The organism is Streptomyces roseofulvus, from assembly GCF_039534915.1.
GTDB classification, from domain to species: domain Bacteria; phylum Actinomycetota; class Actinomycetes; order Streptomycetales; family Streptomycetaceae; genus Streptomyces; species Streptomyces roseofulvus.
In genome coordinates this window covers 4,011,901-4,238,976 of the sequence record NZ_BAAAWE010000001.1, presented here as the reverse complement: position 1 = coordinate 4,238,976, position 227,076 = coordinate 4,011,901, and the positions used below count along the sequence as shown (strand labels likewise).

Here is a 227,076-nt window from a genome sequence, read left to right as displayed (position 1 = left end):
CGGTGCCTCGCCGGCCTCGCGGGCCACCATCGCCTCGATGCCCGCGATCAGGAGGTCCAGGGCGAAGGCGAAGTCGCGGTCCCAGATCTCGCGCACGGAGCCGTGCGTGGCCCGCTCGTCCAGGAGGTCCACCATCGGCTCCAGCGTCTCCATGAAGGCGGGGTCGTCCCGGAACGCCTTGATCGACTCGCCGTAGAAGTCGTCCGCGTCCATCCCGGCCTCGTCGGCCCGCCGCCCGAACTGCGACTCGATCGTGCCGTAGCCGTACACGAACTGGAAGACCGCCGACATCGCGCTCGGCACCCGGCCGACCGGCAGCCCGGTGTCGCGGATCGTCTCCTGGATCCTGCCGCCGACGGCGATCGCGTGCGGCCCGATGTTCAGGTACTGGCCCGCGCACGGCGACATCCACGGGTGACGGGTCAGCATCCGGCGGTACTGGAGGGCGAGCGACCGGAGCCGCTCCCGCCAGTCGGCCCCCGCGTCGACCGCGTCCAGGTCGATCTCCCCGTACACGGTGTCGATCGCGTACTCGATGATGTCGTCCTTGGTGTCCACGTACCAGTACAGGGACATCGCGGTGACCCCGAGCTCGGCCGCGAGCCGGCGCATCGACAGCTTGGCGAGCCCGTCCCGGTCGAGCATCCGGACCGAGGCGGCGACGATCCGGTCCCGGTCGAGTCCGGCCGGGCCGCCGCCGCTGCGCGGGGCCCGCCGCTCCAGCCAGACGCTGGAGCCCGCCGGGTTCCTGTCCCGGTCCGCGGCCTTGACCATGCTCGTCCTCCGTCCGTCGGCGCTGGTGACCATGCTAGGCAGCGACGACGGGCTCGACCGCCGCGGACTGCTCCGCCCGCTCGGCCCGCTTCAGCAGGAAGGCGGCGAGCAGACCGCCGGCGAGGACCGCGACCGCCCCGACCAGCTGGCTGGTCTGGAGCCCGGAGGCGAAGGCGTCGGAGATCCGGGCCCGCTCGGCGTCGTCGCCGGCCGCCGCCAGCGCCGCCGGGAGCGAGGTGGCGGTGACGGTGACGAGGGCGGCGAAGCGGGCGTTGAGCACCGCGCCGAGGACCGCCACGCCGAGGCCGTTGCCGAACTCGGCGAGGGTGCCGTTGACGCCCGCGCCGACGCCCGCCTTCTCCGGCGGGATCGCGCTCATGATCGCGTTCGCCATCGCCGGGTTGGAGACCGCGAGGCCGGTGCCCATGAGGACCAGGCCGAGCAGCATGCCCCAGTAGGTGCCGTCCGCGCCGCCGCCGAGCAGGGCGATCGAGGCGAGACCGGCCGCGACCAGCGTCATGCCGACCGTCACCGTGAGCGGGGTGCCGAGCTTCATCACGATCCGCGGGCCGATGCCGCTGAGGTTCAGGACGACGACCGTCAGCGCCAGCGGCGCCATCCGCAGCCCGGCCTCCAGCGGCTCGTACCCGAGCACGAACTGGAGGTGCTGGGTGAGCAGGAACATCGAGCCGCCCATCCCGAACATCACCAGGATCGCGCCGGCCACCGCGCCCACGAACTTCTGGTTGCGGAAGAAGTGCATGTCGAGCATCGGGTACGGGGTCCGCAGTTCCCACAGCGCGAAGGCGGCGAGCACCACGACCCCGATCGCGGCCGGGACCAGCACCTCGGTGGAGGTCCAGCCGTGCTCCGGGCCGGTGATGATCGCGTACACGGCGGCGGTCATGCCGACGGTGGAGAGCAGCGCGCCGAGCAGGTCGGGGCGGTCGCCCTGGGGGTTCTTCGACTCGGGGACCAGCTTGAGGACCGCGACCAGGCCGATCACGGCCACCGGGATGTTGATCAGGAAGATCATCCCCCACCAGTAGTGGTCGAGGATGACGCCGCCGATCAGCGGTCCGGCGGCGAAGCCGAGCGAGCTGACGGTGGCCCAGAGCGCGATGGCCTTCACGCGCTCGGAGTCGTCGAAGATCTGCATGACCACGGCGAGCGTGGTGGTCATCAGGAGCGCCCCGCCGACGCCCATGCCCGCGCGGGCGGCGATCAGCTGCCCGGCGGAGCCGGCGAGTCCGGCGGCGAGCGAGCCGAGCCCGAAGAGCGCGAGACCGACGGCGAGCAGCTTCTTGCGGCCGTAGCGGTCGGCCGCGTTGCCGGCGGTCAGCAGCAGGCCGGACTGGACGAGCGAGTAGGCGTTGATCATCCACTGGATGTCGCTGGTGGAGGCGCCCAGCTCCGTCGTCAGCGAGGGGATGGCGACGCTGAGGACGGTGTTGTCGAGGAGCACGGTGAGCTGGGCGAGACAGATGACGCCCAGGATCAGCCAGCGCTGCGGATGGCCGCCTGTCGCCATGGGCGTGGCCGTGGGCATGGCCGTCATGAACACTCCTATACGGTGTACGAGGCTTGGGTCTCGTACACCGTATAGGAGGTCTCGTACGCTGTATAGGGCTTTTATTTCGGGCTGGTCAGGTCGTAGAAGGTGGCGTCGCCGACGGTGGTGGAGGAGAAGTTCTCCTGGACCCAGGCGCTGATCCGGGAGCCGCTGCTGGCGCCGGCGCCCGGCCCGGCCATGCCCGAACCGCCGCCGATGAAGTAGTGGATCCTCCCCTCGGCGACGTACCGCTGGAACTGGGCGAGGGTGGGGGACGGGTCGCTGCCGTTGAAGCCGCCGACCGCCATCACGGGCTTCTCGGTGGCGAGCTGGTAGCCGGCCGCGTTCTGGGCGCCGATCGTGGCCGCGGCCCAGGTGTACGCGTCGGCGTCCTGGAGCAGCTTCGCCTTGGCCTCGGCACCGACGACGGCGCCGCCGAGAAGACCGGCGAGGCCGCCGCCGCCCATGCCGCCGCGCTCGCCGGGGCCCGGGGGCGGACCGCCGTCCTGGGGACGGCCGCCGCCGGGGAAGCCGTCGGGGGGCTGCATGCCGTCGGGGGGCTGCGCACCGTCGGGGTTCTGCGTGCCGCCCGGCCGGCCGGCGCCGTCCGGGGCCTGGCCGCCGTCCGTCCGCGGCGTCCCGGCCGGGAGTTCGCCGCCGCCCGGGAAACCGCGACCGCCGCCGCCCGGTCCGCGGCCGCCGAAGCCGGCGCCCGCCGGACCCGCCGTGACGATGGAGCCCTGGTGGCCGGTGGAGAGCGTCTCCAGGGTGTACGCGAACGGCCCCGCGAGTCCCGCCGCCAGGCCGAGGCCCGCCACGGCGAGGCCGAACCGCCGGTCCGTCCGGCCCGCGGCGAGCAGTCCGAGCGCGGCCGCCGCGCCCGCGCCGAGCACGGTCCAGCGCAGCCAGGGCACGTAGTCCGGCGTACGGCCGAGCAGCACCCAGCCCCACCAGGCCGTCACGCCGGCCGCGACCGCGAGGCCGGCGGAGGCGGGCAGCCGGGTCCGCTCCTCCCACAGCACGCCGGCGCCCATGCCGATCAGGGCGGCGAGGTACGGGGCCAGGGCCACCGTGTAGTACTCGTGGAAGATGCCGGCCATGAAGCTGAAGACGGCCAGCGTCATCAGGAGCGACCCGCCCCACGCCAGGAACGCGGCCCGGGCCGGGTCCGTGCGCGGCGCCTTCCAGGTGACGGCGAGTCCGGCGAGGAGCAGCACCAGCGCGGCCGGCAGCAGCCACGAGATCTGCCCGCCGATCGAGTCGCCGAACATCCGCAGCAGGCCGGTCTCGCCCCAGCCGCCGCCCTGCCCGCCGCCGCGGCCGCCGCCGACGCTGCCGACCTCGTTGCCGTTGATCCGGCCGAGGCCGTTGTAGCCGAAGGTCAGCTCCAGGAAGCTGTCGGTCTGCGAGCCGCCGACGTACGGGCGCGAGGCCGCCGGCCAGAGCTCGACGAGCGCCACCCACCAGCCGCCGGAGACGACCAGGGCGAGCCCGGCGAGCCCCAGCTGGCCGCACCGCTTCAGCGGCCGGGCCGGGGCGCACACCGCGTACACGAGCGCGAGCGGCGGCAGGACCAGGAACGCCTGGAGGGTCTTCGTCAGAAACCCGAAGCCGAACGCGACTCCCGCCGCGACCAGCCACTGCGTGGAGCCCTCGGCCCGCTCCAGGGCCCGCAGCACCGCGTACACGGCCACGGTCATGAGCAGCGCGAGCAGCGCGTCCGGGTTGTTGAAGCGGAACATCAGCGCGGCGACCGGGGTCAGCGCGAGCACCGTGCCGGCGATCAGGCCGGCGCCCGCGCCGAAGCGGCGGCGGACGGCCGCGTACAGCACGGCGACCGTGGCCACGCCCATCAGCACCTCGGGCAGCAGGATCTGCCAGGAGCCGAGGCCGAAGAGGCGGACGGAGAGCGCCATCGGCCAGAGCGCGGCCGGCGGCTTGTCGACGGTGATGGCGTTGGCCGCGTCGAGCGAGCCGAAGAAGAACGCCTTCCAGCTCTCGCTCCCGGCCTGGACGGCCGCCGAGTAGAAGGAGTTGGCGTAGCCGGAGGCGCTCAGGTTCCACAGGTAGAGCGCGGTGGTGACGGCGAGCAGGCCGAGGAAGACCGGGCGCACCCAGGGGGCGTCGTCGGGCCGGCCGCGCCACAGCCGGGCGAGCCGGCCGGGCCGGGCGGAGGGCGCGGCGTGCGCCGCCGCCGCGGGCGGGGGCGGGGGCGGGGTCGGTGTGGTCATCGGGGGTCCCCCGTGGGGTGTCGGCGGTCCGGGAAGACCCAGAGCCGGAAGAGCAGGAAGCGCAGCACGGTCGCGGCGAGGTTGGCGACGACGAGCACGGCGAGCTCGGTGGAGTGCGCCGGGTCGCCGGTCGCCGCGCCGAGCGCGGCGAGCGAGCCGCTGGTGAGGGCGAGGCCGATGGCGAAGACCACGAGCCCCTGCGCCTGGTGGCGGACGGCCCGGTCGCGGCCGCGGACGCCGAAGGTGAGCCGGCGGTTGGCGGCGGTGTTGGCGACGGCGGAGACGAGCAGCGCGGCGGCGTTGGCGAGCTGGGCGCCGGCGCCCAGCCGGAAGAGCGAGTAGAGCGCGAGGTAGAAGAGGGTGGAGAGCACGCCGACCACGCAGAAGCCGACCAGCTGGCGGGCGAGCCCGCCGGGGACCCCGGTCAGGTCGCGGTCGCGCGGATCGTCGCCGAAGGGCCGGGCGAGCCGGTCCAGCGGCAGCGAACCGGTCGCGAGGGCCCGGCCCACCCGCCAGACGCCCTTCAGGTCGTCGGTGGCGGTCCTCACGAGGTGCACGGTCGAGTCGGGGTCGTCGACCCAGTCGACCGGCACCTCGTGGATCCGCAGCCCGGCCCGCTCGGCGAGCACCAGCATCTCGGTGTCGAAGAACCAGCCGGTGTCCTCGACCATCGGCAGCAGCCGCTCGGCGACATCGCGCCGGATCGCCTTGAAGCCGCACTGGGCGTCGGAGAAGCGGGCGGCGAGCGAGCCGCGCAGGATCAGGTTGTACGCCCGGGAGATGAACTCCCGCTTGGGCCCGCGCACCACCCGCGAGGAGCGGGCGAGCCGGGAGCCTATGGCGAGGTCGGAGTGGCCGGAGATGAGCGGCGCGACGAGCGGCAGGAGTGCGTTGAGGTCGGTGGACAGGTCCACGTCCATGTAGGCCAGGACGGGTGCGTCGGAGGCCGACCACACGGTCCGCAGCGCCCGGCCGCGGCCCTTCTGTTCCAGCCGTACGGACCGCACCTCGGGCACCTCGGCGGCGAGGGCGGCGGCGATGGCGGGCGTGGCGTCCGTGGAGGCGTTGTCGGCGACGGTGACGCGGAAGCCGTACGGGAAGGTGCGCTTCAGGTGCGCGTGGAGCCGGCGGACGCACGGCTCCAGGTCCTTCTCCTCGTTGAAGACGGGGATCACCACGTCCAGAACGGCCCGGCCCGCTTCGCTCACCGGCAGGTGCTCCCGGGCGGGGAGGGTGCCGGGGGTCCGCGTCGCGGGCCCCGCGAGGGTGTGAGTTCGCATGTCCAGGACCCTCGCCGGGCCCGCTGTCACGCCGGTGTGATCAGCCTGTGGTCAGCCTGTGAGTCTGCGTCCGTGGGGTTCCTCTCCGCCGGCAGGGTCACCGAGAAGACGGTGCGGCCGGGGACCGACGCGACGGTCACCCCGCCGCCGTGGGCGGTGACGACGGCCCGCACGATGGCGAGGCCGAGGCCGGTGGACCCGGCGTGCCGGGAGCGGGAGGCGTCGCCGCGCGCGAACCGTTCGAAGACGGCGGGCAGCAGCTCGGGCGGGATGCCGGGCCCGTCGTCCTGGATCTCGACGACGACGGTCGTGCCCTCGCCCCGGACGCGGGCGGTGACGGTGGTCCCGGGCGGGGTGTGGGTGCGGGCGTTGGCGAGCAGGTTGAGGAGCACCTGCTGGAGCCGGGCGGGGTCGCCGCGGACGGCCGCCGGTCCGCCGTCGCCGGGCAGTTCGAGGCGCCAGTGGTGGTCGGGTCCGGCGGCGCGGGCGTCGCCGAGGGCGTCCACGACCAGCGGGACGAGGTCGGTGGTCTCGTCCGCGAGGGGGCGCCCGGCGTCGAGCCGGGCGAGCAGCAGCAGGTCCTCGACCAGGCCCGTCATCCGGGTGGCCTCGGACTCGATCCGGCCGAGCGCGTGCCGGGTGTCGGGCCCGCACTCCTCGCGTCCGCGCCGGGTCAGTTCGGCGTAGCCGCGGATGGAGGCGAGCGGGGTGCGCAGTTCGTGGCTGGCGTCGGCGACGAACCGCCGGACCCGGGTCTCGCTCTGCTGGCGGGCGTCGAGGGCCGCGTGGACGTGGTCGAGCATCCGGTTGAGGGCGGCGCCGACCTGTCCGACCTCGGTGCGTGGATCGGCCTCGGCCTCCGGGACCCGCTGGTGGAGCGCCACCTCGCCGCTGTGCAGCGGCAGCCGGGCGACCTGGGCGGCGGTGGCGGCTACCCGGCGCAGCGGCCGCAGCGCGATCCGTACGAGCACCGTCCCGGCGAGGGAGGCGGCGGCGAGGGAGGCCGCGGTGAGGCTGAGTTCGACGAGGACGAGGGTGGAGAGGGCGTTCTCGACCTCGGCGAGCGGGATGCCGGTGAGGACGGCGTCGCGGTAGCCCTCGGCGTAGACGACCCGGTACGCGCCGAGCCCGCCGGGCAGTTCCACGGTGTGCGCCCGCCCGTCGCGGGGAACGGCGGCGAGCGCGTTCGTCTGCGCCGCGTCCAGCTTCTCGACCGGGAAGAGGGGCCGCTCGCCGGTGGCGCCGCCGGCCGTCTCCGTCTCCGTCGAGTAGCCGGCCTCGGTGACCTCGCCGCCCTCACCGCCCTCGACGACGGCGACGAGGGCACCGATCGGGGAGCCCGGGTCGCCGAGGACGGAGAGCGGTGAGCGTTCCCGGAGCGGGCCGCCGGGCGGCGGCACCGGCGGCCCGGCGGCCCGCTGGCCGAGCGCGGTCAGCTGCTCGTCGGCCCGGTCGTAGAGGTAGGAGCGGTACGCGATGGTGGTGACCGTGCCGATGACGGTGGCGACGACCGCGATCAGCGCGACGGCGGAGACCACCAGGCGCGTCCGCAGCGACCACGGCCGCCGGGAACGGAGGCGCATGGGGGCTACTCCCCCGGCTTGATGAGGTAGCCGGCCCCCCGGCGGGTGTGGATCATCGGCGAGCGGCCGGCGTCGATCTTCCGCCGCAGGTAGGAGATGTACAGCTCGACCACGTTGGCCTGGCCGCCGAAGTCGTACGACCACACGCGGTCGAGGATCTGCGCCTTGCTGAGCACCCGGCGCGGGTTGCGCATGAGGTACCGCAGGAGCTCGAACTCGGTCGCGGTGAGGTGGAGGGAGTCGCCGCCCCGGGTGACCTCGTGGCTGTCCTCGTCGAGGGTGAGGTCGCCGACCGTCAGCAGCGACTCGCTGCGGGCCTGGGCGGCCCCGGAGCGCCGGATCAGGCCGCGCAGCCGGGCGACGACCTCCTCCAGGCTGAACGGCTTGGTGACGTAGTCGTCGCCGCCGGCGGTGAGCCCGGCGATCCGGTCCTCGACGGCGTCCTTCGCCGTGAGGAAGAGAACCGGCACCTCGGGCAGCTCGCGCCGGATCGAGCCGAGCAGGCTGAGCCCGTCGACGTCCGGGAGCATGATGTCCAGGATGACGACGTCGGGCCGGAACTCGCGCACGGCCCGCAGGGCACCGGCCCCGTCGCCGGCGCTGCGGACCTGCCAGCCCTCGTAGCGCAGGGCCATCGAGAGCAGTTCGGAGAGGGACGCCTCGTCGTCGACGACGAGGACGCGGACGGCGCTGCCGTCGGCACGGAGCAGATCGGCGCGGGTGCCGCGGCGGGCTGAAGTGCTGCGAGTGGTGACGGTCATGGCCCCACGCTCGCCGTCGCCGCTGAGATCCCCCTTGCGCTTTCCTGTGAATTCCCTGAGAAACCGGGGGAGCCGGTCCGGTCGGGGATCCCTCCGGTCAGGGTTTCACGTGAAACATCGCGGCCCCGTTGTCGTGCAGGACCGCCCGGAGCCAGTCGTCGCCGAGCCCGAGCCGTTCGAGGGCGTGGAGCTGGTGGACGTAGGGGTACGGGATGTTCGGGAAGTCGGAGCCGAGCAGGATCCGGTCCTGGAGGTCGGCCAGCCGCTTGAGCGCGTCGCGCGGGAAGGGCGCGAGCCGCTCGCTGAAGTCGGTGAACGCCATGGTGGTGTCCAGGTGCACGCCCGCGTACCGCTCCGCGAGCCCGAGGAAGTCCACGTACTCCGGCATCCCCATGTGCGCCACGACCATCCGCAGCCGCGGGTGCCGGGCGAGCAGCTCCCCCGCCGGTCCCGGCCCGGTGAAGGCACCGGGCGCGGGCCCGGAGCCGCAGTGGACGACGACCGGCGTACCGCTCTCGGCGAGCAGCCCCCACACCGCGTCGAGCAGCGGATCGTTCGGATCGAAGCCGCCGACCTGGACGTGCACCTTGAAGACCCGGGCCCCGTCGTCGAGGGCCCGCCGGACGTATCCGGCGGCCCCGGGCTCGGGGAAGAAGGTCGCCGTGTGCAGACAGCCGGGCGTCCGCGCGGCGAACTCGGCGGCCCAGGCGTTGAGCCAGGCGCCCATCCCGGGCTTGTGCGGATAGAGCATCGAGGTGAAGGCGAGCACACCGAAGCCACGCAGCAGCTCGACCCGCCGGTCCTCCTCCTCGCGGTAGGTGATGGGCCAGGGCTGTCCGGTGAGCGGCCCGACGGCGTCGAAGTACGCCCAGACCTTGTCGAGGACGTTCTTCGGCATGAAGTGGGTGTGCACGTCGACGAGCCCGGGCAGTCCGAGCCGCGCGGTCAGGCCGCGGACGGCCGCGCTCTCGTCACTCCCGCTCAAAGCCGTAGCTCCGCTCGACCTTCCCGATGTGGCAGCTGTACGCCTCGTACCAGTGCGCGCGCCCGTGCTCCTTCGCCGCCATGTGCGTGGCGTCGAGGCGCCAGGCGTCGAGGGCCTCCAGGTCGCGGAAGTAGGCGACGGTGATGCCGAGGCCACCGGGGGTGCGGGCGGACTCGTAGCCGAGGAAGCCGGGGACGGAGCCGACCCGCTCGCGCAGCTCGGCGGCGGTCTCGGCGTACCCCTCGGGGGCGTCGGGCCGCAGGGAGGTGAAGACAGCGGTGTAGTAAGGGGGTTCGAGCCCGGAGATCGGTTTCTGGGTCATGTGATCACCCTCGCCGGGGCGGGCCGCCGGTGTCCACAGCCACCGGCCGAAGGGATCCAAGACTTTACGAAGCGGCGCCCCGGGTCAGAACAGCCCCTCCTGGCCGCCGGTCGCGGGCGCGCCGCCGACGGGCACGCTCCAGGCGTCGTCCGGCCCGCACCGCTCCAGCCCCCAGCCGCCGAGCAGCCGCCCGTCGAGCACGAGGTGGCGTCCGCCGGGGTCGCGCAGGTGCAGGTCGGGGCCGGCGGCGGCGAGCACCCGCCCGGTGACGACCCCGCCCTCGACGAGCTCGGTGACGGTCCCGTCGAGCGGCGGCAGCGCGCCCAGGCCGAAGAGCTCCCCGTGGTCGTACGCGGTGCAGGGCAGCGCCTCCAGGGTGTCGCCCCAGCCGCCGACGCCGAGGGCCCGCCCGTACAGCTCCTCGATCTCCGCGGCCCGGGCCCCGGCGTCCGGCAGCCCGACCCGCAGCGCCCGCTTCCGCTCGTACGACACCCGGTCGGGCACGCCGAGCGCCTGCCGCAGCACCTCCTCGGTACGCCGGGCGGCCATCAGCGGCCCGCGCCCGAGCCAGCAGAAGGCGACGGCGCCCTGCTCCCGCAGCCGCGCGTCCCCCCGGTGCTCCCCGGTGATGCCGACCTTGACCGTGCCGGCCCCGAACCAGGCGAGGTAGACCCGGTAGGGCCGGGGGTCGTCGGCGAAGGTGTCGGCGGCGACGGAGTGGGCCCGGTCGAGGCGCGCGCAGTCGGGGCAGAGTCCGCCGGTCGACCGGGCCGGCACCGCGGCGCCGACGGGGCAGGCGTTGCTCCGCGCCCCGGCGCAGGCCCGGCCCCCGACGGCCCGGAAGGCGAGCGGCAGCCCGTAACCGACCGGGCTCACCCGCCCGCCCCACCAGCGCAGCCCGGCCGAGCCCCCGCTCCACCCGACGCCACCACTCCGCCACACGGCCGGACCGCCTCCCACGTCCTTGTCCTTCCCCCATCCTCCCCCTCAGGGCAGCACGTAGATCCGGGTCCCGTCCGGCCGGGGGTCCCCGACCTCGCGCATGCAGCCCCGCTCAATGAGCAGCCGGACGCAGTCGCGGACGCGCTCGCCGGAGAGCCCGGTGCGCCGGGTGACGTCCTGCGGGCGGCAGCGGACGCCGCCGCGGACGAGGGCGGGGGCGAGGAAGCTGGCGACGGCCCGCATGTCGCCGCTGATCTCCCAGGACTCGACGAGTTCCTGCGCGCTGAGCCGGGGCCGGTCCTCGCCGCCGCGCTGGCGGGGGACGGCGAACGTGCGCTCAAGGGAGTCGGCGACCCTTGAGAGGCTGAGCCGGGTCTCCCGCAGCAGTTCCGCGTACCCGGCGTGCCCCGTGAGGCCCACGGCGGTCTCGTCGAAGCGGCTCTCCAGCCGGACGAGGACGTCGACGAGTTCGGGCGGCAGCACGAACCCGCCGTGCGCCGGCGCCGGTTCGAGCCCGTAGCCGCCGTGCCGCTGCACCTCGGCCACCAGCTCCCCGACCCAGGCCCGGAAGGGCTGGGCCTCGGGCGAGCGGCAGGCGGTGACGAGCTGCACGAGTCCGGCGAGGCTGACCATCCGCGCGGTGCCGCGGATGCCGCTGCGGACGAGTATGTCCCGGCTGGGCGCCAGCTCCCGGGCGGGCGCCAGGCACCAGGCGGGCAGGGCCACGCTCCGCAGCGCCTCGCGCGGCCCCGGGTACCCGAGCCGCCGGGCCACGTCCACGACGGGGAACCAGTGCGCCCCGTCGATCGCCGTCAGCCGCCTCAACCGGCCCCCGGCGGCGGCCCGTACGAAGTCATCGATGTCGATCGCGTCCAACGATCATCACCTCCACCCGCACGTTAGGCCGAAGGCATATTCAACTGACATGCAAATCAGATGGGTTCACCCAAAAGGGGAAGGCCCCGGGCAAACCCGGGGCCTTCGTAGTAATCTCCGCGCCCGCCGTCGGACGGGCCGTCGGCGTGCGTCAGCGGGCGACGAACTGCGTGAGGATCGCCTGCACCTCGTAGATGTCCACACCCTTGGTGAACGTCTTGGTGACCGGCAGGGCCTGGCCCGAGATCCAGATCTTCAGCTCGGCGTCGAGGTCGAAGGTGCCGGCCGTCTCGACGGCGAAGTGCGTGATGCTCCGGTACGGGATCGAGTGGTACTCGACCTTCTTGCCGGTGATGCCCTGCTTGTCGACGAGCACGAGCCGCCGGTCGGTGAAGAAGATGACGTCGCGGATCAGCAGGTACGCGGCGTGCACCTGCTCCCCCTGGCCGAGCAGCCGCGCGTAGTCCTGCTGCGCCTGCGCCGGATCGATGGCGTGCGCGTTCCCGAAGAGCGCCATGGCCCCCACCCCCACTTTTCAGTCAAAAAATAAGATCAACCGAACCTAACCCCACGCCCCCCGCTCCTGGCAACGCCCTTCCGCCCCGACAAACGCAAGAGGCCCGGACTCTCGTCCGGGCCTCTTCGCTGTGCACTCGGCAGGATTCGAACCTGCAACCTTCTGATCCGTAGTCAGATGCTCTATCCGTTAAGCTACGAGTGCTTGTTCTTTTGTTCTTGTCTCCGTTTCCCGGCCCTTTCGGCCCGCTGTCCCGGCGACAGGAAGAACATTACATGACTGCCGCCGTCCTGTGAAATCCGATTGACCCACCCCCTCTGACCTGCGGAAACACGCTCGGGAGGAGCGGCGGCCGGTCGGGTGGACCGTGGCGTTCCGGGGGTGGGAACGGGGCTGAAGGGGCCGAAAGAGACCGGGGTCACACGCGGGCGGGCCTGAGGGGCGCACGGATCGGGGCGCGGGGCAAGAGGCGGTGCGCGAGCACGTCGCGGAAGGGCGGCGCCGGGGCCGGGAACGGCGGAAGCCCCGGCCGTGGGGCCGGGGCTTCCTGAGCGCGGAGGCGGAGGGATTTGAACCCTCGATGGACGATAAAGCCCAAACCGCATTAGCAGTGCGGCGCCATAGACCGGACTAGGCGACGCCTCCTCGCTCCCCGCGCATGCGCGGGGTGCGTGCAGATGATGACACAGGCGAGCCTCGTGTCACCAATCGCTTTCACCGTACTAGGCGGGCGGGGCCCAGGGCAAAGCCCTCGGCGCGTCCGCGCACCGCGCACGCCCCCCGCCGGGCGTCCCGCCTGCCGGCACCACCGACCGGCACCGCCGTGCGCACCCGCCCGGCGCACCCCGGTTGCGCAACGCCCGGCGGGCCGGAGCGTTGAAGAGGGCGGGGGCGCGCCGACCCGGCCCACGCCCCGACCCCTGTCCGATCACCGCCCGCCCCGCCCCCTCCTTCCCCGGAGTCGCTCGATGCTGCTGCGCCGTCTCGTTCTCGCCACCGCCCTCGCCACCGGCCTCGCCGGCGCCTCCGTGGGCGCCTCCTCCGCCGTGCCGCTGCCGGAGCTGCCGCCGCTGCCGCTGCTCTCGCCGCCGGACTCGCTGACGGTGACCGTCTCCGGGAGCGGCATCCCGGAGGCCGACGGCAGCTGGAAGCTCACCTGCGACGGGCGGGTGGGCGGCGACCATCCGGCGGCCGAGCGGGCCTGCGAGCGCCTGGAGGGCTTCGCGCGCGCCGGGGAGAACCCCTTCGCGCCGGTCCCGGCGGACCGAATGTGCACCCAGTTGTACGGCGGACCGGTCACCGCACAGGTGATTGGCACCTGGCAGGGGCGCCGGATCGACGCCCGTTTCTCCCGGTCGAACGGCTGCGAGATCGACCGCTGGGAGAACGCGGAACCCCTCCTTCCGAGCGTCCGGGCCTGACGGACGGGGGCGCCGTTAGACTCCCTCAGTGACAGGGCCGCCGCCCGCGGGGCAAGATGGGGCCGGCCCGCCGTCACGGCACATGCCGGGCGGCGCACACCGCGGGCACGGCTCGCGGGCAATTGCAGGGCGTCAGGGAGGAAGCGTCGTCGTGAGCAGCAGGCCATCCCGAGGCGCTGCTCGCCTCGCAGCCATACTCGACGCCCTCCCCGACGGTCTCGTGCTCGTCAACTGCAACGGCACGGTCGTCAACGCCAACACCATCGCCCTCGGCATGTTCGAGACCCCCGGCACCGCGCTCGTCGGGCGCGGGCTGCTCGACCTGCTGCCGGAGTTCGACTCCCGGCTGATCCCCGGCTCGATGCGCCGCCCCGACCCGGCCGACGAGCGGGGCCGCACCAAGCCGATGCGGATGGTCGCCCGCCGTACCGACGGCAGCGAGTTCCCCGTCGAGGTGACCAGCGCCAGCCTGGAGGACGGGCGCGAGGCGTACGACTCGTACAGCGGCTACACCGGCGACGAGCTGCTGATGCTGGTCGTCCGCGACCTCACCGGCACCCTCGACACCGAGGCCGAGCTGGCCCGCTCGCAGCGGCAGACCGAGATGATCCTGCGGGCCGCCGCCGAGGGCGTCGTCGGTACGGACACCGACGGCCGGGTCGTGCTCGTGAACCCCGCCTTCGCGCAGATCCTCGGCTACCGGGCCGGCGAGCTGGGCGGCGCCGAGCTGCACCCGCTGATCCTTCCCAAGCGCGCCGACGGCACCCCGTTCCCGTACGAGGAGTCCCCGCTCGCCGACACCCTCAAGTCCGGCCGCAAGCACCGGGTGCGCGGCCAGGTGCTGTGGTCGAAGAGCGGCGAGCGCGTGCCCGTCGACCTGACGACGGCGCCGGTGCGCGACGGCGACCAGCTGGTCGGCGCCGTGATGACCTTCACCGACCGCAGGCCGTACGAGGAGCTGGTCGAGAAGCACGCCGTGGAGCTGGCCGACCGGGCCGAGCGGCACGCGGCCGAGCGCGAGGCGCAGGCGGAGAAGTACGCGGCCCTCGCCTCCCGGCACGCCCAGCTGACCGCCGTCCTCGCCGAGTCGCTGCGCGGCCCCCTGGAGGAGCTGCGCGCCGAGCTGGGTTCGCTCGCCGCCGACGACGGCGTGCAGCTGTGGCCCGAGGCCAACCAGGTCCTGCACCACCTGGTCGCCGGGTACGCCCGGATGACCGCGCTCGTCGACAACGTCCTCGGCTACCAGCGCCTGGACGCCGGCGAGGAGGAGCTGGACCGGAAGGTCGCGCTGCTCGACGGGATCGTGACCAGCGGCATCGACGCGGCCGTGGAGCTGATCGGCCCGGGCCGCGCGCAGTTCGCCGTGCACGCGCCGCCGATCGAGGCCGAGGTCGACGCAGGCCGGCTGAGGACCGCGCTCGCCCATCTCGTCGCGGACGTGGCCGGCGTGGACGCCACCGGCAAGACCCGCGCCTCGGCGCAGGGCGCCCCGGCCGACTCGACGATCGTGGTGGCCGCGGCGCAGCGCGGCGAGGTCGTCCGCATCGAGGTCCGCGGCCCGTACGCGGGCGGCGACCCGGTCCACGGGCCCATCGTGCGCGGGATCGTGGCGGCGCACGGCGGTGTCGTGCAGACCCACGAGGTGCCGGGGACGAGCGGCGGCGCGTACGTCCTGGAGGTGCCGATCGGCGCGGGCCGGGGAACCGTTCCCGCCGCCGAGCCCAGGCCCGCGCGGGAGCGGTCCGGCTCCGGCGCGAAGGAGCTGGAGTCCCCGAAGGCGGTCGCGGAGGCCGCGGAGCGGGGCGGGGTGGCCCCGGAGCAGGACGGGGTACCCGCGCTGCCCGCGCAGGCGTCCGGTCCGGCGGACGGCGGGACCTCGGGCGGTTCCGGCCGGCGCCGGGCCCGGCGCGCTTCCACCGACGCCTTCCTGGAGAGCGCGACGGCCCCGGAGGGCGGTGCCGGGGCGGTGGCCCTGCCGGCCACCGGTGGCGGGCGCCGCCGCGCCCGTACGGAGGAGGCCGCCGGCCCCGCCGAGCTCATCCCCGCCCAGCAGTCCACCGGCGTCGAGCCGACCGGCCGTCGCCGGGGCCGCCCGGCCGAGGGCTCCGTGGTGACCGCCGCGGAAGGCGCCCAGGAGCGGGCCGCGCTCGGGGCCGCCGTGCCGCCGCAGGGCGTCGCCGTCGAGCAGGCCTCTCCTGCCCCCGCTCCGGCCCCCGCCCTGCCGGCCGCGCCGCAGGGCACGGTCGCCCTGCACGGCGAGCCGACCGGGGGCGACCGGCCGACCGGGCGCCGCCGGCGTGCGCTGGCCGCCGCTCAGGAGCGCGCCGCCGCGGCCGAGGCGGGCCCGCGGACCCCGTTCGCGCTGCCGCCGGCCGACGCCGACCGCGAGGACGGCCCGGAGGCCGTCGCCGAGGAGCACGTCCACGGGCACGCGGCGGTACGGGACGTGCCCGCCGGCTCCGACCACACGCCGCCGCAGCCGCACCCCCTTCCGGGCGCGCCGGTCGCGGCCGCCGGTCTCGCGCCGGCCGCCGCCCCCGTGGCCGTACCGCCGACGCCGCCGATGCCCCCGGCGCCGCCCGCCGCGACGGCGACGGCGACGGCGACGCCTGCGAACGGCACCGGCACCGGCTCCGTACCGCTGCCCCCCGAGCTGCCGATGCCGACCCCGGCGCCCGCTCCGGCACCCGCACCCGCGCCGGCTCCGGCTCCGGCTCCGGTGGCGTCTCCCGTTCCGGTACCGGCTCCGGCTCCGGTGCCGAAGGACTCCACGCAGGGGCGGGCGTTCAGCGTGCGCACGCTCGGGCAGGGCGTGCCCTTCGCGCCGCCGGCGCAGGCCGGGACGCCCGTCGCCGCGCCCTCGGGCGGTTCGGGCCGGCGCCGCAAGCTCGCGACCCCGCCGGAGATCGACCCGCCGGCCCCGGCACCGGCCGCCGTCCCCGCCCCGCCCGTACCGGCGTCCGTGTCCGGGCCGATGCCCCTGCCCGTGCCCGCCGCGGCCCCCGCCGTCCCGCCCGCCGCCGAGTCCGAGGGACGCGGGCGCGCGTACGCGATAGGGGCGCCCGCCGAGGGTTCCGCCGAGGGGCCCGAGCCGCTCGACGGACCCGGGGGCGCGGTCGAGGTCGTCAACCGGCCCACCCCGCTCCCCGTCGACGACGAACTCCCCCCGGAGCCGCTCGACAACCCGCGCCGGCTGCTCGTCTGGCCCGCGCCGGACGTCACCACCCAGCAGGCGCTGAGCGACCGCGGCTACCGTCCGGTGATCGTGCACTCCCGCGAGGAGGTCGACGCGCAGATCGCCGCCTTCCCGGCCGCGCTCTTCGTCGACCCGCTGACCGGGCCCATCACCCGGACCGCGCTCCAGTCGCTGCGCCAGGCGGCCGTCGCCGCCGAGGTGCCGGTGCTGCTCGCGGCCGGACTCGGGCAGGCGGGCCGGGAGGAGGCGTACGGCGCCGATCCCGCCGTCCTGCTCAAGGCGCTCGCGCCGCGCGACAGCGAGCAGCACCCCTCGCGGGTGCTGGTCATCGAGGAGAACGAGCACATCGCCGACGCGCTCGCCGCCACCCTGGAGCGGCGCGGGATGCAGGTGGTGCGGGCGGCCACGGACACCGAGGCGGTGGCGCTGGCCGGCGAGACCCGGCCGAACCTGGTGGTCATGGACCTCATGCAGGTGCGCCGCCGGCGGGCCGGGATCATCGACTGGCTGCGGGCGAACGGGCAGCTCAACCGCACCCCGCTGGTCGTCTACACCTCGACCGGCCTCGACCGGGAGAGGCTGCCGGAGCTGTCCTCCGGCGAGACGGTCCTCTTCCTGGCCGAGCGCTCCAACAGCGCCGAGGTGCAGGCCCGGATCGTCGACCTGCTGGCGAAGATCGGCACCAACTGACCGGAGGGGGAGGGCCGCCGTGGCCCTCCCCCTCCGCTCGTCGCCCTCAGAGCCGGGTGACGTCCAGCTCGCCCTCCGCGTACTGCTTGCGGATGACCTTCTTGTCGAACTTGCCGACGCTGGTCTTCGGGACCGCCGGCACGATCGCCCAGCGCTCCGGCAGCTGCCACTTGGCGATGCCGCCCTCGGTGGCGAGGAAGTCCCGCAGGGTCGTGTAGTCGGCGGTCTCGCCCTCCTTGAGGACGACGGTGGCGAGCGGGCGCTCGCCCCACTTCTCGTCCGGGACGGCGACGACGGCGGCCTCGGCGACGGCCGGGTGGGCCATGATCGCGTTCTCCAGCTCGACGCTGGAGATCCACTCGCCGCCGGACTTGATGACGTCCTTGGCCCGGTCGGTGAGGGTGAGGAAGCCGTCGGGGCTGATCACGCCGACGTCGCCGGTCTTCAGCCAGCCGTCCTCGCTGAACTTGTCCTCGGGCCGGATCGGTTCGGCACCGATGCCGCCGAAGTACGCGCCCGCGATCCAGGTGCCGCGCACCTCCAGCTCGCCGGCGGACTCGCCGTCCCACGGCAGGTGCTCACCGGAGGGCCCGACGAGCCGGGCCTCGACGCCGGCCGGGAAGCGGCCCTGCGTGACGCGGTACGGCCACTCCTCCTCGGCCGTCAGCCCGGCCGGCGGGTGCGCCATCGTGCCGAGCGGGGAGGTCTCCGTCATGCCCCAGGCGTGGCACAGGCGGACGCCGAGCCGGTCGTACGCCTCCATGAGGGAGGGCGGGCAGGCGGCGCCGCCGATGGTGACCTGCCGCATGGAGGAGAGGTCGCGCGGGCGGGCGGTCACCTCGGCGAGCAGGCCCTGCCAGATGGTGGGGACGGCGGCGGCGTGGCTCGGCTTCTCGCTCTCGATCATCTCGGCGAGCGGGGCCGGCTGGAGGAAGCGGTCCGGCATGAGCATGTTGATGCCGGTCATGAAGGTGGCGTGCGGCAGGCCCCAGGCGTTGACGTGGAACTGCGGGACGACGACCAGGGTCGTGTCGCTGTCGGTGAGGCCCATCGACTCGGCCATGTTCACCTGCATGGAGTGCAGGTAGATGGAGCGGTGGGAGTAGACGACGCCCTTCGGGTCGCCGGTGGTGCCGGAGGTGTAGCACATGGCGGCGGCCGCGCGCTCGTCCAGCTCGGGCCAGTCGTACGTGGTCGGGCGGCCGGCGATCAGCTCCTCGTACTCGTGGACGCGCGGGGCGGCGCCCTCCAGGAGCGAGCGGTCGCCGGGGCCGGCGACGACGACGTGCTCGACGGTCGGCAGGTGCGGCAGGAGCGGCGCGAGCAGGGGGAGCAGCGAGCCGTTGACGAGGACGACCCGGTCGGCGGCGTGGTTGACGATGAAGATCAGCTGCTCGGGGGGAAGCCGCAGGTTGAGGGTGTGCAGGACGGCGCCCATGGAGGGCAGCGCGAAGTACGCCTCGACGTGCTCGGCGTTGTTCCACATCAGCGTCGCCGTCGGCTCGCCCGGCTGGACTCCGAGCTCGTCGCGGAGCGCGTGGGCGAGCTGGGCGGCGCGGTCGCCGATCTCGGCGTAGGTGCGGCGCTGCGGCTCCGGCTCACCCGTCCAGGTCGTGACGGTGGACCCGCCGTGGACCCGCCGGCCGTGCTCGAGGATGCGGCTGATGGTGAGCTGTACGTCCTGCATGGTGCTGTACACGGGGCGTCCTCCCGGTGGGCGCTACGTGGCAGTAAGGATGTGCAGATTCTGCGCACGTACCGCGCGGTATGTCACTACCCGGGAGTACCGAAATTGCCAGTGATCACTGGCGGATGTCAATGAACGGCCGGTCCGACGGCCGACGGCGAGGCGAACGGCTTGCCGCCGCGGCCGGGTCGCGCGGTCGGGCCCGCGCCCGGGCCTGCGGCCGGGTCCTGCGGTCGGTCTCGTGGTCAGGCCCGCGACCAGGTCCTGCGGTCGGTCCCTGGGTCAGGCCCGCGACCAGGCCCTGCGGTCGGTCCCGAGGTCAGGCCCGCGACCAGGCCCGCAGTCGGGCCGCTGACAGTCCGCGGCCAGGGCCGGCTGTCGGTCCGCGGTCAGGCCCGCGGTCGGGCCCGCGTCCGCCTCGCGGTCAGGCGTGGACGCCCGCGGTGAGTTCCGGGTCCTCGCGGAGCCGGCCGAGGGCGCGGGAGACCGCGCTCTTCACCGTGCCCACGGAGACGCCGAGCAGCTCGGCCGTCTGCGCCTCGCTGAGGTCCTCGTAGTACCGCAGGACGACCATCTGCCGCTGCCGCTCGGGGAGCTTCATCACGGCGCGCCACATGGCGTCGTGCAGCACCTGGCGCTCGGCCGGGTCCGGCTCGGGCAGCCCGGCGGGCTCGGGCAGCTCGTCGCAGGCGAACTCCTCGACCTTGCGCTTGCGCCACTGCGAGGTGCGGGTGTTCACCAGCGCCCGGCGCACGTAGCCGTCGAGGGCCCGGTGGTCCTCGATCCGCTCCCAGGCCACGAAGGTCTTGGTGAGGGCGGTCTGGAGCAGGTCCTCGGCGTCGCTCGGGTTCGCGGTGAGCGAGCGGGCGGTCCGCAGGAGCAGCGGCCCGCGCGCCCTGACGAACGAGGAGAACGAGGGGTACGCGAACGGGCGCGGGCCCGTGCGCGGCGAGGTGCGCGGGGCCGTGCGCTCGACGGACCGGGTGGCGGCCGTGGAGGCGCCGGCGCAGACGGGGCCAGTGGGTGGCGGAGTCATGGCTCCACGCTAGGAGCGGAGGGGTGCCGCAGGGATCGGCCCCAGGTCCCGAACCGGGCTCCCTCTCAGGTCGGAGTCGTCGGGGTGCCCTCACCTCCTCTGGGTGGAGCCGCCGTCACCCCCGGGTCAGGGTCGCCCCGAGGAACCACTCCCTCCGCATCCCGTCCCGCCGCCGGGTGGCGGGGGCCTGTCACGCGTCCGCGCCCAGGACCAGGCCCGAGGTCGGTACGCCCGTGCCGGCCGTGACCAGCACCCGGGCCGCGCCGGGTATCTGGTTCACCGAGCTGCCCCGCACCTGCCGCACCGCCTCCGCGATGCCGTTCATGCCGTGGAGGTACGCCTCGCCGAGCTGCCCGCCGTGGGTGTTGAGCGGCAGCGCGTCCGCCGCGACGAAGTCGCCGCCCTCGCCCGGCGCGCAGAAACCGAACTCCTCCAGCTGCATGAGCACGAACGGCGTGAAGTGGTCGTAGAGGATGCCCACGTCGATGTCGGACGGCCGCAGTCCCGAGGTCTGCCACAGCTGCCGGGCCACCACCCCCATCTCGGGCAGACCGGTCAGCCCGTCCCGGTAGAAGCTGGTCATGGCCTCCTGCCGGCGGCCCGCGCCCTGGGCGGCGGCGAGGACGACGGCGGGCGCGTGCCGCAGGTCGCGGGCGCGCTCGGGGGTGGTGACGACGATCGCCTGGCCGCCGTCGGTCTCCTGGCAGCAGTCGAGGAGGCGGAGCGGTTCCGCGATCCAGCGGGAGGCCGCGTGGTCGGCGAGGGTGATCGGCTTGCCGTGGAAGTAGGCGGCGGGGTTGTTCGCCGCGTGGCGGCGGTCGGTGACGGCGACGTGTCCGAAGACCTCGGGGGTGAGCCCGTAGGCGTACAGATAGCGCTGGGCGGCCATCGCGACCCAGGAGGCGGGGGTCAGCAGCCCGAACGGCAGCTGCCAGCCGAGCGCCGCCCCCTCGGCGGACGGCTCGCGCTGCTGCACCCCGGAGCCGAAGCGTCGCCCGGAGCGCTCGTTGAAGGCCCGGTAGCAGACGACGACCTCGGCGACGCCGACGGCGACGGCGAGCGCGGCCTGCTGGACGGTGGCGCAGGCGGCGCCGCCGCCGTAGTGGACCCGGGAGAAGAAGGAGAGCTCGCCGATGCCGGCCGCCTGGGCGACGGTGATCTCGGGGTTGGTGTCCATGGTGAAGGTGACGAGCCCGTCCACGTCCCCGGGGGTGAGCCCGGCGTCGTCGAGGGCGGCCCGCACCGCCTCGACGGCGAGGGAGAGTTCGCTGCGGCCGGAGTCCTTGGAGAACTCGGTCGCGCCGATGCCGGCGACGGCGGCCCGGCCGCCGAGGCCGTCGGGGTGGCGCAGGCTCATCGGGGCACCTCCACGGTGACCGTGCCGGTGACGTGGTGGCCGAGGCCGTTGGCCCCGGCGATCCGGACGAGCGCGGTGGCGGTGCCGTCGGAGCCGTCCGTCACCTCGGCGACGGTGCCGGTCAACACCATCGTGTCGCCCGGGTAGTTGGGGGCGCCGAGCCGGATGGCGACCTTGCGGAGCACCGCGTGCGGGCCGAAGTGGTCGGTGACGTACCGGCCGACCAGGCCGTTGGTCGTGAGGATGTTCATGAAGACGTCCGGGGAGCCCTTGGCGCGGGCGGCCTCGGCGTCGTGGTGCACGTCCTGGTAGTCGCGGGAGGCGACGGCCCCGGCGACGACCAGGGTGCGGGTCACCGGGATCTCCAGCGGCGGCAGCGTGTCTCCGGCCCTCATGCCGTCTCCCCCTTCGCGAGCAGGTCGCCGAGTTCGGCGAGGAGTTCGGTGCCGGCGCCCAGATAGGCGTCGAGCTGCCGCCCCCACAGGAAGTGCCGGTGGACGGGGTGGTCGAGGTCGGCACCCATGCCGCCGTGCAGGTGCTGGCCGCTGTGCACGACCCGCTTCCCCGCCTCGGACGCCCACCAGGCGGCCGTCAGGGCCGCCCCGGCGCAGTCGAGTCCCGCGTCGGACCGCCAGGCCGCCTCGTAGGCGGTGACCCGGATGGCCTCGGTGTCCATGTGGGCGTCGGCGGCCCGCAGTTGCACCGCCTGCCGGGTGGCCAGCGGCCGCCCGAACTGCTGGCGTACGGAGGTGTACGCGACGGCCCGGGCCAGCGACCCGGCGCAGACGCCCGCCTGGAGCCCCGCGAAGGCGGTCCGGGCGGCGGCGAGCACGTCCTCGTACGCACCCACCCCGCTCCCGTCCCGGTACGCGCTCTCCCCGGCCGCGTCCCCGAGCCGCTCGGCCGGCGTCCCGTCGAGCACCAGCCGCCCCGCCGACCAGGGCGCGGTCAGCTCGACGGCCTCGACGACGGCGTCCTCGGCCCGCACCAGCCACAGGGCCCGGTCCGCGTCCGGTACGAGGACGTGGGCGGCGTCCCGCAGCCAGGGCACCCAGGTGACCGTCCCGGTGAGCCGCCCGTCCCGCGCCGTGACCGCGCCGGTCGCCGGGAAGGCCCCGGTGGCGACGGCCGTCCCGTCGCGCAGCCCCGGCAGGAGGCGGGCGCGCTGCTCGTCGGTGCCGTGCCGGGCGACGGCGAGGATCCCGTACACCCCGGTCGCGGCGAGCGGCACCTGGGCCGTCACCCGGCCTTGCTCCTCCAGGAGGAGGACGAGGCCGAGCAGGCCGATCTCCTCGACGGCGGCGGGCAGTCCGGCGGCGCACAGCGCCTTCCACAGCTCGGCGTCGGTGCCGCCGCCCGTGGCGGCGAGCCGCTCGTGCGTGGAGAGGTCGCCGAGGATCCGGGCGGCCAGCTCCCGCGCGGCCTCCTGCTCCTCGGTGGGCGTGAAGTCCATGTCAGCGCTCCCCTCCCGCGGTCTCCGGCCCGTCCACGGCGCGGAAGACGGGCAGCTCCTGCTCCTCGTCGACCCGCTGGAACTCCAGCCGGACCGGCATCCCGATCCGGACCTTGTCGTACGGCACCCCCACCACGTTGCCGATCATCCGGACCCCCTCGGCGAGTTCGATCAGGCCCACCGCGTACGGCGGGTCGAAGGCGGGGAACGGCGGGTGGTGCATGACCACGTACGAGAAGACCGTGCCCTCCCCGGTCGCCTCGACGGTCTCCCACCCGGGCGACCCGCATCCGTTGCACCCCGGCAGCCAGGGGAAGCGCAGCGTCCCGCAGGCGGTGCACCGCTGGATCAGCAGCCGGTGGGCGGCGACGCCCTCCCAGAACCCGGCGTTGTCCCGGTTGATCACCGGGCGGGGCCGCCGGGGCCGCTCCGGCGGCGGCGCCGGGCGGGCGGCGGGGGCGTACTTGAGGATCCGGAAGCGGTGGGTGCCGGCGAGCTCGCCGCCGGCCCGCACGTCCATCCGCGTGGTCACGAAGTGCCCGGTGCCCAGCTTGGTGGTCTTGCGCGGCGAGACGGACTCGACGACGGCGTCGAAGGTGATCTCGTCGCCGGGCCTGAGCGGGCGCAGGTACTCCTGCTCGCAGTCGGTGGCGACCACCGAGGTGTACCCGGCGCCGTCGAGGAGGCCGAGCAGCTCCCCGTACGCCTCCGATCGGTCCTCGTGCCCGGAGAGCCCGCCCATCGTCCACGCCTGGAGCATGGTGGGCGGCGCGACCGCCTCCGGTCCCCGGTACGCCGGGTGCGCGTCCCCCATGGCCTCGCACCAGTGCCGGATCATCGGCAGGTTCACCGGGTCCTTGCCGCGCCCGCCGGTGGCCGCCGGGCGCCCCTCGTACGTCTTCAGCCGCTCGTACAGCCGGTCCTGTCCCTCCCCGCTCATCGCCGTCCCCTTCCCCTCATGCCGAGCCGTGCCCGCGCGACGATCTCCCGCTGCACCTCGCTCACCCCTCCCCCGAAGGTGTTGATCTGGGCGGCGCGGTTCATGCGCTCCAGCTCGCCGCCGTCCCGCTCCCCCGGCGACCCCGCTCGGACCGTCCCCGCGTCACCCGTGATCTCCTGACATATCCGATACACCTCCACCGCCGATTCGGTTCCCGCGAACTTCACGCCGCTCGCGTCCCCGGGGGCCAGCCGGCCGGCCCCCACGTCCCCCACCAGACGCCAGTTGAGCAGGCGTGTCGCCGCCAGCCGGGCATGCGCCTCGGCCGCCCGGATCCGCACCCACGGCTCGTCAATCCGGCGCCGCCCGGTCACCGGATCGGGCGTACGGGCGCGGTCGAGGGCGGCGGCGAAGAAGTCCTCGGCCTGCATGCCGATCGCGGCCAGCGCGACCCGCTCGTGGTTGAGCTGGTCGGTGATGAGCCCCCAGCCGCCGTTCTCCTCGCCGACGAGGTTCCCGGCCGGGACCCTGATCCCGTCGTAGTAGGTCGCGGTGGTGGTGAGGCCGCCGACGGTCTCGATGGGGGTCCAGGAGAAGCCGGGGGCCTCGGTGGGGACGAGGAGGATGGAGATGCCCCGGTGCGGGGGCGCCTCGGGGTCGGTGCGGCAGGCGAGCCAGATCCAGTCGGCGTTCTGCGCGTTGGAGGTGAAGATCTTCTGCCCGTCGACGACCCAGGAGTCGCCGTCGCGCACCGCCCGGGTCCGGAGCGACGCCAGGTCCGTCCCGGCCTCCGGCTCGCTGTAGCCGATCGCGAAGACGCACTCGCCGCGCAGGATCCGGGGCAGGAAGGCGGCCTTCTGCTCCTCGGTGCCGTGCCGCATGAGGGTGGGGCCGACGGTGTTGAGGGTGACCATCGAGACGGGCGCACCGGCCCGGTACGCCTCGTCGAAGAAGACGAACTGCTCGTCGGGGCCGCGCCCCTGGCCGCCGTACTCCTCCGGCCAGCCGAGGCCCAGGAGTCCGTCGGCGCCGATCCGCCGCAGCAGCCGGCGCTGCGCGGCGCCGTCGCCCGCCGACGGCGGACCGTCGGGCATCGTCTCGCGGAAGTACGCGCGGAGTTCGGCGCGCAGCCGGAGCTGCCGCTCGGTCGGGGCGAGGTGCACGGCGCGGCCTCCCGGGGTGACGGCGAAGGTTTCTGACTGTCCGTCAGATATAGTCGCCGTGTCAAGGACACGGCGGTCCCCGCCCGGGAAACGCCGAGGCGGCCCGCGCGGCCGGTACCGAAGTACCGCCGCACGGGCCGCCGTTCACACCGCGGTCACGCCCCCTCGGGCCGGCCCCGTGGGGTCGTCACCACCACGGGAGGAAGTTGACCGTGTTGTTCGCCTGCGAGATGTGGGTGAACGCGGAGCCGTTCACGCTCGCCGTGTTGTTCTGGTTGGAGGCACCGGAGCCGGTCGCCACCTGCTGCGTGGTGGTCGAGTTGCCGTTGTTGTCGCCGCCCACGCCGCTGCCGATGATGGTGGCGACGCTGGTGTTCGATCCGTCGTCCGCGAAGCCGCCGTTGTCGGCCTGCGCCACTCCGCCGAAGAGGGCGGCGGCGAGCGGCAGGGCGGCGACGGCGGCGACGATGCGGGCGGTACGGATGCTTGCCATGTCTGTTCCTCCGGGAACTGAAGCCAGTCTGCTGTGCACGGAATGATCGATCTCTGAAGGAAGGCCGTGAACTCCGGCCCTGACCAGGGAGGTTGGCCGACCGCCCCGGTCGTTTTCTGCTCGACGTCGCGAATCCAGAGTTGCCCACCGAATCCCCGGCGAACCACCCCGGAGCGGCTGATTCCCCCGCAAGCGTGAGGACAAGCCGATAAACCCTTCGTAGCCGAGAAACCCCCAGCTCACGGTGGACGGCGTCCGTGAAACCGCCCCGGATGCGTGATGCCGCAAGGGAGGAAGCGTTCCGCCAGAACCCCCGACAAACCGGACGGGAGGTGGCACCACCCGGTCACTCGTCCTCGAACGAGGACACGAAGGAGCGAAGGAATGATCGAACCGAGACGTCAGAGCCCAGGGCAGAGCGCTCCGGCGACCCCGTCCCGGTGCGGACGCGCCCTATGCGTCGTCGGCGGCGACCGCCGCCTCGAATGCGGCGTACGCGGTCGCGTCGAAGAGCACGAACCGCACCTCCTCGACCTCCGTCCCCGCCGCCTCGGCCGCCCGGACCGCCGCGACCGCGATCCGCGCGCCGTCGTCGATCGGCCACCCGTAGACGCCCGTGGAGATGGCGGGAAAGGCGACCGTACGGTCCCCCAGCCCGTCGGCCACCGCGAGGGACTCCCGGTAGCAGGAGGCCAGCAGGTCGGAGCGGTTCTCGTCGGCCGACCAGACCGGGCCCACCGTGTGGATCACGTGCCGCGCCGGCAGCCGCCCGGCCGTGGTCGCGACCGCCCGCCCGGTCGGCAGGCCCTTGCCGTAGTGCGAGCGGCGGAGGTCCTGGCAGGCGGCGAGGATCTCCGGGCCGCCCTTCCGGTGGATGGCCCCGTCGACCCCACCGCCGCCGAGCAGCGAGGAGTTCGCCGCGTTGACCACCGCGTCCGCCGCCTCGGCGGTGATGTCACCCCGGACGAGCACGATCCTGACCACGACACCCTCCTCCGCACCCGGTTCCGGCCCATCATCCCGCCACGCGGCTCCGGAGTCGCGCGCAATACGCGCCCTACGCGCGCGCCTACGCGCCCGGCGGCTCCTCGGCCGCCACGACCACCTGATAGGCGTCCTCGTACAGGATCCGGCCGGGATCCGACGACTCCAGCCGCCGGCACTCGACGCCGTGCGCGGCCAGCAGCTCCAGATACCCGTCCACGCGCGCGATGAGCTCCCGCGCCGACGCCTTGAACCAGGCCACGGCGCCGGGATGCACGGCCGGGTCGTAGACGGAGGGGTCGACCCGGGAGGGATTCGGGTAGTGGGCGTCGTACCAGTCGTTCGCGGCCCGCCAGAACCGGTACTGCTCCTCGCTCAGCCTGCCCTGGGCCGCGAGTTCGTTGGTGAGGACGAAGACCCCGGGGAAGTGCCCCCGCGGGTGCCTGACCACGCCCTGGAACCTGACGAACGCCCCGCGCTCCCCGGCCACACACCCTCCCCGCCGCTCGCCACCGCCCCGGAACGGACCGAGAGCCCCCGCCCGGTCTCACCGGACGAAGGCTCTCGCACACCGCGGTGGGTGTGGGATTTGAACCCACGGAGACATCGCTGCCTCGACGGTTTTCAAGACCGTTCCCTTAGGCCGCTCGGGCAACCCACCCACGCCCCGCCTCACCTGCTGCGGAGCGGCTACAGCCTACCGGCTGGGCGCCTCCCGCAGGGAAGTTTGCCCCCGGGCGGTCGGAGCCGGACACGGAGGCCGCTCCCGAGAGTCTGACAGGGAGGGCGCCAAGAGGTCCCTCTCGGGGTGCCGCTGCCGCAAGGTCCGTGCTGGAAAAGGGCGTTGTCGCCATGGATTCCCTCGGCGGCGGGTCCGGCGGGCTGCGTCGGCAGTTCGGCCACACCCATGCGGCAACGCCGGACGACGTGCTGAGCGTGTCGTTCGCGTTCATGAAGAAGCGGCTTCGTTAGCCGCGGGGGAGAGGGGCTGCCGACCAGATCGGCAGCCCCTCTCCCCCGCGGTCCCGCGCGCGCGTGCGTCAGCTGTCGCCGGTGCGCTCGCCGAGGACGACCGTGGTCTTCGCCTCCTTGCCGTCGCGCTCGTAGGTGATCTCCACCGAGTCGCCCGGCTTGTGGGTCCAGATCTCGCTGATGAGGGACGGGCCGCTGTCGATCGGGTGGTCCCCGAAGCCCGTGATCACGTCACCGGCCCGCAGCCCCGCCTTGGCCGCGGGGCCGTCCGGCGTCACCGACGCCGTGCCGCCCGCGCCCTGCTGGGCGATGGTCGCGCCCTCGCCCTTCTCGTTCATGTTCACGGTCGCGCCGATCACCGGGTAGACCGGCTTGCCGGTCTTGATCAGCTGCTCGGCCACGGCCTTCGCCTGGTTGACCGGGATCGCGAAGCCGAGGCCGATCGAGCCCGCCTGCGACTGGCCGAAGCCGCCGCCGGTGGACTGGATCGCCGAGTTGATGCCGATCACCGCGCCGCTCGCGTCCAGCAGCGGACCGCCCGAGTTGCCCGGGTTGATCGACGCGTCCGTCTGCAGGGCGCTCATGTACGAGTTGCTGCCGCCGCCGTCGCCCGAGGCCACCGGGCGGTTCTTGGCGCTGATGATGCCGGTCGTCACCGTGTTGGAGAGGCCGAAGGGCGCTCCGATCGCGATCGTCGAGTCGCCGACCGCCACCTTGTCGGAGTCGCCGAGCGGCAGCGGCTTCAGCCCCTTCGGTGCCTCCTTCAGCTTGAGCACCGCCACGTCGTAGCCCTCGGCCCGGCCGACGACCTCGGCGTCGTACGTCCTGCCGTCCGAGAAGGTCGCGGAGAGCGTGCCGCCCTCCGCCGCCGACGCCACCACGTGGTTGTTGGTGACGATGTGGCCCTCCTGGTCGTAGACGAACCCGGTGCCGGTGCCGCCGTCGCCCTGCGCGTCGCCCGACTTCGCCTGGATGGTGACCACGCTGGGCAGCGCCTTCGCGGCGACCGCGGCGACCGTGCCCGGCTCCCTCTTGAAGGACGCCGGGGCCTCGCCCGAGGAGACCGTCGTCGACGCCGGTCCGTCGTCCTCGCGCTGGGCGGCCCAGTAGCCGATGCCCCCGCCGATGCCGCCCGCCACGAGCGCCGCCACCAGGACGGCGGCGACGAGACCGCCGGAGCGCTTGCGCGGGGCGGGGTCCACGGGAGCGGCCGGGACGGGCTCGCCCCAGGCCGGGACGGCCGGCGGGGCCGGCGGCCAGCCACCGCCGCCTGCGGCCGCCACCGCGGGCTCGGGCGCCGGGGCCGCGGCGGCCGGCGTCGGGGGGACGGGCGGCAGCGGCGGCTGGACCTGGGTCGGTGCCTCCGGTGCGGGCGCCACCGGCGGCTGCGGAGCCGGCGCGGCCGGCTGCGCGGCGGGCGGCGCGGCGGGGGCGGGAGGCGTGGCGGGGGCGGACGGGGCAGTCGGGTCCGCCGGAACCTCGGTGCCCTCGTTCTCGGTGCTCACAGCTCGCTCTCCTCGTTCACGGCGCGGGGACGGTGACAGTCGCTCCAGGGTGCTGGACCCAGCTTTTCCCACATGGCGTCAGGCCAGGGTAAGGCGGAGCTGTGCGTCCGCACCTCTTTCTTTATAACCGGGCAGAACGGACAGGTTCCGGGTGCCCCGGCCGCCCCGCCAATGGCACCATGACGCGGTGACCCACGCACGGCAGCAACCACACCCCGGCACCGTCCAGGTCGTCGCCCACCGAGGGGCCTCGGAGGACGCGCCGGAACACACCCTGGCCGCCTATGTGAAGGCCATCGAGGACGGCGCCGACGCCCTGGAGTGCGACGTACGGCTCACCGCCGACGGACACCTGGTCTGCGTCCACGACCGCCGGGTCGACCGTACCTCGAACGGCCGCGGCGCCGTCTCGACGCTGGAACTCGCCGACCTCGCCGCGCTGGACTTCGGCGCCTGGAAGGCGTTCAAGGAGGACCAGGAGGCCGGCGGACCGGCCGAGAGCCCCGACTGGGGCGATCCCGAGTACACCTCCGTCCTCACCCTGGAGCGGCTCCTGGAGCTGGTCTCCGACGCGGGGCGGAAGGTCGAGCTCGCCATCGAGACCAAGCACCCCACCCGCTGGGCCGGCCAGGTCGAGGACCGGCTCCTCGCGCTCCTGAAGCGTTTCGGCCTGCACGCGCCCGTGGCGCCCGAGGAGTCTCCGGTACGGATCATGAGCTTCTCGGCCCGTTCCCTGCACCGGATCGCCGCCGCCGCCCCTACCCTGCCGACCGTCTCCCTGGCCCAGTTCGTCACTCCCCGGCTGCGCGACGGGCGCCTGCCCGCGGGCGCGCGCGTGGCGGGTCCGTCCATCCGGATCGTCCGTCATCACCCCGCCGTCATCCTGCGCCTGCAGAAGGCTGGCCACCAGGTCCACGTCTGGACGGTGGACGATCCGGAGGACGTCGAACTCTGCCTGCGGCTCGGGGTCGACGCGATCATCACCAACCGCCCCAAGCAGGTCCTCGCGCACCTCGGGCGCGCCTGAGTCACGACCCCCGCGGCCGTCCCGGGTCGGTCGCCGGGTCGGTCGCCGGGTCGGTCGCCGGGTCGGTCGCGGGGTGTGCACCGGCGCGTTCGGCGTGTACGCGATCGTCACTTGTGCTCCACCCCACGCGGAACAGGCGGTTTCCGGTCGCGGTCGCCGGGGCATCCACACGGTGGCGTGGGGCGAAGGAGGTCTCGGGGGTGGCGTTGGTGGTGGCACAGAAGGTGCCCACGTCGTCGAGCATGGCCGTACCCCATGGCCCTGCGGGCGTGGGGGAAGCGCGACACCGGATGCGGGACGAGCTGTACCGCGGCGGGGTGTCGGAATCGGTCGTGGACGACGCGGTCCTGATCCTGTCCGAACTGCTCAGCAACGCCTACCGGCACGGTAGGCCGCTGGGCCGGGGCGACCGGGGAGAGGGCGACGTGCTGGCGACCTGGCGGCTGGATCCGTCGGGCGGACTGACGGTCGAGGTGACGGACGGAGGCGGTCCCACGAGACCCGTCCCGTCGACGCCGTCGGTCACGGCGCGGGGCGGACGCGGGCTGAACATCATCGGTGCCCTGGCCCAGGACTGGGGCGTGCGCGACAGCGCGACGGGCGAGGTGACGGTCTGGGTGGTCGTCACGGAGGGCCATCGCCGCGAGGACTTCGCGGCCAGGGTCGGCGCCGGCGGCTCCGGCCTCGACCTCCTCGACGCCTACGACGACCTGGACTGAGCCGGGGCGGTACGCGCCGGCACGGGGCCTCGTCCGGGCTCCCTGCGCGCGTCGCGGTACGGGGCCGTGTACGGCGCCGGGCGCGCGTCGTCGGTACGTGGCCGTGCGGCGCCGGACGCGTCCGGTAGCGGTCGGATACGGCTCCGAAGCCGGCGCCCGCGCCGTACCGAACCCGCCCCCGGCGCCGTACCCGCCGCCGTACCCCCGCGCTTCCCATGCGCCTCCCGCGCGCGTGCGGCGCGTGGGCGACCCGTTCCGGACGGGCGCACGGCTGAGCGTCCCGCGGCGCCCGGGCGGCTAGGCTCGCGCCCGACACAGCACCGCGATCGGGAGAAAGCCACACCATGGCCAAGAAGCGCCCCCAGACGAAGGCCGGCAAGAGCGGCCAGGCACAGGTCACGAACGGGGAGATCCCGGTCGTCGGCGCGCGCGAGCCGTGCCCGTGCGGTTCGGGCCGCCGCTACAAGGCGTGCCACGGCCGAGCCGCCGCGCACGCCGCGACCGAGCACGTCCAGCGCCCCTTCGAGGGCCTGCCCGGCGAGTGCGACCTGGTCGCGCTGCGCGAGCTGGTGCCCGCCGCCACCGTGCCGCTCACCCTCAAGGGCGGGCTGCCCGAGGGCGTGCCGTCGGTGACGCTCGCGACGGTCCTGCCGATGGCCTGGCCGGCGCTCCGCCGCGACGACGGCTCCGTCCTGCTCGCCCTGCAGAACGACGGCACCTCCGGCGACCTGTCCCGCGACCTCGCCGACACCCTCCAGCGCGCGCTGGAGACCGCGCCCGGCAACCCGGTGCCGCCGCGCCGCGTCGAGCCCGAGGGCCCGCGCCTGCAGGACCTGCTCGACACGGACGCCCCGTTCGTGCCCGAGGTCCACACCGGCTTCGAGTTCTGGATCCCGCAGTCGGCGGACGGCGCCGACCCGGAGGTCGCCGCTTCGCTGGAGCGCGCCAACGCGGCCGCGATCCCCACCGTGAAGCTGGACTCGGTCGACGCCGCCTACTGGTGCGAGACCCCGGACAAGAACCACCTGCGCTGGGTCATGCCGTACCCGGAGGAGAAGCTCCTCGACGCGCTCGCCCGCCTCCAGGCCGCCGGCGGCACCTCGCTCGGCGCCGACACCCGGCTCGTCGGCTCCTTCCGCGCCCACGGCCTGATGGTCCCGGTGTGGGACCTGCCGTCGGCGATGACCGCCGAGCAGTGCGAGAAGCCGGCCGCCGAGTTCGCCGAGCGGCTGACCGAGGCGCTCGCCGTGGACGCCCCGCTGACCGCCGAGGAGCGCCGGGCTCGCGGCGGCCTCACGAACCGTCAGGTCACTCTCAGCTGATACCCCAGGTGGTATCGGTGACTGACAGACCGACCAGTCGGTGACTTCCGCCACAGCGGAACCTACGGAGCGGTAAATCCCTGTCCGAATAACCGAGATCGAATTTGCGAACCGCAGATCTCTTGTTACCGTTCTGGAAGCCCGGTCGCTGGTGCATCCCCCGTCGCCAGCGACCGGGCGTTTCCATGCCCGCCCCGCCGTCGCGCCGGGGCGCTCCCTCAACTCGCTTGGTCGTCGGCCGTGTTGCTGCCCGAGCGCAGCAGCAGCGGCGCGTCGCCGCTCTCGTCCTTCGCCGCGAATTCCGCCACCGCCGTATGCGCGCGCGCCGCTCCCGTGCCCGGCTCCCTGGGCGTCTCGCAGGTGTCCGGCTCGTCCCGCGCGGGCCCCGCGCAGCGCACCTGGACGGTCCGCCCGCCGGGCGCCATGAGGGTCAGAATCGCGTCGATCTCCCGGCCGGTGGCGTTGCGGTAGTACGTCCGCGCCCAGACGTCGGGCCCCTCGGAGAGGACACAGGTCTGCGCCTCGACGCCCGCGGGCGAGGCGAGTTCGGGTCCGCAGCGGCTGATCCGCTCGGGCGCCCCGGCGGAGGCACCGACCCGGCGTTCGGGTGCCGGTGCCGACGGCACTGCCGGTGCCGCGGTGGGCGCCGGTGCGGCCGTGGCGGGCCGGGCGCTCTCCGCCGTACGGGCCTCCCGGCCGAGCCCAAGACCGCCGAGCAGATCCCCGGCGACGTCCCCGGCGCCCGCACCCGTACCCGTACCGGAGGAGCCACCGGGCTTGGCGTCCGCCGCGGCCGCCGGTGGTGCGCCGTCGTCCGGGCCTCCGGCCTTCGCGGCGAGGGGGACGAGGACGGCGATCGCGACGGCGGTGCCGAGGCCGGCCATGCGGAGTTGCGCCGGACTCAGCCGACTCATGCGACCCACCTGCTCTGTTCGGGGAACGGCCCGGACGGGCACGATCACGGACGGTGGGGCGAACCTACCGGCGCGGGGCGGGCGCCCGGCGGGCCGCGCGCCCGATTCCCGTACGCGTCGGCCCAGGACACACCCGTTCGGGTGAACGGCGGCGGGCGGCCCGGGCCCCGGCACACGCGCGTGCGCCCCGTCAGGAGGCGAGGACGCGCTCAGGAGGCGAGCACGCGCTCCGGACGCAGGCACCCGTGCCGTCCGTACGCGCGCACCCGCTCAGTACGCGAGCCGGCTCCCGCCGCCCGGTGTGGCCCGGCTCGCCTCGACGAGGGCGTCCACCACCGCCTCGACGTCCGGCAGCCACGGCCGCGCGGACCCGGCCAGCGGCTCCCGCTCCCAGCGGACCTGGCCGGTGCCGGTCGTGGACGGCGGCAGCAACAGATAGCCGCCCTCTCCATGGAAGCGCAGCGAACTGGGCACGCTGTCCTTCGCGTACAGCAGCTCGCCGAGCCGTTCGAGGCCGTACGGGGCGACCAGGATCGACCAGCGGGTCGGCGTCGCCACCACCGGGCCGAGCCGCATGTCCATCTCGTCGAGGACCCGCAGGGCCCGGGCGCCCGCGAGGGCCGGGAGGCTCACCGCGCAGGGGGCGCGGCCGCCGGTGGCCAGGACGATCGGGGCGTCCGGGCGCCGGGTCCACCACCAGCGGATCATCCGCTCGTCGGTGGTGGCGGCGAGCAGGCCGGGGTCGAACGGGTGGGCGCCGGGGACCACGCAGTCCGGGTCGGGGCAGGCGCACACCCTCCCGTCGCCGTCACCGGCGGTCTTCGTCACAGGGGCGGGCTCTTCGAGTCCCACGCCCGGCAGGACGGGCCAGTCCCACTGGACCGCGAAGGTGACCGCCGCGTCCTGCCGTGCGGCCCTCGCCTTGCGCCGGAACCGGAGCCTGCGTCGCCTTCCGAGGATCTCGCGCATGAGCGCTCGTTCCTTTCCGTTGAACGCCGAATCCACATCACACCACGTGCAGATCTCTTCACCGTGCGTATCAGCGCGTACAGCGTCGGCGGTGCGTCGCCCGCCCGGGGCGGGGCCGGCCGGAACGGGGCCGGGTCGCAGTCAGGTCGAAGCCGGTTCAGAACACGATCCCCGCCACGCGGGGAGGGGCTGCGGCCTGCGGCACCTAGGACGCCGGGGTTCCGCTTCTCGATCCCGGGGCGCTGTCAACTACCCCTGCCTGTCATCGATTACGTACCCCGCACGCTCAGAATGACGCGCTTTCAAACGACGCCAGTCGACCGCGAATGGTGCGCACCGGGGGCAATTTTCAGCCAACTTCCAGCCCACTTCAACCCCTGCGCACGAGCTCCCTGAACGCCACCCGGACACCACAAGTCCCACGGGGACAATGCTGGACATCGCTCCACGGGTGCGTGTACATGTGGAGACATCGAGCGGCGCAATATGACATGGGGGTTTGCGATGCCATGGCGTCAAACGCACCGGTCGGAAAGCCGACCGAGATGAGCTCCCCACACCTGCCGAATCACCTTCCGAAAGTGGCCGGAATCGATTCCACGGTTCCCGCTCCACCGCACACTAAGGCGCCCCTCGCGGGCGTCCCCGCCGCGGCGTCACCCGCCGACGCGGCCCCCGCGCCCGGCGCGCTGATCACGGACCGCCTCGCCGGCTGGGTCTCCGACCTCACCACCCTCCACGAACTCACCGAGCGGCTCATCAGGACCGCCACCCTCGACGAGGCCCTGCACGAGCTCCTCGGCGCCGGAGCCGCCCTCGTCGGCGCCCGCCGCGGCATGGCGGTCCTCGAACCCGCCGACGGCCTCGGCCCCACCGCCACCGTCGGCCTCGGCCTCGCCCACGCCGACCTCGGCACCATCGAGACCGTGCCCCGCGGCGCCACCAGCTACGGCCGCCTCCTCGACGGGCTCCCCGACCCGTCGGACCCGCGCCGCGTCCCGGAGCCCATCGCCATCCACGACGTCCGCACCGAGGAGGGGCTCGACCCCCGCCACCGCGAGGTCGCCGCCCGCCTCGGCTACGCCGCCAGCTACGCCCTCCCCCTCGCCACCGAGGAGGCCGGCCGGATCGGCGCCGGCGTCTGGCTCTACGACGAGCCGGCCGCCCCCACCGACCGCCAGCGCCACCTCGTCGGCCTCTACGGCCGCTTCGCCACCGAGCACCTCGCCCGCCTCCTCCAGGTCGAACGCGCCCGGGTCCAGGTCGCCACCGTCGCCGAGGAGCTGCTCCCGAGCCGGCTCCCCCGCGTCCCCGGGGTCCGGCTCGCCGCCCGCCATCGCACCGGCCCCCGCGGCGGCGGCGACTGGTACGACGCCCTGCCGCTGCCCGAGGGCGCCCTCGGCCTCGCCGTCGGCTCCGTCTCCGGCACCGGGCCGAGCGCGCTGGCCGCGATGGGACGGCTGCGCGCCTCGCTGCGGGCGTACGCGGTGATGGAGGGCGAGGACCCGGTCGCCGTCCTCTCCGACCTGGAGCTGCTGCTCCGGCTCACCGAGCCGGCCCGCTCGGCCACCGCCCTCTTCGCCTACGCCGAACCGGCCCGCCGCCGGCTCGTCCTGGCCGGCGCCGGCCACGCGCCGCCGCTGCTCGTCGGCGAGCGCCGCACCGAGTACGTCGAGACCTCGCTCTCCGCCCCGCTCGGGATGCTCTCCTGCTGGGAGGCGCCCAGCGTGGAGCTGTCCCCCGCGCCTGGAGAAACGGTGCTGCTGTACACGGACGGGCTGCTGCGGCGTACCGGCGATCCCATCGACCGGGCCTTCGCCCGGCTCCACGCGGCGGCCGCTAGCGTGCCCCGCGCGGACCGGGACGACCCCGGGGCGATCGCCGACCACGTGCTGCGGACCCTGCTCCCGGACGGGCTCGACCCCGCGGTGGAGGGCGAGGACGTGGTGCTGCTCGCCGCCCGCTTCGACTGATCGCGGCGGTGACCGCCCGGTAACAGGCCTTCCGGCCCTGGGCCCCCTTCCGTACGACCGTACGATGGAGGGGGTTCAGTGTCGTACCAAGAGGAGGCAGACCCGTGGCCGATGAGCTCACTCCGGAGACCCCGGACGAGGCCGAAGAGCCGATCAAGCAGCGGAAGAACGGCCTGTACCCGGGCGTCTCCGACGAGCTCGCCGAGAACATGAAGTCCGGCTGGGCCGACACGGAGCTGACCGGGCTCGCGCCGATCCCGCAGGCGGCCGAGACCGCCGCGCGCCGGGCCGCGCTCTCCGCCCGCTTCCCGGGCGAGCGCCTGGTGATCCCGGCCGGCAACCTGAAGACCCGGTCGAACGACACCGAGTACAGCTTCCGCGCCGCCACCGAGTACGCGTACCTCACCGGCGACCAGACCCACGACGGCGTCCTGGTCCTGGAGCCCACGGCCGACGGCCACGAGGCCACCGTCTACCTGCTGCCGCGCTCCGACCGCGAGAACGGCGAGTTCTGGCTCGACGGCATGGGCGAGCTGTGGGTCGGCCGCCGCCACTCCCTCGCCGAGGCGGAGCAGCTGCTCGGCATCCCGGCGAAGGACGTGCGCGAGCTCGCCGCCGCCCTCAAGGAGGCCACCGGTCCGGTCCGCGCCGTGCGCGGCCACGACGCCGGCATCGAGGCCGCCCTCACCGACAAGGTGACCGCCGAGCGCGACGAGGAGCTGCGGGTCTTCCTCTCCGAGGCCCGTCTGGTCAAGGACGCCTTCGAGGTCGCCGAGCTGGAGAAGGCGTGCGCCGCCACCGCCCGCGGCTTCGAGGACGTCGTCAAGGTCCTCGACAAGGCCGAGGCGACCAGCGAGCGCTACATCGAGGGCACCTTCTTCCTCCGGGCCCGCGTCGAGGGCAACGACGTCGGCTACGGCACCATCGCCGCCGCCGGCCCGCACGCCTGCACCCTCCACTGGGTCCGCAACGACGGCGCCGTGCGCTCCGGCGACCTGCTGCTCCTCGACGCCGGCGTCGAGACCACCGAGCTGTACACCGCCGACGTCACCCGCACCCTGCCGATCAACGGCCGGTACACGGACATCCAGCGGAAGATCTACGACGCCGTGTACGAGGCGCAGGAGGCCGGCATCGCCGCGGTGAAGCCCGGCGCCGCCTACCGCGACTTCCACGACGCCGCCCAGCGCGTGCTCGCCGAGAAGCTCGTCGAGTGGGGCCTCGTCGAGGGCCCGGTCGACCGCGTCCTGGAGCTGGGCCTCCAGCGCCGCTGGACCCTGCACGGCACCGGCCACATGCTCGGCATGGACGTCCACGACTGCGCCGCCGCGCGCACCGAGGCGTACGTCGACGCCACGCTGGAGCCGGGCATGTGCCTGACCGTCGAGCCCGGGCTCTACTTCCAGGCCGACGACCTGACCGTGCCGGAGGAGTACCGCGGCATCGGCGTCCGGATCGAGGACGACATCCTCGTCACCGAGGACGGCAACCGGAACCTGTCGGACCAGCTGCCGCGCCGCTCCGACGAGGTCGAGGCGTGGATGGCGGCCCTGAAGGGCTGACCCGACGCACGGTGAAGGGCTCCTTCCGAGGGGCCCTTCACGCGCTTCAGGCCAGCAGGAGGGACGGGCTCTCCTTCCACTTCAGGATCTTGTCGAAGCTGACCACCGCGCCGCCCCGGCCCGAGCGGCCGAAGTGGACGTGGTCGGAGAGCTCCTCGATCAGACGCAGGCCGCGGCCGCTCTCGGCGTCCGGACGGACGGCCGTCGCGGGGGCGGCACGCGTCCCGGCGAAGCCCGGCCCCGCGTCGGCGACCTCGATCCGGCAGGTCTCGCCGTCGAGGAAGGCCGTCACCCGGTACGCCTCCGAGCCGCGGCCCGCGGCGCCACCGCCGTGCTCGACCGCGTTGGCACACGCCTCCGTCAGGGCCACCGACAGCTCGTAGGACACGTCGGGATCGACCCCGGCGGTCTCCATGGTGCCGAGGAACAGGCGCCGGGCGAGCGGTACGCTCGCGGCCTCGCGCCGCAGATGGAGTGACCACCAGATGCTCATGCTCCAGCCTCCCGGCAGCGGCTCGACATACCCCTAGCTATTGCCGGAGACGGGCGTCCGTAAGCGCGCGAACCGGTCAAGAGCGCCCGTTCGGCGGATGTGACGGGCCCGGGAGCCGGTGTATGTCCGGCCCGGGGGCCGGTGCAGGTCCGGTCCGGGGGCCGGTGCAGGTCCGGTCCGGGGGCCGGTGCAGGTCCGGTCCGGCGCCGACGTGTCTCCGGCCCGATGCCGGTGCATGTCCTCCCGAACACCCGCAAGGACGACCTTGCGGACCTGCCTCATGAAGGCGGGTGCCCTGGTGCGATGATGGGGCCGCCATGTCTGCCCCCGCGCTCGCTCCACGGCTGCTGAGGGCCGCGGTGTTCACCGCGGTCTGTGTCGTGCTGTCCGCGCTGGGACACGCCCTCGCCGCCTGCGCGGGCATCGCGCTGTGGACCCTCCTCGCCGGACTCCTCGGCGTCTTCGGGTGCACGGTCCTGCTCACCGGGCGCGAGCGCTCCCTCGGCTTCGTCGTCGCCGTCCTCGCGGGCGGCCAGCTCGGACTCCATCTGCTCTTCGGCCTCGGCCAGCGGCAGCTCGCCCTGGACACCCAGGCCGACGACACCCTGGTACGCATGGCGGCCAAGCTCGTCTGCGGGGCGGGCGCCGCCTCCCTGACGCCCGGCGACGCCGCCGGGATCCTGGACCGCGCCGGCATCGACCCGGCCGCCGCGCACGCCCACGCGGGCCTGCACGGGGCGGCCGCGGCGGCCCCCGACGCGCTGCTGCCCAGCCTGCCGATGGTCCTCGGGCACCTGCTCGCCGCCCTGGTGGCCGGCTGGCTGCTGCGCCGGGGCGACCTCGCCCTGGTCCGGCTCGTCGAACTCTCCGAGCAGGGCGCGGCCGAGCTGGCCGAGAGCGCCATGGTGCGCTCCCTGCGCGCCGCGCTCCGGCTCGTCCGGGTCCTGCTCGCCGGTCTGGCGACGCTCGCCCCGGCCGGTCCGCGCGGCCGGCCCCGCACCGCCTCCGACTCCGCGCCGCCGCCGGTGGCCGGGGCGCTCCAGCACACGGTGATCCGCCGCGGCCCTCCGGCCGCCGCCTGCGTCCTCGCAGCCTGACGCGGTCCGCTCCACGGGGGAGCGGGACCGCGCCCGTCCGCGCCCACCCGCCCGGGTCCGCCCGTGGCCCCGGTGCGCCGGACCGGACCGCCTTCCTCCTCCGGGGTCCCTCCACGGGCCCCTCACCGAGCCGGAGTGTCTTCCATGAACCTGTCCCGCGCCGCCCTCGCCGCCGGCACCGCCGCCGCCTCCGTCGTCCTGGTCTCGGGCACGGCCTTCGCGCACGTCAGCGTGCAGCCCGAGGGCGAGGCCGCCCAGGGCGGCTACGCGACCGTGAACATCAAGGTCCCGAACGAGCGCGACAACGCCTCCACCGTGAAGCTGGAGGTCAACTTCCCGCTCGACCACCCGCTCGCCTCCGTCATGCCGCAGCCGGTCCCGGGCTGGAAGGCCGTCGTCACCAAGTCCAAGCTGGACAAGCCGCTGACGCTGCACGGCAAGCAGATCAACGAGGCCGTCTCCAAGGTCACCTGGACCGCGGACGGCTCGAAGATCGGCCCCGGCCAGTTCCAGCAGTTCCCCCTCTCCCTGGGCCAGCTGCCGGAGGACACCGACCAGCTCGTCCTCAAGGCCGTCCAGACCTACGACAACGACGAGGTCGTGCGCTGGATCGAGGAGCAGAAGGGCGCCGAGGAGCCGCAGAACCCGGCCCCCGTCCTGAAGCTCTCGGCCGCCGGCGCGGACCACCACGGCGGCGGCTCCGCCACCGCCACGACCGCGCCCAGCGCCTCCGCGTCCGTGGACGCGAAGGCCGGCCACGAGGACGAGGGCGGCCACTCCGGCACCGAGACCGCCTCGGCCTCCTCCACCGACACCACGGCCCGCGTCCTCGGCGTCGCCGGCATCCTCGTCGGCGTCGCCGGTGTCGCCTTCGGCCTCCTCGCCGGCCGCCGCCGCTCCGCCTGACGGCACCCGCCCAGCACCTCAGCACTCCGAAAGACAGAACCCTCATGTCCACTGAGAAGACGTCCCCGTCGCAGCGCGGCGGGGACGGCCCCGAAGGCCGCCCCGGGCGGCGCACCCCGCTGATCGTCGCCGCCGTCGCGATCGTCGCCGCCCTCGGCATCACCGCCGCGGTCGGCCTCGGCGACGACGACACCAAGGACACCTCCTCCGGCTTCGTCCAGATCGAGGGCGGCACCAGCGAGAAGGCCAGGGCCGCCACCGTCCTCGACCGGCCCTTCACCAAGCCCGACCTCGTCCTCACCGACACCAAGGGCGAGAGCTACGACCTGCGCGAGCGCACCAAGGGCAAGCCGACGCTCATCTACTTCGGCTACACCAACTGCCCCGACGTGTGCCCGCTGACGATGAGCAACATCGCCATCGCCAAGAAGCAGCTCCCCAAGGCCGACCAGGAGAAGCTCCAGGTCGTCTTCGTCACCACCGACCCGGAGCGGGACACCGCCGCCTCGCTGGCCAAGTGGCTGCCCGCGGCCGGCGACCCGTCCTTCACCGGTCTCACCGGCGACTTCGCGAAGATCCAGGCGGGCGCCCGCTCGATCGGCATCGGCATCGACCCGCCGAAGAAGGAGGACGACGGCACCGTCGTCTCCATGCACGGCGCTCAGGTCGTCGCCTTCTCCCCCACCACCGACCAGGGCTACGTCCTGTACGGGGAGGACGCCACCGTCGACGACTACGCCAAGGACCTGCCGAAGATCATCAAGGGGGAGAACCCGTGACCCGCCGCACCACCGCCCTGTCCGCCGCCGTGGCCCTCGCCGCCGCACTCGCGCTCACCGGGTGCTCGTCCGACGACGGCGGGCCCCGGCTGAAGGTCAGCGGCGCGTACATGCCCCAGCCCGTGATGGACATGGCCGGCGGCTTCCTCACCATCGAGAACACCGGTGACACCGCCGACAAGCTGACCTCGGTCACCAGCCCGCTCTCCGACGACGTCACCATGCACGAGACGAAGGACCAGAAGATGCGGGCGGTGACGTCCTTCGACATCCCCGCCAACGGCGAGCTGAAGCTGGCCCGGGGCGGCAACCACCTCATGTTCATGGAGCTGAAGTCGAAGCCGAAGCAGGGCGAGAAGGTCAGCGTCGAGCTGCACTTCGAGAAGGCCGACCCGATCACGGTCGACCTGCCCGTCGAAGCCGCCACCCACAACCCGCAGCAGCACTGAGCCGTTGACGGAGTGACACAGTGACGACACCCACCGCCCCGCGCCTCGGCACCGCCCTGACCCGGATGCTGGTCCTCGCGGCCGCGCTCCTGGGCGTGCTCCTCGCCGGCGCCGCCCCCGCCTCCGCGCACGCGGCGCTGACCGGGAGCGACCCGAAGGACGGGGCGGTGGTCGCCACCGCCCCCGAGGAGGTCGGCCTCACCTTCTCGGAGCAGGTCGCCATGAGCGCCGACTCGATCCGGGTCCTCGACCCCTCGGGCCGGCGCGCCGACACCGGCGAGATCATCGACCTGTGCAGCGGCGCCGTCGTCAAGTACGGCGTGGCCCTGCGGGCCGGTCTGCCGGACGGCACCTACACCGTCGCCTGGCAGACCGTCTCCGCCGACAGCCACCCCATCGCCGGGGCCTTCACCTTCTCCATCGGCGCGCCCTCCGCCACCTCGGTCGCCCTGCCCGAGCAGACGCCCGGCGGAGGCGTCGTCGGCGCCCTCTACGGGATCGCGCGCTATCTGTCGTACGCGGGCTTCGCCGTCCTCGTCGGCGGCGGCGCCTTCGTGCTGCTGTGCTGGCCGCGCGGGGCGGGCGTGCGGCCCGTGCAGCAGACCGTCGTCCGGGGCTGGCTCGCGCTCACCGGCGCCACGCTGGTGATGCTGCTGCTGCGCGGCCCGTACACCGGATCCGGCAGGCTCGCCGACGTCTTCGACCTGGCCGGCCTCCAGGCCGTGCTCCAGACCAAGACCGGGGCGGCGCTCACCTCCCGGCTGCTCCTGCTGGGGGCGGCCGCGCTGTTCGTCGCCGTCCTCTTCGGCGCGTACGCCCGGCGCACCGACCCGAAGGAGCGCAAGGACCTCGCCTTCGGCCTGGGCCTCGGCGGCACCGTGGTCGCCGCGGGCGTCGCCGGCACCTGGGCGCTGGCCGAGCACGCCTCCACCGGCATCCAGCCGGGCATCGCCATGCCCGTCGACATCCTGCACCTGCTCGCCGTCGCCGCCTGGCTCGGCGGGCTCACCACCCTGCTGGTCGCCCTCTACCGGGCACCCTCGGTGGAACGCGCGGCGGTCGAGCGCTTCTCCCGCGTCGCCTTCGCCTCGGTCGCCGTCCTGGTGGCCACCGGCCTCTACCAGTCGTGGCGCCAGGTCGGCTCCTGGTCCGCCCTCACCGGCACCCGGTACGGGCAGCTGCTGCTGGTCAAGATCGGCCTGATGGGCGTGCTCGTCGGCATCGCCTGGATCTCCCGCCGCTGGACCCGGCGGCTGGCGGAACGGCCCGCCGGGACCGAGACGGCCCCCGGGACGGAGACGGCCGCGGGGACGGAGGCCGAGGTGGGCGCGGCCGCCGCCGCGGACGCCGAGACGGATCCGGACCCCGGCGAAGAGGAGCCTGAGGAGCAGGGCCCGCAGGAGGCGCCGGACGCCGAACGGGCCGCCCAGCTCGCGCGGCAGCGGGCCGCCATGGCCACCGCCCGGCGGAAGAAGGCCCGGGACGCCGACCCCGAGCGGACCGGACTGCGCCGCTCGGTGCTGACCGAGGCCGCCGTGGCTGTCGTCCTGCTCGCCGTGACCACCGTCCTCACCTCCACCGAACCCGGCCGCACCGAGGAGGAGGCCGCCCGCGCCGGCGGCACGACCGCCGGCTCCGCCGCGGTCCCGGACCGCCCGGTGGACATCCGGCTGCCCTTCGACACCGGTGGCGCGGACGGCCAGGGCGTCGTCCGGCTCAGCCTCGACCCGGGCCGCACCGGCGCCAACGCCCTGCACCTCTTCGTGGAGCGCCCCGACGGCAAGCCGCTGGACGTCCCCGAGATCAAGGTGAACCTGACCCTGGAGGAGAAGGGCGTCGGCCCGCTGCCCGTCGCCCCGGACCGGATCCAGGCCGGCCACTGGAGCGCGAGCGGCGTGCAGCTCCCGCTGCCCGGCGACTGGCGCGTCCAGGTGACGGTCCGCACCTCCGAGATCGACCAGACCACCATCGAGAAGAACATCAAGATCGGCTGAATGCCCGTGAACAACCCCGTGACCGGCCCCGCGTCCGGCAACGCCTCCGCCCCCGCGTCCGACGACGGCCACCTCGACATCTCCCGGCGCCGGCTGCTCGGCACCGTCGGCGCGGCGGGCGCCGCCGGCCTCGTCATCGGCGCCGCCGGCGGTGCCGGCATCGCGTCGGCCGTCTCCGGGGACGACAGCGCGCCCGGCGCCGGCGGCTCCCCGGCGCTCACCTCGGTGGGGGCCACCGAGGTGGCCTTCCACGGGCGCCACCAGCCCGGCATCACCACCCCGCTCCAGTCGCGCGGCCATCTGGTCGCCTTCGACCTCGCACCGGGCGCCGGGCGCAAGGAGGCCGCCGCGCTGCTCCGCCGCTGGTCGGCGACGGCGCGGACCCTGATGGCGGGCGAGGCGCCGTCCGGGGACACCGGGATCGCGCGGGACGCCGGCCCGTCCTCCCTCACCGTCACCTTCGGCTTCGGCCGCACCTTCTTCGACCGGACGGGGCTGACCGCCCGCCGCCCGACGCAGCTCGACCCGCTGCCCGCCTTCTCCTCCGACGCGGTCGACCCCAAGCGCTCGGAGGGCGATCTGTGGGTGCAGATCGGGGCGGACGACGCCCTGGTCGCCTTCCACGCGCTGCGCGCGCTCCAGAAGGACGCCGGGGACGCGGCCCGGGTGCGCTGGGAGATGAACGGCTTCAACCGCTCCGCCGGGGCGACCGCCCGCCCGATGACCGCCCGGAACCTGATGGGCCAGGTCGACGGCACCAACAACCCGAAGACCACCGACCCCGACTTCGACCGGCGGATCTTCGTCCCGGCCGACGCGACCGGCGCCCAGGACTGGATGGCCGGCGGCTCGTACGCGGTCGTGCGGCGGATCCGGATGCTCCTGGACGACTGGGAGGGGCTGTCCCCGGAGAAGCAGGAGCGGGTCATCGGCCGCCGCAAGGCGGACGGGGCGCCGCTGTCCGGCGGTTCCGAGACGACCCCGCTCGACCTGGACAAGCGGGGCCCGGACGGAAAGCTCGCCATCCCCGACAACGCCCACGCCCGGATCTCCGCCCCCGAACAGAACGGCGGGGCGGCGATGCTGCGCCGGCCCTTCTCCTTCCACGACGGCATCGGCGCGGACGGCACCCCGGACGCCGGGCTCCTCTTCGTCTGCTGGCAGGCCGATCCGCTGCGCGGCTTCGTGCCGGTGCAGCGCAAGCTCGACCGGGGCGACGCGCTCTCCGCGTTCATCCGGCACGAGTCGAGCGGGCTCTTCGCCGCGCCGGGCGGGGCCGCCGAGGGCGAGTACGTCGGCCAGCGGCTGCTGGAGGGCTGAGCCCCGGGGCCGGCCGGGGTGCCGGGCCGACGCCTGTTTGAGGGCTGAGACGAGACGGGCGCGGGCGCCGGGGCGCATTAGGGTGACGGTATGTCCGCCACCCGGTACACCTACCTCGGCCCCGAAGGCACGTTCACGGAGGCCGCGCTGCGGAGCCTGCCCGAGGCGGCCACGCGGGAGCTCGTCCCCATGGTCTCCGTCCCGGCCGCGCTCGACGCCGTGCGGAACGGGGAGGCGGCCGCCGCGCTCGTGCCGATCGAGAACTCGGTCGAGGGCGGGGTGACCGCGACCCTCGACGAGCTGGCCTCCGGCGAGCCGCTGATGATCTACCGCGAGGTGCTGCTGCCGATCGCCTTCGCGCTGCTGGTGCGCCCCGGGACCGCGCTGTCGGACATCAAGACGGTGACGGGCCACCCGGTGGCCCAGCCGCAGGTGCGCAACTGGCTGCGCAAGAACCTGCCTGAGGCGGTGTGGGAGTCGGCCGCGTCGAACGCGGACGGGGCCCGGCTGGTGCAGGAGGGGCGGTTCGACGCGGCCTTCGCGGGCGAGTTCGCGGCGGCGACGTACGGCCTGAAGGCACTGGTCAAGGAGATCCACGACGCGGAGAACGCGGAGACGCGGTTCGTGCTCGTGGGCCGGCCGGCCCGGCCGGCGGCGCCGACCGGCGCGGACAAGACCTCGGTGGTGCTGTGGCTGGGTGACGATCATCCGGGTGCCCTTCTGGAACTCCTCCAGGAGTTCGCGGTGCGTGGGGTGAACCTGATGCTGATCCAGTCCCGGCCGACGGGGGCGGGGATCGGGAACTACTGCTTCGCCGTGGACGCCGAGGGCCATGTGTCGGACCGGCGGGTCGGCGAGGCGCTGATGGGTCTGAAGCGGATCTGTCCGCAGGTGCGCTTCCTCGGCTCGTATCCGCGGGCCGGTGCGTCCCGCGCGGACGTCAGGCCGCTGCGGCGGGGGACTTCGGACGAGGAGTTCACGGCTGCCTCCGACTGGCTGGCGAGGGCCCAGGACGGCAGGGCCTGACCGCGATACTGACCGAGCGGCGCAGCTCGTGCGTCCGTTCGTCCACAGGCAGGGTTCATTAGTCCTACCTGCATACTTTTAGGTTTCTCCCCACGGTTATCCACAGGCTTGGCCCGCAGGCTGGGGACAAGTCGACACCCGCCCTCGACAAGGTCGACAAATCGCCCTCATCACCCCTCGCGCGGATGCCCTCCGTCCACAGAACCCACAGCGCCCCACGTCAGAGCGGCCCCTCGACCCTCACCCTCCGGAGCGAGCGATTCCCCTCGAAATGAGTGCGGGAATCGTGTTTGATCACGCAATTCAGAGGTCGCGGGCCGGGAATCCACAGAACTTCCACACACCCTGTGGATAACTCGATTCGATGGAATTCCAAAGACCGTCAATTCGGGCATACCAACACGCGCCCGCATATCCGGTGGGGTCGCGCGAGCGCGCACCGGTAGCCTGGTGGGGTGATTGACCTTCGCCTGCTCCGTGAGGACCCCGACCGTGTTCGCGCCTCCCAGCGCGCCCGTGGAGAGGACGTCGGCCTCGTCGACGCCCTGCTCTCCGCCGATGAGCGGCGCAGGTCGTCCGGCGTCCGCTTCGACGAGCTCCGTTCCGAGCAGAAGGCGCTCGGCAAGCTGATCCCCAGGGCCACCCCGGAGGAGCGCGCCGAGCTCCTCCAGCGCGCCGAGCAGCTCAAGACCGACGTCAAGGCCGCCGAGGCCGAGCAGAACGAGGCCGACGAGACGGCCCGTACGCTCCTCCTCCAGCTCGGCAACATCGTCCACCAGGACGTGCCGGTCGGCGGCGAGGAGGACTTCGTCGTCCTGGAGACGCACGGCACCATCCGCGACTTCGCGGCCGAGGGCTTCGAGCCCAAGGACCACCTGGAGCTCGGCGAGGCGCTCGGCGCCATCGATGTCGAGCGGGGCGCCAAGGTCTCCGGGTCGCGCTTCTACTACCTGACCGGCGTCGGCGCCCTCCTGGAGCTCGCCCTGGTCAACGCGGCCATCGCGCAGGCCACCGAGGCCGGCTTCATCCCGATGCTCACCCCCGCGCTGGTCCGCCCGCGCGCCATGGAGGGCACCGGCTTCCTCGGCCAGGCCGCGGAGAACGTGTACCACCTGGAGAAGGACGACTACTACCTGGTCGGCACCTCCGAGGTCCCGCTCGCCGCGTACCACATGGACGAGATCATCGACGCCGACAAGCTGCCGCTGCGGTACGCGGGCTTCTCGCCCTGCTTCCGCCGCGAGGCCGGCACGTACGGCAAGGACACCCGCGGGATCTTCCGCGTCCACCAGTTCGACAAGGTCGAGATGTTCTCGTACGTCGCGCCCGAGGACGCGGAGAACGAGCACAAGCGGCTCCTGGAGTGGGAGAAGCAGTGGCTCACCTCCCTGGAGCTGCCCTTCCAGGTGATCGACGTCGCCACCGGTGACCTCGGCGCCTCGGCCTCCCGCAAGTTCGACTGCGAGGCGTGGATCCCCACCCAGGGCAAGTACCGCGAGCTGACCTCGGCCTCCAACTGCGACGGCTTCCAGGCCCGCCGCCTCTCCGTCCGCATGCGCGAGGAGCAGGGCGGCAAGAAGACCGTCCAGCCGCTCGCCACGCTGAACGGCACGCTGTGCGCCGTTCCGCGGACCATCGTCGCCATCCTGGAGAACCACCAGCTCGCCGACGGTTCGGTGCGCGTCCCGGAGGTCCTCCGGCCGTACCTGGGCGGGCGCGAGGTCCTGGAGCCGATCGCCAAGTGAGCCCCTTCCCCTACCGCCTGGTCGCGACGGACCTCGACGGCACGCTGCTGCGGGCCGACGAGTCCGTCTCGGCCCGTACGCGGGACGCCCTCGCCGCCGCCACGGCGGCGGGCGCCGCGCACATCGTCGTCACCGGCCGGGCGGTGCCCTGGACCCGGCACATCCTCGACGACCTCGGCTACCAGGGGATCGCGGTGTGCGGACAGGGCGCGCAGGTCTACCACGCCGGCGAGCACCGGCTGCTGACCTCTCTGACGCTGGACCGGCAGCTCGCCGGGCTCGCCCTCTCCAAGATCGAGGCGGAGGTCGGCCCGCTGGCGCTGGCCGCCAGCCGGGACGGCCTGGAGGGCGAGGTCCTGATGGGCCCCGGCTACCGGGCGCAGGAGGGTCCGCTGCCGTACGTGCCGTACGAGGACCCGGCCGAGCTGTGGGCGGCGCCGCTCACCAAGCTCTACATCCAGCACCCGGCGATGACCGACGACGAGCTGACCGCGGTCGCCCGCGCCGGCGTCGGCGGTCTGGTCGACGTGGTCATGGCGGGTCCCGGGATCGTGGAGATCCTGCCGCTCGGGCTGAGCAAGGCGACCGGCCTCTCGCTGGCGGCGCGCCGGCTCGGGGTCAAGGCCGCGGAGACCATCGCCTTCGGCGACATGCCCAACGACATCCCGATGTTCGGCTGGGCCGCGCACGGGGTCGCGATGGGGAACGCGCACGAGGAGCTGCGGGCGGTGGCGGACGAGGTGACGGCCTCCAACGAGGAGGACGGCATCGCGCTCGTCCTGGAGCGTCTGCTGGCGGCCTGAGCCGTCCGGAGATTCCGTGCGAAGGCCCGCTCCCCGAGGGGAGCGGGCCTTCGTCGGTCGCGGCCCGCGCGGATCCGGGGATCCGCGCGCTCGAAGCGGCCGCCACCGGGGGATCCCCCGTGTCCCCCGCACAACTAGTGTGCGCCGGGCTCCTGTTCGGGTGCGACCGGTTTTTCGTGCGCCGCCGGACGGCGGGTGAGCGGGTAGCAGGCCAGGCCGATCGCCAGCGAGAGGGCGTGCCCGAGGTCGGTGTACGTGCGGTCGGCGAGCAGCGGGACGAGGAAGAAGGCCACCGCCGCCGCGAGGTAGAGCGGGCGCCACCGCCGGGCGATCCGGTAGGTGAGGATTCCGGCGGAGGCGGCGAGGCCGTAGCTGACGCCGATGTCGACGACGTGCGCCATGCTGCGGGGCACGTCGTGGTCGCGGATCGCCAGGAGGACGACCTGCTGGCTGACGAGGGTCGCGGCGATGTGCGCGGTGGCGACGGTGAACAGCCACTTGGCGGTGCCCAGCCAGCGCTCCACGGGGGCGTGGAGTACCTCGAAGAGCACGGCGTACAGCAGCAGGTCGGCCGGGTCCTCGATCCAGAACGCGCTGCCGAGCAGGGCGCGGACCGGGTGGTGGGCGAGCTGGTGGAGGTTGCTGCTGTTCCGGTGGAGGAAGTACGTGTCCAGCCCCGCCGGGGAGAGCGCGAGGGTGAGGCTGGTGACCGCGATGACCGCGAGCCAGAGATGCGTGCCGGGTGACGAACGCACCCACGACCTGATCGGTCGGGACGGTTCGCCACCCGGGAAGGTTTCGCTCGGCACTTCTCAGTGCCTATCACCTGGGGCCGTGCGCGGCCTATGAGGCCGGACGGGACTCAGAAGTTGATCATGTGGCCGGCGATGCCGTGGACGGCTTCCTTGACGGCCTCGCCCAGGGTGGGGTGGGCGTGCACGTTCCGCGCGACCTCGTGGACGGTGAGGTCCCACTGCTGGGCCAGCGTCAGCTCGGGCAGCAGCTCGGTGACGTCCGGGCCGATCAGGTGGGCGCCGACGATCTCGCCGTACTTGGCGTCGGCGACGATCTTGACGAAGCCGGTCGAGTCGCCGAGGCCGTGCGCCTTGCCGTTCGCCATGAAGGGGAACTTGGCGACCTTGACGTCGTAGCCCTTCTCGCGGGCCTGCGCCTCGGTGTAGCCGAAGCTCGCGATCTGCGGCTGGCAGTACGTCGCCCGCGGGATCATCGCGTAGTCGAGCTCCATCGTCTCGGCGTCCGCGATGGTCTCGGCGGCGATGACGCCCATGGCCTCGGCGGTGTGCGCGAGCATCAGCTTCGCGGTGACGTCACCGATGGCGAAGATGTTCGGGACCGAGGTGCGGCAGCGGCCGTCGACGTCGATCGCGCCGCGCTCGGTGAGCGCGACACCGGTGTTCTCCAGGCCGTAGCCGGAGACGTTCGGCGCGAAGCCGATGGCCTGCAGGACCTTGTCGGCCTCCAGGACCTTCTGCGAGCCGTCCTTGCCGGTGACCGTGACGCGCACCTGCGGGCCGGACTCGTCGATCGCGTCGACCCGGGTCGAGGTGAGGACGTCGATGCCGAGCTTGCGGTACTGCTTCGCCAGCTCCTTCGACACCTCCTCGTCCTCCAGCGGGGCCATCCGGTCGAGGAACTCGACGATGGTGACCTTGGTGCCGTAGTTGTTCAGCACGTACGCGAACTCGATGCCGATCGCGCCGGCACCCGCGATGACGATCGACTTCGGGGCGTCCTCGGCCAGGATCTGCTGCTCGTAGGAGACGACGCGGTCGCTCAGGGCGGTGCCGGGCAGCAGGCGCGGGGAGGCGCCGGTGGCGATGATGCAGTTGTCGAAGGTGATGGTCTGCGTCGTGCCGTCGGCCTTCGCGACCTGGAGGGTGTTCGCGTCGACGAACGTGCCCCGGCCGTCGAACTCCGTGATGCCGTTCTTCTTCATCAGGAAGTGGACGCCCTTGACGCGGCCGTCCGCGACCGTCCGGCTGCGGCGGTAGGCGTCGCCGTAGTCGAAGGTCACCGAGCCGTCGACCTTGATGCCGAAGGTCTTCGCCTCGTGGTTGAAGATGTGCGCCAGTTCGGCGTTGCGGAGCAGCGCCTTGGTGGGGATGCAGCCGACGTTCAGGCAGACACCGCCCCAGTACTTCTCCTCGACGACCGCGACCCGCTTGCCCAGCTGGGCGGCGCGGATGGCGGCGACGTAGCCGCCGGGGCCAGCTCCGAGTACGACGACGTCGAAGCGGTCTGACATGACTGACTCCCGAGGGTGATGAGGGTGTTCGGTGCACGTACGAGCCCACAGTAGTCCGGTCCCCGGGCGGCGCCTCGGTGACTGTGAGCACGTCTGTGGATGACTTGTAGGATGACTGGGCAACCGGGCGAATCGGGTACGGAGGGACGGGACGGAATGGCGGCACTGAGAGCGGCGGGGCGCACCTCGCTGGTGGACTCCGCGGTGGAGCAGCTGCGGGCCCAGCTCGCCGAGGGCGAGTGGGCCGTCGGCGACCGCATCCCGACCGAGCACGAGCTCGCCCAGCAGCTGGGCGTCGGACGCAACACCGTCCGCGAGGCGATCCGGGTCCTCGTCCACGCCGGGCTCCTGGAGTCCCGGCAGGGCAACGGCACCTTCGTCCGCTCCACCGCCGACCCGGCCGCCGTCCTGCGCGGGGTCCGGCACGCGGGCGCGCGCGACGTCCTGGAACTGCGGACCGCCCTGGAGGCGGAGGCGGCCCGGCTCGCGGCGGAACGGCGGGACACCCACGACCTGCTGCGGCTGCGCGCCGCCCTGACCACCCTGCGCGAGGAGGGCGACCGGGACGCCGACGCGGACCTCGCCTTCCACCTCGCGGTGGTGGCCGCCACCCACAACGCGGCCTTCATCGAGGTCTACCGCTTCTTCTCGGCGCAGGTCCACGAGGTCCTGGTCGAGGCGCTCGGCGACCGCGCGATGCCGCCGGTCGACATCGACGTCCACGAGGCGCTGGTCGCCGCGATCGAGGCCGGCGACCCCGACGGGGCCGAACAGCAGGCCCGCGAGCTGCTGCGGGTCCCGGCGGAGACGGTGGCGGCGCTGCTGGAGGAGAGCCGGGAGGCGGGGGCGTGAGGGGTACGGAGACGGGCCCCGCGCGCGTGCTGGTCGACGCCGAGGCCGACGTACGCCCCTCGGCCGCCGGGACCGCCGCGCGGCGCGCGCTGCTCGCCCATCCGCTGCTGCTGCTCGCCGGGATCGTGCTCGCCTCGCTCAACATGCGGGTCGCGCTGGCGAGCGTGGCGCCGCTGGTCGGCGAGATAGCCGGGGCCTTCGGCCTCTCCTCGACCGCCGGATCGCTCATCACCTCGATCCCGGTGCTCTTCCTCGGCCTCGGCGCGCTGGTCGCGCCCTGGCTGGGCCGCCGCTTCGGCGCCGAGCGGACCGTGCTCGCCGCGCTGCTGCTGCTCGCCGGCGGCATCCTGCTGCGGCTGCTGCCGTCGGTGGCGGCGCTGTACGGCGGCGGCGTCCTCGTCGGCACCGCGATCGCCCTGCTCAACGTGCTGATGCCGGGTCTGGTCAAGCGGGACTTCCCGGACCGGGCGGCCGCCATGACCTCCGTGTACACGGGGGCGATGGTCGCCGGCGCGACCGTCGCCGCCGCGGCCGCGGTCCCGCTGGAGGAGGCGCTCGGCGGCGGCTGGCAGGGCTCGCTCGGCTCCTGGTCGCTGCTCGCCCTGGTGGCGGCGGTGGCCTGGCTGCCCCAGGTGCTGATCGCCCGGGGCCGTACCGGTCACGAGGTACGGGCCGTCCCGGCCGCCGGCGCCGCCCCGGCGCGGGTGTGGCGCTCGGCGCTCGCCTGGCAGGTGACCCTCTTCATGGGCCTGCAGTCGCTCTGGTCGTACGTGCTGATCGCCTGGATGCCGACGATCTTCACCGACCACGGGATGAGCCGCTCCGAGGCCGGTGTGGTCTTCGCCTTCAACAACCTGATCCAGGTCGCCGGGGCCTTCGCGGTGCCGCTGCTCGCGGGCCGCAGGCGCAGCCAGCGCCCGCTGGTGGTGCTGGTGACGACGCTGGTCGCCGCCGGGTACGCGGGGCTGCTCGTCGCCCCGGCCGAGGGCGCCTGGCTGTGGTCGGCGGTCCTCGGCGTCGGCCAGGGCGGGGCCCTGGGGCTCGCGCTGACCCTGATCGTGCTGCGGACCGGGGACGCCCCGACGGCCGCCCGGCTCTCCGGGATGGCCCAGACCGTCGGCTATCTGATGGCGGCCGCGGGTCCGCTGGCGGCCGGTGCCCTGCATCAGGCGACCGGCTCGTGGACGCTGCCGATCTCGCTGGTGCTCGGTGTCTGCGCGGCGGCCGCGGGCGTCGGCCTGCTCGCCGCCCGCGACCGTACCGTCTGACGCCCCGTCCGGGGCCGGCCTACTCCTCGCCGGCCAGCGTCAGCGTGCGCAGCTTGTGGCCGGCGAACCAGGTGGCCCCGATCGTGACGGCGATCAGCAGCACCGACGCCGTCGGCAGCGCCACGTCGGAGCTGATCAGCCCCTCGCCGGTGACCTTCTCGGCGAGGGCGAGCGACCACTGCTGGACGCTGAGGGTGCGGGCGCCGGCGATCAGGGAGCCGAACAGCGCCTCCCAGACCAGGGCGTAGACCAGGCCGATCACCACGGCGTGCCGGCTGACCGTGCCGAGCAGCAGGAAGAGCGCGCTGTAGGCGATGGAGGCGACCAGCGCGGCGACCGTGTAGGCCACGGCGACCTGCTGCCCGTTCCCGTTCAGGATGAAGCCGGCGATCAGGGTGGGCACGGCCGAGAAGGCCATGGTCACGGCGATGGCCACGATCAGCTTGGTGGTGATGATCGTCGGCCGCTTCACCGGCTTGGAGAGCAGGTAGACGATGGAGCCGTCGTCGATCTCCGGGCCGATCGCGCCCGTGCCGGCGATGACGCCGATCAGCGGCACCATCGTGGCGAGCGCGAAACCGCCGAGGAGGTCGGCCGCGACCTGGTCGTCCGCGCCGTTGATGATCCGGACGGCCGTGGCGATGAGCAGGAGCAGGCCGGGCAGCAGGAAGAGGATCGCCGCCCGGCGGCGGCCCAGGAGGGCCCGGTAGGTGAGCCGGGCGACGGTGGGGTCGTACATCGGGATCGTGCTCCTTTCAGGCCGCGACGAGATACGAGAAGACGGATTCGAGCGACTCGTCGGAGGGCGACACCGTCAGCAGCCGGATCCCACGCGCGCGTGCGACCTGCGGCAGCAGCTCGGTGAACCGTCCGAAGTCGACGGCCTGGATCCGCAGTCCGCCCTCCACCGCGTCGACCTCGATGCCGGCCGTCGACGGGTCGGCGATCAGCGCGGCGGCGAGCGCCCGGTCGTCGCTGGAGCGGACCAGATAGCGGTGCGGCCGGTCGGTCATCAGACGGCGGATCCGGCGGAAGTCGCCGGAGGCGGCGTGCCGGCCGGCGACGATCACCTCGATGTGGGAGGCGAGCTGCTCGACCTCCTCCAGGATGTGCGAGGAGAACAGCACCGTGCGCCCGTCGGCGCCCATCCGCCGCAGCAGCTCCATGAGCTGCATCCGCTGGCGCGGGTCCATGCCGTTGAACGGCTCGTCGAGCAGCAGCACGGACGGCTCGTGGACCAGGGCCGAGGCCATCTTCACGCGCTGCCGCATGCCCTTGCTGTACGTGGCGATCTTCCGGTCCTGCGCGTACTCCATCTCGACGGTGGCGAGGGCCTTCTGGGCCTCCGTCGCGCCGAGGCCCTGGAGCTCCGCGTTGGCCACCACGAACTCGCGGCCGGTGAGGAAGTCGTACATCGCCTCCCGCTCGGGGACGACGCCGATGGAACGGTAGACGGACTCGTTGCGCCAGACCGGCTCGCCGTCGAGGGTCACGCTGCCCGTGGAGGGGGCGAGGAAGCCGCCCATCATGTTGATGAGGGTGGACTTCCCGGCGCCGTTGGGGCCGAGCAGGCCGGTCACGCCGGGGCCGATCGACATCGTGACGTCGTTGACCGCGACGACGTTGCCGAACCAGCGCGAGACGTGGTCGATGTGCAGGGTGCTCACAGTCCGACCTTTCGGTAGCGGCGCATCAGGATGCCGTAGCAGGCGGCGACGAGGCCGAGGACGACCAGGAGGTAGACCACGCCGACTCCGGTCCCGACCGACATCTCGCCGGGGAAGGAGGCGGGAGCGCCGAGGAAGGCGTTCTGCAGGCCGATGACGAGGGTGAGGGGGGAGAACAGGCCGAGCCAGGCGATGGCGTCGGTGTTGTCGGTGGCGTAGGAGATGCCCTGGAGGGTGGAGACGGCGCCGTAGGTGATGGTGAGGACGGCGATCACGGCGGCGACGCCGAAGCCGCGGCGCGGCGTGAGCGCGGCCATGACCAGGCCGATGCCGCCGAAGAGCACCGACAGGATCGCGACGGAGACGAGCCCCTGGCCGAACATCTTGGCCTGCTCGGCGAAGTCCATCTTGGCCAGCATCGAGCCGACCCACATGATCAGCAGCGGGGTGGCGGTGAGGACGAACAGCGCCGACGCCATGGCCCCGTACTTGGCGAGCACGTAGTCGACCCGCTCGATGGGCCGGGAGAAGTACAGCGGCACCGTCCGGAACCTCAGGTCGCGGGAGACCGACTGGGGGGCCTGGGAGGCCAGGTAGACGGCGATGACGAGCTGGAGGTAGACCGCGTACTGGGTGTACTCCATGAGGTGCTTCTCGTTCTTCATGTACACCGCGATCGCGGTGACGATCAGCGCGGGCACGCACATCACGGCGAAAAGCAGCATCGGCAGCACCTTCGACTTGGCGCTGCGGCCCAGGCCGTACGCCCCGCGCAGGGACTGCGAGAAGAGCGAGCGGCGGGCGTACGAGCGGCCGAGCCTGGGGCCGTCGTAGGACCGGTATCCGATGTTGTGGATCCGGGTGGTGTCGGGGGCGGCCTCGGGGGCGGGGGTGCTCATCGGGCCTTCACCTCCTCGTGCTGCGCGGCGGCCTCGGGACGGAAGACCTCGGCGATGTGGTGGCGGCGCTGCTCCATGCGGACCAGGCCGAGGCCGAGGCCGGCGACGGTGTCGCGCACCAGGTCGTACGTCTCCTCGCCGGCGGCCTCCAGGAGCAGGATGTGACCGGCACCGGGCAGGCCCTCCTCGACGCCCTCGTGGAGGGTGACGCCGGCCTCGGCGAGGGCCGCGCGGAGCGCGCCGGTGCCGTCCGGGTGCGCGTCCGAGTCGGTGACCTCGACCGCGAGGGTCGTGGTGGTGCGGGTGAAGTCGCTGGTGGAGCTGGACCGCAGCAGCTTTCCGCCGTCGATGACGACGACGTGGTCGCAGGTCCGCTCCAGCTCGCCGAGGAGGTGGGAGGTGACGAGCACGGAGATGCCGAAGTCGGTCCAGACGCGGCGGATGAGGCCGAGCATCTCGTCCCGGCCGACCGGGTCGAGGCCGTTGGTCGGCTCGTCGAGGAGGACCAGCTTGGGGTCGTGGACCAGGGCCTGGGCCAGCTTCACCCGCTGCTTCATGCCGGTCGAGTAGCCGCCGATGGGGCGGTAGCGCTCCTCGTACAGGCCGACGTGGCGCAGGGTGTCGGCCGTCCGCTCGCGGGCGGCGGTCGCCGGCAGCCCCGACATCCGCGCCATGTGGACGACGAACTCGGTGGCCGAGACGTCCGGCGGCAGGCAGTCGTGCTCGGGCATGTACCCGACGCGCTCGCGGATCTCGGGGCCGTGCGTCGAGACGTCGAGGCCCAGGACCTCGGCGCGGCCCTCCGTGGCGGGGGAGAGGCCGAGCAGGATCTTGATCATCGTGGACTTGCCGGCTCCGTTGGCACCCACCAGTCCGGTCACACCGGGCCCGATGTCCAGGGAGAGCCGGTCGAGAGCGGTCACCCGGGGGAACCGCTTGCTGAGGCTTTCGGTGGCGATCACAGTCACGGTTCGACGGTAGTGGCGGGCGCCACAGCCGTCGTCAGCCCTACGGCTCGAACCCTCTCCGACTTCCGGCGTACGAACCCCGAGAGTCGTCGCGACGAAAGTCGTCGGGGTCTCGGGGACGGAGTTTTCCACAGGGCCTCGTGCACACCCCTTGACGTAGCCGCCGGGCATTGTCACATTCATCGGTGTCAAGTTACGGACGCGTAGTGCGACCGTACGCTCACACCGGACGGGCGGGTGGCATGACCTCAGCAGTGGCAAGCGAACTGACCGCGGAACTGCGGGGGTTCAGGGACGTACAGCAGCTCTCCTACGCCTGCGCGGAAGCGGTCGCGGCCCAGCTCAAGCCGGGTGTGACCGAGCGCGAGGCGGCGCGGATGCAGCGCGAGTGGCTGTACGAGCGCGGGGTGAAGGACTGGTTCCACCGCCCGTTCGCCTGGTTCGGCGACCGCACCGCCTTCGTCGACTTCAAGATCCCGCTGCAGTTCTTCCCCACCGACCGGCGCCTGGAGGCGGGGATGCCGTTCATCCTCGACATGGCGCCCGTGTACAAGGGGTACACGGCGGACATCGGGTACAGCGGCTGCCTCGGGCTCAACCCGCTGCACGACAAGCTCCTCGCCGACCTGCGCGACCACCGCGAGCTGATCCTGCGCGAGGTCCGCGAGCGGCGCAGCCTGCGCGAGATATACGAGGACGTGGACCGGCTCATGGTCCGCCAGGGGTACGCCAACCGGCACCGCGCCTATCCGTTCGGCGTGATCGCCCACAAGATCGACCGGGTGCGGGAGCGGCGCTTCACCCCGACCCTCTTCGGCTTCGGCGCCCAGTCCCTCAAGGGCCTGCTGAGCGACGCCGTGCACGGCCACCGGGACGGCTGGTCGCCGCTCTGGTCCCCGTACAAGTTCTCCGACCACCCGCCCACTCCGGGCCTCTGGGCGGTCGAACCCCACCTCGGATTCCGGGGGACGGGCGCGAAGTTCGAGGAGATCCTGGTCGTCACCGACTCCAGGGACCCCGAGCAGAGCGCGTTCTGGCTGGACGACGACCTGCCGCACGTGCGGCGGTGGAACGAAGGAGCGGTGTGATGGCGGGGGCGGGACTCGACGGGGCGCGGGAGCGCCGGGTCCGGACGGGCGGGATCGAGCTGTGCGTCGCCGAGCTCGGCGACGCACGCCGGCCGACGGTGGTGCTCGTGCACGGCTATCCGGACTCGAAGGAGGTCTGGTCCGAGGTCGCGGTCCGGCTCGCCGGGGAGTTCCACGTCGTGCTGTACGACGTGCGGGGCCACGGCCGTTCGACGGCGCCGGCACCGCTGAGGGGCGGCTTCACCCTGGAGAAGCTGACCGACGACTTCCTGGCCGTCGCCGACGCGGTCAGCCCGGACCGGCCGGTCCACCTCGTCGGGCACGACTGGGGTTCGGTGCAGGCGTGGGAGTTCGCGACCGTGGAGCGCACCGAGGGCAGGATCGCCTCGTTCACCTCCGTGTCGGGCCCCTCGCTCGACCACTTCGGGCACTGGATCAAGAACCGGATGACCCGCCCCACCCCACGCCGGGTCGGGCAGCTCCTCGGGCAGGGCGCCAAGTCCTGGTACGTGTACATGCTGCACACCCCCGTCCTGCCGGAGCTGGCCTGGCGCGGCCCGCTCGGCAAGCGCTGGCCGAAGCTCCTGGAGCGGGTGGAGGGGATCCCGTCCGACGCCTACCCGACGCCCTCGCTGCCGAGCGACGCGGCCCACGGCGCCTGGCTCTACCGGGACAACATCCGGGCCCGGCTCTCCCGGCCGCGCCCCGACGCCTTCGCGCACGTGCCCGTGCAGCTGATCACGCCGACCGGGGACGCCTTCCTCTCCGAGCGGCTCTACGACGACCTGGCCGCCTGGGTGCCGGAGCTGACCCGGCGCACCCTGCCGGCGAAGCACTGGGTGCCGCGCACCCGGCCGGACCAGCTGGCCGCGTGGATCACGGACTTCGTCCGCACCCACGAGGAGCCGGAGACGCGGGCGCCGCGGCCGGTGGCGGAGACGACCGCGAAGAGCGGGGTGCGGCCGGAGTACGCGGAGCGGTTCGGCGGGCAGCTGGTACTGGTCACCGGCGCCGCCAGCGGCATCGGGCGGGCCACCGCCTTCGCGTTCGCGGAGGCCGGGGCCCGGGTGGTCGCGGTGGACCGGGACGGCGAGGGCGCGGCCCGGACGGCCGAGATGGCGCGGCTGATCGGCGCCGGTGACGCCTGGGGCGAGACGGTGGACGTCTCCGACGAGCAGGCGATGGAGAAGCTGGCGGCCAAGGTGGCCGCCGACTACGGCATCGTCGACGTCCTCGTCAACAACGCGGGGATCGGACTCACCGGCTCCTTCTTCGAGACCACCAGCGAGGAGTGGAAGCGGGTCCTGGACGTCAACCTGTGGGGTGTGATCCACGGTTGCCGGATATTCGGGGCGCAGATGGCCGCCCGCGGCCAGGGCGGCCACATCGTCAACACCGCCTCCGCGGCGGCCTTCCAGCCCTCCCGGGCGCTGCCGGCGTACAGCACCTCGAAGGCGGCGGTGCTGATGCTGAGCGAGTGCCTGCGGGCCGAACTGGCCGGGCAGTCCATCGGGGTGAGCGCGATCTGTCCGGGGATCGTGAACACCAACATCACGGCCACCGCCCGGTTCGCCGGGGTCACGGACGCGGAGGAGGAGAAGCGCCGCCAGCGCAAGGTGTCGCGGCTGTACGGGCTGCGCAACTACCCGCCGGAGAAGGTCGCGGACGCGATCCTGGGGGCGGTGCTGCACGACCGGGCGGTCGTGCCGGTCACACCGGAGGCACGCAGCGCCCACGCGCTCTCCCGGCTGGCGCCGGGCGCCCTGCGCGCCCTGGCCCGCTGGCAGCCGCCGGCGTAGCGGGAGGCCGCGGCCGTCCGTCCGGAGCGGGTCACCGCCCGGGTCCCGGCCCTCCGGCCGGGGGCCGGGGCGGGCGGACGGTCGTACGATCCCTCGCATGAGGGGCCCCGTGCGGGGTGGAGCGATCGGTCGGTGGGAGCGGGTTTGTCCGAGCAGTCAGCAGTGCGACCGGAGTACCGGATCGAGGATCTCGCCCATCACAGCGGGGCCACGGTCCGGACCATCCGCGCCTACCAGGACCGCGGTCTGCTGCCCCGCCCGGAGCGCCGGGGCAGGTCGAACGTGTACGGGGACAGCCATCTGGCCCGGCTGCGCCAGATCGCGGACCTGCTGGACCGGGGCTACACACTGGCGTCGATCAAGGAGCTGCTCGACGCCTGGGACACCGGGCGGGGGCTGGGCGGGGTGCTCGGGCTCGTCGCCGAGGTCCAGGGGCCGTGGACCGACGAGGAGGCGGCCCGGATCACCCGCGCGGAGCTGGACGCCCGCTTCGGCGGCACCCCGGACGAGGAGGCGGTCCGGGAGGCGGTCGAGCTCGGGGTGCTGGAGCGGATCCCCGGCCGGGACACCGAGGAGTACCTGGTCCCGAGCCCCCAAGAACTGGCGGTGGCCGTGGAGTTGCATGCGGCCGGTGTGCCGCTGTCGGCAATCACCGGGCACCTGAGGGAACTTCGGGAGCAGGTGGAGCACATAGCGGGCCGTTTCCTGGAGTTCACCACCGAGCACGTCTTCGCCCGGTATCTGGAGCACCGGCCGCCGACCGACTCCGACGCGGCCGAGGCGGCCACGATGGTGCGCCGCCTCCGTCCGCTCGCGCAGCAGACCGTGGACGCCGAACTCGCGCGCGCCATGCGGATCCTGGCGACCCGTCACCTGCAGATCCATCTGTCTCCCGACATGCCGCCCTCCCGGGACGACGAGCCGCGTCCGGTGCAGATTCCGGCGGACACGATCAGGGCCGTCCAGGCGCTGGTTGGCCTGGACGGGGTCGCGGCGTTCGTGACGGCGGCCACCGAACGCGAGGTCAACAAAAGGACATTGGACGCATTGACCGTAAACAGCACCAATTCCCCTAGAGTTCGCTAAACCATTTGATTCTTCAGGGGAGTTGTCCACAGAATCGTCAACTGGCCTGTGGATAAACCACTTTGGTTGTGGATCAAACCTGAAGGAGAGAAAACGATGGACGAACGTCGCACGGTGAAGGTGTCGAAGTACCTGTCGAAGCATCTGCGGCACCAGCCCGAGCGGATCGGGCTGACGCTGGACGAGCACGGCTGGACCGAGATCGACGCGCTGCTCGCCGCCACGGCCGCGCACGGCTTTCCGATCACCCGCGCGGAGCTGGACCACGTGGTCGCCACCAACGACAAGAAGCGGTTCGCCGTCGAGGGCACCCGGATCCGGGCGAGCCAGGGCCACACGATCACCGTCGACCTGGACCTGCCGGCCGCCGAACCGCCCGCGTACCTCTACCACGGTACGGTCGCCGACCGGCTTCCCGCGATCCGGGCGGAGGGGCTGCGGCCCATGGCCCGCCACGACGTGCACCTCTCCCCCGACCGCGAGACGGCCACCCGGGTCGGGGCGAGACGCGGCCGGCCGGTGGTGCTGAGCGTGGACGCCGGGGCGATGCACCGGGCGGGCCACGAGTTCCGGGTCAGCGCCAACGGGGTCTGGCTGACCGGTGCCGTACCGGCGGAGTTCATCCGCTTCCCGGGCTGACGAAGGTGCCGGACCGGACCGACAGGGTTCCGGACCGACAGGGTTCCGGACCGACAGGGTTCCGGACCGACAGGGTTCCGGACCGAAAGAGATGCCGACCGGCAGGGCTCCCGGTGCCCTTCCGACCCTGGGGCATGATCGGATCATGTCCCTACCGCACCTGCCCAGCACCCAGGCCGCCGTCACCGCCGTCCGCGCGCTCGCCGAGGAGTTCCACCTGGAGATGACGGTCCGCGACGACATAGGGGCCGACCAGACCTCACGCCGCACGTCCGCCGGTGCCTTCGAGGTGTTCGACGCGGACGGTTCGCTGCCGCACGAGGCGTTCATCGAGCTCGGCGGCTCCCCGTACCTCTCCGTGCAGCTCTACCCCGAGGACGACGCCAGGATCACGGTGGACGGCGTGGAGTTCGCCGACGTGCCGAGGGACGCCGTGCCCGGCTTCGTCCGCGCGATCCACACCGGCCTGGCCCATGTGAAGGGACGGTTCTTCCCGCCCGGCCAGTGGCTGATCGTCCCCGTGCCCGGCGGCGAGACCTACAGGGAACTCGTGCCGATGATGACGCTCACCCCGTGGCTGAGCGGCCGCGTCCGCTGACCCGACCGCTCTCCTCGCCCGGACCGCGCGATCAGCCGAGGCGGCCCAGGGCCTCCGTGGCGATGGTCTCGAAGACGGCTCGGTCGGCGGCGAAGACCGAGTCCTGGATCGGCCAGTGGATGACGATCTCGGTGAAGCCGAGGTCGCGGTGGGTGCCGGCGAAGTCCACGAACCGCTCCAGGGAGTCGAGCACCGTGTTCTTCTCCGGGGTGAAACCGGTGAGCAGGATCTTGTCGAGCTCGTCCACGTCCCGGCCGATGTCCGCGCACGCCTTGCCGAGCCGCTCGATCTGGCCGCGCAGCGCCTCGGCGGACTGCTCCGCCGTGCCGTTCTCGAACAGCTTGGGGTCGCCGGTGGTCACCCACGCCTGCCCGTGCCGGGCGGCGAGCCGCATGCCGCGCGGGCCGGTCGCCGCGACCGCGAACGGCAGCCGGGGGCGCTGCACACAGCCGGGGATGTTGCGGGCCTCGTCGGCCGAATAGAACGTGCCGCTCTCCGTCACCACCTCCTCGGTGAGCAGCCGGTCGAGCAGCGGGACGAACTCGGCGAAGCGGTCCGCCCGCTCCTTCGGCGTCCACCGCTCCTGGCCGAGCGTGGTGGCGTCGAAGCCGTCGCCGCCGGCGCCGATGCCGAGGGTGACCCGGCCGCCGGAGACGTCGTCGAGCGAGATCAGCTCCTTGGCCAGCGTCACCGGGTGGCGGAAGTTGGGCGAGGTGACGAGGGTGCCCAGGCGCAGCCGGTCCGTGGCGGCCGCGGCGGCGGTGAGGGTGGGCAGGGCGCCGAACCACGGACGGTCCCGGAAGCTCCGCCAGGACAGGTGGTCGTAGGTGTACGCGGCGTGGAAGCCGAGTTCCTCGGCGCGCTGCCAGGTGGCGCGGCCTCCCTCGTGCCAGCGGTCGACGGGCAGGATCACGGTGCTCAGGCGCAGGCTCATGCCCCGAGCGTACGTCGGAACCCCGCGGCCCCACCCGCCCACCAGCCCCCGCCCGCCCGGCTGACCGCCGGCTCCCTCACGAGCCCGGCCGGACCTTCTCCGTCTCCCGCCGCCCGGCCCGTTTCGCGAGCGTGCGGTAGCCGGGGTGGACGCCCGGGGTGAGGCCCTGCCGCGCGGCGACCCGGCCGAGGAGTCCCGCGAGCGGCTCCCGTTCCGGGCCGTCCAGCGCGGCCAGGAGGTCGTCCTCGTGGGCGGCGGCCACCTCACGGACCCCGGCGAGGGCGCGAGGCCCGGCCTCGGAGACGTACAGCTCGTGGTTCCGGCGGTCCTCGGTGCTGCGCCGCCGCTCCACCGGGACCTTGCGCCCCAGGCCGTCGATGGAGGCCACGACCCGGCGGCACCACGCCCAGGTCGGCGGCGAGCGAGCGCCGGCTGCGGCCCGGCTCGGTGGCGATCATCCGCAGCAGGCCGACGTCCGGGGGCCGCTCACGAACTGAACCCGTGCGGAAAGGGCCCCGATCACTCAAATGTGCGGGGACCCGCACGCCCGTGCGCTCCGTGCGGCACCATGGTGAGGTGACCTCTCCCCGCCCCTCTTCCCCGGCCCCCGCCCGCCCCGCCGTCCGGCTCATCGCCACCGACCTCGACGGCACCCTCCTGCGCGACGACAAGTCCGTCTCCGAGCGCACCGTCGCCGCCCTCGCCGCGGCGGAGCGGGCGGGGATCGAGGTCTTCTTCGTCACCGGCCGCCCGGCCCGCTGGATGGACGTGGTCAGCGACCACGTCCACGGCCACGGCCTCGCCATCTGCGCCAACGGCGCGGCCGTCGTGGACCTGCACGCGGGCGGCGCCTTCCTGGAGGTCCGCCCGCTGCCCCGGCCCACCGCCCTCGACGTCGTACGGGCCCTGCGAGCCGCCGCCCCCGGCACCAGCTTCGCCGTCGAGCTGACCACCGGGATCCACTACGAGCCGCAGTACCCGCCCTTCTTCCTCGACCCCGGCGCCACCGTCGCCACCGCCGAGAAACTGCTCTACGAGGAGGAGCCGGGCGTCGCCGCCCCGGTGCTCAAGCTGCTCGCCCAGCACCCGGAACTCGACCCCGACGTCTTCCTCGCGACGGCCCGCGAGGCCGCCGGCGACCTGGCCTCCTTCACCCGCTCCAGCCCCACCGCGCTCATCGAGATCAGCGCCCTCGGCGTCTCCAAGGCGTCGACGCTCGCGCTCTGCTGCGCGCAGCGCGGCATCACGGCGGACCAGGTCGCGGCCTTCGGCGACATGCCGAACGACATCGAGATGCTGAGCTGGGCCGGCCGCTCGTACGCGATGGGCAACGCCCACGCCGACGTGATCGCCGCCGCCTCGGGCCGCACCGTCGGCAACAACGAGGACGGCGTCGCCGTCGTCATCGAACGGCTCGTCGCCGAAGCCCTCGCGGCGGACCCGGCGGCCCTGGCCGAGGAAGGCCAGGTCCACGGAGCCGGGGGCCGGTAGGACCACGGGGGTCCGTGGGGCCACCGGGGGCCGGTAGGACCACCGGGGGTCGGTGGGGTCACCGGGGGTCGGTGGGGTCACCGGCCCGGAGGCCCCGCAGGGCTGGACCGGCCCGGAGGCCGCAGGGCTAGAGCGGTGCCTCCCACACCACCGACGTCCCGCCGCCGTCCTCGGCGAGCCCCGGGCCGCACCAGCTCGCGCCGCCGAGGGCCTCGGCGCGGCGGGCGAGGTTGCGCAGACCGCTGCGCCGGCCGCCCTCCGGCAGACCGACGCCGTCGTCCGCGACCGTGAGCCGTACCCCCGGCGAACCGTCCGGCAGGGTGACGGTCGCGTCGACGACGACCTCGATCCGGCCCGCCCCGGCGTGCCGGAAGGCGTTGGAGAGCGCCTCGCGCAGCGCGGCGATCAGGTTCTTGCCGGTCAGCTCGCCGACGGTGGCGTCGACCGCGCCGAGGAAGCGGTGCGCAGGCTTGAAGCCCAGCGGCACCGCCGCCATGTTGATCTCCCGCAGCACCCGGGTCCGCAGCCCCGACGGCGCCTCCGCCGGTCCCTGCTGGAGCGCGAAGATCGCCGTGCGGATCTCCTGGATGGTGACGTCCAGCTCGTCCACGGCCTTGCCGACGCCCTCCTGCACGGCCGGCACGACCGCCTTCCGCTGGGCGCTCTCCAGCATCATCCCGGTGGCGAAGAGCCGCTGGATGACGAGGTCGTGCAGGTCGCGGGCGATCCGGTCGCGGTCCTCGAAGACCGCGAGCCGCTCCCGGTCGCGCTGCGCCTCGGCCATCATCAGCGCGAGCGCCGCCTGCGAGGCGAACTGGGTGGCGAGGGTCCGCTCGGCCTCCGAGAACGGCCGGGCGCCCCGGGCCCGCGGCATCGCGAGCGCGCCCAGCACCCGCCCGCCGCTCTGCAGCGGCAGCAGCATGCTCGGCCCGTACGGCGAGGTCAGCCGACTGATCATGCGCGGGTCGGTGGAGGCGTCCTGGACGAAGACCGCCTCGCCCTCCAGGAGCAGTTCCACGACCTGGCTCTCCGGCGGGATCACCACGCCGAGGGACTTGGTGGGCCGGGTCGAGGAGACGGCGACGATCTCCAGGCCGCCCTCCTCGGCCGGGAGCAGCACGATCCCGGCGTCCGCGTCGGCGAGCCGCCGGGCCTGTTCCGCGACGACCGCGAGGGCGTCGTCGGCGTCGCCGCCGGAGAGCAGCGCGGTGGTGACGGCGACCGAACCGTCGATCCACCGCTCGCGCTGGCGCGCGGCCTCGTAGAGGCGGGCGTTGCCGATGGCGATGCCCGCCTCGGTGGCGAGGACCCGGACCATGTGCTCGTCGTAGTCGTTGAACTGCTCGCCGCCCCGCTTCTCCGCGAGGTAGAGGTTGCCGAAGATCTCGCCCTGGACGCGGATGGGGACGCCGAGGAAGGTCCGCATCACCGGGTGGCCGGGCGGGAAGCCGGCCGACCGCGGGTCGGTGGAGAGGTCGGCCAGCCGGATCGTGCGCGGCTCGCGGATGAGCGCGCCGAGCAGCCCGGCGTGTCCGTCGGGGCGGTGCCCGATGCGGCGGGCCACGTCGTCGCCGACGCCGTAGGTGACGAAGTCCGAGAGCCCCTTGCCCTCCTCGTCGACGACGCCGATGGCCGCGTAGCGGGCGCCGGCCAGCTCGGCGGCCGTCTCGCAGATCCGGTCGAGGGTGGTGTGCAGCTCCAGACCGGTGCCCACCGACCGCATCGCCTCGAGCAGTTGCGGCACGCGGGCGGTCAGCTCCGTGGACAGCCCCTGGAGGGTGCGGGTGGCCTCGGTGGCGGCGACCAGGGGGTCCGGGGAATCGGGCGTGGCGGCGGTCATGGCGTCGAGCCTAGTTAGTCCTATTTGGAGAGAAAAGTCGGACGGTCGGCGCCGGCCGCGGTGGCTCCCGCGAGGAGGAGGTCGGCGGCCCGTTCCCGCTCCAGCATCCGCCGCAGCGGCCCGTCCTCGGCGGCGAGCTCGGCGTACGGTCCGCGCTGCACGGTCCGTCCGCCGTCCAGGACCACCACCTCGTCGACGGCGTCGAGTCCGCGCAGCCGGTGGGTGATGAGGACGGTGGTGCGGCCCTCGGTGGCGCGCAGCAGGTCGTCGGTGAGGGCGTCGGCGGTGGCCAGGTCCAGGTGCTCGGCCGGCTCGTCGAGGACGAGCACCGGGAAGTCCGCGAGCAGGGCGCGGGCCAGCGCGAGCCGCTGCCGCTGCCCGCCGGAGAGCTTCGAGCCGTGCTCGCCCACCAGGGTGTCGAGCCCGTCGGGCAGACCGTCCACCCAGTCGAGCAGCCGCGCCCGGCGCAGCGCCTCCCGCAACTGCTCGTCGCTCGCGTCCGTCCGCGCCAGCCGCAGGTTCTCGCGCAGCGAGCTGTCGAAGAGGTGCGCGTCCTGCGCGCACAGCCCGACGAGGCGGCGTACGTCGTCGCCGTCGAGCTCCCCCGCGGGCACCCCGCCGATCCGGTACGTCCCCGCCTCCACGTCCAGGAACCGCAGCAGCACCTGGGCGAGCGTGGTCTTGCCGGAACCGGAGGCGCCGACGACGGCGACCCGCCGCCCGGCCTCCAGGGTGAGCGCGAAGCCGTCGAGCGCGGGCCGGTCCTGCCCGGCGTACCGGGCCCCGATCCCCGCGAGTTCCAGCGGGAAGGGCCCGGCCGGGGGAGCGGCGGGCACGGCCGGCTCGTGGACGGGGACGGGCGCGTCCAGCACCTCGAAGACCCGCTCGGCGCTGTGCCGGACCCGCCGACGGTACTGGACGGCCAGGGGCAGCCCGGTCACGGCCTCGAACGCGGCGAGCGGGGTGAGGACGACGACCGCGAGGGCGACCCCGTCGAGCCGCCCGTCCCGGACCGCCTGGACGCCGACGAAGGCGGCGGCGACCACGGTCAGGCCGCACACCAGGGCGGAGAGCCCGGCGCCGAGCGCGGCGGCGGCGGACTGCCGGGAGGCGATCCCGGTGAGGGTGCCGTCGGCGGCGCGCGCCCGGTCGAGCCGGTCCCGCAGCGCCCCGGCCACCGTCAGTTCGGCGCAGCCGCGCAGCGGATCGGCGACGGCCGTCGCGAGCGCTCCGCGCGCCGGGGCGAGCCGCCGCTCGGCCCGGCGGGCCAGCGCGGCGCCCAGCGGCGGCACGAGCACGCCCGCCACGAGCAGGCCCACCGCGAGCACGGCGCCCGCCTCGGGCAGCAGCCAGGCGGTGAAGCCGACCGCGCCGAGCCCCACGACGAGCGCGGCCCCGGCCGGGAGCAGCCAGCGCAGCCAGTAGTCCTGGAGCGCGTCGACGTCGTGGACGAGCCGGGCGAGCAGATCGCCGCGGCGGGCGCGGCGCAGTCCGGCGGGGGCGATCCGCTCCAGCCGGGCGTAGACGGAGACGCGCAGTTCGGCGAGCATCCGCAGCACGGCGTCGTGGGAGACCAGCCGCTCGGCGTACCGGAAGACCGCCCGTCCGATGCCGAAGGCGCGGGTGGCGGTCACGGCGACCATCAGGTGCAGCACGGGCGGCTGCTCGGAGGCCCGCGAGATGAGCCACCCGGACACGGCCATGAGCCCCACGGCCGAGCCGAGCGCGAGGCTTCCGAGCAGCAGGGCGAGCCCCATCCGCCCCCTGAGCTCGCCGGCCATTCCGCGCACCCGGGCGAGGACGCCGTGCGCGGGCGTCGACACGGGCTCCGCCGCGGCGGGCACCGCGTCGGGTACGGACGCGGCGGCGGGGGCGGCGGGGCCCTGTCCGGCGCTCGCCGCCTCGCCGGAGTCCGCCGCTCCGGCGACCGCGCCGACCGTGACCACCCGGTCCGCCACGGCCAGCAGCGCCGGCCGGTGCACGACCAGCAGCACGGTCCGCCCCGCGGAGAGCCGCCGTACGGCGTCGACGATCCCCGCCTCGGTCGCGCCGTCCAGCGCCGCCGTCGGCTCGTCGAGCAGCAGCAGCGGCCGGTCCGCGAGGAAGGCCCGCGCCAGCGCGAGCCGCTGGCGCTGCCCGGCCGAGAGTCCGGCCCCGTCCTCGCCGAGCACCGTCCCGGCGCCCTCGGGCAGCCCGTCGACGAAGGAGTCCGCCCCGGCGTCCCGCAGCGCCCGGCGGACCTCCTCGTCACCGGCCTCCGGCCGGGCGAGCCGCACGTTCTCGGCGATGGTCCCGGCGAAGAGGTGCGGCCGCTGCGGCACCCACGCGATCCGCGACCGCCAGGCGTCCAGGTCCAGCTCCGCCAGGTCGACGCCCCCGACCCGTACGGTTCCGCCCTCCTCCGGCTCCGTGAAGCCGAGGACGACGTCGAGCAGGGTCGACTTCCCGGCGCCGCTCGGCCCGACCAGGGCCACCGTCTCCCCCGGCTCGACGGTCAGGCTCGCGGCGTCCAGCGACGGCTCCGCGCGCCCCGCGTGGCGGACCGTCACCCGGTCGAGCTCCAGCCGCGGTTCGACCGGCACCGCCCGGGTGCCGCCGGAGCGCACCGGCGTCTCCAGCACCTCGAAGATCTCCTCGGCCGCCGCGAGCCCCTCCGCCGCCGCGTGGAACTGGGCGCCGACCTGGCGCAGCGGCAGATACGCCTCGGGGGCGAGGACCAGGATGACGAGGCCGGTGTAGAGGTCGAGGGTGCCGTGGACGAGCCGCATCCCGATGGTGACGGCGACGAGCGCCACCGACAGCGTGGAGAGCAGTTCCAGGGCGAAGGACGACAGGAAGGCGATCCGCAGGGTGCGCATGGTCGCGCGCCGGTAGTCGGCGGTGATGGCGCGGATCGAGGCGGCCTGGGCCTTGGCCCGGCCGAAGACCTTGAGGGTGGGCAGTCCGGCGACGACGTCGAGGAAGTGGCCGGAGAGCCGGGAGAGCAGCTTCCACTGCCGGTCCATCCGGGCCTGGGTGTACCAGCCGATCAGGATCATGAAGACCGGGATGAGCGGCAGGGTGACGACGATGATCGCGGCCGAGACCCAGTCCTCGGTGACGATCCGGGCGAGGACCGCGAGCGGGACGACGACCGCGAGGCCGAGCTGGGGCAGATAGCGGGCGAAGTAGTCGTCGAGCGCGTCGACGCCCCGGGTGGCGAGCGCGATGAGCGAGCCGGTGCGCTGCCCGCCGAGCCAGCCGGGGCCGAGGGCGGTGGCCCGCTCCAGGAGCCGGCCGCGGAGCTCCGACTTGACCGCCGCGCTCGCCCGGTGGGCGGCGAGCTCGGTCAGCCAGGACACGAGCCCCCGCCCCAGCGCGACCCCGGCGAGCAGCAGCAGGGGAGTGGTGAGGGCGGAGACCGAGAGGCCCTGCTGGAAGCCCCCCACCACGATCTCGGCGATGAGCATCGCCTGGGCGATGACCAGCGCCGCCCCGATCAGGCCGAGGACGACGACCGCGACGAGGAAGAAGCGGGTCGCCCGGGCGTACCGGAGCAGACGCGGGTCGATCGGTTTCACGTGAAACATGCCCCTCTGATGTGAGCTCGGGTGCGAGCCCCGATGTGACAGCGCCTAGTGGGCGTCGGCGATGTGCTGGGTGCCGATCCGCTTGCGGAAGACCCAGTAGGTCCACCCCTGGTAGAGCAGGACCAGGGGCGTGGCGATGGCCGCGCACCAGGTCATGATCTTGAGCGTGTACGGGCTCGACGACGCGTTCGTCACCGTCAGGCTCCACGCGGGGTCGAGCGAGGACGGCATGACGTTCGGGAAGAGCGCCAGGAACAGCATGGCAACCGCGGCGGCGATCGTCACCCCCGACAGGGCGAACGACCAGCCCTCGCGTCCCGCCTTGACGGCTCCGATCGCGCCGACCAGGGAGACCGCGGCGATCAGCATCGCCGCGAGGCTCCAGCCGTCACCCGTGTCGACCTGGGTCCAGATCAGGAAGGCGAGCGCGAGCGCCGCCGTGACCAGGCCGAGCGTCACCGCGAGCGAGCGGGCCCGGGTCCGGATGTCGCCGACCGTCTTGAGCGCGACGAAGACCGTGCCGTGGAAGGTGAAGAGGGTGAGCGTGACCAGCCCGCCGAGGAGGGCGTACGGGTTGAGCAGGTCCCAGAAGGTGCCGACGTACTCCATGTTCCCGTCGATCTTCACGCCCCGGACGATGTTGCCGAAGGCCACGCCCCACAGGACCGCCGGGATCAGCGAGGTCCAGAAGATCGCCTGCTCCCAGTTGCGCTGCCAGTTCTCCTCGGGGCGCTTGGCCCGGTACTCGAAGGCGACACCGCGGACGATGAGGCAGACGAGGATGATCAGCAGCGGCAGGTAGAAGCCGGAGAAGAGGGTCGCGTACCACTCGGGGAAGGCGGCGAAGGTCGCGCCGCCGGCGGTCAGCAGCCACACCTCGTTGCCGTCCCAGACGGGTCCGATGGTGTTGATGAGGACCCGCTTCTCGGGCCGGTTCCGGGCGAGCAGCTTGGTGAGGATGCCGACCCCGAAGTCGAAACCCTCCAGGAAGAAGTAGCCGGTCCAGAGGACGGCGATGAGTACGAACCAGACGTCGTGGAGTTCCATGCCTCGATCTCCTGAGCCTCAGTACGAGAAGGCCATGGGCCGGTCGGGGTCACGGGTGTCCCCGCCGATCTTGGTGGGCGGGTTGAGGTCGTCCTCGGTGAGCTCCGGCGGGCCGGCCTTCACGTACTTCACGAGGAGCTTGACCTCGATGACGGCGAGGATCGCGTACAGGGTGGTGAAGACGATCATCGAGGTGAGCACCTCGCCCTGCGAGACGCCGGGGGAGACGGCGGCGCTGGTGCGCATGACGCCGTAGACGACCCAGGGCTGGCGGCCCATCTCGGTAAAGATCCAGCCCCAGGAGTTGGCGATCAGCGGGAAGAGCATGGTCCAGAGGGCCACGATCCAGTACCACCGGCCGATCTTGGGGCTGAGCGCCTTGCTCTTGAAGAGGACGAGGTTCGGCACTTCGTCCTCACCGGTCCTCAGGCCGGGGGCGATGAGGAACTTCTTGCGGGTCAGCCAGAGTCCGACGACGCCGATGGCGAGCGAGGCCATGCCGAAGCCGATCATCCAGCGGAAGCCCCAGTAGGCGACGGGGATGTTGGGCCGGTAGTCGCCGGGGCCGTACTTCTCCTGCTCGGCCTTGTTGACGTCGTTGATGCCGGGGACGTACGAGTCGAAGTCGCCGTTGGCGAGGTAGGACAGTATTCCGGGGATCTCGACGGCGACCTTGTTGTGGCCCTTCTCGACGTCGCCGTAGGCGAAGATCGAGAAGGGTGCGGGTGCCTCGCCGTCCCACAGCGCCTCGGCGGCGGCCATCTTCATCGGCTGCTGCTTGAACATGACCTTGCCGAGCATGTCGCCGCTGATGGCCGTGCCGAGGCCGGCGATGATCAGGGTGATCAGGCCGAGCCGCAGCGAGGTCCGCATCACCGGGATGTGCCGCTTGCGCGCCAGGTGGAAGGCGGAGATCCCGACCATGAAGGCGCCGCCGACGAGGAAGGCGGCCGTCATGGTGTGGAAGAACTGGGTGAGGGCGGTGTTCTGGGTGAGCACCGCCCAGAAGTCGGTGAGTTCGGCGCGGGCGCCCTGGCCCCGGTCCTCGTTGATGCGGTAGCCGACGGGGTGCTGCATCCAGGAGTTGGCGGCCAGGATGAAGTACGCGGAGAGGATGGTGCCGATCGACACCATCCAGATGCAGGCGAGGTGGATCTTCTTCGGCAGCTTGTCCCAGCCGAAGATCCACAGGCCGATGAAGGTCGACTCGAAGAAGAACGCGATGAGCGCCTCGAAGGCGAGCGGGGCGCCGAAGATGTCACCGACGAAGCGGGAGTAGTCCGACCAGTTCATGCCGAACTGGAACTCCTGGACGATGCCGGTGACGACACCCATCGCGATGTTGATGAGGAAGAGCTTTCCCCAGAACTTCGTCGCCCTGAGGTACTTCTCCTTCCCGGTCCGGACCCAGGCGGTCTGAAGACCGGCGGTGAGTGCGGCGAGGGAGATCGTCAGCGGAACGAAGAGAAAGTGGTAGACGGTGGTGATGCCGAACTGCCAGCGCGCCAGTGTCTCGGGCGCCAAAGCGAGGTCCACGTCGTCTTCTCCTTACATCGCCGTGGTCACATCGGCAGTCTGCCCCTTGAATCCCCCTTATTACGGGACGAACAGGGACACGCTTGTGAACGCGTTCACATTCACAAGCATTATGACTCATACGAAATCCGTACTGCAGAGTGGGGGGCTGTACCGAAGGTCACACCTTCCCCAGCCCTTCAACATATTGTTGAATTCGGGCCATGACCCTTCGGATACGCCTCAGCTGGCCGGCCGGACACACCACGGCCACCCTCGACGAGACCCCCACGAGCACCGCGCTCCTGGGGGCCCTGCCGATCGTCTCCACCGCCCGCACCTGGGGCGAGGAGGTCTACTTCGACACCCCGGTCTCGGTCCCCCGCGAGCCGGGGGCGCGCCAGGTCGTCGAGCCCGGCACGGTGGCCTTCTGGACCGACGGCGACGCCCTCGCCCTCCCGTACGGACCGACCCCCATCTCCCGGGGCGAGGAATGCCGGCTGGCGAGCCCCTGCAATCTGCTGGGCTCGCTCGACGCCGACCCGCGGATCCTGGCCACCGTCCGCGACGGCGACCCGATCCGCGTCGAACGCGCCTGACCCGTCAGGGTCCGGCGCCACCGGCTGCCCGGTCCGTCAGGCCCCCTGGCGGAAGCCCTCCGCCACCTTCAGGAACAGGTCGTTCGCCTCGGTCTCGCCGATCGTGACGCGCACGCCCTCCCCCGCGAACGGCCGCACCACCACGCCGTGCCGCTCGCACTCCGCCGCGAAGTCCACGGTCCGCTCGCCGAGCCGCAGCCAGACGAAGTTCGCCTGGGCGTCCGGCACCGTCCAGCCCTGGGCCACCAGCCCCGCGCGGACCCGGTCGCGCTCCGCCACCAGCGAGCCGACCCGCCCGAGCAGCTCGTCCTCGGCGCGCAGCGAGGCCACCGCCGCGTCCTGCGCCAGCTGGCTCACGCCGAACGGCACGGCCGTCTTGCGCAGCGCAGCCGCCACCGGCTCATGGGCGATCGCGAAGCCGACCCGCAGCCCGGCCAGGCCGTACGCCTTGGAGAAGGTGCGCAGCACCGCCACGTTCGGCCGGTCGCGGTAGAGCTCGACGCCGTCCGGGATGTCGGTGTCGCGGACGAACTCCTTGTACGCCTCGTCGATCACCACCAGGACGTCGGAGGGCACCCGGTCCAGGAAGCGCTCCAGCTCCTCGCGACGCACCGCGGTGCCCGTCGGGTTGTTGGGGTTGCAGACGAAGATCAGCCGGGTCCGGTCGGTGATCGCCGCGGCCATCGCGTCGAGGTCGTGCGTCTCGTCCTCGGTCAGCGGCACCTGCACCGAGGTGGCCCCGCTGATCTGCGTGATGATCGGGTACGCCTCGAAGGAGCGCCAGGCGTAGATCACCTCGTCGCCCGGGCCCGAGGTGGCCTGGAGCAGCGACTGGGCGACGCCGACCGAGCCGGTGCCGGTGGCGATGTGGGAGACCGGGACGCCGAAGCGGTCGGCCAGCTCCGCCGACAGCTCGGTGCAGGCCATGTCCGGGTAGCGGTTGAAGCTCGCGGCGGCGGCCAGCGCGCTCTCCATCACGCCCGGCAGCGGCGGGTAGGGGTTCTCGTTCGAGGACAGCTTGAAGGCGACCGGGCCGCCCGCGGCGGCCGGCTTGCCCGGCTTGTAGGTGGGGACGCCGTCCAGCTCGGCGCGCAGCTTCGGGGTGGGCTTGCTCGTCCCGCTGGTCTCGCTCACAGGTGGCCTCCTCGACCGTCCGTACCGCCAATGCTTCTCACTTTATGAGGATTCCCGCCCGCTGCGAATGGGCTGTGGACAACAGCCCTGCAACGCTGTGGAAAACCCGCCCGGCGGGCGTCACCGACCGAGGGGGCGCGCGCACGGGTGGCGCGCGCCGGTGGCGAGCGCCGTGGCGCGCGTCCCCCGTAGAGGTGAGTTGAGACCTCTTCGAGACCTCGCCCCCACACCAGGCCCATCCCGCCGGACGACATCGAGTCGCATGGGAAACCCCTCAACTACCTTGGATTTCACCACTCTTGACCCTCACTGGCCTTGCAGAAACGTGCCTGTCAACGCCCGCATATGCGGCCGTCTCACCCACCCCTCGTCGCCCTACTATCGGCTCGCCATGACAGCAGCAGGGAAGCACCAGGTGAGCCGGGCACAGACCCGGGGAAGCCGGCAGGGCCGGGCAGGCATCCGGGACGTGGCCGCCGCCGCCGGGGTCTCCATCACGACTGTCTCCGACGCGCTCAACGGCAAGGGCCGACTCCCGGACGCCACCCGCCGACACGTCCGCGAGGTCGCCGACCGGCTGGGCTACCGCCCCTCCGCGGCGGCCCGCACGCTCCGCACCGGCAAGTCGGGACTCATCGGCCTGACCGTGACCACGTACGGGGATGAACCTTTCACCTTCACGGAGTTCGCCTACTTCGCGGAGATGGCCAGGGCCGCCACCTCGGCCGCGCTCGCCCGCGGCTACGCCCTCGTCATCCTCCCCGCGACCTCACGCCATGACGTCTGGTCGAACGTCGCCCTCGACGGCACCGTCGTCATCGACCCCTCCGACCACGACCCCGTCGTCACCGAGCTCGTCCGCCAGGGCCTCCCCGTCGTCTCCGACGGGCGCCCCGCCGGCACGCTCCCGGTGACCGCGTGGGTCGACAACGACCACGAGGCCGCCGTCCTCGACCTCCTCGACCACCTCGCCGACGCCGGCGCCCGCCGCATCGGCCTCCTCACCGGCACCACCACCGACACCTACACCCGCCTCTCCACCACCGCGTACCTCAACTGGTGCGAGCGGGTCGGACAGGACCCCGTCTACGAGGCATACCCGGCGCACGACCCGTGCGCGGGCGCCGTCGCGGCCGACCGGCTGCTCGCCCGCCCCGACCGACCCGACGCCGTCTACGGCCTGTTCGACCCCAACGGCACCGACCTCCTCGCCGCCGCCCGCCGCTACGGTCTGCGCGTCCCCGACGACCTGCTGATCGTGTGCTGCAGCGAGTCCACCGTCTACGCCACCACCGAACCGCCCATCACCACGCTCTCGCTCAAACCGCGCCGCATCGGCACCGCCGTCGTCCAGCTCCTCATCGACGCCATCGAGGGGATCGAGAGCGACGGTCCGGTCGAGCAGGTGATACCGACCGAACTCATCGTCCGCACCTCCTCGCAGCGCCGCTCGCCGCGGACGACCGTCAGCCCGCCGCGCTCGCCCGCGAAGGACTGACGACACCCGCCGGACTCCGGCCGCGCCGAAGGAGCGGCCGGACGCACACAGCCGCACACCCACGGCTCACGCACGCACGAACGACTCGCCGTCCCGCCCCCTGCCCGTGGGCGGAGACGCCGAAACCGGCCACACCGCCGTACCCGACCCTGGACTGGACCTTCTCAATTCGGGCGAAACAACCGGTGAACCCGGAGCGAACCCGGATTCACCACCCCTGGTGCGTCACACAGGCGGACCCTCATTCCTATGATGGGCGCACGACACCGCGGACCACCCCGACCAGGCCGGTCCGCGATGTGCAGGGCATCGCGACGGTGGTGGAGGGGTCGATGACTCAGGGGGCCGGGCAGGATCCCGTGGAGCGCACGGCGACATTGCGTGACTTCCGCGTACCCCCGTACGCCCGCGTGCCCGTGCAGGGCCACCCCGCCGAGCCGCCCGCCGCGCCCGTTCCGCCCGCCGATCCCACGCTCCAGCTGGGCACCCGCCCGGCCGCGTTCCCGGACCCGGTCGGCTTCCCCGCCCCGGTCACCCGCCAGGAACCGCCCGCGCGCCCGGAGCCGCTCGCCGGCCCCGAACCGACCCCGTACGCCGAGCCGCCCGCGCGCCCGGAGCCCGCCGCGTACCCCGCCCCCGCCCCGCTCCCCGAGGCACCGGCGCCGTACGCGGAACCCGGCGGCGTCACCGTGACCGCCGTCCACTCCGGCGGCGGCTACCCCGCCGACTTCCCGGACGGCTACACCCCCACCGAGCGCGACCTCCCGGTCATCCAGCGCGGCGACACCCTCCAGGTCCCCGTCGCCCCGGCCGCCGCGCCGGCGCCCGCCCCCACCGGGGACGGCCCCGGCCCGCTCTACGTCGTCGGCGACGTCCACGGCTACCTCGACGAACTGTTCGCCGCCCTGCGCGCCCAGGGCCTCGTCGACGAGAACGGCGGCTGGGCCGCGGGCAACGCGCGGCTCTGGTTCCTCGGCGACTTCACCGACCGCGGCCCCGACGGCATCGGCGTCATCGACCTCGTCATGCGGCTCTCCGCCGAGGCCGCCGCCGCCGGCGGCTACTGCAAGGCCCTCATGGGCAACCACGAACTGCTCCTCATCGGCGCCAAGCGCTTCGGCGACACCCCGGTCAACTCCGGCGCCGGCACCGCCACCTTCCAGGCCGCCTGGCTGCTCAACGGCGGGCAGAAGCACGACATGGACCGCCTGCAGGACGTCCACCTCCAGTGGATGTCCCGGCTCGACGCGGTCGTCCACGAGGACGGCCACCTGCTGCTGCACTCGGACACCACCGCGTACCTCGACTACGGCCAGACCATCGAGGACGTCAACGAGACCGTCCACGAGATCCTCCGGCGCAACGACGCCGACGAGGTCTGGGACCTCTTCCGGAAGTTCACCAAGCGCTTCGCCTTCCGCGACGAGTCGGGCCCGCAGGCCGTCCAGGAGCTGCTCGGCACCTACGGCGGCTCGCGGATCGTGCACGGCCACAGCCCGATCCCGTACCTCCTCGGCCAGGTGGGCACGGAGGACGGCGAGGAGGAGTCCCGCCCGGCCGTCGACGGCCCGCACGTCTACGCCGACGGGCTGGCCATCGCCATGGACGGCGGCGTCACCATGGCCGGAAAGCTGCTGGTGGTCCAACTCCCGCTGGACGACTGACTCTCACCCAGCGCATCCGCGGCAGGCGATTTCCGGAAACCCCCTGTCAGCGTGCCCGGTCACGGCCCTACCATCGGTCTCTCCAAGTAGGCAGGCTCTCCTCCGCTTCCGCCCGGACCGCCGTTCTCCACGGCCGGTCCCGGCCCACCGAGCATCGGGGGATGCACATGAACGTGGCTCCGCACCTGCTGACCGAGGACCGCGCCGAGTACGAGCGCGTCCTCGACGACGCACTGCGCACCGCACCGGAACGGCCGGAACTCGCCGGAACGGGCGCCCGGCTGACGGCCGCCCAGCTCCGCGTGATGGCGCTGAACGCGACAGCGCTGATCACCGCGGCCGCGGCGAGCGAGTACGAGCACTTCGTCAAGGTCCGCGAGCAGCACCGCGCCGCGTCCAACCGCCCCCGGACCCCCGCGCCCGACGAGTCACCGGGCGCCGTCGCGGTCCTCACCGTCCTCGTCCCGGTCCTCGCCGGCACGGCCGCCGGGATCTTCCTGCTGGTCGGCGCCGTGGTCCGGCTGGTCGCCCCCGAGGCCGCCCTCGGCACCACACTGCTCACCGCGGGCCTGGTCTTCGGTGCCCTCGCGGCCGCCGGCCTGCTCTGCGCGGGCGCCGGCCTGCTCCGTACCGCCCTCCGCAACAGCCCCGCCGAGCACCACACCCCCGACGACGAACTCACCCGGGCGCGCGCCGCCTGGCGCCACGCCCTCCTGGAGCGCGGCGTCGTCCCCTTCCTCCAGGCCGCCCTCACCGCCACCGGCCCCGACCCGTCTCCCCCGCCCCCGTGACGCACCCCGGCCCGCGATCCCCCCGTGGACCGCGGGCCGGGGCCGCCGAAAAGGCAGGCTGTCGGCAGGGCCGGGCTGTCGGCGGGGCCGGGCCGCCGACAGGGTTGGGCCGCCGGTGGCGTGGGCGCCTACTCCGCCAGCGGCAGGTACACCCGGTTGCCGGAGGCGGCGAACTCGGCGGACTTCTCGGCCATGCCGGCCTCGATCTCGTCCGCCTTCAGGTCACCGCCGTGCTCCCGGCGGATGTCCTGCGAGATCTTCATCGAGCAGAACTTCGGGCCGCACATCGAGCAGAAGTGGGCCGTCTTCGCGGGCTCCGCCGGCAGCGTCTCGTCGTGGAACTCACGAGCCGTGTCCGGGTCGAGGGCCAGGTTGAACTGGTCCTCCCAGCGGAACTCGAAGCGCGCGTCGGAGAGGGCGTCGTCCCACTCCTGGGCGCCCGGGTGGCCCTTGGCCAGGTCCGCCGCGTGGGCCGCGATCTTGTACGTGATGACGCCGGTCTTCACGTCGTCGCGGTTCGGCAGGCCCAGGTGCTCCTTGGGCGTGACGTAGCAGAGCATCGCCGTGCCCCACCAGGCGATCATCGCCGCGCCGATGCCGGAGGTGATGTGGTCGTAGGCGGGCGCCACGTCCGTGGTCAGCGGGCCGAGCGTGTAGAACGGCGCCTCCTCGCAGATCTCCTGCTGGAGGTCGATGTTCTCCTTGATCTTGTGCATCGGGACGTGGCCCGGGCCCTCGATCATGGTCTGCACGTTGTGGCGCTTGGCGATCGTGTTGAGCTCGCCGAGCGTGCGCAGCTCGGCGAACTGGGCGTCGTCGTTGGCGTCCGCGATCGAGCCGGGCCGCAGACCGTCACCGAGCGAGTAGGTGACGTCGTACGCCGCCAGGATCTCGCAGAGCTCCTCGAAGTTGGTGTAGAGGAAGTTCTCCTTGTGGTGCGCGAGGCACCAGGCGGCCATGATCGAGCCGCCGCGCGAGACGATGCCGGTCTTGCGGCGCGCGGTGAGCGGCACGTACGGCAGGAGCACGCCGGCGTGCACGGTCATGTAGTCCACGCCCTGCTCGGCCTGCTCGATGACCGTGTCCTTGTAGATCTCCCAGGTCAGCTCCTCGGCCTTGCCGTCGACCTTCTCCAGCGCCTGGTAGAGCGGCACGGTGCCGATCGGCACGGGGGAGTTGCGCAGCACCCACTCGCGGGTGGTGTGGATGTTGCGGCCGGTGGACAGGTCCATGACCGTGTCGGCGCCCCAGCGGGTCGCCCAGGTCATCTTCTCCACCTCCTCCTCGATGGAGGAGGTGACGGCGGAGTTGCCGATGTTGGCGTTGACCTTCACCAGGAACCGCTTGCCGATGATCATCGGCTCGATCTCCGGGTGGTTGACGTTGGCCGGCAGCACCGCGCGGCCCGCCGCGATCTCCTCGCGGACGACCTCGGGGGAGACGTTCTCCCGGATCGCCACGTACTCCATCTCCGGGGTGATCTCGCCCCGGCGGGCGTAGGCGAGCTGGGTCACGGCCTGCCCGGGACGGCCTCGGCGGGGCAGCCGCGGGCGGCCGGGGAAGACCGCGTCGAGGTTCTTGAGCCCGCCGCCGCGCGGCGAGGTGTGCTTGATGCCGTCGTCCTCGGGGCGGACCGGGCGGCCCGCGTACTCCTCGGTGTCGCCGCGCGCGATGATCCAGTTCTCGCGGAGCGGGGGCAGGCCCCGGCGCACGTCGGTGTCGACGGCGGGGTCGGTGTACGGGCCGGACGTGTCGTACAGCGTCACGTCCTTGCCGTTGGTGAGGTGCACCTGACGGACCGGCACCCGGATGTCGGGGCGGGAGCCCTCGACGTACCCCTTGTGCCAGCCCGGCGTGCGCTCGCCCTGGCCGTCGTTCCGGCCGTCGTTCTGGTCGGAGGCAGGCGTGCGTGCATCCTGAATGGTCATGAGACCGAATCTCCCTACGCCGGCATTACCCGGTAACAGGTTCGGCGGTCGGCGCAGCCTCCTTCCGTACGTGCGTACGGTGATCAGCGCCCTCTCAGCCCGGTGCTCCGAGCTCCCGCGTGTGCAAAGGTGTCACGAGGCTAGCGCCATCCCGGGCGTGCTGAACAGTGGGCCCCCACCGTTCTTGCGATGATCGGTCGGTGACTTCCCCCCAGCAGTCCCCCGATCCGCAGGGCCACGAGCACGGGCACGGGCACGCGCACGGCCGTGAGCACGGGCACGGCCACGAGCCCGGTTTCGGCCGGCACGGTCCGGACCCCGGCTCCGGCTCCGGCCACAACTCCGGCCACGGGCACAGCCACAGCCACGGGCCCGCCGCGCCCGTCTCCCGGCATCTGCGCCGGGTCATCGCGGCCGTCCTGATCCCCTTCGCCACCGCCGTGGTCGTCGGTCTCCTGGTGCTCTGGCCCGGGGGCACGCCGGCGCACGAGCGGACCGGGGTCGGCTTCGACCGGCAGACCGAGCAGGGCAAGGTCGTGGCGGTCGAGCAGGTGGACTGCAAGGACGTGAACGCGGCGCAGGTGCCGCCCACCGGCGACACGTCCACCCCGCAGGGCCGCGAGGCGGTCAACGCCCAGCAGGGCGAGTGCGCGAAGGCGACGATCGAGGTCACCAGCGGTCCGGACAAGGGCCGGCGGTTCACCGAGATCGTGCAGCCGGACGCCCCGCGCCAGCTGGAGGAGGGCCAGGGCGTGGTCGTCGCCTACGCCCCCGACGCCCCGAAGGACCTGCAGTACTCGGTGACCGACGTGAACCGGAAGGTGCCGATGGCGGTCCTCGCCATCATCTTCGCGCTCGCGGTCGTGCTCGTCGGCCGGATGCGCGGCGTGATGGCGCTGATCGCGCTCGCGGTGAGCTTCCTGGTGCTCACGCTCTTCATCCTGCCCGCGATTCTGGAGGGTTCGAACCCGCTGATCGTGGCGGTGGTCGGATCGAGCGCGATCATGCTGCTCGCGCTCTACATGTGCCACGGGCTGTCGGCCCGCACCTCGGTGGCCGTCCTGGGCACGTTGATCTCGCTGCTGCTGATCGGCCTGCTCGGGTCCTTCTTCATCGGCTGGGCCTCGCTCAGCGGCAACACCGACGACTACACCGGGCTCATCCACGGTCTCTACCCGGAGATCGACATGTCCGGTCTGCTGCTCGCCGGTGTGATCATCGGTTCGCTCGGTGTCCTGGACGACGTGACCGTCACCCAGACCTCCGCGGTCTGGGAGCTGCACCAGGCCGACCCCGGCATGGGCCCGCGCGCGCTCTACCGGGCCGGCATCCGGATCGGCCGCGACCACATCGCGTCGGTGGTCAACACGCTGGTCCTGGCCTATGCCGGCGCCTCGCTCCCGCTGCTGCTGCTCTTCACCATCGCGGACAGCAGCATGGGGACGGTGGCCAACAGCGAGCTGGTGGCGGAGGAGATCGTCCGGACCCTGGTCGGGTCGATCGGCCTGGTCGCCTCGGTGCCGGTCACGACGGCGCTCGCGGCGCTGGTCGTGTCGGCCGACCGCCCCTCGGAGGAGGCCGGCGGCCGGACGCCGGGGCGCGGCGGACGGCGGCGCCGCGCCAAGTGACGGGCGCGGGGCGGCCGTACGGGCGGGGCGGGACGGAAGGACGTACGGCGGGGGCGCGGGCGACGACGGTACGGACGGGACGGCCCGGGCGACGACCGTACGGAGGGGGCGCCGGGGTCAGGCCGGGCCGGCGCTCTCCTCGGCGAGGATCCGGCCGAGCGCGGCCTCCAGGCTGTCCTCGAAGTCGCCCAGTGTCTGCTCCTGACCGAGCGGGACCAGCTTGTCCGTGCGGTCGAGGAAGGCGACGAGCGGCGGGGCGCTGGCACGGAAGAGGGCGCGGTCACCGCCCACCTGGAGCCGGATGGAGACGTCCGACAGGCCCTCGGGGTCGGTCGGGGCGATGTGGACGTCGCCGTCCCCGCTCGGGCGGTTGATCCCGTCGAGCAGCAGCTCCCTGCCGAACGCCCAGGTCACGGGGGCGTCTCCGGGAAGGTGGAAGGTCATCCGCACCGCGTAGGGATCCCGGGTCTCGTATCGCAGTTCGACAGGGATCTTGAAGGAGAGCTCCTCCGAGACGAGGAAGCTCATCAGGACCTCGGCCTGAACCGACTCTCGCATCATGTACCCCGCAGTAGATGGAGCAGTTGTGTAAACACAGCTGCTGAAAGCTGTGACCGAAACGGCCAGGAATGATCCCCCGTGGCCCTCTTGACGCAATCGTGCTGTACGCGCTAGCGGATCACAAGGAGTGATTTTTCAGATACTGATAGAGAAGGCGAACGAACTGAAGAGGCTTCCGATCTCGTTACGTAGCCGCTCGACTGCTGGGAGCAACCGTTCTTCCTGGTGAAGCGGGAGGGAAATGGCCAGAGTGGCCGCCGTGGAGCCCGCCGTGATGGGGATGGCCGCGCAAACCGTGCCGAGCGCATATTCCTGACGCTCCACCAGGGGCTCCATTCGCCCCAAACCGCCCAAACGATCCAAAAGCACCCGCCGGTTACGCACCGTGTACGGAGTGATGGCTTCCACCGGGTGCCGGTCGAGGTGGTCTTGACGAGATCTCAGATCCAGTTGGCTGAGCAGACACTGCCCGATCGCGTGGGCGTGACCGGTCTCCCGGAAATCGGCCCATTCCTCGACGGCGGGGGAGTTGGGGGTGTCCGCGACGGAGACGAGTTCGATCTCGCCGTCGCGGTAGAGCGCGAAGTAGACCGGCACACCGATCTCGTCCCGCCAGTGGGCGAGGGAGTCCTCGATCTTGGTGCGACGATTCTGCACAGCCCCGCCGCCGGCCAGCCGGGCGGCTGCCTCCCCCAGATAGAAGGCACCCTTGTCGCGGACCAGATAGCCCTCGTGCGTCAGGGTGCGGAGGAGGTGGTACGTCGTGGGCAGCGGAAGGCCCGTCTCCCGGGCGAGCTGCTTGGCGGGGGCACCGTCCGCATGGGAGGCCACGGCCTCCAGAAGTCTCAGCGCCCGCTGCACCGAGCCGATCAGGGTCGGCGCAGCTGTCTGCGTAGCCATGGCCAAAGGTCACCCCCAGGCGTGACAACGGATGCACTGCACCCGCTCGCGGGGGCCGCCCCCGCGCTCCCGCCGGGCCTGGGACACCGATGGGGTCCGACGGACCGGACCCCTCAGGGACGAGCGGGAAACCGCTGGTCTGCCGGAGATCTACGCCCGTAGTCCCCGACTCGGCGGAGATCTGCCACTCTAGTGGCCGTCCTCACCCCCCACCCCGTTTCCACCAGCGCGTTCCCCCTGCCGGGCTAACGCCCGGCAGACGCGGAATACCGATGAGTAGCTTGTGCTACCAGTCGCGGTCCGTCTTCTTGGGGCCGCCGAACTTCCGCACCGCGTAGATGAGTCCGGCCACGAGCGCGACGAACAGCAGCACCTTGAACAGCAGGCTGATCACGAAGGTGAGGACGCTGGTGATGAACCCGCCGAAGACAAGCAGGACCAGGGCGGGTATCGCGACCCACTTCACCCACCACGGCAGTCCCGCGAGCATCTCCTGTACGGCCATGGCTCTCTCCCTCGCTCTCGAAGCCCCGTCCGGAAGACTCCGTCCCGGACACCTCAAGGCTAGGCGGCGGACCGGCGCCATCGGGGCTCCGGGGGCCCGGGCTCTCCCCTGATCCGCCCCCTAGGGGAATCAGGCCCTCACCCCGGAGTCTCCCGGTCCGGCGGCCTCGCTCACGCCTCCGGCGGCGAGAAGACCACCAGGACCCTCAGGTCCTCGCTGATGTGGTGGAAGCGGTGCGGCACCCCGGCCGGCACATAGACCACGCTGCCCCGTGCCACCTGCGTCGTCTCGTCCCCGACGGTGATCGCCGCCCGGCCGGAGACCACGAAGTACACCTCGTCCTGGCCGTGCGGCGACTGCGGGTCCAGCTCCCCCGCGTCGAGCGCGTACAGCCCCACCGACATGTTCCGCTCGCGCAGGAACTGGAGGTACGCCCCCTGGTTGGCGACGCGCTCCGCCTCCAGATCGTCCAGCCGGAATGCCTTCACTGCCGTTCGCCCCTGCCCTAGGCCCGATCGTCTCTGCCACGATCAGACACATGAAGAATTTCGTAGTCAAGACGCTCGCCAACGCGGGTGCCCTGTGGGTGGCGATCTGGCTCCTCCAGGACATCACCCTGACCGGTGACAGCACGGGCAACAAGATCGTCACCCTGCTGCTCGTCGCCCTCGTCTTCGGCCTCGTCAACTTCCTGGTCAAGCCGATCGTGAAGCTGCTGACGCTGCCCCTCTTCATTCTGACCCTCGGCCTGATCACCCTGGTGGTCAACGCCCTGATGCTGCTGCTCACCTCGTGGCTGGCCGACCAGTTCGACCTCAGCTTCCACGTCGAGGGCTTCTGGACCGCCGTACTCGGCGGCCTGATCATCTCCGTCGTCTCGTGGGCGCTCAACGTGGTGCTCCCGGACGGGGACTGAGCGACCGCCATGACCTACCGCGTCTGCTTCGTCTGCACCGGCAACATCTGCCGCTCCCCGATGGCCGAGCACGTCTTCCGCGCGCGCGTGGAGGAGGCCGGCCTCGGCGGCGCGGTCGAGGTGGACAGTGCGGGCACCGGCGGCTGGCACGAGGGCGAGGGAGCGGATCCGCGCACCGTCGCCGTCCTGACGGAGCACGGCTACCCCGCCGGCCACACCGCCCGGCAGTTCCGCGCCTCCTGGTTCGCCGCCCTCGATCTGGTGATCGCGCTCGACGAGGGCCACCTCCGGGAGCTCCGCCGCCTCGCCCGTACCCCCGACGAGGCGGCGAAGATCCGGCTGCTCCGCTCGTACGACCCCGCCGCCGGGGGCGCGCTCGACGTCCCCGACCCGTACTACGGCGGGCGGGAGGGGTTCGAGGAATGCCTGCGCATGACCGAGGCCGCGAGCGAGGGACTGCTCGCCGCGGTCCGGGCCGGACTCCGGGCCGGCACGACGGGGGACGAGATCGAGGAAAGGACCCTGTGAACCCGTGAGCCCCCAGGAACAGCACCACCCCGGCGAGGGACCCGGCGACGGCACCCTCGCGGTGCGGGCCGGACTGCCCGAGCCCGTCAAGTACGAACCGACCCTGCCCGGACCGGTCTTCGCCGCCCACTTCCACCTCCCCGGCGAGCCCACCGGCCCGTACACCTACGGCCGCGACGAGAACCCGACCTGGACCCACCTGGAACGGGCCATCGGCACCCTGGAAGCGCCCGGGGAAGCCACGGTCGAGACCGTGGTCTTCGCCTCCGGCATGGCCGCCATCTCCGCCGTCCTCCTCTCCCAGCTCTCCGCCGGCGACGCCGTCGTCCTGCCGACCGACGGCTACCAGGCCCTGCCGCTCCTCCACGAGCAGCTGCGCGCGTACGGGATCGAGGTGCGCACCGCCCCGACCGGGGGCGACGCCCAGCTCGACGTGCTCGACGGCGCCAAGCTGCTGTGGATCGAGACCCCGTCCAACCCGGGGCTCGACGTCTGCGACATCCGCCGGCTGGTCGACGCGGCGCACGCCGGCGGGGCGCTCGTCGCCGTCGACAACACCCTCGCCACCCCGCTCGGCCAGCGGCCGCTGGAGCTCGGCGCGGACTTCTCGGTCGCCAGCGACACGAAGGGCATGACCGGCCACGGCGACATCCTGCTCGGGCACGTCAGCTGCCGCGATCCGCGCCGGGCCGCGGAGGTACGCCGCTGGCGCAAGATCGTCGGCGCCATCCCCGGGCCCATGGAGGCATGGCTCGCCCACCGCTCGCTGGCCACGCTCCAGCTGCGGATCGACCGCCAGTGCGCCACCGCCCTGGAGCTCGCCCGGGTCCTGGCCGACCATCCCGACGTCACCGGGCTGCGCCACCCCGGCCTCCCGGGCGACCCCTCGCACGAGGTCGCCGCCCGGCAGATGCGCCGCTTCGGCTCGGTGATCTCCTTCGAGCTCGCCGACCGCGCGCGGGCCGAACGCTTCCTGGACGAACTGCGCCTGGTCGACGACGCCACCAGCTTCGGCGGGGTGCGCTCCTCGGCGGAGCGGCGCGGACGCTGGGGCGGGGACGCCGTCGCGGAGGGCTTCATCCGCTTCTCGGTCGGCGCGGAGGACCCGGAGGATCTGATCGCCGACGTGCTGCGGGCGCTCGACGCGGCACGCAAGGCAGGCTGACGGGGCTCGGACCGGGGCGCTCCGAGCCTCCCCCCTCGTGGCTCGGAACGCCCCCGTCCTCACGCGGAACCCGCCCGGACAAGGCTAGTTGACTGTGCGTCAGTGTCCAATCACGGGAGCGACAGCGACCTATCGACATATTTATAGTGGGACGATCCTGCGATGACGCACGCCGGCTCGGGAGGGGCGCACATGGATCTGGCCCTGCTGCGCACCTTCGTCGCGGTGCACCGGGCCGGTTCCTTCACCCGCGCCGCCGCGCTCCTCGGCCTCTCGCAGCCCGCCGTGACCAGCCAGATCCGCACCCTGGAGCGCCAGCTCGGCCGGCCGCTCTTCCTGAGACAGGCCCGCGGGGTCACCCCGACCAGCATCGGCGACGAACTCGCCCACCGCGCCGCCCCGCACCTGGACGCCCTGGTGGAGATCGCGGAGACCGGGCTCGACGTCGAGCGCGGCGTCCGCACCCTCCACGTCGCCGGGCCCCCGGAGTTCACCTCACTGCGCGCCCTGCCCGCGCTCGCCCCGCTCGTCGCCCAGGGCCTCGCCCTGCGCGCCTCCTTCGTCGGCAACACGGAGGAGCTGCTCGACGGGCTCGCCGCAGGCCACCACGACCTGGCCCTCGCCACCGCCCGCCCACGCGGCGGACTGCTCACCGCCACCCCGCTCTGCGACGAGGAGCTCGTCCTGGTCGCGGCCCCCCGCTGGGCCGCCCGGCTCTCCCCCGAGGTGCTGCTCGCCACCGGCGCGGTGGTCCTGGAGCAGCTCCCGGTGGTCGAGGTGCACGAGTCGCTGCCGTTCGCCGCCCGCTACTGGGCCGCCGTCTTCGAGACCGCGCCGGCCGCGGCGGCCACCGTCATCGCACCCGACCTGCGGGCCGTCCGGGAGGCCGCGGCGGCCGGGGCGGGGCTGGCCGTGCTGCCCCGCTATCTCTGCGAGGAGGCGCTGGAGCGGGGACGGCTCGTGGCGCTGCTCGATCCGCCGGTCCCGCCGCTGCGGACCTACTTCCTGGTGGCCCGCACCGGCACCCTCGCACTGACCCACATCGCACGGGCCCACGAGGAACTGGTGCGGGCCGCGGGGGAGTGGTGAGTTTCAGCCGCGCGGGAACGGGCCATTTTCTTCCCATGACCGAACGCCCCGTGGTCAAGCGCACCGCACGCGCCATCCTGCTCGACGGAGACGACCTCATCCTCATCAAACGCACCAAGCCGGGGGTGGATCCGTACTGGGTCACGCCCGGTGGCGGCGTCGAACCCTCCGACTCCACCGTCGTCGAGGCCCTCCACCGCGAGGTGCACGAAGAACTCGGCGCCAAGATCGTCGATGTGGTCCCCTGTTTCGTCGACACCGTCGAGCACATCGTCGACGGCGGTGTCTCCGGCGTGAAGGTCCAGCACTTCTTCGTCTGCCGGCTGGAGTCGATGGACCTCAGGCAGCGGCACGGCCCCGAGGTCGACGAACCCGTCGGCGCGTACGAGATCGTCCGGGTGCCCTTCAGCCGCGTCGGGATCGCCGCCGTCCACCTGGTGCCGCTCTCACTGCGCCACTACCTCGACGGGAACATCGAGGGGGTGCGCGCCATGCACGCCCCCGACCTCGGCTGACCCGGTCCCCACCACGGCGAGCTCCGCCAGGAAGTCGTGGCGGATCCGCTCCGTGGGGACCCCCGAGCCGCGCAGCACGTCGATGCCCTCCCGGACCATGCCGAGCGGGCCCGAGAGGTACGCGTCCCGCTCGGGCCACGGGCCCGCCTCGCGGACCGCCTCCGGCAGCGGGCACTGTGCCTCGGTGACCGGGTGGACGGCGAGCCACGGGAAGGTCTTCTGGAGCCGCAGCAGGGTGTCCATGTCGTAGAGGTCATGGCCCCTGCGGGCCCCGTAGAAGACGTCGACCCTCCGCCGGTCGCCGTGCTCCGCGACGTCCTCCACCAGCGCCTTGATCGGCGCGATGCCGGTCCCGCCGCCCAGACAGACCAGGCCCGTGTCGGTGGCGTGGTCGACCGTCATGGAACCGGCCGGCGGTCCCAGCCGGAGCACGTCTCCGGGGCGGGCACGGTGGACCAGCGCCTGGGAGACCCAGCCGGCCGGCACGGACTTGACGTGCAGGGTGAGCAGTCCGTCCGGGCGGGGCGCCGACGCGAAGGAGTAGTGCCGCCAGACGCGCGGCCACCAGGGCGTCTCCAGCGTCGTGTACTGCCCGGCGAGGAACGGGTACGGTGCGTCCGGCCGCAGCGTGAGCACCGCGATGTCGGGGGTCCGCAGATCGTGCGAGACCACCTCGGCCTGCCACCAGGCCGGGGCCTTCGCCTCGTCCTCGGCGGCCGCGTCGATCATGATCTGCGAGATCGCCGTGTACGCCCGGACCCAGGCCGCCTCGGTCTCCGCGTCCCAGCTCCGCTCCGCGTACCGGACGAGCGCGCCGATCAGCGCCTCCCCGACCGCCGGGTAGTGGGCCGCCTCGACGCCGTACTTGCGGTGCCCGCGTCCGAGATGGCCCAGGTACTCGGCGAGGAAGGCGCTGTCGTCCATCCGCTCGGCGACCGTGAGCAGCGCCTTGAGCAGCCGGTCCCGCTGGGTGTCCATCGCGGCCGGGAAGAGATCCCGCAGGGCCGGGCTCCGGACGAAGAGCAGCGCGTAGAAGTACGACGTCACCTTGTCGGCGACCGGCGCGATCTCCTCAAGGGTGCGGCGGACGAGCACCGCATCGGGGGAGGGCCCCGCTATTCGGGCCCCCGTCCCGTCGGTCGTGCTGGTCGGACCATCCATCATGTGCCTCGCCTCACGCAGCCGGCTTCCGTGCTCGCAGCATGACGGCCGCCGGAAAGGCTTCGGGCGGAAAGCGGCGTTCTCGGGCCAAAGGGCGGGGTTGCGGACTAGGCTCCACTCTTTCGGCGCGGGCCTGTTTCACGTGAAACAGGCGAGGGCGCGCCTCGGACGGAACCACGCGGACGGCTGTTCGCCGGAGAACAGCGAGGCGCGTTTCACGTGAAACATCACCTGAAAACCTCTGGACGGAAGATCACCCCGTCGGAGAGCCTGGCCGTCATGCCGATCTCCCCCGCAGACCTCGCACAGCTCCCCGTCCGGCGCCTCGACCCCACCGACCTCCTGGCCTGCGCCGACCTCTCCGAGAACCGCGGCTGGCCGCGCGAAGAGCACAAATGGGGCCTGCTGCTCGCCGCGGGCACCGGGTACGGCATCGACGACCCCGACGGCGAGGGTCTGCTCGCCTGCTGTGTGGTCACCTCGTACGGCCCCGACCTCGCGGCCATCGGCATGGTGCTCGTCGCCGAGCGCTACGCCCGCCGCGGCATCGGGCGCCGGCTGATGGAGTACGTCCTGGACGCGGCAGGGGAGACGCCGCTGACGCTCTACGCCACCCCCAACGGAAAGCCGCTCTACGAAGGGCTCGGCTTCACCGAGTTCGGCCGCTCCGAGATGGTCAAGGGCCGCTTCTCCGCCTCCGTGCCCGCACCCCGCGTCCCGGTCCGCCCGGCGACCGCCGAGGACCTCCAGGAGGTGCTCCGTCTGGACGAGGAGATCTTCGGCCTCGACCGGACGCCGCTCATCACCCGGCTCCCGGCCTTCGCCGACCATCTGCGGGTCGCCGTCGAGGACGGCCACATCATCGGCTTCGCCGCGGCCTGGCCCAACATGGACACCCATGTCGTCGGCCCGCTGATCGCCCGCGACACCGCCACCGCCCAGGCACTGGTGGCGTCCTTGGCCGAGGCCAGTGACCGCCCGCTGCGCACGGACGTCGACCTCCGGCACACCGAGCTGCTGGGCTGGCTCAAGGAGAACGGCCTGGAGCCGATCACCGTCAACGCGATGATGATCCGCTCGCTCCCCGGCCTCCCCGGCGACGCCGACCGCCGCTTCGCCCCGCTGACCGTCGCGGCGGGCTGACCTCTACCCTGGACCCGCAGCGGCCCACGGGCGAGGAGAGGCACGAGGAGAGCACATGACCGCGACGGACCCCGCCCTCACCGGGCTCGCGCAGCGCTGGTGCGCCCTCTCCCTGCTGCACGGCCGCATCGAGTCCCACGTGGAGCGCGCGCTCGAGTCCGGACACGGCCTGAGCGCCCGCGAGTACTCGCTCCTCGACGTCCTCAGCCGTCAGCACGACGGCCCCGGCGGCCACCTCCAGATGAAGCAGGTCGCCGACGCCGTCGTGCTCAGCCAGAGCGCCACCACCCGGCTGGTCACCCGCCTGGAGGACCGGGGACTGCTCACCCGCTACCTCTGCGCGACCGACCGGCGCGGCATCTACACCGATGTCACCGAGGCCGGCCAGGCGCTCCTGGCGGAGGCCCGGCCCACCCACGACCGCGCGCTGCGCGAGGCTCTGGACGAGGCCGCGAAGAACCCGGAGCTGGCCCCTCTGGTCCGGGTCGTCGAGGGCGAGCCCGCCGCCCTCTGAGGCGGGTCGTACGCTGCGCGCATGAGCGATCTCGAGATCCGCCCCGCCACCGCGGAGGACGTGCCCGCCATCGTCGCAATGCTCGCCGACGATCCCCTCGGCGCCCAGCGGGAGTCCCCGGACGACCCGGCGCCCTACCTCACGGCCTTCGCACGGCTCGCCGACGACCCGAACCAGCACCTCGTCGTCGCCGTCCGCGCCGAGAAGGTCGTCGGCACCCTCCAGCTGACGATCGTCCCCGGCCTCTCCCGGCGCGGCGCCACCCGCTCGATCATCGAGGGGGTGCGGATCCACTCCGAGGAGCGCGGCAGCGGTCTGGGAACCCTGCTCATCGAGTGGGCCGTCGAGGAGTCACGGCGCCAGGGATGCGCACTGGTCCAGCTCACCTCCGACGTCACCCGCACCGACGCCCACCGCTTCTACGAGCGGCTCGGCTTCGAGGCGAGCCACGTGGGGTTCAAACGCGCCCTCTGACCCTTCGGAGAAGAAGGCCCGTGTTTCACGTGAAACACGGGCCTTCGTGCCCTGAGGCAGGATCAGAGCCCGCGCCAGCCCTGGGCGTCCACCCCGCCCGGGACCGCGTCCCCGGGCTCGTACGGCTCCCGCGTGAAGACGAAGGAGCCCAGGTCGAGATGGCTGACCGTGCCGTCGGGGCGCCGCACCACCCGGAGCGTCTCCCCCGCGTAGTAGCCGTCCAGGCCGATCCAGCCGCCCTCGGGCAACGCACGGAAGACGGCGCGCCTGCCCGTGCCCCGCAGCGGCTCCAGCACCACCCCGCCCTCCACGCCGAGCCGCAGCCCGTAGGCGTACGTCCCCCAGTACCAGGGGCCGGTCAGCGCCAGGAGGTCCTGGTCGACCTCGGACGCCGGCAGCGGGCGCCACGGGTCGGGCAGCCGCGGCTCGGCCTCCGCCACGATCCGTACGAGGTCGGCGGCGACGACCCCGGGCTGCGGGCCGCTCGTCGCGTTGGCGAGGGCCACGCCGACCAGGCCCTCCGCGACGTCCACCCACAGCCCGGCGACGAAGCCGGGCAGCGAGCCGCCGTGGCCGATGAGCGTGCCGTGCTCGCCGTGGGCGAGCTGGAGCCCGAGGCCGTACCCCATCTGCGCGTCGCCCGCGGCCGGCGGCGCGGCGGGCACCCGCATCTCGGCGACGGTGGCGGCGCTCAGCACGCGGTCGTCGCCCTCCGCGAGGAAGAGACCGAACCGGCACAGGTCGGCGGCGGTCGACCACAGCTGCCCGGCCGGGGCCATCACCCCCAGGTCCTCGGACGGCTCGGGCAGCATGACGTCGGCCCAGGGGTGCACCGCCCAGCCCCCGGCGTGCGGGGCGACCGGTTCCGCCGTCGTCCGGTCCATGCCCAGCGGCTCCAGGATCTCGGTGCGCAGCGCCTCCTCCCAGGAGACTCCGCGGACCGCCTCGATCAGGGAGCCGAGCAGGGTGTAGCCGGGGTTGGAGTAGTGGAAGCTCCGGCCCGTCGGGTGGAGCGCGGGCGTCTCCCCCAGGACGTCGGAGAGCTCGGGGCGCGTGGAACCAGGCGTCCGCTCCCACCAGGGCGAGGGGGTCTCCGCGGCGAGCCCCCCAGTGTGGGCGAGCAGCTGGGCGACGGTCACCTCGCCCATCCCCGTACCGGGGAGGTGCTTCTCCAGCGGGTCGTCGAGGCCGATCAGCCCTTCGTCGCGCAGCCGCAGGACGAGGACGGCGGTGAACACCTTGGTGATCGATCCGATCCGGTACTGCGTGTCGGCGTCGGGGTCGTGCCCGTCGACGCAGCTGCGGGCTCCGCTCCAGACCATCGCTCCCCCGCGCGCGACGGCGGCCACGAAGGAGGGCGCGCGGCCCTCGCTCTGGGCGCGGGCCACCCGGTGCAGCAGGGAACGCTCGGTGGTGGGCAACAGGGCTTCGAAGGCTGAGGTCATGAACCGATCATGCCGCGCCGCGCCGCCCGGTCACGATCAGGTCTGCGCCATGTCCACGAAGCGCGAGTAGTGACCCTGGAAGGCGACGGTGATGGTGGCCGTCGGGCCGTTACGGTGCTTGCCGACGATGATGTCGGCCTCGCCGGCGCGCGGGGACTCCTTCTCGTAGGCGTCCTCGCGGTGCAGCAGGATGACCATGTCGGCGTCCTGCTCGATGGAGCCGGACTCTCGGAGGTCGGAGACCATGGGCTTCTTGTCGGTGCGCTGCTCGGGTCCACGGTTCAGCTGGGAGAGCGCGATCACCGGCAGCTCCAGCTCCTTGGCGAGGAGCTTGAGGTTTCGCGACATGTCGGAGACCTCCTGCTGACGGCTCTCCTGCCGCTTGGAGCCGCCGGACTGCATCAGCTGAAGGTAGTCGATGATGACGAGCTTGAGGCCGTTGCGCTGCTTGAGGCGGCGGCACTTGGCGCGGATCTCCATCATCGACAGGTTCGGGGAGTCGTCGATGTAGAGCGGGGCCTGGGAGACGTCCGGCATGCGGCGGGCGAGCCGGGTCCAGTCCTCGTCGGTCATCGTGCCGGAGCGCATGTGGTGCAGGGCGACCCGGGCCTCGGCGGACAGCAGACGCATCGCGATCTCGTTGCGGCCCATTTCGAGGGAGAAGATGACGCTGGGGAGGTTGTTCTTGATGGACGCGGCCCGGGCGAAGTCGAGGGCGAGCGTCGACTTACCCATGGCGGGACGGGCCGCGATGATGATCATCTGACCGGGATGGAGACCGTTGGTGAGCGAGTCGAGGTCGCTGAAGCCGGTGGGCACACCGGTCATCTCGCCACTGCGGGAGCCGATCGCCTCGATCTCGTCGAGCGCGCCCTCCATGATGTCGCCGAGCGGCAGGTAGTCCTCGGTGGTCCGTTGCTCGGTGACCTTGTAGATCTCCGCCTGGGCCGAGTTCACGATCTCGTCGACGTCGCCGTCGGCCGCGTACCCCATCTGCGTGATCTTGGTGCCGGCCTCGACGAGCCGGCGCAGCACGGCGCGCTCGTGGACGATCTCCGCGTAGTACGAGGCGTTCGCCGCCGTCGGCACCGACTGGACGAGGGTGTGCAGGTAGGAGGCGCCGCCGACGCGGTTGATCTCGCCGCGCTTGGTGAGCTCGGCGCCGACGGTGATCGGGTCGGCGGGCTCGCCCTTGGCGTAGAGGTCGAGGATCGCGCCGAAGACGGTCTCGTGGGCCGGCTTGTAGAAGTCGTGGCCCTTGATGATCTCCACGACGTCGGCGATGGCGTCCTTGGAGAGCAGCATGCCGCCGAGCACGGACTGTTCGGCGTCGAGGTCCTGCGGGGGGACCCGTTCGAAGCCGGAGAGTCCGCCGTCCCAGGGTCCGTCGCTGCCGCGCTCATGCTGCTCGTCGCGGCCCCGGCCGCGCCCGCGGCCCTCGCCACGGCCGTCCCCGCGGCCTTCGCCCCGGGTGCGGACGGGCAGCCGGTCGCTCGGTCCGCCGTCGGCCCAGGGGTCGTCCATGGGCTCGGGAACGCTCACCAGGCCACCTCTTCCCGTCCGCTCCGCGGACCTCGCCGTGCCACTCCTTCTTACGCCACGGCCTTGATCAAAGAGTGGCTTTGCGTCCGCTGCTGGCGCGTCGGGCGCCGGTCCACGGTAGGCCCGCGAGGGGCATCAGCCAATCTGGTTATCCACAGGCTCTGTGGGTGAAGGCCCCAATGCTGTGGATAAGCCGCCGGATCCTGTGCACGGACCGGGGGACAGCCATGTGGACAAACTCATAACACTCACCCGGCTACGGCTCTGACCTGCGACTTTTCCATCCACGGGCTGTGGGGGAGAAAAACTTTTCCCCCTGGATCGCGATCAGAACAAACAGCCCACACCCGAAGCCCAGATCCCCATGAAAGTAAGGATCACACATGCATTGCATCGCTTACCTGTGGACGATTAGATTGGCCCCATGACCCAGGCCACCTCGAGCTCCAAGGCCGCACTGCGCCGGCACGACCGCGAGATCCTCTCGCTCGCCCTGCCGGCCTTCGGCGCCCTTGTCGCCGAACCGCTCTTCCTGATGGTCGACAGCGCCATCGTCGGGCACCTCGGCACCCCCCAGCTCGCGGGCCTCGCCATCGCCGGCACCCTGCTCTCCACCGCCGTCAGCGTCTTCGTCTTCCTCGCCTACGCCACCACGGCCGCCGTCGCCCGGCGGGTCGGCGCCGGCGACCTGCCCGCCGCTCTCCGACAGGGCATCGACGGCATCTGGCTGGCCCTCCTCCTGGGCCTCGCCGTCGTCGCCGTCACCCTGCCCACGGCCCCCGGGCTGGTCCAGCTCTTCGGCGCCTCCGACACCGCCGCCCCCTACGCCACCACCTACCTGCGGATCTCGATCCTCGGCATCCCCGCGATGCTGATCGTCCTGGCCGCCACCGGCATCCTGCGCGGCCTCCAGGACACCAGGACCCCGCTCTACGTGGCCATCGGCGGCTTCGCGGCCAACGGCGCCCTCAACGCCGGACTCGTCTACGGTGCCGGACTCGGCATCGCGGGCTCCGCCTGGGGCACCGTCATCGCCCAGTGCGGCATGGCCGCCGCGTACCTCGTCGTGGTCGTCCGGGGCGCCCGCCGCCACGGCGCCTCGCTCCGGCCCGACGCGGCCGGCATCCGGGCCTCCGCCCAGGCCGGCGCCCCGCTCCTGGTCCGTACGCTGTCGCTCCGCGCCGTCCTGATGATCGCAACCGCCGTCGCCGCCCGCATGGGCGACACCGAGGTCGCCGCCCACCAGATCATCATCTCCCTGTGGAGCCTGATGGCCTTCGCCCTGGACGCCATCGCCATCGCGGGCCAGGCCATCATCGGACGCTACCTGGGCGCCGACGACGCCGAGGGCGCCCGTCAGGTCTGCCGTCGGATGGTCCAGTGGGGTGTGGTCTCCGGCGCCGTCCTCGGACTGCTCCTCGTCCTGACCCGCCCGCTCTTCGTCCCGCTCTTCACCGGCGACCCCGCCGTCCAGTCCACCCTGCTCCCGGCGCTGCTCGTCGTGGCACTGTCCCAGCCGGTCTCCGGGGTGGTCTTCGTCCTCGACGGCGTCCTCATGGGCGCGGGCGACGGCCCCTACCTCGCCTGGGCGATGCTGCTCACCCTGGCGGTCTTCGCCCCCGTCGCCCTGCTGGTGCCGGTGTCCGGCGGCGGGCTGACCGCGCTCTGGTGGGCGATGACACTGATGATGACGGTCCGCATGGCCACGCTCTGGTTCCGGATGCGCTCCGGCCGCTGGATCGTCACGGGCGCCACCCGCTGACCGAGTGCGGTGTTTCACGTGAAACACCGCAAAGGGCCACAAGCCCGTGTTTCACGTGAAACGGCGGATGGGCCGCCCCCCAGCGGGGAGCGGCCCATCCGTACTGCTGAGCGCAGCGTTACGCGGCAACGACCTCGATGCCGAGCTTCGCGGCGACCTCGGGGTGCAGACGCACGAGCACCTGGTGCGAGCCCAGGGTCTTGATCGGCGAACCGAGCTCGACGCGACGCTTGTCGACCTCGGGGCCACCGGCGGACTTGATCGCCGAGGCGACGTCGGCCGGGGTCACGGAGCCGAAGAGACGGCCGGCGTCGCCGGAGCGAACGGCCAGGCGCACCTTCGTGCCCTCGAGCTTGGCCTTGACCTCGTTGGCCTGCTCGATGGTCGCGATCTCGTGGATCTTGCGGGCGCGGCGGATCTGCGCCACGTCCTTCTCGCCACCCTTGGTCCAGCGGATCGCGAAACCACGCGGGACCAGGTAGTTGCGAGCGTAGCCGTCCTTGACCTCGACGACGTCGCCGGCCGCACCGAGGCCGGAGACTTCCTGGGTGAGGATGATCTTCATTTTTCGGTCACCCTTCCCTTATCGCGCGGTGGACGTGTAGGGCAGCAGCGCCATCTCACGGCTGTTCTTGACGGCCGTGGCGACGTCACGCTGGTGCTGCGTGCAGTTGCCGGTCACGCGGCGGGCACGGATCTTGCCGCGGTCGGAAATGAACTTCCGCAGCATGTTCGTGTCCTTGTAGTCCACGTACGCGGTCTTGTCCTTGCAGAACGCGCAGACCTTCTTCTTAGGCTTGCGCACAGGCGGCTTCGCCATGGTGTTTCTCCTGTGTGATCAAGAAGTGTGGGGTACGAGCCGCTTCCAGGGCCCCGAGGGATCCCTAGAAGGGGGGCTCGTCCGAGTAGCCGCCGCCGGAGTTGCCACCCCAGCCGCCACCGCCGCCGGCCTGCTGGCCGCCGCCGGAGGAGCCGCCGGAGGCCCAGGGGTCGTCGGCGGGAGCACCGCCGCCGCCCTGCTGGCCGCCGCCGGAGTTGCCACCCCAGCCGCCGCCACCCTGCTGGCCACCGCCGCCGCCGAAACCGCCGCCGCCACCCTGGCCACCGCGGCCGGTGGTCTTGGTGACCTTGGCCGTGGCGTTGCGCAGGCTGGGGCCGACTTCCTCGACGTCCAGCTCGAAGACCGTGCGCTTGATGCCCTGGTTGTCCTCATAGGACCGCTGCTTCAGCCGGCCCTGCACGACGACGCGCATGCCTCGCTGAAGGGACTCGGCGACGTTCTCCGCCGCCTGACGCCAGACCGAGCAGGTCAGGAACAGGCTCTCGCCGTCCTTCCACTCGTTGGTCTGCCGGTCGAAGGTGCGGGGAGTGGACGCGACGCGGAACTTCGCGACCGCCGCACCGGACGGGGTGAAGCGCAGCTCGGGGTCGTCGACGAGATTGCCGACGACCGTGATGACGGTCTCGCCTGCCATGGGTGAACCTCTCGGCGGGATTGCTTCTGGCTGCTTGCTGCTACTCGGACCCGATTACCTCTGAGCGAGAGCTCAGTGGGTCTCGGGGCGGAGGACCTTGGTCCGGAGGACCGACTCGTTCAGGTTCATCTGGCGGTCGAGCTCCTTGACGACCGCAGGCTCGGCCTGCAGGTCGATGACCGAGTAGATGCCCTCGGGCTTCTTCTTGATCTCGTAGGCGAGACGACGACGGCCCCAGGTGTCGACCTTCTCGACCTTTCCGTTGCCCTCACGGACGACGGAGAGGAAGTTCTCGATCAGCGGGGAGACAGCGCGCTCCTCGAGATCGGGGTCGAGGATGACCATCACCTCGTAGTGACGCATGTGGAACCCACCTCCTTTGGACTCAGCGGCCACGGTCGTTCCGTGGCAGGAGGGTCGTGATGCGTGAGCGACGGCGTCCCAGCTGGCAGGACCAGGGCAGACACCGGCGCAGACCGTACAGAGTACCTGCACATCGCCTTGCGGTTGAAATCCGGCGGGGAGGGGACGCAATCTGTACACATCGGACGTCGGCGGCGCTAGGATGCGCCGCCCTCCGCACGGCACGCCAGGAGGTGCCCCATGGCACAGGCAATGCGACCCGACCCCGGCCACTCCCTCTTCGCGACGGACGGCAAGCCGCACCCGCTCCAGGACACGCTGCTCGCGGTGACCCTGGTGCTCGGCATCCTGTCCTTCGTCACGGCGCAGTTCCACAGCCTGCACCTGCTCAGCTCGTGGACGGGCCTGATCGGCATCCTGACCGGGGCCTACGGGCAGTTCATCTCCGTCACCACCCGCGAACGCTTCTTCCTGATCATCGGCCTCGGCGCCGCGGCGGTGGGCTTCTATCTCGGCATGGCCCACGGCGGGCTCTTCACCGGCGTGATCAACTGACACCGAGCACGTCAGGGCCCCCACGGCCCTTCGGGGCGCTCCCCGGTCGCAGTAGGCTTCGGCGCGAGAGCCGGAGCCCCTGACCGATGGGGACACACCTGCCGAGGAGCGCCCCGCATGAGCCTGACCCTGAGGACCATCAGCCGAGAGCAGCATCTGGCGTACATCCAGACACTGCCCGGCGCGAGCCACTGCCAGGTCCCGGCGTGGGCTGACGTGAAGACCGAGTGGCGCTCGGAGAACCTCGGCTGGTTCGACAAGAACGGCGAGCTCGTCGGCGTGGGCCTGGTGCTCTACCGCCAGCTCCCCAAGCTCAAGCGCTACCTGGCCTACCTCCCCGAGGGCCCGGTCATCAACTGGTACGCCCCCAACCTCGACGAGTGGCTCCAGCCGATGCTGGCCCACCTCAAGCAGCAGGGCGCCTTCTCCGTGAAGATGGGCCCGCCGGTCGTCATCCGCCGCTGGGACGCCGCCGCGATCAAGTCCGGCATCCAGGACCCGGACGTCAAGCGCCTCAAGGACGTCCAGGCCACCGAGATCGTGCCGCAGGCGTTCGAGGTCGCCGACCGGCTGCGGAAGATGGGCTGGCAGCAGGGCGAGGACGGCGGCGCCGGCTTCGGCGACGTGCAGCCGCGCTATGTCTTCCAGGTCCCGCTGGCCAACCGCTCCCTGGACGACGTCCTCAAGGGCTTCAACCAGCTGTGGCGCCGCAACATCAAGAAGGCCGAGAAGGCCGGCGTCGAGGTCGTCCAGGGCGGTTACGAGGACCTCGCCGAGTGGCAGCGCCTGTACGAGATCACCGCGGTCCGCGACAAGTTCCGGCCGCGCCCGCTCTCGTACTTCCAGCGCATGTGGACGGTCCTCAACAACGAGGACCCCAACCGGATGCGCCTCTACTTCGCCCGCCACAACGGCGTGAACCTCTCCGCGGCGACCATGCTCGTCGTCGGCGGGCACGTCTGGTACTCGTACGGCGCCTCCGACAACATCGGCCGCGAGGTCCGCCCGTCCAACGCCATGCAGTGGCGGATGCTCCGCGACGCGTACGCGATGGGCGCGACCGTCTACGACCTGCGCGGCATCTCGGACTCGCTCGACGAGACCGACCACCTCTTCGGCCTGATCCAGTTCAAGGTCGGCACCGGCGGCGAGGCCGTGGAGTACGTCGGCGAGTGGGACTTCCCGCTGAACAAGCTTCTGCACAAGGCGCTCGACATCTACATGTCGCGTCGCTGACGCTCCCCGCGGGGCTTGCGTACCCTCGTAGTTCCGCGGGTCTCGTACACATCTCCGACACCCCACCGCAGCCATCAGAAAGGTTCCGGGCCGGCCATGGCGCTCTCCCTCTACGTCGACACCGCTCGCTGGCGGGCGCACCAGAAGTCCGTGATCGACCAGTTCCCCGGTCTGATCCCGGTCTGCAAGGGCAACGGCTACGGCTTCGGGCACGAGCGGCTCGCCGAGGAGACGGCCCGGTTCGGCGCCGACATGCTCGCGGTGGGGACCACGTACGAGGCGGCGAAGATCAAGGACTGGTTCGGCGGCGACCTGCTGGTCCTCACGCCGTTCCGGCGCGGCGAGGAGCCGGTGCCGCTCCCCGACCGGGTGATCCGCTCCGTCTCCTCCGTGGACGGCGTGCACGCCCTGGTCGGCGCCCGCGTCGTCATCGAGGTCATGAGCTCGATGAAGCGGCACGGCGTACGCGAGGAGGAGCTCGGGCAGCTCGCCTCCGCGATCGAGGACGTACGCCTGGAGGGCTTCGCCCTGCACCTGCCGCTCGACCGCCCGGACGGCACGGACGCCGTCGAGGAGGTCATCGCCTGGATGGACCGGCTGCGGGCCGCCCGGCTGCCGCTGCACACCATGTTCGTGAGCCATCTGCGGGCCGAGGAGCAGGCCAGGCTCCAGCAGCAGTTCCCGCAGACCCGCTTCCGCGCCCGGATCGGCACCCGGCTCTGGCTGGGCGACCACGAGGCCACCGAGTACCGCGGCTCCGTCCTGGACGTCACCCGGGTCGCCAAGGGCGACCGCTTCGGCTACCGCCAGCAGAAGGCCGCCTCGGACGGCTGGCTGGTCGTGGTCGCCGGCGGCACCTCGCACGGCGTGGGCCTGGAGGCCCCGAAGGCGATGCACGGCGTGATGCCGCGCGCCAAGGGCGTGGCACGGGCCGGTCTGGCCACGGTCAACCGGAACCTGTCGCCGTTCGTCTGGGCGGGCAAGCAGCGCTGGTTCGCCGAGCCGCCGCACATGCAGGTGTCGATCCTGTTCGTGCCGGCCGACGCGCAGGAGCCGCAGGTCGGCGACGAGCTGGTGGCGCACCTGCGCCACACCACGACGCAGTACGACCGGCTCGTCGAGCGCTGAGCGCGCCGAGCCGGCCGTACGTCACGTCAGCGGATCACCCCCGGGAGCCCTCGGCCCCGGGGGTTCCCCATGTCACGAGCAGTTCCTGCGTGCCGGAGTCGGGCGCCGGGGCCGCGTGCCGGGCCGGGTGGGCGGCCCGGCCCACGACGAAGACGTCGGACGTGCCGTCCAGGACGCCGCCCGAGGGGTCGTCGGAGCCGTCGCGCCGCACCGGGTCCTTCTCGGGCGCGAGGGCGTCGCGGACGACCATGGCGCACAGGTACAGGGTGCCCAGCAGGTGCAGCACGATCGCGACGTGGTAGCCGTCCAGCGGCAGTCCCTGCTTGCTGCCGCTGCCGGTGAACGCGAGGTACATCCAGATCCCGAGGTAGTACAGGACCTCGCAGGACTGCCAGATGAGGAAGTCCCGCCAGCGGGGCCGGGCGAGCGCGGCGAGCGGCACCAGCCAGAGCACGTACTGCGGTGAGTAGACCTTGTTGGTGAGGACGAACGCGGCGACCATCAGGAACGCCAGCTGGACGAGCCGCGGCCGGCGGGGCGCGGCGAGGGCCAGCCAGGCGAGGCCGCCCGCTGCCAGGATCAGGAGCAGCAGCGCGTACAGGTTGGCCCGCTCGGGCGGGATCGTCTGGCCGGAGCGCTGGCTGACGAGCAGCCAGACGGAGCCGAAGTCCACGTTCCGGTCGCGGCTGAAGAGGTAGAACTGCTTCCACCCGTCGGGCGCGAGGAGCAGCACCGGCAGGTTCACCACGAGCCAGGAGCCCGCCGCGCCGAGCAGCGCGGTGCCGAAGGCGCGCAGCCTGCCCGCACGGACGCACAGCAGCAGCAGCGGCCACAGGAGCAGCACGGGGTAGAACTTGGCGGCGACGGCGAGGCCGAGCAGGATGCCGGCGGCGAGCGGCCGGGAGCGGGACCACATCAGGAGCGCGGCGGCGGTGAGCGCCACGGCCAGCAGGTCCCAGTTGATCGTGGCGGTGAGGGCCACGGAGGGCGCCAGGGCGACCAGCAGGCCGTCCCAGGGGCGTCGGCGGTGCGTCCGGGCGACACAGACGGCGAGGACGGCCGCGCAGACCATCAGCAGTCCGGCGTTGATCAGCCAGTACGCCTGTTCCTGGGCCTGGAGCTCGCCGCCGGGCGTCAGCCAGGACGCGACCTCCATGAAGAGCCCCGTCAGCACGGGGTACTCCAGGAACGGTATGTCGCCGGGGAGCCGGTCGAAGTAGGGCACCAGGCCCTCGGCGAAGCCGCGCCCGGCGAACAGGTGCGGGATGTCCGAGTAGCAGGCATGGGTGTACTGGGAGGTGGTGCCGCGGAACCAGGCCCAGTTGTAGCAGGGCAGCTTCTGCACCATGCCGAGGGCGAACATGCCGATGGCCACGAGGGCGATCACCCGCACCGGCGTGAGCTGCCCGCCCGCGGGCCCGCTGCCCGGCAGGGCGCGGCGCCCGTAGCGGCCGCCGATGAGCTGGCTGCCCGCGGCGGCCACCTCGTCCCGCCGGGTGGGTGCGACGACGGGGGGCTCGCCCCCGCGCGCTCCGTCCGGCGCCGCGGCCCCGTCCTGGGGGCCGCTCGTCTTCTTCAGGCTCGGCATGGGGGACATCCTGCCGTACGCCCCTGGGAATCCGGCCTCGACCAGGACGGAAATCCGGCGCCGGATGCCGCGTTGTTTCACGTGAAACACGGAGGGCCGCCGCGGTCCGCTCCGTACGTGTCGTACGCAGCGGCCGCGACGGCCCTCGCTTCGCCGGGATCAGGCCTCACGGCCCGGCCCCGGCCACGTCAGCCGAAGAGGCTTCCGTCTCCCGTCGATCCGTCGGTCGGCTCGCCACCGCTGCCGCCGCCGTTCCCGTTGCCGCCGCTGCCTGGGCCGCCCGGGTCCGTCGTGGTGTCCGTCGGTGTCGGCTCCGTGCTGCCCGTCGGGGTCGGTTCCGTCGTGCCGCCGGTGCTGCCGCCCTGGTCGCCGCCGCCGCTGGTGGTGTCGCAGCCCCAGTCCCAGACGTTGCAGGTCGTCTTGCCGGGCTTCGGCTCCTTGGTGGTCGGACGGCCCGGGTCGGTGGGCGTGGCCGGGGGAGTCGTCGTCGGAGCGGTGGTGGCCGTCTCCGTCGGCGTCGCCGACTCGGTCGGGGTCGGGGTGGCCGTCGGCTTGGGCGTGGCGCCACCGCCGTAGACCGCCTTGGCGTCCGCGAGCCTCTCCGGCTCCGGGAACTCCTCGACGGGCATGTCCGCGACGGCGTCCGTCATGTAGTCGTTCCAGATCTGGGACGGGAACGACGAACCGTGGATCGAGTCCTGGCCACCCGTGCCGTACATCTCCTGGAACTGGCGGTTCTTCTTCGTCTCGTCGTCGTCGAAGCGGTACATGTCGATCGCCGTCGAGAGCTGCGGGGTGTAGCCCACGAACCAGGCCGACATGTTGTCGTCGGTGGTACCGGTCTTGCCGGCCACGTCGCGGCCCGGGATGGCGGCGTTCTTACCGGTGCCGCCCTTGTCCTCGACGACGCTGCGGAGCACGTCGGTGACGTTGGAGGAGATGGCGGAGGAGAACGCCTGCTGCGCCTTGGGCTCGTGCTTGTAGATGACCTGGCCCTCCTTGACGACCTTGGTCACCGAGTACGGCTCGTTGCGCATGCCCTGGTTGGCGAAGGTGGAGTAGGCACCGGCCATGCGGATGGCGCTCGGGCTGGAGATACCGAGCGAGAACGACGGGACCTCGCCCTTCACCAGGGAGTCGGGGCGCAGGCCGGCGTCGATGGCCGCCTCACGCACCTTGTCGATGCCGACGTCCATGCCCAGCTGCACGAAGGGGGAGTTGGCGGAGACGACCATGGCCTTGCGCAGGCTGATGTTGCCGTAGCTCTGGTCGCCCTCGTTGTTCTGCTCCCACTCCTTCCCGTTCTCGTCGTGCCAGATCTCGCCCTTGTAGGTGCGGACCTTGAGATCGTCCTTGCCGCTGTACCGGCTCTTGTCGGGGTCGACGAGGGTGCGCGTGGAGGCGTCCTGCGTCGGGGGGCCCTCCGGGTCGCGGACGCCGTCCCTCATGGCGGCGGCGAGCACGAAGGGCTTGAACGTCGAACCGACCTGGGCACCGGTGGTGTCGGCGTTGTTGGTGTAGTGCTTGGTCGCGTCCTGGCCGCCGTAGAGCGCGACGAGGGCACCGGTCTTGACGTCGACGGAGGCGCCGCCGAACTCGACGTTGGTGTCGTCCTCCGGACGCTTCTTCTCGTCGATGTACTCGTCGTAGATCTTCTTGACCGAGTCCTCCATCGCCTTCACCTTCTTCTTGTCGAAGGTGGTGTGGATCTCGTAACCGCCCAGATCCAGGGCCTCGGCGCTGATGTCGTACTTGCTGCGGAAGTTGGCCTTCGCGGTGGCGACCAGGTAACCGATCTGGCCGCTCAGCTGGGCGTCCTGCTTCGGCTTCTGGATCTTCGGCAGGGTCGTGTACTTCGCCCGCTCCTCGGCCGGGATCTTCCCGTCCTTGACCATCTCGTCGAGGATCCACGTCCAGCGCTCGGTGAGACGCGCCAGGTTGTTCGCGGGGGTGGCGTTGGGGTCGACCTCGGGGTAGCCGGCCGGGTCGAAGTACGTGGCGCCCTTGAGCACGGAGGCGAGCACCGCCGACTCGGAGGCGTTGAGGTGCTTGGCGTCCTTGTTGAAGTACGCGCGGGAAGCGGCCTGGATGCCGTAGGCACCGCGGCCGTAGTACGCGGTGTTGAGGTAACCGGACAGGATGTCGCGCTTGTCGACCTCGTTGCCGACCTTGATGGAGATGAAGAGTTCCTTCACCTTCCGGGACAGGGTCTGCGACTGGTCGGCGAGCAGTCCGTTCTTCACGTACTGCTGGGTGATGGTCGAGCCGCCCTGGGTCTCGCCGCCCTTCGCCATGTTCCACACGGCGCGGCCGATGCCCATCGGGTCGACGCCCCAGTCGGTGCGGAACGTCTTGTTCTCCGCCGAGATCACGGCCTCCTGCATGACCAGCGGAATTTGGTCGATGCCGATGATCTGGCGGTTCTGGCCGGCGCCGGTGGCGACCATGCGGCTGCCGTCGGACCAGTAGTAGATGTTGTTCTGCGAGGTCGCGGTCGCGTCCACCTTGGGGACGACGACCTGCGAGTACGCGATGACCGCGCCGCCCATGAGGAGCGCGCAGAAGAGCAGGAACGTGCCCGTCACGAGCTTCCAGGACGGCATCCAGCGACGCCAGCCGTCCTTGTCGTGGCGCGGGTAGTCGATGATCCGCTTCTTGCCGGGCGGGCGACCGCCCTGGCCGCCACCGCGTCCGCCGCCACCGCCGCCACCGCCGCGGCGGCCACCGCCGCCGGGACCGTTCGGTCCGCCGGGGCCGGCCGCGGGCGCGCGTCGGCGTCCGCCCCGCTGGGCGGCACGCCGGGCCTCCGCGCGTCCGCCGTACGGACGCGCCTCCTCCCCGTGGGAGGACGAGGCCCCCCCGTACCCGCCGGACGACCCGTAAGGGGCCGGCGATCCGTACGGGGGCGTCCCCGTACCGGTGTCATGGGCCGGGGCCGACCTGCGGCCCGTCGGCTGCTGGGCGGCGCGTCGTGCCGCCGCGCGGCCGCCCGTCGGCGGCTCCTGCGACGGCATCCTGCGACGGTGCTCGCTCATCGAACGACTACTCCTCGGGCAGGCGCGTACGCCTGGAAGCGGCAGTTGAGTTCCGGTCCCCCCGAAATGCGCACGACCGGAGCCCATCGGAGGCCCCTTTCGTATCGCAGCCGGTCACCCGCTGCACTGACGCCCCAGCGCGGCTCCTGGTTCCCGGTGGTGTGCATGCCGCACAGACTACGCACGGCCAAAACCCCTCTTGCGCCGGAGTTCACCCCAAATCAGGCAAGTCGCACGCTGTGAATTGACGATGTGACGCCGGTCACTGCACCCCCACTTGTCGGACCTCTCGGGCCGTTCTATCGTCGTGATGTATCGAGTCGATACATCAGCACGGCATAAAGTTTTCCGAGGCGGACCGGCGGGACGGAGGAGGCGACCTATGAGCAGACGCTCCGGCATCCTCGAGTTCGCCGTTCTCGGCCTGCTGCGCGAGGCCCCGATGCACGGCTACGAGCTGCGCAAGCGCCTCAACACCTCGCTCGGCATCTTCCGCGCGTTCAGCTACGGGACGCTCTACCCCTGCCTCAAGACGCTGGTCGCCAACGGCTGGTTGATCGAGGAGCCGGGCAGCGCCCCCGAGGAGGCCGTGGCCTCGTCACTCGCAGGACGCCGGGCCAAGATCGTCTATCGGTTGACGCCGGAAGGTAAGGAGCACTTCGAGGAGCTCCTCTCCCACACCGGCCCCGACGCCTGGGAGGACGAGCACTTCGCCGCCCGCTTCGCGTTCTTCGGCCAGACCGAGCGCGAGGTGCGGATGCGGGTGCTCGAAGGCCGCCGCAGCCGGCTGGAGGAGCGCCTGGAGAAGATGCGCGCCTCGCTGGCCCGGACGCGCGAGCGACTCGACGACTACACGCTTGAGCTCCAGCGCCACGGAATGGAGTCCGTGGAGCGCGAAGTGCGCTGGCTGAACGAGCTCATCGAGAGCGAGCGGGCGGGCCGCGACCAGCGGCCCGGCACCGACGCTCCGCACGACAACGATTCTGGAGAGACGGGCGGCCTGCCCCGGCACGGGGGCAGTACCCGGCCGGATCCGTCCGACGACACCGCCAAGTGAAACCCTGCGCCAGCAGGGCTTCCACGATCACACAGGGAGCAACCGGAATGGGTTCGGTTCGCGTAGCCATCGTCGGCGTGGGCAACTGCGCCGCCTCGCTGGTTCAGGGCGTCGAGTACTACAAGGACGCCGACCCGGCGACCAAGGTGCCCGGCCTCATGCACGTCCAGTTCGGCGACTACCACGTCGGTGACGTCGAGTTCGTCGCCGCCTTCGACGTCGACGCGAAGAAGGTCGGCCTCGACCTCTCCGACGCCATCGGCGCCAGCGAGAACAACACCATCAAGATCTGCGACGTCCCGAACAAGGGCGTCACGGTCCAGCGCGGTCACACGCTCGACGGTCTCGGCAAGTACTACCGCCAGACCATCGAGGAGTCCGCCGAGGAGCCGGTCGACGTCGTCCAGATCCTGAAGGACCGCCAGGTCGACGTCCTCGTCTGCTACCTGCCCGTCGGTTCCGAGGACGCGGCGAAGTTCTACGCCCAGTGCGCCATCGACGCCAAGGTCGCCTTCGTCAACGCGCTCCCGGTCTTCATCGCCGGCACCAAGGAGTGGGCGGACAAGTTCACCGAGGCCGGTGTCCCGATCGTCGGCGACGACATCAAGTCGCAGGTCGGCGCGACCATCACGCACCGCGTGATGGCGAAGCTGTTCGAGGACCGCGGTGTCCGCCTCGAGCGCACGATGCAGCTGAACGTCGGCGGCAACATGGACTTCAAGAACATGCTCGAGCGCGAGCGCCTGGAGTCCAAGAAGATCTCGAAGACGCAGGCCGTCACCTCGCAGATCCCGGACCGCGAGCTGGGCGAGAAGAACGTCCACATCGGCCCCTCGGACTACGTGGCCTGGCTGGACGACCGCAAGTGGGCGTACGTGCGCCTCGAGGGCCGCGCCTTCGGCGACGTCCCGCTGAACCTGGAGTACAAGCTCGAGGTCTGGGACTCCCCGAACTCGGCCGGTGTCATCATCGACGCCCTGCGCGCCGCGAAGATCGCCAAGGACCGCGGCATCGGCGGCCCGATCCTCTCCGCGTCCTCGTACTTCATGAAGTCCCCGCCGGTCCAGTACTTCGACGACGAGGCCCTGGCCAACGTCGAGAAGTTCATCAAGGGCGAGGTCGAGCGCTGACCTTCCGAGGTCCGATGCGTTTCACCTGACGAGGGTCCCCGCGGCACTGCCCGGGGACCCTCGCCGTATGTGAGTCTTGCTGGCATGTCCGTCGTACGTGATCTGCGCGTACTGCTGCGCCTGCGCGCCTTCCGGCGCCTGCTCGCCGTCCGGCTGCTCTCCCAGTGCGCCGACGGCGTCTACCAGGTGGCCCTGGCCACGTACGTCGTCTTCTCCCCCGAGAAACAGACCTCCCCCGCCGCCATCGCCTCCGCCATGGCCGTGCTCCTGCTCCCGTACTCCCTTGTCGGCCCCTTCGCGGGAGTCCTCCTCGACCGCTGGCAGCGCCGCCAGGTCTTCCTCTACGGGAACCTGCTCCGCGCCCTGCTGGCCGCCGGGACCGCCCTGCTGGTCCTCGCCGCCGTCCCGGACTGGCTCTTCTACGCCTCCGCCCTCTCCGTCACAGCCGTCAACCGCTTCGTCCTCGCCGGACTCTCCGCCGCCCTGCCCCGGGTCGTCGACGAGGAACGGCTCGTCATCGCCAACTCGCTCTCCCCCACCGCCGGCACCCTCGCCGCCACCGCCGGCGGAGGACTCGCCTTCGGCGTCCGGCTGCTCGCCGACGACTCCGACGCCGCCGTGGTCGCCTTCGGCGCCGTCCTCTACCTCTGCGCCGCGCTCGCCTCGCTGCGGATCCCCCGCACGCTGCTCGGCCCCGACCCGGACCAGGTGCCGCCCCGGCTCTCCACGGCGCTCGCCTCCACCGCCCGGGGCCTGGCCGCCGGGCTGCGCCATCTCGCCGAGCGGCGCCCGGCCGCCCGCGCGCTCACCGCCGTCGGGCTGATGCGCTTCTGCTACGGCGCCCTGCTCGTGACCGTGCTCATGCTCTGCCGGTACGCCTGGAGCTCCACCGAGTCCGAGGGGCTGGGGCTTCTGGGGATCGCCGTCGCCGCCTCCGGCGCCGGCTTCTTCGCCGCCGCCGTGCTCTCACCCTGGGCTGTGGGGAGATTCGGGCCCTTCGGCTGGATGATCGTGTGCTCCCTCGCGGCCGCCGTCCTCGTCCCGGCGCTCGCGCTGCCGTTCGCGCCCACGCCCTTCCTCGTCGCCGCCTTCGTCCTGGGGCTCATCACCCAGGGAGCGAAGATCGCGACCGACACCGTGGTCCAGACGCACGTGGACGACGCCTTCCGCGGACGGGTCTTCTCCCTGTACGACGTGTTGTTCAACGTCGCCTTCGTGGCGGCGGCCGGAGTCGCCGCCCTGATGCTGCCGCCCGACGGCCGCTCTCCGCTGCTGATCGCGCTGGTGGCGGCCGGCTACGCGGCGATCGCCCTGCTGCTGCGCGGGGAGCGCGAGGAGAGGTGATGTTTCACGTGAAACACCGGCGGTGACGCTCCGCGGTGTTTCACGTGAAACATCGGTCGCGCGTCAGGCGCGCGAGGCCCACCACTCCTTGAGCGCGGCCACGGCCTCCTCGTGCTCCATCGGACCGTTCTCCAGGCGGAGCTCCAGCAGGAACTTGTACGCCTGCCCGACGGCGGGACCCGGCTTGATCTCCAGGATCTCCTGGATCTGGTTGCCGTCGAGGTCGGGACGGATCGAGTCCAGCTCCTCCTGCTCCTGGAGCTGGGCGATCCGCGCCTCCAGGCCGTCGTAGGCGCGGGAGAGCGCCGACGCCTTGCGCTTGTTGCGCGTGGTGCAGTCCGAGCGGGTCAGCTTGTGCAGCCGGGAGAGGAGCGGACCGCCGTCGCGGACGTAGCGGCGCACGGCCGAGTCGGTCCACTCGCCGGTCCCGTATCCATGGAAGCGCAGGTGCAGCTCCACCAGCCGCGAGACGTCCTTGATCATCTCGTTGGAGTACTTCAGCGCGGTCATGCGCTTCTTGGTCATCTTGGCGCCCACCACCTCGTGGTGGTGGAAGGAGACCCGCCCGTCCTTCTCGAAGCGGCGGGTGCGCGGCTTGCCGATGTCGTGAAGGAGCGCGGCCAGGCGCAGCACCAGGTCCGGGCCGTCCTCCTCCAGGTCGATCGCCTGGTCGAGGACGGTCAGCGAGTGCTCGTACACGTCCTTGTGCCGGTGGTGCTCGTCGCTCTCCAGCCGCAGCGCGGGCAGCTCGGGGAGGACGTGCGCGGCGAGGCCGGTCTCGACGAGGAGGCCGAGGCCCTTGCGCGGGTGGGCCGAGAGCAGCAGCTTGTTCAGCTCGTCCCGGACGCGCTCGGCGGAGACGATCTCGATCCGGTCCGCCATCTCCGTCATGCCCGAGACGACCTCGGGGGCGACCTCGAAGTCGAGCTGGGCCGCGAAGCGGGCCGCCCGCATCATCCGCAGGGGGTCGTCGGAGAAGGACTCCTCGGGCGTGCCGGGAGTGCGCAGCACCCGGGCGGCGAGGTCCTCCAGGCCGCCGTACGGGTCGACGAACTCCTTCTCGGGGAGTGCCACGGCCATCGCGTTGACGGTGAAGTCGCGGCGGACGAGGTCCTGGTCGATGGAGTCGCCGTAGGAGACCTCGGGCTTGCGGGAGGTGCGGTCGTACGCCTCGGAGCGGTACGTCGTGACCTCGATCTGGTAGCCGTCCTTCTGCGACCCGACGGTCCCGAAGGCGATCCCGACCTCCCAGACCGCGTCGGCCCAGGGGCGGACGATCTTCAGGACGTCCTCGGGGCGGGCGTCCGTGGTGAAGTCCAGGTCGTTGCCGAGCCGGCCGAGGAGGGCGTCCCGTACCGAGCCGCCGACCAGGGCGAGGCGGAATCCGGCCGCCTGGAAGCGGCGGGCGAGGTCGTCGGCGACAGGGGACACGCGCAGCAGCTCGCTGACGGCGCGGCGCTGCACCTGGCTCAGTTCGGTCGAGGTGTCTTCGTTGGCGTTCGGCACAACAGAAAAGGGTACGTGCCCCGTCCCGCCCCGACGTCCCCGTTTTCCCGGCACCGCCCCCGCCCCGGCGGATGACGCCTGTGGGGTTCCTGTGAAAACGGCCTCCACCCGGGCCATCGGCTGGAGGAGTCCCCGGCACTCGGCCCCGCCATGCCTCGTTACCATGCCTGGACACAGCAACCGGGCACCACTGGCATCACCGGCACCACCGACAACGACGAGGACGGGCGAACGCGTGGCTGAGGCGGCAGCTTTCCAGGGAACCGGTCCCTCACCTGCCCGCCGATGGCTGCGGCGCACCCTCACCATCGCCGTCGGAGCGCCCCTGCTCGCCGGCCTCCTCCACAACCCCTCGGCGTCCGCCAAGGCGCCCGAGGAGGGCCAGGTCTCCCGGACGGTCGATGTGTCGATCGACACGCTCACCCCGAGCGCCCCGGTCGAGGGGGACACCGTCACCGTCACCGGGACGATGACCAACCGCGGCAAGCGCGCCATCACGGACGCCACGGTGAACCTGCGGGTCGGCCCGCGGATGAACAGCCGCAGCGAGATCGACCAGGTCGCCCGGCGCAAGGGCTTCCGCTCCGACAGCGACCCGCAGCCGCTGGACGCCGCCCCCGAGATCGACATCCCCCGGCTGGACGTCGGCGTCGCGCACGACTTCCGGATCTCCGTACCCGTCTCCAAGCTGGGCCTCGACGACGAGGGCGGCATCTACCAGCTGGGCGTCTCGATCACCGGGCAGACCTCCGAGGCGCAGTACGACCGCGTCCTCGGCATCGAGCGGACCTTCCTGCCGTACCAGCCCGAGCCGACCGACAAGCGGACCCAGCTCACCTACCTCTGGCCGCTGATGTCCTCGGCACACATCTCGGCCGACACCGCCTCGGACGACCAGCAGACCCCCGTCTTCCAGGACGACGACCTGGCCGAGGAGCTCCGCCCCGGCGGCCGGCTCGACGAGCTGGTCACCCTGGGCCAGGGCCTCCCGGTCACCTGGGTGATCGACCCGGACCTGCTGGCCTCCGTCGACGCCATGGCCAACGGCTACCGCGTCAAGGACGGCACCGGGCACACCGCCGGCACGGAGGCGAACAGGAAGCTGGCCGAGCGCTGGCTCGGCATGCTGGAGAAGGCGGTGCAGGGCCGCAAGGTGGTCGCGCTGCCCTTCGCCGACCCCGACCTCGCCTCCCTCGCCCACCACGGCAAGGCCGTCCCCGGCTCCCTCGAGCACCTCCAGTCGGCGACGGAGCTTGCCGGGTCGACCGTCGAGACGATCCTCCACGTCCAGCCGGCCACCGACTTCGCCTGGCCGGTCGACGGCGCCGTCGACCCGTCGATCATGGCCGTCGCGACCTCGGCCGGCGCCCGCAAGGTGATCGCCCGCAGCGACAGCATCCAGGACGACGACCTCTCGTACACGCCCACCGCGGCCCGTCCCCTCGGCGGCGGGACGACGGCGGTGGTGAGCGACGCGGAGCTGTCGACCGCCTTCCAGGGGGACATGGTCCGCGCCGAGACGTCGACGCTCGCCGTGCAGGAGTTCCTGGCGCAGACCCTCGCGATCACCCTGGAGCAGCCGCAGGACCAGCGCAGCGTCGTGGTCGCCCCGCAGCGCCGGCCGAGCGTGGCGCAGGCGCAGGCGATGGCCACCGCCGTGCGCGGGCTCGGCGCGCGCCGCTGGACGCAGCCGCTCGACCTGGTCGCCGCGGCCGCGGTCAAGCCCGACCCGGACGCCTCCACCACGGTGCCGCGCGGCTCGCAGTACCCGAAGAGGCTCCGGGACGGCGAGCTTCCCGTGCAGGCGTTCCGGGACATGAAGACCACCCGTGACGAGCTGGACGACTTCAAGGTCATCCTCACCGACGCGACCCGCGTCGTGCCGCCGGTGGGCAACGCGATCAACCGCGAGATGTCCACCTCCTGGCGCGGCCGGGCGAGCGAGGCGGCGATCTACCGCGTCGACGTCCGGGACGTCCTCCAGCGGCTCACCAAGAGCGTCGTCCTCGTCGACAAGTCCGACCTGACCCTGTCGGGGCGCAGCGCGACCATCCCGGTCACGGTGCAGAACAAGCTCCTCCAGGACGTGGAGGGGCTGGTCCTGCGGCTGTCCTCCAGCAACAAGGCCCGTCTGAAGGTCGACGGCGAGGGCTCGGCGGACCTGCCCATCACGGTCCGCGCCGGGCACAGCCAGTCGGTGAAGTTCCCCGCCTCGGCCAACGCCAACGGCCAGGTCTCGATGACCGCCCAGCTCTACACGGTGGACGGCACGCCCTACGGCGCCCCGATGACCTTCACCGTGCGGGTCTCCGAGATGACCCCGACGGTGATGCTGGTCATCGCCGGCGGTGTGCTGCTGCTCGTCCTCGCCGGCGTCCGCATGTACAGCCAGCGCAAGCGGCTGGCCGCCCGCGCCGCCGAGGCAGAGGCCGAGACGGAGACCGAGGTCGAGCCGGAGGCAGAGTCCGAGCCGGAGGCCGAGGCCGAGCCGGCCGGCCCCGAGGACGACACGACCGCGCAGGACACCCCCGCGGCCGAGCACCCGAGTGACCCGGACACGGACACCGGCCCCGAAAGCGGCGACCCGTCGAGCCCGAGTGAGAAAGTGGACCGTTGAGCGATGTCGTGGCCGGTCGGCCGGGGACGATGAGGTGGGGTAACCATGAACGCGCCGTACGACGCTGACCGCGGCCAGGGTGCGGGCGGCGCCGCACCGTCCGGCGGCACGCCCCCCCAGCAGGGGCAGGCCCCGCAGCAGGGGCAGCACCCCGGGTACCCGCCGCAGGACCCGTACGGGCAGGCTCCGTACGCGCAGAGCCCGTACGCGGCCGCGCCGCAGGACCCGTCCACGCAGAACCCCGAGAACCCGTACGCCCAGGACCCCTACGTCCAGGACGCCTACGCCCACGACCCCTACCGGGCGCAGGACCTGGCCGCGCAGGACCCGGTGGGCGAGGCGCTGTACGACCGCGCCGCCCACCCGCCGCCCCCGCCGGGCACGTACCAGGACCCCGCGGCGCTCTACCAGCAGCCGGCCGCGCCGCAGCACGCCCCGGACCCGCGGGTCTGGGCGCACACCCCGGCGCCCGAGCCCGACGGCCCCTCCCGCCACCTGCCGTACGGCGACGACGCCCGCACGGTCCAGTTCACCGGCGTCGACGACCTGGTGACCCGGGCGAGCGAGGACGACCGGCCCGAGCAGGACGCCTTCGCCCACCTCTACCGGGACCAGCAGGGCCAGGGCCAGGTGCCCGCCCCCGCCGCCGAGCCCGACCCGCTGCCGGCGCCCGCGCCGAAGCGGACCGGCCGCGCCTCCGGGCTGCTGAAGTCGAGCGCCGTGATGGCCGCGGGCACCCTGGTCTCCCGGCTCACCGGCTTCGTCCGCTCGCTGGTCATCACCGGCGCCCTCGGCGCCGCGCTGCTCGGTGACACCTTCACCATCGCGTACACCCTGCCGACGATGATCTACATCCTCACCGTCGGCGGCGGCCTCAACTCGGTCTTCGTGCCGCAGCTCGTCCGCTCGATGAAGAACGACGAGGACGGCGGCGAGGCGTACGCCAACCGGCTGCTCACCCTCGTCATGGTGGCGCTCGGCCTGATCGTGGTCGCCGCGGTGTTCGCGGCGCCCGTGCTGATCCGGCTGATGTCGAACACCATCGCCGACGACGCCGCCGCCAACAGCGTCGCGGTGACCTTCGCCCGCTACTGCCTGCCCACGATCTTCTTCATGGGTGTGCACGTGGTGATGGGCCAGATCCTCAACGCCCGCGGCAAGTTCGGCGCGATGATGTGGACCCCGGTCCTCAACAACATCGTCATGATCGTCACCTTCGGCCTGTTCATCTGGGTCTACGGCACCTCCGCCGAGTCCCACATGGGCGTGCAGACCATCCCCGACGAGGGCATCCGCCTTCTCGGCGTCGGCACCCTGCTCGGCCTCGTCGTCCAGGCGCTGGCGATGATCCCGTACCTGCGCGAGACGGGCTTCCGCTTCCGGCCCCGCTTCGACTGGAAGGGCCACGGCCTCGGCAAGACCGTCAAGCTCGCCAAGTGGACCGTCCTCTTCGTCCTCGCGAACCAGGCGGGCGTCCTGGTCGTCACCCAGCTCGCCACCGCGGCCGGCGAGGAGTCCGGCAAGAACGGCGCCGGCTTCCTGGCGTACTCCAACGCGCAGCTGATCTGGGGCATGCCGCAGGCCATCATCACGGTCTCCGTCATGGCCGCCCTGCTGCCCCGGATCTCCCGCGCCGCCAGCGACGACGACCCGGGCGCCGTCCGCGACGACATCTCCCAGGGCCTGCGCAACTCGGCCGTCGCCATCGTCCCGGTCGCCTTCGCCTTCCTGGCCCTCGGCGTCCCGATGTGCACCCTGCTGTACGCCTCCAGCGGCGTCGAGGCCGCCCAGGGCATGGGCTTCATCCTGATGGCGTTCGGCCTCGGCCTGATCCCGTACTCGGTGCAGTACGTCGTCCTCCGCGGCTTCTACGCCTACGAGGACACCCGCACCCCCTTCTACAACACGGTCATCGTCGCCGCCGTCAACGCGGCGGCCTCCGCCCTCTGCTACGTCCTGCTGCCCGCGCAGTGGGCCGTGGTCGGCATGGCCGCCTCCTACGGCCTCGCCTACGCCGTCGGCGTCGGCATCGCCTGGCGCCGGCTGCGCAACCGCCTCGGCGGCGACCTGGACGGCGCCCACGTGCTGCGCACCTACGCCCGTCTCTGCATGGCCTCGCTGCCGGCCGCGGTGCTGGCCGGCGCCGCCGGCTTCGGCCTGCTGAAGCTGCTCGGCGAGGGCGCCCTCGGTTCTCTGGTGGCGCTCGTCGTCGGCGGCGCGGTCCTCCTCGGGGCCTTCTTCGTCGCCGCGCGCCGCATGCGGATCACCGAACTGAACACCCTCGTGGGCATGGTGCGGGGACGCCTGGGACGCTGATCCCGTCCCCCAGGACAACCATCGGGGGGAACCGTGTGTCGTGCATAGCGTCCGACTGTGGGCACAATTGGCTTGGCTGTTGGATGTGGCGCAACGGATGGGGAGGCAGGAACGACGGTGGCGGAACGTAGCACGGCTGCCGTCGACGTGGCCGACAACAGCGGTGACGACCCGCTGACCGCGCAGGCGGACACGGCCGCGACCGACGGGGTGGCGGAAGAGCGGAAGACGGCGGAGGAGCCCACCGAGGCCCCCGAGCAGAAGGCGGTCGAACGGAAGAACGGCGAACAGCCCTCCATCGCGGCGCCGGAGTTGCACAGCGGCCACAAACTGGCCCGGCGCTACCGGTTGGAGGAGTGCGTCACCCGTCTGGACGGATTCAGCAGCTGGCGTGCCGTCGACGAGAAGCTGCGGCGGGCCGTCGGCGTGCACCTGCTCCCGGCCGACCACCCACGCGCCCGCTCCGTCCTGGCCGCCGCCCGTTCCGCGGCCCTGCTCGGTGACCCCCGGTTCGTCCAGGTCCTCGACGCGGTCGAGGAGAACGACCTCGTCTACGTCGTCCACGAGTGGCTCCCGGACACCACCGAGCTGACCGCGCTCCTCGCGGACGGCCCGCTGCCGGCCCATGACGCCTACCAGCTCGTCACCCAGGTCTCCCAGGCGATGGCCGCCGCGCACCGGGAGGGCCTGGCCCACCTGCGGCTCACGCCGAGCGCCGTCCTGCGCAGCTCGACCGGTCAGTACCGCATCCGCGGTCTCGCCGTGAACGCCGCCCTGCGCGGCATCACCGCCGACCGCCCGCAGCGCACCGACACCGAGGCCATCGGCGCCCTCCTCTACGCGGCGCTCACCCAGCGCTGGCCGTACGAGAGCGACGCCTACGGCCTCTCCGGGCTGCCCAAGGGCGTCGGCCTGATCCCGCCGGACCAGGTCCGCGCCGGAGTCCACCGCGGCCTCTCCGAGATCGCCATGCGCGCCCTCGCCAACGACGGGGCCACCGCGTCCCGTCAGGAACCGCCCTGCACCACGCCGGACGAACTCGCCAAGGCCGTCGGCGCGATGCCCCGCGTCAAGCCGCCGGAGCCCGAGTTCCCCGCCCCCGCCGAGTACCAGCGCACCACGTACCAGCAGGGCACGTACGGACGCCCCCAGCCGCGTCCCATGGTCACCCAGCCCCTCCCGCAGCCGCCGGCGCCGCTGGAGAGCCGTACCGGCAAGGCCCTGAAGTGGGCCGTCGGCGCTCTCCTCATCGCCGCCCTGGGCCTGGGCAGTTGGCAGATCGCCGACCGTCTGCTCCCCAAGGAGACCCCGCAGGAGGCGCCGGTCGTCCAGCCCCCGGCCGACGAGAAGCCGGAGCCGCCGAAGCCGCTCACGATCGCCTCGGCCACGGACTTCGACCCCTTCCCCGAGGGCAACGGCGAGGAGTACCCCGAGGCGGTGCCGAACGCCCTCGACGGCGACCCGGGCACCTACTGGCACACCAAGAACTACGCCAGCGCCAACCTCGGCAACCAGAAAGACGGCGTCGGGATCGTCCTGGACCTGGGATCGGCGCAGAAGGTCCGCGAGGTCGACCTCTCGCTCGTCGGGAACACCTCGGTGGAGATCCGCACGGCGCCCGAGGACGCCTCCGCGGCACCGTCCACGGCGGACGGCTTCACCACCCAGGCGTCCAAGGCCGGCACCGACCTGAAGCTGGAGCTCACCAAGCCGGTCACGACCCGGTACGTTCTGGTCTGGCTGACCGAGCTCCCCCTCAACGAGGGCGAGTTCCGCGGCCAGCTGAGCGAAGTCAAGGTCATGGGCTGACGACCGAAGGGGAGGGGGCTGTCACCGTTGGACCGTCCGATAGACGCCGCAGACGACCGGGAACTCCTGGCCCGTCATGTCGCCGGGGACCCGGACGCCTTCGGTGAGCTCGTACGGCGCCACCGCGACCGCCTGTGGGCGGTGGCGCTCCGCACCCTGGGCGACCGCGAGGAGGCCGCCGACGCCGTCCAGGACGCCCTCCTCTCGGCCTTCCGGGCCGCCCACACCTTCCGGGGCCAGTCGGCCGTCACGACCTGGCTCCACCGCATCACCGTGAACGCCTGCCTGGACCGCCTGCGGAAGAGCGCCAGCCGCAGGACCTCGCCGGTGGACGACACCGCCCGCTTCGAGCAGCTCCTCGAACCGCACGAGTCCGCCGAGGCACCCGCCGAACGTCAGGACCTCCACCGGCAACTGCTCGGCGCGCTCGCCACCCTCGCCCCCGACCAGCGCGCCGCGCTCGTCCTCGTCGACATGCAGGGATACCCCGTCGCCGAGGCGGCCCGTATCCTCGGCGTTCCCACCGGCACCGTGAAAAGCCGCTGCGCACGCGGCCGGGCCCGGCTGCTGCCGATGCTCACTCATCTGCGCGCCGACACCGTGGGTAACGAGGCTCCCGAAGGGGGAAGGAACCGGACGCCGGGGGCATCCGTCCCACCGGTGTCGGAGCCGACGGAAACCGGACCGATCGATCCAGCTGCTGTGAAGGGCGGAGGTGGGCGCGCGTGACCACGACCGACAAGGCCGACACAGCACAGCACCCGGACGTCTCGGAGATCTCCGACCTGACGGAGGGGCTGCTCTCGCCGAGCCGCTCCGCCACGATCCGCCGGCACCTCGACGGCTGCGCCCTCTGCGCCGACGTCCGGAGCTCCCTGGAGGAGATCCGCGGGCTCCTCGGCACCCTCCCGGGCCCGCCGCGCATGCCCGCCGAGATCGCCGGCCGGATCGACGCCGCTCTCGCCGCCGAGGCGCTCCTCAATGCCACCGCCCCGGATTCCGCCCGGCCTGTTTCACGTGAAACCACGGCCGGGGAGGACGGTGTTTCACGTGAAACAACGCAGTCGGCCTCCGTCACCCCTGCCGCAGGCAGGCGTACGGCGGGCTCCGACCGCCCGCAGGGCCGCCCCCAGACGGCCACCGGTCCCGGGCGGGGGCGCACCCGCCACCGGGGCCGCATCGCCGCCCTCACGGGCCTCGCCGGCACGGTCGTCGCCGCGTTCTGCGCCGTGAGTCTCTACGCGCTCACCCAGAACGGCTCACCGGAGAGCCAGGGCGCCAAGGCCGACACCGCCGTGAGCGCGGCCGTCGGCACCTTCTCCGGCGAACCGGTCGAGGACCGCGTCCGGGGTCTGCTCACGGCGGACCCCACCGCCCGGACGCCGAAGGGCGAGCGGCCCGAATCGCTCGCCGCCGAGCAGACGGAGGACGTCGGCGCCGCCCAGCGGAACAGCGACCCCGCCGTGCCTGGCTGCGTGCTCGCGGGCACCGGGCGCCAGGACACCGTCCTCGCCTCGGAGCGCGGCGAGTACGGGGGCGTCGCCGCCTATCTGCTCGTCCTCCCCGACCGGGCCGACGCCGGCCGCGTCCAGGCATACGTCGTCGACGCCTCCTGTACCGGGGACACCCCGGCCCAGCTGCTGCAGACGTCCTCCTACCCGAAGCCCTGAACGCGCCCCGTCCCACGGTCCCGTCTCACTCTTCGTCTCACGCACGCGCCGCGCGGCGCCCTCGGGAATGCTGGCCCCTTAGGATCCGTTGGGTGGGGTGAGAGTGACCGAGACACCGCCCCGTAGGCAGTAGGCAGTCTGCAGAGACGAGGAAGAAACCCGTGAGCGACGTCCGTAACGTGATCATCATCGGCTCCGGGCCCGCGGGTTACACCGCCGCGCTCTACACGGCCCGCGCGTCGCTGAACCCGCTGGTCTTCGAGGGCGCCGTGACCGCCGGTGGCGCCCTGATGAACACCACCGAGGTCGAGAACTTCCCCGGTTTCCGTGACGGCATCATGGGCCCGGACCTCATGGACAACATGCGGGCGCAGGCCGAGCGCTTCGGTGCCGAGCTCGTCCCGGACGACGTCGTCGCCGTGGACCTCACCGGTGAGATCAAGACCGTCACCGACACCGCCGGCACCGTGCACCGCGCCAAGGCCGTCATCGTCACCACCGGCTCGCAGCACCGCAAGCTGGGCCTGCCGAACGAGGACACTCTCTCCGGCCGCGGTGTCTCCTGGTGCGCCACCTGCGACGGCTTCTTCTTCAAGGACCAGGACATCGCCGTCGTCGGCGGCGGCGACACCGCGATCGAGGAGGCGACCTTCCTCTCGCGCTTCGCCAAGTCGGTGACGATCGTCCACCGCCGCGACACCCTGCGCGCCTCCAAGGCGATGCAGGAGCGCGCCTTCGCCGACCCGAAGATCAAGTTCGCCTGGGACAACGAGGTGACCGAGATCCACGGCGAGCAGAAGCTCTCCGGTCTGACCCTGCGCAACACGAAGACGGGCGAGACCACCGCGCTGCCGGTGACCGGTCTCTTCATCGCCGTGGGCCACGACCCGCGGACCGAGCTCTTCAAGGGCCAGCTGGACCTCGACGAGGAGGGCTACCTCAAGGTCGACGCCCCGTCGACCCGTACCAACCTCACCGGTGTCTTCGGCGCCGGTGACGTCGTCGACCACACCTACCGCCAGGCCATCACGGCCGCCGGTACCGGCTGCTCCGCCGCGCTCGACGCCGAGCGCTTCCTGGCCGCCCTCGCCGACAGCGAGAAGCTGGCCGAGACCCCCGCGGTCTGACCCGAACTCTCTCCACCCCACACCCCGCGAAGTTAAGGAGGCCGCCGTGGCCGGCGCCCTGAAGAACGTGACCGACGCTTCCTTCGAAGAGGACGTCCTCAAGAGCGACAAGCCCGTTCTGGTGGACTTCTGGGCTGCCTGGTGCGGCCCGTGCCGCCAGATCGCCCCGTCGCTGGAGGCCATCGCCGCCGAGCACGGCGAGATCGAGATCGTGAAGCTCAACATCGACGAGAACCCGGCCACGGCCGCCAAGTACGGCGTCATGTCCATCCCGACGCTCAACGTCTACCAGGGCGGCGAGGTCGTGAAGACCATCGTCGGTGCCAAGCCGAAGGCCGCGATCCTGCGCGACCTGGAGCCCTTCGTCGCGGCGAAGTGACCCCGCACTGTTTCACGTGAAACGGCCCGCCCCTGGAAAAGGGGCGGGCCGTTTCGCGTTCTCCGTCGCCGTGCTCACAGGGGCCGAAGGGCCGGCTCCTTCTGTACCGCGCCGAGCAGGCGGTCCAGGGCCATCTCGACGTCCTCCTTCCAGGAGAGCGTCGTCCGCAGTTCCAGGCGGAGCCGGGGGAAGGCGGGGTGCGGCCGGACGGTCTTGAAGCCGACCGCCAGCAGGTGGTCGGCCGGCAGCACGCAGGCCGGTTCCTTCCAGCGGGCGTCGCCGAACGCCTCGATCGCCTTGAAGCCCCGCCGCAGCACGTCCTTGGCGACCGTCTGCACCATCACCCGCCCCAGGCCCTGCCCCTGGTACTCCGGCATGATCCAGGCCGTCATCAACTGGACGGCGTCGGCCGACACGGGGCTCGTGGGGAAGGCCGTCGACCGGGGCACATAGGCCGGGGGAGCGTAGAGCACGTAACCGACCGGCACCTCGTCCACGTAGACGACCCGGCCGCAGGACCCCCACTCCAGCAGGACGGCGGAGATCCACGCCTCCTTCTCGACCTCCGCGCGGCCCGCCTTCACGGCGGCCTCCCCGCTCACCGGATCGAGCTCCCAGAAGACGCAGGAGCGACAGCGCTTCGGAAGGTGCGGAAGATTGTCCAGCGTGAGCGGTACGAGCCGACGCCCCACGGCTGCCCCTCGCTTCCCTGGCCGTCGGACGGCCACCGAGCACGGATACGGCTCTCGGAATCGTAACCAGCGGGCTGTCGGGGCGACACCGCACACAGGCAAAGGGCGGGCCGCGTTCCGATGACGACCGGAACACGACCCGCCCTGGGGGTCCGGCGGGGACTACTCCCCGTCCTCCTCCCACTCCTGCTCCGCCTTCAGCATCTGCTTCACGTTGTCCTCGCCCGGGGCGAGCGTGGAGAGGATCCGGTCGAGGTCCTCCACCGAGGCGAACTCGACGACGATCTTGCCCTTCGACTGGCCCAGGTCGACCTTCACCCGGGTCTCGAAGCGGTCCGAGAGACGGGTGGCCAGGCTGGAGAAGACCGGCGAGACCCGGCCGCCCGCGCGCGGCTTGCGCGTCTTGGCGGCGGCGGGCTCGTCGAAGCTCATGAGCCGCACGATCTCCTCGACCGAGCGCACCGAGAGCCCCTCGGCGACGATCCGCTGCGCCAGCTGGTCCTGCGCCTCCGGGTCCTCCACGCCGAGAAGGGCACGGGCGTGGCCGGCGGAGAGCACCCCGGCGGCGACCCGGCGCTGGACCGCCGGGGAGAGCCGCAGCAGCCGCAGGGTGTTGGAGACCTGCGACCGGGAGCGCCCGATCCGGTCGGCGAGCTGGTCGTGGGTGCAGCTGAAGTCGGTCAGCAGCTGCTCGTAGGCGGCGGCCTCCTCCAGCGGGTTCAGCTGGGCCCGGTGCAGGTTCTCCAGGAGCGCGTCCAGGAGCATCTTCTCGTCGTCGGTGGCCCGGACGATCGCGGGAATGGTCTGCAGGCCGGCCTCGTCGGAGGCCCGCCAGCGCCGCTCGCCCATGATCAGTTCGTAGCGCCCGCCCTCGGCCTTGCGGACGACCACGGGCTGGAGCAGGCCGACCTCCTTGATGGAGGTGACCAGCTCGGCGAGGGCGTCCTCGTCGAAGACCTTCCGCGGCTGCTGCGCGTTGGGGCTGATGTCACCGATCGGGATCTCGGTGAAGTACGCCCCGGCGACCAGCGTCGGCTCGGGCTCCGCCGGCGCGACGGCGGTCTCGGGCTGCGGGGCTCCCTGGGGGAACAGGCGTGCCGCGCCGCTCCCGGGGAGCGTGGAGACGGCGCCGGTCTCCGGCGCCTGCTGGTCCTGGGGGGCGCCGGCGAACAGCGCGCCGAGCCCCCGCGGCCCCAGTCCCCTACGTCGGTCGCTCACTGAAGTTCCTCCGCCATGCTGTGCTGGTTGTTCTGGTGCCCCACGCGGCCGTGCTGCTGGGGCTCGTAGTGGACGGCGACGCCCCGGAAGGCGATCTCGCGCGCCGCTTCGATGTACGACAGGGCTCCGCTGGAGCCGGGGTCGTAGGTGATCACGGTCTGGCCGTAGCTGGGTGCCTCGGAGATGCGGACGGACCGAGGGATGCTGGTCCGGAGCACCTCCTTCCCGAAGTGGCTGCGGACCTCCTCGGCGACCTGCGACGCGAGCCGGGTCCGGCCGTCGTACATGGTCAGCAGGATCGTCGAGACGTGCAGCGTCGGGTTGAGGTGGCCGCGGACCAGGTCCACGTTCTTCAGGAGCTGCCCCAGGCCCTCCAGCGCGTAGTACTCGCACTGGATCGGGATGAGCACCTCGGCGCCCGCCACCAGGGCGTTCACCGAGAGCAGGCCGAGGGAGGGCGGGCAGTCGATCAGGACGTAGTCCAGCGGCTGCTCGTACGCCTGGATCGCGCGCTGGAGCCGGCTCTCCCGCGCCACCATCGAGACCAGCTCGATCTCCGCACCGGCGAGATCGATCGTGGCCGGGGCACAGAAGAGGCCTTCGACGTCCAGGACCGGCTGGACCACCTCGGAGAGCGGCCGGCTGTCGACGAGGACGTCGTAGATGGAGGGCACGTCGGCGTGGTGGTCGATGCCCAGGGCCGTGGAGGCGTTGCCCTGCGGGTCCAGGTCGATGACGAGGACGCGGGCACCGTGCAGCGCCAGGGAAGCGGCCAGGTTGACGGTCGTGGTCGTCTTGCCCACGCCGCCCTTCTGGTTGGCCACCACCATGATGCGCGTCTGCTCGGGACGGGGCAGTCCCTCCCCGGCCCGGCCCAGGGCCTCTACGGCCAGCTGGGCGGCACGGCCAATGGGGGTGTCGTCCATCGGGGGCAGTGTTTCACGTGAAACATCCTCCCCCGCCGATTCGGTTCGGGGACCGGGGACCGGATCGGTCATCGGTCCCGCGATGTTGGCGTCGGACCGCAAGGATTCACTCTCCTCGGCATCAAGCTCGCGATGGGAAGAGCCTGCCATGCCTTCGGGGTCCGGAACCAGCGAGGTCGGTGGATCTGTGGGTGAATCCACCTCTGTGGAAAACTCCGTAACCCTCGCGGGTGGCTTCACACGGGGTCGGCGGTCCCGGGGGGTGGCAGCCGCGCGCCCGCGGCTGATGATCCCCTGGAGCAGTGAGCGACGTTTCACGTGAAACACGATGCCCCTGCGGCCATGCCGGGACCGTCCGACACTCCGTGAAAGCGGACGAATGCGACGCTCAGCGGCGCCGACGGGTCTTGCTCGTCCGTGCGGCCTTGGCCCGCTTGGCCGCGAAGCGCACACCACCGGGGCTCTCGCCGACCTCGACCCGCACCACCGTGGACATCGGATCGACGATGCCCTCGCCGACGTGGAGCACCGAGGTCTCCACCACGCCCAGCTTGGAGAGCGCGGAACGCGCCCCGTCGAGCTCCTCCTCCGCGGTGTCGCCCTTCAGGAGCAGCATCTCGCCGTAGGGGCGGAGCAGGGGGACGCCCCAGCCGGCCAGCCGGTCGAGGGGCGCCACGGCACGGGCGGTCACGACGTGGACCGGCGGGAACTTGCCGAGCATCTCCTCGGCACGACCGCGCACGACGGTCACGTGGTCGAGCCCGAGCAGCTCGACGACCTCCTGGAGGAAGGTGATCCGGCGCAGCAGCGGCTCCAGGAGCGTGATCTTCAGATCGGGCCGCACCAGGGCCAGCGGGATGCCGGGCAGACCGGCCCCGGAGCCCACGTCGCACACGGTCACGCCCTCGGGGACGACCTCGCCGAGGACGGCGCAGTTCAGGAGGTGGCGCTCCCACAGTCGCGGGACCTCGCGGGGGCCGATGAGCCCCCGCTTCACACCGGCGTCCGCGAGCAGCTCCGCGTACCGCACGGCCTCGGGGAAGTACTCGCCGAAGACCTTCCGTGCCTGCTCGGGCGCCTCGGGGAGCTCCGCTGCCTCCGTCACGGGGACCGTCCTTCCGTACCGCACGCGTACCGTGCGAGCGCACTGTGGTGGCTGAACTATCAGGCTGACAAAGATCGGCCCCGTCTGCGAACAGACGGGGCCGACGCGATGAGGGGGGTCAGGCAGGGAGGACGACGACGAAGCGCTGCGGCTCCTCGCCCTCGGACTCGCTGCGCAGACCGGCGGCGGCGACCGCGTCGTGCACGACCTTGCGCTCGAACGGGGTCATCGGGTCCAGCTTGACCGGCTGGCCGGTGGACTTCACCTCGTCCGCGGCCTTGGCGCCGATCTGGGCCAGCTCCGTGCGCTTCTGCGCACGGAACCCGGCGATGTCGAGCATCAGCCGGCTGCGGTCACCGGTCTCCCGGTGCACGGCGAGGCGGGTCAGCTCCTGGAGCGCCTCCAGCACCTCGCCGTCGCGGCCCACGAGCTTCTGCAGGTCGCGGCTGCCGGAGTCGCTGATGATCGAGACCGCGGCCCGGTCCGCCTCGACGTCCATGTCGATGTCGCCGTCGAGGTCGGCGATGTCGAGCAGGCCCTCAAGGTAGTCGGCCGCGATCTCACCCTCCTGCTCCAGGCGGGTCAGGGTGTCGCCACCCTCGGCGGCGGAGGTGGTGCCTTCCGTCACGGATGGACTCCTTCTAACTACGGGGAAGCTACGTGGACGCTTCTACTTCTTGGAGGACGGGTGCTTGGGCCGCTGCTGGCCCTTGCGCTGGCGGGAGCCGCCGGAGTTGGCGCGGCTGCGGCCGCCGCCCTGCGGAGCGCCCTTGGCGGGCGTCTCGGGCTTCCTCTCCAGCGAGGTCTTCGCCCCGGTGTCCTGGGCGGTCTCGCCCGCGGACTCCTCGGCGGTCTCGGTGACCGTCTCGTCGCTCTTGGCCTGCTGGCCGCCGGACTGGCGCTGGGCCTTGGTCTGGCGCTTGGGCTGCTGCCGCTTGGGGGCGGCGGTGCCCTCGGCCTCGGCGACGGCGGCGTCGCTCTTCACCACGGTGCCGTCGGCCTGGGCGGCGAAGCCGGCCTTGGCCAGGGCGCCGATGAAGCGGCGCTCGTTCTCGTTGCGGTCGGAGCCCTTGGCGACGATCGCCTTGACGACGGCCTTGTGGCGCCGGCTGCGGACCTCACCGTGGTGCGTGACGCTCTTCAGCAGGCGCTGCAGGTAGGAGTCCTGCGCCTTGCTGCCCGGGGTCGGGTTCTGGTTGATCACGTACATCTGCTGGCCCATGGTCCACACGTTGGTGGTCAGCCAGTAGACGAGGACACCGACGGGGAAGTTGATGCCCATGACGGCGAAGATCACCGGGAAGATGTACATGAGCATCTTCTGCTGCTGCATGTACGGGGTCTTCACCGAGAGGTCGACGTTCTTCATCATCAGCTGGCGCTGGGTGAAGAACTGCGAGGCCGACATCAGGACGATCATGATCGCGGTGACGATGCGGACATCGGTCAGCGAGGCGCCGAGGGCCGCGACGGCCTCGGGCGAGTCCATGAACTTCGAGGCGATCGGGGCACCGAAGATGTGCGCCTGGCGGGCGCTGTCGACCAGCTCCTGGTTGAGGACACCGATCTCCTTGCCCGACGCGATGTTGGACAGCACGTGGTACAGGGCGAAGAAGAACGGCGACTGGGCGAGGATGGGAAGGCACGAGGAGAGCGGGTTGGTGCCCGTCTCCTTGTACAGCTTCATCATCTCTTCGGACTGACGCTGCTTGTCGCTCTTGTAGCGCTCCTGGATCGCCTTCATCTTCGGCTGGAGCGCCTGCATGTTCCGCGTCGCCTTGATCTGCTTCACGAAGAGCGGGATCAGACAGATGCGGATCAGCACCACGAGGGACACGATCGACAGACCCCAGGCCCAGCCCGTGTCAGGGCCGAAGACGGCCCCGTACAGCTTGTGGAACTGGACGATGACCCAGGAAACGGGCCAGGTGATGAAGCTGAACAGACTGGCAATCGTGTCCACTAATCAGGCTCCTTGAGCATTGGGCGAGGTCTCTGCGGCCGGGCTCGTCTCGGCGGAGATCCCGCCCTTGTCGCCGCGCAGCGCGTTCCTGAGCATCTCGTGCCAGCGCGGACGCTTCCGCGGGGGGACATGGTCCACTCCGCCGGGCGACCACGGATTGCACCGCAGGATGCGCCAGGCGGTCAGGGCGATGCCCTTGATCGCGCCATGCCGGTCTATGGCCGTGAATCCGTAGTGGGAACACGACGGGTAGTACCGGCAGACGTCGCCCAGAAGCGGGCTGATCGTCCACTGGTACAGCTTGATGAGGGCGAGGAACGGGTACTTCATCGCGTACCCCCTCCCAGCAGCCGCTGGAGAGCGGCGTCCAGGTCGCGGGCCAGGTGGGCGTGGTCGGCGTCACCGGCTCCGGGCAACGCCCGTACGACCACCAGGCTACCGGGGGGCAGCGCGGACAGCCGGTCGCGGACGAGGTGGCGCAGACGACGCTTCACCTGGTTGCGGACGACCGCACCGCCCACGGCCTTGCTCACGACGAAACCCGCACGCGTCGGGGGAGCGCTCTCCCCAGGCGCGTGCGGGTCCGTTGCACCGCTTCGTAGGTGGACGACGAGGAGCGGGCGACCGGCCCGGCGTCCTCGGCGTACCGCGGTTGCGAAGTCCTCGCGCCGCCTCAGCCGATTCTCGGTAGGCAGCACGTCATGACCTGTTTAGGTGGATCAGGCGGACAGGCTCGCGCGACCCTTGGCACGGCGGTTCGCCAGGATGGCGCGGCCGGCACGGGTACGCATGCGCAGGCGGAAGCCGTGGGTCTTCGCGCGACGACGGTTGTTCGGCTGGAAGGTGCGCTTGCTCACTCGGGGGCTCCAGAAATGATTCGGGTGGTGGCGGGACATCGCCTGGCTGTCACCGTGCGCCCACGAGTAGCTCGCATACGCTCGAGTGCACCGCTACGCGATCACACAGGGTGATCTTTGCCCATCGGAGGCAGGCGGCAGCAGCCATCGACAACTCGACCTGGTTACGGTACGCGCGGTTACGCCATCCGGTCAAACCGACCCGTCGCAGGGCCCCTTTGTGCACAGGCTGTGGACAACAACTTGAACCACGTCAGCCGCCGCGACTACCGTGACTGGACTCGACTGTCTCTTCCGTTCTGTTCCTGTCGTCCCGAGAACCACACATTCGTGGGACCTGCGAGAAAGCGTGCCCTGTGGCTGACGTACCTGCCGATCTTGCCGCAGTGTGGCCACGCGTGCTCGACCAGCTGCTGGGAGAAGGACAGCAGGGCATCGAGCCCAAGGACAAGCAGTGGATCGAGCGCTGCCAGCCGCTCGCCCTGGTCGCCGACACGGCCCTGCTCGCCGTCCCCAACGAATGGGGCAAGCGGGTCCTGGAGGGCCGGCTGGCCCCGCTGATCAGCGAGACCCTCAGCCGCGAGTGCGGCCGCCCGATCCGGATCGCGATCACCGTCGACGACTCCGTCGGCGAGCAGCCCCCCGCGCCCTCCCCCGGCCGGCCGCCGCAGCCCCGCTACGACGAGCGGCCGCAGCCCGAGCCGTACGAGAAGTACGACGGGTACGGCCACCGGGCGCTGTCCGACGACGGGCTGCCCACCGCGCGCCCCGCCTACCCGGACTACCCGCAGCCGCCGCGCCCCGAGCCGGGCGCCTGGCCGCGCTCGCAGGAGGACCTCTCCTGGCAGCAGCCGCGCCTCGGCGGTTTCCCCGAGCGCGCCCCGTACACCGGTCCGGCCCCGGAGCAGACCGGGCTGCCGCGCTACGACGAGCCGTCCCGCGGCTACGAGCAGCCGCAGCGCCCGGAGCGCGCCGAGCTGCCCGAGCCGCCGGGGGCCGGTCCGCGCCCCGGGCCCGGCGTGGGCGGCCAGGGCGTGGGTCCCGGCATCGGCCAGGGCTCCCTCGGTTCCTCCGGTACGGGCTCCGGCGGCGGTGCCGGCTCCGGCGGGCCCGGCGAGCAGCACGCGCGGCTGAACCCGCGCTACCTCTTCGACACCTTCGTGATCGGTTCCTCGAACCGCTTCGCGCACGCCGCCGCGGTCGCGGTGGCCGAGGCGCCGGCGAAGGCGTACAACCCCCTCTTCATCTACGGCGAGTCGGGGCTCGGCAAGACGCACCTGCTGCACGCCATCGGGCACTACGCGCGGAGCCTGTACCCCGGCACGCGCGTGCGGTACGTGAGCTCGGAGGAGTTCACCAACGAGTTCATCAACTCGATCCGCGACGGCAAGGGCGACGCCTTCCGCAAGCGCTACCGCGATGTGGACATCCTGCTCGTCGACGACATCCAGTTCCTCGCGAGCAAGGAGTCGACGCAGGAGGAGTTCTTCCACACCTTCAACACGCTCCACAACGCGAACAAGCAGATCGTGCTCTCCTCCGACCGGCCGCCCCGGCAGCTGGTGACCCTGGAGGACCGGCTGCGGAACCGCTTCGAGTGGGGACTCACCACCGACGTGCAGCCGCCGGAGCTGGAGACGCGCATCGCGATCCTCCGCAAGAAGGCGGTGCAGGAGCAGCTGAACGCCCCGCCGGAGGTACTGGAGTTCATCGCCTCCCGGATCTCGCGGAACATCCGCGAGCTGGAGGGCGCGCTGATCCGGGTGACGGCCTTCGCGAGCCTCAACCGGCAGCCGGTCGACCTGGGGCTGACCGAGGTCGTCCTCAAGGACCTGATCCCGGGCGGCGAGGACTCGTCGCCGGAGATCACGGCGCCGGCCATCATGGCGGCCACGGCCGACTACTTCGGGCTGACGGTGGAGGACCTCTGCGGTTCCTCGCGCAGTCGGGTGCTCGTGACGGCCCGCCAGATCGCCATGTACCTGTGCCGGGAGCTCACCGATCTGTCGCTGCCGAAGATCGGCGCGCAGTTCGGCGGCCGCGACCACACGACCGTCATGCACGCGGACCGGAAGATCCGCGCCCTGATGGCGGAGCGACGTTCCATCTACAACCAGGTCACGGAGCTGACCAACCGCATCAAGAACGGCTGACCGCCTCCGTACGGCCGCAGAAGGGCCGCACAGCGCCGTACCGCAGCCGGTACGCGGCCATGCGCCGGCCGTACGCCGACCGTGCAGGCATCGAAGGGCGCCCCGGGACACCTCCCGGGGCGCCCTTCGGCGTTGTGGAGAGGGTCTGTGGATGGCGCACGGACGCCACGAGGGGGCCGTGACCCGGACGGCCGTGTTCGATTACTCCGTTCCGGTGGCGGGTTCTCCACAGATTGGGGGATGATCTCCCGTCCACAGGGTGGGGACTGTCGAGTTATCCGGATTGTGTCCACAGGTCGGCCTGGTGACAGCCCATCACACCAGCTCAGGGGGGTGTGGATTTGTTGGCAACCGATCTCCACAGCCTGTGGATGAATCTTTCGTCCACAGGGGCCCGGAAGAGTTGTCCACCGGCTGCCCACAGGGAGGGGCAGGTTGCCCACAGCTTCTCCACACCGCTGTCCACTGTTCGGCAACAAAACACCCCCTCTCACCGGCCGGAGTGAAAGGCGTCACACCAAGGGAGACGTTTGGGCTGTGGGGAACCTGGGGAAAGCTGGGGACAGCACTGGGGAGAACTACCCCCTGCCTGTGTATCGGGTGTGCAGAACTTTCGTGTGTCCACAGAGAACCGTGGTTGTCCACCGGTTCCACCCACAGGGGCGGTGGACAAAAAACAGGCCCTGACCTGCGCAGACGGCGTTATCCACGGTTTCCACAGGCCCTACTACTACTTCCACTCATAGTTAGCCCGGGAATCGTTTTGAAGCGGGGCCTGTGCACAACTCGGCGCCGGAGCCCTGACGCGCTCTCGTCACGACTTGACCCCGAGCCGCACCGAGTGTCGGCGGCGTACGTCAGACTGGATCCCGCAGTCGACGAAGAGCCAGCAACAAGCAGGAGGCGGTTCCGGTGAAGATCCGGGTGGAGCGCGATGTACTCGCGGAGGCGGTGGCGTGGGTGGCCCGCAGCCTTCCGGCCCGTCCGCCGGCGCCCGTACTCGCGGGCCTTCTGCTGAAGGCCGAGGACGGCGCGCTGAGCTTCTCGAGCTTCGACTACGAGGTCTCCGCCCGCGTCTCCGTCGAGGCGGAGGTCGAGGAGGACGGCACCGTCCTCGTCTCCGGCCGCCTCCTCGCCGACATCTGCCGCGCCCTCCCCAACCGTCCGGTGGAGATCTCCACAGACGGTGTACGGGCGACCGTGGTCTGCGGCTCCTCCCGCTTCACCCTCCACACCCTCCCTGTGGAGGAGTACCCGGCGCTGCCGGAGATGCCCACCGCGACCGGCACCGTCCCCGGCGAGGTCTTCGCGGCCGCCGCCGCCCAGGTGGCCATCGCCGCCGGCCGTGACGACACGCTGCCCGTCCTCACCGGCGTGCGCATCGAGATCGAGGGCGACACCGTCACCCTGGCCTCCACCGACCGCTACCGCTTCGCGGTCCGCGAGTTCCTGTGGAAGCCGGAGTCCCCGGACGCCTCCGCGGTCGCCCTGGTGCCCGCGAAGACCCTCCTGGACACCGCGAAGGCGCTCACCAGCGGCGACACCGTCACGCTGGCGCTCTCCGGCTCCGGCAAGGGCGAGGGCCTCATCGGCTTCGAGGGCGCGGGCCGCCGCACCACCACCCGCCTCCTGGAGGGCGACCTCCCGAAGTACCGCACGCTCTTCCCCACCGAGTTCAACTCGGTCGCGGTGATCGAGACCGCCCCCTTCGTGGAGGCCGTCAAGCGCGTGGCCCTCGTCGCCGAGCGCAACACGCCCGTCCGGCTCAGCTTCGAGCAGGGCGTGCTCATCCTGGAGGCCGGCTCCAGCGACGACGCACAGGCTGTGGAGCGGGTCGACGCGCAGCTGGACGGCGACGACATCTCGATCGCCTTCAACCCGACCTTCCTGCTGGACGGCCTGAGCGCGATCGACTCCCCGGTGGCCCAGCTCTCCTTCACGACCTCCACCAAGCCCGCCCTGCTGAGCGGCCGCCCGGCCGTGGACGCGGAGGCGGACGACGCCTACAAGTACCTGATCATGCCGGTGCGACTGAGCGGCTGACCTGCGGGTGAGGGGCGTCGACTGAGCGGCTGACCCCACAGGTGTGCGGCCGGGTCCGGGCGTAGGCTCGGACCCGGGTAGGAACCGCACACGACGCTAAAGGAACACTCTGATGGAGCTCGGTCTCGTCGGTCTCGGCAAGATGGGCGGCAACATGCGCGAGCGCATCCGCCGCGCAGGCCACACCGTCATCGGATACGACCGCAACCCGGACCTCGCCGACGTCCACAGCCTCGAAGAGCTTGTGAACAAGCTCAAGGGTCCGCGCGTCGTGTGGGTCATGGTCCCCGCCGGCGCGGCGACCCAGTCCACCATCGACGAGCTGGCGGAGCTGCTCTCCCCCGGCGACGTCGTCGTGGACGGCGGGAACTCCCGCTGGACCGACGACGAGAAGCACGCCGAGGAGCTCGCCGCCAAGGGCATCGGCTTCGTCGACTGCGGCGTCTCCGGCGGCGTCTGGGGCCTGGAGAACGGCTACGCGCTGATGTACGGCGGCGACGCCGAGAACGTGGCGAAGGTCCAGCCGATCTTCGACGCGCTCAAGCCCGAGGGCGAGTTCGGCTCCGTCCACGCCGGCAAGGTCGGCGCGGGCCACTTCGCCAAGATGGTCCACAACGGCATCGAGTACGCGATGATGCAGGCGTACGCCGAGGGCTGGGAGCTGCTGGAGAAGGTCGACTCGGTGGAGAACGTCCGCGAGATCTTCCGCTCCTGGCAGGAGGGCACGGTCATCCGTTCCTGGCTGCTCGACCTCGCCGTCAACGCCCTCGACGAGGACGAGCACCTGGACCAGCTGCGCGGCTACGCGTCGGACTCCGGCGAGGGCCGGTGGACCGTCGAGGCCGCCATCGACAACGCCGTACCGCTCCCGGCGATCACCGCGTCGCTGTTCGCGCGGTTCGCGTCCCGTCAGGACGACTCGCCGCAGATGAAGATGATCGCCGCGCTGCGCAACCAGTTCGGCGGCCACGCGGTCGAGAAGAAGTAGCAATCCACAGGCTGTGCACCACCCGGTGCACAGCGACCGGGGGAAGGCCGGCGCCCACCATGCACGTCACGCATCTCTCGCTGGCCGACTTCCGCTCGTACGCCCGGGCCGAGGTACCCCTCGACCCGGGCGTCACCGCGTTCGTGGGGGCGAACGGCCAGGGCAAGACCAACCTCGTCGAGGCCGTCGGCTATCTCGCCACCCTCGGCAGCCACCGCGTCGCCTCGGACGCGCCGCTGGTGCGGATGGGCGCCGAGCGGGCCGTCATCCGGGCCGCCGTCACCCAGGGCGAGCGGTCCCAGCTGGTCGAGCTGGAGCTCAACCCGGGCCGCGCCAACCGCGCCCGCATCAACCGGTCCTCGCAGGTCAGGCCGCGTGACGTGCTGGGCATCGTGCGGACCGTGCTCTTCGCCCCCGAGGACCTGTCGCTGATCAAGGGCGACCCCGGCGAGCGCCGGCGCTTCCTCGACGAACTGATCACCGCGCGGGCGCCGCGCATGGCGGGCGTGCGCTCCGACTACGAGCGCGTGCTGAAGCAGCGGAACACCCTGCTGAAGTCCGCGGCGATGGCCCGCCGGCACGGCGGCCGCGGCATGGACCTCTCCACGCTCGACGTCTGGGACCAGCACCTGGCCCGGGCCGGCGCCGAGCTGCTCGCCCAGCGGCTCGACCTCGTCCACACCCTGCAGCCGCTCGCGGACAAGGCGTACGAACAGCTCGCGCCCGGCGGCGGACCGATTCTGCTGGAGTACCGGCCCTCCGCCCCCGGCACCGGGCACACCCGCGAGGAGCTGTACGAGCAGCTGATCGCCGCCCTCGCGGAGGCCCGCAAGCAGGAGATCGAGCGCGGGGTCACCCTCGTCGGCCCGCACCGCGACGAGCTGCTGCTCCGCCTCGGCGACCTGCCGGCCAAGGGGTACGCGAGCCACGGCGAGTCCTGGTCGTACGCGCTGGCGCTCCGGCTCGCCTCGTACGACCTGCTGCGCTCCGAGGGCAACGAGCCGGTCCTCGTCCTGGACGACGTCTTCGCCGAGCTGGACGCGCGCCGGCGCGAGCGGCTGGCCGAGCTGGTGGCCCACGGCGAGCAGGTGCTGGTGACCGCGGCGGTCGACGACGACGTGCCGGACGTCCTGGCCGGGACGCGGTACGCGGTGAGCGGAGGGACGGTGGAGCGCGTATGAGCGGCGCCGAGGAGACTTCCCCACAGGCTGTGGACAAGCCCGCGGCCCCCGAGCCCTCGGGTGTGGACCTCGCCCGGGTCGCGCTGCGCGCCGCGAAGGAGCAGGCACGCGCGCGTGGGGCGGCCGCGCAGCAGAAGAAGCAGGCCCGGCGCGGCGGCGGCCTGCGCTCCGGCGCGCGTGCCGACGGGCGGGACCCGATGGCGCTCGGCGCCGCGATCAACCGGCTGCTCGCCGAGCGGGGCTGGGAGACGCCGGCGGCCGTCGGCGGCGTCATGGGCCGCTGGCCGCAGATCGTCGGCGAGGACCTGGCCAAGCACTGCGTACCGGTGAGGTACGAGGAGGAGCCGGACGCGCGCGTGCTGACGGTGCAGTGCGACTCGACGGCGTGGGCGACGCAGCTGCGGTTGCTGGCGCCGACGCTGGTCGCGCGGCTCAACGAGGACCTCGGGCACGGGACCGTGCGGCTGATCAAGGTGCTGGGGCCCGGGGCGGGTGCGCGGCGGTTCGGGCCGTTGCGGGCGCCGGGGTCCGTGGGGCCCGGGGACACGTACGGGTAGGACGGGACGGTCCTCGGCCGCGGGTCCGAGCAGGCGGGCGCCGCGCGTGGGCGGTGTGCCCGCCCTCCCCCCCCGACTCCGTCCGGGGGGACCCCCAGCCCTTGCGGAACGCCTGCCACAACGCGGCGGAGCGACTGTCCGCAACGGGCCGGAACGCATGTCCGTCACGGGGCGGAACGCATGACCACAGCCGGGTGCCACTACCCGTCACCACCCGAAGCGCTAGGTGGCCGTCAGGGGCCCCTGGAGCCCCTGTCCGGATATGGGGAGTCGTCTCGGGGGCGCCCAGGGCGGCACATGCGCTTTCAGGTACCCGCAAACCCCCATGACTGTCGGCGGTACCGGTAGACTGGAAGACAATCCCGCCACACTGCGGAACTGTCGAACGACGCAGCCGGCTCCTCTATGCCCGGAGCACGGCCTGTGCTGTGCCAGAAAGGGCGCTTCGTGGCCGATTCCGGCAACCCCAACGAGAACAACCAGTACACCGCCAGCAACATCCAGGTCCTCGAGGGCCTGGATGCGGTGCGCAAGCGCCCCGGTATGTACATCGGCTCGACCGGCGAGCGCGGCCTGCACCACATGGTCCAGGAGGTCGTCGACAACTCGGTCGACGAGGCCCTGGCCGGCCACGCGGACACCATCGACGTGACGATCCTCGCCGACGGCGGCGTGCGCGTCGTCGACAACGGTCGCGGCATCCCCGTCGGCATCGTCGAGTCCGAGGGCAAGCCGGCCGTGGAGGTCGTGCTGACCGTCCTCCACGCGGGCGGCAAGTTCGGCGGCGGCGGCTACGCGGTCTCCGGCGGTCTGCACGGCGTCGGCGTCTCCGTCGTGAACGCGCTGTCCACGAAGGTCTCCGTCGAGATCAAGACGGACGGCTACCGCTGGACGCAGGACTACAAGATGGGTGCCCCCACCGCGCCCCTCGCCCAGCACGAGGAGACCTCCGAGACCGGCACCTCGGTCACGTTCTGGTCCGACCCGGACATCTTCGAGACGGTCGAGTACTCCTTCGAGACGCTCTCCCGCCGCTTCCAGGAGATGGCCTTCCTCAACAAGGGCCTGACGATCACGCTCACCGACGAGCGCGAGTCCGCCAAGGCCACGGTCGGCGCCGACGACCCCGACGCCGAGGCGGCCGCCGAGCCGGCCGCGCGCACGGTGACGTACCACTACGAGGGCGGCATCGTCGACTTCGTGAAGTACCTCAACTCGCGCAAGGGCGAGCTGATCAACCCGACCGTCATCGACATCGAGGCCGAGGACAAGGAGCGCCTGCTCTCCGCCGAGATCGCGATGCAGTGGAACTCGTCGTACAGCGAGGGCGTGTACTCCTTCGCCAACACGATCCACACCCACGAGGGCGGTACCCACGAGGAGGGCTTCCGCGCCGCGCTGACGACGCTCGTCAACAAGTACGCGCGCGAGAAGAAGCTGCTCCGCGAGAAGGACGACAACCTCACGGGCGACGACATCCGCGAGGGTCTGACCGCGATCATCTCGATCAAGATCGGCGAGCCGCAGTTCGAGGGCCAGACCAAGACCAAGCTCGGCAACACCGAGGCGAAGACCTTCGTGCAGAAGGTCGTCCACGAGCACCTGACGGACTGGTTCGACCGGAACCCGAACGAGGCCGCGGACATCGTCCGCAAGGGCATCACCGCCGCCACCGCGCGCGTGGCCGCCCGCAAGGCCCGCGACCTCACCCGCCGCAAGGGCCTCCTCGAGTCGGCCTCCCTCCCGGGCAAGCTCTCCGACTGCCAGTCGAACGACCCCACCAAGTGCGAGATCTTCATCGTCGAGGGTGACTCCGCCGGCGGCTCCGCCAAGTCCGGCCGGAACCCGATGTACCAGGCCATCCTGCCGATCCGGGGCAAGATCCTGAACGTCGAGAAGGCCCGCGTCGACAAGATCCTCCAGAACACCGAGGTCCAGGCGCTGATCTCGGCCTTCGGCACCGGGGTCCACGAGGACTTCGACATCGAGAAGCTCCGCTATCACAAGATCATCCTGATGGCGGACGCCGACGTCGACGGCCAGCACATCAACACCCTGCTGCTCACCTTCCTCTTCCGCTTCATGCGGCCGCTGATCGAGCACGGGCACGTGTACCTCTCCCGCCCGCCGCTCTACAAGATCAAGTGGGGCCGGGACGACTTCGAGTACGCGTACTCGGACCGCGAGCGCGACGCGCTGGTCGAGCTGGGCAAGCAGAACGGCAAGCGGATCCGCGAGGACTCGATCCAGCGCTTCAAGGGTCTCGGCGAGATGAACGCCGAGGAGCTGCGCGTCACCACCATGGACGTCGAGCATCGCGTGCTCGGCCAGGTCACCCTGGACGACGCCGCCCAGGCCGACGACCTGTTCTCGGTGCTGATGGGCGAGGACGTCGAGGCACGGCGCTCCTTCATCCAGCGCAACGCCAAGGACGTTCGCTTCCTCGACATCTGAGTCGGTCTCAGCTGACCGTACGAAAGGACTGACGACCAGCAATGGCCGACGAGAACCCCCCCGTGACCACCGAAGAAGAAGAGCCGGTGCTGCGCATCGAGCCCGTCGGGCTCGAGACCGAGATGCAGCGCTCGTACCTCGACTACGCGATGTCCGTCATCGTGTCCCGCGCGCTGCCCGACGTCCGGGACGGCCTCAAGCCCGTCCACCGGCGCGTGCTGTACGCGATGTACGACGGCGGCTACCGGCCCGAGAAGGGCTTCTACAAGTGCGCCCGCGTCGTCGGCGACGTCATGGGCACGTACCACCCGCACGGCGACTCCTCCATCTACGACGCGCTGGTCCGCCTGGCCCAGCCGTGGTCGATGCGGATGCCGCTCGTCGACTCCAACGGCAACTTCGGCTCCCCGGGCAACGACCCGGCCGCCGCCATGCGCTACACCGAGTGCAAGATGGCGCCGCTGTCGATGGAGATGGTCCGCGACATCGACGAGGAGACCGTCGACTTCACGGACAACTACGACGGCCGCAACCAGGAGCCGACGGTCCTCCCGGCCCGTTTCCCGAACCTCCTGGTCAACGGCTCCGCCGGTATCGCGGTCGGCATGGCCACCAACATCCCGCCGCACAACCTCCGCGAGGTCGCCGAGGGCGCCCAGTGGTACCTGGCGAACCCCGAGGCCGGCCACGAGGAGCTCCTCGACGCGCTCATCGAGCGGATCAAGGGCCCCGACTTCCCGACCGGCGCGCTCGTCGTCGGCCGCAAGGGCATCGAGGAGGCGTACCGCACCGGCCGCGGCTCCATCACCATGCGCGCGGTCGTCGAGGTCGAGGAGATCCAGAACCGCCAGTGCCTGGTGGTCACCGAGCTGCCCTACCAGGTCAACCCGGACAACCTCGCGCAGAAGATCGCCGACCTGGTGAAGGACGGCAAGATCGGCGGCATCGCCGACGTCCGCGACGAGACCTCGTCCCGGACCGGCCAGCGCCTGGTCATCGTCCTCAAGCGGGACGCGGTCGCCAAGGTCGTCCTCAACAACCTGTACAAGCACACCGACCTCCAGACGAACTTCGGCGCCAACATGCTGGCGCTCGTCGACGGCGTGCCGCGCACCCTCTCCCTGGACGCGTTCATCCGCCACTGGGTGACGCACCAGATCGAGGTCATCGTGCGCCGGACGAAGTTCCGGCTGCGCAAGGCCGAGGAGCGCGCCCACATCCTGCGCGGCCTCCTCAAGGCGCTCGACGCGATCGACGAGGTCATCGCCCTCATCCGCCGCAGCGAGACGGTCGAGGTCGCCCGCGAGGGCCTGATGGGCCTCCTCCAGATCGACGAGATCCAGGCCAACGCGATTCTGGAGATGCAGCTCCGCCGGCTCGCCGCCCTGGAGCGCCAGAAGATCATCGCGGAGCACGACGAGCTGCAGGCGAAGATCAACGAGTACAACGCGATCCTCGCCTCGCCCGAGAAGCAGCGGGCCATCGTCAGCGAGGAGCTCGCCGCGATCGTCGACAAGTTCGGCGACGACCGCCGCTCCAAGCTGGTGCCCTTCGACGGCGACATGTCCATCGAGGACCTGATCGCCGAGGAGGACATCGTCGTCACGATCACGCGTGGCGGCTATGTGAAGCGGACGAAGACCGAGGACTACCGCTCGCAGAAGCGCGGCGGCAAGGGCGTGCGCGGGACGAAGCTGAAGCAGGACGACATCGTCGACCACTTCTTCGTCTCCACCACCCACCACTGGCTGCTCTTCTTCACCAACAAGGGCCGGGTCTACCGGGCCAAGGCGTACGAGCTGCCGGACGCCGGCCGGGACGCCCGCGGCCAGCACGTGGCCAACCTGCTGGCCTTCCAGCCGGACGAGCAGATCGCGCAGATCCTGGCGATCCGCGACTACGAGGCCGCGCCGTACCTGGTCCTCGCCACCCGCTCCGGCCTGGTGAAGAAGACCGCGCTGAAGGACTACGACTCGCCGCGCTCCGGCGGTGTCATCGCCATCAACCTGCGGGAGCGGGAGGACGGCAGCGACGACGAGCTGATCGGCGCCGAGCTGGCCTCCGCCGAGGACGACCTGCTGCTCATCTCGAAGAAGGCGCAGTCGATCCGCTTCACCGCCACGGACGACGCGCTGCGTCCGATGGGACGCGCCACTTCGGGTGTGAAGGGCATGAGTTTCCGCGAGGACGACGAACTGCTCTCGATGAATGTCGTCCGGCCCGGTACGTTCGTCTTCACCGCGACCGACGGCGGGTACGCGAAGCGCACCCCCGTCGACGAGTACCGCGTCCAGGGCCGCGGCGGCCTCGGTATCAAGGCCGCCAAGATCGTGGAGGACCGCGGCTCGCTCGTGGGCGCGCTGGTGGTCGAGGAGACCGACGAGATCCTCGCCATCACGCTGTCCGGCGGTGTGATTCGTACGCGAGTCAACGAAGTCAGGGAGACCGGCCGTGACACCATGGGCGTCCAGCTGATCAACCTGGGCAAGCGCGATGCCGTCGTCGGCATCGCACGGAACGCCGAGGCCGGCAGCGAGGACGAAGAGGTCGACGACGCCGAGGGTGCCCTGGAGGCATCCGAGGCCGAGGCATCGGTCGAGGGCACGGAGCCTGCGGCCGGGGATCACGAGGAGTAGAGCGTGAGTGGAGCCACGGGCGCCGGATCGGCGGCTGCCGGAGCTTCTGCAGGTGCTGGAGCGCACGGCGCCCGTGGCTCGGCCACGGACTCCCAGGGGGTTGCGGTGACGGACACTCGGGGGCAGCAGCCCCCCTATCAGGGCTACAACGGCGCCCTGCCCGGCGAGCGCCCGGCGGCGCCCCAGGCGGGCGCCTACCACCCGCCGCGGGCCTACGACGGCCCGCAGGGCGGCGGCCACACCCAGGGCGGCCAGTCCGGCGCGGTGCGGCGGCCCCGGACGGGCGCGCGGACGACCCCGCGCACCCGCAAGGCGCGGCTGCGGGTGGCGAAGGCCGATCCGTGGTCGGTGATGAAGGTGAGCTTCCTGCTCTCCATCGCGCTGGGCATCTGCACGGTCGTCGCGGCGGCCGTGCTGTGGATGGTCATGGACGCCATGGGCGTTTTCTCGACGGTCGGCGGGACGATCAGCGAGGCGACGGGCTCGAACGAGTCCAACGGCTTCGACCTGCAGTCGTTCCTGTCGCTGCCGCGCGTGCTGATGTTCACCTCGGTGATCGCGGTGATCGACGTGGTCCTGATGACCGCGCTGGCGACCCTCGGCGCGTTCATCTACAACCTGTCCGCCGGCTTCGTCGGCGGCGTCGAGCTGACGCTGGCCGAGGACGAGTAGCCCGCGAGGGGGCCGGCCCGCGCGCCCTTCGGAGCCTCCGGCTCCGGGCGATTTTGGGACTGGCCCCCACGTGCGCTAATGTTCAGGAGTCAGCGCGACGGGAAACACACCGAAAAGCGCGGCGGGGCTATAGCTCAGTTGGTTAGAGCGCATCCCTGATAAGGATGAGGCCACAGGTTCAAATCCTGTTAGCCCCACAGCAGAGATCGACCCGGACGGTTCCACCGTCCGGGTCGATCTCGTTGTGTGAGGTTTGGCGCTCGCACAGGTCACCGATCGGTATCGGTCGATGTGTAGAGTGGGCGTCAGGAAGACTCCTACGTCAACGAAAGACGAGGTCGCGCGGTGAAGAAGCTGCTCCTGGTCGCACTGGCCGCCATCGGCGGGCTCCTCGTGTACCGCCAGATCCAGGCGGATCGCGCCGAGCAGGACCTGTGGACGGAGGCGACCGACTCCGTGCCGTCCGGTTCCGGTGTCTGAGGCCCCACCCATCTGAAACCGAGAGATCCCGGTCGCGCGCCGCGCGGCCGGGATCTCGGCGTTTCCGCACCCGGGATCTCGCGTTTCCGCACGCGGCTCCCACCGGCTGTTCCCGGGTCGTGACAGAAAGTCCTTGAATTCGCTCAAGCGAATCATTAGCTTGCAGTGGCAAAGTTGAGTGCTCGCGAACAAACGTCGGGGGCGCTCGGACCGCGCGCACGCGCACGAGGACGACCGGGGGGACACCGTGACCACACGACGACGAAGGACCGTGGCGGGAGGCGCGCTGGCCGGCGCACTCGCGCTGCTGCTCGGACCGGCACCGCAGGCGGCAGCCGAGGAGGACCCCGGGGCCGCCCCCGGCGGCGCCCTGGTGATGGTCCTCGACTCCTCCGGCTCCATGGCCGACCCGGTGGGCGGTGCGGGGGCCGGCAGCCGTACGAGGATGGCGGCGGCCCGCGAGGCCATCGGCACCGTCGTGGACGGCCTCCCCGACGGGCACCCCACCGGACTGCGCGTCTACGGCGCCGACCGGACGAGCGGCTGCGACGACACCCGCCTCGCCGAGCCGGTCGCCCCGCTCGACCGGGCCGGGCTCAAGGCCGCCGTCGCCGCGCTCACCCCCAAGGGAGACACCCCCATCGGGCTCTCCCTCCGCAAGGCCGCCGAGGACCTCCCGAAGCCCGCCGGCGGCGCCCTCGCCACCCGGACGATCCTGCTGGTCTCCGACGGCGAGGACACCTGCGGCACCCCCGAGCCCTGCGAGGTCGCCGCCGACCTCGCCCGCCAGGGCGTCGGCCTGCGCATCGACACCGTCGGCTTCCAGGTCGCCGGCCGGGCCCGCGCGGAGCTGGAGTGCGTCGCCGAGGCCGGCAACGGCCACTACTACGACGCCCCGGACGCCGACGCGCTCGCCCGCCAGCTCCAGCGCGCCGCCCGGCTCTCCGCCGACGGCTACCGGCTGCGCGGCACACCCGCCCGGGGCACCCCCGGCCGCTCCGGCGCGCCGGACCTCGCCCCCGGGCAGTACCTCGACACCATCGGGCCCGGCGAGAAGCGCTACTACGCCTCCACCCTCGACGCCGACTCCACCGCCCACTTCGCGGCTACCGCCGTGCCGCAGCCGGGCGCCGCCGTCGACACCGTCGACAAGCTCACCACCAGCCTCGTCTGGCTCTCCTCCGTCGGCGACGAGGGCAGCTGCGAGACCCGCAGCGAGATCTTCCACCAGGACGAGGGCGCGGTCCCGCTCACCTCCTCCGTCGCCCGCGTTCCCACCCGGACCCGCTACTCCGCCTGCGACCGGCCCGGCCGCTTCTGGCTGACCGTCGAGCGCACCAGCAAGCCCGGCTCGGACGCCGCGCGCTGGCCGCTGGAGCTGTTCCTCGGCGTCGAGAAGCCGCTGCCCGCCGGGACCGTGCCGGCCCGGTCGGAGCCCGAGTACGGCGCCGGCGGCCCCCAGGCCGCCGTGCCCGCCGGAGAGCCGCGAGAGGTCCGCGGAGGCACCGGCTTCAACGACGCCACGGAACTCACCGCCGGAGCCTGGCGCGACCGCCTGCTGCCCGCCCAGACCCGCTGGTACAAGGTGGACGTCGGCTGGGGCCAGCAGCTGCGCTACGACGTCGAGTTCGGCGACGTGCCGGCCGCCACCGGCCGGACGGAACCGGTCCACTCCTCCGTCGCCACCGAGGTCTACACCCCCGCCCGGCGGCCGGTCGGCACCGGCACCGGCGTCTTCGACGCGCGGAAGGTCTACACGGGGCAGCCGACCGAGCTGCGCATGGGCACGGTCCCGGTCGCCTGGACCAACCGCTACGAGCCCGATCCGAACGTCACCGCCGTCCACCTCCCCGGCAGCCACTACATCGCCGTCACCCTGGGCGCCGACGCCGCCGAGATCCCCGGCGACCCGGAGATCGGCTTCGTCCTGCGGGTCGGCGTCCTGGGCCAGGAGAAGGCCGGACCCGAGCACCACGCGCGCGTGGCGGACCCCGAGGCCCCCGCCGGCGCGGGTGAATCCGCCCCCGGTGCGGACACCGGGGGCACGAGCGGGGCAGGATGGTCCGGCACGACGGCCCTGGCGGCCGGCGGCGGGGCGCTCCTCCTGCTCACGGCGGTCCTCCTCGGCGTCCGGCGGGCCCGGGGCAGGGCGCGGTGACGGACACGACGAGGAGAAGCGCGTGAGCACGCAGGCGGGGGCCACGGCAGGGGACGGGACCGGGCGCCGGGGGAGGAGCGCGGCCAGGACGCGGAAGGCCGCGGCGCTCCTCACGGCGGCCGCCGCGGTGGGCACGCTCACCGCCCTGCCCGCGGGGGCGGCCGAGGAGGCGCCCCTGCCCGCGTACGCCTTCGACCCCGCGGGACAGCGGATCCAGGGGGCCGCCTCCAGCGCCGACGCCGACGTGCTGGAGCCCGGCAAGACCTACCGGGACACCCTCAAGAAGGACGGCAAGGTCTATTACCGGCTCAACCTGGACACCACGAAGAACTCGTACGTCTCCGCCGTCGCCGTCCCCAAGCCGGGCGGCAAGGCGCAGTACGGCGACGGCTTCCGGATCGAGATCCAGGACGGCACCGGCACGCAGTGCGGCTACCAGGACGTCAACTTCGCCACCGGCGACCACGTCCGGCCGCTGGCCGGCTACGCCCGCCGGATCGTCCACCCGGACGAGACCGGGTGCCAGGACGCCGGCACGTACTACGTGGTCGTCGAGCGCGAGTCGGACGCCACCTCCAGCCCGGACGACTGGGAGCTGGAGCTCCAGCACGTCACCGAGCCGCTGCTGCGGAAGAACGGCCCGGACAAGCTGCCCGAGTCCTGGCCCTCCGGGACGCCCGCGCCGCCCGTCGGCAAGCCCGAGGTCCGGGAGGGCGGGGCCGGCTTCCACACCGCCGTCTCCCTGAAGGAGGGCGAGTGGCGGGCGGACATCCGGCCGGGCCAGACGCTCTTCTGGCGGGTGCCGGTCGACTGGGGCCAGCAGCTGTTCGCCACCGCCGAGCTCGGCAGCAGCAACGCGGGCGACGACCTGGTGAGCAACGCGCTCGCGCTCGGCCTCGACAACCCGGCGCGCGGCTTCGTCGACCTCCAGACCGTCAGCTACACCGGCAAGCCGGCCACCGCGGCCCTCCCCCCGCAGCGGCCGGTCGCCCACGCCAACCGCACCTCGTCCGAGAGCGCCACGAGCTCCCTGCAGGTCGCCGGCTGGTACTACCTCACCGCCACCCTCAGCCCCGAGATGGCCGAGGAGTACGGCGACACGCCCCTGCCGCTGATCCTGCGGGTCACCATCCGGGGCGAGAAGAAGCCCGCGCCCGACTACGACGGGGACCCGGGCATCTTCCAGGTGACCGGCGCGGACCGGGACGCGGCGGCGAGCGGCGCGAGCGGCGCCGCCGCGGCCGACGGGAACACCCTCATGGTGGCCCTCGCCGCCGGCGGCATCGGCCTCGGCACCGTCCTGCTCGTCGGCCTGGGCGCCTGGACCCTGGTGGCCCGCAGGGCGGCCGGTTCCTAGGCGCTCAGACCTGGGTCAGCGCCCAGAGACCGACCGCCAGCGACACCAGCGCGAGCAGCAGCACCGGGACCGCCACCTTCGGGGGCGGTCCCGGACGTCGTCCGGGCGCCTCCTGCCGCCGATCGGGAACCTGAACGGGCTGAGCGGTGTATGGATACGTAGGGACGTGTTGCTGCGGCTGGGTCGGCGGCACGGCGGGATCGAAGGGGGGGACGGGATGGGCGACCGGCGGGGGCAGGTGGAAGCTGCCCGTCTCGGAGGGCCCGGGCACCGGCTGCCGGTACGGGTTCTGCGGCTGCTCCCCGTACGGCTCCTGGTACGCCTGTGGGACCGGCGCGGTGGCGGCGACGGGCGCGGTGTGGGGGACGGGAGCGGTGTGGGGGGCGGGCGCGGTGTGGGCCGGCGCGGGGTGCGGGGCCGGTGGCGTCGGCGGGGCGGCGTCCTGGACCGGGCGGGCGACCGGGCCGTCCGGGCCGAAACCGGCCGGCAGCGGGCCGAGCTGGTCGAAGATCTCGACCGGCTCCTCGCCGCCCTCCGGCTCGGGCAGCATCTCCGCGGCCGCGTTCAGCGCCTTCCGCGCGCCCGTGGCCGTCCGGAAGCGGGCCTGCGGATCGGGCTGCAGCAGCCCGGCCAGGACCTGCCACAGCGGCTCGGGGACGGTCGCGGGCGCCGGTGGGGTGCCGTGCGTCAGGAAGTGCTCCACGAGGGCCTGCGAGTCCGGCCGGGTGCCGTGCAGCAGATAGAGCGCGACCAGCCCGACCGCGTACAGGTCCGCCGTGAAGTCCGGCTCGGCGCCGAGGAGTTGCTCGGGCGCGAAGTAACCGGGCGTGCCCACGACGAAGTTGGTCTCGGTGAGCCGGGGTTCGCCCTTGCGCATCGAGATGCCGAAGTCCGACAGCCGCAGGTGCGGACGGCCCGTACCGGTGGCCTCCATCAGGATGTTGGCCGGCTTGATGTCCCGGTGCACGACCCCCTCCGCGTGCACCGTCGCGAGACCCGACAGCAGCTGGTCGAGCAGGGTGCAGACATAGCGCGGCGGCAGCGGCCCGTAGTCGCCGATGACGTGGGCGAGCGAGCCGCCGGCGACCAGGTCCATCGTGAACAGGACCTGGTCGTCGTCGGCGGCCCAGCTGGCCGGGGCCAGCACATGCGGATGGTCGATCCGCAGCGCCTGCTCGCGGACGAAGCGGAGCAGCGTGTGCGCGTCGCTCTGCTGGAGCACCTTGGCCGCCACATAGCGGCGCCGCCGGTGGTCCCAGGCGCGCCAGACCGCGCCGGCCCCGCCCCGCCCGATCGGATCGATCAGCTCGTACCTGCCGGCGAAGACCTCACCCATCGCGCTGCGCCCGCTCCCCGTCCGTCGTCAGTCGTCCGTCGTGCCCGTGTCAGTTCTGGTGCGACTCGTAGTGGGCGACCGCGTCGGCGGTGCGCCCGGCGCCGTACACCCGGAGGAACTCTGCCAGCTCCGGGTGGTGCGGGGCGAGGGAGTCGGCGGCGTCGATGATGTCGCCGGCGGCGGCCACGGAGCGCAACAGCGATTGGATCTCGCGGACCACGCGGCGCACGGTCGGGGCGCCGGATCCGTTGCTGGTCTGCCCGCTGGTGCCGGTCAGGACGGATCCGCCCTGGGACTTCTTGATCTCGTCCATGCGGTCGGTGGCCTCGGCGGCGCTGACGCTGCCGTCGGCGACCTGCACGGCGAGCTCCTGGAGCGCCTGGACGCGCTGGACCACGGCCGGGTTGCCGATCTTGGCGCGCTGGCCGCTCATGAGCTGGGACAGCATGGGCGCGGAGAGCCCGAGCACCCCGGCCAGCCTGGCCTGGTTGAGCCCGAGATCGTCGATCAGCCGACGGAAGAGCGCCCCCAGCGGCTCCCCGTACCAACTGCGCTGAAGCTCTCTGGCTCTTGCCGTGGCTTCCTGCTGCGCTGCGTCCATCACTTCTCCCCATCCCTGCGGTTCGCCACTGCGAACCTCGGTCAGCATCTTACGGAGCGTGGTCGTTCATCGGGAGACCCCACCTTTTGCCCGGGACAGGGGGAGAACCGGTACGCTGTCCTCGTTCCGGGGCCTTAGCTCAGTTGGTAGAGCGCTGTCTTTGCATGGCAGATGTCAGGGGTTCGACTCCCCTAGGCTCCACCGGACGAGAGGCCCTCCGACCTGTGGAAACCTGGTCAGGGGGCTTTTCGGCATCCAGGGGCGGGGAGCCGGGCCGTACCGACGGTGAGATCTCCTGCGCGGTGCGTCAGGGCACGGACGGAGCCCCGGGGGGCGCTCGGTCCGGCCCCGACCCTTTCTGTGGCGGCCCGGGAGACGGCCCACGGAAACCCGTTCCGGGTCTCCCGCACGGGCCGCGGTAAAGGTTCGTTCGCCCCGATGCCGACGCCGTACGCTGGTCCACCCTGACGGGGGGAGGCAGACCAGCATGCACACCATCATCATCGTGCCGCCGATGTCCGAGGGGCCGAACGAGCACCTCAAGATCGCTCCCGGTGAGCGGATCGTCTTCGGCCGGCAGGCGCCGCCGGACAACCTGGTCCTCGCGCACGAGGGGGTCTCCCGGTTCGCCGGCGAGATCGCCGCGCAGGGCGTCTTCTGGACCCTCAGCAACCACAGCGTCGAGCAGACCTACGTCGTGGAGAACCCGGAGGGAGCCGGGGAACACGTGAAGGTCGCCCCCGGGCGCCTCGACGCGCCCGTCCCGTTCGAGTTCTCCCGGGTGGTCCTGCCGGCCGCGGGCGATCTGCTCAGCTTCGACGTGTGGGCTCCGCGGCACGCGTACGGCGGCTGGCGGGGCGCGCCGGGAGCCGCGGTCACCGCTCCCGCCTTCAGCCTCGACCGGAGCACCCGCTACTTCGCCGTGCTGGCCGCCCTGTGCGAGCCCCGGCTGCGCGTCGCACCGCACGCGCCGCTGCCGACGATCGACCAGGTGGTGGAGCGGCTGCGGCCGACCTGGCCCGCGGCCGGCCGGTCGTCCGTCGCGTGGAACATCGACTACCTCGCCGTCAAGCTCCGCCTGCGGCCCGGCCCCGACGCCGTGCCGGAAGGGCGGCGCGCCCACGGCAAGAAGGAGTCGCTCGTCTCCCTCGCCCTGCGCTTCGACCTGGTGCGGGAGGAGGATCTGCGCGTCCTCGCGCACGACCGGGGGAAGGCCGGGCGATGACCGGACCGGAGCCCGTGGTCGACGTGCCGGAGGGATACCGCGTCGGCGTCTGGGAGGTGCGCGAGCCGCTCGCGTCCGGCGCCTTCGCCACCGTCTACGCCGCCCGCAGAGCGCACGGCCACCGGGCCCGGGACGGGGCCGTCGCACTGCCGGAACGCGCCGCGCTGAAGTTTCTCCCCACCGGAACGCGTACGCCCCGCCAGTTGCGGTACCTGGAGGAACTCGCCCGGCAGGAGATCGAGTTACTCAGCCGATTACGCTCGCCGCGGCTCATCCGCCTCTACGAGGTGCTGACCGTCGACGACCACCGGCGACCGGAACTCGACGGTGTCACCGTCCTCGTCCTGGAACAGGCCGCGTCGTCGCTCGAAGACCTCCTGGCCCGCTCCCCCGCGCCCCCGGAGGCGCAGGCCCTCCTCACACAGGTCTGCGAGGGCCTCCACCAGCTCCACGAAGCCGGCTGGGTCCACGGCGACCTCAAGGCCGCCAACATCCTTCTCATGGAGGACGGTTCGGCCCGGCTGGCCGACTTCAACACGGCCGCCGAGATGCAGGGCACGCACGCGTACACCCACGCCTTCGTCACCCCCGACTACACGGCCCCCGAACTGCTCTGGCCGGAGGTCGACGAACGCGGCACCCGCATCCGCCCCACGGCCGACACCTGGGCGTTCGGCGTCCTCGCCCACCTCGTCCTGACCGGCACCCACCCCCTGCCCGGCACCACCCCCCAGGCCCGCTCCGAAGCGGCGATCCGCTATGCCCGCGGCACCGAGGAACTACGGCTCTCCCCGGAACTCCCGGACGACTGGCGGGACATCATCGCCGACTGTCTGGGGCGCACCCACGAGGAGCGCGTCGCCCACGACAGCCGTGCGCTCCTGCGCCGTGTCGAACAGGCCTCCGGGGGCGGCGCGGCCCGACGGCCGCGGCGCCGGGCCCGCTTCGCGCGCCGCCACCCCGTCCTGACGGCGCTCGCCGCCGCGGTGCTCGTGTCGACCGTGGGCCTGGCGGGCGCGGTGTACGCGTACGTCTCCGACGACGACGGCGCCCCGGTCTACCGGGCCCTGGACCCCGCGTCGGCGTTCCCCACCGGGCCGGACGGCGCGGTGGTCTACGGCTACCACCGCTGCCCGAGCGACTCCGTCTGCTTCTTCAGCGAGCACAACGGCAACGGAGAGATGTGCAGCTGGAAGGACGCCGACAGCGACTGGCTCTCCGGCGAGAGCACCTGTGCGTGGGCCCGCGACCACCCCGTCCGCTCGGCCTTCAACAACATCGCCGACGCCCGCGAACTCCACGACGTCGAGTTCTTCCGGGGCCCGGACTTCAGCCCCACCGGAAAGGACCGGCGCCGCATGGCCCAGCGCACCGGCTGCAACGCCGTCAACAGCATGGGCAACCTGGCCGGCACCTACGCGCCCCGCTCCCACCGGCTCGTCGACAGCTGCTCGTCCAGGACCGTGCTGTGGACGATCCTGTCGGTCCTCTCGTGAACCACCCGCCCCGCGTCGCGGCACCGCCGGCGTCGCCGGGACGGGTGCCGTCCCGGCGACGCCGGCGGGAAAGGGCCCGGGTGACTCAGCCCCGCCGCGCGACTACCACTTGGAGTGCCAGTACAGGGCCGCGCGGGTCATGTCCAGCGGGGCGTCGCCCTTGCGCCAGCCCGTCGCCGCCTTGGGCAGGTTCCGCCACTTCACTGTCAGCGTCTTGTTGCGCGTGGTCCGCAGTCCGGAGTGGTCCTTGGCCCCCGGGAGGTTCTTGTAGCGGACCCAGTGCTTCACGCCGCCGGCGGTCGCGGTGTCCTCGCCGACCGCCTCGTCGGCGTCGCTCGCGATGGCCGTCCAGTCCGTGCCCTGCGCCGACTGCGGGTTCTTCTGCAGCTGCTTGAAGAAGCTGGACTTCTTCCGCATCTCCGCGCAGGGGATGTACCAGCAGTGGGACGAGTTCGTGCCCTCGTGCGGCGTCCCCAGCGTCACGACGTCCTCGACGAAGAGCTTGCTCGGGTAGCCCCTCTTCTTCTTGGCGACACCCGACAGCGCCTCCCGGATGACCAGGCCGCCCATGGAGTGGCCGACGAGGTCGACCGACCTGCCCTTGGAGGTGTACTCCTCGTAGATCTTGCCGGCGAGCGCCTTGCCGAGCTTCTCGATGCTGTCGTTGGCGCCCGCCTTGGCGATGCGGAGGTCGCAGTTCTTGTCCTTCTTGTAGAACGCGACGCTGCGCACCTTGCCCTTCCAGTAGTGCTCCTTGAACTCCTTCTTGAGCTCCTTCCAGCCGCTCTTGCAGTCGAAGGACGCCTCGCCGATCCAGTCGATGCCGTGGACCAGGAGCACGTCCTCGGTCTTGCTGTCGTGCCGCTTCGGCGTCTTCGCGGCCTCCGCCGGCGCCACCGTGCCCAGCACGACGGCGGCCAGCGTCAGCCCCGTCACCAGCAGTCCCGTCTCCCGCTGTCGTACCCGCATGCGTCTACCCCCGATGTCCCGATGACCGGGGCCGGTCCTCTGTGCCGGCCCACTGGAACGCTATGCAGCGGCGGTCGCCGGCGGAGCCTGCAACTAGTCAGGTTGCGGGCGGGAGTCGGAGGACGGGGCTCCTCACCGTGGCCCGTGAGGGAAGGTGAGGAACGGGGCGGGTGTCAGCGGAGGGTGAGGGACGTCTCGGCCAGGACGTGGGTGAGCTTCTCGGGGTTGCGGACGTAGTACAGGCCCTTGATCAGGCCGGACTCGACGCTCAGCGCCATGACGCCGTCCAGCTCGCCGTCGACGAGGACGGCGAGGGCCGGGGCGCCGTTGACGACGGTCGGCTCGGTGGTGATCGTCACGTCGGCCTTGAGGGAGCCGCCGAGGTAGAAGCGGGTCACCTTGTCGGCGCCGACGACCGGGCGGAGCGCGGCCCGCTTGATGCCGCCGCCGTCGCTGACGAGGACGACGTCGGGGGCGAGCAGGTCCAGGAAGTCCTGCGGGTCGCGGGTCTCCAGTGCGCGCCGGAAGGAGTCCACGGCCGCCCGTGCCTCCCGCGCGGAGACCGTGGTGCGGGGCCGGCGGGCGTCGACGTGCTTGCGGGCGCGGTGGGCGATCTGGCGGACGGCGGCCGGGGCCTTGTCGACGGCCGCCGCGATCTCGTCGTACCCCACGTCGAACACCTCGCGGAGCACGAAGACGGCCCGCTCGGTCGGCGTCAGGGTCTCCAGGACCAGCATCATCGCCATCGACACGGACTCGGTGAGCTCGACGTCCTCGGCCACGTCCGGCGTCGTGAGCAGCGGTTCCGGCAGCCACTGGCCCACGTACGCCTCCCGGCGGCGCTGCACCGTGCGGAGCCGGTTGAGCGCCTGCCGGGTGGTGATGCGGACGAGGTACGCCCGCTGGTCGCGGACCTGCTCCAGGTCGACGCCGGTCCAGCGGAGCCAGGTCTCCTGGAGGACGTCCTCGGCGTCGGCGGCCGAGCCGAGCATCTCGTAGGCCACCGTGAAGAGCAGGTTCCGGTGGGCGACGAAGGTCTCGGTCGCCGGGTCCGTGCCGTGCGTGCTGGTCATGCCGCGGTTCTCCCCGTCGTCGTGTGCGGTCCCGCCGGTCAGGCCACCTGCTCCGGGGCGTCCGCGGTGCGGACCGCGCGCTCCCGCAGCCGCTGCGGCCGGTGCTTGCCGTCCTTGGGCCAGGAGTGCGCACCGGGCTTGTGGGCCTCTTCCGTCAGGTGCTTGACGCTGAGCGTGCAGGCGATCTCCTTGAGCTTCGCCCCCGCACGCCCGCTCACGTAGATTGCCATCGCCCGGTCGTCCTTGTGTGCGATCTGGAAGATCGCGGAGCGACGCCCGAAGCTGAGGCACATCGCGTTGAACGCCATGTCCACGGGCGCGGGCCGGGCGCCCGCGATCCGGGCCAGCACGGTGTCGGCGGCGTGCGCGCCGAGGCAGCCGGCGACGTAGGCGCTCATCCGGAACGGGAGGTCCGAGGGGGCCGAGGAGTCCCCGGCCGCGACGATCCGCTCGTCGTCGACGCTGGTGAGGGTCTCGTCGGTGAGCAGCCGCCCGGTGGCGTCGGTGGTCAGCCCGCTGCGCGCGGCCAGGCCGGGGACGCCGAAGCCGGCGGTCCAGACGGCGAGTCCGCCGGTCACCGTGCGCCCGTCGGCGAGCCGGACGGTGTCCGCGGTCACCTCGGTGACCCTGGTGCCGGGGCCGTCGAGCACGGTGACGCCGAGGGCGGCGAACCGCCGGGCGGCCGAGCGCCGGGCCCGGGGGTGCAGATAGGGGCCGAGGACCCCGCCGCAGGCCAGCGTCACCGGGCGGCCGCCCTCGGCGAGTTCGGCGGCGGTCTCGATGCCGACCGGGCCGCCGCCGACGACGGTGACCGGGACGCCGGCGGGCAGGGCCGCGACGGCGGTCCGCAGCCGCTCGGCCGCCTCCAGTTCGGCGACCTGGTGGGCGTGCTCGGCGACGCCGGGGACCGCGGGCCGGGCGACCGTGCTGCCGACCGCGTAGATCAGGTGGTCGTAGCGGACGGTGGTGCCCGACTCCAGGGTGACCACGCGCGCGGGGGCGTCGATCCGGGCCACCGTGTCGACGACGAGCCGGACGCGCTCGGCCAGGACCTCCTCGTACCGGACGACCGCCGGGTGGCTGCCGCCGACCAGCTGGTGGAGGCGGAGCCGGGGGACGAACGACGGACGGGGGTTGATCACCGTCACGGTGACGTCGTCGCGCTGGGTGAGTCGGTTGGCCGCCATGACACCGGCGTACCCGCCGCCGATCACGACCACTTCGGTGTTGCCGCCCATGATGTCTCCTCCGTCGGCCCTGTCTTCAGGGGGTCGACCTCAAGACACCGCGGGGTCGTCGCCTGTGACACGGGTGTGACGTGGATCACCCGGGAGGGGTGGAAGGGGGCCTTTGGTCCGGACGGGTGGTGTTCATCGGAAGAACTGCGCGGGGGCGGCGTCGCTCCGCCGAAACCGGAGCTCGGTACAGATCATGAGGAAGGTATGAAAAGCGCGCAACCCGAAATGAACCATCCGGGAAGCGCGCATATCGCCCTCGTCTCCGGACGAACCGAGAGCACACCGCGCACACGAAAGTGAGGGGCCATGGCCACCGCCAAGGTCAAGCAGTTCTGGACCGCCTTCATCTCCGTCCTCTTCGCCCTGCTCGCCTCCGTCGGCCTGGCGGCCCCCGCCGCCGCCCAGGGCCAGGCCCCGGTGACCCAGCCCGAGGAGCCGGCCGCCCCCGCCGCCCCGGCCACCGCCGCGGAGCGCACCGCGCCCGTCGTGACACAGCGGCAGGCGGAGCCGTGGGCGCCCGTCCGGCAGGGCTCGCTGCCGCCCACCATCAAGCAGCGGATCGGCGCCGAGGCGCACGGCTCCTCGCCCTCGGTCCGGCAGCTGCGCCCCGCCGCGCCGCTCGCGAGCGACCCGGCCGCGCTGACCGAGCTGGCGCTCGCGACGGCCGCCTAGGGTGCGGGGAGAGGACTCCTCCCTCCCGGCACCCCGGACCGCGCGGAGCAGACGGACCGCCCGGAACGGACGGACCGCCCGCCACGGTCAGAACAGACGGAACAGAGGGAACAGACGGAACGGCTCCAGGTCAGCGGCGCTCGTCGGGCTCCGTGGACTCGGTCTCCGACTCCGCCTCGATCCCGGACACGGTCCCGGTCTCGACGTCCACGTCGCTCCCGGACTCCGTGACCACGCTCGTACCGGCCTCGGCCTCCGCGCCCGTGTAGACCTCCGACGCGGACGGCATGCCCGAGCCCTCGTCCACCTCCGTGGGAGCCGGCGGCTCGACCAGCCAGTCGGGGTTGGCCTGCTTGTCCCACCACTTCCAGGCGCAGAACGCGCCGCCGACCAGCACGCCGAGCACGGCGAGCCCCTTGACCAGACGCCCGGCCCTGGCCCGGCGCTCATGCTTCCTCACGATCTTCCGGATCTCGTCCGGCGTCACCTGACCGCGCAGCGCGGCCCAGGCGGCAGTGGAACGCGACCCGGCCTCCTCCAGCACGGGACCGGTCGCGGCGACCGCGTGCTCGACACGCGGGACGGTGTAGTCGGTCACCTGATGGGCGACCGAGCGGGTCCGGGCCGCAGCGCGCTGCGCGGCTTCGTCGACCCGCGGCGGCACGTGCGGCGCCACATGCGCCGCGTACTGCAGACGGGCCTGCGCGCGTGCCTGTCGAGCGGCACTCGACACCTTGGGTGCGAGCCGCGCCCGCGCCTCGTGCGCATAGTGCGAGGCCTGGTCCTTGGCCGCGCCGGCGTACGGCGCCACCACGTCCGCGGCGTGCAGGACGCTTTCCTTCGCCGAATCCGTAGCAGAGCGCACGCTGTCCATGCGAGTCACGGGTTCCTCCTCCTCGGTGGCGAGCGATGTCGGTTTTTCGCCTTTCCATCCTTTTCGGCATCATGCCTGCCGGAGCGTGGTCCGGCATGCGGGGCGGGCATCCGGGGCATCCGGGGCATGCGAGGCATGCGGGCGGGCCGGCCCGGGCATGCGAGGATCGACTTGCCAGAGCCGTCGGAGCGTGAGGCGATCCGTTCCGCGGCGTGACGCACGATCAGGGAGGGGCGGACCGTGGCGATGCCGTACGCGATCCTCAAGACCAGCGCGGGCGACATCGAGGTGCGCCTGTTGCCGTTCCACGCGCCGAAGACGGTGCGGAACTTCGTCGAGCTCGCCTCGGGCGCGCGCGAGTGGACCCACCCCGGCACCGGCCGGGTCTCCTCCGACCCCCTCTACGACGGCACGGTCTTCCACCGCGTCATCGGCGACTTCATGATCCAGGGCGGCGATCCGCTGGGCACCGGCACGGGCGGCCCGGGATACGAGTTCGCGGACGAGTTCCACCCCGAGCTGTGGTTCGACCGGCCGTACCTGCTGGCGATGGCCAACGCGGGGCCGGGCACGAACGGCTCGCAGTTCTTCATCACGGTGGGCCCGGCGACCTGGCTGAACCGCAAGCACACCATCTTCGGCGAGGTCGTCGACCAGAAGAGCCGGGCCGTCGTGGACGCCATCGCAGCGGTCCCCACCGACCCGCAGACCCAGCGGCCGCTGCAGGACGTGGTGGTCGAGTCCGTGGTGATCGAGCAGCGCTGACCGGGAAGGACGGGACCCCGCCGATGGACGCGCAGGCCGGACTCCAGCCCTGCTACCGGCACCCGGGCACCGAGACGGGCATCCGCTGCACCCGCTGCGAGAAGCCCATCTGTCCCCAGTGCATGATCCCGGCCTCGGTCGGCTTCCAGTGCCCCGACTGCGTCCGCGGCGGCTCGGGCACCGGGCACGCGGCCGACGCGAACCGGCCGAGGACGCTGGCCGGCGGCCGGGTCAGGACGGACGACCGGCTCGTCACCAAGATCCTCATCGGGATCTGCCTGGCCGTCTACCTGCCGGTGCTGGTCCTCGGCGACCGGTTCGTGGACGAGCTCGTGCTGATCGGGTACGCGTACAACCCGCTGCTCGGCGAGGTCGTGGGCGTCGCGGACGGCGAGTGGTACCGGCTCCTCACCGCCACGGTGCTGCACCAGGAGCCGTGGCACATCCTGTTCAACCTGCTGGGCCTGTGGGTGATCGGCGGGATCGTCGAGCCCGAGCTGGGCCGGTCCCGGTACGCGCTGCTGTGTCTGATCTCCGGCCTGGCGGGCTCGGTCCTCGCCTACGCGGTCGCGGCGCCGAACCAGCCCTCGCTGGGGGCCTCGGGCATCGTCTACGGCCTCATCGGGGCGTGGGTGGTGCTGGCCCGCCGACGCCGCCACGACATGCGGCCGGTGGCCCTCTTCGTGGCCCTGTCCCTGGTGATGACATTCACCCGTCCGGGGATCTCCTGGGAGGCGCACGTGGGGGGACTGGTGGCCGGCCTCGTGCTGACGTACGTCCTCGTGCAGGCGCCCCGGGCCCGCCGGGAGCTGATCCAGTACGGCGCCTGTGGACTGCTGCTGCTGATCGAGGCGGGCGTGGTGATGGCCCGCACGATGGCGCTCACCTGAGCGCGGGAGGCTGTGGACGAGCTGGGGAGAGGAGCTTTCCCCAGAGTTATCCACAGTGTGCGGCGGGTTCTCCCCACCGTCCTGGGTGCGACGGAGCCCCCTGCCTCTGACCTGGGATTTCTCCCGGGAGGCAGGGGGCTTCGGCCGATGCTGAGGAGATCCTCGCGGTCATACCGGCGTCAACCCGGTGCGAGTTATCCACAGATCTTCGTAAGTTATCCAGTGCTGTGCACAACGCTGTGGATAAACTCTGGGGTGAGCTTGACGGCAGCCGGGCGGACCCGCTAAGCGCCGCTAAGGGGCTCACTTCCACTGCGTGGAGACACCGAATCCGGCGGCGATGAAACCGAAGCCGACCACGATGTTCCAGTTCCGGATCGACTCGATCGGAAGCGAACCGTCGGTGACGTAGAAGACCACGATCCACACCAGACCGATGGCGAACAGCGCCAGCATCACCGGAGCGACCCAGCTGCGGTTCGTCAGCTTGATGTTGGCGGCCTGCTTCGCCGGCGGCGGCGTGTAGTCGGCCTTCTTGCGGATCCGTGACTTCGGCACGAGGGACTCTCCTGTCGATGCGCTGCGTGACCGCGCAGGGAACTGTGGCTGTCGCCGGGATGTGACGTAGCAGGTCGACTGCGCCCCCCGGGCGTCCGTTAGCGTAGTGGTTCCGCGGCGCAGAAGGGGATCAGGGTACGTTGAGCAATTCCGCCGGCACTCCGCGCGAACCCCTCGCCGGGCCGGGCCGCACCTCCAGGTGGCGCCCCGTCCGGCTGCTGACCCTTGCCGTCTTCGCCCTCGCCGGTCTGCTCTTCGTCACCAGCTTCAACACCGCCAAGGGCACCAACATCCGCACGGACGGCTCCCTGCTGAGGCTCTCCGACCTCATCGAGGAGCGCAGCCACAAGAACGCCGGCCTCGACGAGTCCACCGCCGCCCTGCGCGGCGAGGTCGACTCCCTGGCCGCCCGCGACGACGGCTCGACCGCCGCCGAGGACCGCCGCCTGAAGGCCCTGGAGACCTCCGCCGGCACCACCGAGATCTCCGGCCCCGGCCTCACCGTCACGCTGAACGACGCCCCGCCCGGCGCTCAGGCCGCCCCCGGCTACCCCGAGCCGCAGGCCAACGACCTGGTCATCCACCAGCAGGACCTCCAGGCCGTCGTCAACGCCCTCTGGGAGGGCGGCGCCGAAGGCATCCGCGTCATGGACCAGCGGCTCATCTCCACCAGCGCGGTCCGCTGCGTCGGCAACACCCTGATCCTCCAGGGCCGCGTCTACTCGCCCCCCTACAAGATCACCGCGGTCGGCGACCGGGGGAAGCTCGACAAGGCTCTCGCCGCCTCCCCGGCGCTGCAGAACTACCAGCTCTACGTGAAGGCGTACGGGCTCGGCTGGAAGGTCGACGACCACAAGGACGTCACCCTCCCCGGCTACACCGGCGCGGTCGACCTCCACTACGCCAGGCCGGCCGCCTGAGACCGGTTGTCCACAGGCTTCGGACAGCTTCCCCACGACGGCGCCCGCGCCCCGTACTCTGGTGCCCGTAACGAACGGAAGGGGCGTCGGACGTCATGTACGGATGGATCTGGCGGCATCTGCCGGGCAACGCCTGGGTGAGGGCGCTGATCTCGGTCGTGCTGGTCCTCGCGGTCGTCTACGTGCTCTTCCAGTACGTGTTCCCCTGGGCGGAGCCTCTGCTTCCGTTCAACGATGTGACGGTGGACGGCCAGTGAGCGCGCGAATTCTCGTCGTCGACAACTACGACAGCTTCGTCTTCAACCTCGTGCAGTACCTGTACCAGCTCGGCGCCGAGTGCGAGGTGCTCCGCAACGACGAGGTGGAGCTGAGCCACGCCCAGGACGGCTTCGACGGCGTGCTGCTGTCGCCCGGCCCGGGCGCCCCCGAGCAGGCCGGCGTCTGCATCGACATGGTGCGCCACTGCGCCGCCACCGGCGTCCCCGTCTTCGGCGTCTGCCTCGGCATGCAGTCGATGGCCGTCGCCTACGGCGGCGTCGTCGACCGCGCCCCCGAGCTGCTGCACGGCAAGACCTCGCCCGTCCTCCACGAGGGCAAGGGCGTCTTCGCCGGCCTCCCCTCGCCGTTCACCGCCACCCGCTACCACTCGCTCGCCGCCGAGCCGGCCGACCTGCCGGCCGAGCTCGAAGTGACCGCGCGGACCGAGGACGGCATCATCATGGGCCTCCGCCACCGCGAACTGCCCGTCGAAGGCGTCCAGTTCCACCCCGAGTCGGTGCTCACCGAGCACGGCCACCTGATGCTCGCCAACTGGCTGGAGCAGTGCGGAGACAAGGGAGCGGTCGGCCGGTCGGCGGGGCTCGCGCCGGTGGTGGGCAAGGCCGTCGCGTGACCACGGGCTCGCCGTGGTTCCGGCCCTCCGGGCAGCCAGGAGCCGAGCCGATACCCGAGGAGCACGGGCCCCGGCCGCCGTACGAGCAGCAGGGCCCGTACCCGTATCCGTACCCGTCCGAGCCGTCGTACGAGACCGCGTACGGGGACCAGGCGCCGTACGCCTACGAGACGCCGGCCGCGGCCCCGGCCTACGAGCCCGCACCGGAGCCGTACGAGCCCGCCCCGGCCTACGAGCCCGCACCGGAGCCGTACGAGCCCGTACAGGAGCCGTACGGGGCCGGGGAGACGCGGGAGCTGCCCCAGGTCACCCAGGAGGCCCCGCGGCCCGTGGAGCCCCTTCCCGGGCCGGGAAGGGCCGAGCGGCGCAGGGCCGCCGCCAAGCAGGGGCGCGGGAAGAGCCGCAGGGCCACCGCACCGGCCCCCGCGTCCGGCGGCGACCAGGGCACCGGCGCCCCCGCCCGGCCCCTCTCCCGGGTCGAGGCCCGCCGCGCCGCCCGGGAGGCCAAGGCCGCCAAGGACAGCGTCGGCGTCGTCGTCGGCGAACTGTTCATCACCCTCGGCGTCGTCATGCTCCTCTTCGTCGCCTACCAGCTGTGGTGGACCAACGTCCTCGCCGGCCAGGAGACCGACCAGGCCAAGGAGCGGATCGAGGACACCTGGGCCAAGGGCGAGAGCAAGCCGGACGTCTTCGCCCCCGGCGAGGGCTTCGCCATCATGTACATCCCCAAGCTGGACGTCGTCGTCCCCGTCGCCGAGGGCATCAGCAAGCCCAAGGTCCTCGACAAGGGCATGGTCGGCCACTACGGCGAAGGCAAGCTGAAGACCGCCATGCCCTCCGACAAGCAGGGCAACTTCGCGGTCGCCGGCCACCGCAACACCCACGGCGAACCGTTCCGCTACATCAACCGCCTCAAGCCCGGCGACCCGATCGTGGTCGAGACGCAGGACGCCTACTACACCTACGAGATGGCGAGCATCCTGCCGCAGACCCCGCCGTCGAACATCGCGGTCATCGACCCCATCCCCAAGGGCTCCGGCTTCACCGAGCCCGGCCGCTACATCACGCTGACCACCTGCACGCCCGAGTTCACCAGCACCTACCGCATGATCGTGTGGGGAAAGCTGGTCGAGGAGCGGCCGCGCAGCAAGGGAAAGCCGAGCGCGCTCGTAGGCTGAGACCCCAACACCTCCAGAAGGGACGAGGGCCGACCCAGTGTCACGCGCGCGCAACCGGATCGCCGGGCTCATCAGCGTCTTCGGCGAACTCCTCATCACAGCCGGCCTCGTGCTCGGACTCTTCGTCGTCTACTCGCTGTGGTGGACGAACGTCCTCGCCGACCGCGCCGCCGACAAGGAAGGCGCCCAGGTCCGCGGCGAATGGGCCGACCAGGGCCCCGGCGCCCTCGACACCAGGGGCGGCCTCGGCTTCCTCCACGTCCCCGCCTTCGGCGGCGACGAGATCCTGGTGAAGCGCGGCACCGAGAGCTCCGTCCTCAACAACGGCGTCGCCGGCTACTACACCGAGCCGGTCAAGTCCGCCCTCCCCCAGGACGAGGAGGGCAACTTCACCCTGGCCGCGCACCGCGACGGCCACGGCGCCAAGTTCCACAACATCCACAAGCTGAAGAACGGCGACCCGATCGTCTTCGAGTCCAAGGACACCTGGTACGTCTACAAGGTCTACAAGACCCTCCCGGAGACCACCAAGTACAACGTGGACGTCCTCCAGCCGGTCCCCGAGGAGTCCGGCAAGAACGCGCCCGGCCGGTACATCACCCTCACCACCTGCACCCCCATGTACACCTCGGACTACCGCTACATCGTCTGGGGCGAACTGGCCCGCACCGAGAAGGTCGACGCGAACCGCACCCCGCCGGCCGAACTCCGCTGAGGCGGGCGCGCACACAAGGGGAGAGCCCCGGAGTCCTGTGAAGGACTCCGGGGCTCTCCCCTTGTGCGTGGACCGTGGGCTAGTCGAACCAGCCGCCGATGTTGCCGTCGCCGTTGTTGTCGCCGCCCGGCTGTCCGGTGTTCCCGCCGGGGTTGCCACCGCCCGCGTCCGCGGTGAACAGGGTGACCGAGCCGCCCTTGTTGACCGTCTGACCCGCGCCGGGCGCCGACTGGAGGACGCGCGCGTCGTCCTTGTCGACACCGGCCACCACGACCGACACGCCCTGGCTCTGGAACCAGTCCCGGACTTCCTTCAGCGTCTTGCCGGCCAGGTCCCCGGGGATCGTGACCGGAGTCACCTGCGGGCCCTTCGAGACCTTCAGGGTGATCTCGACGTCCAGCGGCTGGTTGGTGTTACCCGGCGGGTTCTGCTCCACGACCGTGCCCTTGGGCTTGTCGCTGTCGACCTCCTCCTGCTTCACGTTGGTGAACTGGAGGCCGTTCAGCTGCTGGAGCGCCAGGCTGATGTCGCGGTCCGTCACCTGCGGCAGGTTCGTCAGCTTCTGCTTGGCGACCGTGAGGGTCACCTCGGAGTTCTTCTCGGCCTTGGTGCCGTTCTGCGGGTTCTGCCGCAGCACGGTGCCGGGGTCCTCCTCGGACTCCTCCTCCTCGACCTTGACCTTGAAGCCCTTGCCCTCCAGGGTCTCCCGGGCCCGCTCCAGCGACTGCTCCTGGACGTCCGGGACCTCCACGAGCGGCGCGCCCTCGGAGATCCACACCTGGATGGTGGCGTCGACGTCCATCTTGCTGGTGCCGTCGGCGACCGGGTTCTGGCGGCAGATCGCGCCGGTGGGCTGCTCGCAGCGCTCGCTGCCCGCCTCCTGCACCTTCACCTGGGAGTTGACCGCCGCCTTCTGCGCGTCGGCCATCTTCTGGCCGACGAGCTGCGGCACCGTCGTCTGCTGCGGGGTGTCGGTGGTGTTCATGAGGTACTGGGCGATGAAGATCGCGCCCACCAGCACCAGGACACCGCAGAGCGCCAGCAGGATCGTCGAGGCGTTCGACTTCTTCTGGCCGCCGCGGCGGCGGTCCGGACGGTCGTCGTAACCGTCGTACCCGCCGTAGCCCCCGCCGTCCGGCGGGACCGGCGGCATCATCGAGGTCTGACCGACCGGGTCGGCCTGGCGCAGCGCGGTGGTCGGCTGGTCCTCCGGCGGGTAGCCGTAGCCGTTGTACGCCTGCGCGCCGCCCATGCCCATCGCGGCGGCGGCCGCGACCGGCTGCCCGTCGAGGCACGCCTCGATGTCCGCGCGCATCTCGTCGGCGGACTGGTAGCGGTAGTCGGGGTCCTTGACCAGCGCCTTGAGGACGATGGCGTCCATCTCGGGCGTGATCTCGGCGTCGAAGTTGCTCGGCGGCTGCGGCTCTTCCCGGACGTGCTGGTAGGCGACGGCCACGGGGGAGTCGCCGATGAACGGCGGCCGGACGGTGAGCAGTTCGTAGAGCAGGCAGCCCGTGGAGTACAGGTCGGAGCGGGCGTCGACCTGCTCGCCCTTGGCCTGCTCCGGGGAGAGGTACTGGGCGGTGCCGATGACCGCGGCCGTCTGCGTCATGGTCATGCCCGCGTCGCCCATGGCGCGCGCGATGCCGAAGTCCATGACCTTGACCTGGCCGGTGCGGGTCAGCATCACGTTCGCGGGCTTGATGTCGCGGTGCACGATGCCGGCGCGGTGCGAGTACTCCAGCGCCTGCAGGATGCCGACGGTCATCTCCAGCGTCCGCTCCGGCAGCAGCTTGCGGCCGGAGTGCAGCAGCTCGCGGAGGGTCGAGCCGTCGACGTACTCCATCACGATGTACGGGATGGAGACCCCGTCGACGTAGTCCTCGCCGGTGTCGTAGACCGCGACGATCGCCGGGTGGTTCAGGGAGGCGGCGGACTGTGCCTCACGGCGGAACCGGGCCTGGAAGGACGGGTCACGGGCCAGGTCGGCCCGCAGCGTCTTCACGGCGACGGTGCGGCCGAGCCGGGTGTCCTGCGCGAGGTACACCTCGGCCATGCCACCACGGCCGAGCACCGAGCCCAGCTCGTACCGGCCGCCGAGGCGACGCGGCTCTTCCATAGTTGATCCAGCCCTCTCCGTCTGTCCCGACCGCACCCTTGGGTGGTCCGGCGGTGTGTGCTGTCCGCGCATACGGTACCGGCCCCGAAGAGCCGTACCGCGCGCGGAGGGCAGCTGATACCTGACCGGTACCTGGCGGGCACCGGCCCTTCGCAAGATCAGCCGCGGCTCTTCAGGACCGCCTTCATGACCGCCTTCGCGATCGGCGCGGCCAGACCGCCACCGCTGATGTCCTCACGGCCGACGCCCTCGGCGTCCTCGACGATCACGGCGACCGCGACGGGGGAGCCCTGGTCGGTCTTGGCGTACGAGATGAACCACGCGTACGGGCGCTTGGCGTTCTTCTCGCCGTGCTGCGCGGTACCGGTCTTGCCGCCGACCTTCACGCCGTCCATGTTCAGGTCGGCCCTGCTGCCGGTGCCCTTGGCGACGACGTTCTCCATCATGGCCTGGAGCTTCTGCGCGTTCTCCGGGGAGACCGGCTGGCTGAGCTGCTCCGGCTCGTTCTGCTTGATGACGTCCAGGTTCGGCGCCCGCAGCTGGTCGATCATGTACGGCTTCATCAGCTTGCCGTCGTTCGCGATCGCCGCGGTGACCATCGCCATCTGGAGCGGGGTGGTCGCGGTGTTGAACTGGCCGATGGAGGAGAGCGCGTTGCCACCGCGGTCGGCCTTCTTGTCGTAGACCGAGGCGGCGGACCGGACGGGGGTGAACTGCTCGGCGTTGAAGCCGAACTTCTCCGCCATCTCGTTCATCTTCTCGACGCCGACGTCGTCACCGAGCTTGGCGAAGACCGAGTTGCAGGAGATCCGCAGCGCCTCGTTGAGGCTGGCGTTGGCACAGCCGCCCGAGTGGTTCTTCATCGGGACGGTGGACAGCGGGATCTTCCAGCCCTCGGGCGTCTCGGTCGCCGCGTCGATGTCCGTGACCTTGCCGGCCTCCAGGGCGGCGGCCGCGGTCACGACCTTGAAGACCGAGCCGGGCGGGTAGATCTCGCGCAGCGCGCGGTTCTGCATCGGCTTGGCCTTGGACTCGTTGAGGGAGACCCAGGCCTTCTCGTCGTTGCTTCCGGCGATGGTCGACGGGTCGTACGAGGGGGTGGAGGCCATCGCCAGGATCTTGCCGGTCGACGGCTCGATCGCGACGACGGCGCCGGTGTTCTTTCCCAGGCCCTCGAAGGCGGCCTTCTGCGCGGCGCCGTTGAGGGTGGTGACGACGTCGCCGCCCTTCTTCTTCTCGCCGGTGAACATGGCGAGGGTGCGGTCGAAGAAGAGCCGGTCGTCGTTGCCGGTGAGGATGCCGTCCTCGATCTTCTCGATGAAGTTGGCGTCGTACACCTGGGAGGCGTACCCGGTGACCGGGGCCCACATGGGGCCGTTCACATAGGTCCGCTTGTACTTGTAGTAGGTGCCGCCCGAGTCCACGGAGCCGGTGATCGGCTTGCCGTCGACGATGATGTTGCCGCGCTCGGTGGCGTACCGCTCGATCTGGACGCGCTTGTTGTCCGCGTGCGAGTTCAGCTCGTCGGCGCGGACGAACTGGAGCCAGTTGTCGCGCAGGAGCAGGGCGAGGACGAGCAGGCCGCAGAAGATCGCGACCCGGCGCAGCGGCTTGTTCACGGACGGACCACCTGGGTCATCTCGGCGTCGGGGTTCGGGGCGGGGGCGGGCGCGGGGCGGCGCGCGGTGTCGCTGATCCGGATCAGGATGCCGATCAGGGCCCAGTTGGCGATGACGGACGAACCGCCGTACGCGAGGAACGGCATCGTCATACCGGTGAGCGGGATGAGGCCCATCACACCGCCGGCGACGACGAAGATCTGCAGCGCGAAGGCGCCGGAGAGGCCCATCGCCAGCAGCTTGCCGAAGGGGTCGCGGGCGGCGAGGGCGGTGCGGATGCCGCGCTCGATGATCAGGCCGTACAGGAGCAGGAAGACCATGACGCCGGCGAGACCGAGCTCCTCGCCGACGGTGGCGAAGATGAAGTCGGAGTTGGCGGCGAAGCCGATGAGGTCCGAGTTGCCCTGGCCGAGGCCGGTGCCGAGGATGCCGCCGGAGCCGAAGGACATCAGCACCTCGGTCATCTGGTCACAGGCGGCGACCTTCTCGGCACACGAGAACGGGTCGGCCCAGGCGTCGACACGGGCCTGGACGTGGCTCGCGAAGGAGGCCACGCCGACCGCGCCGGCGACGGACATCAGCAGACCCATGACGATCCAGCTGGTCCGCTCGGTCGCGACGTACAGCATGATCACGAACATGCCGAAGAACAGCAGGGACGTACCGAGGTCGTTCTCGAAGATCAGGATGAGGAGGCTGACCGCCCAGATCGTGAGGATCGGACCGAGGTCACGGCCGCGGGGCAGGTAGAGCCCCATGAAGCGGCGGCTGGCCAGGGCCAGCGCGTCGCGCTTCACCATCAGGTAGCCGGAGAAGAACACGGCGAGGACGATCTTCGCGAACTCACCGGGCTGGATGGAGAAGCCCGCGACGTTGATCCAGATCTTGGCGCCGTAGACGGCGGAACCGAGCCCGGGCACCAGGGGGAGCAGCAGGAGGACGAGCGCCGCCATCATCGAGATGTACGTGTAGCGCTGGAGGACCCGGTGGTCCTTCAGCAGCAGCAGCACGGCCGCCAGCATCGCGATGCCGATCGCCGAGTACATCATCTGGGCGGGCGCGTCGGGGCTGAAGCTCTTGTACAGCCGCATCGACGTCGCGATCAGCCGCGGCGACTGGTCCAGGCGCCAGATCAGCACCAGGCCCATGCCGTTGAGCAGGGTCGCCAGCGGCAGCAGCAGCGGGTCCGCGTACGGGGCCCACTTGCGCACCACGAGGTGGGCGACGGTCGCGAGGAGCGCCAGGCCGAGCCCGTACCCGAGCATGCCGGCCGGGACTTCGCCGTCCAGCGCGAGCCCGACGTTGAGGTACGCGAACACCGGGATGGCGACGGCGAAGCCGAGGAGCGCCAGCTCCGTGTTGCGGCGGCTCGGCGCCTCGATCGCGCCGATGGTGGTCGTGTTGGTGACAACGCTCATGGTGGTGACAGGCCCCCTACGGGTGCTTACTGCTTGCCGCAGTTCGAGGCCAGCTTCTGCTCCTCCGAGGTGAGGGTGGGACCCGGGGTCGGAGCGGCTGTGGTGGGCTTGGATTCGGGCTTGGCGTCGGCGCTGTCGCCGTCGGCCGGCTTCTCGGCCGCCTCGGCGGCCTTCTCCTTGTCGGCCTTCTCCTTCGCCACGCGGCGCTCTTCGGTCTTCTTGCAGGCCGAGGCCTGGACCGCCAGCTCGGAGATCTTCGTCTGGGCCTTGGCGAGGCTGCCGCCCGCGATGGTGTCCTCGACCTGCTTCCGCTGGTAGGCGGGGAGGTACTTGAGTTCGATCTCGGGGTGGTCCTTCTCGACCTCCGAGAGCTTCACCCAGGCGAGGTCCTGGCTGATGCCCCGGTACAGCGCCACGTGCTCGGCGTTGGAGCCCACGTAGTACTGGGTCTGGGTCCAGCGCCAGCCGCCGTACGCACCGCCGGCGAGGACGCCGAGGGCGAGGACGAGGATCACGGTGCGCCCGATCCACCGGCGCCGCTTCCGCGGCTTGACGAAGTCGTCGTCCGTGTACGCGTCGAAGGCGCCGTGCGGCGGCATGGAGCCGTAGCCGTGGTCGTCGCCGCTGCCGGGCGGGCCGAAGCCGCCGGCGGGGGGCTGGTGGTGGGCGGGGCGGCCGAGCCCGGAGGCGCGGCCGGCCGGGGTCTGCATCGCGCCGCCGTCGTTCAGCTGCTGCTGGTTCTCGGCGACCGCGCCGACGACGACCGGGGTGTCGCTGAGGTGGCCGGCGAGGGTGTCGCCGCCGTCGACGTCGAGGACGTCGGCGACGATCACCGTGATGTTGTCGGGGCCGCCGCCGCGCAGCGCGAGCTGGATCAGCTCCTGCACGGTCTCCTGCGGGCCCTGGTAGCTGGCGAGGGTGTCCTCCAGGGTCTGGTGGGACACCACGCCGGACAGGCCGTCGGAGCAGATCAGGTACCGGTCGCCGGCGCGGACCTCGCGGATGGAGAGGTCGGGCTCGACGTGGTCGCCGCTGCCGAGCGCGCGCATGAGGAGCGAGCGCTGGGGGTGGGTGGTGGCCTCTTCCTCGGTGATCCGGCCCTCGTCGACGAGCCGCTGGACCCAGGTGTGGTCCTGGGTGATCTGGGTGAGGACGCCGTCGCGCAGCAGGTAGGCGCGCGAGTCGCCGACGTGCACGAGGCCGAGCCGCTGTCCCGTCCACAGCAGGGCGGTGAGCGTGGTGCCCATGCCCTCCAGCTGCGGGTCCTCCTCGACCATCATCCGGAGCTGGTCGTTGGCGCGCTGCACCGCCGTACCGAGCGAGGTGAGGATGTCGGAGCCGGGGATGTCGTCGTCGAGCGTGACGAGCGTCGAGATCACCTCGGAGGAGGCGACCTCGCCGGCGGCCTGGCCGCCCATGCCGTCGGCGATCGCGAGCAGCCGGGGACCGGCGTAGCCGGAGTCCTCGTTGCCCTCGCGGATCATGCCCTTGTGCGAGCCCGCGGCGAATCGCAGGGAGAGACTCATGCCCACCTGCCCTGTCGCCGCTGCATCGGGGTACAGCCGGTCTCGACCCACACTGCCCGCCCTCCGGTCGCTCCGGTCAGCTCGCTCATTGTCGTACTACTTCCGCAGCTCGATGACGGTCTTGCCGATGCGGATCGGCGCCCCCAGCGGAATCGGCGTTGCGGTGGTGAGGCGGGTCCGGTCCAGGTACGTGCCGTTCGTGGACCCGAGGTCCTCGACGATCCACTGGCCGTCCCGGTCGGGGTAGATCCGGGCGTGCCGGCTGGACGCGTAGTCGTCGTCCAGCACGATCGTCGAGTCGTGCGCCCGGCCCAGGGTGATCGTCTGCCCCTGGAGGGCCACGGTCGTGCCGGTGAGGGTGCCCTCGGAGACGACGAGCTTCGTCGGGGCGCCGCGGCGCGACCGGCCACCGCCGGCCGGCTGCTGCTGCGCGCGCTGCTGCGGCGGCGCGGCGGGCTGGCGCCCGCCCTGCTGCGGACGCGCCTCCTGGCGGCGGGAACCGCGCTGGGTCACCCGCGTACCGAACAGGTCGCTGCGGATGACCTGCACGGCCACGATGACGAACAGCCACAGAACGGCCAGGAAACCCAGCCGCATGACCGTCAGGGTCAGCTCTGACATTGCCCCCGCTTCACCCTTCGGCTTGCCGGTAAACGATGGTGGTGCTGCCCACGACGATCCGCGAGCCGTCGCGGAGCGTAGCGCGGGTGGTGTGCTGCCCGTCCACCACGATGCCGTTGGTGGATCCGAGATCCTGGATCGTCGAGGGCGTTCCGGTCCGGATCTCGCAGTGCCGGCGGGACACGCCGGGATCGTCGATCCTCACGTCCGCGTCGGTGCTGCGGCCGAGGACCAGGGTCGGGCGGGAGATCTGGTGGCGGTTGCCGTTGATCTCGATCCAGCGGCGCACCTGGGCGCCGCCGGCCGCCGGGGGACGGCCGCCGCCGGCCGGGCGGTGACCCGCGCCGCCGGGCGGCGGCGAGGACGGCATCGGCGGAGCGCCGGCCGGGGGCCCCTGCGGGTACCCGTAGCCGCCGCCCTGCCCCTGCGGCTGGTGCTGCTGCTGGTGGCCGCCGTGCGGCTGCGGCTGGGACGTGCTCGACGCGAGCGTACGGCTGCGCACCCGGTACAGGCCGGTGTCGAGGTCGTCGGCCTTCTCCAGGTGGACCTTGATCGGGCCCATGAAGGTGTACCGCTGCTGCTTGGCGTAGTCGCGGACCAGGCCGGCGAGCTCGTCGCCCAGCTGGCCCGAGTAGGGGCTCAGACGCTCGTAGTCGGGCGCGCTGAGCTCCACGATGAAGTCATTGGGGACGACGGTCCGCTCGCGGTTCCAGATCTGCGCGTTGTTGTCGCACTCGCGCTGGAGCGCGCCGGCGATCTCGACCGGCTGGACCTCGGACTTGAACACCTTGGCGAAGGTGCCGTTGACCAGACCTTCGAGACGCTGCTCGAAACGCTTCAGGACTCCCATGGGGCACCTCCTCCGTCGTTGCCGTCCTGGTACTGCTTACTGATCGTATCCACGCGTCGGGAAATCGGCTGGTTCCCCTTCTCTGCCCTGTGGACGAGTGTCACCTCTCACAGGCCCTCCCCCCAGGGATCGTAGAGGGGGCCTGTGGACAGTGTCCCGCACGCGGCTGTCCGACAGGAGGGGCGGCGTACGCGAGTGAGCGCGTCGCGCGGCGCCGCCGGCGCCGCAACCTCCCGCTTCTCCCCTGTCTCTCCCCTCTCTCCCGCTCTCTCCCCTGTGTCCCTTCTCTCCTTCTTCTCCGTACTTCTCCCCTGCGGCGCGGGCGGCGACTCCGGCCGGGGGCGGTGGGCGGATCGGCGAGTGGGTCGGTGGGTGGACCGGTGGAGGGACCGGTGGAGGGACCGGTGGAGGGACCGGTGGGGCTCCGGCCGGGGCTGCGGTCGGAGCTTCGCGAGGGGGCGATCGTCCTTCCGTCCGCATCGCCCGTCCCCCTCCCCGCGCGTCCGTCCGCCTCCGCCCCTCCCTCTCCTCTGTTCTGCTCGCGGGGGGCCGAAACAACGGATGTGAATCCACCGTCCGCGACGTGCTAATCTTCAGATGTCGCCAGGCGCTCCCACCGAAAGGTGAGAGACCGGGAGACCACCCAATGCGCGGGTGGCGGAATAGGCAGACGCGCTGGATTCAGGTTCCAGTGCCCGCAAGGGCGTGGGGGTTCAACTCCCCCCTCGCGCACCAGACGGAAGCCCCGTAGGTCCCAGACCTACGGGGCTTCCGCGTTGTCCGGAGCATGTGACGCTTCCCACTTCCCCTCCCGCGCCTTTATGCCCTCGCTCCCCCTCGCGCCTTTCGTCGTTCCGGGTCGCGACGAAAGGGGGACGCCCCGGGGTCCGGGCGCTGCCTAGGGTGCGAGCGTGGAAGCGACGAGCTTGGAAGCGACGAGTGGGGGAACGACGCCGACGGCGGTCGGGCGCGGGATCGGAGCCAGGGCGGCCGCCGCGTGGCGATGGCTCGTGCCCGCGGGGGAATGGTCACGGCGCAGGACGGTCGGCGAGTCGGCCCTCACCGCCGTCGTGGCCCTGCTCGCCGCCGGCACGGAGGAACTGCTCGGCGGCGAGGGATGGCAGCTCGCCGCGGTCGCCGCCGCCTCGGCCGTGCTGGCGCTGCTGCGCCGCCGGTTCCCCGCCACCGTGCTCGTCGTCACCGCCGCTCTCAGCCCCGTCGTGTCCGGCCTCGGGCCGCTGCTGCTCGTCCTCGGCTGGTCCGCCGGCGGCCACATCGTCGGCGTCGGGCGGGCCCTGTACGCGTTCATCGCCGCCTACGTCCTCAACGTCGGCTTCACCCTGATCGTCGCCTGGGAGCATCAGCGGATGCTCACCGTCGCCTTCATGGCGACCCTCTACTACCTGGGCACCACCCTCGCCCCCGGCCTCGCCCACCGCTACTGGGCCCAGCGCCGCACGCTCCTGCACGCGCTCCAGGAGCGCAACGTACGGCTGGTGCGCGAGCGGGCGATGATCGGGCGGAACGCCCGGCTGCGGGAACGGCAGCGCATCGCCCAGGACATGCACGACAGCCTCGGTCACCAGCTCGCCCTGATCGCCGTCCACACCGGCGCGCTGGAGGTCGACCGCGAGCTGACCGAGCGGCAGCGCGAGGTCGTCGGCGTGCTGCGGAACGCGTCCGTGACCGCCATGCACGAACTGCGGGAGGTCGTCGGCATACTCCGCGACGGCACCGAGGCCGCCGACCCCGACACCGGGCCCGTGGGCACCGGCGACGAGAGCGGACGGGCCGCCCGCGGGATCGCCGGCATCGAAGGACTCGTCGACTCCGCGCGCGCCGCCGGGACCCCCGTCACGCTCCGGCGGATCGGCGACGAGCGGCCCCTGGAGCCGGCCGCCGGGCACGCCGCGTACCGCATGGCGCAGGAAGCGCTCACCAACGCCTACAAGTACGCCCCGGGCGCCGCCATCAGCGTCGAACTGCGCTACGAGCCCGACACCTTCGTCGTCGAGATCTTCAACGAGGAGCCGCCCGCCGGGCCCGCGCAGCACGTCGTCAGCGGCGGCCAGGGGCTGGCCGGCCTTGAGGAACGGGCCCGTCTCGTCGGCGGCATGTGCCACGCCGGGCCCGCCGACGGCGGAGGCTTCCGGGTCGCCGGAATGCTGCCGTACGGCTCCGCTCCGACCGGTGAGGCAGCGCCTTTGGTCGATGCGGCCGACGACTTCCGGCAGCAGTCGACGAAGCCCTTCGGCGGCAAGGGTCGTCCCGTACCGGTCGGAGAGCCCGACTGGAGTTTCACGGAACGGGAGTTGGCGATGGCACTGCACGGAGGGAAGACCCGCAGCACCGGGGGATCGATCGCGCTCGGCTGCGGCATCGCCTTCGCGGCGCTCGTCGTCCTCGTCGTCGCCGCCGGCCTCGGCCTCTACTACTTCGTCGGATCGGTCCAGGACGCGATGGTCGAGCCCGCGAAGTACGAGTCCATCGAGGTCGGCATGGCGGAGAAGGACGTCCGGCCCATGCTGCCCGACGGCGACTCCCTCGCGACCATGGCCACCGCGGGCGAGGGCGCGCCGCCCGAGCCCAAGGGCGCCGCCTGCCTCACCTTCCTGTCCACCGAGATGAGCGACGACTTCGACACGGAGCCCGTTTTCCGGTTCTGCTTCAAGGACGGCAAGCTGATCGAGAAGAAGGCGTACGAGGTGCGGCCGTAGCGCACGGCCGGCCCGTACCGGAGGTGTTGGGGGAGGCGCAGTGCTGTCAGGGCGGACGGGACGGTCCGGTCGGACCGTCAAGGTCGTGGTGGCCGACGACGAGCCGCTGATCAGGGCGGGGATCCGGATGATCCTCAACTCCGATCCGGACATCCACGTGGTCGCCGAGGCCGCGAACGGCCGCGAGGCCGTCGACGCGGCCCGCGCGCACGCCGCCGACGTCGTGCTGCTCGACATCCAGATGCCGGTCCTCGACGGGCTCTCCGCCCTCCCCGAGCTGCGCAGGGCCGCACCGGGGGCGCGGGTGATCGTCCTGACCACCTTCGGCGAGCGCGAGAACGTGCTGCGGGCGCTGGAGCACGGCAGCGCCGGCTTCCTCCTGAAGGACACCGCCCCGGCCGAACTGATCGGCGCCGTACGGGCCACGGCCGCCGGCGACGCCTATCTCTCGCCCGCCGCGACCCGGCACGTGGTCGAACGGCTCGCCTCCGGCCGCGAGACCGCGCGCGCCGAAGAGGCCCGCGGTCGGGTCGCCGGGCTCGGCGAGAAGGAACGGGAGGTCCTCGCGCTCCTCGGCGAGGGACTCTCCAACGCCGACGCGGGCCGCCGGCTGCACATGAGCGAGGCCACCGTGAAGACGTACGTCAGCCGGATCCTCGCCAAGCTCCAGTGCGAGAACCGCGTCCAGGCCGCACTGCTCGCCCGCGACGCGGGGCTGTAGGGGGGGGCCGGGGGCGGCGGGGAGGGGCTGGGCGCCGGGTCCTGGCGCCGGCCCAGGCCCTGGGGTTCAGGTGGCGTCGGGGAGGCCGGCGGAGCCTGCGGCGTTGTAGCGGAGGAGATAGTCGGCGAACCGGGCCAGGTCCTCGCCGGACCAGTCCTTCAGACGCTCCTGGTAGGCGGCGCGACGGTTGGTCTGGGCGGTGGCGAGCACCGCGAGACCGGCCTCGGTCGGGTGCAGCACCTGCACCCGGTGGTCGTCCGGAGCGGGCCGGCGCTCCACCAGGCCCATCTTCTCCAGGCCCGCCAGCTGGCGGCTGACCGTGGACTTGTCCAGCAGGTAGTGCGCCGCGAGGTCCGTGGCGCGGCAGCCGCGCTGATCCTCGATGTGGGCGAGGAGCGTGTACGAGACGAGCGGAAGCTCGGGGTGGACCCGGGCCGCGGCGGCGCGGGCCCGGCGCGCGAAGGCCGTCAGCTCGCGCTGGATGACGTCCACGGACGCCTCGCGCGGCGCCTCGTCTGCGGCGTCGGACATGTGGGCTCCCTTGCCGAGCTCGCCCCCTGCGGGATTTCAGTTGTATAGTACAACGGTTCCTTAGTTGTAAAAGCCAACCAAAGCACGGAGGTCACGGTGTCCACAGGACCCCACCCCACCGCCGGCGCCCTGCGGCACGTCCTCGGGCACCTCCTCACCCCCCTCCTCATGTGCCTCGGCATGGGCCTCGCCTACCTCGGCGCCTTCCACGCCCCCCAGCCCCACGACCTCCGCGTCGACGTCGTCGGCTCCGGCCCCGCCGCCCAGGTCCTCGCCCAGACCCTCCAGGACAAGGGCGCCGGCGCCCTCGACGTCCGTACCGTCCCCGACCGGGCCACCGCCGCCACCGCCCTCCGGCAGCAGGACAGCTACGGCGCCTACATCCCCGGCGACCACCCCGAACTCCTCGTCGCCTCCGCCTCCTCCGACACCAGCGCCATGGCCGTCGAGAAGGTCTTCACCACGGTCGCCGCCGGCCAGGACTCCCCCCTCAAGGTCACCGACCTCGCCCCCACCGCCTCCGGCGACCCCACCGGCCAGGGCGTCTTCTTCCTCCTCGTCGCCGTCAGCATCGGCGCCTACGCGTCCGTCGCCGTCATCGGAGCCGCCGGAGCCGCCCTCCCCATGCGGATCCGCGCCCTCCTCGCCGCCGGCACCTCCCTCGTCGTCAGCCTCATCGGCACCCTCTTCGCCGGCCCCGTCTTCCACCTCGTCGACCACGGCCTCGCCGGCGTCTGGGCCCTCTCCTGGCTCTACGCCGCCGGCATCCTCCTCATCGGCGTCGGCCTCCACACCTACCTCCGCCGCTGGACCACGCTCGGCGTGATGGTCCTCTTCGTCATGCTCAACTTCACGAGCTCCGGCGGCATCTACCGGCCCGAGCTCCAGCCCGGCTTCTTCGGCTCCCTGCACGCCTTCTGGAACGGCGCCGGCCTCGTCGAAGGCATCCGCGGCCACGTCTACTTCGACGGACACGGCCTCGGCGGCGACGTCCTCGTCCTCGCCCTCTGGTTCCTCGCAGGCGTCCTCCTCGTCACCCTCGCCGGCCGCTCCGAGGCGCGGCGCAACGCCGTGGCCGCCGCCGTGGCGCCGTCGACCGCGGCGTCGTCGACCGCTGCGTCGTCGACCGCTGCGTCGTCGACCGCGGCGGCCCGGGCCGGGGAGAAGCGCGCCGAGGACGAGGACGAGGAGGAGATGGAGGAGGCCGTAGCCGTCTGAGCCGTCGGCTCTCCGGGCCGTCCGACCAGGGGGGCCGGTGGTTTTCCACAGGCCGTTGTCCACAGGGGGAGACGGCTGATCAAGGGCGGCTGTACCGTCAGGCCGGAAGTCATCGGAACCTGTCGGACCAGTCATCGGGGGAGGTCGGCCCATGGACGAGACCCAGGCCGTCGTGCCAGGACAGCGGGGAGCAGCAGGCGGGGAGCGCATCCCGCACGTGCCCGGATTCGCACGGCGCGGCGGCGCCACGGAGGACTCCCCCAGGGCGCGCGGGAAGCAGCTGCGGACCGCCGTCCCCCGCTCCTCCCACGCGCGGCTCACCCTCCCCGCCGGGCGCCCCGACGCCGTCCGCGCCGTCGAGGAGTCCAGCCGCGGCCGGGTCCCCGAACTCACCCCCATCCGCGTCGGCCGCATGGCCGCCAACCCCTTCGCGTTCCTGCGCGGCTCCGCCGGCCTCATGGCCCACGACCTCGTCGGAACCCCCGTCACCGGCGTCGCCGCCCAGCTGTGCGGCGACGCACACGCCGCCAACTTCGGCCTCTACGGCGACGCCCGCGGCCGGCTCGTGATGGACCTCAACGACTTCGACGAGACCGTCGTCGGCCCCTGGGAATGGGACCTCAAGCGGCTCGCCACCTCCCTCGTCCTCGCCGGACGGGTGGTCGGCGCGGACGAGGACACCTGCCGGGCCGCCGCCTTCGACACCGTCGGCGCCTACCGGCGCACCATGCGCCTCCTCGCCCGGCTCCCCGCCCACGACGCCTGGAACGCGATACCCGACGAGGAGCTCGTCTCCCACACCGACGCCCGCGACCTCCTCGGCACCCTGGAACGCGTCTCCGCCAAGGCCCGCAACAACACCAGCGCCCGGTTCGCCGCCCGCTCCACCGAGACCGTCGCCGAGGCCGACGGCGGCGGACGCCGCTTCGTCGACGCGCCTCCCGTCCTGCGCCGGGTGCCCGACGCCGAGGCCGCCGCCGTCACCGCCGCCCTCGGCGGCTACCTGGAGACCGTCTCCGAGGACCGCCGCCCGCTCCTCGCCCGGTACGCCGTCCACGACGTCGCCTTCCGGGTCGTCGGCACCGGCAGCGTCGGCACCCGCTCCTACGTCGTCCTGCTCCTCGACCACCGCGGCGAACCGCTCGTCCTCCAGGTGAAGGAGGCCCGCCCGTCGGTGCTCCTGCCCCACCTGCCCGCCGCCGGGTTCGCCGTCCCCGACCCCGGCCACGAAGGCCGCCGCGTCGTCCTCGGGCAGAAGCGCATGCAGGTCGTCAGCGACATCCTGCTCGGCTGGACCACCGTCGACGGGCGCCCCTTCCAGGTGCGCCAGTTCCGCAACCGCAAGGGCAGCGTCGACCCCGCCGCACTCACCGCCGACCAGGTCGACGACTACGGCCGCATGACCGGCGCGCTCCTCGCCCGGGCCCACGCCCACAGCGCCGACCCGCGCCTGATAGCCGGCTACTGCGGCAAGAACGAGGAGTTCGACGAGGCCGTCGCCGCCTTCGCGGTCACCTACGCCGACCGCACCACCGAGGACCACGCCGACCTGCTCACAGCCATCCGCACGGGACGCATGGCGGCCGAGGTGGGTGTCTGAGCGGGGACGTCCTGAGAAGGGAACGAGGGGGAGGGGAGGGGGGAGGGAGGGGGGAGGGGCCCCCTTGTGAGGACCTACGCTTGAGGGGTCGGGCCGGAACGAGGACGTGGGCGGGCGTGAACGTGAGCGAGGACCAGGGCGAGCACCAGGGCCGGGGCCGTGAGCCGGGTCAGGGCCAGGAGCCGGAGCCGGACCGGGGTCCGCAGCAGGAGCCCCAGCAGGCGTCGAACCCGAGCCCGAGCCCCGACCCGGAGCCGGAGCCTGCGGACGGGGGCGCGGCGGGGGGCGAGGAGCGGCCGGAGGCTCGGTTGGAGCGGGCTGTTCGGGTGGCCGAGCAGGCGCTGATCGAGTTCGAGATCGCGGTCGAGACCTTCCGGGTCGAGGTGGAGAACTTCTCGCGGCTGCACCACCAGAAGCTGGGGCCGATGTACGCGCGGCTCGACGAGCTGGACGCGTCGATCGCGGAGGCGCGGGCGGCGCGGACCGGGGATCCGGAGGATCTGCGGCTGGCGCGGGAGGCGCGGGCCGCGGTGCTGCCGCTGCCGGGGGTCGAGGTGCTCTTCGACGACTGGATCGACTCCGACGGGCTCTCCCCCGAGGCGGCCGCGATGCTGACCGAGCGGCCGGTGCAGTCGCCGCAGCGGGTGCGGCCCAGCGAGGAGGTGCGCCGGCTCTACCGCGAGCTGGCCCGCAAGGCCCACCCCGACCTGGCCCGCGAGGACGACGAGCGGAAGCGGCGGGAGGAGTTCATCACCCGGGTGAACGCCGCCTACGCGCGCGGCGACGAGGCTCTGCTGCGGGAGCTGGCCGGCGAGTGGGAGGCCGGTCCGGTGCCGGCCGAGGAGCGGCTGAGCGAGAGTGAGGAGCTGTACGCGCGGCTGGAGTGGCTGGCGCAGCGCAAGGATCTGCTGTCGGCGCTGGCGCGGGAGCTGGAGGACAGCGCGATCGGGTCGATGCTGCGGCTGGCGCCGGAGGACCCGGACCGGCTGCTTGAGGAGATCGCCGAGCAGCTGCGCGGTCAGGTGTCCGAGCGTGAGGCCGAGCTGGCCGCGCTGGTGCAGTAGGTTTTCCCAGGTCGAGGCGGTTCCGCCGTACACGAGAGAAGGTCAGTGCCATGAGTTTCGCCCCGCTGCCGTCGGTGCCCGCCGCGTCCGTGCCCGCCGATGCCCTGGTGCTGGACGTGCGGGAGGACGACGAGTGGGCGGCCGGCCGGGTCGAGGGTGCGCTGCACGTGCCGATGAGCGACTTCGTGGCGCGGTTCGCCGAGGTGACCGAGCAGCTCGCCGAGCACGGCCGCGCCTATGTGATGTGCCGGGTGGGCGGCCGTTCGGCGCAGGTCACGCAGTATCTGGTGCAGCAGGGCTTCGACGCGGTGAACGTGGACGGCGGGATGGTGGCCTGGGAGGGCGCCGGGCGTCCCGTGGTGTCGGACAGCGGACCGGGGTTCGTCGCCTGAGCCGTGCCCTCGGCGTGTCCGCGTGGAGGCGGGTCAGTCGAGGGGGTGGGTGGCGATGAGGTCGCCCAGGGTTTCCTCGTGGGCGGCTGCCGGGCCGAGGGAGAGTTCGAGGTACTTCGCCCAGGCGTGGTAGCGGTGCAGCGGGTAGTCGGTGTCGGCGCCGAAGCCGCCGTGCAGGTGCTGGGCGGTCTGGACGACCCGGCGGACGCCTTCCGCGGCCCAGATCTTGGCGACGGCGAGGTCGGCTTCGGCGGGCAGCGCCGCGGCGGCGCCGGTGGAGAGGCGCCAGGCGGCCTGCCACAGGGTGGCCTCCATGGCGCGGAGGTCGATGTAGCGGTCGGCGGTCTGGACGGCGACGGCCTGGAACGTGGCGATCGGGTGGCCGAACTGTTCCCGCTTGCCCGCGTACTGGCTCGTCATGGTGAGGACCTGCTCGCCGAGGCCGAGGGCGAGCGCGCAGGTTCCGGTGGTGAGCAGGGCGCGGAGGGCGGGCCAGGCGTCGGCGGAGTCGAGGACCCGGTCGGCGGGGAGGCGGGTGCCGTCGAGGCGTAGTCGGGCGAGGCGTTCGCCGTGGGTGCCGTACTGGGCGTCGAGGGTGAGGCCCGGGTGGTCGCGGGGGACCATGGCGAGGACGGTGTGCCCGTCGGGGGTGTGGGCGGGGACGGCGGTCAGGTCGGCGTGGTGGGCCCACGGGACGTGGTCGGTGGTGCCGTCGAGGATCCAGTGGGTGCCGTCGTGGCGGGCGCTGACGGCACGCTCGGCGGGTTCGTGGCCGGTGGTGCCGTGGGCGGCGGCGGTGAGGACGAGGCGTCCGGCGGTGACCTCGGGCAGGAGCGCGGCGGCGGTGCCGGCCGGGGCGTGCCGCTGGAGGACGTGGCTGACGGCGGTGGTCTCCAGGAGGGGGACGCGGGCCAGGACGCGGGCGGATGCGCGCAGGACGAGGCAGAGGGCGACGGGGTCGAGGCCGGTGCCGCCGTGCTCGGGTGCGACGAGGAGTCCGAGGAGGTCGGTGGCGGCGAGGCGCTGCCACAGGGGGCGGTCGAGGTCGTCGGCGACGGCGGTGGGGGTGAGGGCGGGGCTGGGTACGGCGTCGGGTGCGACGTCGGCGAAGACGGTACGGGCCGTCTCCGCGGCCGCCTGCTGTTCCTCGGTGAACGTGAAGTCCATGGCCCTGTCCTTCCGTTGCTGTTCCGGCGGCCCGTCAGGCAGCACTTTCTGACGGGCCGTCAAGATAGAACAGGTTCTAGCGGAAGGGAATGGGCGGAAGGGCTGTCAGCGGTCGAAGTCCAGCTCGACGTCGGGGGTGGCGGGGTGGGACTGGCAGGCCAGGACGTACCCGGCGTCGGTCTCCTCCGGTTCGAGGGCGAAGTTGCGGTCCATGCGGACCTCGCCGCCGACGACGAAGGCGCGGCAGGTGCCGCAGACGCCGCCCTTGCAGGCGTAGGGGGCGTCGGAGCGGGCGCGCAGGACGGTGTCGAGGAGGCTCTCGCCGCGTTCCACGGGCCAGGTGCCGGAGCGGCCGTGCAGGGTGGCCGTGAGCGTGGCGTGGGCGGGGGTGTCGGCGGTGGGGACGGGCGCGGGGCCCGAGCCGTCGTCGACGTGGAAGATCTCCTGGTGGACGCGGGCGCGGTCGACGCCGAGGCCGCGCAGGGCCCGCTCGGCACCCTGGACGAGGCCGTAGGGGCCGCAGAGGAACCAGCCGTCGATGGCGCCGACCGGGAGGAGGGCCGGCAGGAGGGCGGTGAGCCGGTCCTCGTCGAGGCGGCCGGAGGGGAGGCCGGCCTGCTGTTCCTCGCGGGAGAGGACGGTGACGAGCTGGAACCGGTCGGGGTGCCGGTCCTTCAGGTCGGCGACCTCGTCGAGGAACATCGTGGAGGCGGCGGTGCGGTCGCTGCGGATCAGGCAGAACCGGGCCTCGGGTTCGCGGTCGAGGAGGGTGGCGGCCATGGAGAGCACGGGCGTGATGCCGCTGCCGCCGGCGACGGCGGCGAAGTGGCCGGGGCGCGGGTCGAGGACGAACCGGCCGGTGGGGGCCATGACGTCGACGGTGTGGCCGGGGGCGAGTTCCTTGAGGGCCCAGGTGGAGAAGGCGCCGCCGTCGACGAGCCGGATGCCGACGCGGAGTTCGGGCCGCTCGCCGGCCGGGGCGGCGGGGGAGCAGATCGAGTAGGTGCGGCGGATCTCCTGGCCGGACTCGTCGGTGCGGCGCAGGGCGAGGTGCTGGCCGGGGCGGTGCCGGAAGGTCTCGTGGAGGGCGTCGGGGACCGCGAAGGTGACGGCCACGGAGTCGTCGGTGAGCCGCTCGACCCGGCTCACCGGGAGCGGATGGAACATCTACAGCTCCTTGAAGTGGTCGAAGGGTTCGCGGCAGGAGGCGCAGCGGCGCAGGGCCTTGCAGGCGGTGGAGGAGAAGCGGCTGAGGAGTTCGGTGTCGGTGGAGCCGCAGTGGGGGCAGCGGATGGCCAGGGTGAGGGCGACGGGGCCGCCGGCCGGGCCCTGGGGGCGGGGCGGGGCGATGCCGAACTCGGAGAGTTTGCGGCGGCCTTCCTCGCTGATGTCGTCGGTGGTCCAGGCGGGGGCGAGGACGGTGACGACGGTGACCTCCGGTATGCCGTGCTCGTGGAGGGCGTGCTCGATGTCGGTGGACATCGTCTCGACGGCGGGGCAGCCGGTGTAGGTGGGCGTGAGGGCGACCTCGACGCGGCCTGGGCCGGTGACGTGGACGCCGCGGAGCACGCCGAGTTCGGCGAGGGTGAGGACGGGCAGCTCGGGGTCGGGGACGGCGCCGGCGATCCGGGCCAGTTCCGCTTCGAGCGGGGTGGTGGTGGCGGTCACCATGTCGCCCCCGGGTGGCTGCGGTGGAGGTGCTGCATCTCGGCGAGCATCCGGCCGAAGTGTTCGGTGTGGAGGCCCTGGCGGCCGGCTCCGGCGCGCCAGGCGCCGGTGCGGGGGCCGGTGGGGACGGTGAGGCCGGCGCGGGTGAGGACGGCGGTGACGGAGTCGAGCCAGGCCGCTTCGAGGGCGGTGGTGTCGAGGCCCAGGCCGTCGAGGGGCTGGAAGAGTTCGCCGGTGTAGCGCCAGAGGGCGTCGCAGGCCGTCTGCATGCGGCGGTGGCTCTCCTCGGTTCCGTCGCCGAGGCGGAGGGTCCAGTGTTCGGCGTGGTCCTGGTGGTAGGCGACTTCCTTGACGGCCTTGGCGGCGAGTCCGGCGAGCGGGCCGCCGTCGGCGGCCAGCGCCGCGTACAGCAGCCGCTGGTAGGTGGAGAAGTACAGCTGGCGGGCGATGGTGTGGGCGAAGTCGCCGTTGGGCTGCTCGACCAGCTGGACGTTGCGGAAGGCGCGCTCCTCGCGGAGGAAGGCGAGTTCGTCCTCGTCGCCGGCGAGGGAGAGCAGGACGCGGGCCTGGCCGAGGAGGTCGAGCGCGATGTTGGCGAGGGCGACCTCCTCTTCCAGGACGGGGGCGCTGCCGGCCCACTCCCCCAGGCGCTGGGCGAGGATGAGCGCGTCGTCGCCGAGGGCGAGGGCCGCGGCGGTGACGGCCGGGTCGGCGGGCAGGGCGGCGGCGGGCGCGGCGGGCGCGGCGGGCGCGGCGGGCGTGTCCGGGGTGCCGGCGGTGTCGCCGAGGTCGGTGGTGTGGGTGGTGGTCACAGGTGCTTCACCCCCTCCGGGATCTCGTAGAAGGTCGGGTGCCGGTAGGGCTTGTCGGCGGCCGGCTCGAAGAAGGGGTCCTTCTCGTCCGGGGAGGAGGCGGTGATGGCGGCGGAGGGCACGACCCAGAGGGAGACGCCTTCCATGCGGCGGGTGTAGAGGTCCCGGGCGTTGCGCAGGGCCATCTCCGCGTCGGGGGCGTGGAGGCTGCCGGCGTGGGTGTGGGAGAGCCCTCGGCGGGAGCGCACGAACACCTCCCACAGGGGCCAAGTGTCGCTGCTCATGCCTGTGCCTCCCCGTGCTGTCCGGTGTGCTTGCGCGCGTAGGCCGCGGCGGCCTCTCTGACCCAGGCGCCGTCCTCGTGGGCCTGGCGGCGCTTGGTGATCCGCTGGTCGTTGCAGGGGCCGTTGCCCTTGAGCACGTCCCAGAACTCGTCCCAGTCGATGGGGCCGAAGTCGTAGTGCCCGCGCTCCTCGTTCCACTTCAGGTCGGGGTCGGGGAGGGTGAGGCCGAGGGCCTCCGCCTGCGGGGCGGCGATGTCGACGAAGCGCTGGCGCAGTTCGTCGTTGGAGTGGCGCTTGATCTTCCAGGCCATGGCCTGGGTGGAGTGGGTCGACACGTCGTCGGGCGGGCCGAACATCATGAGGGACGGCCACCACCAGCGGTCCACCGCGTCCTGGGCCATGGCGTGCTGGGCCTCGGTGCCGCGGGAGAGGGCGAGGAGGGCCTCGTACCCCTGGCGCTGGTGGAAGGACTCCTCCTTGCAGACGCGGACCATGGCCCGGGCGTACGGGCCGTAGGAGCAGCGGCAGAGGGGGACCTGGTTGGTGATGGCGGCGCCGTCCACGAGCCAGCCGATGGCGCCGACGTCGGCCCAGGTGAGGGTGGGGTAGTTGAAGATCGACGAGTACTTCTGGCGGCCGCTGTGGAGCTTGTCGAGGAGCTCGTCGCGGCTGACGCCGAGGGTCTCGGCGGCGCTGTAGAGGTACAGGCCGTGGCCGGCCTCGTCCTGCACCTTGGCCATGAGGATGGCCTTGCGGCGCAGGGAGGGCGCGCGGGTGATCCAGTTGGCCTCGGGCTGCATGCCGATGATCTCGGAGTGGGCGTGCTGCGCGATCTGGCGGACGAGGGAGGCGCGGTAGGCCTCCGGCATCCAGTCGCGCGGCTCGATGCGCTCGTCGGCGGCGACCGCGGCGTCGAACACCGCCTCGCGGGCGGCCTGTGCCGCCGCGTCCGCGGCGTCCGTGCCGGGCGCTTCCGCGGTCACTGCCGTCCCTGCCGTCCCTGCGGTCATCGGACCCCCTACCGACCGATCGTTCGGTTGAATGACTTCAATGGTGGGTCGGCGGCCCGTATGGTGTCAACCCTGTGGATAACCGCCTGCTCCGTTCGGGGCGCAGACGAGCGGGTCACCGGTGGGACGGGATCGGGTCGGGAGCCCGGGATCGGGGTGGGATGAGCGCGCACATCGACGGCAGCGGGGAGCGGCGGCCGGCCGCGGGGATCCTGGCGCTGTCCCTGCCGTACCAGGTGGTCGCCGCGGTGGCGCTCGCCGCCCTGGCCGTCCTCGCCTGCCTGCACCTGGCCATGGTCTTCCTGCACGTGGCGCCGTCCAACACGATCACCAAGCAGCACGGTCAGGCCGTCGACGACTGGATCTACCCCGAGTTCGAGCAGAACTGGAAGCTCTTCGCCCCCAATCCGCTCCAGCAGAACGTCGCCGTCGAGGTCCGCGCCGAGGTCGCCGACGCGTCGGGCACCCGCCGGACCACCGGCTGGATCGACCTCACCGCGCAGGACGTCGAGGACGTCCGGGGCAGCGTCTTCCCCAGCCACACCCAGCAGAACCAGCTGCGCCGGGCGATCGACTGGTACGGCAACGCGCACGACGACGAGGGCCGTCCGAAGGGGATGCGCGGCCGGCTGTCGGAGCAGTACATGCGCCGTATCGTGCTGCCGCGCATCGAGGGCCCCGAGGCGCGCGCGGACGTCGGCGGGACGGTGCAGCGGGTGCAGATCCGCCGGGTGGTCCGTCCGGTGCAGGCTCCGCACTGGAGCACCGAGAAGCGCTCCACCACCCCCTCCATCAGCACGATGCCCTGGTGGGACATCACCGACGCCGACCGCAGCCGTACGGAGACGAGCCGATGACCGCCCCCCGACCCGCCCCGGCCGCGGCTCCGGCGCGCGTGCCCTTCGACCGCAGGCTGGCCCGGGCCGCGCAGACGGTCACCTCGCGCGCGCTGGGCCCGTACCAGACCGCGATCGTCCGCATCGGCTTCTCGCTGACCTGGCTCTTCTTCCTGCTGCGGGAGTTCCCGCACCGGCACGAGATGTACGGCCCCGACGGCCCCTGGTCGTTCGACCTCGCCCAGCGGCTGATCGCCGACAACCGGGCCTTCTCGGTCCTGATGTGGTCCGACGGGCGGCTCTGGTTCGAGGTGGTCTACGGCCTGGCGGTGGTGGCCGCCGCGCTGCTGCTCGTCGGCTGGCACACCCGGGCCGTCTCCGTGGTCTTCATGGTCGGCGCGCTGTCGCTGCAGAACCGGTCCGTCTTCCTCGGGGACGGCGGCGACAACGTGGTGCACCTCGTCTCGCTCTACCTCACGCTGATCCGCTGCGGCCAGGTCTGGTCCCTGGACGCGCGGCGGGCGGCCCGGAAGGCCGCCCGGGGCGAGGAGGCCGGCCGGCGGGTGGAGCTCGCCGGCCCCGCCCTCTGGGTCGTCCTCGGCGGCTTCCTGGTCGCCGCGACCTGGTTCAGCCCGGTCACCGGCGAGTGGTGGATGTACGTGCTGCTGTGGGTGCTCTGGCTCGGCCAGGGACTGTGGTGGCTGGTGGAGCAGTACGCGCCGGGCGAGCCCCGCGTCCTGCTGGACGTCCTCGCGAACCTCGCCCACAACGCCACGCTCCTGGTCCTCATGGCCGAGGTGTGCCTGATCTACGCCACCGCCGGCTGGTACAAGATCCAGGGCTCGCGCTGGCAGGACGGCACCGCGCTCTTCTACCCGCTGCACCTGGACTACTTCACGCCCTGGCCGGCCCTCTCCGAGCTCCTCGCCTCCAGCGGGATCATGGTCATGCTGCTCAGCTACGGCACCGTGATCGTGCAGGTCGCCTTCCCCTTCACGCTGTTCAAGCGCAAGGTGAAGAACGTCCTGCTCGTCGTGATGATGCTGGAGCACGCGGGGATCGCGGTGCTGCTCGGCCTGCCGGCCTTCTCGATGGCGATGATCGCCGCCGACGCCGTCTTCCTGCCGACCGTCTTCCTGGTCTGGCTCGGGGCACGCGCGTCCCGCGGCCGGGACCGGCTGCTGCGGCGAAAGGCCGCCGCCCAGGAGCTGCCCCCGCAGCGGCCCGCCGGGGAGCCCGCCGACGGGCCGTCCGGCGGGGAGGCGGGCGGCGAGGCCGCCCCCCGTACCCTCGTCGGGTGAGCACCACCGAAGAGAACCCCGTCCCGGCCGGCGCCGAGCCGCTCCAGTACGACGAGGGCTACGGCCCGGAGGTCGGCGTCGGCCCGCACCCGTTGCCGTGGCCCGAGGACCCGCGCTACGACCGCGAGCTGCTGGCCGAGGGCGACCGGCGCAACGTCGTGGACGCGTACCGGTACTGGACGCGGGAGGCGATCGTCGCCGACCTGGACACCCGCCGGCACGACTTCCACGTGGCCGTGGAGAACTGGGGCCACGACTTCAACATCGGATCGGTGGTGCGGACCGCCAACGCCTTCCTGGCCAAGGAGGTGCACATCGTGGGGCGGCGCCGCTGGAACCGGCGCGGCGCCATGGTCACCGACCGCTACCAGCACGTGCGGCACCACCCCGACACCGAGGCGCTCACCGCCTGGGCGGCGGCCGAGGACCTGCCGATCATCGGCATCGACAACCTGCCGGGCTCGGTGCCGCTGGAGCGGACCGTGCTGCCCCGCCGCTGTGTGCTGCTCTTCGGGCAGGAGGGGCCCGGGCTGACCGAGGAGGCCCGCCGGCACGTGCGGACGGTCTGCTCGATCGCCCAGTTCGGCTCCACCCGGTCGATCAACGCCGGCGCGGCCGCCGCGATCGCCATGCACGCCTGGATCCAGCGCTACGCCGACGTGCCGGCCCCCGCATAGGGGACCGGCACGCGCGGCCTGGCGGCCGGGTCAGGCCTGGCGGCGCACCTCGACCACGCGGAAGCGGTTGGAGACGAAGGCGCCGTCGCACAGCGCGGCGTTCGCCGCCGGGTTGCCGCCCGAGCCGTGGAAGTCGGAGAAGGCGGCCGTCTGGTTCACGTAGACCCCGCCCGTCAGGTTGAGCGAGAGCTGCGCCGACTCCTCCAGGCAGATCTCCTCCACGGCCCGCTCGGTGTCGGCGGAGGTGGTGTACGCGCCGACCGTCATCGCGCCCTTGTCGCGGATCGTGCGCCGGAGCAGCTCCAGGCCGTCGGCGGTGGAGTCCACCGAGACGGCGAAGGAGACCGGGCCGAAGCACTCGGAGAGGTACGCGGCCTCCGCGTCCGGCTTCGAGCCGTCCAGCTTCACCATGACGGGGGTGCGGACGACCGCGTCCGGGAAGTCCGGGTTGGCGACCTCGCGGGAGGCGAGCGCCACCTCGCCGAGACCGGCGGCCGCCTCCAGGCGGGCCTTCACGTCCGGGTTGACCAGGGCGCCGAGCAGGGCGTTGGCCCGGGCGTCGTCGCCGAGGAGGCCGCCGACCGCGCCGGCCAGGTCGGCCACCACCTCGTCGTACGACTTGGGGCCCTGGTCGGTGGAGATGCCGTCCCGGGGGATCAGCAGGTTCTGCGGGGTGGTGCACATCTGGCCGCTGTACAGCGACAGCGAGAACGCCAGGTTGGACAGCATCCCCTTGTAGTCGTCGGTGGAGTCGATCAGCACCGTGTTGACGCCGGCCTTCTCCGTGTAGACCTGGGCCTGCCGGGCGTTGGCCTCCAGCCAGTCGCCGAACTCGGTGGAGCCGGTGTAGTCGATGATCCGGATCTCCGGGCGGACCGCCAGGGTCTTGGCGATGCCCTCGCCCGGGCGCTCGGCGGCCAGCGCCACCAGGTTCGGGTCGAAGCCGGACTCGGCGAGGACCTCGCGGGCGATCTTCACGGTCAGCGCGAGCGGCAGGACCGCGCGCGGGTGGGGCTTCACCAGGACCGCGTTGCCCGTCGCGAGCGAGGCGAACAGGCCCGGGTAGCCGTTCCACGTCGGGAAGGTGTTGCAGCCGATCACCAGGGCGACGCCGCGGCCGACCGGGGTGAACTCCTTGCTCAGCTCCAGCGGGTCCCGCTTGCCCTGCGGCTTGGACCAGGCGGCCCGGCCGGCGGGGGTGCGGGTCTGCTCCTCGTACGCGTACGCCACCGCCTCCAGGCCGCGGTCCTGCGCGTGCGGGCCGCCGGCCTGAAACGCCATCATGAACGCCTGCCCGCTGGTGTGCATCACCGCGTGGGCGAACTCGTGGGTGCGGGCCGAGATCCGGGCCAGGATCTCCAGGCAGACCAGGGCGCGCGTCTCCGGACCGGCGTCCCGCCAGCCGGGCAGGCCGGCGCGCATCGCGGGCAGCAGCACGTCCACGTCCGCGTGCGGGTACTCGACGCCCAGCTCGGGGCCGTACGGCGAGACCTCGCCGCCGGTCCAGCCGTCGGTGCCCGGCTGGTCGAGGTCGAAGCGGCCGTTCAGCACCGCCTGGTGCGCGGCGAGGCCGGCGGCGGCGTCGAGCGAGCCGTCCGCCCCGTACGCCTTCGGGTGCTCCGGGTAGGGCGACCAGTAGGCGCGGCTGCGGATGGTGGCGAGGGCCTGATCGAGCGTGGACCGGTGCTTCTCGGCCAGAACGTCGGTGATCGGCTGGGCGGTGGCCATGGGTGGACCAACTCCTCGTCGAGCTGGGCAGGGAGACGCGTACGGAGTTAGAGTAACCGAACGATCGGTCGGGACAAGGGGGTCCGTCGATCCTGTGGAAAACCGATCGGGGAGGATCACTCCTATGAGCGCGGGCAGCGAAGCGGACATGCGTGCCAACGGGACCGTCAGGGGGAGCGCCACCATGGACGAGGCAATCGGGCGGGACCGCACGGTCGCCGTCGTCGGCACCGGCACGATGGGCCAGGGGATCGCGCAGGTGGCGCTGGTCGCCGGCCACCCCGTACGCCTCTACGACAGCGCCCCCGGCCGGGCCGCCGAGGCCGTCGCCGCCATCGGCGCCCGCCTGGACCGGCTGGTCGAGAAGGGCCGGATGGCCGCCGCCGACCGGGGGGCCGCCGCCGGCCGGCTGCACGCCGCCGAGGACCTGGCCGAGCTCGCCGACGCGGCCCTGGTCGTCGAGGCGATCGTCGAGGACCTGGAGGTCAAGCAGCGCCTCTTCGCCGACCTGGAGAAGACCGTCGGCGACGACGCCCTCCTCGCCACCAACACCTCCTCCCTCTCCGTCACCGCCATCGGCGGCCGTCTGCGGCTCCCCGGCCGCTTCGTCGGCCTGCACTTCTTCAACCCGGCGCCGCTGCTCCCCCTCGTCGAGGTCGTCCGCGGCTTCGCCACCGACGAGACCGCCGCCACGCGCGCGTACGAGACGGTCCTGGCCTGGGGCAAGACGCCGGTGCGCTGCGCCGACACCCCCGGCTTCATCGTCAACCGGATCGCCCGCCCCTTCTACGCGGAGGCGTTCCGCGTGTACGAGGAGGGCGGCGCCGACCCGGCCACCATCGACGCCGTGCTGCGCGAGTGCGGCGGCTTCCGGATGGGCCCGTTCGAGCTGACCGACCTGATCGGGCAGGACGTCAACGAGGCCGTGACCCGCTCCGTGTGGGACTCCTTCTTCCAGGACCCGAAGTTCACGCCGTCGCTGGCGCAGCGGCGGCTGGTCGAGTCGGGGCGGCTCGGCCGGAAGTCGGGGCACGGCTGGTTCTCGTACGCGGAGGGCGCGGAGCGGCCCGCGCCGCGGACCGAGGCGCCCGCGAAGGCGCCGGAGCGGATCACCGTCCGCGGCGACCTCGGGCCGGCGGAGGCGCTGGTGGGGCTGTTCGAGGAGGCGGGGATCACCGTCCGGCGCAAGCGGGGCGACGGCCTCGTCGAGCTGCCGGGCGGCGTGAAGCTCGCCCTGGTGGACGGCGAGTCCTCCTTCGAGTACCACCAGGAGGAGATCGTCTACTTCGACCTTGCCCTGGACTACGCGGCGGCGAGCCGGATCGCCCTGTCGGCCCGGGAGGGGATCGCCCCGGACGCCCTCGCCGAGGCCGTCGGGCTCTTCCAGGCGCTGGGCAAGCAGGTCTCCGTCATCGGTGACGTGCCCGGCATGATCGTGGGACGGACGGTCGCCATGCTGGCCGACCTCGCGGCCGACGCCGTCGACCGGGGCGTCGCCACGGCGGAGGACATCGACACGGCCATGCGGCTCGGCGTGAACTACCCGGCCGGACCGCTGGAGTGGGCGGCGAAGGTGGACCACCGGTGGGTCTGCGCCCTGCTGAGGCAGTTGCACGAGCGCTACCCGACGGGCCGGTACGCCCCCGCCGTCGGTCTCGTGCGCCGGGGTTACACCGAGGAAGCGGAGGAGCTGCGATGACCACCGCCCGACGCGACACCTACACCCCCGAGACGCTGCTCTCCGTCGCGGTGCGGGTCTTCAACGAGCGCGGCTACGACGGCACGTCCATGGAGCACCTGTCCAAGGCGGCCGGCATCTCCAAGTCCTCGATCTACCACCACGTGGCGGGCAAGGAGGAGCTGCTGCGGCGGGCGGTCAGCCGGGCGCTGGACGGGCTCTTCGCGATCCTCGACGAGCCGGGCGCGGTGCGCGGGCGCGCGGTGGAGCGGGTCGAGTACGTGACCCGGCGGACCGTCGAGGTGCTGATAGCGGAGCTTCCGTACGTGACGCTGCTGCTGCGGGTGCGGGGCAACACGGCGACCGAGCGGTGGGCGATGGAGCGGCGCCGGGAGTTCGACCACCGGGTGGCCGAGCTGCTCGGGGCGGCGGCCGCCGAGGGCGATCTGCGGTCGGACGTGGACATCCGGCTCGCGACCCGGCTCCTCTTCGGCATGATCAACTCGCTGGTGGAGTGGTACCGGCCGCATCCGGACCAGGCGGAGCGCGACCAGCTTGCCGAGACCGTCGCCCACCTGGCCTTCGACGGGCTGCGGAAGGCCCGCTGAGGGCTCTGGAAGGCGTACGAGAGGGCCCCGGGGACTCCCGGGGCCCTCTCGCCGTTCTCCGTCCGAGTGAGCCGCGTCCTCAGGGCCTCGGGTCGGCGTTCAGGTCCATCTCGTCGAAGACGAGCAGAGTGCGGGTGGAGAGCACCTCCGGGATGGCCTGGAGTCGGGTGAGGACCAGCTCGCGCAGGGTCCGGTTGTCCGGGGTGTGGACCAGCAGGAGGACGTCGAAGTCGCCGCTGACCAGGGCGATGTGCGCGGCGCCGGGGAGCGCTTCGAGCTGTTCGCGGACCGTGCGCCAGGAGTTCTGGACGATCTTGAGCGTGATGTAGGCGGAGGCGCCGTGGCCGGCCCGCTCGTGGTTGATCCGGGCGCTGAAGCCGCGGATCACGCCGTCGTCGATGAGCCGGTTGATCCGGGCGTACGCGTTGGCCCGGGAGACGTGCACGCGCTCGGCGACGGAGCGCACCGAGGCACGGCCGTCCGTCTGGAGCAGTCGCAGGATGTCCCGGTCTATCGCGTCCAGCGGGCGTGCCGGGACGGCGTACGCCGGCGTGTCCGGGGGAGCGCTCAGCACCTCGCCCGCCGCGTCTCCCGCCGTGTCGTCCGGGGCACCGCCCCGGGCGACGGCCATTTGTTCATCCGCCATGTCCCCCCGCCTCTCTCCGGTGGACGACCTGTCTCTATCCCAGGCTGTGGAGAACCGTTTGTCCACAGGCTGAAGGTGCCTGTAGCCAAAATGCCTCCACGACCGAACAATCGGTAGGTGAGGCGCGCCACACTCGCGCCACCCGCCTTCGGGTCTTATGCCCGCTCCCACGAGGAGGTGGACTCGTTGCAACAGCGCAGTTCGACAGTCCAGGAGCCGCTCGCCGACTCGGCCTACCGGCCCACCCCGCCGCCGGCCTGGCGTCCGCGGACCGACCCCGCCCCGCTGCTGCCCGACGCCGAGCCGCTGCGCGTGCTCGGCACGGACGCGGTGGCCGACGCCGACCCCGCGCTGCTGCGCCGGCTCTACGCGGAGCTGGTCCGCGGGCGCCGGTACAACGCCCAGGCCACCGCCCTGACCAAGCAGGGCCGGCTCGCCGTCTACCCGTCCACCACCGGCCAGGAGGCGTGCGAGATCGCCGCCGCCCTCGCCCTGGAGGAGCGGGACTGGCTCTTCCCGTCGTACCGGGACACCCTCGCGGCCGTCGCCCGGGGCCTCGACCCCGTGCAGGCGCTGACCCTGCTGCGCGGCGACTGGCACACCGGCTACGACCCGCGCGAGTACCGCATCGCGCCGCTGTGCACCCCGCTCGCCACCCAGCTGCCGCACGCCGTGGGCCTCGCCCACGCGGCCCGGCTCAAGGGCGACGACGTGGTCGCGCTCGCCATGGTCGGCGACGGCGGCACCAGCGAGGGCGACTTCCACGAGGCGCTGAACTTCGCCGCCGTCTGGCAGGCGCCGGTGGTCTTCCTCGTGCAGAACAACGGCTTCGCGATCTCCGTGCCGCTCGCCAAGCAGACCGCGGCCCCCTCGCTCGCCCACAAGGCCGTCGGCTACGGCATGCCGGGCCGGCTGGTGGACGGCAACGACGCGGTCGCGGTGCACCAGGTCCTCACCGAGGCCGTGGCCCGCGCGCGGCGCGGCGGCGGACCGACCCTCGTGGAGGCGATCACCTACCGGATCGACGCCCACACCAACGCCGACGACGCCACCCGCTACCGCGCGGACGGCGAGGTCGAGACCTGGCGGGCGCACGACCCGGTGCTCCTCCTCGAACGGGAGCTGACCGAGCGCGGTCTGCTCGACGAGGAGGGCCGGCGGGCGGCGGCCGAGGCCGCGGAGACCATGGCGGCGGAGCTGCGCGAGCGGATGAACGCCGACCCGGTGCTCGACCCGATGGACCTCTTCACCCACGTCTACGCCGAGCAGACCGCGCAGCTGCGCGAGCAGGCGGCGCAGCTGCGGGCCGAACTCGAAGCGGAGGGCGAGAGCCGATGACGACGGCGACGACCGGCGCGGCGGCCGCCAAGGCGGCGGGCCGGACCAAGCCGGCCACCATGGCGCAGGCGCTCCAGCGCGCCATGCGCGACGCGATGGCCGAGGACCCGACCGTCCACGTGATGGGCGAGGACGTCGGCACCCTCGGCGGGGTCTTCCGGGTCACCGACGGGCTGGCCAAGGAGTTCGGCGAGGACCGCTGCACGGACACGCCGCTGGCCGAGGCGGGCATCCTCGGCACCGCCGTCGGCATGGCCATGTACGGCCTGCGGCCGGTGGTCGAGATGCAGTTCGACGCGTTCGCCTACCCGGCGTTCGAGCAGCTCGTCTCGCACGTGGCGCGGATGCGCAACCGGACGCGCGGCGCGATGCCGATGCCGATGGTGATCCGGGTGCCGTACGGCGGCGGGATCGGCGGCGTCGAGCACCACAGCGACTCCTCCGAGATCTACTACATGGCCACCCCCGGCCTGCACGTGGTCACCCCGGCGACCGTCGAGGACGCCTACGGGCTGCTGCGGGCGGCGATCGCCTCCGACGACCCGGTGGTCTTCCTGGAGCCCAAGCGGCTCTACTGGTCCAAGTCCGAATGGTCGCCCGAGGCGCCCGCGCGCGTGGAGCCGATCGGCAAGGCGGTGGTCCGCCGGCCCGGCACCAGCGCCACCCTGATCACCTACGGCCCCTCGCTGCCGGTCTGTCTGGAGGCGGCCGAGGCCGCCACCGCGGAGGGCTGGGACCTGGAGGTCGTGGACCTCCGCTCGCTCGTGCCCTTCGACGAGGAGACCGTCGCCGCGTCGGTGCGGCGCACCGGCCGCGCGGTCGTGGTCCACGAGTCCGGCGGCTTCGCCGGCCCGGGCGCGGAGATCGCCGCCCGGATCACCGAGCGCTGCTTCCACCACCTGGAGGCGCCGGTGCTGCGGGTCGCGGGCTTCGACATCCCGTACCCGCCGCCGATGCTGGAGCGGCACCACCTGCCGGGCGTCGACCGGGTCCTGGACGCGGTCGCTCGGCTCCAGTGGGAGGCGGGGAACTGATGGCTCAGGTCCTGGAGTTCAAGCTCCCCGACCTCGGTGAGGGACTCACCGAGGCCGAGATCGTCCGCTGGCTCGTGGACGTCGGCGACGTCGTCGCCATCGACCAGCCGGTCGTCGAGGTCGAGACCGCCAAGGCGATGGTCGAGGTGCCCTGCCCGTACGGAGGCGTGGTCACCGCCCGCTTCGGCGAGGAGGGCACCGAACTGCCCGTCGGCGCACCGCTCCTGACGGTCGCCGTCGGCGCCTCCGCCGGCGCGGCGCCCGCCGCCGCGCCCGCGCCCGCCGCCGAGGCGGAGCCGGCCGCGTCCGCCGTCTCCTCGGAGTACTCCGGCAACGTCCTCGTCGGCTACGGCACGGCGGGCCCCGCGGCCCGGCGCCGCCGGATCCGCCCCCAGTCCCCGGCCGTCGCGCACCCCACGCCGAACGCGACGGCCGGTCCCCCCACGACGACCGCCCCCCTCGCCGGGGCCGGTCCCGTCGCGGCGGCCCCCGCCGCGGTCGCCGTCCCCGAGGGGCCCGTCGCGGTCATCTCCCCGCTCGTGCGGAAGCTGGCCCGCGACCGGGGCCTCGACCTGCGGGAGGTGCGCGGCTCCGGCCCCGAGGGGCTGATCCTGCGCGCCGACGTCGAGCGGGCCCTCGCCGCCCGGGAGACGCCCGCCGTGGCGGCCCCGGCCGCCGCGCCCTCCGCCGGCACCGCCCCGGCCGGGGAGCGGATCCCGCTGCGCGGGCTGCGCGGAGCCGTCGCCGACAAGCTCTCCCGCAGCCGCACCGAGATCCCCGACGCGACCTGCTGGGTGGACGCCGACGCCACCGAACTCATGGCCGCGCGGGCGGCGATGAACGCGGCGGGCGGGCCGAAGATCTCGCTCCTCGCGCTCCTCGCCCGGATCTGCGTCCACGCCCTGGCCCGCTTCCCCGAGCTGAACTCCACCGTGGACACGACCGCCCGCGAGATCGTCCGGCTGCCCGGGGTGCACCTCGGCTTCGCCGCGCAGACCCCGCGCGGGCTCGTCGTCCCCGTGGTCAGGGACGCCGGCAGCCGGACCGCCGAGTCTCTGACCGAGGAGTTCGCCCGGCTCACCGAGGTGGCCCGGCAGGGCACCCTCACCCCGGCCGACCTCACCGGCGGCACCTTCACCCTCAACAACTACGGGGTGTTCGGGGTGGACGGCTCCACGCCGATCATCAACCACCCCGAGGCGGCCATGCTCGGCGTCGGCCGGATCATCCCCAAGCCCTGGGTGCACCAGGGCGAACTGGCCGTCCGTCAGGTGGTGCAGCTCTCGCTCACCTTCGACCACCGGGTCTGCGACGGCGGCACGGCCGGCGGCTTCCTGCGGTACGTCGCGGACTGCGTCGAGCAGCCCGCGGTGCTCCTGCGGACCGTCTGAGCCGACGTCCGCCGGCCCGGCCGGCACCCGGCCCGTCTCACCAGGAGACCGGCCGGGGCGCCGGCGGGCGGCGGCGGACCATACTGCTGGGGTGACCACCGCATACGACGCCGTCGTGCTCGCCGGGGGCGCCGCGCGGCGCCTCGGCGGCGCGGACAAGCCCGGGCTGCGGGTCGGCGGCCGGGCCCTGCTCGACCGGGTGCTCGCCGCCTGCGCCGCGGCCCGCCGGACCGTGGTCGTCGGCGACGCCCGCCCGACCGTCCGGCCCGTCCGCTGGACCCGGGAGGAGCCGGTCGGCACCGGCCCCGTCGCCGCCCTCGGCGCCGGAGTCCAGGCGCTCCTCGACGCGGACCCGGCGCCCGCGGAGCAGGCCCCGGAGGTCCTGCTCGTCCTCTCCGCCGACCTGCCGTTCCTCGGCGAGGCGACCGTCGGCCGGCTCCTTGCCGCGCTCGCCGCCGTGCCGGACGCCGAGGCCGCGCTCCTCACCGACGCCGACGGGCGCGACCAGCCGCTGGTCGCCGTCTACCGCACCGGACCGCTGCGCCGCGCGCTCGACGGGCTGCGGCACGCCCGGCACGGCCTCGACGACCTGCCCCTCCGGCGCCTCACCGGCGGACTCCGGATCGTCCGCGTCCCGGTCGGCCCCGACGAGCCCGCGGCCTCCTTCGACTGCGACACCTGGGAGGACATCGCCACGGCCCGGGCCCGCATCAGGGACCATGGAGCCGTGCTGGACGAATGGATCACCGCAGTCAAGACCGAACTGGGCCTCGACCTGGACGTCGACACCGGCGTCCTGCTCGACCTGGCCCGCGACGCCGCCCACGGCGTCGCCCGCCCCGCCGCGCCGCTGACGACCTTCCTCGTCGGCTACGCCGCGGCGAAGGCCGCCGAGGACGGCACGGCCCCCGCCGAGGCGGTCGCCGAGGCCGCCCGCAAGGCCGCCGCGCTCGCCCAGCGATGGGCGGCCGAGCAGGACGAGGCCGGATGACCCAGGGGCAGCACCGCGCCACCCCCTGGCCCGAGGCACGCGCCCGCGCCGCCCGCGCCGGAGCCGGGGCCCGGGCGGCCACGGCACGTCCGCCCGTCCGCGTACCGCTCGGGCAGGCCCTCGGCCGGGTCCTCGCCGAACCGCTGCGGGCCCTCACTGACCTGCCCTCCTTCGACAGCTCCGCCATGGACGGCTGGGCGGTCGCGGGACCGGGCCCCTGGACCGTGCGCGAGGAGTCCGTCCTCGCCGGGCACGCCGGGGCCGCCGCCCTCGCCGCCGGTGAGGCGGTACGCATCGCCACCGGCGCCCGCGTCCCCGCCGGCGCCACGGCCGTCGTCCGCAGCGAGCACGCGCGTACGGAGGCTCCGGCGGACCCCCGGGCCGGAACGGTTCTGCTGCACCCCCTCCGTGCGGTCGTGACCGGGCAGGACATCCGCCCCCGGGGCCAGGAGTGCCGCGTCGGCGACGAACTGCTGCCCGCCGGCACCGTCGTCGGCCCGGCCGTGCTCGGCCTCGCGGCCGCCGCCGGCTACGACGAGCCCGCCGTGCTGCCCCGCCCCCGGGTGGAGATCCTCGTCCTCGGCGACGAACTGCTCACGTCCGGACTCCCCCACGACGGGCTGATCCGGGACGCGCTCGGCCCGATGCTCGGGCCCTGGCTGACGGCGCTCGGCGCCGAAGTCCTGGCGACGCGCCGGATCGGCGACGACGCCGAGGCCCTGTACGACGCGGTCACGGGCTCCGCCGCCGAACTCGTCGTCACCACCGGCGGCACCGCCGCCGGGCCCGTGGACCACGTCCACCGGGTCCTCGACAAGGCCGGCGCCACGCTCCTCGTCGACGGCGTGAAGGTCCGCCCGGGCCACCCCATGCTGCTCGCCCGGCTGGACGCCGGACGCCACCTCGTCGGCCTGCCGGGCAACCCGCTCGCCGCCGTCTCCGGCCTCCTCACCCTCGCCGCGCCCCTCCTGGCGGCACTCATGGAGGAGCAGGCCGAAGCCGCTGAGGCACCCCGGTTCCCCGTCCGTGACGCCGTCCAGGGCCACCCGTACGACACCCGTCTCGTCCCCGTCGTCCACCGGGACGGGACCCTCGTGCCCCTGCACTACAACGGGCCCGCCATGCTGCGCGGCATCGCCGCCGCCGACGCCATGGCCGTCGTCCCGCCCGGCGGCGCCGAGCCCGGCCGGCGGCTGGCCCTGCTCGCCCTGCCCCGGCCGACCGAGACGCCGTCCGCCCAAGGAGCATGTTTCACGTGAAACTTCCCAGTCGTGACGTCATGGCCCGCCACGCCGACGAAAAGGTCACCGGCGCGCGGATCCATCTCCCCAGCCGGAGCGTGGACCCGCTCCGCCAGGTCGGACGACGGCTCCTGATGGCCCTCGGGGTCCTCTTCCTGACCGTCCTCATCGTCTACGCCGACCGCGACGGCTACCACGACAACGCCAACGGCACCGTCGACTTCCTCGACGCCGCCTACTACGCGACCGTCACCCTCTCCACCACCGGATACGGCGACATCGTCCCGTTCAGCGACTCCGCGCGGCTCGTCAACATCCTGGTGATCACGCCGCTGCGCGTGCTCTTCCTGATCATCCTGGTCGGCACCACCCTCGAGGTCCTCACGGAACGGACCCGCGAGGAGTTCCGCCTCAAGAAGTGGAGGTCCCACTTGCGCGACCACACCGTGATCGTCGGCTTCGGCACCAAGGGGCGATCCGCGATCCAGACCCTCTGCGCCACCGGTCTCCGCAAGGACCAGATCGTCATCGTCGACCCCTCCGGCAAGGTCATCGAGGCGGCCAACCTCGACGGCTTCGTCGGCGTCGTCGGCGACGGCACCCGAAGCGACGTGCTGCTCCGGGCCGAGGTCCAGAAGGCCCGGCAGATCGTCATCGCCACCCAGCGCGACGACACCGCCGTCCTGGTCACCCTGACCGCCCGCCAGCTCAACCGGGGCGCGAAGATCGTCGCCGCCGTCCGCGAGGAGGAGAACGCGCCGCTGCTCCGCCAGTCCGGCGCCGACGCGGTCATCACCAGCGCCTCCGCCGCCGGCCGGCTGCTCGGCCTCTCCGTGCTCAGCCCCAGCGCGGGCACCGTCATGGAGGACCTCATCCAGCAGGGCTCCGGCCTCGACCTCGTCGAGCGCCCGGTGACCAAGGCCGAGGCGGGCCGGAGCGTCCGCGAGACCGACGACCTGGTGGTGAGCGTGCTGCGCGGCCACCGGCTGCTCGGCTACGACGACCCGCAGGCCAGCCCGCTCCAGCTCACCGACCGGGTCATCACCATCGTCCGGGCGGCCCCGGTCACCCCGCTCACCACACCGCCGGAGGACTGAGCGGCCGCACCGGGCCCGGAGTAGCCTCGCCGCCATGCATGCGATCACGATTCCGGAACCCGGTGGGCCCGAGGCCCTCGTCTGGGCCGAGGTGCCCGATCCCGTGCCCGGCGAGGGCGAGGTCCTCGTCGAGGTGGTGGCGAGCGCCGTCAACCGAGCCGACGTCCTCCAGCGGCAGGGCTTCTACGACCCGCCGCCCGGCACTTCGCCCCACCCCGGCCTGGAGTGCGCCGGGCGGATCACGGCCCTCGGCCCCGGCGTCTCCGGCTGGTCGGTCGGCGACGAGGTCTGCGCGCTGCTCGTCGGCGGCGGCTACGCCCAGCGGGTGGCCGTCCCGGCCGGCCAGCTGCTGCCGGTGCCCAAGGGCGTCGACCTGGCCACGGCCTCCGCACTCCCCGAGGTGGCGTGCACGGTCTGGTCCAACGTCTTCATGATCGCCCACCTGCGGCCCGGCGAGACGCTGCTCGTGCACGGCGGCGCCAGCGGCATCGGCACGATGGCGATCCAGCTGGCCAAGGCGGTCGGCGCGAAGGTCGCGGTCACCGCCGGCAGCCCGGAGAAGCTGGCCCGCTGCGCCGAACTCGGCGCGGACGTGCTGATCGACTACCGCACCCAGGACTTCGTCGAGGAGCTCCGCGCGGCCACGGACGGCGCGGGCGCCGACGTGATCCTGGACATCATGGGCGCCAAGTACCTGGACCGGAACATCCAGGCCCTCGCCGTCAACGGCCGCCTCGTCGTCATCGGCCTCCAGGGCGGCGTCAAGGGAGAGCTGAACCTCGGGGCGCTGCTCGCCAAGCGGGCCGCCGTGATGGCGACGACCCTGCGCGCCCGCCCGCTCCAGGAGAAGGCGGCGATCGTCGCGGCCGTCCGGGAGCACGTGTGGCCGCTGGTCGAGGGCGGCACGATCCGCCCGGTCGTCGACCGGACGCTGCCGATGCCGGAGGCCGCCGAGGCCCACCGCGTCCTGGAGTCCGGCGCGCACGTCGGCAAGGTCCTGCTGCTCGCGCCCTGAGGCGCCGCGTCCCTTCCGGCGCCCCGGGCGGTACGGAGACGGGCCCGGCGCACCCGCGGTGCGCCGGGCCCGTCACGGACCGGGGGAAAGGCCCTACAGGTAGGGCCCCGAGCCGACCGCGCGCCCGTGACCGCGGCCGCCCTCGTCGTCATCGTCGTGGGACGCGCCGGGCGGCAGGGCCCGCCGCATCTGCTCCAACTGGGCGCGGGCCGCCATCTGCTGGGCGAACAGCGCGGTCTGGATGCCGTGGAAGAGGCCCTCCAGCCACCCCACCAACTGGGCCTGCGCGATCCGCAGTTCCGCCTCGGAGGGAATGGCCTCGTCGGTGAACGGCAGCGACAGGCGCTCCAGTTCCTCCACCAGCTCCGGCGCGAGACCGTCCTCCAGCTCCTTCACCGAGCTGGCGTGGATCTCCTTCAGCCGGACCCGGCTGGCCTCGTCGAGAGGTGCCGCCCGCACTTCCTCCAGAAGCTGCTTGATCATGCTGCCGATCCGCATGACCTTCGCAGGCTGTTCGACCATTTCCGTCACCGGGACCTCGCGGGGTTCGTCGTCGCCCTCGGCGCCGCCGAGAGCCATCCCGTCCTGTCCCACGATGAGGACCTGGGGGGTCTCCGGCGACCTGTCATTCCTCGGCATCTCCATGCCGCCATTCTCTCGCACACATGCGTCACCACCAGGTGTGCCCGGGGAGGAGGGTGATCCACCCTCCTCCCCGGGCACGGTCGGGGCACGGAACGGTGTCAGGTCGCCGCGCGGCGGGCGACGGCCCCCTTGGACCGGGTCACCAGCGCGGCGAGCAGGGCGGCGCCGAGCGGGACGGCGACGAGCAGGGCCGCCAACGTCTCCCAGGGCACCACGATCGGCACGTACGGCGGGGTGAGGTCGCCGCCCCAGCCCTCGGCGACGGTCTGCTCGTGGAAGCGGATCCGCTCGCGCTCCTCGGTGAGCCGCAGGCCGACCGCGGGCAGCAGGCCGGCGACGGAGCCGAGGACGACGCCCATGGCGGCGACCACCCCGCACTGGAAGCCGCTGAGGGTGCGGCGGACGCGCGGCGGGGCGCCGACGGCGGCGAGCGTCTTCAGGTCGGCCTCGGCGTCGGCCTGGGCGAGACCGGTGGCGATGCCGGCGGCGCCGATGGTGACCAGACCGGCGAAGACGGTCAGCGCGAGCAGGAAGATGCTGTCGTCGGAGACGTACCCCTCCTCGATGACGAGGTCGACCCCCGCGCCGATCGAGGCCAGTTCGGCGTCGAGCTTCTGCCGCTGCTCGGTGTCGGGCAGCCGGTCGGTGCTGAAGTAGGCGCCGACCGGGGCGGTGCCGAGACCGGCGGCCTTCGCCGTCGCGGGCGTCATCAGCACCTGGAGGCCGTAGGTCTTGGTGTCGGACGTGACCAGGTGGGCGGGGACGGAGACGACCTTGCCCGGGGCGGGCTTGTTCTCCATCGACGCCTTCTCGGCGGCCTTCGGGTCGGTGATCTGCTTGATGCCGATCGTGCCGTCCTTGGCGACCAGCGGCTTCTGGAAGGTGACGGCCTTTCCGGCGGCGAGCGCCTCGACGGCGCCGGGGGCGTCGATGCCGAGCACCCTCAGGAGGCGGGCGTCGCCGACGAGGAGACCGCCGTCGACGTAGACGCCGCCGCCCTCGTCCTGCTTGCAGCGCCAGTCGTCGCGCAGCATCGTGCGCCGCTGTTCGGGGGTGTACTTGAGCGAGGGGTCGCTGCCGTCGGTGGTCGGCGCCCACATCGGGCAGACGTTGGCCGGCGGCACCATCACCTCGTAGCGGCCGCAGCCGGGGCCCTCGCCCCAGGCGGAGCAGCCGGGCTTGCCGACGGCGACGCGGGACACGTCGGCGCGGGTGTCGACGGACACGTAGCGCTGGACGGCGTCGGCGACGGCGCGGACGTCCCGGCCGCCCTCCTCCATCTGGAAGAAGGAGACGGCGCCGTGGGGCAGGCTGGCGGTGTACTCGGCGCGGTACTGGGCGTCGCTGCTCGACGTGTACGTGGCGACGGCGACCGTGCCGGCGACGGCGGCGAGGACGGCGGCGACCGCGGGAGCCGTACGGCCCCGGTTGCGGACGGCGTCGCGGAGCGCGAGCCGCGGCGAGAGCGGCAGCCAGCGGCCGGTCCGCCCGAAGAGCCCGACCAGGGCGGGGGTCATGGCGACCACGCCCAGCTCGGCGATGGCGGAGCCGCCGGCGACGATGACGAACTGGTCGGTGACGACGGAGCCGTAGAGGGCGATCGCCGCGCCGAGGAGCAGCGCGATCAGGCCGAGGACGGGCAGCACCCGGCTGGTGGAGCGGACGCCGCGGCGGCCGGTGAGCGAGGCGAGGACGGTCTGCCGGGAGGCGGTGACGGCCGGGACGACGGCGGCGAGCAGGCCGGTGAGGACGGCGAGCAGCGCGATGCCGAGGAGTTCCAGCGGCCGGACGTCGAAGGCGCCGAACCGCTGCCCCAGGTAGTCCTCCAGGAGCGGTTGCAGGGCAAGGGTGAGGACCAGGGCGAGGACCGTGCCGACGACGGCGGCGGAGACGCCGATGACGAGACCGCCGCTGAGCACGATGGCGCGGATGTGGCTGCGGGAGCCGCCGTTGGCGCCGACCAGGCCGAGCTGGCGGCGGGAGCGGCGGGCGCCGACCGCGAAGGCGGGGCCGGCGAGCAGGCAGATCTCCAGCATCGCCAGGCCGACGACGGTGGCGACGGAGGCGAGCAGCATGGCGTCGGCGCCGTCGCTGGACCGGTAGTCGCCCCAGCCGGACCGCTGGTAGAACGGGACCTCGGAGTCGGCGGGCGGGTCGAGCAGGACGGCCCGGGAGACGACGAGGACGCCCTTGGTGTTGATCTCCTTCACGGTGTTCCACGTGAAACCACCGGCGCGCTGCACCAGGTAGGTGGTGGCGGCGCCGGGGCCGGGCGCGCCCGCCTTCTCGGCGGCCTTCGCGTACGGGGCGAGGAACGCTCCGGGCAGCGCGGTGATCTGCGCGGTCGTCAGGGTGTCGGGCAGCTCGTAGGAGCCCACGATCCGGTACGGCCGGTCGAAATTGCGAGCGGAAACGGTCGAGCCGATCGAGAGGCCGCTGCGCTCCAGGAAGGCGGAGGTGGCGATCACCTCGTCGGCCTTCTTCGGATAGCGGCCGTCGAGGAGGGTGGTGATGCCCTTCGCTATCGGATCGTCGGCCTTCAGCTCGCGGACGTCGGTCTGGAGCAGGCCGTGCACGGTGGTCAGCTTGGCGCCGCCGACCGTGTCGGTGATCCAGCGGGAGCCGGCCGGGATGACCTTGCCGGGGTCGGTGGTGCCGCTGGGCCAGGGCGTGTTGTCGTCGTCCTTCTCGGGGACGGCGTTGTCGCCCTGCGGGGTCTGGAGGAGGGGGGCGCCGCCGAAGCCGGCGTCGCGGAAGGCGGCGTCGGCGGTGCCGATGGACCGCTCCAGCCGTTCCGGGACGGAGAGTTCGGCGCTGCGGATGGTGAGGTCGGCGGCGCTGACGCCGAGGATCGGCAGCGCGATCATCGCGAGGACGAGCGAGCTGCGGCCCTTGGCGCGCCAGGCGTCGCGGCGGGCGATGCGGACGGCCGCCCGCCAGGAGTGGAGCCAGGTCTTCACGCCTCCGCCACCCGGCCCGTCAGGAGGGAGTCGGCCTCGCTGCGCACGGTCTGGTCGACGATGGCGCCGTCGCGCAGGAAGACGACCCGGTCGGCCCAGGCGGCGAAGCGCGGTTCGTGGGTGACGAGGACGCCGGCGGCGCCCGCGTCGCAGCGGGAGCGGAGCAGGGCGAGGACGGACTCGCCGGTCTCGGAGTCGAGGGCGCCGGTGGGTTCGTCGGCGAGGACGAGACGGCGGTCGCCGACGAGGGCGCGGGCGATGGCGACGCGCTGCTGCTGCCCGCCGGACATCTCGTCGGGGAAGCGGTCGGCGAGGTGGCCGAGCCCCATCTCCTCCAGCGCGGCGAGGGCTTCGACCCGCGCCTTGCGGGCGGACACCCCGTCGAGCTCGCGCGGCAGGGAGACGTTCTCGGCGGCGGTCAGGGCCGGGATGAGGTTGTAGTCCTGGAAGACGTAGCCGATGCTGCGGCGGCGCAGCGCGGCGAGTTCCTTGAGCCCGGCGGTGGTGATGTCGGTGCCCTCGACGACGACCTGCCCGGAGCTGGGGGTGTCGAGGCCGCCGGCGATGGTGAGGAGGGTGGACTTGCCGGAGCCGGACGGGCCCATGACGGCGACCAGTTCGCCGGGGTGCACGTCGAGGTCGATGCCGCGCAGGGCGTGCACCTCGGTGGCGCCGGACCCGTGGACCCGGGTCAGGTTCTGCAGGCGCAGCACGGGCTGCGCGTCGAGCGGTGTGGACATGAAGGGTCCCCCTAGGGTGCGCGGAGAACGCACGGTGAGCGGTGTGGTGGAAGAACGGACGGAGTCGTACGGGGGCGAGGGCCCGTCGTCAGCGGCGACGGCCCACGGCCCCGCCCCCGGAGGCCACCCCCGACCCGGCCCCCACACCCCCCGCCTCCGTCCCCGCCCCGGGCGCGGGCCGGACTCCCGGCCCGGGCCCCGGTTCGGCGGCGGTGGCGGGTGCGGTGGCGGAGAGGCGGATCAGCCGGGACTCGCAGTGGTCGAGCCAGCGGGCCTCGGCCTCGGTCTGGAAGATCAGCTGCTCCAGGACGAGGAGCCAGGCGACGTCGTCGCGTTCGCGGGAGCCGCCGCCTTCGAGGGCGGCGAGGGCCTGGGCCTTGAGGCGGGTGTAGTCCTGCATGGCCTTCACGGTGTGGCGGCGCTGGGACTGGATCACCTCGCGGATGTCGACTCCCGGCGCCCCGACGGCCATGGCGAGTTTGATGGCGAGCTCGTCGCGGGCGGGGCTGGTGCGGTCCACGGGCTGTTCGAACCAGGTGTGCAGTTCGGCGCGGCCGGCGTCGGTGATCGCGTAGAGCGCGTGGCCGGCGCCGTCCTCGCCGCTCTGGGCGACCAGGCCGTCCCGTTCGAGGCGGCCCAGGGTCGTGTAGACCTGCCCGACGTTGAGGGGCCAGGTGGAGCCGGTGCGGGACTCGAACTCGGTGCGCAGCTGGGAGCCGTAGCGGGGGCCGTGTTCGAGGAGGGCGAGGAGCCCGTGGCGGATCGACATACCGAGTATGTATACCGGGTATGCCGACGGGGACAACCGTCGTGAGGGGGACCCGGAGGGTCCGCCTCAGGGGGGACCGGGCGGGGCCGGGAGGGGGGTCAGCGGCGGCGCAGCCGGAGGCCGAGGAAGCCGAGGCCGAGGCCCATCAGGGTGAGCCCCACACCGAGGGTGAGCAGGGGAACGGGCTGGTCGGAGGCGGTGGCGCCGTTCCGGACGGTGAGCTGGGGGGCGGCGGCGGGGCGGCTGGCGCGGGCCGGTGCCGGGCGGACCGTGGACTCCTCCTCGGGTACCGCGGCCTCCTCCTCGGGGAGGCGGTCGGCGGTGGATTCTGTAGCGGTTCTGTCACGTGAGGGGTCGGCGGAGGCGTCGCTGCCGGCGGGGTCCGGTTCGGGGCGGCCGGGCCGGGTGCGTCCCTCCGCGGCGGGCCGCCCGGCGAGGGAGGGGGAGCCGGTGGGCGTGGGGGCGTCGCTGGTGGCGGCGGCCGGCTTCCCGGGGCGGGGGGCGCCGGACCCGGCGGGGTCGGTGGGGGCGCCGGGGGTGCGGAGGGAGGGGCTGACGGGCGCGGTGGTGCCGGGGCCGGTGCTCGTGCCGGTGCCGGTGGGCGTGCCGGTGGGCGTGGGCGGTCGGCTGGTGGCGCCGGATCCGGGGGGCGTGCCCGTTCCGCCGGTCGCGGCGGGGGTGGAGGCGGGGGTGCCGGTGGACGGCGTGGCCGGGGCGGTGGTGGTGGCCGCGGCGGGGCCGTGCGCGGGTCCGGCGGTGGGGCCGTGCGCGGGGGCGGCGGCGCGCCCGGCGGGGGTTCCGGAGGCGCCGGCGGCGGGTCCCGCGGGGGGCTCGGCGGCTTCGGCGAGGGCCGCGCCGGAGATCCCGTACAGGGTGAAGGCGCAGGCCAGCGCGGGTCCGAGGGCGGTTCTCCGGAGGCCGGGGAGGGACCGGGCGGCCCGTGCCGCCCGTGTCCGCGCCCGTACGCGGCGGTGTCCGCCACTACTGCCGCCGCTGCCGCGTCTGCCGGTCCCGCCGCGTGTGGGAGTCACCGGGAATCCCTCCCCTGCCGTGCCGCCGAGGTGTCCGACTCAGCGTCACATGGCGGGGCGACCCCGGCATCCGGGGCGGCTACTTCTGGGGGTTGCCGGTGGAGATCTCCAGGGTGAACTCGGCGTCGGCGTCGCTGATGTCCGTGCCGGCCGGCGGGTACTGGGCGAGGATCGTGTCCTCGCCGTAGGTGTTCTCGTCCACCGGGGTCTGCTTCTTGATCTTCCACCCGGCGGCGTGCAGGCAGTCCTTCACCGAGGTGAGGTTCTTGTAGGTGAAGTCGGGCGCCTCGAACTTCGCGGGGTCGTCGCTCGACTCCCGAGGCTCGGTGCACTCCTTCGTCTCGATGGTCTTCGACAGGTCCGGGCCCTTGTGGCCGGGGCCGTCGGTCTGGGTCTGCTCCCCGCCGGTGGTGGCGCCGGCCGTGCCGGTGGCGCCGGTGGCGCCGCCGGTCTCCTTGTCCTTCATGTTGACGGCGGCGATCACGCCGCCGACGGCGATCAGCGCGACGAGGACCGCGCCGACGATCACCGGCATGTTCCGGCGCGGGGCGGCGGAGGGGGCCGGGGCCGGGGTGGGCGCGTAGGAGACGGGCTGCGGGGTCGGGTAGCCGGGGGCCGGCGTGGGCGCCTGCTGCGGGTAGCCGTACGCGGGGCCGGGCGCCGGCGTGGGGGCCGGCGTCGGCGGTCCGTAGGGACCGGGCTGCGGGGTGTGCGCCGGGTAGGGCTGCTGCACCTGCGGCGCGTGCGGCGGCGGGGTCTGGCCGACCGGCGGGAAGACGGCCGAGCCGACGCCCGAGCCGCTGTTCACCGGGCCGCCGGCGACGATCACCGGGGCGGCGGACTGGCCGGCCGCGAGGACCCGCAGGCACTCGTCGCGCATCGCGGCGGCGCTGGGGAACCGCTCGTTCGGGTTCTTCCGCAGCGCCCGGGCGACCAGCGCGTCCATCGCGGGCGTCACCGACCGGTTGACGGAGGACGGGGCGACCGGCTCCTCCTGCACGTGCGCGTAGGCGATGGCGAGCGGGGAGTCCGCGTCGAAGGGGAGTCGGCCCGTCAGCAGCTGAAAGAGCATGATGCCGACCGAATAAAGGTCGGAGCGGGCGTCCACCGCCCGGCCCAGGGCCTGCTCGGGGGAGAGGTACTGCGGGGTGCCGACGACCATGCCGGTCTGGGTCATGGAGGTCACGCCGGACTGCATGGCGCGGGCGATGCCGAAGTCCATGACCTTCACGACGCCGCGCTTGGTCATCATCACGTTGCCGGGCTTGATGTCGCGGTGGACCAGCCCCATCTCGTGGCTGACCTCCAGGGCGGCGAGCACGTCCGCCGTCACCTTCAGCGCCTTGTCGGCGGGCATCGCCCCGTACTGGTGGACGTCGGAGGCGAGCACCGAGCCGAGCGGCTGCCCCTCCACGTACTCCATCACGATGTACGGCATCAGCCCGCCGTCGAGGGTGTCCTCGCCGGTGTCGAAGACCGAGACGATGTTGGTGTGCGAGAGCTTCGCCACGGCCTGCGCCTCGCGGCGGAACCGCTCGCGGAAGGACGCCTCGCGGCCCAGCTCGGTGTGCAGCGTCTTGATGGCGACCTGCCGGTCCAGCGCGCTGTCGTACGCGAGGTAGACCGAGGCCATACCGCCCTCGCCGAGGAGGTCGCGCAGCTGGTAGCGGCCGTTCGCGACCGAACCGCCCGCGTAGCGGCCGCCCTGAGCGCCGTCGTGGCTCATGTCTGCTGTCCCCCTGCGCCCCGAGGCGTCGGTCCGTCGTCTGCGGCCGGACCTCGATATCCCGCCGATTTTCTGGGCCAAGTCTGCCCGAGGCCCCTGACACGTCAAGCCGGGTGCCCGTTCCGTGACCCTCCGTACCGGTGGAGCCGGGCGGGGGCCGGGCGAAACCCGCGGAATTTGCACAGGCGTACACGAGAAGGGTTGGATGGCCGGTCATCGCGAACCGTGATGTCGCACGAAGCCTGTAGCGTGACGACTGACCCACGGCACGGACAGACGACGGCGAGGACTCATGGAACCCGGATCCGACGCAGGTGGCGGTGTGCCCGGCGCTGCCGCGGAGTCATGGGGAGTCGGCCGCGTCGTCGGCGACGGCCGCTACCGTCTGACGCACCGTCTGGGCCGCGGCGGCATGGCCGAGGTCTTCGCGGCCGAGGACGTGCGCCTCGGCCGCACCGTCGCGGTCAAGCTGCTCCGCTCCGACCTCGCCGAGGACCCGGTCTCCAAGGCCCGGTTCACGCGCGAGGCGCAGTCGGTCGCCGGCCTCAACCACCACGCGATCGTGGCGGTGTACGACTCCGGCGAGGACATCGTCGACGGCCGCCCGGTGCCGTACATCGTGATGGAGCTCGTCGAGGGCCGCACCATCCGCGACCTGCTGGTCAGCGCGGAGGCCCCGGGGCCCGAGCAGGCCCTGGTGATCGTCTCCGGCGTCCTGGAGGCGCTGGCCTACTCGCACCAGCACGGCATCGTGCACCGCGACATCAAGCCGGCCAACGTGATCATCACGAACACCGGCGCCGTGAAGGTCATGGACTTCGGCATCGCCCGCGCGCTGCACGGGGCGCAGGCGACGATGACGCAGACCGGCATGGTCATGGGCACCCCGCAGTACCTCTCCCCGGAGCAGGCGCTCGGCAAGGCCGTCGACCACCGCTCCGACCTGTACGCGACGGGCTGCCTGCTCTACGAACTCCTCGCGCTGCGGCCCCCCTTCACCGGCGAGACGCCGCTGTCGGTGGTCTACCAGCACGTGCAGGACATCCCGGTCCCGCCGTCCGAGGTCCGTGGCTCGACGCCGCCGGAGCTGGACGGCCTGGTGATGCGCTCGCTCGCGAAGGAGCCGGACGACCGGTTCCAGAGCGCCGAGGAGATGCGCGGGCTGATCCAGTACAGCCTGGAGATGCTCCAGCAGCAGGGCGGTCACACCGGCACCTGGAACACCGGCCCGGTGACCGTCCACGACGGCGGGCACACGCCCGTGAACGGCATGGCGGCGACGACGGCCATGGGCCACCCGCCGCTCGGCGAGACCGCGCAGGGCCGGATCGTCCCGCTGCCCAACCCCGACGACGGCGGTTACAGCGGCTACAACGGCTACGACGACGGCACGGGCGGCACCGGCGGCTACGGCCAGAACGGCGGCTACGGCGGTGCTGACGACGGCCGGGGCCGGCGGAACAGGATGGTGCTGTTCGCCGCGCTCGCGGTGGTCGCGATCGTCGCCGGCGTCGTCTTCGCGGTGAAGATGGCGGGCGGCGGCGAGAAGGGGAAGAACCCGGTCACGACGCCGACGACGGTGTCGCAGTCGCCGTCCACGGCCTCCGAGGAGCCCACCCCGTCCGAGGAGCCGTCCGAGGACCCGCACACCGACCAGCCGAGCGACACCAGCGGCGGCGGCGACGGCGGCACCACGCAGCAGCCGTGGAACCCGGACCCGACGACGGCCCCGACGACGGCCCCGACGACGACGCCGCCGACCACGGAGCCGACGCCCACCGAGGAGCCGACCACCGAGCCGACGGAGACCGGCGAGCCGACCACGGAGCCGACGGCCACCGAGGAGCCGACGGGCCAGCCCACGGACGGCGGCGACGCCGGCGGCCAGACCGACCCGACCGGCGGCGGCAACGGCGACCCCAACACGCCGCCCACCGACGACTCGGGCGGCGGAGACGCCGGCGCCACGACCCCGTAAGGGCGTCTCAGTCGGAGAAGGCGTCGCGGACGGCGTCGTACTCCCTCGTCCACCACACGGCCAGGGCCGACACCGCGGGGAACTGCGGGTCGGCCCTGCGGTCGTGCAGCTGGTAGCGCCAGCGCAGCGTCCAGAAGTCGTTCAGCCGCTCCCACCACACCCGGTGCACCGCCGCCGCCAGCTCCGTGCCGTCGGCGCCGGTCGCCCGCCGGTACGCGCGCGCGTAGGCCCGCACCTTCTCCAGGTCCAGCTCGCCCCCCGGCCGTACGAAGAAGATCGCGGCGGCCCGCACGGCCTCCTCGGCCCGGGGGCGGACCCCGAGGCGGTCCCAGTCGACGATCGCGGCCGGTTCGGCGCCCCGGTAGAGCAGGTTCAGCGGGTGGAAGTCGCCGTGCACCCAGCCGGCCGTGGCGGGCGCCGGAGGGCGCCGGTGGGCGTGCTGGGCGATCAGCCGGCGGCGTTCCCGCAGCCGGTGCTCGGCGAGCGCGTCGAAGCCGCCGTACGGGCGGTGGGCGCGGGCGAGCCGGATCAGCTCGGCGATGTCGCGGAAGGTGTCCTCGGGGCGGGCGCTGTCGTGCCGGTCGCCGGCCGGCGGGGGCTCCATGACCCGGTCCAGGGTGGTGTGGACGCGTCCGAGGAGGGCGCCGAGGCGGCGGGAGCCTCCGGTGGTGAGCTGGGCGCCGTCCCGGTGCCGTCCCTCGACCCAGGGGTGCAGGGCGTAGCAGCGGCCGTCGATGACGGCGACCGTGCGGCCGCGGCTGTCGGGGAGCGGCGGGGCCACCGGCAGGCCCAGGGCGTGCAGCCGCTGGGTGGCGCGGTGCTGGCGGGTGATGGTGGCCCGGTCGGCGGTGGGGGCGTCCAGGTGCTGCTTGAGGAAGTAGCGGCCGCGGGTGGTGGAGAGCCGGTAGCCGCGGTTGAGCAGGCCCTCGGCGACGGGGACGCAGGACAGGGGCTCGCCGGCGTGCGGGTGGCGACGCAGCAGGGCGCCGACCGGAGGAGCGGGATGTTCAGATGAGCGCGGCACTCCGCAGATGTTAGATCACGCTGCGTGGTGCAGATGTCTCGGTGCGGAACCGGCCGCGGAACCGTAGTCGATGCTGTGCACCGTGACGAACTGGGGTTCGATCCGCAGGTAGACGGGGACGAACGGCTCGCCGTCCACGCTCCTCGGTTCCGGGCCGAAGGCGGCCAGCTCGGCCGGGGTCGGCTCGACGATCTCGGCGGTGCCGGTGAACTGCACCGACCACAGGACGCCGGAGACCGGATCGAGGTCGTCCGCCCCGTAGGCGACCACGCTGCCGCTGCACGCCTGGTGGTAGCCGAGCCCCTCGTGCATGCGGATCACGACGCTGCCGTCGGAGACGATGTGCCGGGCGGGCGCGACGAACGGCATCGCCCGCATGCTCGTGGCGACCCGGCCGTACGACGCACGGCCGAGCAGTTCGATGGCGCGGATCTCCTCGGTGGACATGGTTCCACTCTCCGCCACCGGCACCCCGTCGGGAAAGGGGCCCCGGCCCCCACTCCCCGGGGACATAGGTCCCGAAAACGGACGGCGGGCCCGCGCTGCTCCCTTCGGGCGAGGCCGGCGGGAAAACGGCGCGGACCCGGCGGGGAGAACGGCGCGGACCCGGCGGGCCCGGTGGCTCAGTGGCGCTCGGCCTGCATGCGCGCCACGTACGCGGCGGCCTGCGAACGGCGCTCCATGCCCAGCTTCGACAGCAGGCTGGACACGTAGTTCTTGATGGTCTTCTCCGCCAGGTGGAGGCGCTCGCCGATGGCGCGGTTGGTCAGGCCCTCGCCGATCAGATCGAGGATCCTGCGCTCCTGCTCGGTGAGGTTGGCGAGCTTGTCGTCACCCTTCGGGTTGTTCCCGTCCCGCAGCCGCTCCAGAACCCGCGCCGTCGCCACCGGGTCGAGCAGCGACTTGCCGGCCGCCACGTCCCGGACCGCGTTCAGCAGTTCGTTGCCCCGGATGGCCTTGAGGACGTATCCCGAGGCCCCGGCCATGATCGCGTCGAAAAGCGCCTCGTCGTCCGCGTACGAGGTGAGCATCAGGCATTTGATCGACTCGTCCTGGGAGCGGACCTCGCGGCAGACCTCGACCCCGCTGCCGTCCGGCAGCCGGACGTCGAGCACCGCCACGTCGGGGCGGGTCGCGGGGATCCTGACCAGGGCGTCGGCCGCCGTTCCGGCCTCGCCGACCACCTCGATGTCGTCCTCCACGGAAAGCAACTCGTGGACGCCGCGCCGGACGACTTCATGGTCATCCAGCAGAAATACCCGGATTTTTCCTTCTTCGCGCACGCAGCCAGTCTCACATATTGGCTCTTCCGGTGCCCGGGGTACGCAGGTTACGGTGCCGGATGTTCCGACGACGGTGTCGGGCCGCTGCTCAGCGCGCTGACCTGGGTGAGCTCCCGCTTTTCTCGATTTACTTGGAAATCCAAGCAAAATCGCAGGTCAAGTGGGGTTTCGCAGGAATGCCGCGCTATGGGTAACGTGCCTTACGACGGCGCTCGCCGGGACACCTGTCACGCCGACCCCGGCCGCGTCGCACCCACCCCGTGCGCAGGGTACGGATAAGGCGGAGAGCCGCACTGGCCTTACCGGCGAACCCGGGGGCCGGACCGACGGAGGAGCACGCACGTGACCGTGGAGAGCACTGCCGCGCGCAAGACGACGCGACGCAGCAGCGGCGCCAAGCGCACCACCGGCGCCAGCGCCGGAGCCAAGAAGGCCGACCAGGCCCCGGCCGGGGAGCCCGAGCTCGTTCAGCTGCTGACGCCCGAGGGCGAGCGCGTCCAGCACCCCGACTACGACATCGACCTGAGCGCCGAGGAGCTGCGCGGTCTCTACCGCGACATGGTTCTCACCCGTCGCTTCGACGCCGAGGCGACCGCCCTGCAGCGTCAGGGCGAGCTGGGCCTGTGGGCCTCGCTGCTCGGCCAGGAGGCCGCCCAGATCGGCTCCGGCCGGGCCCTGCGCGACGACGACTACGTCTTCCCGACGTACCGGGAGCACGGCGTGGCCTGGTGCCGCGGCGTCGACCCGACCAACCTGCTGGGCATGTTCCGCGGCGTGAACAACGGCGGCTGGGACCCGAACAGCAACAACTTCCACCTGTACACGATCGTCCTCGGCTCGCAGACCCTGCACGCCACCGGCTACGCCATGGGCATCGCCAAGGACGGCGCCGACTCCGCGGTGCTCGCCTACTTCGGCGACGGCGCGTCCAGCCAGGGCGACGTCAACGAGTCGTTCGTCTTCTCCGCGGTCTACAACGCCCCGGTCGTCTTCTTCTGCCAGAACAACCAGTGGGCGATCTCCGAGCCCATCGAGAAGCAGACCCGCGTCCCGCTCTACCAGCGCGCCCGCGGCTTCGGCTTCCCCGGCGTCCGCGTCGACGGCAACGACGTCCTCGCGTGCCTGGCCGTCACCCGGTCGGCGCTGGAGCGCGCCCGCCGCGGCGAGGGCCCCACCCTGATCGAGGCGTTCACCTACCGGATGGCCGCCCACACCACCTCCGACGACCCGACCCGCTACCGCCGCGACGCGGAGCGCGAGGCGTGGGAGGCGAAGGACCCGATCCTCCGGCTGCGCGCGTACATGGAGAACGAGGGCCACGCCGACGCGGCCTTCTTCGAGGAGCTGGAGGCCGAGAGCGAGGCCCTCGGCAAGCACGTCCGCGAGGTCGTCCGCGCCATGCCCGTACCCGAGCACATGGCGATGTTCGACCACACCTACGCGGACGGGCACGCGCTCGTCGACGAGGAGCGCGCGCAGTTCGCCGCCTACCAGGCGTCCTTCGCGGACGGAGAGGCCGAGTAATCATGGCTGTTCAGAAGCTTCCCCTCGCCAAGGCGCTCAACGAGTCGCTGCGCAAGGCCCTGGAGACCGACCCCAAGGTCGTCGTCATGGGCCTCGACGTCGGCAAGCTCGGCGGTGTCTTCCGCATCACCGACGGCCTCCAGAAGGACTTCGGCGAGGACCGGGTCATCGACACCCCGCTCGCCGAGTCCGGCATCGTCGGCACCGCGATCGGCCTCGCCCTGCGCGGCTACCGCCCCGTCGTGGAGATCCAGTTCGACGGCTTCGTCTTCCCGGCGTACGACCAGATCGTCACCCAGCTGGCGAAGATGCGGGCCCGCTCGCTCGGCACCGTGAAGATGCCGGTCGTCATCCGCATCCCCTACGGCGGCGGCATCGGCGCCGTCGAGCACCACTCCGAGTCCCCCGAGTCGCTCTTCGCGCACGTCGCGGGCCTCAAGGTCGTCACCCCGGCGAACTCCTCCGACGCCTACTGGATGCTCCAGCAGGCCATCCAGAGCGACGACCCGGTCATCTTCTTCGAGCCCAAGCGCCGCTACTGGGACAAGGGCGAGCTCGACACCGAGGCCATCCCCGGCGAGCTCCACAAGGCCCGGGTGGCCCGCGAGGGCACCGACCTCACGCTGGTCGCGTACGGCCCCATGGTGAAGACCTGCCTGGAGGCGGCCGCGGCCGCCGCCGAGGAGGGCAAGTCGGTCGAGGTCGTCGACCTCCGGTCGATCTCCCCGCTCGACTTCGACACCATCCAGACCTCGGTCGAGAAGACCGGCCGGCTGGTCGTCGTCCACGAGGCCCCGGTGTTCTTCGGCTCCGGCGCGGAGATCGCCGCCCGGATCACCGAGCGCTGCTTCTACCACCTGGAGGCCCCCGTCCTGCGGGTCGGCGGCTACCACGCGCCGTACCCGCCGGCGCGCCTGGAGGAGGAGTACCTGCCGGGCCTGGACCGCGTGCTCGACGCCGTCGACCGCTCGCTGGCGTACTGAGGAGAGCACGACCATGACGATCCGCGAATTCAAGATGCCCGACGTGGGCGAGGGCCTCACCGAGGCCGAGATCCTCAAGTGGTACGTCCAGCCCGGTGACACCGTCACCGACGGGCAGGTCGTCTGCGAGGTCGAGACGGCCAAGGCCGCCGTCGAGCTGCCGATCCCCTTCGACGGCACCGTCCACGAGCTGGTCTTCCCCGAGGGCACCACGGTCGACGTCGGCCAGGTCATCATCTCGGTGAACGTCGGCGGCGGCGCGCCCGCCGAGGCCCCGGCCGCGGCCGCTCCGGCACCCGTCGAGACCCCGGCGCCCGCGCCGGAGGCCGAGGAGCCGCAGGGCCGCCAGCCGGTCCTCGTCGGCTACGGCGTGGCCGCCAGCTCCACCAAGCGCCGCGCCCGCAAGACCGCGTCCGCCGCGCCCGTCGCGGTGGTCCCCGAGCAGCTGAACGGGCACGGCACCGTGACCGCCGCGCCCAGGCCGCTCGCCAAGCCGCCGGTGCGCAAGCTCGCCAAGGACCTCGGCGTGGACCTGGCGGCGGTCGTCGCGACCGGCCCGGACGGGGTCATCACCCGCGAGGACGTGCACCGCGCCGCCGCCCCGGCCGCCCCCGCGGCACCGGTCCAGGCGCCGGCCGCCCCGCAGGCCCCGGCTCCGGCCCCCGCCGCTCCCGCCGCCCCGGTCCAGGCGCCCGTCGCCGTCGCCGCCGGCGACGCGCGGGAGACCCGGGTCCCGATCAAGGGCGTCCGCAAGGCCACGGCGGCGGCGATGGTCGGCTCGGCCTTCACCGCCCCGCACGTCACCGAGTTCGTGACCTTCGACATCACGCGCACGATGAAGCTGGTCGAGGAGCTCAAGTCCGACAAGGACATGGCGGGCCTGCGGGTCAACCCGCTCCTCCTCATCGCCAAGGCCGTCCTGGTCGCCGTCAAGCGCAACCCGGAGATCAACGCGGCCTGGGACGAGGCGGCGCAGGAGATCGTCCTCAAGCACTACGTGAACCTGGGCATCGCCGCGGCCACCCCGCGCGGTCTGATCGTGCCGAACATCAAGGACGCGCACGCCCAGACCCTGCCCCAGCTCTCGCGGTCCCTGAGCGAGCTCGTCGCCACCGCCCGCGAGGGCAAGACGACCCCGGCGGCGATGCAGGGCGGCACCTTCACCATCACCAACGTCGGCGTCTTCGGCGTCGACACCGGTACGCCGATCCTCAACCCCGGCGAGTCCGCGATCCTCGCGGTCGGCGCGATCAAGCTCCAGCCGTGGGTCCACAAGGGCAAGGTGAAGCCGCGTCAGGTCACGACGCTGGCGCTCTCCTTCGACCACCGCCTGGTCGACGGCGAGCTCGGCTCCAAGTTCCTGGCCGACGTGGCCGCGATCCTGGAACAGCCGAAGAGGCTCATCACCTGGGCCTGATCGTCCGGTTGGCGTGTTTCACGTGAAACATCCGGTGGTGGCGTCCGTCCACCACCGGATGTTCTGCTGTGCGCCATGGAACTCCGACTCGAACCGCCGCACGGCGTCGGGCCCGTACGGCTCGGCATGACCTTCGACGAGGCCGTGGCCGCCGTCGCGCCCTGGGACGGGGCGCGGAGCCGCGTCCGGCCGGGCACGTGCCGGGGGAGGGTGTCCGCGTCCTGCGGCGGGATCGGGGTCGAGGTGCTGCTGGAGGAGGACGACCGGGTCACCGCCGTCGAGTTGTGGTGGCCGGGCGAGGGGCGGAGCGGTACCTCCCGCGTCCTGCTCGACGGGCGGGACGTCTTCGCGACCCCCGCCGACGACCTCCTCGCCGGGCTCGACGCCCGGGACGCCGACGGGGAGGACCCCTACGTCCCCGGCCTCTCGCTCGGGTTCACGCGGCGGACCTCGCAGGAGGTGCCGCGGCGGCCCGACGGGCTGCCCGTCCACTTCACCTCGGTCCTCGTCGGCGGGGCGGACTACTACGACTTCCGCCTGTAAGGAGTCCAGGATGCGGACGCGGCTGTCAGACGCATACCTGATGTATCTATGCTGTGCGCATGCCCTCAGCGCTCAAGCAGCCGCCCGCCGCCGAACGGGTCTACAGCCACGTCAAGCGGGCGGTCCTCGACCGCCGTTACGAGGGCGGGACCCTGCTCACCGAGGGGGAGCTGGCCCAGGCCGTGGGCGTGTCCCGCACCCCCGTCCGCGAGGCGCTGCTCAAGCTGGAGATGGAAGGGCTGCTGAAGCTCTACCCGAAGAAGGGCGCCCTCGTCCTCGCCGTCTCCGCCCAGGAGATCGCCGACGTCGTCGAGACCCGGCTCCTCGTCGAGGAGTTCGCCGTCCGCAAGGCCGTCCCCGCCCCGCCCGCGCTCCTCACCCGCCTCGAAGAACTCCTGGAGGAGCAGCAGCGGCAGGCAGGAGAGGGAGACCTCGGCGAGGTCGCCGTCACCGACCGCTGCTTCCACGCCGAGATCGTCCGGCACGCCGGCAACCAGATCCTGGCCCGCCTCTACGACCAGCTCCGCGACCGTCAGCTCCGCATGGGCGTCGCCGTGATGCAGGCCCACCCCGACCGGGTCGCCCAGAACATCGCCGAGCACGCCGAGATCCTCGACCGCCTGCGCGCCGGCGACGCGGAGGGCGCCGCCGCCGCCGTCCGCCGCCACCTCGGCCGCGTCGGCAGCCTGGTCCGGGGTGAGGACCGGTGAGCGGCCGCACCGGCTACGGCTCCGCCGTCACCCTCCCCGGCGACCCGCCCGGCGGCCGCCGCGCCGCCCTCGTCTGGGGCGTCGGCGTCGGCGTCTACTTCGTCGCCGTCATCTTCCGCACCTCGCTCGGCGTCGCCGGACTCGACGCCGCCGACCGCTTCCACGTGGGCGCCTCCGCGCTCTCCACCTTCTCCATACTCCAGCTGCTGGTCTACGCCGGCATGCAGATACCCGTCGGCCTCATGGTCGACCGGCTCGGCACCAAGAAGGTCCTCGCCCTCGGCGTCGTCCTCTTCACCCTGGGCCAGCTGGGCTTCGCGCTCTCCCCCACCTACCCGATGGCGCTGGCCTCCCGCGCCCTCCTCGGCTGCGGCGACGCCATGACGTTCATCAGCGTCCTGCGGCTCGGCGGCCGCTGGTTCCCGGCCCGCCGCGGCCCCCTCATCGCCCAGCTCGCCGGCCTCATCGGCATGGCCGGCAACCTGGTCTCGACCGTCGTCCTCTCCCGCGCCCTGCACGGCCTCGGCTGGACCACCACCTTCGTCGGCAGCTCCCTCGCCGGCGTCCTCGTCCTGGTCCTGCTGCTGCTCTTCCTCAAGGACCACCCGGAGGGGTACGAGCCCACCCCGGTCCAGCACGCCGGCGCCGCCTACGTCCGCCGGCAGATCGCCGAGTCCTGGCGCGAGCCCGGCACCCGCCTCGGCCTGTGGGTGCACTTCACCACCCAGTTCCCCGCCATGGTCTTCCTGCTGCTGTGGGGGCTCCCGTTCCTTGTCGAGGCACAGGGCCTGTCCCGCGGCACCGCCGGCGAGCTGCTCACCCTCGTCGTGCTCTCCAACATGGCCGTCGGCCTCGCGTACGGGCAGATCATCGCCCGCCACGGCGGCGCCCGCGCCCCGCTCGCCCTCGGCACGGTCGCCGCCACCGCCCTGCTGTGGGCGGCGACGATCGCGTACCCCGGCGACCACGCCCCGATGTGGCTGCTCGTCACCCTCTGCGCGGTCCTCGGGGCCTGCGGACCGGCCTCCATGATCGGCTTCGACTTCGCCCGCCCGGCCAACCCGCCGGAGCGTCAGGGCACCGCCTCCGGCATCGTCAACATGGGCGGGTTCGTCGCCTCCATGACGACGCTGCTCGCCATCGGCGTGCTGCTCGACGCGACCGGCGACGACTACCGGATCGCCTTCTCCTCGGTCTTCGTCCTCGAAGCCCTCGGCGTCGCCCAGATCCTCCGCCTCAAGTCCCGCACCCACCGGCGCGAACGCGAACGGCTCGTCGCCAGCCGCGTGGAGGCCGTCCACGTGCCGGTGTAGGACTCAGTTCGGCGTCACCGCGAAGTGATCGAGGATCGCGGCCGCCAGGTCCGGGTCGCCCTCGGTCTTGACCCGGTCGGCCACCTCGGCCGGCCGGACCCGGCCGCAGGCCAGACGCACGTACGTCTCCCAGTCCGTCGCCAGCGTCACCGCCGGGCCCAGCGACGGCGCCCCGTCGATCGAACCCCGCCCCTCCGCGTCCACCCGCACCGTCCGCAGGAACTCCACCGGCCCGGTCACGTCCACCACGACCGCCGACCCCGCCGGCGCGCCCGCGTCCTTCGCGACCACCTTCGGCAGCGCCTCCAGGAGGAGGTCCCGCACCACCGTCGCGCCCGGCGAGTCCAGGTTCCCCGGCCGCCCCAGCGCGGTCCGCAGGTCCTGCTCGTGCACCCAGGTGTCGAAGGCCCGCAGCCGGTAGCCCTGCTCCAGGGTCTGCTCCGCGCCCAGCGGGGCCCGGATGACGTGGTCGGGGGAGCGGTTCTCGTTGCGGAGCTGGCGGGCCCGGCGGATCAGGATGTACTCCAGCTCCGAGGTCATCTCCGGCGCCGTGTGGTGCCGCCGGACGTCGACCTGCACCTCCATGTACCGGGCGAAGTCACTGCGCACGTGGTACAGGTCCCGCGGGAGCGAGTGGATCGGCCGCGGGTCGCCGAGCATCTCCGTCTCCATGCCGATCACATGGGACACGATGTCGCGCACCGACCAGCCGGGGCACGGAGTCGCCCGGTTCCACTCGCCCTCCACGAGCGGCTGCACCAGCTCGGCTATCGCTTCGATGGAATGGGTCCAGGCGTCGGCGTAGTTCTGGAGGCTGGGATGGACGGTCACGGGACCCCTCGACGTTCTTCGGTGCGGGCTGAAAACACGACTGGGCGACAGTGGAATGGGAGGCTCGGACGCTAAGTTACGCTCCCCGGGAGCACCCCGGCAGTGCTTTCGTGTGACGATCGTAGGCCGGTGTTGACGGCTTCAACGCCAGGACGGTGGTAGTGTGCGCGCCTCGCTGATCCAGATCGCGGTAGACCCGGACGAACCGGTCGCCGACCGGCGGGCCCGCGCGGCCCGCCTCGTACGGGAGGAACGCGGGGCCGCGGACCTCGTCGTCCTCCCCGAACTGTGGCCCGTGGGCGCCTTCGCCGCCGACCTCTTCCAGCCCGAGTCCGAACCCCTCCACGGCCCCACCTACAAGTCAATGGCTGCTGCCGCCCGCGACGCCGAGGTCTGGCTGCACGCCGGCTCCTTCGTCGAGGCCGCCGGCGGCGCCCTCCACAACACCTCGCTGGTCTTCTCCCCCGACGGCGAACTCGCCGCCTCCTACCGCAAGATCCACCGCTTCGGCTTCGACAAGGGCGAGGCCGTCCTCATGGCCGCCGGGGAGGACCTGGTCACCTTCGACCTGCCGCACCTCACCGTCGGCGTCGGCACCTGCTACGACCTCCGCTTCCCCGAGCTCTTCCGGGGCCTCGTCGACGCCGGCGCCGAGGCGTTCGTCGTCCCCGCCGGCTGGCCCGCCCGCCGCCGCGCCCACTGGCGGCTCCTCGCCCAGGCCCGGGCCGTCGAGAACCAGGCGTACGTCCTCGCCTGCGGCACCGCCGGCAGCCACGCGGGCGTCGAGCAGGCCGGCCACTCGCTGGTCGTCGACCCGTGGGGCGAGATCGTCGCGGAGGCCGGACCCGGCGAGGAGGTCCTGCGGGCCGTCCTGGACCCGGCGAAGCCCGCCGCGATCCGCGAGGAGTTCCCCGCCCTCAAGGACCGGGTCCTCGGCGTCGCCGCGCCGCGCCGGACACGGGTCCGATGAGCGCGACGTCCCGGGACGGCGCCGTCGCCGTCTTCGCCGGGCTCTTCGGGCCCCCGCCCGAAGGGCCCGCGATCCCCGTCGACTGGGCGGCCGTCGAGGCGTGGCTCGGACTGCCGCTGCCCGCCGACTACAAGGCGATCGCCGACGTCTACGGCCCCCTCGACCTCGGCGAACGGCTCTGGATCCAGACGCCGTACGCCCGCGACAGCGAGGGCTTCGACTACGGCCACTTCGTCGAGGAGTCCCGCCGCACGGCCCCCGGCGTCCTCCCCTTCGGCGCCACCCGCACCTCCGGCACCCTCTTCTGGGACACGACCGCCGGCGACGACCCCGACGCCTGGCCCGTCCTCCTCCACGACCCGCACGCCGAGCGCGCCGGCCGCGACCCCTGGCGCCGCCTCGGCGTCACCCTGCTGCCCGCCCTCGCCCTGCTCGTGGACGAGGGCCTGGCCCGGTCCCTCGCCCGCAGCGGCCTCGCCGGCGACTCCGCGGGGCCCTGGACGCCGCCGCCCCGCCGCCCGGCGCCGACCCCGGCGCAGCGCGCCGCGTTCACCGGCGGCGGCACCGGCCTCGACACCCTCACCGCCCTCGTCCCGCCGCCCCCGGAGCCGTACCTCGGGGAACGGGACTGGACCTGGGTGCACGAGCGCCTCGGCACCCGCCTGCCCGCGGAGTACGTCCGGCTGACGGAGACGTACGGCGGCGGCGTCTGGTGCGACTGGCTGCGCGTCAAGCTGCCGCTGGGCACGGGCGAGTACGACCTCGTGGCCTGGGCCCACTGGTGCACCGACAACTACCGCGGCCTGCGCGCGAACTTCCCCGACCGGCACCCGCTGGCCGCCTGGCCGGAGCCCGGCGGCCTGCTGCCCTTCGCGAGCTCCATCGACGGCGACCAGCTGTGCTGGCTCACCGAGGGCGACGACCCCGACGCCTGGCCGCTGATCGTCTTCCCCCGGCACGACCGTCAGGGGCCGCCGCTCACCGGCACCCTCACCGAGGTCCTGCTCGGCTGGCTGCGCGGGGCACTCGTCGTCGAGGGCCTGCCCCGCCTCGCGTACCCGCACGAGGACCCGCTCGACCTGATCACGTACGAGCCCCGGACGGCCCCCCGCAGCCGGTGACTCAGGCCGCCAGTTCCGCCGCGTCCGGGAGGAGGTCCGTCAGGGACTGCCACAGCCGCTTCGGCGTGACCCGGCGCAGGCGGAACGCGCTCTCCGGCGTGACGCCGCCCTCGGCCACCGGCTCCGCCGGCAGCTCCCGCAGCCAGTAGCCCAGCGGCCCGCAGTCCCAGGCCGCCACGGCCCGCGCCACGACGCCCGCCTGACCGCCCTGGCTCCCCTGCCAGGCGGCGGTCACCCGCCACTGCGAGCGCAGCTCGACGATCAGGTCCGCCAGCGGACCGGCCGGGCCGCCCGCCGCCGCCAGCGCCGCCGCCACCAGGGCCCGCTCGTCCGCGCCCGGCGTCGACGCCGCCTTCTCCAGGGCCGCCAGGCCCGCCTCCAGGGCACCGACCGTCGTCTCCACGACCGCCTCGTCCCCCGGCACGTCACCGGACTGGCGGAGCGCGACGAGGTCGGCGAGCGTCCACACCACCGTCCGCGGCTCGACGAGCCGGTAGACGGCCTCGGCCTCGCCCGGCCAGCTCTCGTGGCAGACGACGCTCTCCTCGCCGACGAGGAGCCCGTGGAGCAGCGTGCCCTGCCGGCCGCCGGCCTCCAGGGAGACGATCACGGTCGGCTGGACGACGGTCTTCATCACCGGCAGCAGCAGGGCCGACAGCTCACCGGCGCCGTTGATCAGCCCGGCCTCCCGCAGCTGCGCCTCCGCGCCCGCCAGGGACTCCGGCACCGGCTGCCCGGTCGCCATCTGGGCCAGGACGAACACGTGGTCGTCAGCGAGACGGAAACGGGACCGGGTCACATCGAAGGAAGGCATCTTGTCGCTCATTCGCTTGAAAGAAGAGAAAAGGGTCAGGGTCAGCAAGGGGGGCGGTCAGTATTGGGACTCGGCGAACAGGTGCGTCACCCGCGACACCCCCGCCTTCACGGCCCCCAGCCGCGTCAGCGCCGACCGGTCCACCCCCGCGAAGATCAGCGCCAGGGACAGGTCGCCGCCCTCCGCCCGGCCGGCCACCTGCACCGTGAGCCGGTGCTTCTTCCCGCGGCCGGTCTCCCGGACGGTGACGGTGACACCCGGGTCCTCGTCGTCCGGCAGCCGGCTGAGGACGTAGCCGTTCTTGTCGAGGGCGGAGAGCCGGTAGTCGTCGCCCGCGAACCGCAGGTGCAGGGCCCGCTGGTCGAGGGTGAGGCCCGCGCGGTTGCGCGACATGGGGACGACCCGGTCGCCGACGCGGAGCGTCGACCGGTTGAGGGTGGGCAGCTTCACGACGTCGGTGTGGATACCGCGCGCCTCGAAGGAAGCCGTGGGGAGCATGCCGCCGCGCAGCTCGGAGACGACGGCCGCCTCCGCGTTGCTCCGCGGCAGCGGCGCGGTGAGGACGATCTCGCCGAACTCCCGCGAGACCCCCTTGAAGCCGGCCCGGTAGTCGTGCCGGCCGCCCTCCTTCCACCGGTGCAGCTCGAAGGGGGTGACGTCGGTGTGCATGGTCCCTGTGTCCCTCTCAGTCGAATCCCGGCCGCGGCTCAGTCGAACGGGTTCAGCGCGCTGCCGAGCTTCTTCGCGCCGTCCTTGATCCCGTTGCCGATGTCGGACGCCTTGTCGCCGACCCAGTCGCCGGCCTGCTCCAGGCCCTTGCCGATGGCCTCGTGGTTGTCCCAGATGAGGGCGGCGCCGTACGCCACGCCCGTACCGACGGCCAGGCCGAGGGTGACCGGGTTCGGGGCGACGGTCAGCGCCGTCATCGACGCGCTGAAGGCCGTGCCGGTCAGGTCCGTGGCGAACTTCGCCGGATCCGCCTTGATCATGTCGGTGTTGTACGTGGCCAGGTTGGCCACCCCGTACGCGGTGGACGCGACACCGCCGACGACACCCGCGCCGCGCAGCCAGCCGGCCGCCTTCGCCGCGTTGGCGAGACCGCCGTTCTGCGCGACCTTGATCAGGTTGGCCTCGGCGGCGGTCGGCATGAAGAACGCGCCGTTCCGCATGAACCCGCCCCACATGGCGGCCTCGTCGGAGCCGGTGAGGGCGGTCGCCAGGCCCGGCGGGACCTTGCTGAGCAGACTGCCGGGAGCGGCACCCGCCAGCCGCATGTTGAAGTGCTTGGAGAGGAAGGTGCCGGGCGCGGTCGGGTGCACGAACGGCGGCCGCAGCGCCTTGGACAGCTTGTACGAGTACATGCCGGCCGCCGTCAGCGCACCGGCGAACGCGCCCGCCGTGATCGTGCCGTTGGTGAACTTGGTGACCAGCTCCGCCAGCTGGGGATTGCCGGTGAGCCTGGTGAGGCCGTCGCGCTGCAGACGCTTGATGTAGTCGTCCAGCGTCTCGTTGTCCTTCATCTCCAGCCAGGCCAGGTCCATCCGCTGGTCCTTGGCCTTCTCGTCGGCCGCGGCGACCTTGTCCGCGCCGCCGTTGAAGCCGGTCCCGCGCGTCTCGTCGTTCTTGTCGCCGCCGCCGTCCTTCACCACGGCCTCCAGGTCCTTCTTCAGGTCCTGGTCGGCGAGGTCGAACGCCTTCACACAGTCCTCGAGCTGCTGGGCCCAGGCGGTCTCCGCCTCCCGGATGCTCTTGGCGAAGTCCGGGTCGTGCCTGACGGCCTGCTGCTCGCCGGGGCTGAGCCGCCCGTAGTCGTAGGCGACCCTGCCCTCCTCGGAGACCTTCATGCCGGCCTTCACGGCGTCGGCGCGGGCCGACTCCAGCTGCTTCTTCAGCTCGACGAACTGCTGGTGCCCGTTGCGCAGCAGCGTCGCGGTGGCCTTCGCCTGGGTCTGCGCCGCCTGGTACTCGTACCGGGTCGCGGCGAAGTTGGTCCGCGCGGCGTTGGCGCTCAGGCCGATCCAGGCCGGCGAGTCGGGCAGCGTCTGCACGCTGTCGCGGTAGCGCCCTTCGACCCGGTGCAGCTCCTTCGCCATCTCGTCCCACTTGTCGGCGGCGGCGGAGAGCTTGCCCAGGTCGGTGGTCATGATCTCGGAGTACGTCAGCATGTCGGCACCCTCCTCAGTAACCGGAGATCGAGGAGACCGGCGCCTGCACGCCCTTGATCTGCGTGCGGACGCCCACGTCGGTCCCGGAGAGAGTGCCGACGGTGCCGCGCAGCGCGCCCTTCTCGTGGGCCAGCCGCGCGAGCAACGCCTTGACCTGGTTGTTCCACGTGGTGTCGACCGTCTTCAGGCCGGCGGCGACGGCCCAGCCGCCGAACGCCGAGACCGCGCCCGAGGTGGCCTCGTCGGCCCACGCGGCGGCCTTGCCGGTGGCCGGCTCCAGCTCCGTCTCGATGGTGTTCGCCGCCGCCCGCTTCTTCTCCGGCGCCGTGCGCAGATCCGGGGCACCGCCGACGCCGCCGCGGCCGCCGGTGCCGTCGTCCAGCTGGTTCAGCCGCATGGCCGTCGGTTCCTGTGCCGGTGTGGTGGACCGAAGGCCGGCCCATTCCTCGTCAAAACCCATCTCGCGGAGCCCCCATGGCAGTACGACGAACACGAACAGCAGTTTGCAAGTGCACCGTATGGTTCCCTGTCACCTGCCCCGGACACAAGGTGCGTCGGCCGGATCGCACACGACCCTCACCCGAGCCCGGACCGGAACCAGAGCGCCAATTCCCTGGGATTGGACCTGGGAACGGCCCTCCGCGGTTCCCACACTGTGTCCATGATCACCGAGAGCCCCGCCACCACGGACCACGGTGTCCGCCCCGAGACCCTCGCCGTGCACCCGCCCCGGGTCGAGATCACCGGCAGCGTGCCGCTCGGCGTCCCCCTCCACCAGGGCCACGTCTTCGCCTTCGAGTCCGCCGACGCCCTCGCCGACTCCATGCACTCCGGCGACTCCTTCCTCTACAGCCGCATGGGCAACCCCACCGTCCGCACCCTGGAGGACGCCGTCGCCCGCCTGGAGGGCGCGGCCGGCGCGCTCTCCTTCGCCTCCGGCATGGGCGCCATCAACACCGTCCTCCTCGGACTGCTCTCCGGCGGCGGCCACGTCATCGCCCAGCGCTGTCTCTACGGCGGCACGTACGCCATGCTCACCGACCTCGCCGCCCGCTGGGGCGTCGACGTCAGCTACGTCTCCGGCACGGACCCGGCGGAGGTCGCCGCCGCGCTGCGCCCCACCACCCGCCTCCTCTACCTGGAGACCATCGCCAACCCCACCACCCGCGTCGCCGACATCCCGGCCCTCGCCGCCGTCGCCCGCGAGGCCGGCGTCCCCGTCGCCGTCGACAACACCTTCGCCTCTCCGCTGCTCTGCCGCCCGCTCGCCCTCGGCGCCGACCTCGCGATCCACTCGGCCACCAAGTACCTCGCCGGCCACGCCGACGTCCTCGGCGGCGTCGTCGCCGTCGGCGACCCCGAGCTGCTCGCCCGGCTGCGCCACTTCGCCGTCGAACTGGGCGCCACCACCGACCCCTTCGCCGCCTGGCTGACCCTGCGCGGCATGCAGACCCTGCCGCTGCGGATGGAACGCCACTGCGCCTCGGCCGCCGACCTCGCCGCCCGGCTCGCGGCCCACCCGGCGGTCTCCGCCGTCCGCTACCCCGGCCTGGACGGCCACCCCGACCGGGAGATCGCCGAGCGGCTGCTGCCGGACGGCGCGGGCGGGGTGGTCTCGCTGGACCTCGCGGGCGGCCGGGACGCCGGCCGGGCCTTCGTCGAGGCGGTCCGGCTGGCCTCCCTCTCGGTCTCCCTCGGCGACGTGAAGACCCTGGTCATGCACCCGGCGTCCACCTCGCACCGCCAGCTCGACGCCGCCGCCCTGGAGGCGGCCGGCATCGGCCCCGGCACCGTCCGCCTCGCGGTCGGCATCGAGCACGTCGAGGACCTGTGGACGGACCTCGACCAGGCCCTGGCGAAGGCGCTCTAGCCCTCCCGCTCGGCCATCCGGATCACGCACACCGCCACCGCGATCAGCAGGGCCGCGTCGGCGTCCTCGCGGACCACGTCCACGGCGTACGTGTCCCGGACGCGCAGCCACCGGCGGGAGATGTGGGCCAGGAGTTCGCCGTCGTACTCGACGGCGAACTCCCGGTCCAGGATCCGCCCGCTGACGTCCAGTTCGGTCCCGTCGACCAGGGACACCCGGTAGTGGTTGCGCAGCAGCGAGAGCCGCTTGCGGCGCACCGTCGCGAGGGGCCGCTCGTCCCGCTCGATCGTCATCGCGTCCCGCAGCGCGAAGAACTTCTCCCGCAGGGTGACCAGCACCCGCCCGTCGGGGTCCTTCAGCTCCAGCGTGTCCCGCAGCCGCAGCGCCTTGCCGTCGACGAGGAAGGCGTGCCGACCGCCCTCGTCCTCGATCCAGTAGTCGTCGCCGAGCGCGAAGATCTTGTCCCGTACGAGGTATTTCATACGCCATGCCTCCCGTGCCCTGTTTCACGTGAAACAACGGCCCCCTCACTCGAAGTAACGGGTGAACGCCTCCGGCCCCGTCCCCAGCGTCTCGCCGAAGGGCTCGTCGAGCTGATGGACCAGCAGCGCGGTGAAGGCGATGAAGCCGGCGAGGCCCATCACCATCACCACATGGGTGCGGGTGTGGTGAATCCCGAAGATGAACATGAAGGCCAGGGTGAGGAAACCGCCCAGGACCAGGCCGGCCCACAGCACCGGCGACAGCCGCTCCTCCGCCGCCGCCTCCCGGCTGCGCCGCGCGTCGTCCACGTACCCGAGCTGGGCGAGGACCTCCTGGGCGGCGATCTGCTGCGAGACGGTGGCGGTGTCGCCGACCTCGCCGGCCCGCCGGAGCTCCTCGAGCAGCCGCCAGCCCTCGGGCGCGAGCGGCTGCCGGGCCGCCATCATCGGCCACTCCACGTCCACGACGTGGTCCGCGTACGTCCGGGCCGCCGCCCGCAGCGGCTCGCGCCGGTCCTCCGGCAGGGCGTCCGCGAGCAGGTACGTCTGGTGCAGGGCGCTCGCCTCGGCCTGGGAGTGGTCGGAGGCGGCGGACCGGGTGTCCCAGACGGAGACCAGGCAGAGCCCGAGGACGATCGCGTACAGGACCGAGACCATCATGGCGATGTACTCGGCGACGTCCTCGCGCGGCTCCTCGCTCTCGGGGACGGGGAACAGCCGCGTCTTGACGACGACGGCGACCGCGCCGAGCAGGGCGATCCCGAACACGACGACGAGCGTTTCGAGCAGGGCCACGGGTCAGGACCTCCGGTTGCCGAAGAGAGCGGCGGCGAGGGCCGCGGGCACGAGCAGGAGCAGCAGCATCACGACGACCCCCATCTCGTCCGCCTCCCGCCCGCGCCGCCGAAGCCGCCCGAGGAACCCCTCGTCGTCGAGACCGGCGGCCCGCGGCGGGGTGTCCGCCGCGGGGGAGTCCGGGCGCGAGGAATCCGGCCGCGCCGGCTGGGGCCGAGCCGGATCCGGGCGCGGGGCGGCGGGCACCGCATCTCCCTCCGGTACGCCCTCCGGCACGGCGGCCGGCGCCTCGACCAGCCCGTCACCTCCTCCACCGCCGACACCGCCGACACCGCCGGCACCCCCGGGCACGGCACCCGGCGCGCCCGCCCCGACCTCACCGGCGTCGGCCGCCGGCGCCGCGTCCGGCGCGGGCGGCCCGACGGGCATCGCACCCCCCGCCGGAGGCGCGGCCGCGGCCCCCGGCGCCCCGGGCGCCCCACCACCGACCACCCCGCCACCCCCCGAGGCCGCTTCCCGCTCCCTCCTTCCCTTCGGCTCCCTCTCCCCCTCCTCCTCCGCCTCCGGCACGGTGAAGGACGCCCCGGCGCGGGCGGTGAGCAGCGGCGCCGGGACCGGGCGCCCCGCGCCGTCGTACGTCCCGACCCGGTCGGTCGCGGTGGCGACACCGGTGCTGCGGTGCGTACCGGCCGGCCGCCGGACGCGCGCGGTGCAGTGCGCGGAGGCGCCGGGCGCGAGGAAGGGGACGCGGCCGGGCCGCCCGCCGCAGTCCAGCCCCGCGCCGGAGAGCCGGAGCGCGGGATCGCTGAGGCGGACGTCGTACAGGGCCCGGTTGCCCCGGTTGGCGACGGTGTACATGAGGGCGGCCTCGCCCGCCGCCACGGCCACGCGCACCCGCTCGCCGAGGACGAGGGAGCCGAGGACGCCGGTGTACCCGGCGCGGGCGGTCGCGCGGGCGGTCAGCCCGAGGGAGGGGATCCGGCCCTCGGCGCGGACGGTGGCGCCCCGGGTCCCGGGCAGGGCTCGGAAGCGGGCGACGCACTCCATGGAGGTGAGTCCGACGAGGACCCGGCGCGGACAGCGCACCGCGGTGCCGGCCGGGTTCCCGGGATCGCTCACCCGTACCCCGTACAGATCGGCCCCGCCCCGGTTCACCAGCCGGTACCGCTTCACCACCCGCCCCCCGGCCCGCACGGCGACCGGCCGCTCCGCGCCGGCCCGGTCGTTGACCGTGACGCTCAGCCGCAGTGCCCGCTCCCCGGCCCCACCGGCCCGCGCCGCCCCGGATCCGGCGAGCACGAGACAGGGCAGCACGAGCACCCCGGCGAGAAGCCAGGCCCCGACCCGAACACCCGGACGCCCCCGGAGGCGGGAATAGTCCGATGATCTGCCCGCACGCGTCATGCCCCCACCCCACCCCGCACCCCGCCCCACCCCCCACCCGAGACACGCCCACACCCCCCACCCGGCCCCCTCGATCCACCCGTACGCACCGCCCGTACGCCCCGCCGCACGCATCCCGTCCGCACCGCGTCCCGCACCCGGGTGACGGGCCCGTCACCGCCGCTTCACGGACGGATGGCAAGCTTGAAGAATGAACGATGCCGCTCCGGCGCCCACCCCCGCGCCCGCCCCCCGTTCCCGCGCCCGTGTCCGTGCCCCCGAGCTGATCGGCAAGGGCGGCTGGCTGAACACGGGCGGCGACGACCTCACCCTCGCCGACCTGCGGGGAAAGATCGTGCTGCTCGATTTCTGGACGTTCTGCTGCATCAACTGCCTGCATGTCCTCGATGAGCTGCGGGAGCTGGAGGAGAAGCACCGGGACACGCTCGTCATCGTCGGGGTGCACTCGCCGAAGTTCGTGCACGAGGCCGAGCACCAGGCCGTCGTGGACGCGGTGGAGCGGTACGAGGTGCACCACCCGGTGCTCGACGACCCGGAGCTGGCGACCTGGAAGCAGTACGCCGTGCGGGCCTGGCCGACGCTCGTCGTGATCGACCCGGAGGGGTACGTCGTCGCCCAGCACGCGGGCGAGGGGCACGCCAACGCGATCCGGACGCTCGTCGAGGAGCTGGAGGCGGAGCACGAGGCGAAGGGGACGCTGCGGCGCGGGGACGGGCCGTACGTGCCGCCGGAGCCCGTCGCCACCGACCTGCGCTTCCCCGGGAAGGCGGTCGTCCTGCCGGAGGGCACCTTCCTGGTCTCCGACACCACCCGGCACCAGCTGGTCGAGCTGGCCGCCGACGGGGAGACCGTGGTGCGCCGGATCGGCGGCGAGGGGGTGTTCCGCGAGCCGCAGGGGCTGGCGCTGCTGCCGGACGGGAGCGTCGTCGTCGCGGACACCGTGCACCACGCGCTGCAGCGCTTCGACCCGGCGACGGGCGAGGTGGAGCGGATCGCGGGCACCGGCCGCCAGTGGTGGCAGGGGTCGCCGACCTCCGGCCCGGCGCTCGACGTGGACCTCTCCTCGCCGTGGGACGTCGCCTGGTGGCAGGGCAGGGTGTGGATCGCCATGGCCGGCGTGCACCAGATCTGGACGTACGACCCCGAGTCCGGGACCGTCGAGGTCGCGGCCGGCACGACGAACGAGGGCCTCGTCGACGGGCCCGGCGCCGAGGCGTGGTTCGCCCAGCCGTCCGGGCTCGCCGCCGCCGGGGACCGGCTGTGGATCGCCGACTCGGAGACCAGCGCCCTGCGGTACATCGACACCGACGGCACCGTCCACACCGCCGTGGGCACCGGCCTCTTCGACTTCGGGCACCGGGACGGCGCCGCCGGACAGGCCCTCCTCCAGCACCCGCTCGGCGTGACGGCCCTGCCCGACGGCTCGGTGGCGGTCTCCGACACGTACAACCACGCCCTGCGCCGCTACGACCCGGCCACCGGCGAGGTCACCACCCTCGCCACCGATCTGCGCGAGCCCAGCGACGCGGTCCTGGCCGGCGACGACATCGTCGTCGTCGAGTCGGCGCGCCACCGCCTCACCCGGCTCCGCCTCCCCGAGGAGGCCGTGCAGGTGGAGGCGGTCGCGCACCGCACCCGGCGCGAGGCCACCGAGGTCGCCCCCGGCGCCTTCCGCCTGGACGTCGTCTTCCGGGCCCCGACGGGCCAGAAGCTGGACGAGCGGTACGGTCCCTCGACCCGCCTCCTGGTCTCCTCCACCCCGCCGGAGCTGCTGCTCTCCGGCGAGGGGACGGGCACGGACCTCTTCCGCGACCTGGAGCTGAACCCGGCCCTGACCGAGGGCGTCCTGCACGTCTCCGCGATGGCCGCCTCCTGCGACGACGACCCGGCCAACGAGTACCCGGCCTGCCACGTCCACCAGCAGGACTGGGGCGTCCCGGTGAAGCTCACGGAAGGCGGCGCGAGCCGCCTCCCGCTGATCCTCGCCGGCCTGGACGCCTGACCGGAGCTCAGCCCTCCAGGAAGGCGACCAGGGCGTTGGCGAGGAGGTAGGGGTCCTCGGCGCCGCAGAGTTCGCGGGCGCTGTGCATGGAGAGGATCGCCACGCCGATGTCGACGGTGGTGATGCCGTGGCGGGCGGCCGTGATGGGGCCGATCGTGGTCCCGCAGGGCATGTCGTTGTTGGAGACGAACGACTGCCACGGCACGCCCGCCTTCTCGCACGCGGCGGCGAAGACGGCGCGGCCGGTGCCGTCGGTGGCGTACCGCTGGTTGACGTTGACCTTGAGGATCGGGCCGCCGTTGACGCGCGGGTGGTGCGTCGGGTCGTGCCGCTCCGCGTAGTTGGGGTGGACGGCGTGCCCGGTGTCGGAGGAGAGGCAGACCGTGCCGGCGAAGGCGCGGGCGCGGTCCTCGTAGCCGCCGCCGCGGGCGTAGACGGAGCGCTCCAGGACGGTGCCGAGGAGGGGGCCCTGGGCGCCGGTGTCGGCCTCGGAGCCGTTCTCCTCGTGGTCGAAGGCGGCGAGGACCGGGATGTACGGGAGGTCGTCGCGGCCCGCGAGGGCGGTGAGCGCGGCGACGCCGGCGTGCACGGAGATCAGGTTGTCCATGCGCGGCCCGGCGACGAGCTCGCGGTCGCGGCCGAGGTAGGCGGGGGCGTCGACGGCGTGCACCATCAGGTCCCAGCCGGCCACGTCCTCGGCGTCCACGCCGGCCTCGCCGGCGACGAACTCGATGAGGTCGCCCTCGTGGACGTCTCCGGTGCCCCAGACCGGCTGCATGTGGCGCTGGCGGTCCAGCTTCAGGCCGTCGTTGGCGCTGCGGTCGAGGTGGATGGCGAGCTGCGGGACGCGCAGCAGCGGCCGGTCGACGTTGACGAGCCGGTGGCTGCCGTCGCGGAGGGTGAGCCGGCCCGCGAGGCCGAGGTCGCGGTCGAGCCAGGTGTTGAGGAGGGTGCCGCCGTAGATCTCCACGGCGATCTGCCGCCAGCCCTGGGTGCCCATGTCGGGGCGGGGCTTGACGCGCAGGTTGGGGGAGTCGGTGTGGGCGCCGACGATCCGGTACGGGGTGTGCGGGTC

At 72.6% G+C, this 227,076-nt stretch carries 204 protein-coding genes and 6 tRNA genes (2 of these 210 cut by a window edge); 105 read left to right on the top strand and 105 right to left on the bottom strand.

The genetic code is table 11. The annotated features are described in order from the left end of the window. The 13 genes from ABFY03_RS19470 to ABFY03_RS19410 all read right to left on the bottom strand — a co-directional run. Window positions 1-774 carry the 5' portion of a TetR/AcrR family transcriptional regulator gene (locus tag ABFY03_RS19470; RefSeq protein WP_319011631.1) on the bottom strand. The gene continues 9 nt to the left of window position 1, outside the view, so the window shows 774 of its 783 coding nt (coding positions 1-774); its start codon is at window positions 772-774; its stop codon lies beyond the left edge, outside the window. 34 nt (window positions 775-808) lie between these two features. Next, entirely contained in the window at window positions 809-2,332 is a 1,524-nt protein-coding gene (locus tag ABFY03_RS19465) for a DHA2 family efflux MFS transporter permease subunit (protein ID WP_319011630.1), read from the bottom strand. A gap of 74 nt (window positions 2,333-2,406) precedes the next feature. Continuing rightward, window positions 2,407-4,557, bottom strand: coding sequence for an ArnT family glycosyltransferase (locus tag ABFY03_RS19460; RefSeq protein WP_346170464.1), 2,151 nt, complete (start codon window positions 4,555-4,557; stop codon window positions 2,407-2,409). Then, window positions 4,554-5,837 carry a bifunctional glycosyltransferase family 2/GtrA family protein gene (locus ABFY03_RS19455; RefSeq protein WP_346170463.1) on the bottom strand — a complete coding sequence of 428 codons (1,284 nt, stop codon included), beginning with the start codon at window positions 5,835-5,837 and terminating at the stop codon, window positions 4,554-4,556. The genes ABFY03_RS19460 and ABFY03_RS19455 overlap by 4 nt, the downstream gene beginning before the upstream one ends. A 26-nt stretch (window positions 5,838-5,863) precedes the next feature. Further along, window positions 5,864-7,420: a sensor histidine kinase gene (locus tag ABFY03_RS19450; protein ID WP_319011627.1), complete on the bottom strand. Its 1,557-nt coding sequence runs from the start codon at window positions 7,418-7,420 to the stop codon at window positions 5,864-5,866. A 5-nt stretch (window positions 7,421-7,425) separates the two neighbouring features. Continuing rightward, complete coding sequence (locus ABFY03_RS19445; protein ID WP_319011626.1) at window positions 7,426-8,181, bottom strand: response regulator transcription factor; 756 nt, start codon at window positions 8,179-8,181, stop codon at window positions 7,426-7,428. A gap of 97 nt (window positions 8,182-8,278) precedes the next feature. Then, a complete protein-coding gene (locus tag ABFY03_RS19440) occupies window positions 8,279-9,166 on the bottom strand; it encodes an amidohydrolase family protein (protein WP_346170462.1) in 888 nt (295 codons plus the stop codon). After that, window positions 9,153-9,488, bottom strand: a complete 336-nt coding sequence (locus tag ABFY03_RS19435) for an antibiotic biosynthesis monooxygenase family protein (protein WP_319011624.1) — start codon at window positions 9,486-9,488, stop codon at window positions 9,153-9,155. The genes ABFY03_RS19440 and ABFY03_RS19435 overlap by 14 nt, the downstream gene beginning before the upstream one ends. 84 nt (window positions 9,489-9,572) lie before the next feature. After that, window positions 9,573-10,448, bottom strand: coding sequence for a DUF2797 domain-containing protein (locus ABFY03_RS19430; RefSeq protein ID WP_319011623.1), 876 nt, complete (start codon window positions 10,446-10,448; stop codon window positions 9,573-9,575). Window positions 10,449-10,475: 27 nt separating this feature from the next. Beyond that, window positions 10,476-11,306, bottom strand: coding sequence for a BRO-N domain-containing protein (locus ABFY03_RS19425; protein WP_319011622.1), 831 nt, complete (start codon window positions 11,304-11,306; stop codon window positions 10,476-10,478). A 151-nt stretch (window positions 11,307-11,457) separates the two neighbouring features. Continuing rightward, a complete protein-coding gene (locus tag ABFY03_RS19420) occupies window positions 11,458-11,823 on the bottom strand; it encodes a PH domain-containing protein (protein ID WP_031003283.1) in 366 nt (121 codons plus the stop codon). Window positions 11,824-11,954: 131 nt separating this feature from the next. Continuing rightward, window positions 11,955-12,027 (bottom strand) — tRNA-Arg (locus ABFY03_RS19415). Between the two features lie 350 nt (window positions 12,028-12,377). After that, a tRNA-Ser gene (locus ABFY03_RS19410) sits at window positions 12,378-12,468 on the bottom strand. A 323-nt stretch (window positions 12,469-12,791) separates the two neighbouring features. On the opposite strand from ABFY03_RS19410, the gene ABFY03_RS19405 reads away from it, so the two are divergent. Both ABFY03_RS19405 and ABFY03_RS19400 read left to right on the top strand, forming a co-directional pair. After that, window positions 12,792-13,244: an SSI family serine proteinase inhibitor gene (locus tag ABFY03_RS19405; RefSeq protein ID WP_386723633.1), complete on the top strand. Its 453-nt coding sequence runs from the start codon at window positions 12,792-12,794 to the stop codon at window positions 13,242-13,244. Between the two features lie 151 nt (window positions 13,245-13,395). Continuing rightward, entirely contained in the window at window positions 13,396-17,130 is a 3,735-nt protein-coding gene (locus tag ABFY03_RS19400; RefSeq protein ID WP_346170461.1) for a hybrid sensor histidine kinase/response regulator, read from the top strand. Window positions 17,131-17,176: 46 nt separating this feature from the next. Here ABFY03_RS19400 and ABFY03_RS19395 read toward each other — a convergent pair whose 3' ends face one another. From ABFY03_RS19395 to ABFY03_RS19345, 11 genes are all read right to left on the bottom strand, one after another. Then, window positions 17,177-18,829, bottom strand: coding sequence for a long-chain fatty acid--CoA ligase (locus ABFY03_RS19395; protein WP_346170460.1), 1,653 nt, complete (start codon window positions 18,827-18,829; stop codon window positions 17,177-17,179). Between the two features lie 412 nt (window positions 18,830-19,241). Beyond that, window positions 19,242-19,853, bottom strand: a complete 612-nt coding sequence (locus ABFY03_RS19390) for a SigE family RNA polymerase sigma factor (RefSeq protein ID WP_346170459.1) — start codon at window positions 19,851-19,853, stop codon at window positions 19,242-19,244. A gap of 190 nt (window positions 19,854-20,043) precedes the next feature. After that, a complete protein-coding gene (locus ABFY03_RS19385; RefSeq protein ID WP_346170458.1) occupies window positions 20,044-21,210 on the bottom strand; it encodes a lipid-transfer protein in 1,167 nt (388 codons plus the stop codon). Next, complete coding sequence (locus ABFY03_RS19380) at window positions 21,207-21,605, bottom strand: MaoC family dehydratase (RefSeq protein ID WP_319011617.1); 399 nt, start codon at window positions 21,603-21,605, stop codon at window positions 21,207-21,209. The genes ABFY03_RS19385 and ABFY03_RS19380 overlap by 4 nt, the downstream gene beginning before the upstream one ends. Next, window positions 21,602-22,663 carry an acyl-CoA dehydrogenase family protein gene (locus ABFY03_RS19375; protein WP_319011616.1) on the bottom strand — a complete coding sequence of 354 codons (1,062 nt, stop codon included), beginning with the start codon at window positions 22,661-22,663 and terminating at the stop codon, window positions 21,602-21,604. Before ABFY03_RS19375 ends, ABFY03_RS19380 begins: the two co-directional genes overlap by 4 nt. A 1-nt stretch (window position 22,664) precedes the next feature. After that, entirely contained in the window at window positions 22,665-23,603 is a 939-nt protein-coding gene (locus ABFY03_RS19370) for a bifunctional MaoC family dehydratase N-terminal/OB-fold nucleic acid binding domain-containing protein (RefSeq protein ID WP_319011615.1), read from the bottom strand. After that, window positions 23,600-24,766, bottom strand: a complete 1,167-nt coding sequence (locus ABFY03_RS19365; RefSeq protein ID WP_346170457.1) for an acyl-CoA dehydrogenase family protein — start codon at window positions 24,764-24,766, stop codon at window positions 23,600-23,602. Before ABFY03_RS19365 ends, ABFY03_RS19370 begins: the two co-directional genes overlap by 4 nt. Window positions 24,767-24,953: 187 nt before the next feature. Further along, window positions 24,954-25,259 (bottom strand): hypothetical protein, encoded by a 306-nt coding sequence (locus tag ABFY03_RS19360; protein WP_031003269.1) that lies wholly within the window; start codon window positions 25,257-25,259, stop codon window positions 24,954-24,956. A gap of 453 nt (window positions 25,260-25,712) precedes the next feature. Beyond that, window positions 25,713-26,243, bottom strand: a complete 531-nt coding sequence (locus tag ABFY03_RS19355; RefSeq protein WP_346170456.1) for an O-acetyl-ADP-ribose deacetylase — start codon at window positions 26,241-26,243, stop codon at window positions 25,713-25,715. A gap of 85 nt (window positions 26,244-26,328) precedes the next feature. After that, complete coding sequence (locus tag ABFY03_RS19350; protein WP_346170455.1) at window positions 26,329-26,694, bottom strand: hypothetical protein; 366 nt, start codon at window positions 26,692-26,694, stop codon at window positions 26,329-26,331. A 123-nt stretch (window positions 26,695-26,817) separates the two neighbouring features. Beyond that, window positions 26,818-26,904: transfer RNA gene (locus tag ABFY03_RS19345), tRNA-Ser, on the bottom strand. Between the two features lie 167 nt (window positions 26,905-27,071). On the opposite strand from ABFY03_RS19345, the gene ABFY03_RS19340 reads away from it, so the two are divergent. Beyond that, complete coding sequence (locus ABFY03_RS19340; protein WP_319011606.1) at window positions 27,072-27,215, top strand: hypothetical protein; 144 nt, start codon at window positions 27,072-27,074, stop codon at window positions 27,213-27,215. A gap of 68 nt (window positions 27,216-27,283) precedes the next feature. On the opposite strand, the gene ABFY03_RS19335 is transcribed toward ABFY03_RS19340, so the two are convergent. After that, a complete protein-coding gene (locus ABFY03_RS19335) occupies window positions 27,284-28,720 on the bottom strand; it encodes a S1C family serine protease (protein ID WP_319011605.1) in 1,437 nt (478 codons plus the stop codon). Between the two features lie 187 nt (window positions 28,721-28,907). On the opposite strand from ABFY03_RS19335, the gene ABFY03_RS19330 reads away from it, so the two are divergent. The 3 genes from ABFY03_RS19330 (at window position 28,908) to ABFY03_RS19320 (ending at window position 31,788) form a co-directional block, all read left to right on the top strand. Beyond that, a complete protein-coding gene (locus ABFY03_RS19330; RefSeq protein WP_346170454.1) occupies window positions 28,908-29,747 on the top strand; it encodes a glycerophosphodiester phosphodiesterase in 840 nt (279 codons plus the stop codon). Between the two features lie 200 nt (window positions 29,748-29,947). Then, window positions 29,948-30,466: an ATP-binding protein gene (locus ABFY03_RS19325; protein WP_319011603.1), complete on the top strand. Its 519-nt coding sequence runs from the start codon at window positions 29,948-29,950 to the stop codon at window positions 30,464-30,466. A gap of 344 nt (window positions 30,467-30,810) precedes the next feature. Continuing rightward, window positions 30,811-31,788: a DUF5926 family protein gene (locus tag ABFY03_RS19320; protein WP_346170453.1), complete on the top strand. Its 978-nt coding sequence runs from the start codon at window positions 30,811-30,813 to the stop codon at window positions 31,786-31,788. Window positions 31,789-32,006: 218 nt separating this feature from the next. Here the strand turns inward: ABFY03_RS19320 and ABFY03_RS19315 are convergent, their stop codons facing one another. Continuing rightward, a complete protein-coding gene (locus ABFY03_RS19315) occupies window positions 32,007-32,702 on the bottom strand; it encodes a hypothetical protein (protein WP_346170452.1) in 696 nt (231 codons plus the stop codon). 270 nt (window positions 32,703-32,972) lie between these two features. Continuing rightward, window positions 32,973-33,671, bottom strand: a complete 699-nt coding sequence (locus ABFY03_RS19310; RefSeq protein WP_319011600.1) for a bifunctional DNA primase/polymerase — start codon at window positions 33,669-33,671, stop codon at window positions 32,973-32,975. Window positions 33,672-34,162: 491 nt separating this feature from the next. Here ABFY03_RS19310 and ABFY03_RS19305 point away from each other — a divergent pair, with 491 nt between their 5' ends. Both ABFY03_RS19305 and ABFY03_RS19300 read left to right on the top strand, forming a co-directional pair. Continuing rightward, window positions 34,163-35,644 carry a PP2C family protein-serine/threonine phosphatase gene (locus tag ABFY03_RS19305; protein WP_319011599.1) on the top strand — a complete coding sequence of 494 codons (1,482 nt, stop codon included), beginning with the start codon at window positions 34,163-34,165 and terminating at the stop codon, window positions 35,642-35,644. 104 nt (window positions 35,645-35,748) lie between these two features. Beyond that, window positions 35,749-37,206, top strand: coding sequence for an aminopeptidase P family protein (locus ABFY03_RS19300; protein WP_346170451.1), 1,458 nt, complete (start codon window positions 35,749-35,751; stop codon window positions 37,204-37,206). Between the two features lie 46 nt (window positions 37,207-37,252). On the opposite strand, the gene ABFY03_RS19295 is transcribed toward ABFY03_RS19300, so the two are convergent. Further along, complete coding sequence (locus tag ABFY03_RS19295) at window positions 37,253-37,699, bottom strand: ATP-binding protein (RefSeq protein WP_319011597.1); 447 nt, start codon at window positions 37,697-37,699, stop codon at window positions 37,253-37,255. A 317-nt stretch (window positions 37,700-38,016) separates the two neighbouring features. On the opposite strand from ABFY03_RS19295, the gene ABFY03_RS19290 reads away from it, so the two are divergent. The 9 genes from ABFY03_RS19290 (at window position 38,017) to ABFY03_RS19250 (ending at window position 47,818) form a co-directional block, all read left to right on the top strand. Continuing rightward, complete coding sequence (locus tag ABFY03_RS19290; RefSeq protein ID WP_346170450.1) at window positions 38,017-38,796, top strand: hypothetical protein; 780 nt, start codon at window positions 38,017-38,019, stop codon at window positions 38,794-38,796. 144 nt (window positions 38,797-38,940) lie between these two features. After that, window positions 38,941-39,702 carry a YcnI family copper-binding membrane protein gene (locus ABFY03_RS19285; protein WP_319011595.1) on the top strand — a complete coding sequence of 254 codons (762 nt, stop codon included), beginning with the start codon at window positions 38,941-38,943 and terminating at the stop codon, window positions 39,700-39,702. A gap of 44 nt (window positions 39,703-39,746) precedes the next feature. Further along, window positions 39,747-40,481, top strand: coding sequence for an SCO family protein (locus ABFY03_RS19280; protein WP_346170449.1), 735 nt, complete (start codon window positions 39,747-39,749; stop codon window positions 40,479-40,481). After that, window positions 40,478-40,930: a copper chaperone PCu(A)C gene (locus ABFY03_RS19275; RefSeq protein ID WP_319011593.1), complete on the top strand. Its 453-nt coding sequence runs from the start codon at window positions 40,478-40,480 to the stop codon at window positions 40,928-40,930. The genes ABFY03_RS19280 and ABFY03_RS19275 overlap by 4 nt, the downstream gene beginning before the upstream one ends. A 65-nt stretch (window positions 40,931-40,995) precedes the next feature. Next, entirely contained in the window at window positions 40,996-42,924 is a 1,929-nt protein-coding gene (locus tag ABFY03_RS19270) for a copper resistance CopC/CopD family protein (RefSeq protein ID WP_346172270.1), read from the top strand. Then, complete coding sequence (gene efeB, locus ABFY03_RS19265) at window positions 42,925-44,244, top strand: iron uptake transporter deferrochelatase/peroxidase subunit (protein WP_346170448.1); 1,320 nt, start codon at window positions 42,925-42,927, stop codon at window positions 44,242-44,244. A 90-nt stretch (window positions 44,245-44,334) separates the two neighbouring features. Then, a complete protein-coding gene (gene pheA / locus ABFY03_RS19260) occupies window positions 44,335-45,270 on the top strand; it encodes a prephenate dehydratase (RefSeq protein WP_319011591.1) in 936 nt (311 codons plus the stop codon). Between the two features lie 455 nt (window positions 45,271-45,725). Beyond that, window positions 45,726-47,015 (top strand): serine--tRNA ligase, encoded by a 1,290-nt coding sequence (gene serS / locus ABFY03_RS19255; protein WP_319011590.1) that lies wholly within the window; start codon window positions 45,726-45,728, stop codon window positions 47,013-47,015. Continuing rightward, window positions 47,012-47,818: an HAD family hydrolase gene (locus ABFY03_RS19250; protein WP_319011589.1), complete on the top strand. Its 807-nt coding sequence runs from the start codon at window positions 47,012-47,014 to the stop codon at window positions 47,816-47,818. The genes serS and ABFY03_RS19250 overlap by 4 nt, the downstream gene beginning before the upstream one ends. A 134-nt stretch (window positions 47,819-47,952) precedes the next feature. On the opposite strand, the gene ABFY03_RS19245 is transcribed toward ABFY03_RS19250, so the two are convergent. Both ABFY03_RS19245 and lpdA read right to left on the bottom strand, forming a co-directional pair. Further along, entirely contained in the window at window positions 47,953-48,573 is a 621-nt protein-coding gene (locus ABFY03_RS19245) for a rhomboid-like protein (protein WP_346170447.1), read from the bottom strand. 107 nt (window positions 48,574-48,680) lie between these two features. Further along, window positions 48,681-50,084: a dihydrolipoyl dehydrogenase gene (lpdA, locus tag ABFY03_RS19240; protein WP_319011587.1), complete on the bottom strand. Its 1,404-nt coding sequence runs from the start codon at window positions 50,082-50,084 to the stop codon at window positions 48,681-48,683. Between the two features lie 156 nt (window positions 50,085-50,240). On the opposite strand from lpdA, the gene ABFY03_RS19235 reads away from it, so the two are divergent. Further along, window positions 50,241-50,936 (top strand): FadR/GntR family transcriptional regulator, encoded by a 696-nt coding sequence (locus ABFY03_RS19235; RefSeq protein ID WP_319011586.1) that lies wholly within the window; start codon window positions 50,241-50,243, stop codon window positions 50,934-50,936. Continuing rightward, window positions 50,933-52,204, top strand: a complete 1,272-nt coding sequence (locus tag ABFY03_RS19230) for a CynX/NimT family MFS transporter (protein WP_346170446.1) — start codon at window positions 50,933-50,935, stop codon at window positions 52,202-52,204. The genes ABFY03_RS19235 and ABFY03_RS19230 overlap by 4 nt, the downstream gene beginning before the upstream one ends. Window positions 52,205-52,223: 19 nt before the next feature. Here the strand turns inward: ABFY03_RS19230 and ABFY03_RS19225 are convergent, their stop codons facing one another. The 4 genes from ABFY03_RS19225 to ABFY03_RS19210 are packed head-to-tail and all read right to left on the bottom strand — an operon-like array spanning window position 52,224 to window position 55,732. After that, window positions 52,224-52,943, bottom strand: coding sequence for an ABC transporter permease subunit (locus tag ABFY03_RS19225; RefSeq protein WP_319011584.1), 720 nt, complete (start codon window positions 52,941-52,943; stop codon window positions 52,224-52,226). Between the two features lie 16 nt (window positions 52,944-52,959). Further along, window positions 52,960-53,871, bottom strand: a complete 912-nt coding sequence (locus tag ABFY03_RS19220) for an ABC transporter ATP-binding protein (protein ID WP_319011583.1) — start codon at window positions 53,869-53,871, stop codon at window positions 52,960-52,962. Next, on the bottom strand, window positions 53,868-54,770 hold the full coding sequence (locus ABFY03_RS19215) for an ABC transporter permease (RefSeq protein ID WP_319011582.1): 903 nt from the start codon (window positions 54,768-54,770) through the stop codon (window positions 53,868-53,870). Before ABFY03_RS19215 ends, ABFY03_RS19220 begins: the two co-directional genes overlap by 4 nt. After that, entirely contained in the window at window positions 54,767-55,732 is a 966-nt protein-coding gene (locus tag ABFY03_RS19210; RefSeq protein WP_319011756.1) for an ABC transporter ATP-binding protein, read from the bottom strand. The genes ABFY03_RS19215 and ABFY03_RS19210 overlap by 4 nt, the downstream gene beginning before the upstream one ends. Before the next feature lie 248 nt (window positions 55,733-55,980). Between ABFY03_RS19210 and ABFY03_RS19205 the strand changes: the two genes are divergently transcribed. From ABFY03_RS19205 to ABFY03_RS19185, 5 genes are all read left to right on the top strand, one after another. Continuing rightward, complete coding sequence (locus ABFY03_RS19205; protein ID WP_346170445.1) at window positions 55,981-56,826, top strand: M24 family metallopeptidase; 846 nt, start codon at window positions 55,981-55,983, stop codon at window positions 56,824-56,826. Next, window positions 56,826-58,625, top strand: coding sequence for an SDR family oxidoreductase (locus ABFY03_RS19200; protein WP_346170444.1), 1,800 nt, complete (start codon window positions 56,826-56,828; stop codon window positions 58,623-58,625). The genes ABFY03_RS19205 and ABFY03_RS19200 overlap by 1 nt, the downstream gene beginning before the upstream one ends. A 144-nt stretch (window positions 58,626-58,769) precedes the next feature. After that, window positions 58,770-59,711 (top strand): MerR family transcriptional regulator, encoded by a 942-nt coding sequence (locus ABFY03_RS19195; RefSeq protein ID WP_346170443.1) that lies wholly within the window; start codon window positions 58,770-58,772, stop codon window positions 59,709-59,711. Between the two features lie 96 nt (window positions 59,712-59,807). Continuing rightward, entirely contained in the window at window positions 59,808-60,350 is a 543-nt protein-coding gene (locus ABFY03_RS19190) for an RNA 2'-phosphotransferase (RefSeq protein WP_319011578.1), read from the top strand. 145 nt (window positions 60,351-60,495) lie between these two features. Further along, window positions 60,496-60,948, top strand: coding sequence for a hypothetical protein (locus ABFY03_RS19185; protein WP_319011577.1), 453 nt, complete (start codon window positions 60,496-60,498; stop codon window positions 60,946-60,948). A 31-nt stretch (window positions 60,949-60,979) separates the two neighbouring features. Here the strand turns inward: ABFY03_RS19185 and ABFY03_RS19180 are convergent, their stop codons facing one another. Beyond that, window positions 60,980-61,882, bottom strand: a complete 903-nt coding sequence (locus ABFY03_RS19180; protein ID WP_346170442.1) for an LLM class flavin-dependent oxidoreductase — start codon at window positions 61,880-61,882, stop codon at window positions 60,980-60,982. Window positions 61,883-61,958: 76 nt separating this feature from the next. Continuing rightward, on the bottom strand, window positions 61,959-62,270 hold the full coding sequence (locus tag ABFY03_RS19175) for a hypothetical protein (RefSeq protein ID WP_346170441.1): 312 nt from the start codon (window positions 62,268-62,270) through the stop codon (window positions 61,959-61,961). A gap of 188 nt (window positions 62,271-62,458) precedes the next feature. Between ABFY03_RS19175 and ABFY03_RS19170 the strand changes: the two genes are divergently transcribed. After that, on the top strand, window positions 62,459-63,373 hold the full coding sequence (locus tag ABFY03_RS19170; protein ID WP_346170440.1) for a Cof-type HAD-IIB family hydrolase: 915 nt from the start codon (window positions 62,459-62,461) through the stop codon (window positions 63,371-63,373). Between the two features lie 127 nt (window positions 63,374-63,500). Here ABFY03_RS19170 and ABFY03_RS19165 read toward each other — a convergent pair whose 3' ends face one another. Genes ABFY03_RS19165 through ABFY03_RS19150 form a run of 4 tightly spaced genes read right to left on the bottom strand, consistent with a single transcriptional unit; the run spans window position 63,501 to window position 71,365 of the window. Beyond that, on the bottom strand, window positions 63,501-65,213 hold the full coding sequence (locus tag ABFY03_RS19165) for a sensor histidine kinase (RefSeq protein ID WP_346170439.1): 1,713 nt from the start codon (window positions 65,211-65,213) through the stop codon (window positions 63,501-63,503). 20 nt (window positions 65,214-65,233) lie between these two features. Continuing rightward, window positions 65,234-68,773 carry a thiol reductant ABC exporter subunit CydD gene (gene cydD, locus ABFY03_RS19160; protein WP_346170438.1) on the bottom strand — a complete coding sequence of 1,180 codons (3,540 nt, stop codon included), beginning with the start codon at window positions 68,771-68,773 and terminating at the stop codon, window positions 65,234-65,236. A 54-nt stretch (window positions 68,774-68,827) separates the two neighbouring features. Then, entirely contained in the window at window positions 68,828-69,829 is a 1,002-nt protein-coding gene (gene cydB / locus ABFY03_RS19155) for a cytochrome d ubiquinol oxidase subunit II (protein WP_319011571.1), read from the bottom strand. Window positions 69,830-69,847: 18 nt separating this feature from the next. Continuing rightward, entirely contained in the window at window positions 69,848-71,365 is a 1,518-nt protein-coding gene (locus ABFY03_RS19150) for a cytochrome ubiquinol oxidase subunit I (protein ID WP_319011570.1), read from the bottom strand. Between the two features lie 203 nt (window positions 71,366-71,568). Between ABFY03_RS19150 and ABFY03_RS19145 the strand changes: the two genes are divergently transcribed. After that, a complete protein-coding gene (locus ABFY03_RS19145) occupies window positions 71,569-71,943 on the top strand; it encodes a cyclophilin-like fold protein (RefSeq protein WP_319011569.1) in 375 nt (124 codons plus the stop codon). 36 nt (window positions 71,944-71,979) lie between these two features. Here ABFY03_RS19145 and hisC read toward each other — a convergent pair whose 3' ends face one another. Continuing rightward, window positions 71,980-73,077 (bottom strand): histidinol-phosphate transaminase, encoded by a 1,098-nt coding sequence (hisC, locus tag ABFY03_RS19140; RefSeq protein ID WP_319011568.1) that lies wholly within the window; start codon window positions 73,075-73,077, stop codon window positions 71,980-71,982. A gap of 391 nt (window positions 73,078-73,468) precedes the next feature. On the opposite strand from hisC, the gene ABFY03_RS19135 reads away from it, so the two are divergent. The 3 genes from ABFY03_RS19135 to ABFY03_RS19125 all read left to right on the top strand — a co-directional run bounded on the left by ABFY03_RS19135 (window position 73,469) and on the right by ABFY03_RS19125 (window position 77,030). Continuing rightward, window positions 73,469-74,575 (top strand): LacI family DNA-binding transcriptional regulator, encoded by a 1,107-nt coding sequence (locus tag ABFY03_RS19135; protein WP_078867917.1) that lies wholly within the window; start codon window positions 73,469-73,471, stop codon window positions 74,573-74,575. Window positions 74,576-74,907: 332 nt separating this feature from the next. Continuing rightward, window positions 74,908-76,239: a metallophosphoesterase gene (locus ABFY03_RS19130; RefSeq protein WP_386723634.1), complete on the top strand. Its 1,332-nt coding sequence runs from the start codon at window positions 74,908-74,910 to the stop codon at window positions 76,237-76,239. Between the two features lie 161 nt (window positions 76,240-76,400). Next, window positions 76,401-77,030 carry a hypothetical protein gene (locus ABFY03_RS19125; RefSeq protein WP_319011567.1) on the top strand — a complete coding sequence of 210 codons (630 nt, stop codon included), beginning with the start codon at window positions 76,401-76,403 and terminating at the stop codon, window positions 77,028-77,030. 128 nt (window positions 77,031-77,158) lie between these two features. On the opposite strand, the gene thiC is transcribed toward ABFY03_RS19125, so the two are convergent. After that, window positions 77,159-78,958 carry a phosphomethylpyrimidine synthase ThiC gene (gene thiC, locus ABFY03_RS19120; RefSeq protein ID WP_319011566.1) on the bottom strand — a complete coding sequence of 600 codons (1,800 nt, stop codon included), beginning with the start codon at window positions 78,956-78,958 and terminating at the stop codon, window positions 77,159-77,161. A gap of 200 nt (window positions 78,959-79,158) precedes the next feature. Between thiC and ABFY03_RS19115 the strand changes: the two genes are divergently transcribed. Then, window positions 79,159-80,586 carry a YibE/F family protein gene (locus ABFY03_RS19115; protein WP_386723635.1) on the top strand — a complete coding sequence of 476 codons (1,428 nt, stop codon included), beginning with the start codon at window positions 79,159-79,161 and terminating at the stop codon, window positions 80,584-80,586. A gap of 117 nt (window positions 80,587-80,703) precedes the next feature. On the opposite strand, the gene ABFY03_RS19110 is transcribed toward ABFY03_RS19115, so the two are convergent. The 4 genes from ABFY03_RS19110 to ABFY03_RS19095 all read right to left on the bottom strand — a co-directional run bounded on the left by ABFY03_RS19110 (window position 80,704) and on the right by ABFY03_RS19095 (window position 83,040). After that, window positions 80,704-81,144 (bottom strand): SsgA family sporulation/cell division regulator, encoded by a 441-nt coding sequence (locus ABFY03_RS19110; RefSeq protein ID WP_030493805.1) that lies wholly within the window; start codon window positions 81,142-81,144, stop codon window positions 80,704-80,706. A gap of 138 nt (window positions 81,145-81,282) precedes the next feature. After that, window positions 81,283-82,047, bottom strand: a complete 765-nt coding sequence (locus ABFY03_RS19105) for an IclR family transcriptional regulator (RefSeq protein ID WP_319011564.1) — start codon at window positions 82,045-82,047, stop codon at window positions 81,283-81,285. A gap of 286 nt (window positions 82,048-82,333) precedes the next feature. Continuing rightward, a complete protein-coding gene (locus ABFY03_RS19100) occupies window positions 82,334-82,552 on the bottom strand; it encodes a DUF5326 family protein (protein WP_319011563.1) in 219 nt (72 codons plus the stop codon). Window positions 82,553-82,722: 170 nt separating this feature from the next. Next, the gene (locus ABFY03_RS19095; RefSeq protein ID WP_319011562.1) at window positions 82,723-83,040 is read right to left on the bottom strand and encodes a cupin domain-containing protein; all 318 of its coding nucleotides are present in this window, start codon (window positions 83,038-83,040) and stop codon (window positions 82,723-82,725) included. 50 nt (window positions 83,041-83,090) lie between these two features. On the opposite strand from ABFY03_RS19095, the gene ABFY03_RS19090 reads away from it, so the two are divergent. From ABFY03_RS19090 to ABFY03_RS19070, 5 genes are all read left to right on the top strand, one after another. Beyond that, on the top strand, window positions 83,091-83,468 hold the full coding sequence (locus ABFY03_RS19090) for a phage holin family protein (protein ID WP_319011561.1): 378 nt from the start codon (window positions 83,091-83,093) through the stop codon (window positions 83,466-83,468). A 9-nt stretch (window positions 83,469-83,477) separates the two neighbouring features. Beyond that, window positions 83,478-83,996, top strand: coding sequence for a low molecular weight protein-tyrosine-phosphatase (locus ABFY03_RS19085; RefSeq protein WP_346170436.1), 519 nt, complete (start codon window positions 83,478-83,480; stop codon window positions 83,994-83,996). A 4-nt stretch (window positions 83,997-84,000) separates the two neighbouring features. Beyond that, window positions 84,001-85,161, top strand: coding sequence for a cystathionine gamma-lyase (locus tag ABFY03_RS19080; RefSeq protein WP_319011559.1), 1,161 nt, complete (start codon window positions 84,001-84,003; stop codon window positions 85,159-85,161). Window positions 85,162-85,353: 192 nt separating this feature from the next. Then, complete coding sequence (locus tag ABFY03_RS19075) at window positions 85,354-86,250, top strand: LysR family transcriptional regulator (RefSeq protein ID WP_319011754.1); 897 nt, start codon at window positions 85,354-85,356, stop codon at window positions 86,248-86,250. A 35-nt stretch (window positions 86,251-86,285) separates the two neighbouring features. Beyond that, complete coding sequence (locus ABFY03_RS19070; protein WP_319011558.1) at window positions 86,286-86,765, top strand: NUDIX hydrolase; 480 nt, start codon at window positions 86,286-86,288, stop codon at window positions 86,763-86,765. On the opposite strand, the gene ABFY03_RS19065 is transcribed toward ABFY03_RS19070, so the two are convergent. After that, window positions 86,697-87,929 (bottom strand): globin domain-containing protein, encoded by a 1,233-nt coding sequence (locus ABFY03_RS19065; protein WP_386723636.1) that lies wholly within the window; start codon window positions 87,927-87,929, stop codon window positions 86,697-86,699. The genes ABFY03_RS19070 and ABFY03_RS19065 overlap by 69 nt on opposite strands. A 276-nt stretch (window positions 87,930-88,205) precedes the next feature. On the opposite strand from ABFY03_RS19065, the gene ABFY03_RS19060 reads away from it, so the two are divergent. From ABFY03_RS19060 to ABFY03_RS19050, 3 genes are read left to right on the top strand one after another with little or no spacing between them, the layout of a single operon-like run. Then, complete coding sequence (locus ABFY03_RS19060; RefSeq protein WP_319011557.1) at window positions 88,206-89,069, top strand: GNAT family N-acetyltransferase; 864 nt, start codon at window positions 88,206-88,208, stop codon at window positions 89,067-89,069. 55 nt (window positions 89,070-89,124) lie between these two features. After that, window positions 89,125-89,583, top strand: coding sequence for a MarR family winged helix-turn-helix transcriptional regulator (locus tag ABFY03_RS19055; RefSeq protein ID WP_346170435.1), 459 nt, complete (start codon window positions 89,125-89,127; stop codon window positions 89,581-89,583). A gap of 21 nt (window positions 89,584-89,604) precedes the next feature. Continuing rightward, the gene (locus tag ABFY03_RS19050) at window positions 89,605-90,057 is read left to right on the top strand and encodes a GNAT family N-acetyltransferase (protein ID WP_346170434.1); all 453 of its coding nucleotides are present in this window, start codon (window positions 89,605-89,607) and stop codon (window positions 90,055-90,057) included. A gap of 62 nt (window positions 90,058-90,119) precedes the next feature. Here ABFY03_RS19050 and ABFY03_RS19045 read toward each other — a convergent pair whose 3' ends face one another. Together ABFY03_RS19045 and dnaB are read right to left on the bottom strand one after the other, a co-directional pair. Continuing rightward, window positions 90,120-91,502 (bottom strand): serine hydrolase domain-containing protein, encoded by a 1,383-nt coding sequence (locus tag ABFY03_RS19045; RefSeq protein ID WP_346170433.1) that lies wholly within the window; start codon window positions 91,500-91,502, stop codon window positions 90,120-90,122. A gap of 36 nt (window positions 91,503-91,538) precedes the next feature. Beyond that, window positions 91,539-93,044: a replicative DNA helicase gene (dnaB, locus tag ABFY03_RS19040; protein WP_078867916.1), complete on the bottom strand. Its 1,506-nt coding sequence runs from the start codon at window positions 93,042-93,044 to the stop codon at window positions 91,539-91,541. A gap of 424 nt (window positions 93,045-93,468) precedes the next feature. Here dnaB and ABFY03_RS19035 point away from each other — a divergent pair, with 424 nt between their 5' ends. Beyond that, window positions 93,469-94,806 (top strand): MATE family efflux transporter, encoded by a 1,338-nt coding sequence (locus ABFY03_RS19035; protein ID WP_346170432.1) that lies wholly within the window; start codon window positions 93,469-93,471, stop codon window positions 94,804-94,806. A gap of 118 nt (window positions 94,807-94,924) precedes the next feature. Here the strand turns inward: ABFY03_RS19035 and rplI are convergent, their stop codons facing one another. From rplI to rpsF, 4 genes are all read right to left on the bottom strand, one after another. Further along, on the bottom strand, window positions 94,925-95,371 hold the full coding sequence (gene rplI / locus ABFY03_RS19030; RefSeq protein WP_319011552.1) for a 50S ribosomal protein L9: 447 nt from the start codon (window positions 95,369-95,371) through the stop codon (window positions 94,925-94,927). An 18-nt stretch (window positions 95,372-95,389) separates the two neighbouring features. Beyond that, window positions 95,390-95,626 carry a 30S ribosomal protein S18 gene (rpsR, locus tag ABFY03_RS19025; protein WP_005315025.1) on the bottom strand — a complete coding sequence of 79 codons (237 nt, stop codon included), beginning with the start codon at window positions 95,624-95,626 and terminating at the stop codon, window positions 95,390-95,392. 64 nt (window positions 95,627-95,690) lie between these two features. Next, window positions 95,691-96,281: a single-stranded DNA-binding protein gene (locus ABFY03_RS19020; protein ID WP_031003140.1), complete on the bottom strand. Its 591-nt coding sequence runs from the start codon at window positions 96,279-96,281 to the stop codon at window positions 95,691-95,693. Window positions 96,282-96,353: 72 nt separating this feature from the next. Further along, window positions 96,354-96,644 (bottom strand): 30S ribosomal protein S6, encoded by a 291-nt coding sequence (gene rpsF, locus ABFY03_RS19015; protein ID WP_004950685.1) that lies wholly within the window; start codon window positions 96,642-96,644, stop codon window positions 96,354-96,356. Window positions 96,645-96,884: 240 nt separating this feature from the next. Between rpsF and ABFY03_RS19010 the strand changes: the two genes are divergently transcribed. The 3 genes from ABFY03_RS19010 to ABFY03_RS19000 all read left to right on the top strand — a co-directional run bounded on the left by ABFY03_RS19010 (window position 96,885) and on the right by ABFY03_RS19000 (window position 99,563). Beyond that, complete coding sequence (locus ABFY03_RS19010; RefSeq protein WP_319011551.1) at window positions 96,885-97,199, top strand: hypothetical protein; 315 nt, start codon at window positions 96,885-96,887, stop codon at window positions 97,197-97,199. Between the two features lie 117 nt (window positions 97,200-97,316). Continuing rightward, window positions 97,317-98,435: a lipid II:glycine glycyltransferase FemX gene (locus ABFY03_RS19005; RefSeq protein ID WP_319011550.1), complete on the top strand. Its 1,119-nt coding sequence runs from the start codon at window positions 97,317-97,319 to the stop codon at window positions 98,433-98,435. A gap of 96 nt (window positions 98,436-98,531) precedes the next feature. After that, a complete protein-coding gene (locus ABFY03_RS19000; protein WP_319011549.1) occupies window positions 98,532-99,563 on the top strand; it encodes an alanine racemase in 1,032 nt (343 codons plus the stop codon). A 34-nt stretch (window positions 99,564-99,597) separates the two neighbouring features. Here the strand turns inward: ABFY03_RS19000 and ABFY03_RS18995 are convergent, their stop codons facing one another. Both ABFY03_RS18995 and ABFY03_RS18990 read right to left on the bottom strand, forming a co-directional pair. Then, window positions 99,598-101,151 (bottom strand): glycosyltransferase family 87 protein, encoded by a 1,554-nt coding sequence (locus ABFY03_RS18995; RefSeq protein WP_346170431.1) that lies wholly within the window; start codon window positions 101,149-101,151, stop codon window positions 99,598-99,600. 188 nt (window positions 101,152-101,339) lie between these two features. Continuing rightward, on the bottom strand, window positions 101,340-104,186 hold the full coding sequence (locus ABFY03_RS18990; protein ID WP_346170430.1) for a transglycosylase domain-containing protein: 2,847 nt from the start codon (window positions 104,184-104,186) through the stop codon (window positions 101,340-101,342). 382 nt (window positions 104,187-104,568) lie between these two features. Between ABFY03_RS18990 and ABFY03_RS18985 the strand changes: the two genes are divergently transcribed. From ABFY03_RS18985 to ABFY03_RS18975, 3 genes are all read left to right on the top strand, one after another. Further along, window positions 104,569-105,243, top strand: coding sequence for a PadR family transcriptional regulator (locus ABFY03_RS18985; protein WP_319011546.1), 675 nt, complete (start codon window positions 104,569-104,571; stop codon window positions 105,241-105,243). A 47-nt stretch (window positions 105,244-105,290) separates the two neighbouring features. Continuing rightward, complete coding sequence (locus ABFY03_RS18980; protein ID WP_031003130.1) at window positions 105,291-106,373, top strand: inositol-3-phosphate synthase; 1,083 nt, start codon at window positions 105,291-105,293, stop codon at window positions 106,371-106,373. Window positions 106,374-106,457: 84 nt separating this feature from the next. Then, window positions 106,458-107,717, top strand: coding sequence for an MFS transporter (locus ABFY03_RS18975; RefSeq protein WP_346170429.1), 1,260 nt, complete (start codon window positions 106,458-106,460; stop codon window positions 107,715-107,717). A 63-nt stretch (window positions 107,718-107,780) separates the two neighbouring features. Here ABFY03_RS18975 and ABFY03_RS18970 read toward each other — a convergent pair whose 3' ends face one another. After that, window positions 107,781-109,223 carry a CCA tRNA nucleotidyltransferase gene (locus tag ABFY03_RS18970; protein ID WP_346170428.1) on the bottom strand — a complete coding sequence of 481 codons (1,443 nt, stop codon included), beginning with the start codon at window positions 109,221-109,223 and terminating at the stop codon, window positions 107,781-107,783. Between the two features lie 235 nt (window positions 109,224-109,458). On the opposite strand from ABFY03_RS18970, the gene ABFY03_RS18965 reads away from it, so the two are divergent. From ABFY03_RS18965 to trxA, 7 genes are all read left to right on the top strand, one after another. Continuing rightward, a complete protein-coding gene (locus ABFY03_RS18965; protein WP_346170427.1) occupies window positions 109,459-111,840 on the top strand; it encodes a DUF6049 family protein in 2,382 nt (793 codons plus the stop codon). Window positions 111,841-111,885: 45 nt separating this feature from the next. Further along, window positions 111,886-114,156: a murein biosynthesis integral membrane protein MurJ gene (murJ, locus tag ABFY03_RS18960; protein WP_319011542.1), complete on the top strand. Its 2,271-nt coding sequence runs from the start codon at window positions 111,886-111,888 to the stop codon at window positions 114,154-114,156. 117 nt (window positions 114,157-114,273) lie between these two features. Beyond that, window positions 114,274-115,965, top strand: coding sequence for a protein kinase family protein (locus ABFY03_RS18955; RefSeq protein WP_346170426.1), 1,692 nt, complete (start codon window positions 114,274-114,276; stop codon window positions 115,963-115,965). 27 nt (window positions 115,966-115,992) lie between these two features. After that, window positions 115,993-116,694, top strand: a complete 702-nt coding sequence (gene sigM, locus ABFY03_RS18950; protein WP_319011540.1) for an RNA polymerase sigma factor SigM — start codon at window positions 115,993-115,995, stop codon at window positions 116,692-116,694. Beyond that, window positions 116,691-117,635, top strand: a complete 945-nt coding sequence (locus ABFY03_RS18945; RefSeq protein ID WP_346170425.1) for a hypothetical protein — start codon at window positions 116,691-116,693, stop codon at window positions 117,633-117,635. The genes sigM and ABFY03_RS18945 overlap by 4 nt, the downstream gene beginning before the upstream one ends. 161 nt (window positions 117,636-117,796) lie before the next feature. Then, window positions 117,797-118,762, top strand: coding sequence for a thioredoxin-disulfide reductase (gene trxB / locus ABFY03_RS18940; protein ID WP_319011538.1), 966 nt, complete (start codon window positions 117,797-117,799; stop codon window positions 118,760-118,762). Window positions 118,763-118,808: 46 nt separating this feature from the next. Beyond that, the gene (gene trxA / locus ABFY03_RS18935) at window positions 118,809-119,141 is read left to right on the top strand and encodes a thioredoxin (RefSeq protein ID WP_043222711.1); all 333 of its coding nucleotides are present in this window, start codon (window positions 118,809-118,811) and stop codon (window positions 119,139-119,141) included. A 74-nt stretch (window positions 119,142-119,215) separates the two neighbouring features. Here trxA and ABFY03_RS18930 read toward each other — a convergent pair whose 3' ends face one another. From ABFY03_RS18930 to rpmH, 9 genes are all read right to left on the bottom strand, one after another. Then, window positions 119,216-119,833, bottom strand: coding sequence for a GNAT family N-acetyltransferase (locus ABFY03_RS18930; protein ID WP_319011537.1), 618 nt, complete (start codon window positions 119,831-119,833; stop codon window positions 119,216-119,218). Window positions 119,834-119,995: 162 nt separating this feature from the next. Continuing rightward, window positions 119,996-121,051, bottom strand: a complete 1,056-nt coding sequence (locus ABFY03_RS18925) for a ParB/RepB/Spo0J family partition protein (RefSeq protein ID WP_319011536.1) — start codon at window positions 121,049-121,051, stop codon at window positions 119,996-119,998. Continuing rightward, window positions 121,048-122,127: a ParA family protein gene (locus tag ABFY03_RS18920; protein ID WP_319011535.1), complete on the bottom strand. Its 1,080-nt coding sequence runs from the start codon at window positions 122,125-122,127 to the stop codon at window positions 121,048-121,050. The genes ABFY03_RS18925 and ABFY03_RS18920 overlap by 4 nt, the downstream gene beginning before the upstream one ends. Before the next feature lie 238 nt (window positions 122,128-122,365). Continuing rightward, on the bottom strand, window positions 122,366-123,082 hold the full coding sequence (gene rsmG / locus ABFY03_RS18915; RefSeq protein WP_319011534.1) for a 16S rRNA (guanine(527)-N(7))-methyltransferase RsmG: 717 nt from the start codon (window positions 123,080-123,082) through the stop codon (window positions 122,366-122,368). Between the two features lie 118 nt (window positions 123,083-123,200). After that, window positions 123,201-123,710, bottom strand: a complete 510-nt coding sequence (locus ABFY03_RS18910; RefSeq protein ID WP_319011533.1) for a Jag family protein — start codon at window positions 123,708-123,710, stop codon at window positions 123,201-123,203. Between the two features lie 42 nt (window positions 123,711-123,752). Continuing rightward, window positions 123,753-125,045 (bottom strand): membrane protein insertase YidC, encoded by a 1,293-nt coding sequence (yidC, locus tag ABFY03_RS18905; protein WP_346170424.1) that lies wholly within the window; start codon window positions 125,043-125,045, stop codon window positions 123,753-123,755. A gap of 3 nt (window positions 125,046-125,048) precedes the next feature. Further along, window positions 125,049-125,375 (bottom strand): membrane protein insertion efficiency factor YidD, encoded by a 327-nt coding sequence (yidD, locus tag ABFY03_RS18900; RefSeq protein ID WP_030493766.1) that lies wholly within the window; start codon window positions 125,373-125,375, stop codon window positions 125,049-125,051. Continuing rightward, on the bottom strand, window positions 125,372-125,743 hold the full coding sequence (gene rnpA, locus ABFY03_RS18895) for a ribonuclease P protein component (RefSeq protein WP_043222725.1): 372 nt from the start codon (window positions 125,741-125,743) through the stop codon (window positions 125,372-125,374). Before rnpA ends, yidD begins: the two co-directional genes overlap by 4 nt. A 21-nt stretch (window positions 125,744-125,764) precedes the next feature. Beyond that, window positions 125,765-125,902 (bottom strand): 50S ribosomal protein L34, encoded by a 138-nt coding sequence (rpmH, locus tag ABFY03_RS18890; RefSeq protein WP_015659252.1) that lies wholly within the window; start codon window positions 125,900-125,902, stop codon window positions 125,765-125,767. 356 nt (window positions 125,903-126,258) lie between these two features. On the opposite strand from rpmH, the gene dnaA reads away from it, so the two are divergent. From dnaA to ABFY03_RS18830, 12 genes are all read left to right on the top strand, one after another. After that, window positions 126,259-128,055 (top strand): chromosomal replication initiator protein DnaA, encoded by a 1,797-nt coding sequence (dnaA, locus tag ABFY03_RS18885; RefSeq protein ID WP_346170423.1) that lies wholly within the window; start codon window positions 126,259-126,261, stop codon window positions 128,053-128,055. A gap of 912 nt (window positions 128,056-128,967) precedes the next feature. Beyond that, the gene (dnaN, locus tag ABFY03_RS18880) at window positions 128,968-130,098 is read left to right on the top strand and encodes a DNA polymerase III subunit beta (RefSeq protein WP_031003097.1); all 1,131 of its coding nucleotides are present in this window, start codon (window positions 128,968-128,970) and stop codon (window positions 130,096-130,098) included. 112 nt (window positions 130,099-130,210) lie between these two features. Further along, entirely contained in the window at window positions 130,211-131,086 is an 876-nt protein-coding gene (gene gnd, locus ABFY03_RS18875; protein ID WP_030493762.1) for a phosphogluconate dehydrogenase (NAD(+)-dependent, decarboxylating), read from the top strand. A 59-nt stretch (window positions 131,087-131,145) separates the two neighbouring features. After that, the gene (gene recF, locus ABFY03_RS18870) at window positions 131,146-132,267 is read left to right on the top strand and encodes a DNA replication/repair protein RecF (RefSeq protein WP_319011530.1); all 1,122 of its coding nucleotides are present in this window, start codon (window positions 131,146-131,148) and stop codon (window positions 132,265-132,267) included. Beyond that, window positions 132,264-132,824, top strand: a complete 561-nt coding sequence (locus ABFY03_RS18865) for a DciA family protein (protein WP_319011529.1) — start codon at window positions 132,264-132,266, stop codon at window positions 132,822-132,824. The genes recF and ABFY03_RS18865 overlap by 4 nt, the downstream gene beginning before the upstream one ends. A gap of 423 nt (window positions 132,825-133,247) precedes the next feature. After that, window positions 133,248-135,278: a DNA topoisomerase (ATP-hydrolyzing) subunit B gene (gene gyrB, locus ABFY03_RS18860; protein WP_319011528.1), complete on the top strand. Its 2,031-nt coding sequence runs from the start codon at window positions 133,248-133,250 to the stop codon at window positions 135,276-135,278. 41 nt (window positions 135,279-135,319) lie between these two features. Next, window positions 135,320-137,914: a DNA gyrase subunit A gene (gene gyrA / locus ABFY03_RS18855; protein WP_319011527.1), complete on the top strand. Its 2,595-nt coding sequence runs from the start codon at window positions 135,320-135,322 to the stop codon at window positions 137,912-137,914. A gap of 105 nt (window positions 137,915-138,019) precedes the next feature. Then, window positions 138,020-138,586: a DUF3566 domain-containing protein gene (locus ABFY03_RS18850; protein WP_319011526.1), complete on the top strand. Its 567-nt coding sequence runs from the start codon at window positions 138,020-138,022 to the stop codon at window positions 138,584-138,586. Window positions 138,587-138,709: 123 nt separating this feature from the next. Next, window positions 138,710-138,783: transfer RNA gene (locus ABFY03_RS18845), tRNA-Ile, on the top strand. Between the two features lie 148 nt (window positions 138,784-138,931). Continuing rightward, window positions 138,932-139,066 (top strand): DLW-39 family protein, encoded by a 135-nt coding sequence (locus ABFY03_RS18840; protein ID WP_208809277.1) that lies wholly within the window; start codon window positions 138,932-138,934, stop codon window positions 139,064-139,066. 247 nt (window positions 139,067-139,313) lie between these two features. Then, the gene (locus ABFY03_RS18835; RefSeq protein ID WP_346170422.1) at window positions 139,314-141,224 is read left to right on the top strand and encodes a vWA domain-containing protein; all 1,911 of its coding nucleotides are present in this window, start codon (window positions 139,314-139,316) and stop codon (window positions 141,222-141,224) included. Window positions 141,225-141,246: 22 nt separating this feature from the next. Further along, window positions 141,247-142,581, top strand: a complete 1,335-nt coding sequence (locus ABFY03_RS18830; protein ID WP_346170421.1) for a hypothetical protein — start codon at window positions 141,247-141,249, stop codon at window positions 142,579-142,581. Between the two features lie 4 nt (window positions 142,582-142,585). Here ABFY03_RS18830 and ABFY03_RS18825 read toward each other — a convergent pair whose 3' ends face one another. After that, window positions 142,586-143,917, bottom strand: a complete 1,332-nt coding sequence (locus ABFY03_RS18825; RefSeq protein ID WP_346170420.1) for a serine/threonine-protein kinase — start codon at window positions 143,915-143,917, stop codon at window positions 142,586-142,588. A gap of 49 nt (window positions 143,918-143,966) precedes the next feature. Beyond that, window positions 143,967-144,518, bottom strand: coding sequence for a helix-turn-helix domain-containing protein (locus ABFY03_RS18820; protein ID WP_319011522.1), 552 nt, complete (start codon window positions 144,516-144,518; stop codon window positions 143,967-143,969). Between the two features lie 128 nt (window positions 144,519-144,646). Between ABFY03_RS18820 and ABFY03_RS18815 the strand changes: the two genes are divergently transcribed. The 3 genes from ABFY03_RS18815 to ABFY03_RS18805 all read left to right on the top strand — a co-directional run bounded on the left by ABFY03_RS18815 (window position 144,647) and on the right by ABFY03_RS18805 (window position 147,239). Further along, window positions 144,647-144,719: transfer RNA gene (locus tag ABFY03_RS18815), tRNA-Ala, on the top strand. A gap of 286 nt (window positions 144,720-145,005) precedes the next feature. Next, window positions 145,006-145,743, top strand: coding sequence for an FHA domain-containing protein (locus ABFY03_RS18810; protein ID WP_319011521.1), 738 nt, complete (start codon window positions 145,006-145,008; stop codon window positions 145,741-145,743). Further along, window positions 145,740-147,239: a protein kinase domain-containing protein gene (locus ABFY03_RS18805; RefSeq protein WP_346170419.1), complete on the top strand. Its 1,500-nt coding sequence runs from the start codon at window positions 145,740-145,742 to the stop codon at window positions 147,237-147,239. Before ABFY03_RS18810 ends, ABFY03_RS18805 begins: the two co-directional genes overlap by 4 nt. A gap of 102 nt (window positions 147,240-147,341) precedes the next feature. On the opposite strand, the gene ABFY03_RS18800 is transcribed toward ABFY03_RS18805, so the two are convergent. The 3 genes from ABFY03_RS18800 to ABFY03_RS18790 all read right to left on the bottom strand — a co-directional run bounded on the left by ABFY03_RS18800 (window position 147,342) and on the right by ABFY03_RS18790 (window position 150,519). Beyond that, window positions 147,342-148,208, bottom strand: coding sequence for an esterase/lipase family protein (locus tag ABFY03_RS18800; RefSeq protein WP_319011519.1), 867 nt, complete (start codon window positions 148,206-148,208; stop codon window positions 147,342-147,344). A 173-nt stretch (window positions 148,209-148,381) separates the two neighbouring features. Beyond that, a complete protein-coding gene (locus tag ABFY03_RS18795; RefSeq protein WP_319011518.1) occupies window positions 148,382-149,281 on the bottom strand; it encodes an RNA polymerase sigma-70 factor in 900 nt (299 codons plus the stop codon). A gap of 38 nt (window positions 149,282-149,319) precedes the next feature. Then, window positions 149,320-150,519, bottom strand: coding sequence for an NAD(P)/FAD-dependent oxidoreductase (locus tag ABFY03_RS18790; RefSeq protein ID WP_346170418.1), 1,200 nt, complete (start codon window positions 150,517-150,519; stop codon window positions 149,320-149,322). 306 nt (window positions 150,520-150,825) lie between these two features. On the opposite strand from ABFY03_RS18790, the gene ABFY03_RS18785 reads away from it, so the two are divergent. After that, window positions 150,826-151,191 carry a DUF6344 domain-containing protein gene (locus ABFY03_RS18785; protein WP_319011516.1) on the top strand — a complete coding sequence of 122 codons (366 nt, stop codon included), beginning with the start codon at window positions 150,826-150,828 and terminating at the stop codon, window positions 151,189-151,191. Between the two features lie 130 nt (window positions 151,192-151,321). Here the strand turns inward: ABFY03_RS18785 and ABFY03_RS18780 are convergent, their stop codons facing one another. Then, window positions 151,322-152,074: a DUF5324 family protein gene (locus tag ABFY03_RS18780; RefSeq protein WP_319011515.1), complete on the bottom strand. Its 753-nt coding sequence runs from the start codon at window positions 152,072-152,074 to the stop codon at window positions 151,322-151,324. A gap of 237 nt (window positions 152,075-152,311) precedes the next feature. Between ABFY03_RS18780 and ABFY03_RS18775 the strand changes: the two genes are divergently transcribed. Beyond that, window positions 152,312-152,830 carry a peptidylprolyl isomerase gene (locus ABFY03_RS18775; RefSeq protein WP_319011752.1) on the top strand — a complete coding sequence of 173 codons (519 nt, stop codon included), beginning with the start codon at window positions 152,312-152,314 and terminating at the stop codon, window positions 152,828-152,830. 23 nt (window positions 152,831-152,853) lie between these two features. Next, window positions 152,854-153,720 carry a rhomboid family intramembrane serine protease gene (locus ABFY03_RS18770; protein WP_319011514.1) on the top strand — a complete coding sequence of 289 codons (867 nt, stop codon included), beginning with the start codon at window positions 152,854-152,856 and terminating at the stop codon, window positions 153,718-153,720. A gap of 303 nt (window positions 153,721-154,023) precedes the next feature. Here the strand turns inward: ABFY03_RS18770 and crgA are convergent, their stop codons facing one another. Further along, a complete protein-coding gene (crgA, locus tag ABFY03_RS18765; RefSeq protein WP_030493743.1) occupies window positions 154,024-154,278 on the bottom strand; it encodes a cell division protein CrgA in 255 nt (84 codons plus the stop codon). A gap of 140 nt (window positions 154,279-154,418) precedes the next feature. On the opposite strand from crgA, the gene ABFY03_RS18760 reads away from it, so the two are divergent. From ABFY03_RS18760 to ABFY03_RS18740, 5 genes are all read left to right on the top strand, one after another. Further along, window positions 154,419-155,198, top strand: coding sequence for a DUF881 domain-containing protein (locus ABFY03_RS18760; protein ID WP_319011513.1), 780 nt, complete (start codon window positions 154,419-154,421; stop codon window positions 155,196-155,198). Between the two features lie 95 nt (window positions 155,199-155,293). Next, window positions 155,294-155,455 (top strand): hypothetical protein, encoded by a 162-nt coding sequence (locus ABFY03_RS18755; RefSeq protein ID WP_030685828.1) that lies wholly within the window; start codon window positions 155,294-155,296, stop codon window positions 155,453-155,455. Further along, entirely contained in the window at window positions 155,452-156,090 is a 639-nt protein-coding gene (locus tag ABFY03_RS18750) for an aminodeoxychorismate/anthranilate synthase component II (protein WP_319011512.1), read from the top strand. Before ABFY03_RS18755 ends, ABFY03_RS18750 begins: the two co-directional genes overlap by 4 nt. Further along, a complete protein-coding gene (locus tag ABFY03_RS18745; RefSeq protein ID WP_346170417.1) occupies window positions 156,087-157,268 on the top strand; it encodes a class E sortase in 1,182 nt (393 codons plus the stop codon). Before ABFY03_RS18750 ends, ABFY03_RS18745 begins: the two co-directional genes overlap by 4 nt. Window positions 157,269-157,305: 37 nt before the next feature. Next, entirely contained in the window at window positions 157,306-157,983 is a 678-nt protein-coding gene (locus ABFY03_RS18740) for a class E sortase (RefSeq protein ID WP_319011510.1), read from the top strand. Window positions 157,984-158,062: 79 nt separating this feature from the next. On the opposite strand, the gene pknB is transcribed toward ABFY03_RS18740, so the two are convergent. The 6 genes from pknB to ABFY03_RS18710 all read right to left on the bottom strand — a co-directional run bounded on the left by pknB (window position 158,063) and on the right by ABFY03_RS18710 (window position 166,136). Beyond that, complete coding sequence (gene pknB / locus ABFY03_RS18735) at window positions 158,063-160,102, bottom strand: Stk1 family PASTA domain-containing Ser/Thr kinase (RefSeq protein WP_346170416.1); 2,040 nt, start codon at window positions 160,100-160,102, stop codon at window positions 158,063-158,065. 158 nt (window positions 160,103-160,260) lie between these two features. After that, window positions 160,261-161,721, bottom strand: a complete 1,461-nt coding sequence (locus tag ABFY03_RS18730) for a peptidoglycan D,D-transpeptidase FtsI family protein (RefSeq protein ID WP_319011508.1) — start codon at window positions 161,719-161,721, stop codon at window positions 160,261-160,263. Beyond that, window positions 161,718-163,139 (bottom strand): FtsW/RodA/SpoVE family cell cycle protein, encoded by a 1,422-nt coding sequence (locus ABFY03_RS18725; RefSeq protein ID WP_319011507.1) that lies wholly within the window; start codon window positions 163,137-163,139, stop codon window positions 161,718-161,720. Before ABFY03_RS18725 ends, ABFY03_RS18730 begins: the two co-directional genes overlap by 4 nt. 26 nt (window positions 163,140-163,165) lie before the next feature. Next, window positions 163,166-164,665: a Stp1/IreP family PP2C-type Ser/Thr phosphatase gene (locus tag ABFY03_RS18720; RefSeq protein WP_319011506.1), complete on the bottom strand. Its 1,500-nt coding sequence runs from the start codon at window positions 164,663-164,665 to the stop codon at window positions 163,166-163,168. A 96-nt stretch (window positions 164,666-164,761) separates the two neighbouring features. Beyond that, window positions 164,762-165,286, bottom strand: coding sequence for an FHA domain-containing protein FhaB/FipA (locus ABFY03_RS18715; protein ID WP_031003043.1), 525 nt, complete (start codon window positions 165,284-165,286; stop codon window positions 164,762-164,764). A 10-nt stretch (window positions 165,287-165,296) separates the two neighbouring features. After that, window positions 165,297-166,136 (bottom strand): FHA domain-containing protein, encoded by an 840-nt coding sequence (locus ABFY03_RS18710; protein WP_319011504.1) that lies wholly within the window; start codon window positions 166,134-166,136, stop codon window positions 165,297-165,299. A 648-nt stretch (window positions 166,137-166,784) separates the two neighbouring features. Between ABFY03_RS18710 and ABFY03_RS18705 the strand changes: the two genes are divergently transcribed. From ABFY03_RS18705 to ABFY03_RS18695, 3 genes are all read left to right on the top strand, one after another. Further along, window positions 166,785-166,871 (top strand) — tRNA-Leu (locus ABFY03_RS18705). A gap of 176 nt (window positions 166,872-167,047) precedes the next feature. Beyond that, window positions 167,048-168,853 carry a sensor histidine kinase gene (locus ABFY03_RS18700; protein ID WP_346170415.1) on the top strand — a complete coding sequence of 602 codons (1,806 nt, stop codon included), beginning with the start codon at window positions 167,048-167,050 and terminating at the stop codon, window positions 168,851-168,853. An 85-nt stretch (window positions 168,854-168,938) separates the two neighbouring features. Beyond that, window positions 168,939-169,574: a response regulator transcription factor gene (locus tag ABFY03_RS18695; protein WP_319011502.1), complete on the top strand. Its 636-nt coding sequence runs from the start codon at window positions 168,939-168,941 to the stop codon at window positions 169,572-169,574. A gap of 66 nt (window positions 169,575-169,640) precedes the next feature. Here ABFY03_RS18695 and ABFY03_RS18690 read toward each other — a convergent pair whose 3' ends face one another. Next, a complete protein-coding gene (locus tag ABFY03_RS18690) occupies window positions 169,641-170,105 on the bottom strand; it encodes a MarR family winged helix-turn-helix transcriptional regulator (RefSeq protein WP_319011501.1) in 465 nt (154 codons plus the stop codon). Window positions 170,106-170,201: 96 nt separating this feature from the next. On the opposite strand from ABFY03_RS18690, the gene ABFY03_RS18685 reads away from it, so the two are divergent. The 4 genes from ABFY03_RS18685 to ABFY03_RS18670 all read left to right on the top strand — a co-directional run bounded on the left by ABFY03_RS18685 (window position 170,202) and on the right by ABFY03_RS18670 (window position 174,379). After that, the gene (locus ABFY03_RS18685) at window positions 170,202-171,323 is read left to right on the top strand and encodes an ABC-2 transporter permease (RefSeq protein WP_346170414.1); all 1,122 of its coding nucleotides are present in this window, start codon (window positions 170,202-170,204) and stop codon (window positions 171,321-171,323) included. Window positions 171,324-171,474: 151 nt separating this feature from the next. Then, entirely contained in the window at window positions 171,475-172,923 is a 1,449-nt protein-coding gene (locus ABFY03_RS18680) for a DUF2252 domain-containing protein (RefSeq protein ID WP_319011499.1), read from the top strand. A 308-nt stretch (window positions 172,924-173,231) separates the two neighbouring features. Beyond that, complete coding sequence (locus ABFY03_RS18675) at window positions 173,232-173,987, top strand: J domain-containing protein (RefSeq protein ID WP_319011751.1); 756 nt, start codon at window positions 173,232-173,234, stop codon at window positions 173,985-173,987. A gap of 50 nt (window positions 173,988-174,037) precedes the next feature. After that, complete coding sequence (locus ABFY03_RS18670) at window positions 174,038-174,379, top strand: rhodanese-like domain-containing protein (protein WP_319011498.1); 342 nt, start codon at window positions 174,038-174,040, stop codon at window positions 174,377-174,379. Window positions 174,380-174,412: 33 nt separating this feature from the next. Here ABFY03_RS18670 and ABFY03_RS18665 read toward each other — a convergent pair whose 3' ends face one another. The 6 genes from ABFY03_RS18665 to paaA all read right to left on the bottom strand — a co-directional run bounded on the left by ABFY03_RS18665 (window position 174,413) and on the right by paaA (window position 179,320). Further along, complete coding sequence (locus ABFY03_RS18665) at window positions 174,413-175,546, bottom strand: acyl-CoA dehydrogenase family protein (RefSeq protein WP_346170413.1); 1,134 nt, start codon at window positions 175,544-175,546, stop codon at window positions 174,413-174,415. Window positions 175,547-175,651: 105 nt separating this feature from the next. Next, a complete protein-coding gene (locus ABFY03_RS18660) occupies window positions 175,652-176,713 on the bottom strand; it encodes a 2Fe-2S iron-sulfur cluster-binding protein (protein ID WP_346170412.1) in 1,062 nt (353 codons plus the stop codon). Then, entirely contained in the window at window positions 176,714-177,217 is a 504-nt protein-coding gene (paaD, locus tag ABFY03_RS18655) for a 1,2-phenylacetyl-CoA epoxidase subunit PaaD (protein ID WP_319011495.1), read from the bottom strand. Beyond that, window positions 177,211-178,026, bottom strand: coding sequence for a 1,2-phenylacetyl-CoA epoxidase subunit PaaC (paaC, locus tag ABFY03_RS18650; protein ID WP_428838194.1), 816 nt, complete (start codon window positions 178,024-178,026; stop codon window positions 177,211-177,213). The genes paaD and paaC overlap by 7 nt, the downstream gene beginning before the upstream one ends. After that, on the bottom strand, window positions 178,023-178,310 hold the full coding sequence (gene paaB / locus ABFY03_RS18645) for a 1,2-phenylacetyl-CoA epoxidase subunit PaaB (RefSeq protein WP_030493720.1): 288 nt from the start codon (window positions 178,308-178,310) through the stop codon (window positions 178,023-178,025). Before paaB ends, paaC begins: the two co-directional genes overlap by 4 nt. Continuing rightward, entirely contained in the window at window positions 178,307-179,320 is a 1,014-nt protein-coding gene (gene paaA, locus ABFY03_RS18640; RefSeq protein WP_319011494.1) for a 1,2-phenylacetyl-CoA epoxidase subunit PaaA, read from the bottom strand. Before paaA ends, paaB begins: the two co-directional genes overlap by 4 nt. 161 nt (window positions 179,321-179,481) lie before the next feature. Here paaA and ABFY03_RS18635 point away from each other — a divergent pair, with 161 nt between their 5' ends. The 3 genes from ABFY03_RS18635 to ABFY03_RS18625 are packed head-to-tail and all read left to right on the top strand — an operon-like array spanning window position 179,482 to window position 182,134. After that, a complete protein-coding gene (locus ABFY03_RS18635; protein ID WP_346170411.1) occupies window positions 179,482-180,177 on the top strand; it encodes a DUF5819 family protein in 696 nt (231 codons plus the stop codon). Continuing rightward, window positions 180,174-181,457, top strand: a complete 1,284-nt coding sequence (locus ABFY03_RS18630) for an HTTM domain-containing protein (RefSeq protein WP_319011492.1) — start codon at window positions 180,174-180,176, stop codon at window positions 181,455-181,457. The genes ABFY03_RS18635 and ABFY03_RS18630 overlap by 4 nt, the downstream gene beginning before the upstream one ends. Continuing rightward, window positions 181,454-182,134 (top strand): TrmH family RNA methyltransferase, encoded by a 681-nt coding sequence (locus ABFY03_RS18625; protein WP_319011491.1) that lies wholly within the window; start codon window positions 181,454-181,456, stop codon window positions 182,132-182,134. Before ABFY03_RS18630 ends, ABFY03_RS18625 begins: the two co-directional genes overlap by 4 nt. A gap of 30 nt (window positions 182,135-182,164) precedes the next feature. Here the strand turns inward: ABFY03_RS18625 and paaN are convergent, their stop codons facing one another. Next, window positions 182,165-183,862, bottom strand: coding sequence for a phenylacetic acid degradation protein PaaN (gene paaN, locus ABFY03_RS18620; protein WP_319011490.1), 1,698 nt, complete (start codon window positions 183,860-183,862; stop codon window positions 182,165-182,167). 184 nt (window positions 183,863-184,046) lie between these two features. On the opposite strand from paaN, the gene ABFY03_RS18615 reads away from it, so the two are divergent. After that, window positions 184,047-185,561 carry a 3-hydroxyacyl-CoA dehydrogenase gene (locus ABFY03_RS18615; RefSeq protein WP_346170410.1) on the top strand — a complete coding sequence of 505 codons (1,515 nt, stop codon included), beginning with the start codon at window positions 184,047-184,049 and terminating at the stop codon, window positions 185,559-185,561. Next, entirely contained in the window at window positions 185,558-186,148 is a 591-nt protein-coding gene (locus tag ABFY03_RS18610; RefSeq protein ID WP_031003006.1) for a TetR/AcrR family transcriptional regulator, read from the top strand. Before ABFY03_RS18615 ends, ABFY03_RS18610 begins: the two co-directional genes overlap by 4 nt. A 79-nt stretch (window positions 186,149-186,227) precedes the next feature. On the opposite strand, the gene ABFY03_RS18605 is transcribed toward ABFY03_RS18610, so the two are convergent. After that, window positions 186,228-186,794, bottom strand: a complete 567-nt coding sequence (locus tag ABFY03_RS18605; RefSeq protein ID WP_346170409.1) for an Lrp/AsnC family transcriptional regulator — start codon at window positions 186,792-186,794, stop codon at window positions 186,228-186,230. A 186-nt stretch (window positions 186,795-186,980) separates the two neighbouring features. Here ABFY03_RS18605 and pdhA (ABFY03_RS18600) point away from each other — a divergent pair, with 186 nt between their 5' ends. The 7 genes from pdhA (ABFY03_RS18600) (at window position 186,981) to ABFY03_RS18570 (ending at window position 194,901) form a co-directional block, all read left to right on the top strand. Beyond that, entirely contained in the window at window positions 186,981-188,132 is a 1,152-nt protein-coding gene (gene pdhA / locus ABFY03_RS18600) for a pyruvate dehydrogenase (acetyl-transferring) E1 component subunit alpha (RefSeq protein WP_386723645.1), read from the top strand. Continuing rightward, window positions 188,129-189,166, top strand: coding sequence for an alpha-ketoacid dehydrogenase subunit beta (locus ABFY03_RS18595; RefSeq protein ID WP_346170408.1), 1,038 nt, complete (start codon window positions 188,129-188,131; stop codon window positions 189,164-189,166). The genes pdhA (ABFY03_RS18600) and ABFY03_RS18595 overlap by 4 nt, the downstream gene beginning before the upstream one ends. After that, on the top strand, window positions 189,166-190,557 hold the full coding sequence (locus ABFY03_RS18590; RefSeq protein ID WP_346170407.1) for a dihydrolipoamide acetyltransferase family protein: 1,392 nt from the start codon (window positions 189,166-189,168) through the stop codon (window positions 190,555-190,557). The genes ABFY03_RS18595 and ABFY03_RS18590 overlap by 1 nt, the downstream gene beginning before the upstream one ends. A 91-nt stretch (window positions 190,558-190,648) precedes the next feature. After that, window positions 190,649-191,548: a DUF6457 domain-containing protein gene (locus tag ABFY03_RS18585; RefSeq protein ID WP_346170406.1), complete on the top strand. Its 900-nt coding sequence runs from the start codon at window positions 190,649-190,651 to the stop codon at window positions 191,546-191,548. Further along, complete coding sequence (locus ABFY03_RS18580; RefSeq protein ID WP_386723638.1) at window positions 191,518-192,807, top strand: molybdopterin molybdotransferase MoeA; 1,290 nt, start codon at window positions 191,518-191,520, stop codon at window positions 192,805-192,807. Before ABFY03_RS18585 ends, ABFY03_RS18580 begins: the two co-directional genes overlap by 31 nt. After that, on the top strand, window positions 192,795-193,886 hold the full coding sequence (locus ABFY03_RS18575) for a potassium channel family protein (RefSeq protein ID WP_319011484.1): 1,092 nt from the start codon (window positions 192,795-192,797) through the stop codon (window positions 193,884-193,886). Before ABFY03_RS18580 ends, ABFY03_RS18575 begins: the two co-directional genes overlap by 13 nt. Before the next feature lie 34 nt (window positions 193,887-193,920). Further along, the gene (locus tag ABFY03_RS18570) at window positions 193,921-194,901 is read left to right on the top strand and encodes an NAD(P)H-quinone oxidoreductase (RefSeq protein ID WP_346170405.1); all 981 of its coding nucleotides are present in this window, start codon (window positions 193,921-193,923) and stop codon (window positions 194,899-194,901) included. Between the two features lie 93 nt (window positions 194,902-194,994). Here the strand turns inward: ABFY03_RS18570 and ABFY03_RS18565 are convergent, their stop codons facing one another. The 6 genes from ABFY03_RS18565 to ABFY03_RS18540 form a co-directional block, all read right to left on the bottom strand. Next, a complete protein-coding gene (locus ABFY03_RS18565) occupies window positions 194,995-195,546 on the bottom strand; it encodes a bacterial proteasome activator family protein (RefSeq protein WP_346170404.1) in 552 nt (183 codons plus the stop codon). Between the two features lie 98 nt (window positions 195,547-195,644). Then, on the bottom strand, window positions 195,645-198,506 hold the full coding sequence (locus ABFY03_RS18560) for an FtsX-like permease family protein (RefSeq protein WP_346170403.1): 2,862 nt from the start codon (window positions 198,504-198,506) through the stop codon (window positions 195,645-195,647). Continuing rightward, window positions 198,503-199,246, bottom strand: a complete 744-nt coding sequence (locus ABFY03_RS18555; protein WP_319011480.1) for an ABC transporter ATP-binding protein — start codon at window positions 199,244-199,246, stop codon at window positions 198,503-198,505. Before ABFY03_RS18555 ends, ABFY03_RS18560 begins: the two co-directional genes overlap by 4 nt. An 88-nt stretch (window positions 199,247-199,334) precedes the next feature. Next, the gene (locus ABFY03_RS18550; RefSeq protein WP_319011479.1) at window positions 199,335-200,015 is read right to left on the bottom strand and encodes a PadR family transcriptional regulator; all 681 of its coding nucleotides are present in this window, start codon (window positions 200,013-200,015) and stop codon (window positions 199,335-199,337) included. Between the two features lie 98 nt (window positions 200,016-200,113). Beyond that, the gene (locus ABFY03_RS18545; protein WP_319011478.1) at window positions 200,114-201,046 is read right to left on the bottom strand and encodes a hypothetical protein; all 933 of its coding nucleotides are present in this window, start codon (window positions 201,044-201,046) and stop codon (window positions 200,114-200,116) included. Window positions 201,047-201,125: 79 nt separating this feature from the next. Beyond that, window positions 201,126-202,772 carry a protein kinase domain-containing protein gene (locus tag ABFY03_RS18540; protein ID WP_346170402.1) on the bottom strand — a complete coding sequence of 549 codons (1,647 nt, stop codon included), beginning with the start codon at window positions 202,770-202,772 and terminating at the stop codon, window positions 201,126-201,128. Between the two features lie 292 nt (window positions 202,773-203,064). Between ABFY03_RS18540 and ABFY03_RS18535 the strand changes: the two genes are divergently transcribed. Further along, window positions 203,065-204,750 carry a protein kinase domain-containing protein gene (locus tag ABFY03_RS18535; protein ID WP_319011476.1) on the top strand — a complete coding sequence of 562 codons (1,686 nt, stop codon included), beginning with the start codon at window positions 203,065-203,067 and terminating at the stop codon, window positions 204,748-204,750. Between the two features lie 7 nt (window positions 204,751-204,757). Here ABFY03_RS18535 and ABFY03_RS18530 read toward each other — a convergent pair whose 3' ends face one another. The 3 genes from ABFY03_RS18530 to ABFY03_RS18520 form a co-directional block, all read right to left on the bottom strand. Further along, a complete protein-coding gene (locus ABFY03_RS18530) occupies window positions 204,758-205,774 on the bottom strand; it encodes a phosphotransferase (RefSeq protein ID WP_319011475.1) in 1,017 nt (338 codons plus the stop codon). Window positions 205,775-205,789: 15 nt separating this feature from the next. Continuing rightward, a complete protein-coding gene (locus ABFY03_RS18525) occupies window positions 205,790-206,221 on the bottom strand; it encodes a pyridoxamine 5'-phosphate oxidase family protein (protein WP_319011474.1) in 432 nt (143 codons plus the stop codon). Between the two features lie 176 nt (window positions 206,222-206,397). Next, entirely contained in the window at window positions 206,398-207,057 is a 660-nt protein-coding gene (locus ABFY03_RS18520; RefSeq protein ID WP_319011473.1) for a response regulator transcription factor, read from the bottom strand. Between the two features lie 342 nt (window positions 207,058-207,399). On the opposite strand from ABFY03_RS18520, the gene pdhA (ABFY03_RS18515) reads away from it, so the two are divergent. The 6 genes from pdhA (ABFY03_RS18515) (at window position 207,400) to ABFY03_RS18490 (ending at window position 213,547) form a co-directional block, all read left to right on the top strand. After that, on the top strand, window positions 207,400-208,581 hold the full coding sequence (gene pdhA, locus ABFY03_RS18515) for a pyruvate dehydrogenase (acetyl-transferring) E1 component subunit alpha (RefSeq protein WP_319011472.1): 1,182 nt from the start codon (window positions 207,400-207,402) through the stop codon (window positions 208,579-208,581). A gap of 2 nt (window positions 208,582-208,583) precedes the next feature. Further along, complete coding sequence (locus ABFY03_RS18510; protein WP_319011471.1) at window positions 208,584-209,564, top strand: alpha-ketoacid dehydrogenase subunit beta; 981 nt, start codon at window positions 208,584-208,586, stop codon at window positions 209,562-209,564. Between the two features lie 13 nt (window positions 209,565-209,577). Continuing rightward, window positions 209,578-210,981: a dihydrolipoamide acetyltransferase family protein gene (locus tag ABFY03_RS18505; protein WP_319011470.1), complete on the top strand. Its 1,404-nt coding sequence runs from the start codon at window positions 209,578-209,580 to the stop codon at window positions 210,979-210,981. Window positions 210,982-211,056: 75 nt separating this feature from the next. Beyond that, entirely contained in the window at window positions 211,057-211,524 is a 468-nt protein-coding gene (locus tag ABFY03_RS18500; protein ID WP_346170401.1) for a hypothetical protein, read from the top strand. A 59-nt stretch (window positions 211,525-211,583) separates the two neighbouring features. Further along, window positions 211,584-212,234, top strand: a complete 651-nt coding sequence (locus ABFY03_RS18495; protein ID WP_319011468.1) for a GntR family transcriptional regulator — start codon at window positions 211,584-211,586, stop codon at window positions 212,232-212,234. Beyond that, window positions 212,231-213,547 carry an MFS transporter gene (locus ABFY03_RS18490; protein ID WP_346170400.1) on the top strand — a complete coding sequence of 439 codons (1,317 nt, stop codon included), beginning with the start codon at window positions 212,231-212,233 and terminating at the stop codon, window positions 213,545-213,547. The genes ABFY03_RS18495 and ABFY03_RS18490 overlap by 4 nt, the downstream gene beginning before the upstream one ends. A gap of 3 nt (window positions 213,548-213,550) precedes the next feature. On the opposite strand, the gene ABFY03_RS18485 is transcribed toward ABFY03_RS18490, so the two are convergent. After that, window positions 213,551-214,378 (bottom strand): maleylpyruvate isomerase family mycothiol-dependent enzyme, encoded by an 828-nt coding sequence (locus ABFY03_RS18485; protein WP_319011466.1) that lies wholly within the window; start codon window positions 214,376-214,378, stop codon window positions 213,551-213,553. Window positions 214,379-214,541: 163 nt separating this feature from the next. On the opposite strand from ABFY03_RS18485, the gene ABFY03_RS18480 reads away from it, so the two are divergent. After that, on the top strand, window positions 214,542-215,348 hold the full coding sequence (locus ABFY03_RS18480) for a carbon-nitrogen family hydrolase (protein WP_319011465.1): 807 nt from the start codon (window positions 214,542-214,544) through the stop codon (window positions 215,346-215,348). Next, entirely contained in the window at window positions 215,345-216,469 is a 1,125-nt protein-coding gene (locus ABFY03_RS18475) for an SMI1/KNR4 family protein (RefSeq protein ID WP_319011464.1), read from the top strand. The genes ABFY03_RS18480 and ABFY03_RS18475 overlap by 4 nt, the downstream gene beginning before the upstream one ends. Before the next feature lies 1 nt (window position 216,470). Here ABFY03_RS18475 and ABFY03_RS18470 read toward each other — a convergent pair whose 3' ends face one another. From ABFY03_RS18470 to ABFY03_RS18455, 4 genes are read right to left on the bottom strand one after another with little or no spacing between them, the layout of a single operon-like run. After that, entirely contained in the window at window positions 216,471-217,283 is an 813-nt protein-coding gene (locus ABFY03_RS18470) for a histidine kinase (protein ID WP_319011463.1), read from the bottom strand. A 57-nt stretch (window positions 217,284-217,340) separates the two neighbouring features. Continuing rightward, a complete protein-coding gene (locus ABFY03_RS18465) occupies window positions 217,341-217,952 on the bottom strand; it encodes a hypothetical protein (RefSeq protein WP_319011462.1) in 612 nt (203 codons plus the stop codon). A 38-nt stretch (window positions 217,953-217,990) separates the two neighbouring features. Further along, complete coding sequence (locus tag ABFY03_RS18460; protein ID WP_346170399.1) at window positions 217,991-219,448, bottom strand: hypothetical protein; 1,458 nt, start codon at window positions 219,446-219,448, stop codon at window positions 217,991-217,993. A gap of 13 nt (window positions 219,449-219,461) precedes the next feature. Then, a complete protein-coding gene (locus ABFY03_RS18455; RefSeq protein WP_319011460.1) occupies window positions 219,462-219,845 on the bottom strand; it encodes a hypothetical protein in 384 nt (127 codons plus the stop codon). A 264-nt stretch (window positions 219,846-220,109) separates the two neighbouring features. Here ABFY03_RS18455 and ABFY03_RS18450 point away from each other — a divergent pair, with 264 nt between their 5' ends. Continuing rightward, entirely contained in the window at window positions 220,110-221,318 is a 1,209-nt protein-coding gene (locus tag ABFY03_RS18450) for a trans-sulfuration enzyme family protein (RefSeq protein WP_346170398.1), read from the top strand. On the opposite strand, the gene ABFY03_RS18445 is transcribed toward ABFY03_RS18450, so the two are convergent. Genes ABFY03_RS18445 through ABFY03_RS18435 form a run of 3 tightly spaced genes read right to left on the bottom strand, consistent with a single transcriptional unit; the run spans window position 221,315 to window position 223,915 of the window. Beyond that, window positions 221,315-221,800: an LURP-one-related/scramblase family protein gene (locus tag ABFY03_RS18445; protein WP_319011458.1), complete on the bottom strand. Its 486-nt coding sequence runs from the start codon at window positions 221,798-221,800 to the stop codon at window positions 221,315-221,317. The two genes, ABFY03_RS18450 and ABFY03_RS18445, sit on opposite strands and share 4 nt — an antisense overlap. Before the next feature lie 45 nt (window positions 221,801-221,845). Next, window positions 221,846-222,595: a bestrophin-like domain gene (locus tag ABFY03_RS18440; protein ID WP_319011457.1), complete on the bottom strand. Its 750-nt coding sequence runs from the start codon at window positions 222,593-222,595 to the stop codon at window positions 221,846-221,848. A gap of 3 nt (window positions 222,596-222,598) precedes the next feature. Continuing rightward, a complete protein-coding gene (locus ABFY03_RS18435; protein WP_346170397.1) occupies window positions 222,599-223,915 on the bottom strand; it encodes a hypothetical protein in 1,317 nt (438 codons plus the stop codon). 274 nt (window positions 223,916-224,189) lie between these two features. Between ABFY03_RS18435 and ABFY03_RS18430 the strand changes: the two genes are divergently transcribed. Beyond that, the gene (locus ABFY03_RS18430; protein WP_346170396.1) at window positions 224,190-226,001 is read left to right on the top strand and encodes an NHL domain-containing thioredoxin family protein; all 1,812 of its coding nucleotides are present in this window, start codon (window positions 224,190-224,192) and stop codon (window positions 225,999-226,001) included. A 7-nt stretch (window positions 226,002-226,008) separates the two neighbouring features. Here the strand turns inward: ABFY03_RS18430 and ABFY03_RS18425 are convergent, their stop codons facing one another. Beyond that, window positions 226,009-227,076, bottom strand: partial view of a M18 family aminopeptidase gene (locus ABFY03_RS18425; RefSeq protein ID WP_319011454.1) — the 3' portion only. Its footprint extends 240 nt past the window's final position; the window shows 1,068 of its 1,308 coding nt (coding positions 241-1,308); the start codon falls outside the window, past its right edge; it ends in the stop codon at window positions 226,009-226,011.

What these genes read in the sequence shown, in the direction of transcription:
- ABFY03_RS19310 (WP_319011600.1), bottom strand. Translation starts at nt 33,671, where the DNA reads ATGCGCGAGATCCTCGGAAGGCGACGCAGGCTCCGGTTCCGGCGCAAG.
- ABFY03_RS18995 (WP_346170431.1), bottom strand. Translation starts at nt 101,151, where the DNA reads ATGCCGAGCCTGAAGAAGACGAGCGGCCCCCAGGACGGGGCCGCGGCG.
- ABFY03_RS19065 (WP_386723636.1), bottom strand. Translation starts at nt 87,929, where the DNA reads ATGATGGATGGTCCGACCAGCACGACCGACGGGACGGGGGCCCGAATA.
- ABFY03_RS18500 (WP_346170401.1), top strand. Translation starts at nt 211,057, where the DNA reads ATGGAACTCCGACTCGAACCGCCGCACGGCGTCGGGCCCGTACGGCTC.
- ABFY03_RS18660 (WP_346170412.1), bottom strand. Translation starts at nt 176,713, where the DNA reads ATGTTCCATCCGCTCCCGGTGAGCCGGGTCGAGCGGCTCACCGACGAC.
- ABFY03_RS18670 (WP_319011498.1), top strand. Translation starts at nt 174,038, where the DNA reads ATGAGTTTCGCCCCGCTGCCGTCGGTGCCCGCCGCGTCCGTGCCCGCC.
- ABFY03_RS19190 (WP_319011578.1), top strand. Translation starts at nt 59,808, where the DNA reads ATGGACGAACGTCGCACGGTGAAGGTGTCGAAGTACCTGTCGAAGCAT.
- ABFY03_RS18430 (WP_346170396.1), top strand. Translation starts at nt 224,190, where the DNA reads ATGAACGATGCCGCTCCGGCGCCCACCCCCGCGCCCGCCCCCCGTTCC.
- ABFY03_RS18630 (WP_319011492.1), top strand. Translation starts at nt 180,174, where the DNA reads ATGACCGCCCCCCGACCCGCCCCGGCCGCGGCTCCGGCGCGCGTGCCC.
- ABFY03_RS19055 (WP_346170435.1), top strand. Translation starts at nt 89,125, where the DNA reads ATGACCGCGACGGACCCCGCCCTCACCGGGCTCGCGCAGCGCTGGTGC.
- ABFY03_RS18540 (WP_346170402.1), bottom strand. Translation starts at nt 202,772, where the DNA reads ATGAGCCACGACGGCGCTCAGGGCGGCCGCTACGCGGGCGGTTCGGTC.
- ABFY03_RS19215 (WP_319011582.1), bottom strand. Translation starts at nt 54,770, where the DNA reads ATGAGCACCCCCGCCCCCGAGGCCGCCCCCGACACCACCCGGATCCAC.
- ABFY03_RS19320 (WP_346170453.1), top strand. Translation starts at nt 30,811, where the DNA reads ATGGCCAAGAAGCGCCCCCAGACGAAGGCCGGCAAGAGCGGCCAGGCA.
- ABFY03_RS19420 (WP_031003283.1), bottom strand. Translation starts at nt 11,823, where the DNA reads ATGGCGCTCTTCGGGAACGCGCACGCCATCGATCCGGCGCAGGCGCAG.
- ABFY03_RS18595 (WP_346170408.1), top strand. Translation starts at nt 188,129, where the DNA reads ATGACGACGGCGACGACCGGCGCGGCGGCCGCCAAGGCGGCGGGCCGG.
- pknB (WP_346170416.1), bottom strand. Translation starts at nt 160,102, where the DNA reads ATGGAAGAGCCGCGTCGCCTCGGCGGCCGGTACGAGCTGGGCTCGGTG.
- recF (WP_319011530.1), top strand. Translation starts at nt 131,146, where the DNA reads ATGCACGTCACGCATCTCTCGCTGGCCGACTTCCGCTCGTACGCCCGG.
- ABFY03_RS18580 (WP_386723638.1), top strand. Translation starts at nt 191,518, where the DNA reads ATGGGCGGCCGAGCAGGACGAGGCCGGATGACCCAGGGGCAGCACCGC.
- paaD (WP_319011495.1), bottom strand. Translation starts at nt 177,217, where the DNA reads ATGGTGACCGCCACCACCACCCCGCTCGAAGCGGAACTGGCCCGGATC.
- rpsF (WP_004950685.1), bottom strand. Translation starts at nt 96,644, where the DNA reads ATGCGTCACTACGAGGTGATGGTCATCCTCGACCCCGATCTCGAGGAG.
- ABFY03_RS19110 (WP_030493805.1), bottom strand. Translation starts at nt 81,144, where the DNA reads ATGCGAGAGTCGGTTCAGGCCGAGGTCCTGATGAGCTTCCTCGTCTCG.
- ABFY03_RS18505 (WP_319011470.1), top strand. Translation starts at nt 209,578, where the DNA reads ATGACGATCCGCGAATTCAAGATGCCCGACGTGGGCGAGGGCCTCACC.
- ABFY03_RS18465 (WP_319011462.1), bottom strand. Translation starts at nt 217,952, where the DNA reads ATGCACACCGACGTCACCCCCTTCGAGCTGCACCGGTGGAAGGAGGGC.
- ABFY03_RS18610 (WP_031003006.1), top strand. Translation starts at nt 185,558, where the DNA reads ATGACCACCGCCCGACGCGACACCTACACCCCCGAGACGCTGCTCTCC.
- gnd (WP_030493762.1), top strand. Translation starts at nt 130,211, where the DNA reads ATGGAGCTCGGTCTCGTCGGTCTCGGCAAGATGGGCGGCAACATGCGC.
- ABFY03_RS18450 (WP_346170398.1), top strand. Translation starts at nt 220,110, where the DNA reads ATGATCACCGAGAGCCCCGCCACCACGGACCACGGTGTCCGCCCCGAG.
- ABFY03_RS19385 (WP_346170458.1), bottom strand. Translation starts at nt 21,210, where the DNA reads ATGAGCCTGCGCCACCCCGACGGCCTCGGCGGCCGGGCCGCCGTCGCC.
- ABFY03_RS19460 (WP_346170464.1), bottom strand. Translation starts at nt 4,557, where the DNA reads ATGACCACACCGACCCCGCCCCCGCCCCCGCCCGCGGCGGCGGCGCAC.
- rplI (WP_319011552.1), bottom strand. Translation starts at nt 95,371, where the DNA reads ATGAAGATCATCCTCACCCAGGAAGTCTCCGGCCTCGGTGCGGCCGGC.
- ABFY03_RS18590 (WP_346170407.1), top strand. Translation starts at nt 189,166, where the DNA reads ATGGCTCAGGTCCTGGAGTTCAAGCTCCCCGACCTCGGTGAGGGACTC.
- ABFY03_RS19185 (WP_319011577.1), top strand. Translation starts at nt 60,496, where the DNA reads ATGTCCCTACCGCACCTGCCCAGCACCCAGGCCGCCGTCACCGCCGTC.
- ABFY03_RS19010 (WP_319011551.1), top strand. Translation starts at nt 96,885, where the DNA reads ATGGCACAGGCAATGCGACCCGACCCCGGCCACTCCCTCTTCGCGACG.
- ABFY03_RS19020 (WP_031003140.1), bottom strand. Translation starts at nt 96,281, where the DNA reads ATGGCAGGCGAGACCGTCATCACGGTCGTCGGCAATCTCGTCGACGAC.
- ABFY03_RS19200 (WP_346170444.1), top strand. Translation starts at nt 56,826, where the DNA reads ATGGCGGGGGCGGGACTCGACGGGGCGCGGGAGCGCCGGGTCCGGACG.
- pheA (WP_319011591.1), top strand. Translation starts at nt 44,335, where the DNA reads ATGTCCGCCACCCGGTACACCTACCTCGGCCCCGAAGGCACGTTCACG.
- ABFY03_RS19290 (WP_346170450.1), top strand. Translation starts at nt 38,017, where the DNA reads ATGTCTGCCCCCGCGCTCGCTCCACGGCTGCTGAGGGCCGCGGTGTTC.
- ABFY03_RS18565 (WP_346170404.1), bottom strand. Translation starts at nt 195,546, where the DNA reads ATGGAGATGCCGAGGAATGACAGGTCGCCGGAGACCCCCCAGGTCCTC.
- ABFY03_RS19360 (WP_031003269.1), bottom strand. Translation starts at nt 25,259, where the DNA reads ATGGCAAGCATCCGTACCGCCCGCATCGTCGCCGCCGTCGCCGCCCTG.
- ABFY03_RS18920 (WP_319011535.1), bottom strand. Translation starts at nt 122,127, where the DNA reads ATGGCAGGCTCTTCCCATCGCGAGCTTGATGCCGAGGAGAGTGAATCC.
- ABFY03_RS18690 (WP_319011501.1), bottom strand. Translation starts at nt 170,105, where the DNA reads ATGTCCGACGCCGCAGACGAGGCGCCGCGCGAGGCGTCCGTGGACGTC.
- ABFY03_RS19450 (WP_319011627.1), bottom strand. Translation starts at nt 7,420, where the DNA reads ATGCGCCTCCGTTCCCGGCGGCCGTGGTCGCTGCGGACGCGCCTGGTG.
- ABFY03_RS18635 (WP_346170411.1), top strand. Translation starts at nt 179,482, where the DNA reads ATGAGCGCGCACATCGACGGCAGCGGGGAGCGGCGGCCGGCCGCGGGG.
- ABFY03_RS19465 (WP_319011630.1), bottom strand. Translation starts at nt 2,332, where the DNA reads ATGACGGCCATGCCCACGGCCACGCCCATGGCGACAGGCGGCCATCCG.
- ABFY03_RS18495 (WP_319011468.1), top strand. Translation starts at nt 211,584, where the DNA reads ATGCCCTCAGCGCTCAAGCAGCCGCCCGCCGCCGAACGGGTCTACAGC.
- ABFY03_RS18605 (WP_346170409.1), bottom strand. Translation starts at nt 186,794, where the DNA reads ATGGCGGATGAACAAATGGCCGTCGCCCGGGGCGGTGCCCCGGACGAC.
- ABFY03_RS19135 (WP_078867917.1), top strand. Translation starts at nt 73,469, where the DNA reads ATGACAGCAGCAGGGAAGCACCAGGTGAGCCGGGCACAGACCCGGGGA.
- ABFY03_RS18710 (WP_319011504.1), bottom strand. Translation starts at nt 166,136, where the DNA reads ATGGGAGTCCTGAAGCGTTTCGAGCAGCGTCTCGAAGGTCTGGTCAAC.
- ABFY03_RS18575 (WP_319011484.1), top strand. Translation starts at nt 192,795, where the DNA reads ATGTTTCACGTGAAACTTCCCAGTCGTGACGTCATGGCCCGCCACGCC.
- ABFY03_RS18805 (WP_346170419.1), top strand. Translation starts at nt 145,740, where the DNA reads ATGACCGGACCGGAGCCCGTGGTCGACGTGCCGGAGGGATACCGCGTC.
- ABFY03_RS19130 (WP_386723634.1), top strand. Translation starts at nt 74,908, where the DNA reads ATGACTCAGGGGGCCGGGCAGGATCCCGTGGAGCGCACGGCGACATTG.
- ABFY03_RS19045 (WP_346170433.1), bottom strand. Translation starts at nt 91,502, where the DNA reads ATGACCTCAGCCTTCGAAGCCCTGTTGCCCACCACCGAGCGTTCCCTG.
- ABFY03_RS19105 (WP_319011564.1), bottom strand. Translation starts at nt 82,047, where the DNA reads ATGGCTACGCAGACAGCTGCGCCGACCCTGATCGGCTCGGTGCAGCGG.
- ABFY03_RS18510 (WP_319011471.1), top strand. Translation starts at nt 208,584, where the DNA reads ATGGCTGTTCAGAAGCTTCCCCTCGCCAAGGCGCTCAACGAGTCGCTG.
- ABFY03_RS19280 (WP_346170449.1), top strand. Translation starts at nt 39,747, where the DNA reads ATGTCCACTGAGAAGACGTCCCCGTCGCAGCGCGGCGGGGACGGCCCC.
- paaA (WP_319011494.1), bottom strand. Translation starts at nt 179,320, where the DNA reads ATGACCGCAGGGACGGCAGGGACGGCAGTGACCGCGGAAGCGCCCGGC.
- ABFY03_RS18820 (WP_319011522.1), bottom strand. Translation starts at nt 144,518, where the DNA reads ATGGACGCAGCGCAGCAGGAAGCCACGGCAAGAGCCAGAGAGCTTCAG.
- ABFY03_RS18975 (WP_346170429.1), top strand. Translation starts at nt 106,458, where the DNA reads ATGTCCGTCGTACGTGATCTGCGCGTACTGCTGCGCCTGCGCGCCTTC.
- ABFY03_RS19225 (WP_319011584.1), bottom strand. Translation starts at nt 52,943, where the DNA reads ATGTACGACCCCACCGTCGCCCGGCTCACCTACCGGGCCCTCCTGGGC.
- ABFY03_RS18460 (WP_346170399.1), bottom strand. Translation starts at nt 219,448, where the DNA reads ATGCTGACGTACTCCGAGATCATGACCACCGACCTGGGCAAGCTCTCC.
- ABFY03_RS18985 (WP_319011546.1), top strand. Translation starts at nt 104,569, where the DNA reads ATGAGCAGACGCTCCGGCATCCTCGAGTTCGCCGTTCTCGGCCTGCTG.
- gyrA (WP_319011527.1), top strand. Translation starts at nt 135,320, where the DNA reads ATGGCCGACGAGAACCCCCCCGTGACCACCGAAGAAGAAGAGCCGGTG.
- rpsR (WP_005315025.1), bottom strand. Translation starts at nt 95,626, where the DNA reads ATGGCGAAGCCGCCTGTGCGCAAGCCTAAGAAGAAGGTCTGCGCGTTC.
- ABFY03_RS18800 (WP_319011519.1), bottom strand. Translation starts at nt 148,208, where the DNA reads ATGCGGGTACGACAGCGGGAGACGGGACTGCTGGTGACGGGGCTGACG.
- ABFY03_RS18770 (WP_319011514.1), top strand. Translation starts at nt 152,854, where the DNA reads ATGGACGCGCAGGCCGGACTCCAGCCCTGCTACCGGCACCCGGGCACC.
- ABFY03_RS19090 (WP_319011561.1), top strand. Translation starts at nt 83,091, where the DNA reads ATGAAGAATTTCGTAGTCAAGACGCTCGCCAACGCGGGTGCCCTGTGG.
- ABFY03_RS18810 (WP_319011521.1), top strand. Translation starts at nt 145,006, where the DNA reads ATGCACACCATCATCATCGTGCCGCCGATGTCCGAGGGGCCGAACGAG.
- ABFY03_RS18535 (WP_319011476.1), top strand. Translation starts at nt 203,065, where the DNA reads ATGGAACCCGGATCCGACGCAGGTGGCGGTGTGCCCGGCGCTGCCGCG.
- ABFY03_RS19100 (WP_319011563.1), bottom strand. Translation starts at nt 82,552, where the DNA reads ATGGCCGTACAGGAGATGCTCGCGGGACTGCCGTGGTGGGTGAAGTGG.
- ABFY03_RS19035 (WP_346170432.1), top strand. Translation starts at nt 93,469, where the DNA reads ATGACCCAGGCCACCTCGAGCTCCAAGGCCGCACTGCGCCGGCACGAC.
- ABFY03_RS19455 (WP_346170463.1), bottom strand. Translation starts at nt 5,837, where the DNA reads ATGCGAACTCACACCCTCGCGGGGCCCGCGACGCGGACCCCCGGCACC.
- ABFY03_RS19405 (WP_386723633.1), top strand. Translation starts at nt 12,792, where the DNA reads ATGCTGCTGCGCCGTCTCGTTCTCGCCACCGCCCTCGCCACCGGCCTC.
- ABFY03_RS19375 (WP_319011616.1), bottom strand. Translation starts at nt 22,663, where the DNA reads ATGGACTTCACGCCCACCGAGGAGCAGGAGGCCGCGCGGGAGCTGGCC.
- ABFY03_RS18550 (WP_319011479.1), bottom strand. Translation starts at nt 200,015, where the DNA reads ATGTCGATCCGCCACGGGCTCCTCGCCCTCCTCGAACACGGCCCCCGC.
- ABFY03_RS18990 (WP_346170430.1), bottom strand. Translation starts at nt 104,186, where the DNA reads ATGAGCGAGCACCGTCGCAGGATGCCGTCGCAGGAGCCGCCGACGGGC.
- ABFY03_RS18825 (WP_346170420.1), bottom strand. Translation starts at nt 143,917, where the DNA reads ATGGGTGAGGTCTTCGCCGGCAGGTACGAGCTGATCGATCCGATCGGG.
- ABFY03_RS19005 (WP_319011550.1), top strand. Translation starts at nt 97,317, where the DNA reads ATGAGCCTGACCCTGAGGACCATCAGCCGAGAGCAGCATCTGGCGTAC.
- ABFY03_RS18790 (WP_346170418.1), bottom strand. Translation starts at nt 150,519, where the DNA reads ATGGGCGGCAACACCGAAGTGGTCGTGATCGGCGGCGGGTACGCCGGT.
- ABFY03_RS18775 (WP_319011752.1), top strand. Translation starts at nt 152,312, where the DNA reads ATGCCGTACGCGATCCTCAAGACCAGCGCGGGCGACATCGAGGTGCGC.
- ABFY03_RS18865 (WP_319011529.1), top strand. Translation starts at nt 132,264, where the DNA reads ATGAGCGGCGCCGAGGAGACTTCCCCACAGGCTGTGGACAAGCCCGCG.
- ABFY03_RS18785 (WP_319011516.1), top strand. Translation starts at nt 150,826, where the DNA reads ATGGCCACCGCCAAGGTCAAGCAGTTCTGGACCGCCTTCATCTCCGTC.
- ABFY03_RS18720 (WP_319011506.1), bottom strand. Translation starts at nt 164,665, where the DNA reads ATGAGTCTCTCCCTGCGATTCGCCGCGGGCTCGCACAAGGGCATGATC.
- murJ (WP_319011542.1), top strand. Translation starts at nt 111,886, where the DNA reads ATGAACGCGCCGTACGACGCTGACCGCGGCCAGGGTGCGGGCGGCGCC.
- paaB (WP_030493720.1), bottom strand. Translation starts at nt 178,310, where the DNA reads ATGAGCAGCGACACTTGGCCCCTGTGGGAGGTGTTCGTGCGCTCCCGC.
- yidD (WP_030493766.1), bottom strand. Translation starts at nt 125,375, where the DNA reads ATGAAGTACCCGTTCCTCGCCCTCATCAAGCTGTACCAGTGGACGATC.
- efeB (WP_346170448.1), top strand. Translation starts at nt 42,925, where the DNA reads ATGCCCGTGAACAACCCCGTGACCGGCCCCGCGTCCGGCAACGCCTCC.
- ABFY03_RS19445 (WP_319011626.1), bottom strand. Translation starts at nt 8,181, where the DNA reads ATGACCGTCACCACTCGCAGCACTTCAGCCCGCCGCGGCACCCGCGCC.
- ABFY03_RS19075 (WP_319011754.1), top strand. Translation starts at nt 85,354, where the DNA reads ATGGATCTGGCCCTGCTGCGCACCTTCGTCGCGGTGCACCGGGCCGGT.
- ABFY03_RS18615 (WP_346170410.1), top strand. Translation starts at nt 184,047, where the DNA reads ATGGACGAGGCAATCGGGCGGGACCGCACGGTCGCCGTCGTCGGCACC.
- ABFY03_RS18445 (WP_319011458.1), bottom strand. Translation starts at nt 221,800, where the DNA reads ATGAAATACCTCGTACGGGACAAGATCTTCGCGCTCGGCGACGACTAC.
- ABFY03_RS19125 (WP_319011567.1), top strand. Translation starts at nt 76,401, where the DNA reads ATGCACATGAACGTGGCTCCGCACCTGCTGACCGAGGACCGCGCCGAG.
- cydB (WP_319011571.1), bottom strand. Translation starts at nt 69,829, where the DNA reads ATGGAACTCCACGACGTCTGGTTCGTACTCATCGCCGTCCTCTGGACC.
- ABFY03_RS18555 (WP_319011480.1), bottom strand. Translation starts at nt 199,246, where the DNA reads ATGTCCACACCGCTCGACGCGCAGCCCGTGCTGCGCCTGCAGAACCTG.
- ABFY03_RS18725 (WP_319011507.1), bottom strand. Translation starts at nt 163,139, where the DNA reads ATGAGCGTTGTCACCAACACGACCACCATCGGCGCGATCGAGGCGCCG.
- ABFY03_RS19295 (WP_319011597.1), bottom strand. Translation starts at nt 37,699, where the DNA reads ATGAGCATCTGGTGGTCACTCCATCTGCGGCGCGAGGCCGCGAGCGTA.
- ABFY03_RS18525 (WP_319011474.1), bottom strand. Translation starts at nt 206,221, where the DNA reads ATGTCCACCGAGGAGATCCGCGCCATCGAACTGCTCGGCCGTGCGTCG.
- paaN (WP_319011490.1), bottom strand. Translation starts at nt 183,862, where the DNA reads ATGGCCACCGCCCAGCCGATCACCGACGTTCTGGCCGAGAAGCACCGG.
- lpdA (WP_319011587.1), bottom strand. Translation starts at nt 50,084, where the DNA reads ATGTCAGACCGCTTCGACGTCGTCGTACTCGGAGCTGGCCCCGGCGGC.
- ABFY03_RS19315 (WP_346170452.1), bottom strand. Translation starts at nt 32,702, where the DNA reads ATGAGTCGGCTGAGTCCGGCGCAACTCCGCATGGCCGGCCTCGGCACC.
- ABFY03_RS19390 (WP_346170459.1), bottom strand. Translation starts at nt 19,853, where the DNA reads ATGACTCCGCCACCCACTGGCCCCGTCTGCGCCGGCGCCTCCACGGCC.
- ABFY03_RS19070 (WP_319011558.1), top strand. Translation starts at nt 86,286, where the DNA reads ATGACCGAACGCCCCGTGGTCAAGCGCACCGCACGCGCCATCCTGCTC.
- ABFY03_RS19305 (WP_319011599.1), top strand. Translation starts at nt 34,163, where the DNA reads ATGGGGGTTTGCGATGCCATGGCGTCAAACGCACCGGTCGGAAAGCCG.
- thiC (WP_319011566.1), bottom strand. Translation starts at nt 78,958, where the DNA reads ATGACCATTCAGGATGCACGCACGCCTGCCTCCGACCAGAACGACGGC.
- ABFY03_RS19205 (WP_346170445.1), top strand. Translation starts at nt 55,981, where the DNA reads ATGACCTCAGCAGTGGCAAGCGAACTGACCGCGGAACTGCGGGGGTTC.
- ABFY03_RS18755 (WP_030685828.1), top strand. Translation starts at nt 155,294, where the DNA reads ATGTACGGATGGATCTGGCGGCATCTGCCGGGCAACGCCTGGGTGAGG.
- ABFY03_RS19000 (WP_319011549.1), top strand. Translation starts at nt 98,532, where the DNA reads ATGGCGCTCTCCCTCTACGTCGACACCGCTCGCTGGCGGGCGCACCAG.
- ABFY03_RS18470 (WP_319011463.1), bottom strand. Translation starts at nt 217,283, where the DNA reads ATGCCTTCCTTCGATGTGACCCGGTCCCGTTTCCGTCTCGCTGACGAC.
- ABFY03_RS19085 (WP_346170436.1), top strand. Translation starts at nt 83,478, where the DNA reads ATGACCTACCGCGTCTGCTTCGTCTGCACCGGCAACATCTGCCGCTCC.
- ABFY03_RS19050 (WP_346170434.1), top strand. Translation starts at nt 89,605, where the DNA reads ATGAGCGATCTCGAGATCCGCCCCGCCACCGCGGAGGACGTGCCCGCC.
- ABFY03_RS18680 (WP_319011499.1), top strand. Translation starts at nt 171,475, where the DNA reads ATGGACGAGACCCAGGCCGTCGTGCCAGGACAGCGGGGAGCAGCAGGC.
- ABFY03_RS18795 (WP_319011518.1), bottom strand. Translation starts at nt 149,281, where the DNA reads ATGACCAGCACGCACGGCACGGACCCGGCGACCGAGACCTTCGTCGCC.
- ABFY03_RS18980 (WP_031003130.1), top strand. Translation starts at nt 105,291, where the DNA reads ATGGGTTCGGTTCGCGTAGCCATCGTCGGCGTGGGCAACTGCGCCGCC.
- ABFY03_RS18475 (WP_319011464.1), top strand. Translation starts at nt 215,345, where the DNA reads ATGAGCGCGACGTCCCGGGACGGCGCCGTCGCCGTCTTCGCCGGGCTC.
- ABFY03_RS18570 (WP_346170405.1), top strand. Translation starts at nt 193,921, where the DNA reads ATGCATGCGATCACGATTCCGGAACCCGGTGGGCCCGAGGCCCTCGTC.
- ABFY03_RS18715 (WP_031003043.1), bottom strand. Translation starts at nt 165,286, where the DNA reads ATGTCAGAGCTGACCCTGACGGTCATGCGGCTGGGTTTCCTGGCCGTT.
- ABFY03_RS18665 (WP_346170413.1), bottom strand. Translation starts at nt 175,546, where the DNA reads ATGGACTTCACGTTCACCGAGGAACAGCAGGCGGCCGCGGAGACGGCC.
- ABFY03_RS19180 (WP_346170442.1), bottom strand. Translation starts at nt 61,882, where the DNA reads ATGAGCCTGCGCCTGAGCACCGTGATCCTGCCCGTCGACCGCTGGCAC.
- ABFY03_RS19235 (WP_319011586.1), top strand. Translation starts at nt 50,241, where the DNA reads ATGGCGGCACTGAGAGCGGCGGGGCGCACCTCGCTGGTGGACTCCGCG.
- ABFY03_RS19435 (WP_319011624.1), bottom strand. Translation starts at nt 9,488, where the DNA reads ATGACCCAGAAACCGATCTCCGGGCTCGAACCCCCTTACTACACCGCT.
- ABFY03_RS18455 (WP_319011460.1), bottom strand. Translation starts at nt 219,845, where the DNA reads ATGCGGCTGAACCAGCTGGACGACGGCACCGGCGGCCGCGGCGGCGTC.
- ABFY03_RS19380 (WP_319011617.1), bottom strand. Translation starts at nt 21,605, where the DNA reads ATGAGGGCCGGAGACACGCTGCCGCCGCTGGAGATCCCGGTGACCCGC.
- ABFY03_RS19145 (WP_319011569.1), top strand. Translation starts at nt 71,569, where the DNA reads ATGACCCTTCGGATACGCCTCAGCTGGCCGGCCGGACACACCACGGCC.
- ABFY03_RS19060 (WP_319011557.1), top strand. Translation starts at nt 88,206, where the DNA reads ATGCCGATCTCCCCCGCAGACCTCGCACAGCTCCCCGTCCGGCGCCTC.
- ABFY03_RS19165 (WP_346170439.1), bottom strand. Translation starts at nt 65,213, where the DNA reads ATGACCGCCGCCACGCCCGATTCCCCGGACCCCCTGGTCGCCGCCACC.
- ABFY03_RS19270 (WP_346172270.1), top strand. Translation starts at nt 40,996, where the DNA reads ATGCTGGTCCTCGCGGCCGCGCTCCTGGGCGTGCTCCTCGCCGGCGCC.
- ABFY03_RS19370 (WP_319011615.1), bottom strand. Translation starts at nt 23,603, where the DNA reads ATGAGCGGGGAGGGACAGGACCGGCTGTACGAGCGGCTGAAGACGTAC.
- ABFY03_RS19285 (WP_319011595.1), top strand. Translation starts at nt 38,941, where the DNA reads ATGAACCTGTCCCGCGCCGCCCTCGCCGCCGGCACCGCCGCCGCCTCC.